Consider the following 225,751-nt stretch of genomic DNA (forward strand, 5'->3'; position numbering starts at 1 on the left):
GCGGCCAGCGCAAGAGGCTGTCCCGCGCCGAACGGCAGAACAACGGCCCGCACCGCAACCTCGACCGCAAGGGTGCCGCCGACCAGAAGGCGGAGCTGGTGCGCAAGATGCGGGAGAAGACCGGCGGAGCCGAGAGCGCGGCCGAGGACGCCGGGCAGACGGGCGACGACACCGCAGCACAGAGCTGACGCACCGCCCACGCGGAGGGCGCATCGCACGGAGCAGGGCCCGGGGCCGGGACGTACGGGTCCGGGCCCTGTTGCCGTACCGGCCGTAGGACCCGGCCGGGCACTGCACGCGTCACCGTCGCCACGTCCCTCGGCGCCGTTCACCTGGAACGTCACCGAGAACACGGAGGTGCTGGCGCCGAAGGCGTTTGCTACTGGCTGATAGCCGCCTCCCCCTGCCGCTGCCGTCCCGTGGCCCACTGCTCGGGGTGGTGGCGGTCGCCTACTGCCGCCGTCGGCACGGGGGCGCTGAGTCGGGCCGCCGGTCGGACCCGCATTGGACCGGCTCCGTCACACAGCGTCCGTCACGCGGCACCCTCAGCGCACCCCGCTGCCAGAAAATCCGCTGCGCCCGGACGCCCGAACAGCGTTGCAAGGTTCTCGCAAGGGTCCGTCCAGCCTTCCGTCCCGCTTCTCGGGCATCTCATCGACAGAAGCAGTTCTCGGCATCGAAGAGACGTCAACAGGGGGAAGTTGTGGCGGAGTCGCATTTAGACGGACAGGGTACGACCGGAACGAGCCGGTTCGGGACAAGCAGGTCAGAGGCGGGCACGGCAGAAGGGAGCGTGGCCGAGACACGGCAGTGGCTGACTCTGGTGGGGCGCAAGAAGGTACTCGCGGTGATCCACACCGTCACCTACGGGAAACGGCTGCTGGATATCCTTTCTCTGCTGGAGGCCGATTTCCGGCTGCAGGTCGTCTTCACTGCGCCGCCGCACGCCTTCGGTGACGACGTGCCCGCCTTCCTCGCGAGGCTGGGAAGCGTGGTGCTGCCGTGGGCCCAGGCAACCCGCATGACGTTCGATCTCGCCCTCGCCGCGGGGCCGCGCGGCGTGCAGTACATAGACGCGCCGCTGATCACACTGCCGCACGGAGCCAACTACCTGAAGCGGGTGACCGAGGGAGCGAACGCGGGGGTGGCGGGGCTGCGCAGGCAGGATCTCCTGCCAGGTGGCCGGCTGCCGGCCGCCGTGGTCGTGCCGCACCACGCCGAGCTGCGCGAGCTCGCTCGCGACTGCCCGGAGGCGCTCCCGCTCGCCCACGTCACCGGTGATCCCGTACACGACCGGATCACCGCCAGCCTGCCGCTGCGTGCCGCGTACCGCCGCGCGCTCGGGCTCGACGACGGGCAGAAGCTCGTCGTCGCGGTGTCGACCTGGGGAGCCGACTCGTCCTTCGGCCGGTTCGACGCGCTGCTGCCGCGGCTGATCGGTGAGCTACCGGCGTCGCGCTACCGCACCGCTCTGCTCGTCCACCCCAATGTGTGGGCCGGGCACGGCGCCTATCAGGTCAGGTCGTGGCTCGCGCGGTGCGGTCAACTGGGCATCGGGATCATGCCGCCCGAGGCGGACTGGCGCAGTGTCCTGATCGCAGCGGACTGGATCATCGGGGATTACGGCTCGGTCACTCTCTACGGGACGCTCACCGGGGCGCCGATGCTGTTGGCCACCTCGTCGGAGCGGGAGATCAATCCGTCGTCGCCGGCCGCGGCCCTCGCCGCGCACGCCCCGACGCTGTCTCCCACCCACCCGTTGGTGGACCAACTCGACTACGCGGCGCAGGAGTACCGGCCTGAGGAGTATGCCGCGATCGGATCCCGCATCACGTCGGAGCCCGGCCGGTTCAACCGGAACATGCGCAAGCTGATGTACGGGCTCCTCGGAATGGGGCAGCCCGCGCACGAGCCGGTGACCGTCCCGCTGCCGGAGCCGCTGCCGCTGAACGCCTGGGCCCCGGGACACGGGGAGGTGTCGGCGTGAGGCACTTCGTCGTGGTCGAGTCGGGGCCCCTTCCAGATGTGCTGCGCGCCCGTTGCACCGACGCGTCGGCCGGCGCCCCGCCGCGGTCCGCGGACCGCGTCCCCACGCCCGGTCCCGTCCCATCGGGCTTCGGCGAATTCCCTTCGTTCATTGACGAGCACCTCGTCGTGGACGTGGACGCCTGCCGGGACGGCTCCCTGCTGGACTGCGCGGATGTACTTCAGGGAAGCCGGACACGCTCGGTCCTCGACGCACTGTGCCGACTGGCTGAGCTCACCTCGGCCCACCCGGCTTGCGGCATAGCCGCCCTCCCCCTGGCCGACGCCCGCAGTGGTGTCGGCGGCGCGAGTGGCTGGGCCGTGGCAGGCGGCTCCGACCGGTCCGTGGTCCTCGTCCGGTGCGGCCCCTGCCCGCCGTACCGCGCCTCCCTAGAGCAGTCGCTGCTGCCGTCGTGCCTGCACGCCTGGCTGGTGGCAGGGCACTCGCTGCGGGAATGGCCTCACGCCTACGAGGCCCCTTCCCGCTGACCGGGACAGCCCCGACCACCCACCGGGGCCGGGCCATAGACCATGGTCCGGTCCCGGCCCCGCCTTGCCTGATCACCCGGTCCCACCGAGCCGACGCGCGTCGGCGGGGCTCGTGGTCTCGAACAGAGTCAGGGCCCGCCCGAGAAAGTCCTCCGCTGCCGTCGCGTCACCGTGCTCCGCGGCGCTCTCCCCCAGCATCTCCAGGGTGCGCGCCTGCCAGAAGGCGGCGCCGGAAGCGGTGAAGACCGCCAACGCCTCGTTCAGCCTCGCCATGCCCTCGGCGTACCCCCCGGCCCGGACACCGGCGCGCCCCAGGAAAGCGAGGGCCCGCGCGGCGTCGTGCGGGTCGTTCACCGCCACCATCGCGGCATGGGCCCGGCTGAAGCAGTCGACCGCCTCGTCCGTGGCACCGGCCGCGAGTGCCACCTCCCCGAGAGTGGTACGGGCGAGAGCCGCACCTCGCGGATAGCCGCAGCCCTCCCACACGGAGATCGCCCCGTTCAGGTATGTCACGGCGTCCGCGGGCCGCCCGGCCTCACGATGGCACGCGCCGAGGCCGAGCAGTGCCTGGCCCTCGTCCCGTACGTCACCTGCTTCGCGCGCGGCCGCGAGAGATTCGAGGTACCAGTCGGCCGCCTCCTCGGTACGGCCGGCGGCACCCAGTCCGATGGCCCCCGAGTTGAGCATCTGGCGCTCGGCCGACCTGTTCCCGGCCCGTCGGGCTGCCTCCAGTCCGATCTCGTGCGCCTCGGTCCACTCGGAGTAATGGCGTAATCGCAGGAAGAGGGGCCACATGGCATCGACGAGCATCCAACTCGTATCGTTCCAGCCGCTGTCAGCGGCGAGCTTCACGCCCGCCAACAGGTGCGTCCGATGGGAGTCGAGCCAGCCGAGCGCAGCGACATCGCCGACGAACGGCAACGGCAGATCCGGCTGGTGGACGTAGGTCCGGGGGAGCGTCAGCTGCAACGGAGTCAGCAGCTCCTGAGCGGCCGTCGCGGCGCTCAGGCACCAGTCGCAGAATCGCCGCAACACCTCTTCCTGGGCAGCGCTCGTGTCGTCCACCCGCGCCCGGTCGTGCGCATGAATCCGTACGAGATCGTGGAAGCGGCAGCTTTCCGGGCCGACGTCCTCCACGAGATTCGCCTCGACCAGCTCGTCCAGACGACGCTCCGACCACTCCGGCGACTCACCGCAGGACGCCGCGGCGATCATCACGTCGAAGGTACGCACGGGGAGCAGGCCGAGCGTCCGGTACAGGCGTGCGGCCCCCTCGCTCAGCACCGCGTACGACTCGTCCAGGGCCTTGTGCACCGAGGTCTCCCCCTCCACTTCGAGCGCGGCAAGACTGCCACCGTGTCCATTCCGGTCCAGGGCTTCGGCAAGAGCGCCGACCGACTGTCTCGGCCGCGTCGCGAGCCGGGCAGATGCCAGGCAGACCGCGAGCGGCAGACCGCCGCAGAGGGTCACCAGACGCCGGACCGCCGCGAACTCGCCCGCCACGCGGTCAGCCCCGATGCCACGGGTGAGCAGCTCGACGCCGGCGTCCGTACCGAGCGCGTCGAGCTGGTGAAAACCCGCTCCCTCCATACGCAGACCGGTCAGCCTGCGCCGGCTGGTGACGGCCACGAGGCCGCCCGGCCCGCCGAGCAGCAGTGGCCGGACCTGGGCAGCTGTGAACGAGTTGTCCAGCATGACCGCGATCTTCCGGTCCGCGGTGAACGACCTCCACAAGGCGGCCAGTTCGACCGCGTCTCCCGCAGGCGGCCCGGCGCCCAAGGCCCGAAGGAACTGGCCGAGGATCTCCGCAGGGCCCACCGGCCCGCCCGCCGAATGTCCACGCAGGTCCGCGTACAGCTGGCCGTCGGGGAATTCGGTGCTCAGCGAACGCAGCCATTTGGACAGCAAGGCAGTTTTGCCGACTCCGGCCGGTCCGCTGACGACGATCAGCGGCAGTCCCGCGTCACGAAGAGCGTTCAGTGATGCGATGTCCTCCAAGCGATTGGTGAAGTGGGTAGGAACGGGAAGAAGTTGACGGGGTGGCGCAGGTCGCGCGGGCGCGGGGTGCGAGGTGTGGACATGAATACCGCCGCGTACCTCACGGGCCTGGACGGTGGGACCGTACAGTCTCGCCTCGCCACTGATCTCATTCCCGTGAGGCCCTTGCGAGCCCGTACTCGAATCACTCATCCATCCGCCCCGCAGATCGATTTTCCAATGACACGGACCCTTTCGGGTTCTACCCCGGAGCGGCTCGGAATGACCATCGGGAATGGGAGCGGATCGCGCCAACTACGGCACCGGTGATGGCGGGATTCGCTGCGTGGTGCCATGCTCGTGGGCCATCCGACGGACCAGCGGAGGCGCTGGTGGAGTTTCAGATTCTCGGACCGGTCGGGCTTCGGCTGAACGGGCATTGGCTGGCGCTCGGATCGGACAAGGAGCGGGTGCTGCTGGCCGCGCTCGCTCTTGATGTGGGCCGCCCTGTCGCGATCAGTGAGCTGATGGAACGACTCTGGGACGGCGATCCGCCCGCACATGCCCGTGAGAACGCGCACACCTATGTCTCCCGCATCCGCCGTCGACTGCGGGCGGCCGGTACGGGGCCCGACGCTCCCACCATCGTCAGCAGAGCACACACGTACACCCTGAGGACCGCGCGCGACTCCGTTGACCGGCAGCGCTTCCAGCACTTCGTCGACACTGCCTTCACCAGCGAAAGTGACACCCGCGCGGTGGAACTGCTGTCCCACGCTGAACAGTTGTGGCAGGGCGAGGCGCTGGCAGGCCTGCCAGGATTCTGGGCCACGACCGTACGGAGGACGCTCGCGGAGACGCGGCTCAGCGCCAGCACGTCACGCATCGCGGCCGGGCTGCGGCTGGGGCGCTTCGCCGAACAGGTCGGCGAGCTGTCCGCGATGGTCGAGCAGCATCCAGGCGACGAGACCCTGCTCGGACAGTTGATGCTCGCGTACTACGGCAGCGGACGGTACGCGGACGCGCTACGGGTCCACCAGAGGGCCCGGCAGTCGCTGATGGCGGAGTACGGGGCTCTCCCCGGCGTCGAGCTGAACACGATCCACCGGGGTGTGCTGGCTCGCGTACCGGCGCGTGAGCTGGCGCACGGGGGTGGTGGAGAGCGAACGCCCGCTCCACTCGCGGCCATCCCTGGTGAGCTTCGTGTTCCTCCGACGCCCGCGCCCGGGGCGCCCTCGCCCGCTGGTCCACCGCCCAAGGCACCGCCGCCCCGGAATCTTCCCCAGCAGCCATCGCTCGTGGGGCGCCGGTCGGAGTTGCAGGCCCTGACCTCGGTGCTCGCCGACAAGGGCAAGGACGGCAAATCGGTCGTCACCGTGAAAGCGGTCAGCGGCATGGCAGGGGCCGGCAAGACCGCCCTGGTCGTCACTGCCTGTCATCTGCTCGCCGAGAAGTACCCGGATGGCCAGCTGTACATCGATCTGTGCGGCCACTCACCCACCCAGGAACCCCTGACCGCGAGGGCGGCGCTGGCGACTCTGCTGAGACTGCTCGGAGCGCCCGCCTTCTCCATTCCGGCGGAATTGGAGGGGCGTACGGCCCTGTGGAGATCGATGCTGGCCGAGCGTCGAGTGGTCGTCATCCTGGACGACGCGACCGGGCCCGAACAACTCGGCCCGCTGCTGCCGAGCGGGTCACAGTCCCTGACGATCATCGCCAGCCGCCGGCATCTCACCGGTATCCCGCAGGCGCTGTCGGTCCCGATCGACGTCCTGCCGAAGGAGGACGCCATCGCTCTCTTCCGCAGTTTCGCGGGAGAGGAGCGTACCCGTGACGTCGTGGACACCGCGCGGATAGTGAAGTTGTGCGGGTATCTCCCCCTCGCGATCGAACTGGTGGCACACCGGTTCCGGACACGTTCGTCCTGGACGCTGGGCGTCCTCGCCGAGCGGCTCGCCCGAAGTCCTGGGCGACTCGCCGAGATTCGCACAGCGGATCAGGAACAGGAGATGACGCGGGCGTTCGCTCTCTCCTACCGGACTCTCACCGCGCAGCAACGGTCCGCGTTCCGCCGCCTCGGGCTCCATCCCGGCCCCGACTTCACCGCCGAGACGGCAGCGGCCCTCCTGGGTCTGCCTCGCGACGTGACGGAGCGGCTGCTCGAAGGCCTGCTGGCGTGTCACCTGCTCAGCGAGCCCGTACCGGACCGCTACCGCTACCACGATCTGCTGCGTGAATATGCGTACGGCCTGTCCCACGCACAGGACAGGGAACGGGAGCGCAGACAAGCCGTCGTCCGACTGACGGACTTCTACATCGCGGCGGCCGACCTCGCGGACCGGAGGGCGTATCCCCGGCGCGTACGTCTGGACGCACCGGCGCCGGGCCTTCCGGCCACTCCGCCTTCTCTGCCGGACCCCGCCGCCGCACGGTCCTGGCTTGCCGCGGAATGCGACAACCTCCTAGCGGTCGAAGATCTCGTCCGTCGCGACGGAGCGCCGGAGCAGGCGGCCCAACTCGCGTCTTTTCTGGCCGGTTTCCTCCAGTCGGCGTGCTATTGGCAGGATGCCAGGAAGCTGCTGCGGCATGCCGTCGCCCACTGGGACCGGACGAACGACAACGAGCCGGCGCTCTGCCACGCACTGATCGACCTCTGCGCGGCGGACGCGAGCATCGGGGGCTACGCCGAGGCCGCGGAGTCGGGGGAACGGGCGCTGGAGCTCGCGCGGGCGCTGGGTGACGGACCTGCCGAGGCCGAGGCGTTACGCGTACTCGGCACGCTGAACTGGCATCTCGGCGAGAACCGCAAGGCTCTCGTTCTGCTCCAGAAATCCCTCGCCATCAAATCGCTCTCGGGCGATATCTGGGACATCGCACGGAGCCGCAACAACGTGGCGGTTTCCATGCTGTTCCTCGGACAGCGGAATGGGGCACTCGAACACTTCCGCGGCGCTCTGGCCGGATTTCGAGACGCGGGCGACAGAACCGCGTCCGCCCAGACACTCAACAATATAGGCGAATTACAGATGCAGGCCGGTGAGTCACTGTCGGCCCGTCACTCTTTCGAGGAATCCCTCTCATTCTTGGAGACCGAAGGAAACCGATATGACCGTGCGACCGTGCGCAGGAATCTCGCCGAATCTCTGACGGAGTCGGGTGAGTCCGCAGCAGCCCTCTCACTGTTCAGTGAAGCGCTTCTGGAATTCCGGTCTCTCGCCGACCGCAAAAGCCAGGCCGAGACCCTGGTCGGGATCGGCGAAGCCCAATGGCGGCTGGGGAACGTCGAGGGATCCGTCCGCCATTTCCACAAAGCACTGAAGATCGCACAGGACATCGGAACGGCACACCACGAGGTCCAGGCCCTACGCGGCCTCGGGCGCGCGGACCTGGCAGGGGGCCGCCCGGATGCCGCGACGGCCCGTCTGCGAACAGCGGTGGCCATCGCATCCCGCACCCAGGACGTCGACGAGGAAGCTGCCGCACGGACTCTGCTGGCGGAGGTCCGACTCGCCGCGGGAGATACGGATGATGCGCGCATGACATTGCGTCGCGCATTCGAATTGGTCCGCCACCAAGACAGCGTTGATGCGCGTAGAATTTCCCGCCGCCTGAATTACATCGAACATATAAACGACTCGGGACCACGCGCCCGACCCGTGACGCACGACGAGTAGGGCAAGCCTCGAAAATGCATATGCCAAAATAGGCAAACCAGTTCGACACTGCTAGCCTTCCTGATCACTCAACCAGGAAGGATCTACGTACGTGCGCAATGTTCTGGCGGTCACTACCCTCGTTTGTCTGGCCGCCTTGGCAACAGGGGCGATAGCCCTGCAGAACGGCTGCATAATGATCTGAGGCAGTCGGCCCCATCCGGGCAGGACCTGGGCTCCGGGCGTCACACCCGGAGCCCATGGATTGATCAGCGGCAGTGGCAGCATACTGCCTCCGCCCCAGCCGGCCGGACACGCGTGCGAGCTCGTCGAGGAGGACTCCGGGCGCAGCGTTCACATCACCGGCCCGGACGGCGTCGTCCTTCAGATCCAGGAGATCGACGCCGGCACCATGCGGTGTTCGCGGTCGCTGCCGTGACACGTCGTCGCTATGTTCCCCGCCAACCCGGCGTGGTAGCTCCCTAGAAGAGGTCGTACGGGTCCTGCCTCACGCGGTCGTAGACCGACCGCAGCCACGGCTGACGGACCGCGGGCAGACGTGCCAGCGTGTGGAGGAATACCTCCCGGTCGGGCTGGAACAGCACGTGGGGGTACGGCGGCAGGGGGTCGTCGCGGAGGATGCCGTCGGGCATTCCGCCTGTCGCGGGGACCGGTAGCGGGTCGTGGGGGAAGGCCATCCATCGCCACACATCGGCGTCCAGCGGTACCGCCTCCGCGGCGCCCGGCGGCTGCCACGGTTCGCCGGTACGGGGATGGCGTGGGACCAGGGCGATGTCGGGAGCGGGGTCCGAGGCCGGCAGACCCGCCGGTCCGGCAAGGGCCACTCTCTTCGCCGACGGACGCGATCGGCCCAACGGTGCCAACGGTGCCAATGACCCCGACGGCCGCGGCGGGAGCAGTACTTCGAGTGCGCGGCCGAACGTCTGGGCGACGATGCCGTCAGGGACCGTTGGCGGAGCGCCCGCCGAGGCAGCCAGCAGGTGTGCCAGTGTCGCGCCGGCCGCCGCCGTCCACCGGGGGCTCCACTGGCCGGACGGCTCGACCGGCGGCGTGGATTCCCACTCCTGCGCCGGCGCCTCCCGATCGGGCCTCCCGCCCGTGGGGTCTGCGGCGGGAACGCGGTGTACGGCGTCCGGTGCGAGCCATACCGCCTGCCACAGGGAACAGTCGTCGATGCGGGTCGCCACCGGCTGACCGCATCGGCCACACGCCAGGTTCGGGCCGTCGCGCCCGTCCAGACCCAGGCAGTAGCCGTCGCAGCGCTCCGGAATCAGGACCGTGCCCCGTGTGTCGCCGGGGGCGACGACCACCGCTCCCGGTGCGCCGAGGGACAGCGCGTGGACCGGTGCGTAGATGCCTCGGGCTTCCGCCTCCTCCGGCCCGACCTGGCTCCACGGCCGCCACGGCGGACCGGAGGGCTCGGGATCGACGGCGTACGTCCCCGGTTCCATCAGTGCGGGGAGCATCTCGTGTCCGTACCGGTGGTGGGCGCGGGACGGGAGCGCGACCCGCGTCACCGGGGCCGTCAGCACGTCACCGCACCGCGCACACGCGAACACGTCCGCCATCCCGCCCGCACCTCCGCCTCGTCCCGGCCCCGGCCCCGGCCCCGCACTCTCGGATCATTCCGGCTCGGCACCCGTTGGCCAACCGGCTTTCCGCCGTCGACCCCAGATCGATTGTTGACCGATCGTTCTGCATTCGTCTACGGTCTCCGACGTGGCCAGGACCAAGGAATTCGATCCGGACGCCGCGTTGCAGTCGGCCCTTGAGCTGTTCTGGCGGCGCGGCTACGAAGCGACGTCGATCGCCGACCTCGTCGAGCATCTCGGCATCGGTCGCGCCAGCATCTACGCCACCTTCGGCAACAAGCACGAGCTGTACCTGAAAGCCCTGGACCGGTACGCGGAGGAGCGCGACCCGCTCCTCCTCGCCGAGTTGTCCGCGCCGGGGCCCGCGCTGCCCGCCGTGCGCGCGGTGGTACGCCGCTTCGCCGCGGAGGCCACCTCCGCCCCGGACCGGTCGAACGGCTGCCTCATCACCAACACGGCCGCCGAACTGGCCCCGCACGACCCCGCGGCCGCCCGCCGGGTCGAGGTCAGCTGGGAACACTTCGAGACCTTGCTGCAGTCGTCGCTCGCACGGGCGCGGGCCCAGGGCGAGCTGCCGGAGGACCGTGATCCGCGTGCGCTGGCCCGCATGCTGCTCGTCCTCATGCAGGGCGTACGGGTCGTCGGCAAGACGTCCGGCGATCCCGCCCGGGTGCGGGACGCGGCGGAGCAGGCCCTGACCCTGCTGGACCGAGGCACCAACGCCTGAGCCGCGCGACCGGATCGGCTCGCGCACCGCGGCCCGAGAGAGCCCTCTCGCGCGTCTGAATAGTGGAACGAACGGTCAAGAATCCACCGTCCATAGGAGTTGCCGAACAATGAATCGCTTCACTGGCAGGACCGCGCTCGTCACCGGTGCGGGATCGGGTCTCGGGCGCGCGATCGCGCTCGCCTTCGCCGCCGAGGGCGCGTCCGTCGTCGCCGCGGGGCGCACCGCCGCCTCCCTGGACGAGACGGTCGGCCTCATCGGGGCGGCCGGCGGCACGGCTGCTGCCGTCACGGTCGACGTCACCGACCCGGACCGGCTCCGGGACCTCGTACGCGAGAGCGTCACCCGCTTCGGCGGGCTCGACATCGCGGTCAACAACGCCGGAATACTCCGGGGCGCCGTTCCTGTCGGAGACGTGAGCGAGGAGGACTGGGACGCGGTACTGCGGACCAACGTCACCGGCGTCTGGCTGGCCATGAAGCACGAGATCGCCCACATGAAGGAGAACGGTGGCGGGGTCATCGTCAACATCGCCTCCAACCTCGGCGCGCACCTGCGCATCCCGAACCTCGCCGCGTACATCACGTCGAAGGCAGCGGTCTCCGCGCTGACCCGCGCCGCCGCTCTCGACCACATCCACCAGGGCATCCGCATCAACGCGGTCAGCCCGGGTGCTTCCGCCGCCCCCATGTCGCTGCTGCCGGGCGAGACCGACTCGGACCGGGCCGAGCGGGTCAAGTCGCAGAACCCGCTCGGCCGGGTCGCGGAGGCCGGGGAAGTGGCGGCCGCCGTGCTCTACCTCGCCTCGCCGATGGCCGGTGCGGTGGTCGGCACCGACCTGGTCGTCGACAGCGGGGCGTCGGCCTGACGGGGCTCCTCCCGGCGGACGTCCCCGGCCACACGGCTCGTCCCGGCGCACGCCTTGACCTCAAGCGCACTTGATGACTGAGAGTCGACGTCCATGACGCGCTTCCTGGATCTCGTCCACCCTGCCGCCGGAACAGCCCTGATGAGCGAGTGGCTCACCGGGACCGCCGAACGCTCCCGCCTGGCCGCCGACACGTTGAAGGACGAGTGGGCGGCAGCCGAGACGCCTGCCGGGCGCCTGGCGCAGCATGTCTTCCTCTCCACCGACGGCACCGGTCTCCTCTTCTACGCACAGTGGGCCAGCGATGAGGACCACCTCGCCTGGGCCCGCGCCCACCGTGCCGGGGCCGTCAGCCGCATCGACACGCTCGTGCCCGGCATCGAACGCCCCGGACTGACCCGCACCCGGCTCACCCGCAGCGTCGTTCACGACGCGGATCGGCCGGTCGGCGTCTACGTCGTCAGCACGGTGGCGGTGGGCGACGGCGGCCTGGAAGCCGCCGTCGCCCCGGTGCCGGGGCTGCTCGCCGCGCACGTCCACCTGACACCGGACGGCGAACGGGCCGTGGTCGTCGCGGAATGGACCGACGCCGCCGCCTCCGGTGGCGTCGGCCACCGGAGGTACACGCTCCACCACGCGTTCGAGGACGACCGCCCCTGAGTCCACAGACCCGAAGGGAGTTGCCCGGCTCCACGGGCGGCGCCCGCTGTCAGTGCCCCCTGCTGTGATGGCGGAAGGAATCGACGGCGTACAACGACGACGTACAACACGGAGGCGGAACAGTGGGTACGTGGGGCGCGGGCAACTTCGACAGCGACACGGCGGCGGACCATCTCGCGGAGCTGGCCGAACGGCTGGTCGCCGAGGTGACGGAGGCGATGGGCGGCGATCCGGTGGAGCTGGAACCGGACGAGTACTGGGGAGTGGCCGTCCCCTGCAACCTTGAACTGCTGCTCGTCCTGCACCGCCAGGGCTGGGTCGGCGTGACCCTCCCGCCGCCCGAGGTGATCCGGACCTGGCGGGAGACGTTCCTCGCGGTGTGGGAGCGGACGATCGACGGGCTGGAGCCGAAGCCCGCGTACAAGGACGCGCGCAGGGCGGTACTCAACGAGACGTTCGAGCGGCTGGCCGAGGCGTCGGCGGCAACAGCGGCTGCGGGGTAACGGCGGCGGCGTAACGGCCGGGTAGCGGCGGCTGTTACGGCGGACGGGCCGTCAGTCCGAGGTCTTCCGTTCGGATCCAAACGGAAGACCCTAGGTGAAGCACGCCAGGATCATCGGCAGGTCCTGGAGCCACTGCCTGAGGCGGCTCCGTCTGCGGGCCGCCAGCAGACACGGGTGGGCCGTGCCGTCGTGGAGGTGGACGACGACACGGAGGTGCTTGGGGCCCTCGGGCGCGTACTGGACCGTTCTGATCTCGTCCCAGCCGAACTGCAGCGACCTGAACCGGAAGTCGATCGTCACGCCCACTTCGTCGATCATGAGCGCGCTGTCCGGCGCGACCGCCAGGAAGCTGAGGTCGCCGGGCGGCGGCGCTCCGCCCCCACCCCCGTACCCGTAGCCGTTTCCGTAGCCCGCCGGGGGCTGCTGCTGCATCGGGGCGGGGATGTGCGGCGCATGGGGCGGCTGAGGGGGAATGGCCACCGTGGGGGAATACCGCGCGGTGGCCGGTGCGATCAGGTCCAGCAGGTGCCCCAGCGTCGGCCGTTGGTCCGGGCTCTTCGCCAGGCACGACGCCACGACCGGGCGCAGGCCGTCCGGTACGGCGGTCAGGTCGGGGGCCTCGTGCACCGAGCGGTACATCATGCCCATCGGCGTACCCGCCCCGAACGCGCTGCCGCCCGCCGCCGCCACGAGCACGGCGCCCAGGGCGAACACATCGGCGGCGGGGCCCACTTCCTGGCCCTGCGCCTGTTCCGGCGCCAGGAACCCCGGGGTGCCGAAGGCCATTCCGGTGGCCGTCAGGCGGGGTGACTCCAGGGCCCTCGCGATGCCGAAGTCCAGGACCCTCGGGCCGTCCGACGCCATGATGATGTTTCCGGGCTTCAGGTCGCGGTGCACCAGACCGCAGCGGTGGATCGCCTCCAGCGCCTCGGCGAGCGCCGCGCCCAGCTGCCGCAGCCGCGCCTCGCCCATCGGCCCCTCGGCGTCGAGCAGTCCGGCGAGCGTCGGACCCGGTACGTAGGCGGTGGCCAGCCAGGGCGCTTCCGCCGCCGGGTCCGCGTCCACCACGGGGGCCGTGTGGAAGCCGCCCACGCTGCGCGCCGCCGCGACCTCGGCGCGGAACCGCTCCCGGAAGTGCGGGTCGGACGCCAGCTCCGGGCGCGCCACCTTCACCGCGACCGCGCGGCCGCCCCGCGAGCGGGCCAGATAGACGGTGCCCATCCCGCCGGCGCCCAGCTCCCGCTCCACGGCGTACCCGCCGATGTGTTCCGGCAGGCCCGCGCCGTCTTCCCCGTACCTCATACGCTGTACGCCCCTCCCGAACCCGGCGCCCAGTATGACGCAGGGCAACCCGTCCCTCACGGCTGTCCCGCCGCAGTGGCGCGAACTGCCGGGGAGGCGGACCGGGGAGACGGGCCGGGGAACGCGGACCGGGGAACGCGGATGTAACGTTTTCCGGCGCGGCTCCCAAGAAGAGGTGTAAGCGATCGCATCTTCCGATCCGTCCTGAGGAGCATTCCGTGCCAGCGGACCGTACGGCAGCACCACCCGCACGTGACCCAGCGGGGTTCGCGGCGTTCTACGAGCAGCAGTTCGACGCCGTGCTCGGCTTCGTCACCCGCCGCGTCGACAACCCCCACCTCGCCGCCGACCTGACGGCGGACATCTTCGTGGCCGCCCTGGAGAGCGCACACACCTACGACGCGCGGCGCGGCGTACCGGTCGCCTGGCTCTACGGCATCTCCCGCAACGTCCTGCACGCCCACTTCCGGGGCAGCGTCCGTGAGCAGCGGGCGGTGGCCCGGATCCGCGGGCACCGGCTGCTGGACGAGCAGGACCTCGGCGCCATCGAGGCACGGATCGACGCCGATCGCGCCGCCCGGCACATGGCGTCCGCCCACGCCGCGCTGTCCGAACCGCTGCGCAGGGTGCTGGACCTGGTCGCCCTGGACGGGCTGACCGTCCGCGAAGCGGCCCAGGCGCTCGGCATCACCGTGACCGCCGCCCGGGTACGGCTGCACCGCGCCCGCAAGGCGCTGCGCGGCACCGCTCCGAGCCGTCCCGCCCACCGCGAAGCCCACAGCGAAGCCCTCTTGGAGGCCGCACAGTGAACGCCCCCCTGCACTTCAAGGAAGAGCTCGCCCGCGAGCTGGCCGACCACGCCGCCACGCTGCCCGCCGCCACCGGACGGCGCGTTCCGGTCCGGCACCACGCGCCGCTCCGCCGGGTGGCGTTCACCGCGGGCCTCGCCGCCGTCGGCGCGGCGGTGGTGGTCGCGCTGCCGCTGCTGTCCGGTCCGCATGACGCGACACAGGCCACTCCGGCACCGCCCGCCTCCGCCACGAAGGGATCGCCGACGCCGCGCACCGGCGAGGGTGCCCGCCTGGACATCACCAACGCCGACTACGCCGTGAAGTCGGGACCGGGCGGCACCGTCTCCGTCCAGTTGTTCCGCCGCAAGGGCGCCCCCGGGCTCCAGGCCACGCTGCGCAAGGCCGGTGTGCCCGCCGCCGTCATGACGCCCTCGGCCTCGTGCCACGCCACGTTCCACAGTGACCACGCCAATCTCAAGGCGCTCGACAAGGTCCTTCCGAACGACAAGGTGAAGCGGAACTCGCGCGGGATCTACCACGTGATCAACCCCGCCGCGATCCCCGAGGGGGACCATCTCGTCTTCATCGTCACGTCCAGCGGCCCCGATCTGCAGATGGTGGAGGCCACCCTGTCCCGGCAACTGCCCACGTGCCTGCCGGCCGCATAAAGGCCCCACATACAGGCACCACATACAGGCCCCGCACGAAGAGGCCCCGCACGAGGTTGACTCGTGCGGGGCCTTCGGGAAGCGGCCGGGGGCCGGGCGCTTCAGCAGGGAGGGGCTTGAGCGCGGGAGGGCTTGAGCGCGGGAGGGCTTGGGCGGCCTGTTACCGGACGGGGAAGCCGAAGGTGTACCCCTGCTCCTTGAGCCAGGGCAGCACCTCGCGCAGTGCGGCGAGGGTCTCGGCGCGGTCGCCGCCCGCGTCGTGGAAGAGGATGGTCGGCCCGTTGGAGATCTCGCTCTTCACGGTGGCGACGATCGCGGCCACGCCGGGGTGCTCGAAGTCCTTGGTGTCGACGTTCCAGCCCAACGGCCGCATCCCCCGCGACGCGGCGAGGTGCCGGCTGTACGGGGTGAAGGCGCCGCCCGGGGCCCGGTAGTACTGCGGCCGGACGCCGCCGGACGCCTTGGTGATCATGCGCTCGGCGTCCAGGATCTGCTGGGACTGGTAGGCCTCGGACTTGTGGTCCATGGCGGTGTCGTGCGAGACGGTGTGGTCGCACAGCCGGTGCCCGCCCGCCACGACCGCCTTGACGAGGTCCGGGTGGGCCTGGGCCTGGGTGCCGACCATGCAGAACGTGGCCTTGACGCCGCTCTCCTTCAGGAGCTGGAGCACCTGCGGGGTCCAGGTCGGGTCGGGCCCGTCGTCGATGGTGATGTTGACGCCACGGGCGCCTCGGTCGGAGGCGTGCGCGATGTCCTCCGCGACCTTGCCGACGGGCCCGTTGGCCGGGGCACTGGCCCGCGCCTGCGGCTGCCGCCCTCCGGTGGTGTCGGCCTGCGCGGTCCACACCGAGGTGGCCGCGGCCACCGCCGTCACGCCGAGCGCCGCCGCGAGGAGCCTGCTGTGCCATGCCCTTCCCTTGTGCTTCGCCATGTCCGCCCACCCCTTTGTTGTCCGCGCCGATGCCCTGCCCCTATGAAGACACACGAACGCACCGGCAAGATCCCCCCGTTACGGACCGCGGACAAAGCTGCAGGGGGGCGGCGACAAACGCAGGCGATCCGCGACAGGTTCCCGGGCCCGTCCTGGCGGTCCGGTAGCGTCGTTGGGCATGACAGCCGATCAGTTCGACATAACCAACGAGCGGGACACCCTCTGCGGCTTCCTCGACAAGCAGCGCGCCGGTCTGCTCCGGAAGGCCGAGGGGGTGTCCGACGCCGACGCCCGCCTGACGCCGACGGTCAGTTCACTGTCCCTGATGGGTCTGCTCAAGCACTCGGCGCTCTGGGAGCGCCGGTGGTTCCAGGTCGTCGTCGCGGGGCGGGTGTTCCCCGGCGAGTGGCCGGAGACGGCGGAAGAGGGCTGGTTCGAAGAGGACTTCCGCGTCGATGAGCGGGACACGGTCAAGCACTGGGCGGCGTACTACGAGGAGCAGGCGGCCATCTCGCGGGAGATCGCCGCGGGCCTCCCGCTGGACACTCCGTGCGCGTACGCCGAACAATCGCATTGGAATCTGCGCTGGGTCCTGCACCACATGATCGAGGAGACGGCCCGGCACGCGGGCCATGCCGACATCATCCGCGAGACGATCGACGGACGTACCGGCATCTACTGACGGGCCTCCGGGCCGGCAGCCCCTCCGTCGGCCCGGCCGACAGCGTCTCCGCCGGCCGGGGCCGGTACGGGGAAGAAGCGGCGGGCGGCCAGGGCCACATGGACCAGGCCGATCAGGACGGGCACTTCGATGAGCGGGCCCACGACCCCGGCGAGGGCCTGGCCGGAGGTGACGCCGAAGGTGGCGATGGCGACCGCGATGGCCAGCTCGAAGTTGTTGCCGGCCGCGGTGAACGCCAGGGTCGCCGTCTTCGGGTAATCCAGTCCGACGGCCCGCCCGACCACCATGGACCCGGCCCACATGACCGCGAAGTACACGAGCAGCGGCACGGCGATCCGGACGACGTCGAGCGGCTCGGACGTGATGGCGTCGCCCTGGAGGGCGAAGAGCACGACGATCGTGAACAGCAGGCCGTAGAGGGCGAACGGTCCGATACGGGGCAGCAGTCGCGCCTCGTACCAGGTGCGCCCCCTGGCCTTCTCGCCGATCCGGCGGGTGAGGTATCCGGCCAGCAGGGGGATGCCCAGGAAGATCAGCACGGAGCGGGCGATCTCCCACACGGAGACGTCGAGGGTGGTCTGCTCCAGGCCGAGCCAGCCGGGCAGCACGCTCAGGTAGAACCACCCGAGCAGGCTGAACGCGGCCACCTGGAACACGGAGTTCAGGGCGACAAGGACCGCCGCGGCCTCCCGGTCGCCGCAGGCCAGGTCGTTCCAGATGACGACCATCGCGATGCAGCGGGCGAGGCCGACGATGATCAGGCCGGTGCGGTACTCCGGCAGGTCCGGCAGCAGGAGCCAGGCGAGCGCGAACATCAGGGCCGGGCCGGCGATCCAGTTCAGGACCAGCGACGGGATCAGCAGGCGGCGGTCCCGGGTGACCGTATCGAGACGGTCGTAGCGCACCTTGGCCAGGACCGGGTACATCATCACGAGCAGGCCGAGCGCGATCGGCAGCGAGACCCCGGTGACCGTCACCCTCGCTAGCGCGTCCCCCAGCCCCGGGACGAGCCGGCCCAGGCCGAGCCCGGCGGCCATCGCGAGGAGGATCCACCCGGCGAGGAAGCGGTCCAGGAACGACAGCCGCCCGGCGACCGGCCCGGACTCAGGGGTGCCTGTCCGGCCGCCCCGGCCGCCGATACCGGGGCCCGTCCCCGTACCCGTACCTGCGCCCGTCCCCGTCCCCGTCCCCGTACTCATGAGGCCGTTCCGGCGGGGCGGGTGAGGACGGCGGCCAGCTGGTCGGTCGTCTCCGGCAGAAGCCGGTAGTACACCCAGGTGCCGCGCCGCTCGGAGCCGATCAGCCCGGCCTGCTTCAGCAGCTTGAGGTGGTGGGAGATCGTCGGCTGGGACAGCTCGAAGGCGGGAGTGAGGTCGCAGACGCAGATCTCCCCTCCCGCGCGGGAGGCGATCATCGACAACAGCCGCAGCCGCACCGGGTCGCCCAGGGCCTTGAACACCTTCGCCAGCGCCTCCGCCCGGTCCTCGGCCAGCGGGGCGGTCAACAGGGTGGGGCAGCACTCACCGGCGTCGTCCTGGCCGAGGACCACAAGCTCTTGTTTCGACATGCTTCTATGTTGACGTTTTTCGATCCAAGGTGCAAGCTTGAATCGACTGAGACCGATACAGCCTGATCAGGGAGATCGTCATGTCCCGTGCCCAGCTCGCGCTCAATGTCGCCGACCTCGAAGCTTCGGTGGCCTTCTACTCCAAGCTGTTCGGCGTCGAGCCCGCCAAGCGGCGCCCCGGCTACGCGAACTTCGCGATCGCCGCCCCGCCCCTCAAGCTCGTCCTCATCGAGGGCGAACCCGGCCAGGAGACCCGCCTGGACCACCTCGGCGTCGAGGTCGACTCCACCGAGGAGGTCACCGCAGCCACCACCCGGCTCAAGGACGCCGGGCTCGCCACCTTCGAGGAGAACGACACCTCCTGCTGCTACGCCCTCCAGGACAAGGTGTGGGTCCACGGCCCCGGCCAGGAGCCGTGGGAGGTCTACGTCGTCAAGGCCGACGCGGAGCAGATGGGCAAGAGCCCGGCCCTGGACGGCTGCACCTGCTCGTAAAGCCGTATCCGTAGCCGTAGCCATATCCGTAGCTGGATCCGTAGCCGTATCCGTAGCCCCGGCTCAGCGGAAGGTTCCGCCGAACCAGGCCAGCAGGCGCGCCTTCTCCTCGCAGTCGGGGAGCGTGTCGGCCGCCAGGTGGTCGCTGTACCGCACGACCCTCGGCGGCCCCTCGCACCGCGACGGCAGGACGGGTTGGCCCAGGTACCAGCCGGACGCGAATACGGCGGCGAACGCGGCGGCGAGGACGACTACGGCTCTCGCGCCGCGCGGGGTGGTCCGGACGGGTATCGGCAGGGGCATGGCGGGCGAGCCTACCGGCCGGGGCGTTCATCCCTCGAACGCCCCGGCCGGCCTCAACGCCCTTGCGGGGAAGCCTCCGTACGCTTCCCCTGCCGTGGGCCCGTTACGGGACGAGCTTGAGCAGCTTGTTCGGGGAGCCGGATCCGACGCCCGTCAGGACGCCCGATGTCGCGCCGTTCACGAGTGCCGAGGCCACGGCGGCCGGGGAGGCGCCGGGGTGGTTCGTCAGGTAGACCGCTGCCGCACCGGAGACGTGCGGAGCGGCGAAGGACGTGCCGTCGCCGGTGTAGGTGGCGGTGTCCGAGCTGTTCCAGCCGGCGGTGATGCCGGAGCCCGGGGCGAAGATGTCCACCGTGGAGCCGTAGTTCGAGTAGCTCGCGCGGGCGTCGGTCCGGGTCGTCGCGCCGACGGTGATGGCGGTGGCGACGCGGGCGGGGGAGTAATTGGCGGCCGGCGCACCCGAATTGCCCGCCGCGATGGAGTACGTGACCCCGGACGCGATGGACTTGCGCACCGCGTCGTCCAGCGTGGTGCTGGCACCGCCGCCGAGCGACACGTTCGCGACGGACGAGGCGACGTGGTTGGCGGTGATCCAGTCGACCCCGGCGATGACCCCGGCGGTGGTACCGGAGCCGTCGTTGCCGAGGACCCGCACGGCGACGATCTTCGCCTTCTTCGCCACCCCGTAGGTGCTTCCCGCGACGGTCGTGGCCACGTGGGTGCCGTGGCCGTAACCATCCTGGGCGGTGGTGTCGTTGTCGACGAAGTCGTAGCCGTACGAGGCCCGGCCGCTGATCTCCTGGTGGGTGATGCGCACCCCGGTGTCCAGGACGTAGACGGTGGTGCCGCCGCCCGCCGAGTCCGGGTAGGTGTACGTGCCGCTCAGCGGCAGGTTCGGCTGGTCGATGCGGTCGAGTCCCCAGGGGGCGTTGCTCTGGGTGGCGGTCGCGTGGACCTTCTGGTCCTGCTCGACCGAGGCGACGGCCGGGTCGGCGGCCAGCCGCCTGGCCTCGGTGCTGCTGAGAGCCGCGGCGTAGCCGTTCAGCGCCGATGAGTAGGTGCGCTCGATCCGGCCGCCGTAGCCGGCTATGAGCTGCTTTCCGGCGGTCGCGGACGCCTTCAGCCCGGCCGACTGCTTCAGCGTGACGATGTAGCTTCCGGGTACCGCCTCCGCGGAACCGGCGTGCAGGACTCTGCCCTCGGGCGCGGCCGCCTGGGCGGGTAAGGCCGCACCGACCGCGGCTGCCAGGGCCACGGTCGTCGTCGTGGCGATCAGCGCGGCGATCCGCCGCCGGGTGTTGCGCAGTGCTGCCATCGTGAGGTCCTCCTCTGACGGTGGCGCGAGGGGGTACACGCGCCATGGGTTGCGGTGTACGGGGTCCGTACGCCGCAACCCGACGATGGCGCGGTGGATTCGGGCCGGGCAAGGAATCCCGACGCGCTGGCATGACCTCGTCACACTGTTGACGGTGCGTCAACTCGCCGTAACACAAGGCAATGCGGCCGTCGCGCCAAGTGCACGCCGATCCCGCCCCCGTTCCCGAGCGCCGTCAGCCCCCGAGCGCCGTCAGCCCCCGCGCGGCGGCTTCCGCAGGGTCCGGGCGAGGCCTACGAGCACGCCATCGACCTGCCGCCCGCACCGCCGTCCCCCTCCCGCCGGGCCTCGCACGAGACCTTGGCCACATCGGGCCGGGAGGGGATGCCGGGGGCGCACGCGGCTGTTGGGGAAGGGGAGACACCCTCCGCTTACGAACAGGACTCCCCGTGACAGACGTGACCGCCGACCGCGCAGCAGACACCCTCTCCCGCCCGTTCGCCGTACGCGGGCTCACCTCCCGCAATCGGATCGCCATGGCACCGATGACCAGGCAGTTCTCCCCCGGCGGCGTCCCCGGCGAGGACGTGGCGGACTACTACGCGCGGCGGGCCGCCGGCGGCGTCGGGCTGATCGTCACCGAGGGCACCTACATCGACCACAGCTCGGCGGGCACCAGCGACCGGGTCCCCCGGTTCCACGGCGAGGACGCCCTCGCGGGCTGGGCGCGGGTCGCGGACGCCGTGCACCGGGCGGGCGGCGCGGTCATCCCGCAGCTGTGGCACGTGGGCGTCACCCGCACCGAGGGCGCCCCGCCGGTCGCGGACGCCGAGCCGGTCGGCCCCTCGGGGATCTCGCTGACCGGTGAGCCCAAGGGCCGCGCCATGACGCAGCAGGACCTCGACGACGTCATCGCCGCGTTCGCCGGTGCGGCCGCCGACGCCGAGCGGCTCGGCTTCGACGGCATCGAACTGCACGGCGCGCACGGCTACTTGATCGACCAGTTCCTGTGGTCCGGCAGCAACCGCCGTACCGACGCCTACGGCGGCGACCTCGTCGCACGGACCCGGTTCGCGGCGGAGATCGTGGCGGCCTGCCGCGCCGCCGTGTCGGACGCCTTCCCGATCGTCTTCCGCATGTCCCAGTGGAAGGCGGACGCCTACGAGGCGAAGCTCGCACAGACGCCCGCGGAACTCGACTCCCTGCTCACCCCGTTGACCGAGGCCGGGGTCGACGTCTTCCACGCCTCCACCCGCCGCTACTGGCTGCCGGAGTTCGACGACTCCGACCTGAACCTCGCCGGATGGGTGAAGAAGATCAGCGGCAGGCCGACGATCACGGTCGGCTCTGTCGGCCTGGACGGCGACTTCTTCGGCGCCTTCCAGGGCAACAGCCCCACGGTCACCGGCATCGGGCAGCTGCTGGAGCGGATGGAGCGCGACGAGTTCGACATGGTCGCCGTCGGCCGGGGGCTGATCGGGGACCCCGAGTGGGCCGCGAAGACCCTCGCGGGCCGCACGGGCGACATCACGCCGTTCGACGCGGAGATGCTGCGGACCCTGCACTGACCGACTGACCGACTGACCGACCGACCGACAGCCGCCACCCCGCCCGGACCACCCCCTAGGGTGGTCCGGGTGGGTGTCAGCGGGGTAGTGCGAGCGGGTACGGGTGACGTCGGTGAGCGGCTGCGGGCGGACCGGGGCGGTGAACCGGCCGCCCCGCCCTGGTGGCGGCGCCATCTCGTGCCGCTCGTCGCGGTCGCCGTCGTGGTGCCGCTGTACGTGTGGTGGGCGGCCGTCCTCGCCACCGGGGGCGGCGACCTGGCCGCGCAGCTCGCCTGGTCGGGGTTCACCGCCCGGCACCCGGGCTCCGCGTACAACCTCTCCTGGTACGGCGGCATCCACACCGCCGGGTACAGCGTCTTCTCCTCTTACCTGATGGCCTTCCTCGGGGTCCGCACGGTCTCGGTGGCCGCGGGGATCGCCGGATCATGGCTCGTCGCCCTGCTGTTCGTCCGCACCGGGATGCGCCGGCCGCTCGCCCCGGCGGTGCTCGCTTCGCTGGCCGTGTGGTGCAACGTCGCCTCCGGGCGTACGACGTTCGCGCTGGGCGTCGCGATCGGGCTCGTCGCCTGCCTGTACGCGCACCGCACCGTGATCCCGCTCGTGGCCGGGGCGCTGGCGGCGATGGCCAGTCCGGTGGCGGGGCTGTTCCTCGTGGTGGCGGGGGCGGCGTACCTCCTGGACCGGCAGTGGCGCAGGGGCGTCGTCCTGATCGTGCCGTTCTTCGTCGTCGTGGGCGCGGTCGCGCTGCTCTTCCCCGGCGAGGGCGAACAGCCCATGGCCCGGGGCCGGCTGTGGATGCCGCTCATCATCTGCGCCGCGCTGGCCCTCGCGGCGCCGATCGGCCGCCGGTGGCGCGTCACCCGCTACGGCGCCGTGGTGTACGCCGTCGGCGTCGTCCTGGTCTTCCTCGTCGCCTCCCCGATCGGGACGAACGTGGAACGACTCCTCGGTCTCGTCGCCGTCCCCGTACTCCTCGCGGCGCTCCTGGAGCTCGTCCGGGAGCGGAACTGGACGCGTGCGGTCGTGATCGCCGTGGCCCTCGGGCTGTCCGCCAACTGGCTGGTCGACAAGACCCTGGACGACCTCCGGGTCTCCAACGACGTGCCCGCCTGGGCCGCCCGCACGGACGGCGTCGTCAACGAGCTGCGCCGGCTCGGCGCCGACCGGACACGGGTGGAGGTCGTCCCCGCCCGCAACCACCGCGAGGCGACCGTGCTGGCCCGCCACGTGAACATGGCACGCGGCTGGAACCGACAGCTCGACGTGGAGCGCGGGCGCCTCTTCTACGACGGGACGCTGTCCCCGGCCACCTACCGTGCCTGGCTGGACCGCTGGGCCGTGGGGTACGTCGTGCTGCACCACGGGAAGCCCGACGGCCCCGCGGAGGCGGAGGCGGCCCTGGTGCGCGGCGGGCAGCCGTGGCTGCGGCGGGTGTGGCGGGACGACGGCTGGACCGTCTACCGGGTTCGCGACGCGGTCCCCCTGGTACCGGCACCGGCCTCCGTGGTGCGCGGCGGCGAGGCCGATCTGGTGGTCCGGGTACCGGAGTCGGGCTCGCTGACCGTACGGCTCGCGTACTCGCCGTGGCTGCGGGCCCGCGAGGTCGGCGGGCACGGCGCCCGCGGCTGCCTACGGCAGAACGGCGACTGGACGGAGCTCACCGTGCCCAGGGGCGGCACCTACCGGCTGGACTCCGTCTACAGCCTGTCCCGGTCCCCCGGCGGCTGCTGAGCCCAGCCCCCTCCCGTAGCCGGGGTGGTGAGATTTCGGCAACCACCCCGCAATGAAATATCGCGGAAACACCAGGGTCCTCGTTACGAAACGCGCGCCGGTCACGCTCTCCGACAGCTCTGCGACAGCCCTCTGTCGCCCGACTGCCGACCGAACCGCACGCCGTACCGAGGAGGGAACCCCGAGTGACCCCCGTGACTCTGGCCGCGGCAGGCCTCGACACAGGCGACACCGCCTGGCTGCTGGCCGCCACCGCGCTCGTTCTGCTGATGACTCCGGGTCTGGCGCTGTTCTACGGCGGCATGGTCCGCACGAAGAGCGTCCTGAACATGCTGATGATGAGCTTCGTGTCGATCGCGCTGGTCACGGTCGTCTGGCTGCTCGCGGGCTACTCGCTGGCCTTCGACGGCGACGCGTTCGGCGGGCTCGTCGGCGGCCTCGGCCACCTGGGCATGGCGGGCATCGGCCCCGGCACGCTCACCGGCAGCGTCCCGACCCTGCTGTTCACTACCTTCCAGCTGACGTTCGCGATCGTCACTGCCGCCCTGATCAGCGGCGCGATCGCGGACCGTACGCGGTTCGCCGGCTGGCTCGTCTTCGTACCGGTGTGGACGCTGCTCGTATACGCTCCCGTCGCCCACTGGGTGTGGGGGCCCGGCGGCTGGATCAAGGACTCGCTCGGCGCGCTGGACTTCGCCGGCGGGCTGGTGGTCGAGATCGCGTCCGGGGCGTCCGGGCTGGCGCTGGCGCTGGTGGTCGGCCCGCGCATCGGGTTCAAGAAGGACGCGATGCGCCCGCACAACCTGCCCATGGTGATGCTCGGCGCCGGACTGCTCTGGTTCGGCTGGCTCGGCTTCAACGGCGGCTCCGCCCTCGGTGCCAACGGGCTGGCGGCGGCCTCGATGCTCAACACGCTCGTGGCCGGCTGCACCGGACTGCTCGGCTGGCTCTTCGTCGAGCAGAGGCGCGACGGCCACCCCACCACCTTCGGCGCGGCGTCGGGAGCCGTCGCCGGGCTGGTGGCGATCACCCCCGCCTGCGGCACGGTCGGCATCGTGGGCGGCGCGGCGGTCGGGCTCACGGCGGGCGTCGTCTGCTCGTACGCCGTCGGCTGGAAGTTCCGGTTCGACTACGACGACTCGCTGGACGTGGTCGGCGTCCACTTCGTCGGCGGCATCGTCGGCACCCTGCTCATCGGCCTGTTCGCGACCACCACGATGACCGGCGGACCGGAGGGACTGTTCTACGGGGGCGGCGCGGCCCAGCTCGGCCGGCAGTCCGTCGCCGTCCTCGCCGTGGCGGCGTACACCTTCCTCATGACGTACGGGATCGGCAAGGCGATCGACCGGCTGATGGGCCTGCGGGCCTCGGCCGAGGAGGAGCTCACCGGCCTCGACCAGACGCTGCACGCCGAGAGCGCCTACGACCACGGCGCCCTCGGCCACGGCGCGGCGCTCGCCACCGAGGCCCGTCCGCCGCGCAGGCCCTAAGGGCTGTCCCGTTGCGGAACAGCCCTTAGGCCTGCTCGGCCGGCTCGTGAGTGATCAGGTCCCCCGGCTGGCAGCCGAGGACCTCGCAGATCCTCGACAGGGTGGAGAAGCGGATGGCCTTGGCCCGCCCGTTCTTGAGCACGGACAGGTTGACGACGGTGATCCCCACCTGCGCGGACAGTTCGGTGAGCGTCATACCGCGCTCGACCAGCAGCCGGTCGAGATGGATGCGGATCGAGTGGATTTCGTCCTCGGGCATCAGACGGTCCCTTCGAGGTCCTCCCGCATGCGGACACCTTCGCGCATGATCTTCCCAAGGATCACACCCGCGAGACCGGCGAGCACGAGAACCATCGGTCCGGAGAGCTCGGGACCGGAACCCACCACCGGCGCCATGGACCCCACGAGCCAGGACTGCGACCACCCGACGACGAGCCCGGCGGCCGGAGTTCCCACGGCGACGACCCAGCCGAGAGCGGTGAGCTGCCGGGCCACCGGCTCGGTGAACGGCCCCTGCTTCAGCACGGTACTCAGCAGCCGGGAGAAGAGCAGCAGCGTGACCGCGCCGAACAGCAGCCAGGGCAGTCCGCCCCCGAGGTCCGCCGCGCGCTGGCCCGCCGAGGGGCTGTTCTGGCAGAGGCGGGTGAGACTGCCCGCCGCCTCCACGCCCTTCGCGACCGGCAGACCCGGCGCCAGCCGGGCGTTGGCCCAGAAGCCCGTCTCCACACAGACCGCCCCGTCGTCGAGCAGGTGCGAGACCCCCTTGCCGAGGAAGGCAAGGCCACTGAGCACCGCCAGCCAGTAGGTCACCGAGGCCAGCACGCGCGTGAGCCGACTGTTCATCGCATCCCCCATCCATCGAATATCGATATGCCCACCCTAGGGGAGCATATCGATAAACGACAAGTGCACGGCGGGCGCGAACCCGGCCGTGCACGGTGGCGAGGGGCTGCGGACATGCCCTAACGGCGTTGCAGCAGACCGCCGTTCATCGCGACGACGACCGCCCGCGTACGGTCGTTGACGTCGAGCTTGGCGAAGATCCGCAGCAGGTGGGTCTTGACCGTGGCCTCCCCGATGAACAGCCGCCGGCCGATCTCCCCGTTGGACAGCCCGTCCGCGACCGCGTCCAGCACCTCGGCCTCGCGGGCGGTCAGCGTGACGGGCACCGGCCGGCGCATCTTCGCCACCAGCCGCTGGGCGACCCGGGGGGCCAGCACCGTCTCGCCCCGGGAGGCCGCGTGGATGGCGTCGACGAGCTGTTCCCGGGTGGCGTCCTTGAGCAGGTAGCCGGTGGCGCCCGCCTCCACGCCGCGTTCGATGTCCGCGTCGGTCTCGTACGTGGTCAGGATCAGGACGCGGGTGGACGTGGGGCCCGCGAGGATCTCCGTGGTGGCGCCCACCCCGTCCAGGACCGGCATGCGCAGGTCGAGCAGGGCCACGTCCGGCCTGAGCCGCTCGACGAGCCGGACGGCCTCCCGGCCGTCGCCCGCCTCGCCGACGATCTCGACGCTGGGCTCGGAACCCAGCAGGGCGACCAGGCCCGCGCGCATCACGGTGTGGTCGTCGGCCAGGATGATGCGCAGCGGGGCGGCGGCTGCCGCGGGGTCTGTTGTCATGTCACCTGGGGCCTGTCGCTCAGAGGGATCGTGGCTCAGCGGGATCGTGGCTCAGCGGGATCGCGGCTCAGCGGGATCGCGGCTCAACGGGATCGTGGCGAGGATGCGGGTGCCGTCACCGAGCGAGCTGGTGACGGTGAGGCCGCCGCCGAACTCCGCGAGGCGCCGTCGCATGCCGTCCAGTCCGAAGCCGCGGGAGTCCTCGACGACGAACCCGCGTCCGTCGTCGGTCACCTCCAGCTCCACGGCCTCCGGCTGCCGGGCCAGGACGACGCCCACGGTGGAGGCTGCGGCGTGCTTGCGTATGTTGGCCAGCGACTCCTGGGTGCACCGCAGCAGCGCGATCCGGGTCGGCTGGTCGCACTCGACGTCCGCCAGCTCCGCCGTGACCGTGAGGCCGGTGTCCTCGGTGAAGCGGTCCAGGGTGCGGCGGAGCGTCGCGGCCACGGAGCCGGCCGCCACCCCGCTGCTGGACGTAGCGCCCACCAGGACCCGTGCCTCCGCCAGGTTCTCCCGGGCCGTCTGCTCGATGGACCGGAGCTGCTGGGCGCTGCGGTCCACGTCCACCGCCAGCTGGGACCTGGCCGCCTCCGCCAGCACGATGATGGAGGCGAAGCCCTGGGCGAGGGTGTCGTGGATCTCCCGGGCGAGCCGTTCCCGTTCCTCCGCGGCGCCCTGGCGCTGGTACACCTCGGCCAGTTCGACCTGGGTGCTCTTCAACTCCGCCCGCAGTGCCGCCCGTTCATCGCGCTGGGCCAGCGCCCGAGGAGTCAGGACCGCCATCGCGACGGCGACCGCCCAGACAGCGAGGGAGGAGATCGTGTTGGTGAGGAACACCCCGCCCTCCCCTCCCTCCCGCAGGCTGCCGCCGACCGTGATCGCCAGCGCGCCGAGCCCGGTGAGGAGGATCGCGCCCCTCGGGCTGTCCGCGAAGACGATGAACTGCGTGAGCATCACGGTGTAGAACACCCCGAAGCCGTCCCCGAGGTACGAGACGCCGCCCAGCACCACGACGAGCACGCCCAGATATCTGTACGGGCTCAGCACCGGGTTGCCGGGGCGCAGCCGCACCAGGGTGTAGCAGAGGGCGAGCGCGGCCATCAGCGCGAGCAGCCCGAGCTTCCGTCCCGGGGGCGTGGCCCCCAGCAGGGTGATCAGGATGACCAGGGCGGCCAGCGCCCAGGCCAGCGCGTCCCACCCGTGGAGCACCCAGATCCAGAACGGATCGCCGCGCTGCGGCCGTTGAAGCATGGCGGTCAGATTACGTGCGGGACGGAAGAGGCGGCAGGCTTGGCCTCCCGCTCGCGCCGCCGTGCAGGGCGCAGCGGACGCCAGGCGCGGTCGCCCAGGAGCAGCAGCGCGGAGGGCAGGATCATCATCCGGATGATGACGGCGTCCAGCAGAACCGCCACCGCGAGGCAGAAGCCCATCTGCTTCATCTCGGTGAGGTGCAGGAAGACGAAGGCGGCGAACACCGTGACCATGACCAGCGCCGCGCTCGTGACCACCTTCGCGGACCGCTCGATGCCGTCGAGTACCGCCTCGCGGGCCGTCATCCCGTGGTCCATGGCCTCCTTGATCCGGCTGACGACGAAGACCTGGTAGTCCATCGACAGGCCGAAGAGGATCACGAAGAGGAAGAGCGGCACCCGGGAGGCGATCGCGCCGAGGGAGTCGAAGTCCAGCAGGCTCTCGGCCCAGGTGCCCTGGAAGACCAGCACGAGCGCGCCGAGCGCGGCCGCCGCGGAGAGCAGGTTCAGTACGACGCCGATCAGGCCGATGACCGAGGAGCGGAAGGCCACCGCCGTCATCACGAAGGTCAGCAGCAACAGGAAGCCGAGGACGAGCGGCAGCTTGTTCCGCTCGTGGTGCACGTAGTCCTGGCCACGGGCCACGTCACCGCTCACGGCCGTTTCCACGCCCGGCAGTTGACCGACGGTGGACGGGATGTACTGGTCCCGCAGGTGGTTCAGTGACGCGATCGCCTCCTCGGCGGGCGCCGGGTGCGGCACCTGGAGTTCCAGCACGCCGGTCCGGCCGTCGTCGGAGGTGAGCAGCACCGGCTCCGCGTCGTTCGCGAAGAGCGGGTCCGCCTGGGCCCGCCGCCCGAGCTCCAGCAGCGCCTTCCTGACCTCGGGGGCCCTGTCCGGGGCGGAGCGGGTCACCACCTCGTGCCTGACCAGGAGTTCGGGGAATTCGGCGGTGATCCGGTCGTAGACCCGCATGGCCGGGATGTCGCGGGAGAAGGTGTCCTTGCCCGGGTCGATGAGCTTGAGCCCGAGCGCGGGCGCCGCGACGGCGAGCATGACCAGCACGGACACGCACAGGGTGATCGCCGGGTGGTTCCGGGCTGGGCGCATGAGGGCGCCGAACACCCGGCCGTTCTCGGGCTTCGCGCTCTTCGCCACGGCGGGTGCGCCGCGCTGGGCGCGCCGGGCGGCCTTCCTCGCGGCACGCCGTTCGGCGCGGTGGCCGAGCTTCACGAGCAGGGCGGGCAGCACGGTGAGGGAGCTGATCACGGCGACGGCGACGACCAGGATGGTGCCGGTCGCCAGCGAGGAGAAGATGACGTCGGTGGCGAGGTACAGGGTGGCGGTGGAGACGATCACCGCGAGACCGGAGACCACGATGGCGCGGCCCGCCGTCGCCGCCGCGAGCTCCACCAGCGCCTCGGGGCTCAGCCGGCCCTTGGCGCGGGCCCGTTCCTCGCGTTCGCGCTTGAGGTAGAAGAGCGTGTAGTCGACGCCGACCGCGAGTCCGATGAGCAGGATCATGTTGGTGCCGACGCCGGGGTCGGGCATCAGGTGCGAGGCCAGCATGGCGAGGCCCATCGTGGCGGCGATCGAGGAGAGCGCCAGCAGCAGCGGCACGCCCGCCATGACGACCGAGCCGAACACGATCAGCAGGATGACGAGCGTGACCGGCAGGGTGAGGCGCTCGGAGAGCGAGAGGTCCTTGCCGCGCTGGTCGTTGACGCCCCGGGAGATGGCGGGGGAACCCGACTCCTCCACGACCAGCCCCGGATGGGCGGCGGCCGCCTTCTCGGTGGCGTCGAGGAGCGGGGCGACGTTCTTCCTGGCGTCGAGCTCGGCGCCCTTCATCACCACGGTCACCCGGAGCGCCGTGCCGTCCTTCGAGCGGACCGGTGGCGCGACCTCCGCCACCTCGGGGAGCGCGGTCATCCGGGCGGTGACGTCGCGGGCGGCTGCGGTGGCCTCCGCGCTGTCCAGGGGGCCGGAGCCGGACCGGATCAGGATGTGCTCGGTGGGCCGGCGCTGGAGTCCGGCGTCGGTGGCCATCGACTCGGCGTGGCCGGCCTCACCGACCCAGAAGTCCTTGGTGGTGGCCGGGTTGTTGCCTGCGGCGAGGCCCGCGCCGAGGCAGAGCACCACGAAGACGAACCAGCCGACGATCGCTTTCCACGGGTGCCGCGCACTCCAGCGGGCCATGCGTACGGGTCGTATTCTCATGCGGTAAATGCTGGTCCGCGAGGCCCCTCGCCCGGCAGCCCCGGCCGGTGGAACCCGGTGTCCACCGGTCGGTGGACACCGCCCCGGGGGCCTGTCCCCGCAAGCCGTCAGGGTCTGCCTCCCGTACGCCGTCAGAGCCGGTCTTCGGACCGCTCTTCGAGCCGGTCGCGGAGCCGGGACTTGGCCTCCGGCCACTCGTCGGCGAGCAGCGAGAAGTAGACCGTGTCGCGCCAGCTGCCGTCGGGGCGGCGGCGGTGCCGCCGCAGCACCCCTTCGCGCCGGGCGCCGAGGCGCGCGATCGCCGCCTGGGAGCGCTCGTTGAGGTGGTCGGTCTTCAACTGCACGCGACCCATGCCCAGTTCCTCGAAGGCGTGGCTGAGCAGGAGCAGCTTGGTCTCCGTGTTGACCGCCGAGCGCCAGTACGCGCGCCCGTACCAGGTCGAGCCGATCTCCAGGCGCTCGTTCTTCACGTCGATGTCCATGAAGGCGGTCCAGCCGATGGCCCGCCCGGTCGCCAGGTGGATGACGGCGAACGGGACGTAGGCCGGGTTCGCGAGCAGCGCGGCGAGCTCGGTCTCCAGCTCCTGCGGGGTGCGGGGCGTCGGGGTGCCAAGCCAGCGCCAGACGTCGTCGTCGTTGCCGCCGGCGGCGAAGAGGTCGTCGAGGTGGGCGGGGGCGAGGGGCTCGACGCGGACATGGCGGCCGGTCAGGGTCACGGGGAGCGGGCTCGTAGCGGGCATGGACACACCCTACCCTTACGTACTAGCATCATGAGATTTATGCACTAGTGCGTATTCCCGGCATCCTCTGTGTCCCTTCGGTCGCCGCGTTCGGCCGTCGCGCGCCTGGCAGCCGTCATCGTCCGTATCTCGGGCAGCTCGTCGTACAGCGCCTGACCGGGACAGGTCGTCTGGTACGTGTCGCGGTGGCCGGAGATGACGTTCAGCACCGCCACGTCGCCCTTGGGGTACCGGCTCGCGTCGTTCGTCGACCGCATCCGCACCTTGCCGCGCGGGTCCTCGCCCGGCAGCAGCTTCCACGCCGCGATCGACGCCAGCGCCCGGATGACGGCGGCGGGGACCTTCTCGCCGTCGCGGTAGTCGCCGAGCACGGCTATGCCCACGCTGTCGGCGTTGAAGCCCGTGGTGTGCGCCCCGCGCACCGAACGCGTGACGCCGCCGGCCCGGCCCTCGTAGATCGTGCCGCAGCGGTCGACGAGGAAGTTGTAGCCGATGTCGTCCCAGCCCCGGCCCTTGATGTGGGCCTCCTCGACGTGCCGGATCAACTCCGGCGCCTCCGCGCAGTCGTAGTTGTTGGACTCCCCGGTGTGGTGGATGAAGACCGCCCGCACGGGGCCCGTGTAGACCGCGGGCTCCCGGACGATGTGCTCGTCCGCGTGCCAGGCCGTCCGGCTGACGATCGCCGGCTGCGGCACCCGGTAGGGCACCGGGCGCGGCCGTTCGTGGGCGGCGGCCGACGTGGGCAGCGCGATCCGCACCGGGGTGTCCCGCAGCACCAGCAGGGTGAGCGGGAGGACCGCGGCGCCCAGCGCGAGTCGATGGGGCCACATGGGACCACCCTGCGGTCTCCCGCCGCCGTCCGCAGATGCGCTGGCCGATCGGGTGAACGCCCCGGCACGCCCCCGGCACGCCCGCACGATATTCTGGGGGGAAGCGGCGCCGGGAACGGCCGCCGCGCGGCGGTGGGGCCCGCCGTACCCGAACCGCGTCGTGCTCATGAGCGCGCCGCCAACGGTCCCTACTTGGCGAAGAGCGCGCCCGCGTCCGGCGGGCGCCCCGGCAGGTAGGAGACGTGTGCCCACCAGAACCCTGAATCCGCAGGCCCCGGTCGTCGCCGTGGTCGCGCTCGGCGGCGCCGTCGGCGCGTGCGCCCGTTACGGGGCGTCTCTCCTCTGGCCCACCGCGGCCGACGGATTCCCGTGGACGACCCTCGTGGTCAACGTCATCGGCTGCGCGGTGATCGGCGTGTTCATGGTGGTGATCAGCGAGGTCTGGGCGGCCCACCGGCTGGTGCGGCCGTTCTTCGGTACGGGGGTGCTGGGCGGGTTCACCACCTTCTCCACCTACGCCGTGGACATCCAGCGCCTCGTCGACAACGGCCGGGCCCGCAGCGGACTGGCCTATCTGGGACTGACACTGCTCGCGGCCCTCGCGGCGGTGTGGAGCGCGGTGTGGCTGACCCGCCGCGTACTGGCGTGGAGGCAGACATGACGACATCGATGACCGAGCGCGCCCTGCGGCTGACCGTCCTGGTCGGGGAGTCCGACGGCTGGCACCACCGGCCGGTCTACACCGAGATCGTGCACCGGGCGCACGCCGCCGGGCTCGCGGGCGCCAGCGTGTTCCGGGGGATCGAGGGGTTCGGCGCCTCCTCGATGATCCACACCCAGCGGCTGCTCTCGATGAGCGAGGACCTGCCGGTGGCGGTGGTGATCGTGGACGCGGAGGAGAAGGTGCGGGCGTTCCTGCCCCTGATCGAGGAGCTGACCGGCGACAGCCCGGTCATCCTGGACGCCTGTGAGCTGGTGCGGCGCGGCGAACCGGAGGATCCCCGGTGAACTGGCTGCTGGTGATCGCCGGCGCGGCGGTCGGCGCCCCGCTGCGGTATCTGACCGACCGGGCGGTGCAGTCCCGGCACGACACCGTCTTCCCCTGGGGGACGTTCACGGTGAACGTCACGGGCTGCCTGGTGCTGGGGCTGCTGACCGGCGCGGTGACGGCGGGCGCCGCGTCCTCGCACGTCCAGCTGCTGATCGGCACCGGGCTGTGCGGGGCACTGACCACGTACTCGACGTTCAGCTACGAGACGCTGCGACTGGCCGAGGACGGCGCACGCTTCTACGCGGCGGCCAACGTGGTCGCGAGCGTGGTGGCGGGGCTCGGCGCGGTGTACGTCGGCCTCACGCTCGCGGAGGCGCTCTGGCGCTGACCGCCACGGCACGCGATACGCGCCCGGGCCCGGCTCCCTCTCGGGGGCCGGGCCCAGGCAGTGGTACGGGTGGTGGGTGGCTCAGGCGTCCTGTCCGGGCGTCCCCAGCGCGGCCGAGGCGGCCTCCATGGGGCTGAGCTCCACCGGGGCGGCAGGCGCGGGCACCGGCCGGCAGGTGAAGCCGAGACGCCCCAGCGCCCTGGTCACCTCACCGGCCGTGAAGTCGCGGCGGTCCTGGCGGGTGATGATCTCTCCCACCTGCTTGACCGGATAGACCCGACGGCTGATGATCACCGATTCCCCGGTGACGGGTTCGGGCTTGACGCCCTTCATCAATGCCTCGACCTCAGGCTTGAAGAGGTCGAAGGGGAAGCGGGCGATGACGCAGCGCATGGTGCCTCAACGGGGTCGGGGAGCGGAAGGGGACGGAACGCGGGAACGCGGGAATCGGTCAGGCGGCACGGTTGCCGGAGGGCCGGCGCTGCGCACCGCCACCCGACGCGGAGGACGCCGACGAGCTGCGCCGGGCCTGGGCCGGGCGGCTGCGCCGGCCCCGGGAGGAGGATCCGCCCTTGGGGCGCTCGGAGACCGGCGAGGTGATGACGACGGGCACTCCGGAAGGCGCCTGTGCTCCGGTGATCCGGCTGAGCTCGGCCTCACCGGAGCGGACCTGGGCGATCTGCGGGGTGATCCCGGCGTCGGCCATCAGGCGCGTCATCTCGCGGCGCTGGTTGGGCAGCACCAGCGTGACGACACTGCCGGACTCCCCGGCGCGGGCGGTGCGGCCGCCCCGGTGCAGGTAGTCCTTGTGGTCGCTCGGCGGGTCGACGTTGACGACCAGGTCGAGGTTGTCGACGTGGATGCCACGGGCCGCGACGTTGGTGGCGACCAGCACCGTGACGTGCCCGGTCTTGAACCGGGTCAGGGTGCGGGTGCGCTGCGGCTGCGACTTGCCGCCGTGCAGCGCCGCCGCCCGGACCCCGCTGTTGAGCAGGTGGTCGGTGAGCTTGTCCACCGCGTGCTTGGTGTCCAGGAACATGATCACGCGGCCGTCGCGGGCGGCGATCTCCGTCGTGGTGGCGTACTTGTCGGCGCCGTGCACGTAGAGCACGTGGTGCTCCATCGTGGTGACCGCGCCGGCGGCCGGGTCGACCGAGTGGACGACCGGGTCGTGCAGGTAGCGGCGGACCAGCAGGTCGACGTTGCGGTCCAGGGTGGCCGAGAACAGCATCCGCTGGCCCCCCGCCTGCACCTGGTCGAGCAGCTCGGTGACCTGCGGCATGAAGCCCATGTCGGCCATCTGGTCGGCCTCGTCCAGGACGGTGATGGAGACCCGGTCCAGCGAGCAGTCGCCGCGCTCGATCAGGTCCTTCAGCCGGCCCGGCGTGGCGACGACGACCTCGGAACCGCCGCGCAGCGCAGCGGACTGCCGGCCGATCGACATACCGCCGACGACGGTGGCCATCCGCAGCTTGAGCGAGCGGGCGTACGGGGTGAGCGCGTCGGTGACCTGCTGGGCCAGTTCCCGGGTGGGGACGAGCACCAGGGCCAGCGGGCGCTTGGCCTCGGCGCGGCGCCCTTCGATACGGGCCAGCAGGGCCAGGCCGAAGGCGAGCGTCTTGCCGGAACCGGTACGGCCCCGGCCCAGCACGTCACGGCCGGCCAGCGAGTTCGGCAGGGTGGCCGCCTGGATCGGGAACGGCACCGTGACGCCCTCGGTGGCGAGCGCCGTCAGCAGCTGCGCGGGCATCTCCAGATCGGCGAAGGCCTCCACGGCGGGCAGCGCCGGGGTGATGGTCTTCGGCAGGGCGAACTCGCCCTGCTTGGCGGCGGGCCTGCGGCCGTAGCCACCGCCGCCACCGGAGCGCTGGGCCGGGGCGCCGAAGCGGCCCTGGCCGCCCTGGCGGCCCGGGGCCTGCGAGCGGAAGCCGCCGCCCGAACGTGAGCCGCCGGAAGTGCGGGAAAAACGGTCATTGGAGCGAGATGTGCGGTCGCGGTTCATAGAAACCCTCCCTCGATATGGCGCGTATCGAGGAATTCATTGCGGCGACGAGCGGCACAAGAATCGCAAGAACGGGCCGTTGGCATACGTGAACGAAGCCCGGCAGCCGGTCTTGAGCCGATACGGGCCCGGCCGAACCGGGTCCGGTGCTTCGCAATGACAGGGAACGAGCGGGCCGCTGTGCGGTCCCGCAGGTCGTGTCACGGGGCCCCGGCGGGCCGGTGTTCCGGTCCGGGAGCCATGGCGGATCGTCCGCCGCACGGTGAAAATCGTGGTCCGGGCGCCTGCCCGGCAGCTCGTGGCGGTCGTACACCGGCACGGCATCGCTCGGGGGTGGACCCGGGAAAGCAACGAGCTGGGGCCCGCACCCCAAGGTGCGGGCCCCAGCTGCGCGAAAGCATCTCAGCGCGTGAGCGCCGGTGCGATCAGGTTCACGCGGGGGTGATGTTCTCCGCCTGCGGGCCCTTCTGGCCCTGCGTGACGTCGAAGTTCACCTTCTGGCCCTCCTGCAGCTCACGGAAGCCGGAGGCGGCGATGTTCGAGTAGTGGGCGAAGACGTCAGCGCCGCCACCATCCTGCTCGATGAAGCCGAAGCCCTTTTCCGCGTTGAACCACTTGACGGTGCCAGTAGCCATGTTTATCTCCTTCTGGGGCAGAGCCCGGGGACTCGCACTGTGCCAGTCCCGCGTCGCCGCGATGATTACCCCATCCGGATAATGAACCGGAAATACAAAAGTGCACCCACTCAGCCCATTTAGCTGAGGAGAGCACTTGGAGTCTTTGGGAACCACAACTGCAACTGAGATCTACAGTAGCACAATGAATGCGAGTGGGCGCGGCAAGTAATTACACTCCGTCCGGCGTGTCATAAACCCTCATCGCACATTGCGTAAAATTCTGTGCTTGCCGGTGTAGATATTCGCCGCCGAACAGGTCAGTACGGGTCAGTGCTTCACAAGTCAGCGCTTCACCGCCCGGTGCGGCGGCGGATCTGTCCGCCGCCGCACCGGGCCGGGACTCAGCCGCGCGCGAACCTCAGCGTGATCAGCTCGAACGGGCGCAGCGACAGTTCGACAGCGCCGTCACGGAGCTCCGGCACCACCGCGTCGGGCAGCCGCCGCTCCAGCAGATCGGTCACCGCGAGGCCCTCGGCCCCGAACCCGGTGGTGAGGCGGACCCTGGCCCGCCCGCCCGTCGACTCGTAGAGCCGTACGACCAGATCGCCGCTCTCGTCGTCGGCCAGCTTGACCGCGCTGACCACCACCGCGTCGTTGTCGACGGCCACCAGCGGGGCCACCTCGCGGTCACCGGCGATCCGGCGCTCCGGCAGGTTGATCCGGAAGCCCTCCCGGACCGCGTCACCGATCGCCGCGCCCGGTGCGAGCGCGTGCCGGAAGCGGTGCACGCCCTGGTCGGTCTCCGGGTCGGGGAAGCGCGGGGCGCGCAGCAGCGAGACCCGCACGGTGGTGGTCGTGCCCGCGTCGGCGTCGCGGACGGTGCGGGTCACGTCGTGCCCGTACGTCGAGTCGTTGACCAGGGCCACGCCCCAGCCCGGCTCCTCCAGGTGCACGAAGCGGTGGTTGCACGCCTCGAACTTGGCGGCCTCCCAGCTGGTGTTGGTGTGGGTCGCCCGGTAGAAGTGGCCGAACTGCGTCTCGGAGGCGTACCGCTCGGCGTGGATGTCCAGCGGGAACGCCGCCTTGAGGAACTTCTCCGTCTCGTGCCAGTCGACCTCGGTGTCGATGTCGAGCCGCTTGACGCCCGGCGCGAGGGTCAGCAGCTGGGTGACCTTCGAGTCACCGAAGCCCCGGACGATCCGTACGCCGGCGGCGCCCCCGTCCTGGACGGGGGTGAGCTCGTCGAGGTCCGTCAGGTCGGTGACGGTGTTGCGGTAGAACGCGTCGACGTCCCACGCGTCCCACATGTTCGGGAAGTCGGGGTGGATCTGGAGCAGGTTCGCGGCCTGTCCCGGAGCCACCGTCTCGCGCCCGGCGGCGATGTCGTACGCCGAGACGACCAGCCCGCGCGCGTCGATCTCCACCCGGAGCAGGCCGTTGTCCAGGACGAACCCGCCGCCCTCGCGCGGGGCGAGCGTGGCGCTGTCGGCGAGTGTGACGGGGGCCGCCGCACCGGCCGGGACGCCGCCGCGGGCGTGCGGGGCGGAGTTGAAGAGGAGGGTCTCCCCGGTGGCGGAGTCACCGGCCAGGGCGCGCTGCGCGGCGTCGACGACGCCGTTCAGCTCCTCGGCGACGGCGGCGTACGTCTTCTCCGCCTCGCGGTGCACCCAGGCGATGGACGAGCCGGGCAGGATGTCGTGGAACTGGTGCAGCAGCACCGTCTTCCAGATCCGGTCCAGCTGCTCGTACGGGTAGGCGGCCCCGGTCCGCACGGCGGCGGTGGCGGCCCACAGCTCGGCCTCGCGCAGCAGGTGCTCGCTGCGGCGGTTGCCCTGCTTGGTCTTCGCCTGGCTGGTCAGGGTCGCGCGGTGCAGCTCCAGGTAGAGCTCACCGACCCAGACGGGTGCGTTGGGGTACTCCGCCTCCGCCTTGGTGAAGAAGTCGGCGGGGGTCTCCCAGGTGACCGTCGCGGAGCCTTCGAGGCTGCTCAGCCGGGCCGCCTTGGCGATCATCTCGCGGGTGGTGCCGCCGCCCCCGTCGCCCCAGCCGGTCGGCGCCAGGGAGTGCTGGGCCACGCCCTTGTCCTTGAAGTTCTTCGCCGCGTGGGCGATCTCGCTGCCCTTCATCGAGCAGTTGTAGGTGTCGACGGGCGGGAAGTGGGTGAAGATCCGGGTGCCGTCGATGCCCTCCCACTGGAAGGTGTGGTGCGGGAACTTGTTGGTCTGGCTCCAGGAGATCTTCTGGGTGAGCAGCCACTTGGAGCCGGCCGCCTTGATGATCTGCGGCAGCCCGGCCGCGAAGCCGAAGGTGTCGGGCAGCCACGCCTCGTCGTTCTCGATCCCGAACTCGTCCAGGAAGAACCGCTTCCCGTGGACGAACTGACGGGCCATCGCCTCGGAGCCCGGCATGTTCGTGTCGGACTCGACCCACATGCCGCCGGACGGCACGAACCGCCCGTCCGCCACGGCCTGCTTGACCTTGGCGTAGACCTCGGGGCGGTGTTCCTTGATCCAGGCGAACTGCTGGGCCTGCGACATCGCGAAGACGAAGTCCGGCTCGTCCTCCAGGAGGGCCGTCATGTTCGACGTCGTACGGGCGACCTTGCGCACCGTCTCCCGCAGCGGCCACAGCCAGGCGGAGTCGATGTGCGCGTGGCCGACGGCGCTGATGCGGTGGGCGGAGGGCTGCGCGGGCGTCGCGAGGACGGCGGCGAGCTCCTCGCGGGCGGCGGCCGCGGTGCCGTTGACGTCCTGGAGGTCGACCGTGTCGAGGCAGCGGCCGACGGCGCGCAGGATGTCCCAGCGGCGGGCGCCGTCCACCGGCAGCTCCTGCATCAGCTCGCCCAGCACCTCCAGGTCCTGGACGAGGTTCCACACGTGCTCGTCGAAGACCGCGAGGTCCATCCGGGCCAGCACGTACTGCGGCTCGCTGCCGGCGGTCTCCTTGTCGCCCAGCCGGGTCGGCAGGAAGGGGTGGTAGTCGAGGATGACCGGGTTGGACGCCGCCTCGATGTGCAGCAGCACCTCCTCGCCGCCCTCGGCGGGGGCCCCGACACGCACCCACTGGTTGCGCGGGTTGAGGCCCTTCACCGGGGTGCCGTCGGGGCGGTAGACGAGGCCCTCGCACTGGAAGCCCGGCATGTTCTCGTCGAAGCCCAGGTCGAGCAGCGCCTCCACGGTCCGGCCCGCCCACGCCTCGGGGACCGTGCCGGAGACCCGGAACCAGCTGGTGCCCCACGGGGCGCCCCACCGGTCGCCGACCGCGATCGGCTCCGTGGCACCGGCCAGGCCCTCCGCGACCGGGACCGGCTCGCCCGGAGCGGTCCAGACGGCGACGTCCAGCGGTACGGATTCCGGGTATACGGCCGGCCGGATGCGCTCGTCGAGGACGCGCTTCAGACGGGCTTCGACCAGGGTGCGGTCGTCGTGCATGAGGGTGGCTCCGTTGTGAGTGGGTGCGGGGGTTACCGGCAGGCTTACCAGGGGTGCGTGGTCAGCGGATCTCGTCGGGTGTGAGTACCTCGGTGATACCGCGCGCGGCGAGGTGGTCCGCGTCCCCGGCCCTGCTCGCGAGGACGGTGGTCGGGCGGACGCCGTCCGCGGTGAGCCGGGCGAAGGCCTCGAAGACCTCGCCGCCGGGGGCGCAGGTGGAGCGGCGGGGCGCGGTGGTGTCGTCGCCGGCGTCGACGACGAGCGCCGTGGTGCGGGGCGCGGGCCTGCGGGGACGGGCGCGCTGCTCCCGGACGATCTCCGCGATGGCCCGGCCGGCCGGTTTGACCTGCCGGTCGTTGGTCAGCAGGCCGAGCCCGTATTCGAGTTCGGGGAAATCGGCCAGCGAGCGGGACACGTCGTGGGAGCACCACCAGGTGACGCCCCAGACGTCCTCGCAGTCCAGCGCGTTCTGGACGGTCGCGGCGGTGAACGCGGCGGCGTGCTCGGCCGGGATCAGCGGGGCGGGGGCACCGACCTCCTGGAGCCAGACCGGGCGGTGCGGGTCCAGGGCCCAGGCCTTGGAGAGCTCGATCAGGTAGGCGGCGTGGTGCTCGGTGGCGGTGCCGGTACGGCCGTGGCGCTGGGCGGTGCCGTTGAAGACCCAGGAGTGGACGGCGGTGACGGCCCCGGTCCGGGCGGCGTGCGCGGGGGTGAAGGCGTGGTCGTCCTGGTACCAGGCGGCGTCGTACTCGGCGTGCAGGTGGAGCTTGCCGGGCGCCCCCTCCTCGCAGGCCGCCAGCATCCGGGTCAGCCAGCTGCCCGCCTGCTCCGGGGTGATGCGGTCCGGGTCGGGGTGCGGGTCCCCGGAGAACTGGTTGATCTCGTTGCCGAGGGTCATCCCGATGAAGTGCGGCCGGTCCGCGAGGGCGGCGGCCAGCGTCCGCAGGTACTCGGCCTGACCGGAGACGACGTCGGGGTCCGTGAAGAGGTTGCGCCGGTGCCAGGTCCGGGTCCAGGCGGGCAGGAAGTCGAAGCTCGACAGATGGCCCTGGAGCCCGTCCACGCTGACGTCGAGCCCGCGTTCCGCGGCGGCGTCGGCCAGCTGCACGAGCTGCTCGACGGCGCGCGGGCGGATCAGCGTGCGGTTGGGCTGGAAGAGCGGCCAGAGCGGGAAGACCCGGATGTGGTCGAGGCCGAGACCGGCGATCGAGTCCAGGTCGGCCCGTACGGCGTCGAGGTCGAAGTCCAGCCAGTGGTGGAACCAGCCCTGGCTGGGCGTGTAGTTGGCGCCGAAGCGAAGCGGGGAGGAGCTCATACGGAACAGGAATCCTGGTTCTGTGGTGCGGGTGGCGGCGTTCGGTCGGTCGGCGGGCAGCGCTCAGCCCTTGACGGCGCCCTCGCCGACACCCCGGAAGAAGAAGCGCTGCAGACCGGCGAAGAGCACGATGAGCGGGAGCACGGCGATGATCGTGCCTGCGGCGACGAGCCGTTCGTCGTTGGCGAAGGTGCCGTGCAGGTAGTTCAGCCCGATGGTCAGGGTGAAGTTCTCCGGGTCGCTGAGGACGATCAGCGGCCACAGGAAGTCGTCCCACGAGCCCATGAAGGCGAAGATCGCGACGACGGCGAGGGTTCCCCTGACCGAGGGGAGCGCGATCCGCAGGAAGCGCTGCCAGACGTTGGCGCCGTCCACGAACGCCGCCTCCTCGATCTCCTGCGGGAGGTTCAGGAAGGCGTTGCGCATCAGCAGGACGTTCATCGCCCCGATGGAACCCGGCAGCAGCACCCCGAGCAGGGTGTTGTTCAGCCCGAGATCACGCATGGTGGTGAACTGGGCGATGATGATGCCCTCCACGGGCACCAGCATGGCGAGGATGAACGCCAGCGTCGCGGCCCGCCGCCCCCGGTAGCGCAGCCGGGCCAGCGCGTAGCCCGCCAGGGCCGCGCCCACGCAGTTGGTGACCACGTTGGCGGCGGCGACCTTCAGCGAGTTGAAGGCGTAGTCCCACACCGGGATGGTGTCGGCGACCCTGCTGTAGTTGTCCAGGGTCGGATGGCTGGGGAAGAACTTCGGCGGCGAGCTGAAGATGTCCTCGCCCGGCCCCTTCAGGGACGTCGAGAGCTGCCACAGGAACGGCCCGACGGTCAGCACCAGTACGGCGAGCAGCAGCACGTAGCGCAGGACGAGCTGCCAGGGCGCGATGCGGCGCCCCTCGGCGTCGGTGGTCTTCAGGATGCTCACGCGTCCTCCTTGCGGTCGGCGCGCAGCACCAGGAGCATCAGGCCGACGGTGACGACGAAGATGACGACGGAGATCGCGGAGGCGTAGCCGACCCGCCCGGTCAGCCCGGTGCCGACCCGCTGGACGAGCATCACCAGGGTGGTGTCCTCGCCGGCCGGTCCGCCGGAGGGGCCGGCCATGAGGTAGACCTCGGAGAACACCTTGAAGGCGGAGACCGAGGACAGTGCCGCGACCAGCACCATGGTGGAGCGGATGGCGGGGACGGTGACGGTGAAGAAGCGGCGCACGATCCCGGCGCCGTCCACGGAGGCCGCCTCGTGCAGCTCGCGCGGGACGTTCGCCAGCGCGGCCAGGTAAATGATCATGTAGTAGCCCAGGCCCTTCCAGACCGTGACCGCCATCGCGCTGCCCAGCAGCAGCCACTGGTCGCTGAGGAAGCCGACCTTGCCGATGCCCACGGCCTCCAGGAGCGAGTTGATCAGCCCCCGGTCGTCCAGCATCCACACCCAGATCAGGCCGACGACGACGATGGACGCGACGACCGGGGTGTAGAAGGCGGAGCGGAAGAAGGTGATGCCGGGGATGTGCCGCTGGACGAGCATCGCCAGCAGCAGCGGCAGGATGACGAGCGCCGGGACGACGACCAGTACGTACAGCGCGCTGTTGCGCAGACCGGTCCAGAACATCTCGTCGTGCAGCAGTTCGCGGAAGTTCGCCAGGCCGACGAACTTCCCCGGAACCAGGGTCCGCCGGTCGGTGAAGGCGTTGACCAGCGTGCTGAAGAACGGATAGAGGCTGAACGCGCCGACCACGATCAGTCCGGGAGCCGCGAACAGCCAGGGGCTGAGCGGCAGATGACGGCTGATCCGGCGGGCCGGCCGGGGGGCGGGCGTCGGTGCGGGTGCGGGGACGGGGGCGAGGGCGGGAGCGGAGGCGGGGGTAGTCACGAGGGGGCTCAGCTCTGCTGCAACAGCCGGTCACAGGCCTTGACAGCGTTATCAAGGGCTTCCTTGGGGCTCTGCTTTCCCTGGAGCGCCTTGGCGATCTGGTTGCGCAGCTCGGTCTTCATCTGCTCGCTGAACAGCACCGGGGTGTAATTGACGGCCGTCTTGAGGGACTTGGCGGCGGCGACCCGGACGCGGGTCTCGTCGGTGCCGTCCTCCTTGGTGAAGTACGGGTCGTCGAGCGATCCGGCGGTGCTGGGGAAGATGGCGACCTGCTTGGCGAACTCCATCTGCCGGGTCGCGTCGGTCACGTAGTGGGCGAAGGCCACGGCGGCGGGCTTCTGCTTGGTCTGCGCGTTCACCATGACGCCCATGACGTACATGTTGGCCTTGCCGGTGTTGCTGACCTGGTCGGTGATGCCGATGTTCTTGTAGAGGCTGGGCGCCTGCTTCTTGAAGTTGGCCAGGTCCAGCGCGCTGCCGGGGTTCATCGCCACGGACTCGGTGAGGAACTTGTGGCCGGACGACTCGGGCGTCGCGGTCAGCGCCTGCGGGTCGAGCCCCTTGACGTCGTACAACTCCTTGTACCGGGTGAGGAGTTCGACGCCCTTGGCGTCGTTGAAGGCGAAGCCGGTGCCTTCCTTGTTCATCAGCTGTCCGCCGTAGCGGCCGAAGTCCTCGATGGTGGGCACGTTCGCCAGTGCGGCGACCTTGCCCTTGCTCTTCTCGGCCAGCTTCCGCCCGTCGGAGAACACCTCGTCGTAGGTGGCCGGCGGCTTCCCCGCGTCGAGTCCGGCGTCCTTGAGGAGGCGCTTGTTGTAGAACATCGGCCCGGTATTGAGGTACCAGGGGAAGGCGAACGTCCCTTCCGTGCCCGGTATCTGGTGGCTCTGCCAGGCGCCCGGCAGGTACTCCTTGCGGTACTTGGCCGCGGCCTTGTCGAGGTCGAGCGCGATGCCCGCCTTGGCCAGCGGGGCCACCAGGTCGGGCGAGACGTTGACGACGTCCGGCAGGGTGCCGCCGGCCGCGTCCGCGCTGATCTTGTCCGCGTAGCCCTCGCCGGGCCGGTCCACCCACTTCACGTCCGTGCCCGGGTACTTCTTCTCGAAGTCCGCGATCACGCCGTTGAAGTAGTCCTTGAAGTTCGCCTGGAGGTTCCAGGTCTGGAAGGTGATCTTCCCCTCGACCTTGCCGGAGGCGTCGGACGAGCCCGAACCCGATCCGCCGCCGCAGGCGCTCAGCGGCAGGACAGTGGCGAGGACGGCGGCAGTGGCGACTGCTCTGCGAGAGATGCGCACGGTGAACGGCTCCTTTGCTCGGACCAGGCGTGCGGACGGCGAACCGGAGGTCACCGACCGGCCGGATGCGTTCGCCCAGCAGACCCTGCAATGCGCGTGACGGAAAGTCAATACATTCCCTTCATTTAGGTCGCACCTTTCGGCATACCAGCAGGTCAACGCGGTGTAGCAGCGCATTGAAGATCAATGACTAATGCGCTTTAGGTGGTCACAGCTCAAGCGCATTAGTTCCCCGGCCCCTTCACTCTCGCCCCATGGCCGGGAAGGCTCTACGATGCCTCCGGGGGAGAGCGAACCCGACGACCCATGGCAGCCACAGGGAACGCAGGAGAGAGGCACTCGGTGACACCGAAGCGGCCGCCGGCCGGGGACACCTCGCCGGCCAGACGGACGCCCGCGCGACGGCCGACCATGAAGGACATCGCCCAGCGGGCCGGGGTGTCGGAGAGCGCCGTGTCCTTCGCGCTCAACGACCGCCCGGGGGTCTCGGCCGTCACCCGGGACCGGATCCGGCGCGTGGCCGAGCAGTTGGGCTGGCACCCGAGTACCGCCGCCCGCGCGCTGTCCGGCGAGGGCTCGGCCACCGTGGGCCTCGTGGTGGCCCGTCCGGCGGCCAACCTGGGCGTGGACTCCTTCTTCCTCCAGCTGATCTCCGGCATCCAGGAGGTCCTGGCGGAACGCCGGCTCGGGCTGCTCTTCCAGGTGGTGGAGGACGTGGCGGCCGAATGCGCGGTCTACCGGCGCTGGTGGGCGGAGCGGCGGGTGGACGGGGTGCTCGTCGTGGACCCGCGCACCGACGACCCCCGCGTCGGCCTGCTGGACGAACTGGGCCTGCCCGGCGTCGTCATCGGCGCCCTCCCCGGCAGCGACACCGGCCCCCACCCGGGCCTCTCGCAGATCCGCGCCGACGACGCGGGCGCGATGGCGGCCGTGGTCGGGCGGCTGCACGAGCTGGGCCACCGGCGCATCGTGCACATCGCCGGACTGCCCTCACTCGCGCACACCGACCGGCGCATCCGGTCCCTGCGCATCGAGGCCGACCGGCGCGGACTGACCGAGGCCCACTCGGTGACCACGGACTACTCGGACACCGAGGGCGCGGCGGTGACCCGCCGGGTGCTGGAGCACGGCACCCCGCCGACCGCGATCGTCTACGACAACGACGTGATGGCCGCGGCCGGGGTGGCGGTCACGACGGGCCTGGGCTTCCGGGTCCCGGCCGATGTGTCGGTGGTGTCGTGGGAGGACTCCGCGCTGTGCCGGCTGACGGCACCGTGGCTGACCGCGCTGTCCAGGGACACGGTCGCGTTCGGCCGGCTCGCGGCGCGGGAGCTGACCGCACTGCTCGACGGCGGCACGGCGCACACCATCCAGGTGCCGCTGCCCCGGCTCATCGAACGGGGCAGCACGGCAACGGTGAACGGCGCCTGAGAAGGGGCGGGGAGGGGAGGACCGAAAGAGAAGGGGCCGGGAGGAGGGCCCTCGAACCGACAGGTCCTACGGCGTCGGCCTGCGCAGTTCCTCGTTGAGCCGGAGCGCCTCTTCGAGCTGGTCCTCCAGGATCACGATGCGGCAGGCGGCCTCGATCGGCGTGCCCCCGTCGACGAGCTCGCGGGCGCGGGCGGCGATGCGGAGCTGGTAGCGGGAGTAGCGGCGGTGGCCGCCCTCTGACCGCAGGGGGGTGATCAGCCTGGCCTCACCGATCGCACGGAGGAATCCGGGGGTGGCGCCGATCATCTCCGCGGCGCGGCCCATGGTGTAGGCGGGGTAGTCGTCGTCATCGAGACGGTCGGCGGGATGCGCAGGGGTTTCGGGGGGCATGGGCACCTGCCGCGTGTCGCCGACTTCGTTGACCGGAGGGGAAACTCTCGTTGTACGAGCCATCGCTTCTATCATAGCCACGACAGATTTCCCTGGCCGGACGGGGGAAGTTATCTGAGCGGGTCGCTCCGGGGCCGCCTCCTCCGGGCGCGGCCGCCGGGTACGTCAAGAACACTGACCGGCGAGTCAGTTGATGCCTGCCTGCCGTCGGGCCATAATGCACGTGTAGCCCTTCACGCATCCCCCGTCGTGAAGGGCTACACCCCTGTGCGCGACCGGGTGCGCACAGGCCGCGGGACCGGGTGCGCGAGACCCTGCGTGTCCCGCCCGTCACAGAAGGCACCCGGCCGTCACGGAAGGCGCCGACCCGTCACAGAAGGCACCGGCCCACCGCACGCGCCATCACCGAATTTCACGGGCAAGGGGCTCCCCTCGTGGTCCCCTGCCCGTGTTTTTTTGAGTTAACAGTGACGTAGAGTATTTGCGCAACCCTGCTCCTGTACCCCGGCACGGGATGTGCCACTACGTCCCCGTTCGGAATGCGCTCACGGCTCCCCGCACTGGGGGCGGCGGACCGGGGTTGGTTACAGTACGAGCCCGTTGACCGAATCGGACACCGCACGGCACCGGACAGAACCCGGGCGGGGCCCGGACACGTGGGGGGCCGGATGGACAGCGGAGCAGAACGCGCGCCGGAGCTGCGGACGTTGCGGCAGAAGGTCGAGTACATGGTCGAGAAGACCTTCCCCGGCCGGAAGATCTCGGGACGGGTCTTCGCGGACCTGGTCAGGGAGCGCGGCGGATCGCTCTCGCACAGCTATTTCTCCAACATCCTGGCCGGCAAGGTCACCCAGCCCTCTGAGGACATCCTCAAGGCCCTCGGCCTCGGCTTCGGCGTGGACTGGCGGTTCTTCAAGGAGGAGTCCGAGGTCGTCGACGACGTCGTGGACGGACTCCAGTTCCTGGCCAAGCGACGCACCGGGGACATCAGCGGGGTGGCCGGCCGGGGCCTGGACGAGGACGGACTGCCCCCGGAGCTGCTGCAGTTCGCGTTGTCCCTGCTGGAGGACGCGAAGAACCGGCAGCGCCCGGCCGACGGCGGACCCCGGAGCTAGGGCCATGTCCCTGCGCGAACTGCGGAAGGAGTGCGAGGCCGGACTCGCCGGGCTTCCGCTGCCCGCCCCCTTCACGGTCGAGGGGCTGGTCGCGAACATGGAGGCGGCCGGCGGCCGCAGCATCGTGCTGCACGAGATGCCCGACCGGCTGGCGCGGGTCAACGGCGTGTGCGGGCTGCGGCTCAAGGCCGGTGGGACCAGCTTCGTGCTCTACCGGCGGCGCCCGACCGCGTACCAGACGCAGCACGTCATCCTGCACGAGCTGTGCCACGAGTGGTTCGACCACGGCACCTCGCTGGACGCCGAACAGCTCCAGCGGCTGCTGCCCGTCTTCGACACCTCGCTGATCTCCCGGGTCGTCGGCGCCGACGCGCTGCGGTCCCCGGACGCCGTACAGGCCCGCGCGGCGTACGACACCCACGACGAACGCATGGCCGAATTCGGTGCCTCGCTCATCCCCCGACTAGCCAGGGACGTGACGAGCGATGACATGGTGGGGCGGCTCGCCAACTCGCTCTCCCTCCCGGTGGCCCACCGCCGGCGCGGCCTGTTCCGCCGCACGTAGCACCGGAGCGCCGTCCGTTCCGCAGCCGAACCGTTTCCCCCCACCCCGAGGACTACTGCCGTGACCCCGCTCGACCTCGCCGGCTACCTGATAGCCGGCCTGATGACAGCCGTCGCCCTGTGGCGCATGCCGGCCGCTCTGCGGGGCGACGAGGCGGACAGACGGCGCCGGGCCCTGTGGGGCTGCTACGCGGGATTCGCCGCCGCCCTGTGGACCAAGACCCGGGCCGTGCGCATCGGGCTCAACGACAGCTCCGTCACCGACCTCTCGGTGCTGATCAAGCACTACACCGCCACCATCGCGATCCTGGCCATCCTCAGCTACATCGTCGCCATCTACGGCCAGTACGCCGACGACGGTGACATCCCCCGGCACGTACGGTTCGCCCGGCTGATCCAGCAGGTCGCCACCAAGGCGTCCGTCGCCACGCTGGTGCTGCTGACGGTGCTCTTCTTCACCGTCGTCGACCGTTCCGTCCCCTCCGACCGGTTCGTCGCCGACCACGCCGGACAGTGGGGCGCGACGCTCTACATGAGCGTGTTCTACCTCTACCTCGGCACCGCCTCCGCCGTCTGCGCCTACCAGTGGGCGCTCGCCACCGCGAGCGCCCGGCTGCGGCTGCTGCGGATCGGCCTCGGCATGATGACGTTCGCGATGTTCATCGGGGTCGGCTACACCGTCAGCCGGACGCTGTTCCTCTGGGTGAGCGTGATCGACGATCCGAGCGAGGCCTTCGCGCTGCGCTTCGACGAGATCACCGAGGCCTCGCAGGTGGTGCTGTTCGCGTTCTTCGCGGTGGGCGCCTCCATCCCCGCCCTGGGCAACGTCCGCCGCCGCGCGAAGCTCTGGCGCGCCCAGGTGCGGCTGCACGCGCTCTGGTACGAGCTGATGACGGCCTTCCCAGAGCAGCCCTTCGACCCCCCGGCGTCCCTGGTCCGCGAGCTGACCCGGTTCGGCACCCCGGCGGACCTGCGGATCGACCGCTGGGCGGCGGACATCGCCGACGCGGTGGAGAAGCTGCGCCACTACGCCCCCGCCGGCCTCCTCGCCGCGGCGGGAGCCGCCGCCGGTACCGGTGACGGGACCGGTGACGGGGATCGGACGGGCCCGCTCGCCGAGGCGTACTGGATCAAGGCGGCCCTCGCGGCCCACGCCGCCGGTGTGGCCCCCGGGGACGCGGCGGCCGTCGGCAGCAGGCACGCGACCGACCAGGACGGCGAGGTCGCCTGGCTGGTCCGGGTCGCCGCCGCGTACCGCACGGTCACGGCGGAACAGGCCCGGCGGATCCTGGAGTCCTCCGGAGCGGCGGAGTCGCCCGGGGCGCCGCAGCCGCCCGGAACAGCAGCAGCCAAGGAGCAGACAGCATGAGCACCACCGGCACCACCGACAGCTCGCCGGAGGACGTCCGTACGACTTCCACCGCGCGTACGGTCACCGATGTCTTCCAGCCACGTAATCTCCTGCTCGCCGGGATGCTCGCGACCGGGTTCGCGGCGGCGGGCGAGTGGACGGGACTGCTGTGGGGACTGCTCGGCGCGCTGTGCGCCGGGATCATCCCGGCCGGCTACATCGAGTGGGAGCGCGGGCGCGGCACCTGGGGCGACCGCCATGTCGTCGACCGCACCAAGCGGGCCCCGATCTTCTTCGTCATCCTCGGTTCCATAGGCGTCGGTTCGGCGGTCATGGTGCTCGGCGGCGCCCCCTCCGGAATCCTGACGGCGATGCTCGGGCTCTGGGCGATGACGGTCGTCCTGCTGGCCGTCAACACGGTCTGGAAGATCTCGGTGGACGCCTCGGTCGCCTCCGCCGTCGTCGCCCTGCTCGCCGTGGTGCACTCGCCGTGGTGGCTGTTCGGGTATCTGATGACGGCCGCCGTGTGCTGGTCGCGGGTGGCGCTCGGGTACCACACGGTCGGCCAGGTGACGGCCGGTACCGCGCTGGGCGCGGCCACCTCGTGCGCGTTCCTCTTCGGCTGAGCCGGGCGCCCGCCGGGTGACCGGATGCCGTCCCGCCGAACGGGTCCGGTTCTTACGGCCCTGTGACGTGCCGACCGGGAAACCGCGCCCGCGGGCCGCGGCGCCCTAGCGTGGCCGCCATGCGCGTACTGGTCACCGGCGGAGCCGGGTTCATCGGGTCGGAGATCGTCCGGACCCTCACTTCGGCCGGGCACGAGGCGGTGGTGCTCGACGCCCTGCTCCCCTCCGCTCACGGCGCGGCGGCGGATCTGCCGGACGGCGGCGGGATCATCGTGGCGGACGTGCGCGACCGCGAGGCCGTGGACCGCGCGCTGCGCGGCATCGACGCCGTGTGCCACCAGGCGGCGATGGTCGGCCTGGGCAAGGACTTCGCGGACGCCCCGCTGTACGTCGGCTGCAACGACCTCGGCACCGCCGTACTGCTCGCCGCGGCGGCCGCCGCCGGGGTACGGAACCTGGTGCTCGCCGGATCGATGGTGGTCTACGGCGAGGGCCGTTACGAGTGCCCGCGCCACGGGCAGGTGAGGCCGGGGCCGAGGGCGGAAGCGGATCTGTCCGGGGGCCGGTTCGAGCCGCTCTGCCCCTCCTGCGGTACGGAACTGACCCCGGGTCTCGTCGGCGAGGACGCGCCCGTGGACCCGCGCAACGTGTACGCGACGACCAAGCTCGCCCAGGAACACCTCGCCGCCTCCTGGGCGCGCGCCACGGGCGGCCGGGCGGTGTCGCTGCGCTACCACAACGTGTACGGGCCGGGGATGCCGCGCGACACCCCGTACGCCGGAGTCGCCTCGTTCTTCCGCTCGTCGCTGGCCCGGGGCGAGGCGCCGCAGGTTTTCGAGGACGGCGCCCAGCGGCGGGACTTCGTCCACGTACGGGACGTGGCGGCCGCCAACGCGGTGGCCCTGGAGTCCGTCGCCGGGCTGGGTGCGGGCAGCTTCACCGCGTACAACACCGGGAGCGGGGAGCCGCACACCATCGGCGAGATGGCCTCGGCCCTGGCCACCGCCCACGGCGGTCCGGCGCCGCGGATCACCGGTGAGTACCGGCTCGGGGACGTACGCCATGTCACCGCCGACTCCCGGCGGCTCCGCGACGAGCTGGGCTGGAAGCCCACGGTGGGCTTCGCGGAGGGGATGGCGGAGTTCGCGGCGGCCCCGCAGCGGGACATGGCCGCGAGCCCGGCCCGCTGACCGGGCCCACCGCCACGCGTGGGCTCACGCCACCGGCAGGGTGACCTCGAAGCAGCAGCCGCCGGTGACGTTGCGGACCTCGGCCCGGCCCGCGTGCGCCTCGACGATTCCGCGCACGATGGCGAGCCCGAGGCCCGCACCCGCCGGGGGCGTACGGGCGTGGCTGCCACGCCATCCGGTGTCGAAGACCCTGGCCAGGTCCTCCTCCGGGATGCCGCCGCAGCCGTCGGTCACCGACAGGACCACGCCGCCGCCGGTGCGTTGGGCGGCCACCGCGACGGTGCCGTCGGCGGGGGTGCGGCGGATCGCGTTGATCAGGAGGTTGCCCAGGACCCGGCTCATCTCCTTGCCGTCGACCTCCACCGGCACCGCCTCGATCCGGTCGCCGACCAGCCGTACGCCGTGCTCGCGGGCCAGCGGGTGCGCACCGGCGAGCGCGTCGCCCACCAGGTCGTACACCGAGATCCGGGTGGGGCTGAGGGTGAGCGAACCGGCGTGGATGCGGGAGAGCTCGAAGAGGTCGCCGACCATGTCGTTCATCCGCTCCACCTCGGTGCGTATCTGCCGCAGATAGCGCCGCGAGTCGACGGCCATGCCGTCCTCCAGCGCCTCCGACATGGCCCGCAGCCCGGCCAGCGGGGTGCGCAGGTCGTGCGAGATCCAGGCGACGAGCTCGCGCCGCGAGGTCTCCAGGGCGCGCTCGCGCTCCCGTGAACTGTCGAGCTTGGCGCTGGTGGCGGCCAGTTCCCTGGTGAGGGAGGCGAGTTCGGCGGTGGCCGGGGTCGCGGGGGCCGCGAAGGTGCCGCCGTCCCCGAAGGACCGGGCGGCGAGGGTCAGATCCCGGCTCCGCGCGGCCACCCAGCGGCCGAGCAGGATCGCGGTGGCGAGCGAGACGACGGCGGCCATCGCGACGACGGTGGTGACCACGGAGAGGTCGTGCGGCGACAGGAACATCGCCCAGGCGACGGCCAGCGTCCCGGCGAGCATCGCGGTCACGGCGACGGCGGCGACCACGGTCAGCGAGACGACGAGCGAGCGGTGCCGGAAGAACCGCAGGACGAGCGCGCCGAGCAGCCCGGCCGCGGCGGCGCCCAGGAACGCGAACAGCGCGATGAGGAGGATGTCGGTCACGACGTCTCCCCCGGAACGGCGGGTTCGTCCTCCGGAGCGGTGAGCACGTGCCCCGGACCGGCGGAGCCGTTCTCCGGACCGGCGGGTTCGTCCCCCTGTGGCAGGTCCAGCCGGTAGCCCACGCCCCAGACGGTGCGGATCAGTTCCGGACGGGCCGGGTCCGTCTCGACCTTGCCGCGCAGTCGGCGTACGTGGACCGTCACCGTCGACAGGTCACCGAAGTCCCAGCCCCACACCTCGCTCATCAGCTCCTCCCGGGTGAAGACCCGGCCGGGGTGGCGCAGCAGGAAGGCGAGCAGGTCGAACTCGCGCAGGGTGAGCGCCAGCGCCCCGCCCTGCCGGGTGGCGCTCCTGGCCGCCGGGTCGAGGACCAGGCCCGCGCCCCGGAGCGGCGCGGAGCGCCCGGCGGGTACCGGGGCCGCATGGGCGCGGCGCAGTACGGAGTCGACGCGCAGGACGAGTTCGCGGGGGCTGAACGGCTTGGTGACGTAGTCGTCCGCCCCGGTCTCCAGGCCGAGGATCCGGTCGTCCTCGTCGCCGCGCGCGGTCAGCATGATGACGGGCACCCGCCCGTGCGCCCGCATCCGCCGGCAGACCTCGAAGCCGTCCATGCCGGGCAGCATCAGGTCCAGCACCACCAGATCGGGGCGGCGGCGGGCGAAGCACTCCAGCGCCGCCGGTCCGTCCGCCGCACGGGCCACCTCGTAACCGGCACCGGCCAGGTACCCGGCGACGACCTCGGAGACGGTCGGATCGTCGTCCACGACGAGGACATGGCCGGGGGCGGGGGCGGAGTTGGAGGTGGACACGGGTACGGGGCCGGGGCCGGGGGGCTCGCTCGCGGCTCCCCGGCCCTCGGGCGCCGGACGGGCCGACGGGGCAGGCTGCATGACTCCAGCCTGGCACCCGCTCGACGCGCGCCGGACGCGTGGACACCGCCACACGGTCGATGTCCACGTTTCGTAAGAATCCGTGGCCCGAATTGTCGGATTCCTCTCCGTAGGGTGAGCCGGGTGACCGACTCCTCCGATAACTCCGCCCCCCGCGCCGACATCGTGCTGCCCTGTCTGGACGAGGCCGCCGCCCTGCCCGGGGTGCTCGGTGCGATCCCGCGCGGCTGGCGCGCGATCGTCGTCGACAACGGCTCCACCGACGGCTCGGCCGAACTGGCCCGGTCGCTCGGCGCGACGGTGGTGCACGAACCGCGCCGCGGCTTCGGCTCCGCCTGCCACGCCGGGCTGCTCGCCGCCGAGGCGGAGTACGTCTGCTTCTGCGACTGCGACGGGTCCCTGGACCCGGGGCTGCTCCCCGGATTCGTCCGCCGGATCGCGGACGGCGAGAGCGATCTGCTGCTCGGCCGCCGCCGCCCGGACCGGCTCGGCGCCTGGCCCCTGCACGCCCGTGCGGGAAACCTGGCGCTCTCCCGGCTGCTGCGCAGACGTACCGGGCTCCGGCTGCACGACCTGGGCCCGATGCGGGCGGCGCGCCGGACGGACCTGCTGGCGCTCGGCCTCACCGACCGGCGCAGCGGGTACCCGTTGCAGATGGTGGTGCGGGCGGCGGACGCGGGCCTCCGGGTCGCGGAGACGGACGTCCCGTACCTCTCGCGCACCGGGAAGTCGAAGGTCACCGGCACCTGGCGGGGTACCTGGCACGCGGTGCGCGACATGCGCGCCGTACTGGGCGAGGCCCCGGTCCCGGTGGGGGTGTCCCGATGACCCCGGCCGCGTGTACCGGCGCGGGGACGGGAGCAGAGGGCGGCGCCGGGCCCGCCGGTGCGGTGACCCTGCTGGTCATCGCCAAGGAGCCGCTGCCGGGCCGGGTCAAGACCCGGCTCACGCCGCCCTTCACCCCGCGGGAGGCCGCCCGGCTGGCCGAGGCCTCGCTCGCGGACACCCTCCACACCGTCCTCGCGCTGCCCGCGGCGCGCCGGGTGCTCGTCCTGGACGGGGCGCCAGGACCCTGGCTGCCGCCGGGCATCGAGGTGGTGGGCCAGGGCGCGGGCGGTCTCGACGCCAGGCTCGCCGCCGCGTTCGCGGGCAGCACCGGGCCCACCCTCCTCATCGGCATGGACACCCCGCAGATCACCGCCGCCGATCTGGCGCCCGCGCTCGCCCCCGGTTCCTGGGACGGCTGCGACGCCTGGTTCGGCCCGGCGGAGGACGGCGGCTTCTGGGCGCTGGGGCTGGCGGATCCGGACCCGGAGCTGCTGCGCGGGGTGCCGATGTCCGTACCGGAGACCGGCGCGGTGCAGCGCCGCCGGCTGGTCGACGCCGGACTGACGGTTCGCGATCTGCCCGGGCTGCGGGACGTGGACACGGCGTCCGACGCCGTGGACGTCGCCGGACGGGCACCGCACGGCCGGTTCGCCGCCGTGCTGGCCGAACTGCGCGGGGCGGTGGCCCGATGAGCCGGACGGCCCCCCGTCGCGAGACGGCCCCCCGCCACGAAGCGGCACCCCTCCACGAGACGGTCCCCCGCCACGAAACGGTCCCCCAGCACGAGGCGGTCCGCCCGCCGCGCACCGACGCCACCTCCTGGAGCACCGACCCGTACGCCAACGCCCTGCGCAACGGCCACGGTCCGCTCTTCCTGCGCCGCACGGACGGCTGGCTGCTGCCGCTGGACGTGGAGCGCTGGTGCGCGGGCGCGGACGCCGCGGACCTCTCCGCGCTGCACCGCTGCGAGGGCCCCGTCCTGGACATCGGGTGCGGGCCCGGCCGGCTGGTCGCGGCGCTCGCGGCCCGCGGCCACCGGGCCCTCGGCATCGACGTGAGCGAGGCGGCGGTGGCCCGCACCCTGCGGCTCGGCGGCTCCGCGCTCCACCGCTCGGTCTTCGAACCGCTGCCGGGCGAGGGCCGCTGGGGCACCGTCCTGCTCGTCGACGGCAACATCGGCATCGGCGGCGACCCGCGCAGGCTCCTGCACCGGACGGCGGCCGTTTTGGCACCCGGCGGGCTGCTCATCGCGGAGACCGCGCCGCAGGACATCGACGAGCGGGTCAGGGTCCAGCTGGACGACGGGCGCGCCGGCCGGGACCTGTCGGCGCCCGCCGCGCCCTTCCCGTGGGCCCGGCTCGGCACCCCGGCACTGCTGCGGTACGCCGGACTCCTCGGCTGGCACACGGCCGATCAGTGGGAGGCCGAAGAGCGCACCTTCGTCGCGCTGCGCCGCGGCCGGAACGTCCTGACGACCAGCCACAGCGCCGACAGCACGCAGAGCCCGGCCGTGATCAGCAGCCAGTTCCCCAGGAACACATCGGGGGAGAGCCCGGTCGCCGGTTCGTAGCGCCTCGTGTGCCGGGTGATCAGCGGCCACCACATCAGCAGGAGCAGGCCGGACAGGAGGACGGGCACCCGGACGAAGTTGACCGGGCCGCGGCGCGGACCGAGCGAGCGCGGCAGCAGCCGGTCCGCCGCCGCGTACAGCGGCACCAGCACCAGATCGTGCACGAGGGCCGCGCCGGCGAACCAGACGACGACGCCGAGCGCGTCCCCGGCCAGCAGGCGCACCCCCGCGTATCCCGCCAGCGCGAAGGAGGCGGCCGTCAGAAGGAGGTGCAGCGGCCCCTCCCCGTACCAACGCCGCACGAAGTCAGCGGGGTTCAGCCTGTTCACGACCATCCTCACAGCTCTCCTCACAGCTCTCCGAAGGTCAGCCGGGACACCCATTTGGTGTTGAGTACGCCGGGCGCGGCCGGGACGATGATCCGTGCCGGATATCCGTGGTCGGGCGACAGGTCCTCGCCGTTGACCTGGAGGGCCAGCAGCGAGCGGGGATCGCGCACCTGGTTGTCGCGGAGCGCCGCCCGGCGGAACGGCCCGCTGCGCTGCACGGACTCCACGAGCACCCCCGGCGGGTCGCGCGGGTACCCGGCGAGCTCCGCGAGGTCCCTCAGCCGTACGCCCCGCCACCGCTGGTCCGAAGTGGACCAGCCCTCCACGCAGGCGATCGGAAGCGCCGCGCTGTACTGGTCCATGGCCAGCAGCTGTTCCCGGCTGAACCGGAGGTCGCCGGCCGGACCGCTGACGGTCAGCCACCAGCCCTCCCCCGTCTCGGCCGAGGTGATCCCGACAGCGGCGGCGGTCTTGTTGATCTGGAAGCCGCCGGGGCCCCGGCCGGATTCGGCGGCGCCGTGCGGCGTGAGCGCGGCGAGGCGGCGCAGCGGCCCGTCGAAGCTCCGCCCGGCCGAGGTGATCAGCAGGACCAGCGAACCGGCCCCCACCACCGCCAGCGCCCCGCGCCGGGAGAGCGTCGGCGCGTCCGGAGCCGAGGAGGCCAGCGCGTCCCCCGGCACGTTCCCGCTGAGCGCGCCCGACCTCAGCACCCGTACGGCCTGCGGCGCCCGCAGCCCGGCATGGGCGAGGAACGCGGCGAAGAACACCCACGCCCCGTAGAAGTGCAGCGGGTAGAACGAGCCGGGGAACAGGTACTCCAGCTGGACGTTGAGCAGTCCGGTGACGAACTCGAAGAGCGCCCCGCCGACCAGGAGCAGCAGTGAGAGGCGCTCCAGCGCGTGCCCCGGCGAGCGGGCGGGCGGCAGCGCGAAGAGCTTCGGGACGACCGACCAGAGCTTCGCCAGCAGCACCGGGAAGAGCACGATGCCGACCGTGACGTGGAGCCCCTGCGTCAGCCGGTACAGCCAGTGCGGATCAGTCGGCCAGTCGAACAGGTAGAAGCCGAGCAGCCCCTTGTCCGGGGTCTTGTCGTTGACCGGGTTCAGGTCCGGGTTGTACGCGGCGTACGACAGCAGACCGGTCACGAACAGCAGCGTGATCCCCACGAGCAGCACCAGCCCGAGCACCGCGGTGAACCGGACCCCGCGCACCGGACTGCGCCAGAACCCGGGAGCGGAGGGAGTCCGTTCGAGGAGCCGGGAGGCGCGTCCGGGCAGCGGCGCCGAACGGGAATCGGGAGCGAAATCCGGAGCGGTCTCTGGAGCGGGATCGGGAGCGGTCTCTGGAGCGGTCTCTGGAGCGGGATCGGGAGCGGTCTCTGGAGCGGGATCGGGAAGTCTGAAGCGTCGGAGCCGACGTCGGTCGCCCATGGCCCCGACGCTATGCCCGGGGTGCCGGGGCGTGGCCCGTACGACTCCTGACGAAACGCTGACGTCGTCCGGCCGAGTGCGGGAATCTGACGGTTCGGTGACGCGCCCCGTCAGCGGCCGCCCGCGCCGCCCCGGCGTGCATACCGTGCCTGGGTGAAGACCGAGGAACGTACGGAACAGCGCACCGAACCGGAGAGTGGCCGCCGCGGCGGCGGCCGCGCCGACCTGGCCGCCGCGGGCGGGGCCGTGCTGCTGGTCGCCGCCGCCGTGCTCGTCGGCCGGAACATCGCGGACTACGCCCGCGTCCTGTACGTCCACTGGCCGCCGCTGCTCGCGTCCTGGTACCCGCACATCGGCCCCGGCACGGCGGCCGCGCCCGCCGTCGCCGTGGCCGTCGTGGCGTACGGTCCCGGCCTCGCCGCACGGCTGCGCTGGCGGACCCTGCTGGCGGTCTGCTGGGGCGCCTCGCTCGCCTGGGTGTTCTCGCTGGCGCTGATCGACGGCTGGGGACGCGGCATCGCGGAACGCCTCACCACCAAGCACGAGTACCTCAGGGTCATCGGCCGGTTCGACGACATCGGCGCCGCCCTGCGCGGCTTCAACGACCACATCCTGATCGGCCCGCCGGGCAACTGGCCCGCGCATGTCGCCGGACACCCGCCGGGCGCCACCCTCACCTTCGTCCTGCTGGACCGGGTGGGGCTGGGCGGCGGAGCCTGGGCCGGGGTCTGGTGCATCGTCACCGGCACCACCGCCGCCGTCGCCGCGCTGGTCGCCGTCCGGGTCCTGACCGACGAGCGCACCGCCCGCCGCGCCGCGCCCTTCCTCGTCCTGGCACCGGTCGCGGTCTGGGCGGGCACCTCCGCGGACGGCTACTTCGCCGCCGTCGCCGCCTGGTCCGTCGCCCTGCTGGCCCTGGCCGCGACCGGAAAGGTCCGCAGCCCAGCGGCCGCCGCGCTCGGATCGGGGCTGCTGTACGGACTGACCTGCTACCTCAGTTACGGGCTGGCGCTCATCGCGCTGCCGCTGCTCACCGTGCTCCTGCTCGCCCGGACCGCCCGGCCCGTTCCGCTCCTCGTCCTGGGGGCGCTGGTCGTACCGGCCGCCTTCACGCTGGCGGGCTTCAACTGGTGGGAGGGGTACCACCTGCTGGTCGAGCGCTACTACCAGGCGGCGGGCGGGTTCCGCCCGTACTGGTACTGGGTCTGGGCCAACCTCGCCTGCACCGCGATCGCCATCGGGCCGGCGACGGTCGCGGGCCTGCGCCGGACCGCGACGGCCGTGCCCGGGGCCCTGAACGCGCTGCGGACGGGGGCCCCGGCCGAGCCCCAGCGGCGGCTGGTCCTCCTCGTGCTCGCGGCGTTCCTCATGCTGCTGGCCGCCGACCTGTCCGGGATGAGCAAGGCGGAGACCGAGCGGATCTGGCAGCCCTTCATGCTCTGGCTGCTGCCCGCCGCCGCGCTGCTGCCCGACCGGGGCCGCCGCGGCTGGCTCGCGGCCCAGGCGGCCGTCGCCCTGCTCGTCAACCACCTGCTCTGGACGGGGTGGTGAACGGGCGAACGGGAAACAGGGGAGCTGCGGTGGTGAACAGGGGGAACGGCCGGTGGTGAAGGGGGCGCTCGGTCGTTGAACCGCCGACCGCCGGGTATGGCTTGTCCCGTGCCGACATTCGAGATCACCACAGCAAGCGCGGACGACATCAGGATGATGGCGGACTGGGCCCATGCCGAGGGGTGGAACCCGGGCCTGACCGACGGTCAGGCCTTCTTCGCCGCCGACCCCTGCGGCTTCCTGATCGGCAGGCTCGACGGTGCGCCCGTCTCCTGCGTCTCCGTGATCCGCTACGGCAGCGACCACGGCTTCCTGGGCTTCTACCTCACCCGCCCCGAGCTGCGCGGCCAGGGCTACGGCAGCCGCCTCTGGGCCACCGGGACGGCCAGGCTGGACGGACGGAACACCGGCCTCGACGGCGTGGTGGAGCAGCAGGCGAACTACCGCAAGTCCGGCTTCCGCTCCGTCTGGACGAACATGCGGTACGAGGGGCTGGCCCCGGTCGACATCGCGCCGCCACCCGGCGTCACCCTGGCCGACGCCCGCACCCTGCCCTTCGGCCAGGTGACCGCGTACGACCGCCGGTTCTTCCCGGCGGAGCGCGACGGCTTCCTGGCCGCCTGGACCACCGCCCCGGGCCGCACCGCGCTGGTCGCGCTGTGCGAGGGAGAGGTGCGGGGGCTCGCGGTGATGCGCGCCTGCCGTACGTCCTCCCGCATCGGCCCGGTGTACGCGGCCACGCCGGATACGGCCGCCGCCCTGGTGAGCGCGCTGGCGGCGACCGATCCGTCCGCCCCGGTCGCCGTGGACGTGCCCGACGCCAACCCTGCGGCGGTACGGCTCGCGGAACAGCTCGGGCTGACCCCGTCGTTCGAGACGGCCCGCATGTACACCGGCCCGGCGCCCGAGGTCGACCACTCCGGTCTCTTCGGCATCACCAGCCTCGAACTGGGCTGACCCGCTGCACGGACAGGCGTGGATCCGCGCTCTCCCCAGCCCGGGCACGGCTCCGCTCCCCCGCCCGGGGGCGGCTCCAGGACCCGCCCCCGGAGCAGCTCGTACTCCTCGCGCGGCCGGCCGGTCTCCGGTGGCCGGGGACCACGGTGCCGCCGCCCCGGTCAGCCCCCGTCCGCCCAGCCCCCGTCCCCGTCGCCGGGGGCGTAACGGGCCCGCGACGCCATGACCGCGATGTCGTCCTCCGCGCCCGGACCGAAGCGGTCGAGCACCTCGTCCAGCAGCTCCTCCAGATCGCCGCTCGCGGGCAGCCGCAGATCCCGGAGCCGTCCGACGGACACGTCGATGTCCTCACCGCGCCGCTCCACCAGGCCGTCGGTGTACATGAACAGCACCGTCCCGGGACCACAGTCCACCACCGCGGTGCGGTAGCCGCCGTACCCGGTGCCGAGCGGCGGTCCCGCAGCGACCTCGGCCAGCCGGGTGCCCGCCGGTCCCGGGTCGATGAGGACCGGTGGCAGATGGCCCGCGCTCGACACCTCGCACACGCCGCCCGTCCGGTCGACGACCGCGAGCAGACAGGTCGCCGCCCGGTCGAGACCGGACCGCTCCACCATCCGGTCGAGCTGCTCCAGGATGCGGTGCGGCGGCAGCTCGTCGTCCGCGAGCAGCCGCAGCAGCGAGCGGTAGTGGCTCATCGCGACGGCCGCCTCCACGCCGTGGCCCATCACGTCGCCCATCGCCTTGAGGTGACGGCCGTCGCGCAGCGGGATGATGTCGAACCAGTCGCCGCCGACCAGCACGGTCCGGTCGGCTGGCAGATAGCGGGTGGCGACCTCGATGTGCGGATGCGGCTGGCGCGGTTCGGAGAGCAGGGAGCGCTGGAGCTCCAGAGCGATGGTGTGCTCGTTGGTGAACCGGCGCGCGTGGTCCAGGTCGACCGCCGCCCGTCCGGCGAGTTCCCGGGCCACCACCACGTCCTGCTCCGTGAAGGGCGGCGAGTCCCCCGCCCTGACCAGGCCGAGGACGCCGATGGGCCCACTGCGCACGGAGACCGGCACGATGACCGCCGAGTGCATCCCGAGGGCGCGGTAGACGGCGACCCGTTCCGGGGTGGGGGCGGAGCGGCCCAGCCGCTCGTCGTCGGTGAGGTTCTCGACGACCGGCTGGTTGGTGGCCAGGCAGCGCGTCACGGCCGCGTCCTCCTGGTAGTCGACGTAGTCCCCGGCCACCCCGAACCGCGCGACCCGGTCGCGCAGCTCGGGCACCGCCGTCATCGCCGCCCGCCGCAGCCGGGTCACGCCGGGCGGCGCGGGGCGCACCGGCGGGGCGACGTCCCTCGGGAACACCTCGACCGTGGCGAGGTCCGCGAGCCCCGGTACGAGCAGGTCGACCAGCTCGGCGCAGGTCGTGTCCATGTCGAGCGTGGTGCCGATGCGGGTGTTCGCGGTGTCCAGGAGACGCAGATGGCGCCGGGCCTGGGCCAGCTGCCGCCGCTCCTCGTCGGAGGCCATGACCTCCATCAGGATGCCCGCGACGCCCACCACCCGGCCGTCCACCTCCAGCCGGTGGTACGCGCCGTGCCAGTAGCGCCGGGCGCCGCCCGGTCCGGCGGGGGTCCGGCCGCTGGAGGTGATCTCGCGGGACCGCCCGTCGGAGAGCACCGCCAGCATCAGGTCCTCCCTGGCGTCGACCTCGGGGAGCACCTCGGCGACCGTACGGCCCAGGTGCTCGGCGGCCGGGATGCCGTTGAGCCGTTCGAGGGCCGGGTTCACGTAGAGGTAGCGCAGCTCGGTGTCGAGGACCCCCACCCCGGCCGTGGTTCCACCGATCAGGGCCGCGAGCGCCATGGTGTCGAGCGGCGGCGGACTGCCGGCGTAATCATCGGCCTGCAAGGCAACCTCCTGGGACAGGGCGCGGGCCGCCCGACTGCCCGGCCCTTCATCGTCGGCCGCCCGCTCCTGCCCCGCATCCGCAGACGGCCGATCAGCGCGAGGTACCGGAGCGCGCGGGCCGGCCCGCCGCGCCGGGGAGCACCCGGTCCAGCTCCACCGTCCCGTCCTCCGCCGATGAGCCCGGCGGCAGCAGCAGGGCGCGCGCGACCGGCTCCGGAAGCGGGGCCCGGTCCAGCAGCCCGGTGACCAGGGCGGTGGTCAGCCGGTGCCAGACGGGGGCCCGGCGAAGCATCGGGTGGTCGCTGCCGGGCACGGTGACCAGACAGCTGCGGGCCCCGGCCCGGCGGGCCCGCGCGGTGAGCGTGCGGGAGGCCGCCGCACTGGTGACCCGGTCCCGGGGACTGTGCACGAGGACGACGTCGCGCCCGGCGAGCTGCTCGACCGGGTCGCCGTCCGGGCACCACGGGGCGAGCCCGACCACCCCCCGTACCAGCGGATGCCCGGCGGCGTGCAGCGCGGCGCGGCCGCCCATCGAGTGCCCCACCAGCACCACCGGAATGTCCCCCGCCGCACGCCGCAGCTCGTCCAGGGCGCGCACGGCATCGTGCAGCGGATCGGCCCGCGAGCCGTTCCAGCCCCGGTGCCCGTACCGGACGGCGCTCACCAGGACGTCCCCCGGCAGCGCCCGCCGCAGCGCGTGCGCGAAGGGGCGCATCCGCAGCGCGGGCAGGTTGAACGGTCCGGGCGGCGGCGCCCCGAGACCGTCCTCCCGTCCGCCGTGCAGCAGGAGTACGGCCGCCGCCGGCAGTTGTCGTCGTGTCATGCGTACCTCCGGTGCGGATGGGTGGAGCAGTAACGAGCATGCTGTACGAGCGGGGGCGGCACCGTCGCAACGAAGAACAAGCGGCGCGAAACAACGCACGGAACACCAACGCACGGAACACCAACGCACGGAACAACGGCCCGGAACAACAACCCGGAACCGCAACCGGGAACCGCAACCCGGAACAACAACAAGCGACAGAGGACACACACCATGGGCTCGACACCACAACTCGGCAGTACCGTGCCGGACTTCACCCTCCCGGGAGGCGCACTGGACGGCGATACGTTCGAACGCCGCGACTACACGCTCTCCGCCGCCCGGGGCCGGGCCGTGGTCCTCGCCTTCTACCCCGGCGACAACACGGCGGTGTGCACCAAGCAGCTGTGCTCGTACTCCTCCGGCATGGAGACCTTCGAGGGGCTCGACGCGCAGGTCTGGGGGATCAGTCCACAGGATGTGGACAGCCACGAGTCCTTCGCCCGCGCCCACAGTCTGCGGATGCCGTTGCTGGCGGACACCGGCCGTGAGCTCGCCCGGACCTTCGGGGTGGCGGCACCCGGCATCGGCGTACGCCGGGCGGTTTTCCTGATCGACGCGGAGGGTGTGCTGCGCTGGAAGCACGTAGCGCTGCTCGGTGCCACGTTCCAGTCACTGGACACCCTGGCGGGCCACCTGTCCGGCATTCAGACCCCGTAGAAGACTGCCGGAACCCGGCAGTGTCGCCCGTCCGGTATGTATGGGACCATCCAGCCAGTTCGACGGAAATGTTCGGGGGATTCCGCGGATTCCGCAGACCTGGGAGGGGTGATCACGTGACCTTGTTTCTCGGTCTCGGCATTGCGGGAGTCGTGCTGCTCGCACTGTCCCTGATCTTCGACGGAATCCTCGAAGGCCTCTTCGGGGGTGTGCTGGACGGCCTCTTCGACGGGCTGCTCTCCCTTCCGGTGATCGCCGGCTTCGTCTCGATGCTCGGTTTCGGCGGCGCCATCGTGCTCGGCACGACCGGCGTCGGCACGTTCGCCGCCGTGGGGGCCGGTGTGGTGGCCGGTCTGGTCGCCGCCTGGCTCACCTGGAAGTTCAGCCAGGCACTGATGCGGGACCAGACCAACGCCACACCGCGCGACGAGGATCTCGTCGGTTCGGCCGGGTCCGTGGTCACGGCCATTCCGGCCAACGGCTACGGCGAGGTGCTGCTGCGGCTGGGAGGGCACGTCGTGAAGCTGTCGGCGAAGAGCCCGGTGCCGGTCGAACGCGGCACCGAGATCTGGGTCGAGGCCACGCTCTCGACCACCTCTGTCTCGGTCCGCCCCGTCGAACGCTGAGCCGGCAAGCCGGCCGGCCCATCACCACTCGCAACAGAACTGCCGTCCCCGTCGGGAGGCAGAGGGGGACACCCTTATGAGTCCAGTACTGATCGCCATCGTCGGAGTCGTCGTACTCCTCGTCCTGCTGGCCCTCGTGGTCATCACCCGTTACAAGGTCGCCGGGCCCAGTGAGGCGTTCATCATCACCGGCCGGCGCGGCAAGAAGTCCGTCGACCCGGTGACCGGGCGGGCCAGCATCGACAACAGCGGCCAGAAGGTCGTCGTCGGCGGCGGCGTCTTCGTCGTCCCGTTCGTCCAGCAGAAGTTCACCCTGGACCTCTCCAGCCGGCACATCCCCGTGGCCGTGCGCGGGGCGGTCACGCTGCGCGGTGTGAAGTCCAACCTGGAGGGCGTCGCCATCGTCAAGGTCGGCGGCAGCGAGGACGCGATCCGGGCCGCCGCCCAGCGCTTCCTGCAGCAGCAGAACGGCATCGTCGGCTTCACCCAGGAAGTGCTCTCCGGCGCGCTGCGCGCCATCGTCGGCCGGATGTCGGTCGAGGACATCATCCGCGACCGGGCCGCGTTCGCCGGCCAGGTGGCGGAGGAGGCCGAGGCCAGCCTGTCCGGCCAGGGCCTGATCCTGGACGCCTTCCAGATCCAGGACATCACCACGGAGGGCTCCTACCTGGAGGACCTCGGCCGCCCGGAGGCCGCCCGCGCCAAGCAGGAGGCCGACATCGCGGAGGCGATCGCCCGCCGCGCCTCGGAGCAGGCCCGGCTGAAGGCCGCCGAGGAAATCGCCATCGCCGAGCGGACGTACTACCTCAAGCAGGCCGAGATCAAGGTCGAGACGGAGGCCGCCGCCGCGAAGGCCAACGCCGCCGGTCCCCTCGCAGAGGCCGCCCGCCGCCAGGAGATCCTCCAGGAGCAGGAGAAGGTCGCCGAGCGCCAGGCCGCCCTGACCGACCGCGAGCTCGACACCAAGGTCCGCAAGCCCGCCGACGCCGCCCGCTACCAGGCCGAGCAGGAGGCGGAGGCCCGCCGCATCGCCCAGGTCAAGGAGGCCGAAGCGGACGCGGAGCGCTCCCGCCTGACCGGTGAGGGCGAGAAGCTCCACCGCTCGGCCCTCGCCGACGCCGTACGCATCGAGGGCGAGGCCCAGGGTGCCGCCATCGCCGCACGGGGTTCGGCCGAGGCGGAGGCCATGCAGAAGAAGGCGGACGCCTTCGCCCAGTACGGCGACGCGGCCGTCCTCCAGATGCTCGTCGAGGTCCTCCCGCAGGTCGTCGCCAAGGCGGCCGAGCCGATGAGCGCCATCGACAAGATGACCGTGATCTCGACGGACGGCGCGAGCCAGCTCTCCCGCACCGTCACGGACAACGTCGCCCAGGGCATGGAGCTCCTCAGCTCCACCACGGGCGTCGACCTCGCCGCCCTCCTGCAGAACCTCAGGGGCGCCACCCCGAAGCCCGACGTCCCGGCCCAGCCGGAACCGTCCACCCCGAAGAACGGCAAGATCGAGGTCACGGACTGACCCCGACCGCCGATACCCGATACCCGATACCCGATAGCAACACCCGCGTGTGCCCGGCCGGTTCCCCCCAACCGTCCGGGCACGCGTGCGTCTGGGGGGCGGTCGGGGGCTCTGCCCGTACGGGGCACGGCGCGGAACGGCACTGCGTGCGTGCGCGGGGAGCGCCAACCTACTCACGTGAGTAGGTTGGCGCTTCGGGTTCATCCCCACGTTCGCGGGGAGCAGGTCCAGCCCATGTCCGGGGGCTCGATGGGGTCGGGTTCATCCCCGCACACGCGGGGAGCAGCGGGGCCGAGGCGGAGCGCCTGGAGCAGCTCCGGGTTCATCCCCGCACGCGCGGGGAGCAGGCATCCACGTCATGCGGCTGCCGTCATCTCCGGGGTTCATCCCCGCACGCGCGGGGAGCAGACTCCGTGACCTGCGGGTTTATCCGACGGACTGACCAGATTGGAGCAGCTTCAGCAACTCGGACATTTCGCTCCTCTCGCCATCCTCCGCGACGCCACCGGTTCGGCCGTTGAAGCCTGACTCGCCCACCTCCACCGCAGCGAGAGAGCCCCACCCACCTCCAAGCCCATCCCCCTCCGTCAGCCCGGCCAGCAAGGGAACGCCCCCCTCCCACGCGAAGGCCCCCACCTGAGGCAAACGAGCCGCAACTCAGGCCTTCATCGCGGCTACCAGGCGAATCCGATCACTCATTCCCCGAACCACGCGGGAATCCCGATGCCTGGCGAGGCTCTTTCGCATCCTCTCGAAGTGCTCATCACCACGGGCCGTAGAAAGCGCCATGTAGTCATCGAGGAAAATCTCCCACGAGGCACACGACTCCTCGATATGCCCGTACTCGAACTGCCGCTGGGCCAAAACAGCATTCGCGTGCAGACGCCCCTGCCTCTCCTGAAGCGGCATGGCCTTGATCGACTGCTTCATGGCCTTGATGGAATCACCTAATTCCCGGTTCTCATAGTGAACGTGAGACACATGAAAGAGGTAGGCAGCCTGATCATATCCGCCGATCGATTCGCGACGAGAGTCCGCCCTCGACAGCGCCGACTCGGTTTCTCGGAGACGTATGCTGGCAGCGCGCCTGTCCCCCACCATTGCCGACGCATGAGCCTGCTGCCCCCGAAGGAACGCGACCAACCTGGGGCCGGCCTGCGGAGCCGCCTCAGCCGCAGAATCGGCCAGCTGCAGGGCTTTACGCCCATGGCGCAGATTTGTCGCTTGCAGGCTCATCCCCCGAAGCGTCCGGCAGTACGTGACCTGGTCACGGGACTCCGCCGCAAGCTTGAGCGCCTCAAGGTAGTACTTCTGACCGAGCCCATGAGCGCGCTCATACATGGCCATCCAGCCGGTCAAATAAGTGAGATCGGAAGCTGCGGACAGCATTTCATCATGCACCTTCGCGGTACCACCGGCCTTGAGGTACGGAGCCACCGTATTGACGAGGAATGCCGCTGCCATGGGCCGCGCATGGCCACCACCCAGTTCATCAAGGATGTCTGCGATTCTCTCCGTCATCCTGCGAACTGTCTCGACCTCGCCATAACCGATCCGCCCGGTGGGCTTCGTGATCCGCTCCGCGTCGTCAGCATGGGCTACATCGGCGAACAACGGCACGGAGAGCGCCGCCGAGTAGACACCGGCAGCAAGAACTCGGCGCCGTGATGGATCCATGTCCGCTTTCCCGAGCTGCAGTAGGGAATCCACCCGATCATCCGGCGCATCGCCAACTTCCGGCTTCAGCCGATTCAGCCCGGCTTCTTCGTACAGAACAGGCCGCCCGAGCTTCCGCTCGAATGCCTCGATGATCAGTGGCCTGACTCGCTCGGTCGGCTGCGTGCCCCTGATCCAGTGCGCCACCGTGGACTGGCTGTACGTGAGCCGCATCCCGGCCTCGGTGCCAAGTCGGTTCACGGCCTGCGCAAGTTGCGTCTCGGACCATTGCGCCTGTCCAAGGAGATCTTTCAGCCCGGCGTTGCGCTGCTTCTCGGACGCTGTCGCCACATCAACTCCCGCTGAATTCATGGGATTCATGCTTTGCCCTCCCCTCCAAGGTACCCGCACCGCCACTCTGCGCGGTTAGCTCTTCACGCACCGCCGCCAAGCGGCCCGGAGGGAGGTACGTGGTGACCACCGTGAAGGCCGAACACGGCGCTCCAGCACCTTAGATCGACCGTGCGTCACCGTGGCATCCATTCACGGCGCCTTGCCCCACACGCTGCCGCTGCCGCTGGCCGCCACACCTCAGGAGGAAACCAACGCGACCGCCAACAGGCCAGGACACACCTCACCCTCCCGACGGGAGAGCGGTCGGAATACGGCTCCCCGCAGAGATGCGCGGCCTGTTCGGGCAACCCGATGCGCCCTGCTCGACCTCAGTCGGCGCGCCACCGAAGAGACACCCGTCTCCTCGGTCTCCACGCAACACGGCCCTGGTGACCACGAGCCTACGGAACGCCTTCGAGGTGTTTCCGAGCGTTCCGGTACACAGGCCCACCTCGTAGCCCCACTCACACTCGCGGGCCGGACCGTATCCGTCCCCCGTCCACGCAATTACGGAGACATCATGGCAACCATCACCATCCCGTTCGCTGCCCGTGCGGCCGAGCCGCCCTGCCTGGTCACCACGTCCATCGTCGGAGTCACCTGGGACGAGGTCCGCCAGCTCAACGTCCAGGCGGAAGGCTCCGCCTGGCACACCGCCGACCATGCCGCATCGACCACCGACACCAACCAGGACGGCAAAGGCGATGACGTGACCGACCCCTACTTCGCACCCGCCTCCTGATGGGCTCCGCCCGGCCGGTGCTCGTCGTAGCGGAGAAGTTGGACGCCTCGGCCGACATGGTGGTGGACCAGCTGAATCAGCGCGACGTAGCCGTCATGCGATTCGACGCAGCTGACTTTCCCCAACATGTCAGCCTGACCGCCCGCCACCGGCCGACGAATGCGGGATGGGAGGGCGTACTGGCTGACGAGCACCGGTCGGTGCGGCTTGAGGAAGTCGGCGCCGTCTACTACCGGCGGCCCGGACGTCCCGTCATCTCCGACACCGTCACCGAGCCGTACACGAGCTGGGCCCGGAACCAGGCGGATGCGGCCATGCTCAATCTGCTGTCCGCGCTGCCCGTCCGCTGGATCAACAATCCCCACCTCGACCGCGTCGCGGCACACAAACCACAACAACTCGTCGCCGCCACCCGCGCCGGCCTTCGTGTCCCACGCAGCGTCATCACGAACGATCCGGACGAAGCCCGCTCATTCGCGAAGGCCGTGAACGGCCCTCTCATCTGCAAGCCGGTCCTCGGCGGGCGTTTGAACACAGGCTCGGCCCGGCAGCTCATGGTGGCCACCCACCGAATCGACCCGGCCACCTTCGACGACAGCATCCGGCTGACCGCGCACTACTTCCAGGAGGACATCCCCAAGAAGTACGAAGTACGCCTGGTCGCCGTGGACGGCAACCTGTTCGCCGGAACCATCGTCGCGACTTCGGAGAAGGCCCGCACCGACTGGCGCACCGATTACGAGAACCTTGAGTACGGAACGACCACGGTGCCCGACAAGGTCGCGAATGCCGTTCGACGCTTCATGGACTCGTACGGGATCGTGTTCGGCTCCTTCGACTTCGCCGTCACGCCCGACGACGAGTGGGTGTTCTTCGAGAACAATCCGGCCGGCACCTGGTCATGGGTCGAGAACCGCACCGGCCTCCCCATCGCCGCCGCGCACGCCGACTACCTCCAGGGACCAGCGACATGACCGAACCGACCACCACCGCATCGGCCAGGCTCCGCGCCGACTTCACCGCGATGCTCGGGGCGGAACGACAGAGCGAGTGGCTGACAGCATTCGCGGAGGTCCGGCGGGAGAACTACGTGCCGAGCTTCTACCGACAGGACGCGCAGAACCAGTGGGAGAAGGTCTCCGCCTGCGATCCGGGCTACGTGGAGACCGTTTACTCGGACGCCGCACTGACGACTCAGCTCGATGAACACGGAATCCCCACCTCGTCATCCAGCGAACCCCGGCTCATGCTGGCCATGCTCGACGCCCTCGACGCGAAACCGGGTCACCGACTCTACGAGCTGGGCCTCGGCACCGGATACAACACGGCACTGGCCTCGTCCCGCCTCGGAAGCGAGAACGTCGTCAGCGTGGACGTCGACCCCGACCTCGTCCACCTCGCCCGCCGCCGCCTGGCAAGGGACCAGTACCACCCCCTCGTATTCGCCGGAGACGGCGAACAGGGATACCCCGGCCGGGCGCCGTACGACCGCATCATCTCCACGGCCGGCCTGCACCACATCCCTCCCGCTCTGCTCAGCCAGGCCCGGAAGGGGGCAGTCATCGTGGCCCCGATCGGCTTCGGTATCGCGAGAGTCGTCGTATCGGGCGAAGGCGAGGCAACGGGACGGTTCCTGCCCGTCCCCGCGTTCTTCATGCCACGCCGCGCCCTCACGAAGGCCCCCGACTTCGCCACACTGGAAACCCGGACCGGCCGGCCCACCACAGTCCCCGCAACGGACGTACTCGACCGGCTCAAGTTCCCGCTCTCCTTGGCACTCCCCGGATACAACTCGTGTACTTGGCGGAGCGAGACGGGCGAAGTCACCGGCATCGGCCTGTGGACCGAGGACGGCTCCACGGCCACGGTCCACACATCGGGCAAGGCCCGCCAGCTCGGCCCCCAACGGCTGTGGGACACGGTGGAAGAACTGGCCGAGACCTTCCCCGAGCAAACCCCGGCCCGAGAGGACTTCGGCCTCACGATCACACCGAAAGGCCAGCACGCCTGGTACCGGACCCCGGAAGGTCCTTCCTGGCCCATGCTCCCGAGTAAATGAACCGGTGCCCGCGTCTGGGTGACGGAGGCTTCCACCCAGCGGGAAGACTGTTTCAAGCTGAGGCGGCTCCTCTGACTCGGGTTCGCCCCGCGTGCGCGGGGAGCAGATCATGTGGATGCTCACCGGCACCCCTCCGTCGGGTTCATCCCCGTCCGTGCGAGGTGTAGGCAGGGGCGGGTCCCGGAGTGGCTGGTGCACAGGGTTCATCCCTGCACGCGCAGGGAGCAGTTCTCGGCCTTGTCGTTGCCGGGGATAGAGGCGGGTTCATCCCCTGTTACGCGCGGGGAGCAGCGCAGCCCTGCGTCGAAGGAAGAACTGGGCCGGGGTTCATCCCCGCACGCGCGGGGAGCAGTGCTGCTTGGCGGCGTCGATCGCCGCGTCGTGGGGTTCATCCCCGCACGCGCGGGGAGCAGGAGAGCGGTGTCACTGACCCCGGTCACGGTGAGGGTTCATCCCCGCACGCGCGGGGAGCAGGAGAAGGCGCTGCCGCCCGCGATGGATGACCTGGGTTCATCCCCGCACGCGCGGGGAGCAGACTGCTTGACCTCGGGTTCTCTGGACGCATCCTGCCATTCTGAAGCAGCTTCGCGAAGTCCGGCATATAAGAGCAAATCGACCATCACCCCCTCCAGTCCCGCACCGTTCACCGCAAAGGCGCAACGGAAGGACTCGCCCGCCGGAGAGCAAGAGGCACACCCCGGGGAACCCGCCCCCGCCACAACGCAAACCCCACCGAGCGAGCCGCCCACCCACGGGCGTAACACAAGCCCGAAGGCCCCGCCGATGGTCCGGTTAGGGTAATGCGGGACTAAAGAGATCACCAAGTGCGTTTCGTAAGCGTCGCGCTCCTCGGGAGGAAGTCATGGGAACCCACCGCACCACGCTGCCCGGAGTCGGAGTGCAGTACGACTACACGACCGAGACGGGCCAGCACATCTCCGTCGTCGTGCATCACGACGGGCGGCGGTTCATCGGGTTCTACGACCAGGACGATCCTGATTCGTGTCGGCTCTCCGTACCGCTGACGCCACAGGAGGCCACCGGGCTCGCGCACCTCATCGATGCCGCGCCGATCGACGCCGTGCGGACCGAGGGGATTGATCTGGTCACCGAGCACATACCGCTCGGGGCGCGGTCGCCCTACGGCGGGCGGTTGCTCGGGGACACCCGGGCGCGGACGCGGACCGGGGCGTCGATCGTGGCGGTGTTGCGTACGCACAGTGCGCATCCGTCGCCGGGGCCGGACTTCCGGCTGGCCATCGGGGACACGCTTGTCGTCGTGGGTACGCGCGAGGGCGTGGACACGCTCTCCGAGATTATTGCGGAGGGCTGACCGTGCACGACACGACCGCACTGCTGGTGGAGTTCGGCTCCGTCATTCTGGGGCTCGGCATCATCGGCCGGTTCGCCGGCCGAATAGGGCTCTCCTCGATTCCTCTGTATCTGCTGGCCGGACTCGCCTTCGGTGACGGTGGGCTGTTGCCGCTCGGCGCGAGTGAGGAGTTCACCGCTGTCGGCGCCGAGATCGGCGTCATTCTGCTGCTGCTCCTGCTGGGGCTGGAGTACAGCGCCAGTGAACTCGTCACCAGTCTGAAGACGCAGTATCCGTCCGGGGCCGTCGACTTCGTGCTCAACGCCACCCCCGGTGCCGTCGCCGCGCTGCTGCTCGGCTGGGGGCCCGTGGGGGCGGTGGCTCTGGCCGGGGTGACCTGGATCTCGTCGTCCGGGGTGATCGCCAAGGTCCTCGCGGATCTGGGGCGGCTCGGTAACCGGGAGACGCCCGTCATCCTCGGGGTGCTCGTCATCGAGGACCTGTCGATGGCCGTCTACCTGCCGCTGCTCACCGCGATGCTCGCGGGTGTGGGCTTCGCCGGGGGCAGCATCGCGCTGCTCGTCGCGCTCGGCACCGTCGGCTTCGTGCTCTACCTCGCCCTGCGGCACGGGCGGCTGATCAGCCGGGCCGTGTCCTCCGACAATCCCGAGCTGCTGCTGCTCGTCGTGCTCGGGCTGACCGTGCTGGTCGCCGGGGTCGCCCAGCAGTTGCAGGTGTCCGCGGCCGTCGGGGCGTTCCTCGTCGGCATCGCGCTCTCCGGTGAGGTCGCGGAGGGGGCACGCAAGCTGCTGACCCCGTTGCGGGATCTCTTCGCCGCCGTCTTCTTCGTCTTCTTCGGGCTCTCCACCAACCCCGCGGAGATCCCGCCGGTGCTTCTCCCGGCCGCGCTGCTGGCCGTCGTCACCGTCTTCACCAAGATCGCCACCGGCTGGTACGCGGCGCGGCGGGCCGGCATCGGTTCGCGCGGGCGCTGGCGGGCGGGCGGCACGCTCGTCGCCCGGGGCGAGTTCTCCATCGTCATCGCCGGTCTGGCCGTGGCCACCGAGCCGCGCATCGGACCCATCGCCACCGCGTACGTCCTGATCCTCGTCATCGTCGGCCCGCTCACCGCCCGCTGGACCCAGCCGGTCGTCGAGAAGATCCAGGAGTGGCGGGGGAACAGCGAGGGGAGCAGTGGGGACAAGCCCGCCTCTTCTTCCGCTAGCGGAACCGTTCCCGCCCCGCGGGTGCCCACTCCGCAGGAGGAGCTGGCCCAGACCGACTGAGCAGCGCGGTGTCAGCCGTCCTGGGCGGCGGGCAGGTCGGGCAGCCAGCCCAGCGGGTAGGCGTCCGCGCCGCCCCCCGGAACGGCCGGCTCGCCGCCCGCCGCGGTGAACGCCGTCAGCGCCTCGATCAACGCGGACCGCTGCTCCGGCGCGAGGCGTTCGACGATCGCGGCGATCTCCCGGCGGCGGCCTGCCGTGACGTCCTCGACCAGTTGGAGCCCCTCCGGGGTCACCCGCAGTGCCGTCTCCCGGCGGTTGGCCGGGTTGACCTGGCGTTCGGCCAGACCGGCGACGATCAGCCGGTCCAGCATGCGCATCGCGGTCGACGGATTGACGCCCAGGCGCTCGGCCAGCGAGACCAGCTTGGCGTCCCCGTGGGTGGCCAGGACCACGAGCAGCCGGAACTGCGGCAGCGTCACCCGGTCCTCGACCGCCGCCAGCGACCGGGCGGAAACGGCCACCAGCAGTCTCGACGCCGTCAGCACCGCCCGCGTCACCGCGTCGACGTCGTCCCTGCCGGTAGCGGACGGGGCTGACGGTCGTTTCTCTGATGCCTGTTCGTGCGCGGCCATGCCCCTTTTTACCGCGCCGGGCCGCGTACTCCCACCGCGGGAGCCCCGCCCGCGGTGGTGGCGTAGATCTTGTCACTGTGCAACGTTTGCACAGTGACACATCAATCCGCAGACTCGCCCGTGCCCCGGCGTCCCGCACCGCCGGGCGGCTGGCGGCGTACCGTCGCCCGGCTCCCGGTCCACATGTTCCGGGCCGGGCTCGGGCCACTGTTCAGGGGGCGGCTGCTGCTCCTCGTCCACACCGGGCGCACCTCGGGGCAGCCGCGCCGGACCGTCGTCGAGGTGGTCGAGGCCGCGACGGTGGACGGCCGGCGGAGCTGGACCGTCGCGTCCGGATTCGGGCCCGGCGCCGACTGGTACCGCAATCTGCTCCGTACGCCCCAGGCCACCGTGCAGATCGGCCGCCGGTTCCACGCGGTGACGGCGGCCGATCTGCCGGCCGGGGAAGGCGGCGAGCTGATGGTGCGGTACGCGCCCCGGCATCCCCGGGTCGCCCGGCGGCTCTGCGCGTACCTGGGGTTCACGGTCGACGGCAGCGCGGAGGACTACCGGTCCGTGGGCGAGTCCATCCCGTTCGTACGCCTCACCGAAGGCGCCCCGGCCGGGCGCGGCGACCGCTGAGGGCCCGGGGTCAGGCCCGTACGGGTTCGGGCTCGTCCACCGGGTGGGGCTGCGGTGCGCCCCGGCGGTAGAGGATCACGGTGACCAGGAAGCCGACGGCGAAGAAGCCCGCGGACCACCAGTACGCGGTGGAGTAGCTCTCCAGCTGGGACTGGGCGATAGCGGCCGGGGTCGGGCGGCGGCCGACCAGGTAGTTGGTGGCCGCACTCGTGGCGAGGGTGTTGAGCAGCGCCGTACCGATGGAGCCGCCCACCTGCTGGCTGGTGTTGACCATCGCGGAGGCCACTCCGGCGTCGCGGGCGGAGACCCCGGCGGTGGCCAGGTTCATCGCCGTCGCGAAGATCGAGCCCAGTCCGAGCCCCAGGCAGATCAGCGGGGGCAGCACATGGGCGGCATAGGTGCTGTTCAGGTCCAGGGTGGTGAGCCACACCATGCCGCCCGCAGCGATGCACATGCCGAGGGGCACGATCGGTTTGGCGCCGAACCTCGGCACCAGGACGTTCGTCGTCGTCACGGACGTCACGATCATGACGGCGATCATCGGCAGGAACGCCAGGCCCGTGCTGACCGGCGAGTAGAACAGGCTCTTCTGAAGGAAGTACGTGAGGAACAGGAACACCCCGAACAGGCCGCCACCCGAGATGAACATCGCGAGGAACGACGCGGCCCGGTCCCGGTCCAGCACCACCCGCATCGGCAGCAGCGGATGCGCGGCCCTGGTCTGCCACCACGCGAACGCGGCGACGAGCGCCGCACCGGCCGCCAGGAACCCCCAGACGTCCGGCGAACTCCACGGATGGGTCTCCGCCCTGGAGAATCCGAACACGATGCAGAAGAGCCCCGCCGAGACCAGCACGGTCCCCGGGATGTCGAGCTTCGGGCGGTCGACCGGCGCGCCTGCCGCGAGCAGCCGCCAGCCGCCGGTGAACGCCACGAACGCGAACAGCAGGTTCACGTACAGGCACCAGCGCCAGTCCAGGTACTCCGTGAGCAGCCCGCCGAGCAGCAGCCCCACCGCACCGCCCGCCCCCGCGATGGCCCCGTAGATACCGAAGGCCTTGGCCCGCTCCTTCGGGACGGTGAACGTGGTGGTGAGCAGCGAGAGCGCGGCCGGGGCCAGCAGCGCGCCGAACATGCCCTGGAGGGCGCGGGCCAGCACCAGGACCTCGAAGCTCGGGGCGGCGCCGCCGATCGCGGACGCCACCGCGAAGCCGACCAGGCCGATCAGGAACACCACCCGGCGGCCGACCAGGTCCGCGATCCGGCCGCCGAGCAGCAGCAGCGAGCCGAAAGCGAGGGCGTACGCCGTCACGATCCACTGCCGGTTGCCGTCGCTGAAGCCGAGGTCCTGCTGGGCGGAGGGCAGCGCGATGTTCACGATCGTCGCGTCGAGCACCACCATCAGCTGGGCGAGCCCGATGACGCCCAGGACCCACCAGCGGTGGGAGGAGCCGTGCCCCGCCCCCGTCCCGTTCGCGGCAGGTTCCCGTGGCTCACGCGCGTGTCGGGCCATGGTGCGGATCTCCCTCGTTGCGCACACCGCCGGAATCCCCCGAATGATCACGCTATGTGGAGGTCGGCTCTTCCGCATGCGGGGAGCGTCGCCGGGGAGGCGGTGGGAGGGCGTCGGGGGAAGTCGCGCGGGAGGGCGGCCTCACACCTCCTTCGCGGGCCAGTCCAGCAGCCGGGCCCCGATCACCGCTGTCTGCAGGGTGTAGCGGTGCATCGGGTCGGAGGGGTCGGAGCCGGTCAGCTGGTGGATGCGCTCCAGCCGGTAGGTGAGGGCGCGCACGCTCAGCGCGAGCCGGCGGGCCGTCTCGGCGGCGACGCAGCCCGACTCGAAGTACACGGACAACGTCTTGAGCAGCGGTTCCGCCCCGCCCCGCGCCTCCTGGAGCGGCCCCAGCTCGCTGCGCACCAGATCGGACATCGCCTGTCTGTCCCGGGTCAGCACCGGGTAGACCAGCAGATCGGCGGAGTACAGCACCGGATCGTCCAGATCCATCCGGTCGGCGAGATCGAGGGCGTCGAGCGCCTCGTCGTAGGACTGCACCACTCCGCCGGGGCCCCGGTGGGCACGGCCGACGGCGACCCGGCCGCCGTCCGTCGCCGCGTGCGCCTGCTTGGCGAAGTACCTCAGGACGTCGGGCTGGCTGCCCGGCGCGATGCATATCAGCCGTCCGTCCTTCGTCGTGATGAGGATCTTCCGGCCGCTGAACCGGGCCAGCAGCGCCGACTCCACCTGCCGGGGCACGGTGTCCGTCTCGGTGTACGCCTCCGGGCCCGCCGCCACCGCCACCGCGTGGGCGCGCGAGAGCCGCAGCCCGAAGCGGGTGGCCCGCTCCGCGAGCCGGCCCAGGTCGCTGCGCCCGTACAGCAGGTCGTCGATGAACTCCCGGCGGGCCGCCTCCTCCCGCCGCACGGTGAGCCGCTGGGCCCGCTCGAAGCCTTCCGCGAACGCGTCGACCGCCTGTTCCGCCGCGGCCAGCACGCACTCCGTGACCGCCGCCACGGTGGCCGCCGTGGCGCCGGGAGCGGCCCCCGGCCAGGCGGTGCGGGTCTCGGCCAGGTGCATCCGGACCAGGGCGCGCAGCTGGTGCCCCGCCTCCGCGGCCTGCCTGCCCAGGGACCGGCGGATCTCCAGCTCCTCCCGGGTGAGCCGCCGCCCGGTGACGGCCACATCGACCAGGATCTGGGCGTAGCCCTCCAGAAAGCTGTCGGGAATCTCCGGCTCAGGCACAGCCCGCCTCCAGTTCTGACTCGTTGCTGACATTTACCCAACGCTTACGGCCCGGTGCCGGTGCCCGGCATCGAGGACGGAGAAAGATTGCCGTATTCCGGCAATGCGACGGCCCGTGACCGGATGGCACGATCGAGTCAGCACCGACCGGGGGACCACGGGGGAAACACGGGGGTGCTACGGGGGACGGGGGACGACCCGGCTGCTGCGGTACCGCTCCGGCGGTACCGCGGCACCGCGGTCATCGCCGGACCGCGCGCAGACGCCGGCAAGTCCTGCCGGCGGGACGGCAGGGGGTGGAACCGATGAGTGAGTTCCTGACAGCGACGTTGTCCTTCCCGGCCGTTCTCTTCGCCGCGGCGCTCGTCGTCGTCATCGCCTTCTGGCTGCTCGTGCTCGCCGGGGCCGCCGACCACCACTCGTTCGACGCGGACCTCGACGCCGATCTGGCCGGGGTCGGCGGCGTGCCGGTCACCGTCTCGGTGTCCGTCATGGTGACCGTCGCCTGGTTCACCTCGCTGACCGGTTCGGTGCTGATGCACCGCAGTACGGTCACCGGTACTCCCCGGGCCGCGCTCGCGCTCGGCATTCTCGTCGGCGCGCTGCTGATCGCCTGGGCCGTGGTGCGGGTGCTCGTGCACCACTTCCGCCGCTTCTTCCCGGACCAGCCTCCACCATCGCGCCAGGACTTCCTGGGCCGGGTGTGCACGGTCCGTACCGGTTCCGTCGGCCCGGACTTCGGCCAGGCCGAGGTCGCCTCGGCCGACGGGTCCACCGCGATCGTCCAGGTCAGGCAGTTGCGGCCGGCCGACGCGGAGCTGACCTCGGGGAGTTCCGGACTGCTGTACGCGTACGACGAGGAGGGCGAGTTCTTCTGGGTCTCGCCGTACGACAAGGCGCTCGACCCGGGACCGCCGCAGCCGCTGCCCACGCACCGGCGCGCCGCCCCCGGCCACACCGGCTGAGCCGTACCCCTCCACCGCGCCCGCACACCCCGGCTCCGCTGCCCGTGCCCGCCGCCTGAACGTGGTGTGCGTACGCGCCGCCTGTCATGTCCGCGCTGCCCGCCCGCCCCGTTCGCCGGGGTGCCGGGCCGCGCCCCGCCACCTCTCATTTTCCGTACCACCAGCCGCCAAGGACTGTCATGGAAGCCATCTCCTTGGGCCTCGGCCTGCTCATCGCCGTGGTCCTGCTCATCGCGATCGCCCTGCTGCTGATCGTCACCCGGCTCTTCCGCAAGGTCGAGCAGGGCAAGGCCCTGATCATCTCCAAGACCAAGAAGGTCGACGTGACCTTCACCGGTGCCGTCGTCCTGCCGGTGCTGCACAAGGCCGAATCGATGGACATCTCGGTGAAGACCATCGAGATCCGGCGCACCGGGCGCGAGGGCCTGATCTGCCAGGACAACATCCGCGCCGACATCCACATCACGTTCTTCGTACGGGTCAACAAGACCGTCGAGGACGTCATCAAGGTCGCCCAGGCCATCGGGACGGAACGGGCCAGCGACAAGATCGCGATCCAGGAGTTCTTCGCCGCGAAGTTCTCCGAGGCGCTCAAGACCGTCGGCAAGCAGCTGGACTTCGTCGATCTGTACACCAAGCGCGAGGAGTTCCGGGACCGGATCATCCGGGTCATCGGCACCGATCTGAACGGCTACCACCTGGACGACGCCGCGATCGACTTCCTTGAGCAGACGCCGATGACGCAGCTGGACGGCGCCAACATCCTTGACGCGCAAGGCATTCGGAAGATCACCGAGCTGACCGCGATCGAGCACGTACGCACCAACGAGTACCAGCGCACCGAGCAGAAGGAGATCACCCGGCAGGACGTGGACGCCCGGGAGACCATTCTGGAGCTGGAGCGCCGCCAGGCCGAGGCCGAGATCAAGCAGCGCCGCGAGGTCGAGACGCTGCGGGCCCGCGAGGAGGCGGTGACCGCCCGGGTCCAGGAGGAGGAACGCCTTGGCGCGCAGGCCGCGTTCATCAAGACCGAGGAGCAGCTCGGCATCCAGCGGGAGAACCAGGCGCGGGAGATCGCGGTCGCGCAGAAGAACCGCGAGCGGGTCATCGCGGTGGAGAACGAGCGCATCGAGAAGGACCGGATGATCGAGGTCATCGGGCGCGAGCGGCAGACCGAGCTGAACCGGATCGCCGCGACGAAGGAGGTCGAGGCCGAGCGCCGCGAGGTCGCGGACGTGATCCGGGAGCGGATCGCGGTGGACCGTACGGTCGCCGAGCAGGAGGAGTCCATCAAGACGCTGCGGTCCGTCGAGGAGTCCGAGCGCACCCGCAAGTCGGTGATCATCGCAGCCGAGGCGGAGGCGCAGGAGCTGCTGGTCAAGGACATCAAGGCGGCGGAGGCCGCGGAGGCGGCGGCCACCCACCGGGCGGCCGAGCAGCTCACGCTCGCGGAGGCCCGGCTGAAGACGGCGGACCTGGACGCCCGCGCCAAGCTGCGGCTGGCCGAGGGTGTCCAGGCGGAGTCGGCGGCACCCGGTCTCGCGGACGTGCAGGTGCGGGACGCGGCGGCCGAGGTCATCGAGAAGACCGGCCTGGCGGAGGCCGAGGCCACGTCCGCCCGGCTCCGGGCTGAGGCGGAGGGCGCGCGGCTCAAGGCGCTGGCCGAGGCGGAGGGTACGCAGGCCCAGGCGTCGGCGGACGCGGCGATGATCGGCGAGAAGCTGAAGGCGGAGGCGGCGGGGCTCACCGACAAGGCGGCCGCGATGGCGGCGCTGGACGACGCGTCGCGCGGTCACGAGGAGTACCGGCTGCGGCTTGAGGCGGAGAAGGAGATCCGGCTCGCCGGCCTCGATGTGCAGCGGCAGGTCGCCGAGGCGCAGGCGACGATCGTGTCGGCCGGGCTGGAGAACGCGGACATCGACATCGTCGGCGGGGAGTCGGTCTTCTTCGACCGGCTGGTCTCGTCCATCTCCATGGGCAAGAGCCTCGACGGCTTCGTCGGGAACTCGGACACGGCGAAGGCCCTCGCGGGGCCGTGGCTGAACGGCACGTCGTCGTTCACGGACGATCTGACGAAGGTGCTGGGGTCCGTGTCGTCGGGCGATGTGCAGAACCTGACGGTGTCGGCGCTGCTGATGCGGATGATGTCCGCGCCGGGGGCGGGCGGTGTGGGCGCGGACCAGGTCCGCGAGCTGCTGGAGCACGCCCGCGCGCTGGGCCTCGCGGACCTGCGCCTGGGCGACGTCCAGCTCGCGGGCCCGGCCGCCCCGGCCGCCCGCAACGGCACGCCGGTGGCGTAGCCGGACGTGATGTCCTCAATCGCCGGGCGGGCTGGATATGGCACCTGTCGGTCGCACAGTTCAAGCCCGTCCGGCGATTGAGGACAGAGCCCGGCGCGCCGGGTGCCGTACATTCGCCCACCCCGTAAGGAGCCGCACCGCATGGACACCGGAACCCCGCCGCCCCCGGGCGGCCCCGTGGAGGCCGGGGCCTACGACGTGCTGCGGAGGCGGCTCGCCGCACAGGCCGCCGAGCTGACCCGCAGGGCCGAGGCGCTCAACTCCCGCCGCACAGAAGAGTTCGGCTCCACCGCGCTGCGGCTGCTCGGCGGCAACGAGCAGATCCGTACCGAGCAGCCCTCCACCCCCCGCGACCTCGTCGCGCTCGGCGGCCGGCTGCTGTTCGGGTTCCAGCGCGGACCGGGGCGGCGCGACGAGCCCGCCGTCGACGACGTACTCGCCCTGTACGACGCCGGGCTGGCCCCCGGCACGGACCCGCTCCTCACCGACGAGGCGTTCGTCCGCGAGTTCGACGGGCTGCACCGCTACTACCGGGACGCCCGGCTGCTGCGGCTGCGCCGTACCGAAGGACGGCTCCTCGCGGTGTTCCGGACCGGCGAGAGCGCGAAGGACATCCGCGTCCTGCGCTGGGCGCTCGACGCGGACGGCTCGCCCGGCGCGTTCCTGGACGCCAGGGGCGAGCGCGACCACGTGTTCCCGCCGTCGCACGACTTCACCTGGACCGAGGCCGGGCGCGAGGCCCACATCCCGGGCCGGCACCCGCACATCGCGATCGGGGGGACGGGCGACGGCGGCGACGCGTGCCTGTTCGTCTCCACCCTCGGCGGCCACCTCACCGTCAAGACGCAGAACGACACGGACACCCCGGACGGGATCTACCAGGAGCCGGTCACCGAGCCGCTCCAGTCGCTCGCGGACGCCGAGGTCGAGTACGCGGAGCTGGGCCCGCTGGTCCTGCTCCGGGTCCGTCCGTACAAGGAGGAGGCCGCCCGCCACCTCGTGTTCAACGCGCTCCTCGGCACGGTGCTGCGGCTGGACGGCATCGGTCCGGCCTGCCACCGGCTCCCCGAGGACCAGGGGATCATCTTTCCCGGCGGCTTCTACCTGACCACCGGCACCGCCAAGACGTTCGACATCGCGCGGCCGCTCACCGAGCCGGTCTTCGAGGGGGCCGTCCGCTCCCCCAACGGCGAGGACGTGCTCTACGCGTTCCGCGCCGGGGACGGGGGCGGAAACGGGAACGGGGACGACGGCCGCAGCCTGCTGCTCCCGTACAACGTGATCCGCCAGGAGGTCGCCACCCCGCTCCAGGGCCGGGGCCACGCCCTGCTCGACGACGGAACGCTCGTCCTCCTGCGGGACCCGGTGGAGGGGCCGGACGCCGGACCGGCGCGGGTCCACCCCCTCCAGCGCTGGCAGACGCCGTACGTCTCCGACACCTACGCCGCCTCCCGGCCCGCAGGCACCGGACCGCTGGCCCGGATCGGCAACGCCGACCTGGTGCGCGGCATCTCCGACTGCCTCGCGCTCGCGCACAGCGCCGGTGAGACCACCCCGACCGGCGCCGTCTACGCACAGCTGGTGGCGGACTGCGGCCGTGCCACGGACCGCTACCACTGGCTCGGGGACAGCGAACTCGAAGACCTCGCCGAGCCGTTGACCGCACTCCGCGACACCGCGCAGCAGGTCCTCGCGGAGTTCGAGGGCGTCCAGGAACTGACCCGGCAGGCCGCGGAGGCGCTCGACGCGAGCACGGAGCGGATCAGCGCGCTGGTGCGCCGGGTACGCGGCGAGGCCCCGAAGTCCGCCGCCGACTGGGTGACCCGGCTCACCGAACTCCGGGGCGCGCACGGCCATCTGGCCACCCTGAGCGAGATGCGGTACGCGGACACCGAGCGGATCGCGGAGCTCACCGCCACCACCGCGGACGACCTCGCCTCCGCGGGGCGGCGCGCGGTCGCGTTCCTGGCCAGGGACGACGCGTTCGCCGGGTACCACGCGGACATCGCCCGCCTCACCGAGGAGGCGTCGGCCCTCGCCACCGTGACGGACGCCGCCGCGCTCGGTGACCGGCTGACGGAGATGACGGACGGGCTGAGCACGGTCACCGACGTCGTCGCCGGGCTGGACATCGGTGACGGCGTGGTCCGCACCTCGATCCTGGAGCGGATCGCGGAGGTGCTCGGCGGGGTCAACCGGGTCCGCGCCGTCCTGGACGGCCGCCGCCGCGAGCTCCTGGACCATGAGGGCCGGGCCGAGTTCGCCGCCGAGTTCGCCCTGCTGGGGCAGGCGGTGACGGGCGCGCTGGCCGCCGCCACCACGCCGGAGGCCTGCGACGAGCAGCTCGCGCGGCTGCTGCTCCAGCTGGAGAACCTGGAGGCGCGGTTCACCGAGTTCGACGACTTCCTGACCACGCTGGGCGAGCGGCGGACAGAGGTGTACGAGGCGTTCTCGGCCCGCAGGCAGACCCTTCAGGACGCCCTCGCCCGCCGTACCGAACGCCTCGCCCAGTCCGCCGCCCGGGTGCTGGACACGGTGTCCCGGCGCAGCGCCGCACTGCCCGACGTGGACGCCGTCCACACCTACTTCGCCTCCGACCCGATGGTCGCCAAGGTCCGCCGCACCGCCGCCGAGCTGCGCGAACTCGGTGACACGGTACGGGCGGAGGAGCTGGACGGGCAGCTGCTCGCGGCCCGCCAGGAGGCGGGACGGGCGCTGCTCGACCGCAGCGAGCTGTACGCGGACGGCGGGGCCACCGTCCGCCTCGGCCGGCACCGGTTCGCGGTGAACACCCAGCCGTTCGATCTGACGCTGGTCCCGCAGGGCGACGGGCTCGCGTTCGCCGTCACCGGTACGGACTACCGGATGCCGGTCACGGACCCGGACTTCGCCGCGACCCGCCCGTACTGGGACCAGCGGCTGCCCTCCGAGTCCGCGTCCGTCTACCGGGGCGAGCACCTGGCCGCCCGGCTGCTGGCCGAGCACGGCGCGGACCGGCTGGCCTCGCTGGAGGCCGCCGAACTATCCGCCCTTGTACAGACATCGGCGGCTGACGCGTACGACGAGGGGTATCAGCGCGGTGTCCACGACGAGGACGCCACCGCGATCCTGACCGTGCTGCTGCGGCTGCGCGCCGGGGCCGGGCTGCTGCGCTGCCCGCCCGCCGTCCGGGCCGCCGCGCAGCTGTTCTGGGCACACGGCACGGACGAGGCCCGGCGGACCTCCTGGACGCTGCGGGCCCGTTCGCTGGCCCGCGCTCGCGACACCTTCGGGCTCGCCCCGGCCGTCGCCGCGCTCCAGGAGGAGTGGGCGGGGGCCATCGGGGGTGAGGGCGCGCGGGCCGTCGCTGGGTACCTCTTCGAGGAGCTGACGAGCGGCCCGGAGGGGTTCGTGACCAGCGCCTCGGTCCGCACCTTTCTGGACAAGTTCCGCCGTACGACCGGCACTTCGGCGTACGACGAGGACCTCGCGGCCCTCGCGGACGATCTGCCCTCCCGCCGCCAGCTCGTCGAGGGCTGGCTCGCCTCCTACTCCCGCGCGAGCGGCGCGGAGCTGGACGCGGGCGATCTCGCGGAGGCCGTCGCCGTGGAACTGTGCCCGGAACCGGCCGTCCGCAGGTACGAGGGCGAGGCCCCGCTCACCGCGACCGTGGAGGGGCTCCTCGGCGTCCACCCGCGCATCGACCGGGGCAGGCTGCCGGTCCGGATCGACGAACTCCTCTCCCGTACAGACGAGTTCCGCGAGGTCACCGTCCCCGGATTCCGCGCCTACCAGCGCCGGCGCACCGCGCTGGCCTCGGCCGAGCGCACCCGGCTGCGGCTGGACGACCACCGGCCGCGCGTGATGTCGGCGTTCGTCCGCAACCGGCTGCTCGACGAGGTGTACCTGCCGCTGATCGGGGACAGCCTCGCCAAGCAGCTCGGCACCGCCGACGCGGACCGGCGCACCGACTCGCAGGGCCTGCTGCTGCTCGTCTCTCCGCCCGGCTACGGCAAGACGACGCTGATGGAGTACGTGGCGGACCGGCTCGGCATGGTCCTCGTGAAGATCAGCGGCCCGAACCTGGGCCACGACGTGACGTCTCTGGACCCCGCGCAGGCGCGGAGCGCGACCGCGCGGCAGGAGATCGAGAAGATCAACTTCGCCCTTGAGGCGGGCAACAACACCCTGCTCTACCTCGACGACATCCAGCACACCTCACCGGAGCTGCTCCAGAAGTTCATCCCGCTCTGCGACGCCACCCGCCGGATCGAGGGGGTGCGGGACGGCGAGCCGCGCAGCTACGACCTGCGGGGCAAGCGGTTCGCGGTGTGCATGGCGGGCAACCCGTACACCGAGTCCGGGGAGCGGTTCCGGATCCCCGACATGCTCGCCAACCGGGCCGACGTGTGGAACCTCGGTGAGGTGCTGAGCGGCCGGGAGGACGTCTTCGCGCTGAGCTTCGTGGAGAACGCGCTGACCGCGAACCCGGTACTGGCCCCGCTCGCCGGACGCTCCCGCGAGGACCTGGCGCTGCTGCTGCGGCTCGCCGCCGGTACGGAACCCGCCGCCGCCGCGAACCGGTTGCAGCACCCGTACGCGCCCGTGGAGTTGGAGCGCGTCGTGGCCGTGCTGCGCCATCTGCTCACCGCACGGGACACCGTCCTCGCGGTCAACGCCGCCTACATCGCCTCCGCGGCGCAGACGGACGCCACGCGCACCGAGCCGCCGTTCCGGCTCCAGGGCTCGTACCGCAACATGAACCGGATCGCGGAGCGGATCGTGCCCGTGATGAACGACGCCGAACTGTCCGACGTCGTCGACGACCACTACGCGGGCGAGGCCCAGACGCTCACCACCGGCGCGGAGGCCGCCCTGCTGAAGCTCGCGGCGCTGCGCGGCACCCTCGATCCGGAGCGGGCCGCCCGCTGGTCGGCGATCACCGCCGGTTACGTCCGCGGCCAGGCGCTCGGCGGCCCGGACGGCGACCCCATGACCCGTGCGGTGGCCGCGCTCGGGCTGCTCGCGGACCGGATCGCGGCGGTGGAGACGGCGATCGGCCGGGCGGCCGATCCCCGCCGGCTCCTCGCCCTGCCGCCGTCCGGGACGGTCGAGGACCGGTGAGGGCGGCCGTCATGCGGCCACGCCGGGGAAGGGAACAGGCATGCTGGGTCATGTGACCTCACTACCGCAGCAGCCCCAACGCTCCCCGTTCTCCGGCCACATGGTCGTCTGCGGCGACGACGCGCTCGCCCAGCGGCTCGCCGTGGAACTGCGCTACGTCTACGGGGAGCGGGTCACCCTCGTCCTGCCGCCGGGGCCCGATCCGAGGCGGCCCGAGGTGGCGCTGTCCGGGCGCGGGCGGGCGGCGGCCCTGTTCGGCCGGATGTCGTCGGCGATGAACCGCAACGGCGGGAACGGCAGCGGCTCCGGGAACGGCGACACCGACACCAACGCCGGGGTGGAGGCGGTGCGCATCCTCCAGGCGCACGAGCCGTCCGACGAGGCGCTGGAGGAGGCCGGTGTCGACACGGCCGCCGCGCTCGCCCTGGTCTACGACGACGACGAGCGCAACATCCGCGCCGCGCTGACCGCCCGCCGGCTCAACCCCCGTGTCCGGCTGGTGATCCGGCTCTACAACCGCAAGCTCGGCCAGCACCTGGAGGCCCTGCTCGACCAGGCGGCCGCCGTCGCCTCTCCGGGGATCGACCACACCGCGCTGGACGCCTCCACCACCGTCCTGTCCGACGCGGACACCGCCGCCCCCGCCCTCGCGGCGACCGCGCTCCCCGGGTCCAGCAAGGTGATCCAGGCGGAGGGCCTGCTGCTGCGCGCCGCCGAACGCACCCCGCCCAGGAACGGCCAGGTCGCGGACCCCGGCCTGTGCACCCTGGCCCTGCTCTCCTCCACCACCCACGACCCGGCGGGCACAGAGGGCTCCGACAGCAGCGGCGACGAGGGCCCCCGGCTGCTGCCCGACCAGACCGAGGTGGCCGCGGCGACCGGGCGCGGCACCATCGTCCTGGAGACCGTCAGCCGCAACGCCGCGGACGCGCGGACACCCCGGATGGGTGGCAGGAGCGCACCGCTGAGCCAGTTCTTCTCGCGCCGGCTGCGCTGGTCGGCGCTGGGGGTCGGCACGGCCGTGCTCGGGCTCGCGGTGGCCTCCACGTTCACCACCGGGGACAAGCCGCTGCACGCCGCGTATCTGACCCTCCTCGACCTGTTCGCGATGGGCGACCCGGCCATCGGCGACCCCACGGCCCGTCAGATCATCCAGATCCTGTCCGGTGTCGCCGGGCTGATGCTGCTGCCGCTGCTGGTGGCCGGGGTGCTGGAGGCCTTCGGATCGCTCCGCACCGCCTCCTCGCTGCGCCGCCCGCCGCGCGGCCTGTCCGGACACGTGGTGCTGCTGGGGCTCGGCAAGATCGGCACCCGCGTCCTGGTCCAGCTGCGCGAACTCGGCATCCCGGTGGTCTGTGTGGAGGACGACCCGGACGCGCGCGGCATTCCGGTGGCCCGGCGGCTGCACGTGCCGGTGGTCATCGGGGACGTCACGCAGGAGGGCGTGCTGGAGGCGGCGAAGATCCAGCGCTCCCGTGCCCTGCTCGCCCTGACCAGCATCGACACCACCAACCTGGAGGCCGCGCTGTACGCCCGCTCGGTCAAGCCGAACCTGCGGGTGACGCTGCGCCTGTTCGACGACGAGTTCGCCACCGCCGTCTACCGCACCCTGCGCACCGCCCACCCGCAGGCGCTGACCCGCTCCCGCTCGGTCTCCCATCTGGCCGCGCCGTCGTTCGCGGTCGCCATGATGGGCCGGCAGATCCTGGGCGCGGTGCCGGTCGAGCGGAAGGTGATGCTGTTCGCCGCGGTCGAGGTGGCCGGGCACCCGCAGCTGGAGGGCCGGACGGTGGAGCAGGCGTTCCGGTCCGGCGCCTGGCGGGTCCTCGCCCTGGACGTCGCCCCGCCCGCCGACCGCCGGCCGGACCTGGCGGCGCCCGTCCCGCCCCCGCAGGCACCGGGCACCGGCACCGGCGCGGAGCAGCAGCCCGGCGGCCTGGTGTGGAACCTGCACCCCGGTTACGTACTCCAGCCCACCGACCGGGTGGTCATCGCCGCCACCCGGCGCGGGCTCGCCGAACTGCTGCGCAGGCGGACCTCGATGACGAACCGCTGACCGTCCGAATACACGCCCTAGGCGCCCATCGCCTCCCGCACCTGCGTCAGCGTCGCGTCGGCGATGGTGTTGGCGCGCTCGTTACCGGCCCGCAGCACGGACCGTACGTATCCCATGTCCCGTGCGTACTCGGCCCGTCGGGCGCGCATCGGTGCCAGCCGGGTGTTGACCGCGTCGGTCACGGTCCGCTTCAGCGCGGCGGCGCCCCCGCCGCCGATCTCCTCGGCCACGGTGTGCGGATCGCGGTCGAGGCAGAGGGCGGCCAGCAGCACCAGGCCGGACACCCCGGGCCGCCCCTCGGGGTCGTAGGTGATGTGGCGTTCGGCGTCCGTCTTCGCCCCCTTGATCAGGCGTGCCGTCGTGTCCGCGTCGGCGCCGAGCGCGATGGAGTTGCCCCGGCTCTTGCTCATCTTGGCGCCGTCGGTGCCGAGCAGCAGCGGCGCGGCGGACAGCAGCGCCTCGGGTTCCGGGAAGACCGGCCCGTACCGCTCGTTGAACCGTCTGGCGACGGTCCGGGTCATTTCGAGGTGGGGCAGCTGGTCCTGGCCGACGGGCACCAGATTGCCCTTGCAGAACAGGATGTCGGCCGCCTGATGGACCGGATAGGTGAACATCAGACCGCTGACGGCGGCCTGCCGGGAGTGCGCGATCTCGTCCTTGACCGTGGGGTTGCGGCCCAGCTCCGCGGCGGAGACCAGGCTCAGGAACGGCAGCATCAGCTGGTTGAGCGCGGGCACGGCGCTGTGGTTGAAGATCACCGATCGTTCCGGGTCGATGCCGACGGCCAGGTAGTCCAGCAGCAACCCCTCCACCGTCGCCCCGAGCCGCTCGGCCACGTCCCGGTCGGTCAGCGCCTGGTAGTCCGCGACGAGCACGAACACCTCGACCCCGAGGTCCTGGAGCCGCACCCGGTTGTGGAGCGTGCCGAAGTAGTGCCCGAGGTGGAGCGCCCCGGTGGGCCGGTCACCGGTCAGGACCCGGAATCTCTCCGGGTACCGCCGGATCCGGGCCTCCAGGGTGGCGTCCCGGACGGCGTCGGTCGTGATCGTCGCGGTCATGAGTGGTCTCTCCTCGCGTCGGTGTGTGCGTGGAGGACGGCCCACCGGGCGGGAAACCCGTACCGGAAGAGGGCAGAGAAAAAGGGCCGTCCATGTCGAACGGCCCTGGTCCCGCGCAGAAGGGGTGGCCGCTCCTAGAAGGAGCGCCACCAGTTCCGGCACGGTACGGAGGTCATGACGCGATGGTAACGCGCCACAACCTCCGCGTCACGGCACTTCGCGCCACCCCGGCCCGGGGCCCGGCTCGGGGTCCGACGGGGGGTCCGGCGCCTTCCTGTCGGGCTCACTACCGGCCCGTGGCCCGTGGGTGCCCCGGGCTCGCGAAGGTGATCCAGCAGGTGTCGGCGGCGGTGTCCAGGAGATACCAGACGCGTCCGCCCCCGGTCACCTCGCCCAGACTCTCCCAGCCTTTGGCCGCCGCATCGGCGAAGCGGACTTCCCACTGCCCTTCCGGCGCGGGAGGCGCTGCCCGGTCACCGCGACCCGCACTCACGCGAGCTCCCGCGGGTCGGGCACCTGCCCGTAGTCCGCCTCGTGGTCCCTGGTCAGCGCGGCCAGCAGTTCGGGGTCGGAGTGGACCTCGGCACTGTGCTGCCACGCGGTGAGCAGCTGCGCGACAGAAGCGCTGTTGCCGATCGAGTCGGCGGCGCGCATGGTGTCGACCAGTTCGACGGCGAAGGCGTGGACGTCGGGTTCGGGGAGGAACCGGACCCAGGGGAACGCGTCCGGCAGTATGTCCAGGAGCAGTTCCATATCCTTCCCGCCCCTTCACGCGCTCCGGAGCATTCCGACCGTCCCCGCCAGGCCCTCGCCGCCGTGGCCCCGGTCCACCCGCCGCCGCATCAGGTCCATGTACGGGGTGAGCAGCCGGGGGTCGACCGACTGGCCCGCCGCCGTGCCCAGGAGGGTGTCGTTGGCCGCCGCCATCATGGCGAGGTTGGAGACGACCCCTTCCGTGTAGTCGCCGCTCTCCAGCTGGGCGGCCATCGCGGGCGCGGAGCCGGCCATGGCGCGCAGCCAGTCGGCGAGCAGGGCGGCGAACGCGGTGCGGTCGAGGTCCTGCTCGCCGTCCACCAGGGCGAAGGCGTGCGCGATGCCCGCGAACATGCCGGTCATCGCGCTGAGGAGGGCGACGTCGTGCAGTGCCGCGTGGCCGGGGTCGGCGCCGGTGAACCTGGCCCCGGCGGGGGCCTCCAGCGTTGCGCGGTGGCGCTCGAACAGCGCACGGTCGCCGCTGTAGAAGACGTATCCGCCGGTCTCCGGGTGCCCGATCATCGGGGGTACGGCCATGATCCCGCCGTCCAGGAAGCGGGCCCCGCGCGCCTCGGTCCTGCGGGCCAGCTCGCGGGCCTGTGCCGGGGTGCTGGTGGTCAGGTTGACGAGGTCCTTGCCGTCGAGGTCGACGCCGTCCAGGACCTCGGTCACGGAGGAGTCGTCCAGCAGGCAGAGCACCACGGGGCCGGTGGCCGAGGCGATCGCACCGGCCGGGGTGGGCGCCGTGCGGGCGCCCGCGCGGGTCAGCGCGTCGGCCTTGGCCGGGGTGCGGTTCCAGACGGTCAGCGGGTGCCCGGCGGCGAGCCAGGCGCCGGCCAGGGCGGTGCCCATGTCACCGAGGCCGAGGAGGGTGACAGGGGCTCGGGAAGAAGTGTCGTGGTCCATGCCCCACAGGCTCGTATCCACCCGTAACACGATCAAGTACGCACTATTTTGTGGGTGGTTACCTTAAACTCAGCGGGTGACCCGGCGAGACAGCTACGTGTGCGGCATCGACGCGGCGATCGACGTGGTCGGCGGCAAGTGGAAGGTGCTCATCCTGTGGGCGCTGGACGTCGAACCCTGTCGGTTCGGTGAGCTGCGGCGCGCGCTTCCCGGCGTGACGGAGAAGGTCCTCGCCTCGCACCTGCGGGAGCTGGAGGCGGCGGGCATCGTCTTCCGCGAGGAGGCCTTCGAGGGAGCGGTACGCCGTGTCACGTACGGCCTCACCCCGCTCGGCTCGTCCCTGAACGCCGCACTGGCTCCGCTCGGGGCCTGGGGCCGGGAGCATCTGCTCGGCGACCGGAGCCCGCACGCCGAGAGCACGGGAAGCGGCGCGAGCGCGGGAAGCGCCGGAAGCGCCGTAAGCCGGTCCTGATCGCCTCGGACGCCCGCTTCCTGGCGCGCCCGCCCACCTCGCCCGCGCGGAAGATCCGGACCCGTTCGGCGTACCCGGACCCCGCGAGGGGCGGTCCCCGCGGTCCCGTGGAATAGAGAGGTGGGGCACTCCGTTGTAGGGTGTTCACATAGTTCAACGTTCAACAATATTGGAGGCGGGCGCCATGCAGTTCGGGATCTTCACCGTCGGGGACGTCACCACCGACCCGACGACCGGCCGGACGCCGAGCGAGCACGAGCGGATCAAGGCCACCATCGCCATCGCGCGGAAGGCGGAGGAGGTCGGCCTCGACGTCTTCGCGACCGGCGAGCACCACAACCCGCCGTTCGTCCCGTCCTCCCCCACGACCACCCTCGGCTACATCGCCGCCCGCACCGAGAACCTGATCCTGTCCACGTCCACGACGCTGATCACCACCAACGACCCGGTGAAGATCGCCGAGGACTACGCCACGCTCCAGCACCTCGCCGACGGCCGCGTCGACCTGATGATGGGCCGGGGGAACACCGGACCTGTCTACCCCTGGTTCGGCAAGGACATCCGCCAGGGCATGCCGCTCGCCATCGAGAACTACGCCCTGCTGCACAAGCTGTGGCGCGAGGACGTCGTCGACTGGGAGGGGAAGTTCCGTACCCCGCTTCAGTCCTTCACCGCGACCCCGCGCCCGCTGGACGGCGTACCGCCGTTCGTCTGGCACGGCTCGATCCGCTCCCCGGAGATCGCGGAGCAGGCCGCGTACTACGGCGACGGCTTCTTCCACAACAACATCTTCTGGCCCATCGAGCACACCGCGAAGATGGTGAACCTCTACCGGCAGCGCTACGCCCACTACGGGCACGGCACCGCGGAGCAGGCCATCGTCGGACTCGGCGGCCAGGTGTTCATGCGGAAGAACTCGCAGGACGCGGTACGGGAGTTCCGCCCGTACTTCGACAACGCGCCGGTCTACGGGCACGGCCCCTCGATGGAGGACTTCACCCAGCAGACGCCGCTGACCGTCGGCTCCCCGCAGGAGGTCATCGAGCGGACGCTGTCCTTCCGGGACACCGTCGGCGACTACCAGCGCCAGCTGTTCCTGATGGACCACGCGGGGCTGCCGCTGAAGACCGTCCTTGAGCAGCTCGACATCCTCGGCGAGGAGGTCGTACCGGTGCTGCGCAAGGAGTTCGCCGCCCTGCGGCCGGCCGGGGTCCCGGAGTCCGCGCCCCTGCACCCGGCCGTCGTCGCCGCCACCGCCACGAAGGAGAGCTGACACCGTGTTCGCCACCGAACCACTGAGGATCGTCGCCGTCTCGGCCGGGCTGAGCAGCCCGTCCTCGACCCGGCTGCTGGCCGAGCGGCTGGCCGGGGCCGCGCGGGAGCGGCTGGACGCCGAGCAGGACCGCCCGGTCGAGATCCGGGTGATCGAGCTGCGCGACCTGGCCGTCGAGATCGCCAACCACCTGGTGACCGGGTTCCCCTCGGCCGCGCTGGAGGATGCGATCGGCGCGGTGACGGAGTCGGACGGGCTGATCGCCGTCAGCCCGGTCTTCACCGCCTCCTACAGCGGACTGTTCAAGTCGTTCTTCGACCTGGTCGAGAACACCGCGCTGACCGGGAAGCCCGTCGTCGTCGCCGCGACCGGCGGTACCGCCCGGCACTCGCTGGTGCTGGAGCACGCCATGCGCCCGCTCTTCGCCTACCTGCGGGCCGTCACGCTGCCGACCTCGGTGTACGCGGCGTCGGAGGACTGGGGCTCCTCGGGCGACGAGTACGCCGACGGCCTGCCGGCCCGGATCCGGCGCGCGGGCGGCGAGCTGGCGAGCGCGATCACCGGCGGGCGGGCCGTCTCCGGCGCGTCCAGGACCCCCGGCGTGGACGACGAGGTCGTCCCGTTCGAGCAGCAGCTCGCCGGTCTCGGGCAGGCCTGAGCGACCCGGGCGCTGTGGTTTCGTCCGGTTTGACTACAGTTGGGCGGGAGGGTGCGCCACGCGGAATCCGTACGGCGCACCCCCGTACAACCGAGCAACAGAGCCGAACCGAGCTGGAGGCAGAGATGGGCAGGATCGTGGTGGGCGTTGACGGCTCCGAGTCGTCGATCAAGGCACTGCACTGGGCCGTACGCCAGGCGGAGCTGACCGGTGACACGGTCGAGGCCGTCAACAGCTGGGAGTACCCCGCCACCAGCTGGGCGTCCATGATGCCGGGCCTGCCGGAGGACTTCGATCCGCAGGCCATGGCCACCGTCTCGCTCACCGAGGCGCTGGAGGAGGCCCTCGGCGCCGCCGGGGCCGCCGCGATCAGCAAGGTCGTGGTGATCGGCAACCCGGCGCAGTCCCTGCTGGACCGGGCCGAGGGCGCGAACCTGCTGGTGGTCGGCGCACGCGGATACAGCGGCTTCAAGGCCACCCTGCTCGGCTCGGTCAGCCTGCACGTCACCCAGCACGCGGCGTGCCCGGTGACGGTGGTGCGCAGCTGACGCCGGACGCGGCGCGAGTACGGAGTACGGGGCGGGCCCGCACGGTCATCACGACCGTGCGGGCCCGCCCCTTTCCGTCAAAGCGCCACCACGTCCGCCACCGCGCACGCCACGTTGTCGGGGGCGCCCGCCGCGGCGGCCAGCCCGAGCAGTTCGCGCACCGCCGTGCCGGGGCCGTCCGCCCCGGCCAGCACCCGGGCCAGTTCCGTACCGGCCACGACCGCGGAGAGCCCGTCGGAGCAGAGCAGATAGCGGTCACCGGGGCGGGCGTCCCGCACGTCCAGATCGGGCCCGGAGCCGGACGGCCCGCCGCCCAGCGCCTTGAGCAGCAGCGCCCGCTGCGGGTGCGAGACGGCCTCCTCCTCGGTGAGCGAGCCGTCGTCGATCATCGACTGGACCAGGCTGTGGTCGTGGGTGATCCGGAACAGCTCTCCCCCGCGCAGCAGATACGCCCGCGAGTCCCCGATGTGGACGAGCCCCAGCTGCGCGCCCGTCCACATCAGCGCGGTCAGCGTGGTCCCCGACTCGTCGGGCGCTCCGCTTCCGGCGCTGCCCGCCACCGCGTCCCGGACCGCCCGTGCGGCCTGCTCCGCCGCGTCGTGCAGGAGGTTCAGCAGCTCCGCGGCCGGTACCGCGCCCCGCGCCACCGGTTTCAGCGCGTCGATCGCCGCCGCGCTCGCCCCCGCGCCGCCCGCGCCGAACCCGTCGGCGACCGCGAGCAGCCGGGCACCGGCGTACGCCGCGTCCTGGTTGGTCTCCCGCACCGCACCGGTCTCCGTGCGTGCCGCGTACCGGATTCCGAGCGTTCCCACCTGCGTCATGGCTTCCTCCGTCGACAGCTGGTCGATGAGGAAGGCCGCGAGATCGCGCCGGGCCGCCGTTTCTGCCTCGACCTGCGCCCAGTACGCCCGGATCGCGGCGGCGGCCGCGCCGTCGTCCAGCGCGATCACCTCCGTGATCCGGGCGAGCGGCATGCCGATCCGGCGGAGCCAGGCGACCAGCCGGGCCGTCCGCGCCTGCGCCGGGTCGTAGTACCGGTAGCCGTTCACCGGGTCGACCAGGGCGGGCTCAAGCAGGCCCAGCTCGTCGTAGCGGCGCAGCGCCTTGGCGGACAGCCGGGACAGCCGGGCGAACGCCCCGATCGTGATCAGCGCCGCTTCCGGCGGCCGCCCGTGCCCCTGGTCCGTCACCTCGTGCACCTCGTGCCTCCTCATACCGGGCGGTGCTCGCCCGGCACGCCGATCCTTGGCCTTCCCCCGCGGAGAAGGTCAAGGATGGCTGATGGAGGCGGACCGGCCCTAGGGCCTGTATTGGGTTGTCCCGCGGAAGAAGGAGCGGGGCTGGGTGCGTGCGATCGCAAGGCGCCGGAGCGTCCTTGTAGCGGAGCTACCAGGGCGTTTCGGCAACGCCGCGAGCGTGCGTGCCCAGCCCCGTGACGCCGCGGGACAACCCAATACAGGCCCTAGGCCCGGCGGGTGTAGAAGGCGTAGAACGAGGCCGCCAGCATGGCCGCGCCGGTCAGCAGACCCAGCACGGAGGCCGCGAGGACGCTCTTGCCGGACAGGCTGTAGAGGAAGCCGACCGAGCCGCCGAAGAGGACTCCGTAGGCCGCCGCCGCCAGCTCGACCGGCAGCCGCTTCTGTACGCGGCCCAGTCCGAAGCAGAGGACGGCGAGAACTGCGCCGGAGATCAGTCCGAGGGCGAGCTGCCCGCCGGTGAGCACACCGCCGCCCCGGACGATGGACGTCGCGTACCAGCCGAGGACCACCCCGAGCGTGACGGGCAGAGCCCAGCTGGTGATGGACGGGTGCTGGGCACGCGCTCGCGCTCCGCGTGCCTGCACCGAAGCATGTGCGGCCATGACGGGAAGCTCCTTCCGTCGCCCCCTCTGTCTTCCTCCAGAGCACACCTGGTCGCGCCTCCCGGCAACTCGAATGGCTCATGGCCCGAGCGTTCCCGGCGCATCCGGGATTCCCTGGTGAGGTGCGGACCTACTTCTCGACGGCACTCTCGGCGGTACTCCTGGTACTGCTCGCCGTCCTGGTACCGCTGAGCGCGCTCTCCGCCTGGGTCGATCTGGAGATCGACGACACCGACCGCTACGTCGCCGCCGTGGCGCCGCTCGCCTCCGACCCCGATGTGCAGAACACCGTGGCCGACCTGATCACCGACGAGGCGATGAAGCAGATCGACGTCGGTCCGCTCGGGGACACCGTGCGCGGGTTCCTGCACCAGGCCGTGCGGTCCTTCACCACCACCGACGCCTTCCAGGCCGCCTGGAACGCCGCCAACCGCACCGCCCACGAGGCCGTCACCGCCGCGCTGGACGGCGGCAGCGGCGAGAGCGTCACCATCGACCTGGCGCCCGTGACGGAACAGGTGAAGCAGAACCTGCTGGACAACGGGGTGCCGTTCGCCGACCGCATCCCCATCGAGCACACGGACATCCAGATCGTCTCCGCCGACCGGGCCGACCAGCTGCGGCAGAGCTTCCGGTGGCTGCGCGCCGCGAGCATCTGGCCCGCCGTCGGCACGCTGGTGTTCGCGCTGCTGGCCGTGGTCCTGGCCTGGGTGCGCGGCGGGCCCGGCCGCCGGGGCTCCGCGCTCGCCGCGCTGGCCGCCACCGCCGTCGCCGGAACCGGCTTCGCGGCCGGCGCGCTGCTGCTGCGCGGGGCGCTCGCCTATGCCCGCAACCGGGTGCTGGCCGAGGTGCCGGGCAACGAGACGGACGGGGCGGCCGCGGTCTACGACGCGCTGACGGCGTCCCTGCGCACCACGGTGTGGATCGTCTTCGGTACCGGGCTGGCGCTCGCGGTCTGCGCGGTCGCGGCACGGATCTGGGCCCAGCGGGTGCTGCCGCCCGCGCCGCCGGTCGCGCCTGTGCCGCCGCCCGACGCGTGACGGACGCGCTCCGCCCCGCCGACGCCGACGTGCGGGTGCGGGCGGGCCGGGGAAGAGTGGATCGCGTGCACTGCCGGGGGCGACTGGGAGGTGTTCCGTATGCGAGCCATCGCCGTCGGCGCGTTCCGGTCCCGCCCCGCTCTGGTGGAGCTCCCGAAGCCGGAACCCGCGCCAGGTGAGGTGCGGGTGCGGGTCGAGTACGCCTCCCTCAACCCCTCCGACTGGCAGACGGCCGACGGCTCCCCGGACGGGCCGGTCCCGCACGACTCGCGACTGACCGACGGCTCCCCGGGCGGGCCGGTCCCGCCCGTGTTCCCGTTCGTCGTCGGCGTGGACTTCGCGGGCCGGGTCGACATGATCGGCGGCGGCGACAACCGCTTCCGGGTCGGTGACCGGGTCTTCGGCCGGGCCGGGCCACCGGTCGGCGCCGGTACGTACTGCGACTACGTCTGCGTCCAGCAGGACGCCGCGATCACGCTCGTCCCGCCCGGTCTTGACGCCCGGACCGCCGCCGCGCTGCCGTCGGCCGGGATGGCGGCCGCGCAGATCCTGGAGACGGTGGTGCTGCGCGGCCACGAGAGCCTGCTGGTCATCGGCGCGGCGGGCGGCGTCGGGAGCTGCCTGACCCAGCTCGCCAAGGCACGCGACATACGCGTCGTCGCGGCGGTGCGCGGCGACGAGCGTTCCCGGATGGGCTCGTTGGGCGCCGCCGCGACGATCGACACCACCCGGGGCCCGGCGGCCGAGTCGGTGCGGTCCGTCTGCCCGGACGGCATCGACGCGCTGGCCGACCTGGTCTCCGACACCCCGGAGGCGTTCGCCGCCCACGCCGCGGCGGTCCGGCCGGGCGGTATCGCGCTCAGCACCCGGGGCGTCGCGGGCGCGGCCGCGCTCCCCGGGGGCGTGTGCGGCATCGACTTCCGGCTCGACCCGACCCCGGTACTGCTGGACGTCCTGGCAGCGGGCGCGGCGGAAGGAGTGCTCCGCGTACCCATCGACATCGAACTCCCGCTGGAGAAGGCCCCGCAGGCCCTGTACCGCAACCGGACGGGCGGGGCCCGCGGCAAGACCGTCATCGTGCTGCGCCACCACGGCCACCGCTGAATCCCCGGACCCCTGAAGACCCCGTAGAGAGGACGACACCATGGACGACCAGGAGCACGACATCATCGGCGGCATCGACGGACTCGTCGCGGAGGAACGGAGCCTGCGCGACCGGGGCGCCCGCGATCCGGGCCTCACCGCGGAGGAGCAGCGGCGACTGCGTACGGTGGAGGTCAGGCTCGACCAGTGCTGGGACCTGCTGCGGCAGCGTCGCGCGCTGAGCGAGTTCGGGGAGGACCCGTCACAGGCCCGGGTCCGCCCGGCCGACGAGGTCGAGGGATACCGCGGCTGAGCACTGAGCGCTGAGCACTGACGAGGGGGGCGCGTTGACCGGCAGTGGCAGTGGCACCGGCAAGGACACCGGCACCGGGTCCGTCGCGGCGCCACGGCGCGGGATGCCGCCCGTCTGGCTCCGGTACGGGCTGCGCCCGCAGCCCACCCCCGTCCCGTGGGCCGCCGTCGCCCGCGCGTCCGTCGCCCTGGCCGCACCGCTCGCCGTCGGATTCGCCGTCGACCGGCCGGTGTACGGGGCGCTCGTCTCGATGGGCGCGCTCTCCGGCGTGATCGGTGACACCGCGGACGCGTACCGGATGCGCGTCCTCAACATCGCCGTACCGCAGGTGTTCGGCGCGCTCGGCATCATGATCGGCACCCTGGTGTACGGGACCGGCTGGGCCGCCGTCGCCGTGCTGACGGTCATCGGGCTCGTCTCCGGGATGATGTCGACGATCGGCGCCGTGGCCTCCGTGTCCGGTCTGCTGCTCCTGCTCAACTCGGTGGTGGGCGCCGGACTTCCGATGCCAGACCCCTGGTGGGTCGCGCCGCTGCTGCTGACGCTCGGCGGACTCTTCGTCCTCGCGCTGACCCTGCTGGCCTGGCCGCTGCGGCGGAAACTGCCGGAACGGGTCTCGGTCGCCGGAACGTACTGTGCGGTCGCGGACCTGCTCGCCGCCGCCGGAACGGACGCGTACGAGGAGAAGCGGCAGGCCGTCACCCACTCCCTCAACACCTCCTACGACCTGGTCCTCGCCCGGCGCGCCCGCTACCACGGCCGCAGCGGCACGATGGTGCGGCTGCTGTCCCAGCTCAACGTCGTCATCCCGCTCGTCGAGGCCGCCCCGGCGGTGCATCTGCGGCGGCGGCCGCTGCCGCCCGAGATCCCGGCGGCGGTGCGGTCGCTGGCCGACGACATCGAGGAGAGCCGTACCGGCGGCGGCGAACCCGCCCTGCCCGCGCCCGAGTCGCCCGCCACGCTCGCCGTGGACAGCGCGCTGCGGCACGCCGCCGTCGTCGTGCACAAGGCCGAGCCCGACCCGTACAACGTCGACGACCGGCTCGGCCGTCCGGCCGCGCTGGGCGTACGGGTCCGGCGCGCGACCCGCAACGTCCTGCTCTCCGGGCCCTCCTGGCGGTACGGGCTGCGCCTCGCGCTCTGCATCGGACTGGCCCAGTCGCTGACCTCGCTGTTCGACGTGCCGCGTTCCTACTGGGTCGCGCTCACCGTCACCTTCGTCCTCAAGCCCGACTTCGGCTCGGTGTTCTCCCGCGCGGTGCTGCGCTCCGTGGGCACGGCGGCGGGTCTCGTCATCGCCGCGCCGGTGCTGGCGGAGGTGCCGATCGGCTGGTGGGACGTGCCGGTGATGGTGCTGCTCGCCGCGCTGATCCCGGCGTTCACGGCGAAGGGGTACGCCTTCCAGACGGCGGCCATCACGCCGGTCATCCTGCTCCTGTCGGACCTGCTGAACCACCAGGGCGTGCACCTCGTCTGGCCGCGCTTCCTGGACAGCCTGATCGGCTGCGCGATCGTGCTGGTGGCCGGATACCTGCTGTGGCCGGAGAGCTGGCACGCCCGGATCGGCCACCGGCTGGCCGACGCGGTGACGGACATCGCGGACTACGTGGCGTACGCCTTCGAGCCGGAAGCCCCCGGCGACCGGGCGGAGCGGGTCCGGGCGCGGCGCCGCATCTACCGCGATCTGTCCTCCGTACGCTCCGAGTTCCAGCGCGCCCTGACCGAGCCGCCCCCGACCGGCCGCCGGGCCGCCGCGTGGTGGCCCCTGGTCGTCGCGGTCGAACGCATCGTGGACGCCACGACCGCCGCCCGGGTACGCGTCAACCACGGTGCCCCGGAACCGGAACCCGCGGAGGTGGCCGAGGTGCGGCAGCAGCTCCGCGAACTGGCGGCGGGCATCAGGGCGAGCGAGGTCCTGGTGGAGGTGCGCGCCGAACTCCCGGGCGACGAGGAGGGCGTACTGGCCCCGCTGCGTCAGGAGGTCGCGGCGGCAAGGGCGATCGCCTCCCCCGAGCCGTAGGGTCTTCCGTTTGGATCAGGCCGGTCACTCCGCGGGCGGCCCGTCCCCGCGCAGCCTGTCCATCTCGCGCCGGTCCCGCTTCGTCGGCCGCCCGGCCCCCCGGTCCCGTACCGGAACCTGGATCGCGGCCTCGCGCGGCGGCGGGGGCGGGCTGTTGTCGACGAAGCACTCCGCGGCCACCGGGGGCCCGACCCGCTTCTTCACGATCTTCGACACGACCACCACCCGGTCCCGGCCCGCGTGCCGCAGCCGTACCTCGTCGCCGACGTGCAGCGCCTGGGCCGGCTTGGCCCGCTCGCCCGCCACCTTCACATGACCCGCGCGACAGGCCGCGGCAGCCTGCGCCCGCGTCTTCGTCAGCCGGACCGACCAGATCCAGACGTCGACCCGAACACTGCCCGCCGCCTGCGGCGCCTCACCGGAAACCATGCTCGCGACTCTAGTGCGCCCTGCGCACGGGGGCTCCGTACGTTCGCGTCAACCAGGCAACTCGGCACTACAGAAATACATGTGAATGACGTACATCAGACCACCATCGCGCAGTTGCAGGACTCGGTCCGGGATCGGTTTCGGCTCGGTTGTCCCTCAGGCGGGCCGCGCCACCGAACGGCCGGATCCGGCCGCTAACCTTACGTATCCGCCCTGGCCAGGGATCAATTCCCGCAGTACGGACATTCATCGCACCCAACTCACGTGAAAGGCCTCGCCCATGGGCATTCGGAGCTTGCTGCGCAAGGTGTTCGGCCGTGACGTCACGGAGCAGGACGGCCCGACGACGGCCACGGTCCCGCCCCAGGGCGAGCGGACCCGGCCCACGGAGTCGTCCTCGGTGGCGGTGGACGAACCGGTCGTGCAGGCCGGGTCGGAGCCCGAACCCGCCCCGGCCGCCAAGGCATCGGTCCCGGCCCCGGCCTCCCCCGCCTCCTCCCGGTCCGCCGAAAGCGACGACGACCTGGCGACGGATCTGGTGGCAGCCGCCTTCGACAAGGCCGCCGCCCCCGCGCCCAAGGTCACCCCCACGGTTCCGGCGCAGAGCTCCGGGCCGAGGACGACGGCCACGGAGACAAAGCCGGAACCGGAACCGGAACTCAATTCGGACCCGGACCCGGAGCCGGAACTCAAGTCGGAGCCGAAGCCGGAGCCCGTGGAGGAGCCCGTGGAGGAGCCCGCAGCTGTCGTGGCCCCGGAGCCCGTCGAGCCCCCGGCAGCGGCCCCCGTCGCCGAACCGGTCGTCGCGGAGCCGGTCGTCGCGGAGGCGCTTCCCGAGCCGATCACCATCGACATGGACCCGGAGCCCGAACCGGAACCGGAACCCATCACGGAGCCGGAACCCGCACCGGAGCCCATCGCCGCAACCGCTGAGCCCACCACCGAGCCCACCACCGAGGCCTCCGCCGCAACGCCCGCCGCCGCACCCGCTCCCGCGCCCGCCCCCGCCGACGGCAAGCCCGCGCTCTCCCTCGCCCGGGTCAAGTCCCGCGCGCCCGAGCTCGTCGCCCCGTACAAGGCGGCCCAGGCCGGGCTGAAGGCGCACGGGCTGACCGGTCTGCGGGCCACCGTCTATCTGGTCCTGGACCGTTCCGGCTCGATGCGGCCGTTCTACAAGGACGGCAGCGCCCAGCACCTGGGCGACCGCACCCTCGCCCTCGCCGCGCACCTGGACGAGAGCGCCACCGTCCAGGTCGTCTTCTTCTCGACGGACATCGACGGCACCGGCACGGTCGGCCTTGACGGCCACGAGGGCCGGATCGACGAGCTGAACGCGGGCCTCGGCCGGCTCGGCCGGACGAACTACCACCGGGCCGTCGAAGAGGTCGTCGCGCACTACGAGAAGTCCGGGGCGAGCGGCCCGGCACTGGTGGTCTTCCAGACGGACGGCCCGCCGGACGCCAAGCAGGCCGCCCGCCAGGCGCTCACCGACGCGGCGCGCCTGCCGCTGTTCTTCCAGTTCGTCGCGTTCGGCGAGCAGGACGGGAAGGGCTTCGACTTCCTGCGGAAGCTGGACGCCCCGAACGCCGGCTTCTTCCACGCGGGCCCCGCCCCGCGCGAGGTCGCGGACGCCGCGTTCTACCGCGAGGTGCTCGCCGCACTGCCCGCGTGGGTCGCCGCGGGCGCCTGACCGGCCGGCAGACGTACGGTCACGGCGAGGCCGCCCTCCGGGCCCGGCACCGCCGTGACCGTACCGCCGTGCGCCTCCGCTATGGACCGCACGATCGAGAGCCCCAGCCCCGAGCCGGGCCCCATCCGGTCCTTGCCCTCGCCCCGCCGGAACGGCTCGAACAGCCCGGGGATGTCCGCGCCGTCCACCACCGGACCGGTGTTGCACACCCGCAGCACCCCGTCCCCGCCCGCGACGGTCAGCGACACCTCCACCGTCCCGCCGGGCACGTTGTACGTCACCGCGTTGGCCAGCAGGTTGGCCACCAGCTGGGCCAGCAGCATCCGGTTCCCGCGCACCGCGCACCCGGCCGCCGTCACGGTCACCCCCGGGTGCCGGCCCGCCTCCTCCGCCACCACCCGGGCGAGGTCCACGTCCTCCCGCTCGCCGTTCGCGAGCCCGCGCTCACTGCGCGCCAGCACCAGCAGGCCCTCGATGAGCCGCTCGCTGCGCCGGTTGTTGTCCAGGAGCGTCTGCCGGGTCCGTACGAGGTCGTCCGCCGTCGGGTCGTCCAGGCCGACCTGGATCGCCGCCCGCTGGGTGGCCAGCGGGGTCCGCAGCTCGTGCGAGGCGTTGGCGATGAACCGCCGCTGGCTGTCGAAGGCCTTCTCCAGCCGGGCGAGCAGCGCGTCGAGCGTGTCGCCCAGTTCCTTCAGCTCGTCGTCGGGGCCGCTGGAGGCGATCCGCTCGTGCAGCGTGTGCTCGGAGAGCCGGCGCGCCTTGGCGGTCATGGCGTGGACGGGCCGCAGGACCCGCCCCGCGGTCCACCATCCGACGCCCACCGCGCAGGCCGTCATCACGAGCAGCGCGGCGGCGGACCAGATGAGCAGCTGGTGCCCGGCCGCGTCGCTGACGTGGTCGGTGAGGTCGTACACGGTCGGCGGACCGAGGCTCCGGCGCGTGACGAGGGGGCCGTTCACCGCGTAGCCGGGCTGGACGACCGCGGCCGTGCGGGCGATGGAGCGGGCCTGCGAGTCCGTACCGGCCCGGGAGGCCAGGTTGACGGTGACCATCAGGGCCGTGCCGAGCACCAGGAACACCCCGCCGTAGACGAGCGCGATCCGGGTCCTGATCGTGGAGTGCGGCACCCGGCCCTGCGGCTTCACAGGGCGTACCCGACACCCTGCACGGTGCGGATCACCGCCGGTTCGCCGAGTTTGCCGCGCAGCTTGCTCATGCAGACACGGACGGCCCCGGTGAACGGGTCGGCGTTGGCGTCCCAGGCGCGCTCCAGGAGCTCCTCCGCGCTGACCGTCGCGCCGTCGGCCTCCAGCAGCAGCTGAAGCACGGTGAACTCCTTCGGTGAGAGGTCCAGCTCCTGCCCGTCCCGGGACGCGGTACGCCGTACGGTGTCGAGCCGGATCCCGTACCGCACCAGCTGCGGCGGCACGGGGCGGGCGCTGCGCCGCCGCAGCGCGCGGACCCGCGAGACCAGTTCCGGGAACTCGAACGGCTTGCCCAGGTAGTCGTCGGCGCCCAGGTCGAGCCCGGAGACCCGGTCCTCCATGGACCCGGCGGCGGTGAGCATCAGAATCCTGGTGCGGGAACCGGAGGCCACGAGTTCGCGGGCCACGTCGTCGCCGTGCACCCGGGGCAGGTCCCGGTCCAGGACGACGACGTCGTAGTCGTGCAGTCCCAGGTAGGCCTGGGCGGCGTCACCGCTGTACACGGTGTCGACGGCGAACCCGGCCCGCCGCAGCCCGGTGGCGACCAGCTCCGCCAGGATCTCCTCGTCCTCGGCGACCAGTACCCGCATCGTGATGTCCTCTGCCTCGTCCATGCGTGTCCACTCCATCCCAGGATGCGTCTTTGTTACGGGAAGCGATGTTTCGCAAAGCTCTCCGCGTCGGCTGCCGCGTCCGCTCCCGCGTTTATCGGTGTGAGTGGATCTCCGTCGGACCGTTAGGATTTCGACCATGGCGGCCACTGGATCAGAGAAGCAGGGGGGCGAGGACGTGAAGAGCTTCTACGTCTCGACCCCCATCTACTACGTCAACGACGCTCCTCACCTGGGCCACGCCTACACGACCGTCGCAGGCGACGTGCTCACCCGCTGGCACCGTCAGCGCGGCGAGAAGGTGTGGTACCTCACCGGCACGGACGAGCACGGTCAGAAGATCATGCGCACGGCCGAGGCGAACAACGTCACGCCCCAGGCGTGGTGCGACAAGCTCGTGGAGGAGGCCTGGAAGCCCCTCTGGGAGCACCTCGGCATCGGGAACGACGACTTCATCCGTACGACGGAGAAGCGCCACACCGACCGTGTGCAGGAGTTCGTTCAGGACCTGTACGACAAGGACGAGATCTACAAGGGCGGGTACGAGGGCCCGTACTGCGTGGGCTGCGAGGAGTACAAGCTTCCCGGCGACCTCATCGAGGCGGAGGACGGCACGAAGCTGTGCCCGATCCACAAGAAGCCGGTGGAGATCCTCAAGGAGGAGAACTACTTCTTCAAGCTGAGCCAGTACGGCCCGAAGCTGCTTGAGTTCTACGCGGCCAACCCCGGCTTCATCCAGCCCGAGTCGGCCCGCAACGAGGTCGTGAACTTCGTGAAGCAGGGCCTCCAGGACCTGTCGATCTCGCGCTCGACCTTCGACTGGGGCGTCCCGGTCCCCTGGGACGACAAGCACGTCATCTACGTATGGGTCGACGCGCTGCTCAACTACGCGACGGCGGTCGGCTACGGCGCCAACCAGGAGAAGTTCGACGCCACGTTCCCGGCGAACGTGCACCTGGTCGGCAAGGACATCCTGCGCTTCCACGCGGTGATCTGGCCCGCGATGCTGATGGCGCAGGGGCTGCCGCTGCCCGGCAAGGTCGTCGCCAACGGCTGGCTGATGGTCGGCGGCGAGAAGATGTCGAAGTCGAACCTGACGGGCATCAAGCCGCAGGACCTGACCTCGCACTTCGGCGTGGACGCGTACCGCTGGTACTTCCTGCGGGCCATCGCCTTCGGCAGCGATGGCTCGTTCTCGTGGGAGGACTTCACCGCCCGCTACACCTCCGAGCTCGCCAACGACTACGGCAACCTGGCCTCGCGCCTCGCGGCCATGGTCGGCAAGTACTACGGCGGCGTGCTCCCCGAGGCCACGGCCGCGGGCGAGGCCGAGCAGGCGGTACGGGACGGGCTGACGAAGGCCGTCGCGGAGGCCGACCTGAAGATCGGCGAGGAGCTGGACTTCCAGGGCGGCATCCTGTCGATCTTCGACTTCGTGAAGCAGGTCAACGGCTACATCACGGAGCAGGAGCCGTGGAAGGTGGCCAAGGACGAGTCCCCGGAGGGCAGGGCCCGCCTCGCGACGATCCTGTACACCGCCGCGGAGGCGCTGCGCGGCGTCGCGGTCCTGCTGAACCCCGTCATGCCGGACACCTCGCAGAAGCTGTGGGAGTCCCTGGGCGCGGAGGAGTCCCTGGGCGCGCTCGCCGACCAGCGCCTGCTGGAGACCGCCGACTGGGGCCGGCTGTCGCCGGGCGCGACGGTGACGAAGGGCGCGGTGCTGTTCCCGCGCCTGGAGGAGAAGCCGTAGGCCCCTCTGGGACCGGGTCTTCGAGTGGGCGTCGGGCCCCGTGTGGGTTGCCCATTTCCGGGGCGCGGGGTTCCGTCCTCAATCGCCGGACGGGCTTGGGTGCGGGTCCCCCGCGGGGCGCCCGTGTCCGGTGGGTGGGGGTCCGGGGGCCCTCCGGGGAGACTCCTCGAACGACGAACGTGCGGCGGGTCCGCGATGGGCACCCGGGTCTGTGTTCGTCGTCCTGCGGGGACTCCCCTGCACGCCCCCGAACCCGGCCGTCGCGCGTCTGCGGCAGTCGTTTCTCCGGTGTGTAGACGCGACTGATGCCGGGGTGGGGACGTGCAGGGGAGTCCCCGCAGGGAATGGCGTACGACCCGGGTCCCTCTCGGTCCCGGGTGAACACGCCATTTCCGAGGAGTCTCCCCGGAGGGGCACCACCCCCCACCCACCGGGGAAGGCGCACCCCACGAACAAGCCGCACCCGCACACCAAGCCCGTCCGGCGATTGAGGACGGAACCCCGCACCCAGTACAGGGCGCACCCAACACCGGAAACCAGGGCCCCGGGCTCCGTCAGCGCAGGAGCGATTGCGCGTCGCCCATCACGATGACGGGCTCCTCCGCCGGGTCGAGCAGGCCGAGGAGCTCCTTCATCCGGTCCTCCGTGAGCGAGACGCAGCCCTGGGTGGGGCCGCCGTGGTCGACGTGGATCCAGATGCCGCCGCCCCGCTCGTCGCCGAGCGGCCGGGTGTGGTCCAGCGGGGAGGTGCCGGGGAGACGGTTGTAGTCGATGGCGATGACGTAGTCGAACGAACCCTCCAGCGGCTCCCCGTGGAAGCCCTCGCCCTCCACCTTGAAGTCCGGGCTCAGGTCGTACGGGAACGCCGTGGCCGGGGGGTCCAGCCGGCCGCCCGCCGCGGTCAGGGTGAAGACGCCGACGGGTGAGCGCAGGTCGCCCTCCCAGTGCTCGTCCGTCCAGCCGTTCAGGGCGTTGTGGGCAGGCCAGGGCGCCATGGCCGCCCGCCAGTCCGCGGTGGGGGAGTCGCGGGTGTAGAGCACGGCGGTGGAGCGGTTGGAGTCCATGGCCTCGCCGGTGACGACTAACGCCTGGCGGGTACCGGCCGGGATCGCCGCCCTGGTCCGCGGCCCGAGCCCGGGGATCTGCCGGGGCGGGACCGGCGACGGCACGGGCGACGCCTCGGGCGACGACGCGGCGGTCCGGGGCGGGCCGGGGACACCGGAGGCGCCCGAGGCCCCCTTGAGGGCGGCGCTCTCCTCCGTACCGAAGAGGCCGCCCGATCCGCACCCCGTCAGCAGCAGGACGAGGACGGCGCAGAGGACGTACGGGAGCCGCAGAGGAACGCTCGAACGGGGCACGGACACGGAGGGGCTCCTCAGCAGTCGGTGGCGAGCCGCGGGGCTTTGCGGCACGGCGACGGCACGGCGGGGGGTCCGCCGTGCCGATGTCGGCCCAGGCAGTCTTTGCCGCAGCCGCGACCGGCCAATCCGGCGCCGGGGCCATCCGGCTGTACCCGTTCAGGTGATTCGTGTACTTGTATGCCCGGAACCCGGGTGTGGGCGGGTCCCGCCACGACGTGAACAGAGCGTGAAACAGCCCCCGGCCGGTCGGCCGGGGGCTGTTTCACGTGGAACCGAAGCGGAACCGAAACGGAACCGCTGACGCTACTTCGCGCCGGTGTCCCTGACGACCGAGTCCTTGGCCTCGGCCTTCTCCTTCGCGGGCGCGACCGGCTTGCGGAGCTGGATGTTCAGCTCGCGCAGCCGCGTCTCGTCCAGCACCGTGGGCGCGCCCATCATCAGGTCCTGGGCGTTGCCGTTCAGCGGGAAGGCGATCGTCTCGCGGATGTTGGGCTCGTCGGCCAGCAGCATCACGATGCGGTCGACGCCGGGGGCGATGCCACCGTGCGGCGGGGCGCCGAGGCGGAAGGCGCGGAGCATGCCCGCGAACTCGTGCTCGACGGTCTCTCGGTCGTAACCGGCGATCTCGAAGGCCTTGAGCATCAGCTCGGGCTCGTGGTTACGGATGGCGCCGGAGGACAGCTCGATGCCGTTGCAGACGATGTCGTACTGCCAGGCGAGGATGTCGAGCGGGTCCTTCTCCTCCAGGTCCTTCAATCCGCCCTGGGGCATCGAGAAGGGGTTGTGCGAGAAGTCGATCTTCCCGGTCTCCTCGTCCTTCTCGTACATCGGGAAGTCGACGATCCAGCAGAACCGGAAGACACCGTCCTCGAAGTGGCCGGCGCGCTTGGCGGCCTCGACGCGGACGACCGACATGATCTTGGAGACCTCGTCGAACTCGCCGGCGCCGAAGAACACGGCGTGGCCGGGAACGAGGGAGAGCCGCTCGGTGAGCGTCTTGACGTCCGTCTCGGTGAGGAACTTGGCGATCGGGCCCGCCAGCTTGCCGTCCTCGCCGACCCGGACCCAGGCCAGGCCCTTGGCGCCGTGCTCGACGGCGTAGTCACCGAGGCCGTCGAAGAACTTCCGGGACTGGCCCGCGGTGTCCGGCACCGGGAGCGCGCGGACGTGCTTTCCGGCGAAGGCCTTGAACTCCGAGTCCGCGAAGACGTCGGAGATGTCGACGAGCTCCAGCTTGGCGCGCAGGTCCGGCTTGTCGTTGCCGTACTTCAGCATCGACTCGCGGAACGGGATGCGCGGGAACGGCGAGGTGACGTGGCGGCCGTTGCCGAACTCCTCGAAGAGCTCGGTCATGAGCTTCTCGATCGGCTGGAAGACGTCCTCCTGCTCGACGAACGACATCTCGACGTCGAGCTGGTAGAACTCGCCGGGCGAACGGTCGGCGCGGGCGTCCTCGTCGCGGAAGCAGGGCGCGATCTGGAAGTAGCGGTCGAAGCCGGAGATCATCAGCAGCTGCTTGAACTGCTGCGGGGCCTGCGGCAGCGCGTAGAACTTGCCGGGGTTCAGCCGGGACGGGACCACGAAGTCACGGGCGCCCTCGGGGGAGGTCGCGGTGAGGATCGGCGTCGCCATCTCGTTGAAGCCGAGGGCCACCATCTTGGAGCGGATCGAGGCGATCACGGAGGAGCGCAGCATGATGTTGCGGTGCATGCGCTCGCGGCGCAGGTCGAGGAAGCGGTACTCCAGGCGCCGCTCCTCGTTGACCCCGTCCTCCGCGTTGATCGTGAAGGGCAGCGGGGCGGCCTCGCCCAGCACCTCGACCTCGGTGACCTCGATCTCGATCTCGCCGGTCGGGAGCTCCGGGTTGACGTTGTCGGCGCCACGGGCGGAGACCTTGCCGTCGATCCGTACGACGGTCTCCTTGGTCAGCTTCGCCAGGGCGTCGTTGCCGGGGGTGCCGGGGCGGGCGACGAGCTGCACCAGACCGTAGTGGTCGCGCAGATCGATGAAGAGGATGCCACCCAGGTCTCGGCGATTGTGCAGCCAGCCGCTCAGCCGGACGTCGGTGCCGACGTCAGAGGCGCGGAGCTCGCCGCAGGTGTGGGACCTGTACCGATGCATCGTCGTTCATCCAGTCTTCGCGGTTGGGGGCACATACAGCCACCCCAGGCTACCGCCCGCGACCCGACCGTTTCATTGCCATTGTCCCCGGCGGGGGCACCGGGGGGCGTGGCCGCCGGGACCGCCGGTGGCGTTCGGGCGCCACATCTTCTTAAAGTGGGGCAATGCGCACCGAGGATGTCCTGGCCGCGACCGCGACCGGTCTCTGGCGCTGGGACAACGCCGCCGGGACCGTCACGCTCGACGCGGAGGCGGCCCGGCTGCTGGAGCTGCCCTTCGAATCGGGCGTCTTCCGTGAGTCGGAGGTGCGCTCCCGTTTCCATCCCGTCGACTGGAACGAGATCTACGGGGTGGTCAACCTGGCCGTCGCCGAGGGCACGCTGGCCGAGGCCCGGCTGCGGATCGTGGACGGCGACGGGCGGGTTATGCGTACCGTACGGAGCCGTTCCCGGCCGCTGCCGCCCGCGCAGAGCAGTGACGCGGACTACCTGCTGGTCGGCACCCTCCAGGAGGTGGCGGAGCCGGAGCCGGGCACGGAGGGGGCGCAGAACCGGATCACCGGCGACTGGCGGCGGTCCCGGGAGGCGTTCCTGCTGGACGCGGGACGCGCGCTGGCCGAGGCGCGGTCGACGGCGGAGGTGCTGCGGGTCGCCTACTCGCTCTCCATGCCCGGGTTCTCGCCGGACGGGCTGGCGGTCTTCGGGGTCGACGGCGAGCGGCTGACGATCGTCGGGCACCACGGGCACAACTCCGGTGACGAGGGACCGTTCAACGACATGCCGCTGGAGACCGACTACCCGGCCGCAGAGGTCGTACGGACGGGGCGGGCGATCTATCTGCCCAGCCCCGACGAGTACGTCCACCGCTATCCGGCCACCTGGCCGCTGGCCAGCCGGTTCGGGCGCCGTTCCTGGGCCTTTCTGCCGCTGATCGTGGCGGGCCGCACGATGGGCGCCTGGATGGCCGGCTTCCGGCACCCGGTGTCGTTCTCGCCGGACGAGCGGTCGGTGCTGACGACGGTGGCCAGGATGCTCGCGCAGGCGCTGGCCCGCGCCGGGATCGCCGAGACCGAGCGGGAACTGTCCGAGGGGCTCCAGCGCACGATGATGCCGTCCCTGGGAACCGGCATCCCGGGGATGACGGTGGCCGCGCGGTACGTGCCGACCGGGGGCGGGCTCCAGGTCGGCGGCGACTGGTACGACATGATCCCGCTGCCCAACGGCCGGGTCGCCCTCGTCATCGGCGACGTCCAGGGCCATGACGTGCGGGCGGCGGGGCTGATGGGCCAGTTGCGGATCGCGCTGCGCGCGTACGCCTCGGAGGGGCACCGCCCGGACGCGGTGCTCTCGCGGGCCTCGCGCTTCCTCTCCGGGCTGACCGACGCGACCGAGGACGCGGAGCAGACCGGGCCGCGCTTCGCGACCTGCCTGTACGCCGAGGCGGACCCGGCCAACGGCACCCTCGACATCGCGCGGGCCGGGCACCCCGACCCCGTGGTGATGACGCCCGACGGGACCGCGTTCATCCGGCAGACGGCGGGCGGGCTCCCGCTGGGCATCGAGGCGGACACGGACTACCCGACGACCCGGTTCACGCTGGAACCAGGAGAAACGATCATGCTCTGCACGGACGGGCTGATCGAGACCGGCGGGCACGACCTGGCCACCGGCTGGGTCCGGCTGCGGCCGATCCTGGAACGGCACACCGGCGATCTGGAGAAGCTCGCGGACGCCCTGGTGCAGGCGGTGCACGGGCCCGCCTCGCACTACACGACGGGCCCGCTCGCGGACCGCCGGGAGGACGACGTCGCGGTGCTGCTGCTGCGCCGGGAGAGCCCGGCGTCCCGGATGACCCCGCCGAGGCGGACCGCACTGACCATCGCCCAGGCGGAGCCGGAGCGGATCGCGGCGGCCCGTCAGCAGGTCCGCGAGATGCTGCACGACTGGGCGGACCCGGAGCAGGTCGACTCCGCCGTGCTGATGATCTCCGAGATGGCCACGAACGTGCTGGTCCACACGGACGGCGACGCGCTGATGGTGGCGCAGGCCAGCGGGGAGCACGGGGAGCGGCGGCTGCGGGTGGAGGTGGCCGACGGCAGCGACGAGCTGCCGCACAAGCGGCGGCCCGGCGAGATGGCGTCCAGCGGGCGGGGGCTGGTGCTGATGGAGATGCTCGCCGACGCGTGGGGGGTGGACCCGCGCGGTGAGGGCAAGTCGATCTGGTTCGAGCTGTACGAGTCGGCGGAGCCTGCGGAGCTGACGGAGCCGGTGCCGGACCCCACGTGAGGGTTGGCGTCCTCAGGCGCCGGACGGGCCGGGTGGCTCGCCCCGCGGACCCGGGGACGGGGTGTCCGGGGCGTCCGGGGTGTCCGTCGGCGGCAGTCGGCCCTCGCGCAGTTCACCGAGGACGCCGAACGCCGCCGCGCACAACGGGACCGCGAGCAGCATCCCCAGCAGGCCCGCCACGCTCGCGCCCGCCGTCAGCGCGATCATGATCATGGCGGGGTGCATCTGGACCGTACGGCTCTGGATCATCGGCTGGAGGATGTGGCCCTCCAGCACCTGTACGGCCAACACCACCCCGAGCGCCCAGAGCGCGATCACGAAGCCCCGGTCCGCGAGCGCCACCAGGACCGCGACGGCGCCCGAGATGAACGCCCCCAGATAGGGGATGTACGCGCCGACCAGCACGAGCGCGCCCAGCCCCACCGCGCCGGGCACCCGCAGGATCAGCAGGCCGACCGTGATGCAGACGGCGTCGATGAGCGCGATGAGCGTCGTACCGCGCATGAAGCCCTCGACGGCCTCGAACGCGCGCCGCCCCACCGCCTCGACCAGGTCACCGGCGCCGCGCGGGGCGATGGAGTGCGCGAGGTTCACGGCCCGGTCGGAGTCGCGCAGGAAGAAGAAGGTCAGCAGCAGTGCGAGCACGCTCGTGGCGATGAGCGAACCGACCAGGCTGAGTCCGCTCAGCAGCCCGCCCGCGGCGCTCGCGCCGAACTTCTCGACGAGCTTCTTGCCGCTGTCGGCCAGGTTGCCCACGTTCGTGTTGCCGGTGACGCCGAAGTGGTCGACGACCCACTGACCGGCGTCCTTCAGCGACTGCACGATCTGCTCGCCGGTGTCGACGAGGGCGGCGACGACGATGTATCCGGCGCCGCCGACCACCGCGACGAGCAGCACGCAGGTGAGGCCGGCCGCCGCCGAACGGTTCACCCCGTGCTTGGTCAGCCGGCGGTGCACCGGCCCGAGCAGCGCCGTACCGAGCAGCGCGAGCAGGACGGGGGTGACGGCGGTCTTGAGCGCGACGCAGAGCCAGATGGCCACCGCGGCGACGCCGGCGACCAGCAGGACGACACCGCACCAGGCGGCCAGTCGCCGGGCACCCACGGGCAGGAGGGGCTTGAGGGTCTGCACCCTCCCCACCCGATCACGGCGCGGGGACGGTGTCCCGCCCGTGCCGCCGTACGAGTGACGAACCGTCATACGGCGGCGGCGCGGCTCACATCCCGTGGACGGCGGGCACGGTGCCGAGGCGGCCGGCCTGGAAGTCCTCGAAGGCCTGCTTCAGTTCGGCCTGGCTGTTCATCACGAACGGCCCGTAGTGCGCCATCGGCTCCCGGATGGGACGCCCGCCGAGCAGGACGACCTCCAGGTCCGGGGTGTTGCCGTCCTGCTGCTCGTCCGCCCGGACCGTCAGCGAGGAGCCCTCGCCGAAGACGGCGGTCTGGCCCATGTGGACGGGCCTGCGGTCCTCGCCCACGGTGCCGCGGCCGGCCAGCACGTACGCGAGGCCGTTGAAGTCCTCGCGCCACGGCAGGGTCACCTCGGCGCCGGGGCGCACGGTCGCGTGGATCATCGTGATGGGGGTGTGGGTGACACCGGGGCCCTGGTGTCCGTCCAGCTCGCCCGCGATCACCCGGAGCAGCGCGCCGCCGTCCGGGGAGGCGAGCAGCTGTACCTGGCCACCTCGGATGTCCTGGTAGCGCGGGGCCATCATCTTGTCCGCCTTGGGCAGGTTCACCCAGAGCTGGAGGCCGTGGAAGAGGCCGCCGGAGGTGACGAGCGACTCCGGCGGGGCCTCGATGTGGAGCAGCCCGGACCCGGCGGTCATCCACTGGGTGTCACCGTTGCGGATGGTGCCGCCGCCACCGTTGGAGTCCTGGTGCACGAAGGTGCCGTCGATCAGGTAGGTGACGGTCTCGAAGCCGCGGTGCGGGTGCCAGGGGGTGCCCTTCGGCTCACCGGCCGCGTACTCCACCTCGCCCATCTGGTCCATCATGATGAACGGGTCGAGGTACTTGTAGTTGATCCCGGCGAAGGCGCGGCGCACGGGGAATCCCTCGCCCTCGAACCCGCTGGGTGCCGTGGTCACGGCGAGCACGGGACGGGCGACGGCGTCGCCAGAGGCGGCGACCTTGGGCAGGGTCAGCGGGTTTTCGACGGTTACTGCGGGCATGGAAGCCACCTCCGGGGACTGTTCTGCGACCAATTTAGTTGAATGGTGAACATCCTGCAAGGCCGCATCCATTCCCGGGGCTCCTCCGGGCACGTGGACCGGCCCCGGCGGACGGCCCGGCGGAGGATCGGCCCCACGGAGGATCGACCCCCCTGAGGGGTGAGTGGTACCTATGGGTCAGCTCTGCCCCCTTCTCTGCGGCCCACGGGGAGGCCGCGACGTCTCGCCGCGACGGAGAGGGAGCGGAGCAGAGACCGAGGGGGACGAGTGAACGAGCTGACCGAACGGGTACGCCAGCGCTTCTACGGGCTGATCCACCGGAATCCCGGCTGGTCGCTCGAACAGATGGCGGCCGAGGTCCACTGCTCCCTCGCCGAGGCGGATCAGGCCTGCGACGCGCTCTGCGCCGTCGGCCTGCTCGTCCCCTCGTGGTCGGCCCCCTGCGGCTACGTGACCGTCACCCCGGAGGCCGCGCTGACCCGGCTGTTCTCCGCGGAGGAACGCCAGACGGAGGCGCACCTCCAGCACCTGGCCAGGATCAGGGGCGCGGTCGCCTCGCTGATCGGCGGCTATCCGCGCCTGCACGACGAGCGGCGGGAGTCCGTCGAGATCGAGACCCTGCCGACGCCGGACCTGGTGAACGCCTTCCTGGAGGACGCGGGCAGCACCTGCAACGTGCGCATGCGGTCGATGCACCCCGGCGGGCCGCCGCCGGAGGAACTCGTGGACGCCATGCTGCTGCGGGACAAGGAGATGGAGAGCCGGGGCATCCGGGTGGAGACGCTCTACTCCCGGCGGACGGCCGAGGTCCCCTACATGGCGGCTTATCTGAACGACGCGGAACGGATCGGGCGCGAGGCACGCACGGCGGACTACCTGCCGCTGCGGATGATCCTCTTCGACGACGACCTCGCGGTGCTCCCGATCAACCCGCAGGACAACAGCGAGGGCGCCTCCGCCATCCACGGCCGGGCGCTGGCCAGGTCCCTGCACGCGCTGTACGACTACTGCTGGCACAACTCCACGCCGCTGCGTCCCGCTGCACCCGGCGGCGCCCTCGGGGAGGAGCTCGACTCCCAGGACCTCATCGTGCTGCGCATGCTCGCCGACGGCGTCAAGGACGAGGCGATCGCCCGTCATCTGGGTATCTCCTCCCGGACGCTGAGCCGGTACATGACCGGCCTCACGGACCGGCTGGGAGTGCACACGCGCTTCCAGGTGGCCCTGCGCGTCGCGGAGCTCGGGCTGCTGGACTGAGACCGGCCGCGGCGCCGCACCCCCCTACGGAAGGGGAGACACCCCTTACCGGAGATTCTCACATTCTGAGACGAGGACGGGGTGTGGCGCTCTGTCGCCATGGCTGATGGCCGCCGCACGGAACGTCTTGCCCCGTGAACCGGCGCGGCAGCAGCATGGATTCAGCCGGCGACGAGCGGTCGCTACCGCCCTTCTCTCCGCCGGATTCCACACTCACCAGACACACCGCCGGGGGACAGCTATGCCTGCACGATTCCGCGCCTTCCTCTGTACCGCCTTCCTCTGCGACGACAACGGCTGGTGGTGAGAGCGCCCCGCGCTCCCCGCCCACCCCGCCCCGTCCGCGCACAGGAGAGTCCGATGGATGTCATCGCCGCCGCACCACCCGGTCCACCCGAGCCGGTCCTCACGAACGGCCTCGCCCTGGCCGCGCCCCACGACCGCACCGTCGACGTCGCCGTCGTGGGCATCGGCTACGCGGGCCTGCCGCTCGCCGTGGCCGCCGCCGCGGGCGGGCACCGCACCCGCGGACTGGATCTGAGCGACTTCCTGGTGGCTCAGGTCAACATCGGGCGCCCGCCCGTCGACACGGTGACCCGTGCCGAACTGGATGCCGTGGGCCCGTTGCTCGACGCCACCACGGACCCCGCGTTCCTGAGCGAATGCTCCGTCGTCGCCCTGTGCGTGCCCACACCGGTGGACACCCACGGCGTGCCGGACCTGGAGCCCCTGCTCGCCGCCGTGCGCACGGTCCGCCAGCACCTGAGGCCCGGACAGCTGGTGATCATCGAGTCGACCACCTACCCCGGTACCACCGACGGCGTCATCCGCGACATCCTGGAGGAGTCCGGGCTGACCGCGGGCAGCGACTTCCACCTGGCGTTCTCGCCGGAGCGGGTGGATCCGGGCAACACCCGGTACGGGTTCCACAACACGCCCAAGGTGGTCGGCGGACTGACCCCGGCGTGCGGTGCCCGCGCCGCCGGCTTCTACGCGGGGCTGACCGAGCGGGTGCACGTCACCCGCTCCAGCCGTGAGGCAGAGGCCGCCAAGATCCTCGAAAACACCTACCGCCAGGTGAACCTGGCCCTGGTCAACGAGTTCGCGCAGATCTGCCACCGGCTGGGCGTCGACGTCTGGGAGACCATCGACGCCGCCGCGACCAAGCCCTTCGGCTTCACCCCGTTCCGGCCGGGCGCGGGTGTCGGGGGCCACTGCATCCCCGTCGACCCGCTCTACCTCGTGCACCGCGCGACACAGGCCGGGGTGCCGTTCCGGATGGCCGAGCAGGCGCAGCGGATCAACGACTCGATTCCCGTCTGGGTCGCCTCCCGGGCGCAGGAACTGCTGACGGCGAACAGGATCACCGTCCGGGGGGCCAAGGTGCTCCTGCTGGGCGTCACCTACAAGCCGGACGTCGCCGACATCCGCCACTCGCCGGCCGAGCCGCTCGCCCTCGAACTGCTCGGCGCGGGGGCCGACGTGATGTTCCACGACCCCTACGTCACCAGCTTCTCCGCACGCGGCCGGGCCGTGCCCGCCGGGCAGGATCTGGTGGCCGACCTCGCCGCAGCCGACCTGACGATCGTCGTGCAGCGGCACCGGATGTACGACGACGGGCTGCTGGCCCACGCCCGGCTCGTCCTGGACCCCGGCGGCCCCGGCACGACGGAGGAGGGCGGGAACGCATGACCCGGAACCCCTCCGTCGTGGACCTGATCCGCGCTCACGCGGCAGGCCGCCCCTCGGACATCGCCCTGCGGACCCCGGCGGACACCGTGACCTACGGCCGGCTGTGGCATCGCGCCGAGCAGGCCGCGCTCGCCCTCGCGGGCCGCGGCGTACGGCGCGGCGACACCGTCCTCGTGCGCCTGCCCTCCGGTCCGGAGGCGGTCGTCGCCATGCTCGGCACCTGGCTCGCCGGCGCCGCGTTCGTCCCCGTCGACACGGCGACCCCGGCGGAACGCCTCGGGTACGTGCTCCGCGACAGCGGCGCCACCGCGGTCCTCGACGACAGCACGGCGCTCCTGCCGCCCGTACCGCCCGCCGGGGACCCGGTGGAGCACGACGGGCCGGGCGCCTCGGACGACGAGCGGGGCGCGTACGTCATCTACACCTCCGGGTCGACCGGCGCTCCGAAGGGGGTCCTGGTCGGGCACGGGGCGCTGGCCCGCCACGCCCGCGCGGCCGTGGACCTGTTCGCGCTCGGGCCGGACAGCACCGTGCTGCAGTTCGCGAGCCTCGGGTTCGATGTCGCCCAGGAGGAGATCTGGCCGACCCTCGTCGCGGGCGGAACCCTCGCCTTCCACGGCACGGACGGCGTCCCCGACACCGTGCGGCTCGCCTCGGTCGCGGCGGAGCTGGGGGTGACGGTCCTGCAACTCCCCACCGCCTACTGGCGCATGCTCTGCGCGGAGCTCGACGGCGAACGGGAGCCGTCCTTCGCCGGGGTCCGCACGGTGGTCATCGGCGGCGAGAACGCCACGACCTCCGACGCCCGCGCCCACCGCCGTACCCCCCTCGCGCACACCGTGCTGGTCAACGGGTACGGCCCCACAGAGACCGTGGTCACCGCGACCGCCCTGGTACTCGCCCCCGGCGACGAGGTGCCCGGCACGGACGGGCTGCCCGTCGGGGAACCGGTCGGCGACCGGATCGCACGGGTGCTGGACGAGGACCGGCGGCCCGTCGCGGACGGCGCACCGGGCGAACTCTGGATCGGCGGCGAGCCGCTGGCCCTGGGCTACCTCGACGACCCGGCGCGGACGCGGGAGCGCTTCCTGCCGGACCCGTACGCGGCGGCGCCCGGCGCGCGGATGTACCGCACCGGCGACATGGTGGTGCGGCGGGAGAACGGCGGCCTCGAATTCCTGGGGCGCGTCGACAACCAGGTGAAGGTACGCGGCCACCGCATCGAGCTCGACGAGGTCGACCGCCACCTGCTCGGAGCCCCCGGGATCACCTCCGCCATCGCGTTCACCCTGGACGACGGGGCCGGCGGGAACGTGCTGGCGGCAGCCGTCGCCCGCGACGGGGACGGACCCGACCCCGGGGCGGTCCGGGAGCACCTGCGGGAGCGGGTCCCCGCCTACCTGGTGCCGGGCCGCATCGCCGTACTCGACCGGATGCCGCTCACCACCTCCGGCAAGACCGACCGGCGCGCGGCGGCGGAGGCCGCGGCGGCCGTCCTCGCCGCCGGGGTGACCGACGAGCGCGACGACGAGGCGCGGTCACCGCTGGACGCGGTGGTCGCCCTGCTCCGCGAACTGCTGCTCGCGCCGGGGCTCGGACCCGACGACGACTTCCTCGCGCGGGGCGGCGACTCCCTGATGGCCCTGCGCGTCTGCGGCCGGATGCGGGCACGGGGCATCTCCATGACCCCCGGCGACCTGCTCGCCGGGCGCACCGCCCGCGCCGCCCTCTCGCGGGCGGAGGGCCGGCGCGCGCCGGACGCCGTCGCGGAGGAGCCCGCGGGGCCGCTCGACCTGCTGCCCGCCCAGCACCGCTGGCTGGGCGACGGCGACCTGCCGGACCGCGACCACTTCTGCCTGAACGCGCTGTTCACCACCGACTCCGGAATGTCCACGCACCACCTCGCCCGAGTGGCCGGGGCGCTGCGACGGCGCCACCCCGCGCTGCGCACGGCGCTCCGCGCGGACGGCACGGCCGGGCTGGTGGAGGCCGACGCCACGGACGCCGTCCGGGTCATCGACCTGTCCGCCGTCCCGCCGCGCGAGCGGGCCGCCCGGCTGGAGGAGGCGCTGGCCGGGGCACAGACCTCGATGTCGCTCGCCGAGGGCCGGGTCCTCCAGCTGCTGTACGTCGACGGCGTGGAGAACGGGGCCCGGCTGCTGCTGACGGTCCACCACTTCGTCCTGGACGGAGTGTCGATGGGCCTGCTCGTCGACGACCTCGAACTGCTCCTGGGCGACGGCCTGGCGGGGGCCGCCGCGACGACGGGGCCCCGGGCCGTCGGCACCGCGCTGCGGGACTGGGTGCGCTCCGGGCAGGCCCGCCAGGACGCCGCCGAATGGGCGCGCGGAACGGGGGAGTTCGCCGCGCTCCGGCCGGACACGGAAGGCGCCGCACCGCTGCCCACGCTGCGCACCCACCGCTTCCGGCTGTCCCGCGACCTCACGGACCGGCTGCTCCACCGCCTGCCCGCCACGGGCATCGCCCCGCACGACTTCGCCCTCGGCTGTCTCGTCGGCGGCCTGGCGGCCTGGACCGGGGAGCCCGTGCACGGGGTGGACGTCTACGCGCACAGCCGCGACGTGTCCCCCGGGGACCTCGACCTGTCCCGCACGGTCGGCTACGTACAGAGCACCTACCCGGCCGTCCTGCGCTGGGAGGGCGAGGGCGTCGGCGCCCTGGCCGCCGCGCTCGGCGGACCGGCCGCGCTGCCCGAACGCCGTTACGGGTTCGACGCGTTGCGCTTCCTCTCGCCCGACCCGGCGGAGCGTGCCGCCCTGGCCGCCTGCCCCCGCCCCCGGATCCGGCTCAACTTCCGGGGCCACCTGCTGCGGCTGGAGGAGCGCGCGCCGGGTGCGGTGCTGCGGCCCGCGGACGAGAGCTTCGGCGCCCACCGCTCGCCGCTCCAGCGGGAGCGCTATCTGCTGATGGCCGAGGGCGACATCGTCGACGGGGAGCTGGAGACGAGCCTGAAGTACTCGACGGTCCACTGGAGCGCGGAACGGATCGCGGAGCTGGCCGGCCACATCGACCGCGTGATGCGGCAGGCCCTGGACTCCCCCGACGACGGCCGTCCGGTGAACGGCGGTGCGCGATGACCTCGCTCCCGCCCGTGGTCCCCGGCGTCCCGGCCGAGCACCAGCCCGCTCGGGGCAGCGCCCCGCACTGGCCCCTGGTGCTGTACTTCCACCACGTGCACCCGGACGTGCGGCACTACACCGCGCTCTCCCCCGACGCGTTCGAGCGGGGTCTTGAGCAGGTGCTCGAACGGTTCGACCCGTACGACCCCGCAGACCTGCTGGCCGAGGGGGGCCCTCGCCGGCCAGAGCGTCCCACGGTGCTCGTCACCTTCGACGACGGCTACCGCGACAACACCACCCACGCACGGGACATCCTGGACCGGCTCGGCGTCCGTGCGGTGTTCTTCGTCTGCACCGGACTGCTCGGGCAGCGCAGTCCCCGTCCGCGCGAGGACCACCTGACGTACGAGGAGTGCGACGGGCTGGCGCGGGAGGGGCACCTCATCGGCGCCCACACCCGCACCCACCCGCACCTCGACCGGATCCCGCCCGCCGAGGCCCGCGCCCAGACCCTGGGCTCGATCGACGACATCCGCGAGCGGTACGGAGCGGGCCCCGCCCGGCTGTTCGCCTACCCCTACGGCGGGGTGCCCGCCGGACCCCTGCTGCCGGACGACGTGCTGGCCTTCGGGACGGTCCGCTCGCCCGCCGCACCGTGGACCGCGGACCAGCGGCGGATCCGCAGAACCTATCTGCCCTCGGGGGCGGCCGACACCTGGGCCGGACTGGTCCACCACTGGCGCACCGAGTGGGACGGACCCACCGCTTCCGGGAGGGAAGAGAGATGACCGAACAGAAGACCTGGCGCACCCGGCTGACCGGGGCCCTGCCCGCCACCAGGGAGTCCCGGATCATCGCGGTCAACGCGTTGATCGGGTCCATGGGAACCGGCATGTTCCTGGCGAGCTCCGCCCTCTACTTCACGCGGTTCGCCGGGATCAACGAGACCCAGCTCGGCGTGGGCCTCGGGATCGCGGGCGTGGTCGGGCTCGCCACCACCGTGCCGATGGGCATGCTCGCCGACCGCTTCGGCCCCAGGAACATCATCCTGGTGGTCTGTCTGTGGCGGGCCATCGGCTACCTCGCCTACCTGAGGGTCGACGGATTCAGCCAGTTCGTGGTGACGGCCAGCCTGCTGTACATCATGGACCGGGCCGGACAGCCCCTGAACCAGGCCCTGGTGGGCCGGCTGATCACCGGAACCGAACGCAACCGCACGATGGGGTTCATCCGGTCCCTGCGCAACCTCGGCTTCACCGTCGGGTTCTCGCTCGCCGGGATCGCCCTGACCACCAACTCGAAGACGGCGTTCCACTGGCTGTTCATCGGCAACGCGGTGAGCTTCCTGGTGGTGTTCGCGCTCGTCTGGATGCTGCCCCGGGTCGGCCCGGTGGCCAAGGACAAGAAGGGGGACGGGAAGGGCGCGAAGGCGGTGGTCCCGCCGATCCGCGACTGGCGGTTCGTGGCGGCCACGGCGGCCAACGGTGTGATGTTCCTGCACGACGCGATCCTGATCACCGTGCTGCCGCTCTGGGTGGCCGAGCACACCGCTTCGCCGATCTGGATGATCACCGTCCTCGTCACCACCAACACGGTCCTCACGGTGCTGGCCCAGGTCAGGGTGACGCGCCATATCGCCGACCTGGCCACCGCGACCCGGGCCACCACGGTCTCGTCGGTGCTGTTGCTGTTCGCCTGCGTCGCCTTCGCGGCGAGCGGCTGGACGGACACGTCCGGCTGGGCGGTGGTGACCCTCGTGACCGCCCTGCTCCTGCTGACCTTCGGGGAACTGCTGCACTCGGCGTCGTCCTGGGAGATCTCCTTCGCGATGTCGCCGGAGGCGGCCCAGGGCCGGTACTTCGCCTTCTTCAACGTGGGTTTCTCCGCCGCCGAGATCGCCGGGCCGGCCATCGTGCTGTGGCTCCTGGCCCGGACAGGACCCGGCGGCTGGCTGATCATCGCGGCCTGCTTCCCGCTGTCCGCGGCCCTGAGCTGGCTCGGCACCCGGCAGAAGCCGGAACCGGTCACCGCCGGGCCCACGCCGCACGCGGAGCCCGTACCCGCGACAAACGGCTCCTGACCGAACGCACCGAACGCACGGAACGCACCGACCCATTCCCACCCCTCGGTGGAATGCGCACTGACGGAGGAACCCATGTCCGAGACACCCCCGCCCCAGCATCTCCTGATCGTCAGCGGCGGGCGCGATCTGCCCGACCGCGCCCGCGACGCCTGGCCGGGACTGCGCACGACCGTCATCTGCCGGCCCGAGGTGGTGCCGAGGCTGCGCAGCCGGGAGAAGATCCAGCGCCTGATCGTGCTCCGCGAGGACGCCCCCGTCGCGGAGTGGGTGGCCGCCGCGCGGTTCGTGCACGCAATCGACCCGGTCGACCGGCTGACCAACTTCACCGAGAAGGACACCGAGAAGACCGCCGCCATCGGGCTCGACCTCGGTCTCGGCTGGCACAGCGCGGACACGGTCCGGGCGGTGGCCGACAAGTACACGATGCGCCGGGTGCTGGCCGAGGCCGGGATCGGCAAGGTCGTCGCCGAGACCGTCCACGACGCCGAGGGTGTCCTCAAGGTCGCGGAGCGGACCGGCTACCCGCTGATCTGCAAGCCCGTGCGCGGGGTCGCCAGCAAGGGCGTCACCCGTATCGACGGCCCGGCCGACATCCCCCGCGCCCTTGCCTGGGGCGCGGAGGGAGCCGGTGACCTGGACGCGCCCGACCTGCTCGTCGAGGAGTTCCTGAGCGGCGACGAGTACAGCGTGGAGTGCGTCAGCGAGGACGGCGAGCACCTGGCCGTCGGCGTCACCCTCAAGATCTCCGAGCACGACCACTTCGTCGAGGTCGGGCACGTCGTCCCGGCCCCCCTCCCGGACGCGGACGAGCAGCGGATCCGTACCGCCGTGACCGACATGCTGACGGCCCTCGGCGTCCGGCGGGGCGTCACGCACACCGAGGTCATCGTCGCCGCCGACGCGGTCCACATCGTGGAGACGCACCTGCGTCCGGCGGGCGACGAGATCCCCGAGCTGTGGGCGCGGGTCAGCGGGGTCGACCTGATCGACGTCGTCGCCCGCCAGGCCGTGGGCATCAAGGTCCTCGACGATCTCCGCGCGACCCTCGCCGCCCCGCACGACGGTCCCGGCGCGGCGGCCATCTGGTACGCCTGCCCGGACGCGGTCGGCGAGATCGTCGAAGTGGTGGGCGAGGAGGAGGCCCGCGCGCTGGAGGGCGTCGTCGACGTCGAGGTGCTGCGCGAACCGGGCAAGCGGCTCAAGGGAGTCACCGGATCCTTCGCCCGGGGTGCACATGTCTGCGCCGTGGGCACGTCACAGGACGAGGCGTTGCGGCGTGCCCAGGACGGCGTACGGAAACTGTCCTTCACCGTACGCAGTGACGGCATGGCCGCGCGCCACGAGGCACTCGCCTCGACCGGCTGACACCCCGTCGGCCGATCCGTACAGCACCGGTCCGGCGTCCCCGGCGCGGGACCGGTGCCCGCACAACAGAGAGAAGAGAGACCGGACATGACTGAACAGAACAACGAACAGACCGGCGCCGACTACGCGTTCGGGGGACTGCACCACGTCCAGCTGGCGATCCCGCCGGGCGGCGAGGACCAGTGCCGGGCGTTCTGGGGCGAGGTCCTCGGGATGACGGAGCTGGAGAAGCCCCCGGTCCTCGCCGCCCGCGGCGGGTGCTGGTTCCGGGGCGGCGGCCTGGAGGTCCACCTCGGCGTCGAGCAGGACTTCGCGCCCGCGCGCAAGGCGCACCCCGGAATCCTCGTCGAGTCGCTGCGCGGCCTGGCCAAGCGGCTGGAGGAGGGCGGCCACGAGGTGACGTGGGACGACAACTTCCCCGGCCACGACCGCTTCTACGCGTTCGACAAGTTCGGCAACCGGCTGGAGTTCCTGGAGCCGACGGCCGCGTCCTAGGTCCCTCCCGAGGGCCGGTGGCTGTTTCACGTGAAACAGCCACCGCCGCCCAAGGCCTGCACGGGACCGTCCCGTGACGCAGCGGGACGGCCCCGTGCAGGCCCCGCCCCGGGCGACCTGGTGATGTTCCGACCCGTGTTCCGACCCGTACCACGGCATTTCGAGGAGCCAGCAATGACCGAATCAGCGGGCAGGCCGCCCGCATTCCGCATCGCGGACCTGATCGTGGCCGAGGGCCCCGAGGGCGCGGAGCGCATCCTGATCGCGGGACTGACCGTCACCGTGGCCGCCGGCGAGATCGTCGCGGTGCTCGCGGACGACGCCGGGTCCGCCGCCGCCCTGATCCAGGTGCTCGCCGGACGGCGGCGGGCCCAGTACGGGGCCCTCGACACCGGCGGAACCGGCCGGTCCCGGCGGATCAGGCCGTCCCTCCCGGCGGGCGTCAGCGTGGTGGCCGCGCACCGGCCCTGCCCGGACGGGCCGGCCCCCGTCGTGGTCGTCGACGCCACCGGGCGGCGGCCCGAAGGGTCCGGCGCGGAGCCGGCGCGCACCGCGGCCCGGCGGGGCGGCGCGGTGCTCCTGGTCACCACCGACGCGGAGGTCGCGGCGTCCGCCGACCGGACCGTCCACCTCAACCGCGCACCCCGCCCCGAGCCCCGCCCGAAGGCGGCGGTCCGCTTCACCGCCGAGGCGCTGCGGGAGGCGGCGGCCGGATCGCTGACCGCCGCCGGTGTCGGCTCCGAGCGCGCCGCCCTGGTCGCCCGGGTCCTCGTCGACGCCGATGTGCGGGGTCACTTCTCGCACGGTGTCGGCCTGCTGCCGATGTACCTCGACCGGCTGCGGCAGGGCGGCATCGACCCCACCGCCGAGCCCGAGTGGAGCCAGGAGGAGGGGTCCGTCGTACGCCTCGACGCACGCGGCGGGTTCGGACAGGTGGCCGCGGACCTCGCGGCCGGACGATGCGCCGAGCGGGCCGCCCGCACCGGGCTGGCCGCCGTCGCCGTCCGGGGCAACAACCACGTCGGGATGCTCGCCGCCTACCGCGACCACTTCGTCCGGCACGGCGTGGTCGGCCTCGTCCTCAACGTCTCCGGTCCGAGCGTCGCCGCCCCCGGCGCGGGACGCCCGACGCTCGGGAACGACGCCGTCTGCATGGTCGTCCCCCGCGAGGACGGGTCCCCGCTGGTCGTGGACTTCGCCACCGGGACGGTCGCCAGCGGGAAGATACGGCACGCCGCGCACCGCGGCGAACAGGTGCCCGCGGACTGGCTGGTGGACCGCGAGGGCCACCCCACCACCGACCCGGAGGAGCTCGACAGGGGCGGCGCCGTACCGGTCTTCGGCGGACACAAGGGCCTCGGCGTCGCCGTGATCACCGAGGTGCTGGCCGGCATCCTGGCAGGCGGCACGGTGAGCCCCCTCGTCCACAAGCAACGGGCCGAGCCCGAGCGGACGATGGACTGCTCCCAGCTGTTCCTCGCCCTGTCGCCGGACGCGTTCGGCGACCCCCCGGTGGATGAACTGCTCGACGTCCTGTCGGGCGCGGTGGCCGCCGGATACCCGCAGGGACCGCCCGAGGTCCATCTGCCGGAACAGCAGGAACGGCTGGCCGAGACGATCGCCGCCGAACACGGCGTGCCCGTACCGGCGTCGGTCGTCGAACAGCTCGGCTGGGGCGCCCCCCAAGCCGCCCCGGCCACCGCAGGAGGTGCCGCATGAGCCCCCGACTCGGTGTGGGTGTCGTCGGATTCGGCGTCGCCGCCCGGCAGCACGCCGCCGCACTGGAGCAGCTGCCGGACGCGGGGATCGTGTCCGTCCTGGAGCAGGACCCCTCGGTCGACACCGGCCACCACCACCGGGCCGGTTCCTGGGAGTCGCTCCTCGACGACCCGCGCGTCGACCTGGTGGCCCTGTGCGTCCCGCCCGGCGGGCGGGCGCGGCTGGCGGTCGAGGCGCTGGAGGCGGGCAAGGCCGTCCTGCTGGAGAAGCCGCCCGCCGTGTCGGTGGACGAGATCGACCGGATCGCGGCCGCCGCCCGGCGGACCGGGCTGCCGGTCGGCGTCATGCTCCAGCACCGGATGCGGCTGCCCGAGGCAGCCCTCGCCGCCACCTGGTCGGCGTCCTCCGTCACGGGGGTCCTTGAGGTGTCGCGGTTCCGGCCGCCGGCCCACTACCGGCGGGCCGGCTGGCGCAGCGATCCCACCATGGCGCTGGGCGGGATCTCCGCCCACCTGGGGGTCCACTACCTCGACCTGGCGTGTCAGCTGCTCGGGGAGCCGGAAGAAGTGCGCCTGACCCCGACCAGGGAGGTCGCCGCGGGCATCGACACCCGCGTCACGGGAATGGTCGCCTTCCGGTCCGGGGCCACCCTCGCGTTCACGGTGACCGCCGAGTCGACGGTCCGTACCGAGCGGCTCCAGATCCTCGGGCCCGACGGTGGGTTCAACATCACCGACGGCATGGTGATGACGCAGCTCGACGGCACCGAACAGACCTGGCCCACGGTGGCGACCTCACAGCTGCGCACCGAGGTCTACCGGGAGATGGCCCAGGCCGTGGCGACGGGGCGCCCCCCGACGCGCTGCCACCTCGACGGCGCCCGTGCGGTGACCGGCATCCTCTCGTCGATCGCCACCACCGCGGCGGCGGTGGCCGCGTGAAGCCGCTGATCGGTATCTCCTCCGGTTCCGCGCCGCACCTCGACGCCGGGGCCCTGGCCGGCCTCGCCCTCTCGTCCGGCGGCACGGCCGTCGACGTCAGGGAGGGCAAGGGCCACGCGTGGGAGGCCGGCGGGCTCGACGCGCTGCGCGCCGCGGGGGCCGAGGTCTGCTTCGTCGGCGTCTCCACCGTGCTGGGCTCCGCGGAGCACCCGCCCGGCTCCGTCGACGCCCTGCGCATGCCCGAGCGGGGCCTGCCGGTGAAGGTCTTCGCGGCCGCCGGGTGCACCGCCCCCGACCGGTTCGCCCTGACGCTCGCGCAGATCGCGGCACTGACCGCCAGGGTCGGTGACAGCTCCCTCGTCCTGGTGGAGACCCACCACGGATACGCGCCCGTGGCCGAGCTCGACGAGCTGTGCCGCCGCGCGGGCACCTCGGTCCTGCTCGACACGATGGGCCTCGCCAGGATCGACGACGACCCCGTCGCGGCGGCGGCCCGGCTCGCCCGCTGGATCCCCTACGCCCAGGTCAAGGGGTTCGACTGGGACGGGCCCGCCACCTCACGGCACCGGCCGCTCGCCTCCGCCCGGCCCGAGCTGACGCGGAAGGTCCTCGACGCGGCGGGTGAACTGCGCGCGGTGACCGTCGAGTCGAAGGCCCCGTCGCTCGCCGAGGACATCGCCCTGCTGCGCGAGTGGTACCCACCGGAGCCGACCCTCCCCCAGACCCTCAGCGAGGAGATCCTTTCGTGAGACTCGCCATCATCAACGACGAGCTGTCCCAGGACATCGAGGAGGCGGCGGCCACGACGTCCCGCCTCGGCTTCGACGGACTGGAGATCCGCTCCAGCGGCGGCGTGGCGCCGCACCGCATGGACGACGCGGCCCTGGCCGGGATACGGGCGACCGTGGCCCGGCACGGACTGCGGGTGGCCGGCTTCGACCCACCGGCGCTGAAGTGCGAACTGCCCCGCACCGCCGCCGAAACGGACTCCGTCCGCGCGCTGGTGACGGACTCCGTGCGCCGGGCCGAGCTGCTCGGAGCCCCGTTCGTCCGCATCTTCACCTTCTACCGGCAGGGCGACCCGGACCCGCGCGGGGCCGCCGCCGCCGCCCGTGAGGTCCTGGACGGCGTCCCCTTCGACCGCGTCCCGCTGCTCGTCGAGACGGGCATGCGGACCAACAGCCCGACCATGCGCCACACCCTGGAGTTCCTGGACGCGCTGGGCGACGACCGGCTCGGCATCCTGTGGGATCCGGGCAACAGCGTCTTCAGCGGCTGGGACCCGGCCCCGTTCCCGCAGGACTACGCGCTCGGCCGCGAACGCATCCGGCACGTCCATGTGAAGGACCCGGACGGCCGGCGGGCCTATGTCCGCCTCGGCGACGGGGACCTGCCCTGGCCCGCGATCCTCGACCGGCTGGCCGAGGACGGATACCGGGACTGGATCTCCCTGGAGACGCACTGGCGCGTCGGCCGGGTACTGAACCAGGCGCAGCGGGACGAGCCGTGGGGCGAGGAGTTCACCGCCGGCGGTTTCGAGGCCAGCACCACCTGCATGCGGCTGCTCCGCGAGATGACGCGGACCGCGGGCGAGGACGCCGTCCCCGCCGACCCCTACGCGCACACGGTGGAGGCCGGCGCATGAACGACTCACCCGTAATCCTGCTCGGAAGCCAGCGCTGCGGCACGACCGCCCTCGCCTACGCGATGAATCTGGCCTTCCACGACGCGGGCGGCCACTTCACCGTCAACGGCAAACTCCCCTATCTGCTGCACCGCTGGCTGAACCGGCAGGACCTGGCCGACCGCCATCTGCGCACGGACGAGATCCTGCACGCCCTGGACCGCCGGCCGCCGGACGGCTCCGGCGTCGAACGCTGGCGCGACCGGGTGGAACAGAGCCTGCGGGCCGCCGCCAGGGACGTGGCGGAGGGTGCGTGCGGAGACGATCCGGTGGACCTGGCCCGGCGGATCCTGGCCGAGACCCGGGGCGGACTGCCGCACTGCGGGGACAAGTACAACGAGTACCTGCTGCATCTGCCCTGGTTCGGCGAGGTACTGCCGGACGCCCGCTACGTGATGCTGGTGCGCCACCCCGAGGAGGCGGCCGGCTCGATGCTCCGCTGGAAGGGCGACCGGCCCTATGTGCCCGTCACGCGGGAGGCCGCCCTCGCCAAGTGGACGGCCTGGAACCGGCACTGGCTCGACTTCGCACCGTCGGTACCGGCCGGGAACGCCCTGGTCGTCGAGTACCACGCGCTGTGCCGGGGCGAGGAGACCGAACGCCTGTCCCGGTTCACCGGGCTCGACCTCGCGCCGTACCTCGCCGGGCTGAAGTCCCGTTCCCCGGCGGCGGACGACGACGCGCTTCCGGAGGACACCGCCTCCGTGTGGGAGGCGTTGCGGCTGTCCGCGCTTCCCACACTCGCCCGCGCCTGACCCGCCGAACCCCCAACGAAGGTGATTCCCTTGTCCGCAACCCGTGTTCTCGTCGTCGGCGGAAAGGCCGGCATCGTCCGCAAGGCCGCAGCGCTCGGTCTCGACGTGGTGCACATCCAGAAGCCGTCCGCGTTCGACCCGGATGTGGTGGAGCACTGCTCCCAGCTGCTGCTCGTCGACTACCAGGACGTTCCCACCGTCACCGCCCTGGTGCGCGCCCTGCACGAGCAGCGCCCGTTCGCCCGCGTCTTCACCCAGACCGAGGCGGCCCAGGTGGTGGCGGGCCATCTCACCGACGCGCTCGGCCTGCCCGGCAACAGCGAGCGGACCACCCGGCTGCTGCACGACAAGCCCGCCCTGCGCGCCCTGTTGAACGAACGGGGCATCGGCCCGGTGCGGACGGTGACCCGGCCGACCGCGGAGGAGCTGCGCGACTTCGTGAAGGCGGCGGGGGCCGCCGTACTCAAGCCGGTCATGGGCTCCGGCAGCCTGGGCGTCCGCCGGATCGCCTCCGTCGACGAGGTCGGCGAGGCATGGGCGTGGCGCGAGGCCTTCGGTCTGGACGACTTCATGGCGGAGGAGTGGCTGGTCGGCGAGGAACTCAGCGTCGAGACGTTCTCCCGGGCCGGGGCGCACACCGTCGTCGCGGTCACCGGCAAGGAGACCGGGCAGGGCGTGGTCGAGCTCGGCCATGTGGTGCCCGCGCCGCTGGACGGAGCCGAACGGCAGGCCGTCGTCGCGACCGTCGAGGCCCTGCTGGACGCCGTCGGCCTCGTGGACGGCCCGGCGCACACCGAACTGATCCTCACCGCCGCCGGTCCCCGCGTCATCGAGTCGCACAGCCGTCGCGGCGGGGACCGCATCAACGAACTGGTCCGCCTGGTCCACGGCGTCGACCTGGAGGAGGCCGCCTACCGGCTCGCCCTGGACGGAGACCCGCTGCCGCAGCGGGCCGAGCCGACGGGTGCGGCCGCCATCCGCTTCCTCGTCGCCGCCCCGGGCACCGTCACCTCGGTGACGGGCGCGGCGGAGGCCGAGGCGATGGACGGCGTCGTCCAGGTCGACGTTCAGGTCGAGCCCGGGGACACGGTGCACGAACTGCGCTGGTCGGAGGACCGCTGCGGCCATGTCGTGGTCCGCGCGGCCGACGCGGAGGCCGCCGTGCGGCTCGCCGCGCAGGCCGCCGCCCGCATCGTGATCACCACGGAGCCGGCCGATGGCGACGACGGGCGGTCCGCCACGCTCTCCACGCTCCTCGACGAGGTGGACGAGGTCCTCGACCCGTTCGCCGCCACGCCCCGGTGACCGGCCGCGTCCCGCCCCACCCTCCGAACCCAGCCCGGCCCGCTCAGGTGGCCGCCGCGAACGTCCGCAAGGAGTAGAACCGCGATGAGCACGACATCCCCAGACGACGGCAAGCAGGTCTCCGTGGTGGTCGCCACCCGGAACCGCCCCACCGACATCGACGCGCTGCTGACGGCGATCGCCGCGTGCGACACCGGCATCATCCACGAGGTGATCCTGGTCGACGACGCCTCGGACACCCCGCTGCGCGTCGACGAGTCGGCCCACCGCTTCCCCGTCCGCCTGCTGCGCCACGGACGGCGCCGCGGCGCGGCGGCCGGCCGCAACCTCGCGGGCCAGGAGGCGACCGGCGACGTCCTGGCGTTCCTCGACGACGACGCCCGGCCGCTGCCCGACTGGTTCGACGTCCTCGATACGGCGCTCACCCCGGAGCGGGCGGCGATCACCGGCCGGGTGCTGCCGTTCGACAGCAGTGTGGTGGCGCGCGCCCGCCAGTACCGCTACGAGGTCCGCTACGCACAGCACGTCCCCGGCAGCGAGGTCACGTTCTTCGCGGGCGGCAACTCGGCGGTGTGGACAGAGGCGTTCCGCGCTGCCGAGGGCTTCCCCGACCAGGTCACCGCGAGCGACAACGGTCTCGTGGAACGGCTCGCCGAGTCCGGTGGCCGGGTGCACTTCGTGCCGGGGCTCCGGGTGGCCCACCGCAACAGCAAGGGCGCCGGAATCGCGCTGCGCGAGGCCTGGCGCGCGGGCCGGCTGGCCCCGCGCAGCGCGCCCACGTCCGCGCTGCGCCGGTTCGCGGCCAGCGCCCGGTCCCAGCCCTGGTCGGACGACCCGGCTGCCGCCGGCCTCAACCTGGGTCTCCAGGCGGCGAATTCGCTGGCCACCGCTCTTCCGGCGGCCTGAGCGATGACGAGTACGGGGGCAGTGCTCCGGACGGACGCGGGAACCACGCTCTCCCATCTGGACGTTCTGGAGTCGGAGGCGGTGCACATCTTCCGGGAGGTGGCCGGGGAGTTCGAGCGGCCGGTGATCCTGTTCTCCGGTGGCAAGGACTCGATCCTGATGCTGCACCTGGCGCTCAAGGCGTTCGCGCCCGCGCCGGTGCCGTTCACCCTGCTGCACGTGGACACCGGACACAACTTCCCCGAAGTCCTGGAGTACCGCGACCGGGTGGTCGCCGAACACGGACTGCGGCTGCACGTCGCCTCCGTCCAGGAGTACATCGACACCGGGAAGCTCCGCGAGCGCCCCGACGGCACCCGCAACCCGCTCCAGACCGTGCCCCTGACCGAGGCCATCCAGCAGCACCGCTTCGACGCCGTCTTCGGCGGCGGCCGCCGCGACGAGGAAAAGGCACGCGCCAAGGAACGGGTGTTCTCGCTGCGCGACGAGTTCTCCCAGTGGGACCCCCGCCGCCAGCGCCCCGAACTGTGGCAGCTCTACAACGGCCGACACGCACCGGGCGAGCACGTACGCGTCTTCCCCATCTCCAACTGGACCGAACTCGACGTCTGGCAGTACATCGAGCGCGAGAGCATCGAACTCCCGCAGATCTACTTCGCCCACCAACGCGAGGTCTTCAGCCGCTCCGGAATGTGGCTCACCGCGGGCGACTGGGGCGGCCCCAAGGACCACGAACGGACCGAGACCCGCCAGGTCCGCTACCGCACCGTCGGCGACATGTCCTGCACCGGCGCCGTCGACTCCGACGCCACCACACTGGCCGCCGTCATCACCGAGATCGCCGCCTCCCGCCTCACCGAACGGGGCGCCACCCGCGCCGACGACAAAATGTCAGAGGCCGCGATGGAAGACCGCAAGCGCGAGGGGTACTTCTAACATGACCACACCCACCCAGCTCGCCGACCAGCTCTCGACCACCACCCTCCTGCGGTTCGCCACCGCCGGATCCGTCGACGACGGCAAGTCCACCCTCGTGGGACGACTCCTCCACGACTCCAAGTCCGTCCTCACCGACCAGCTCGAAGCCGTCGAGGACGCCTCCCGCAAACGCGGCCAGGAAGCACCCGACCTGGCACTCCTGACCGACGGACTGCGCGCGGAGCGCGAACAGGGCATCACCATCGATGTCGCCTACCGCTACTTCGCCACACCCCGACGCCGCTTCATCCTCGCCGACACCCCCGGCCACGTGCAGTACACCCGCAACATGGTCACCGGCGCCTCCACCGCCGAGTTGACGGTGATCCTGGTGGACGCCCGCCACGGTGTGGTCGAGCAGACCCGCAGGCACGCGGCGCTGACCGCGTTGCTGCGGGTCCCGCACGTGGTCCTCGCGGTCAACAAGATGGACCTGACCGGCTACGCGGAGCCGGTGTTCGCCGCCATCGCGCAGGAGTTCACCGCGTACGCGGCCGAACTGGGCATCCCGGCGGTCACCGCGATCCCGATCTCCGCGCTGGCCGGCGACAACGTCGTGGAACCGTCCGCGAACATGGACTGGTACGGCGGCCCGACCGTCCTGGAGCACCTGGAGACCGTCCCGGTCAGCCACGACCTGACTGGCTGCCACGCCCGCTTCCCCGTCCAGTACGTGATCCGCCCGCAGACGGCCGAGCACCCCGACTACCGGGGCTACGCGGGCCGGATCGAGGCAGGGGCCTTCCGGGTGGGCGACGCGGTCACCGTGCTGCCGTCCGGCCGCACCTCGGCGGTCGCCGGGATCGACCTGCTGGGCCGGTCCGTGCACACGGCGCGGGCGCCGCAGTCGGTCACCCTCCTACTTGAGGACGACATCGACATCTCGCGCGGCGACCTCATCGTGCCGAGCGGCGACACACCCCCCACCACCCAGGACGTCGAGGCGACCGTCTGCCACGTCGCGGACCAGCCGCTCACCGTGGGCCAGCGGGTGCTGATCAAGCACACCACCCGCACCGTCAAGGCGATCGTCAAGGACATCCCGTCCCGCCTCACCCTGGACGACCTCTCCCAGCACCCGGCGCCGGGACAGCTCGTCGCCAACGACATCGGCCGGGTCGTCGTACGCACCGCAGAGCCGCTGGCGCTCGACCCGTACGCGCACTCCCGGACGACCGGCTCGTTCCTGCTGGTCGACCCCGCCGACGGAACCACGCTCACCGCCGGGATGGCGGGCGGCTCCTTCGTCCCCGGGACCGCCGACACCCCCGAACCCGACGACGCGGGCTGGGACTTCTGAGATGACGGGGCACCACACCACGGCCGTCGAGGTCTGCGGCGTCACGAAGGGGTACGGCACGGGTGCGGCCCGTCGCGTCGTGCTGGAGGACGTCGATCTGCGGCTCGCGAAGGGCGAGTTCGTGTGCGTCGTCGGTGCCTCCGGTTCGGGCAAGTCGACCCTGCTCCACCTGGTCGCCGGGCTGGAGACGGCGAGCGCGGGAAGGATCTCCGTCACGGGCGGACGCCCCGCCGTGATGTTCCAGGACCACGCCCTCTTCCCGTGGCTCACGGCGGGCCGGAACATCGAACTGGCGCTCCGTCTCGCGGGCGTCTCCCCGGCGGCCCTCCGCCGCGACCGGGCCCGGCGGCTCCTCGCCCTGGTGGGGCTCCCCGGGAGCTACGGGCAGCGGGTGCACGAGCTGTCCGGCGGCATGCGCCAGCGGGTAGCTCTGGCCCGTGCCCTGGCGCAGGGCGCGGACGTCCTGCTCATGGACGAGCCGTTCGCGGCGCTCGACACCGTGACCCGCGGGACGCTGCACGGCGAGCTCGTCCGGGTCTGCGCGGAACAGGGGGCGACGGTGCTCTTCGTGACCCACGACGTGAGGGAGGCCGTGGCGCTGGGGGACCGCGTGGTCCTGATGGCGCCGGACCCCGGCCGGGTGGTGGCCGAGTGGTCCGTCGGGCCCCGCTCCGCGCGGGGCGACGACGCCCCGGACGCGGCCCGTCTCGTCGACGAGATCACGGCCCGACTCGGCGAGGAGGCCGACCGACGTGCACGCTGTTGAGAGCCCGGCCCGCCCGGCAGGCGCGCTGTCCGGCGGGGGCTTCCGCAGAGGCGTCCCCACAGACGTCCCCACAGGTGCCCGCCGAGCCCGCGCCGGAGCGCGGCTGAGGCGCCTCGCGGCCCGCACCGGACCGGGCTGCTCCGCCGTCCTGCTGGTGGTGGGTGTGTGGCAGCTGGTTCACCTGCTCGGCCTGTCGCCGGTGCTGCCCGCACCGGCGACGGTCCTGCGCGATCTGTCCGCCGCCTGGTCCGCGGGGACGCTCGGCCCCGGACTGCTGCACAGCCTGGGCCGCTGCCTGGCGGGGTTCGCGGCGTCCGCGGCGGTGGGGGTGCCCCTCGGTCTGCTGCTGCACCGGTCCGGGTTCGTGCGGGTGCCCCTCGCGCCGACGCTGAGTGCCTTCCAGTCACTGCCGGCGGCGGTCCTGGTGCCCATCGCCGTGATCTGCCTCGGCACCTCGCAGGCCGCCGTGTACCTGGTGGTGCTCCTCGGCGCCGTTCCCTCGGTGGCGACCGGGGTCCTCACCGCGCTGGACCAGGTGCCGCCGCTCCTGGTGCGGGCGGGCCGGACGATGGGGGCGACGGGAGCGGCCGGGGTGCGCCACGTCCTGCTCCCGGCCGCCCTGCCCGGTGTGGTGGCCGCGCTCCGGCAGGGCTGGGCGTTCGGCTGGCGGGCCCTGATGACGGCGGAGCTCATGGCGTCCACCCCCCTGCCGGGGCTCGGCCAGGTGCTCGACGCCGGGCGGCGCAGCGGACGCCTGGGCCCGGTGCTGGCCGCCGCCCTGGTGATCCTGGCCGTCGGGGTGGTCGTCGAGACGGGCGTCTTCGGACCGGTCCAGCGCCGGGTGCTGCGCGCCCGCGGCCTGCCCGCCGCACAGGAGCGGTGAGCCCTGCGGGAAACGTACGGCTCTCTCAGCCGTACATGCGGCGCATCGCGAAGTCGACCATCTGCTCCACCGCCTTGGCGTCGAAGACCATGCGGTGCTCGCCCTCCATGTCCAGGACGAAGCCGTAGCCGGTGGGCAGCAGGTCGATGACCTCGGCACCCGTGATCACGAAGTACTTGGACTCCTTGCCCGCGTAGAGCCGCAGCTCCTTGAGCGTGGTGAACATCGGGATGACGGGCTGCTGGGTGTTGTGCAGCGCGAGGAAGCCCGGGTTGTCACCGCGCGGGCAGTAGACCTTCGACGTCGCGAAGATCTGCTGGAAGTCCTCCGCGGCCAGCGAGCCGGTCGTGAAGGCCCGTACCGCGTCGCCCAGCGAGGGCGGCGAGGGTTCGGGATACAGCGGCTGCTCGCCGTAGCCGCCACCCATCGGCTGCTGTGCGCCCTGATTCTGGTCGTAGCCGTACATGGGGCAAAGAGTAATCGGACACATCTCCACCTTGAGGGGTTGCGTCTTATTACTGACGGGTAGCATCATCGTAGGGGGTCAGCTGAGAACGACCTCACCCGCGAGTCCGGGCCACCCCTCCTCGGGGCGCTGCGCGCCACTGCTATTGATTACGGAGCCTTCCCATGGGGCACTACAAGTCGAATCTCCGCGACATCGAGTTCAACCTCTTCGAGGTCCTCGGGCGCGACAAGGTGTACGGCGCCGGACCGTTCGCGGAGATGGACGTCGAGACCGCGAAGAGCATCCTCGACGAGGTCACCCGCCTCGCGGAGAACGAGCTCGCCGACTCCTACGCCGACGCCGACCGCAACCCGCCGGTCTTCGACCCGGAGACCAACACCGCACCGGTCCCGGACACCTTCAAGAAGTCGTACCAGGCGTTCATGGACTCCGAGTACTGGCGCCTGGGCCTTCCCGAGGAGATCGGCGGCACCACCTCCCCGCGCTCCCTGATCTGGGGTTACGCGGAGCTGCTGCTCGGCGCCAACCCGGCCGTGTGGATGTACTCCTCCGGTCCGGCCTTCGCGGGCATCCTCTTCGACGAGGGCAACGACGCGCAGAAGAAGATCGCCGAGATCGCCGTCGAGAAGCAGTGGGGCTCGACGATGGTGCTGACCGAGCCGGACGCCGGCTCCGACGTCGGCGCCGGCCGCACGAAGGCCGTCGAGCAGGAGGACGGCTCCTGGCACATCGAGGGTGTGAAGCGCTTCATCACCTCGGGCGAGCACGACATGTCCGAGAACATCATTCACTACGTGCTGGCCCGCCCCGAGGGCGCCGGACCGGGCACCAAGGGCCTCTCACTCTTCATGGTCCCGAAGTTCCACTTCGACTGGACCACCGGCGAGCTGGCCGAGCGCAACGGCGTGTACGCGACGAACGTCGAGCACAAGATGGGCCTCAAGGCGTCCAACACCTGCGAGATGACGTTCGGCGACCAGCACCCCGCCAAGGGCTGGCTGATCGGTGACAAGCACGACGGCATCCGCCAGATGTTCCGCATCATCGAGTTCGCCCGCATGATGGTCGGCACGAAGGCCATCGCGGCGCTCTCGACCGGTTACCTCAACGCGCTGGAGTACGCCAAGGAGCGCGTCCAGGGCACCGACCTGTCGCAGTTCATGGACAAGACGGCCCCCAAGGTCACCATCACGCACCACCCCGACGTGCGCCGCTCGCTCATGACGCAGAAGGCGTACGCGGAGGGCATGCGCTCCCTCGTCCTGTACACCGCCTCCGTCCAGGACGCGATCCAGGAGAAGGAGTCCGCCGGCGAGGACGCGAAGGCGCTGCACGGCCTCAACGACCTGCTCCTCCCGATCGTGAAGGGCTACGGCTCGGAGAAGTCGTACGAGCAGCTGGCACAGTCGCTCCAGACCTTCGGCGGCTCCGGATACCTCCAGGAGTACCCGATCGAGCAGTACATCCGTGACGCCAAGATCGACACGCTGTACGAGGGCACGACGGCCATCCAGGGCCAGGACTTCTTCTTCCGGAAGATCGTCCGCGACCAGGGCGCCTCGCTCAACGCGCTCTCCGAGGAGATCAAGAAGTTCCTCGCGGACGCCCAGGGCAACGAGGAGCTGGCCGGTTCGCTGGACCACCTCGCCAAGGCCGCCGTGGACCTGGAGGCGATCGTCGGCACGATGATCACCGACCTCACCGCGACCGGCGAGGACGTGAAGAACATCTACAAGGTGGGCCTGAACACCACCCGCCTGCTGCTGGCCTCCGGCGATGTCGTCGTCGGCTACCTGCTGCTCAAGGGCGCGGCCGTGGCCGCCGAGAAGCTGCCGAGCGCCGCCGCGAAGGACGTCGCCTTCTACCAGGGCAAGATCGCCGCCGCGAAGTTCTTCGCCGCGAACGTCCTGCCCGGCGTCGGCGCCGAGCGCGCGCTCGCCGAGGCCGTCGACAACTCTCTGATGGAGCTGGACGAGGCCGCGTTCTAGGCTTCACCACTCAAGATCGTCAACACGCACCGTCACCCGGACACGCTTTCGGGTGGCGGTGCTGTCGTATGGGCTGGGTACGCTGAGTAAAGGTCCGAGAATCCCGTTCATGGGAGGAACCATGACTGCCGAGGCACTGCCCGAAGCGTCGCAGCTGCGACGCGACGATTCCACGTGGCCGGTCCCGCCGGAGAACGGCTACACCGTGGACGAATTCTTCACGCTTGACCTCCCGCCGCACACAGAGCTGATCGACGGGAGCCTGGTTTTCGTGAGTCCGCAGCGAGATTTTCACACGCTGGTGATGGACCTGCTGGTCAACGGTCTGCGAGTGCACATTCCAGAAGACTTGCGTGTACGCCGAGAGATGGCGGTCGTCCTCAGCAAAAGGACCGTTCCGGAGCCGGACGTTGTTCTGGTCAAGGCCGAGGCCATCACAGGCCGTCGCCAGACCCGATACGAGGCCGCTGACGTCCTGCTCGCCGTCGAAGTCGTCTCGCCCGACTCCGAGGACCGCGACCGTGACGCCAAACCGCACAAGTACGCGGCAGCGGGCATCCCGCACTTCTGGCGGGTCGAGATGAGCGGCGAGCACGACCGGCCCGCGGTGTGGACGTACGAGTACGACGCGATGCACAAGACCTACATCTCGACCGGCGTCCACCGCGACCGGCTCAAGCTCTCCGTTCCGTACGACATCGATATCGATCTGACAGCGATCGACACGCTCTAGCAGCGGCCGTCCGCGCCTTCCCTATGATCGGAGCCGGTTCCGAGGGGGAGGTCGGCGCATGAGTCGTCCGGGCAAACGGTGGTACGTACGGGGCGCGGCGGTCGGGGCGGTGGCGCTGCTCCTCGCGGGCTGCGGTGGCGGGGACGGCGAGGGCGACGCCTCGAAGGCGCTGGGCAAGGCGGAGCTGCGGTCGGTGCTGCCGGACGCGAAGGCGCTGCCGGGCTGGCGGACGGTGGCGGAGCCGGAGGCGCAGGAGCCGGTGGCCGAGTACCCGCCGCCGGTCTGCCAGGTGCCCGACAAGAAGAAGCGGCAGGCCACCTGCGGGGAGATCACGTTCTGGGGCATCTCCTCTTTCGTGCGCAAGCCCGACGTGACCTCGCTGAACTTCTGGACCCTCGGCTACAAGGACGAGAAGTCGGCCGAAGCCGCCTATGACGCGCTGAGCGCGTACTACGGCGGGGACAGGGTCGGGGTGGGCGCGAAACCGGTCGAGATCGGTGAGCCTGGGGCGGAGCGCGAGGCCAACCGGGCCGGGACGGGCACCATGGGCGGCCCCGCCACCATCACCCAACTCCGGGTCGGCACCCTCGTGCTGGGCATCAGCACCGGGACCCAGGGCAAGTCGGCCGTGCCCGACGCGGAGGTCAAGGCCCTCGCAGCCATGGTCGCGGACCGGGCCCGGCAGGCGCAGGACGGCGAGAAGCCGTCCGCCGCGGTGACCGGACGGTAGCGGTGCGTCACCGGGGGGCAACGGTGAAAGCTCCCGCTCGTGCCTGGTTAAAGTGAAGAACATGAGTTCTTCCCTCCGCTTCGACCGCGGGCACACCGACGATCTGATGGCCTTCCTGATGGACAGCCCCTCCCCGTACCACGCCGTGGCGACCGCCGCGTCGCGGCTGGAGAAGGCCGGTTTCCGGCAGGTCGAGGAGACGGCGGCCTGGGACGGGTCCAGCGGCGGGAAGTACGTCCTGCGCGGCGGCGCGATCGTGGCCTGGTACGTGCCGGAGGGCGCGGAGGCCCACACCCCGTTCCGGATCGCGGGCGCGCACACCGACTCACCGAACCTGCGCGTGAAGCCGCTGCCCGACACGGGCGCCCACGGCTGGCGGCAGGTCGCCGTGGAGGTCTACGGCGGCACCCTCCTCAACACCTGGCTGGACCGGGACCTCGGCCTCGCCGGGCGCATCTCGCTCCGGGACGGCACGCACCGGCTGGTCGACATCGACCGGCCGCTGCTGCGCGTCCCGCAGCTGGCCGTGCACCTGGACCGGTCGGCCAACCCCGACGGGCTCAAGCTCGACCGCCAGAAGCACATGCAGCCGATCTGGGGCCTGGGCGACGTGGCGGAGGGCGACCTCATCAGGTTCGTCGCCGAGGAGGCGGGGGTCGACGCCGAGGACGTCACCGGCTGGGACCTGATGCCGCACCCCGTCGAGGCGCCGTCCTACCTGGGCCGTGACCGCGAGCTGGTCGCCGGGCCCCGGATGGACAACCTGCTCTCGGTGCACGCGGCGGTCGCGGCGCTCGCCGCCGTCGCCGGACAGCCCGACGCGGAGATCCCGTACATCCCGGTGCTGGCCGCCTTCGACCACGAGGAGAACGGCTCGCAGTCCGACACCGGAGCGGACGGACCGCTGCTCGGCACGGTCCTGGAGCGCTCGGTGTTCGCCCGCGGCGGTACGTACGAGGACCGGGCCCGCGCCTTCGCCGGCACCGTCTGCCTCTCCTCCGACACCGGCCACGCGATCCACCCCAACTACGCCGAGCGGCACGACCCGACGCACCACCCGGTCGTCAACGGCGGACCGATCCTCAAGACCAACGTCAACATGCGGTACGCGACCGACGGCAGCGGCCGGGCGGTGTTCGCGGCCTCGTGCGAGAAGGCGGGCGTGCCGTGGCAGGCGTTCGTCTCCAACAACTCGATGCCGTGCGGCACCACGATCGGGCCGATCACCGCCGCCCGGCACGGCATCCAGACCGTCGACATCGGCGTCGCCATCCTGTCGATGCACAGCGCCCGTGAGCTGTGCGGCGCCGACGACCCGCACCTGCTGGCGACCGCCCTGGCGTCGTTCCTGGCGGGCTGAGCGAAACACCAACCGTCTTCCCGGACATGGTCGTTGCCGGGCCGGGTACCCGCTCCGTACACGGCTCGGAGCTTCCGGGCGTCGAGGAGGCGGAAGTCATGGGACTCGGAGGATGCATCCTTCTCATCGGTGCGGGGGCGATACTCGCCTTCGCGACCGACTGGAAGATGGACAGCGTCAACGTCGACATGGTCGGCTGGATCATGATGATCGTCGGCATCGTCGGCGTGTTCGTCTACGCGAGTGTCATGCGGCGCCGCCGCATGGTCGTACCCCCCACCACCACAGTGGTTTCCGAGGACGAACGCCACCTGTGACCCGGACGGGTGCGCCCCGCGGACCGGGCGCACCCCTTCCCCGTCCTCGGGCGGTGCCGGATATTCTGGGGGCCTGTCCGTGACCCGGCACCGGGCGCGTCACACCCGGAAGGGAAGCCGCTCGTGGAGTTCCGGCTGCTCGGCACCGTCTGCGTCGACACGCTGACGGGTCCGCTGCCACTCGGCCCCGCCAAACGCCGCAGCCTGCTCGCCGCGCTTCTGCTGCGCGCCAACACTCCCGTTTCCGTGGCCCGGTTGACGGGCTCCCTCTGGGACGACGCCCCGCCGCTGCACGCCCGTACGGTCATCCAGGGGCATGTGTCCCGGCTGCGCGCCCTGCTGACGGGCGCGGACGCGGAGGCGTACGGGGTCGAGCTGAGCACGCTCGGGGACGCGTACGTGCTGCGGGTGCCGGAGACCCTGCTGGACTCCCAGCGGTTCGAGGAACTCCTGATGCTGGCCCGGGAGCAGCGCAGTCCGGCCGACAGCGTGCTGATGCTGAAGGAGGCCCTGTCGCTGTGGGAGGGGCCCGCGCTGACCGGTACGTATCCCAGCGCACCGCTCCAGGCCGCCGCGCAGGCGCTGGAGGAGTCCCGGCTCACGACGGTCGAGCAACTGGCCCACGCCTACGCCGAGCTGGGCGAGCACCACCGGGCGGCGGCGGTGCTCCGGGACGAGGCCGTGGCCCATCCGATGCGGGAGTCCCTCGCCGCGGCCCTGATGTCGGCGCTGCACGGTTCCGGGCGCCAGTCGGAGGCGCTGGACTGGTTCCACCGCACCCGGCGGCTGCTCGCGGACGAGCTGGGCATCGACCCCGGCCGCGAGCTGGCGGACGCCTACGCCCGCATCCTGCGCGGCGACCCGCAGCCGGAACCGGACGGGCCCGATGGTGGTGCGAAGGGCGGTCCCGCCGGGATCTCTGCCGTGGGGTCTGCCGTGGGGTCTGCCGTGGGGGTGCCTCCTGTTGGTGCAACGGCCCCAGGCGCGTCGATGCCAGGCGCACAGGGCGGCGTCCGGGGTGGCGAGCCGCTCCCCGCCGATCTGCTGCCGCGCGCCCCGCGGGGCTTCCAGGGCCGGGGAGCCGAGCTCGCCGCGCTCTCCCGCGCGGCGGCCGGTGAGGCGCCCATCTGCCTGGTCACCGGACCTGCCGGGGTGGGCAAGACCGCGCTGGCCCTGCACTGGGCGCGCCGCGCGCCCGCCGCGTTCCCGGACGGGCGGCTCTTCGCCGATCTGCGCGGGTTCGGCGACACGGGGCAGCCGACGCCGCTGGAGGTGCTGCGGGAGTTCCTGCTGGCGCTCGGTGTCGCGCCCCGCCGGGTCCCGGAGTCCGTCCAGGGCGCCGCCGCGCTCTTCCGCTCGCTGACCGACCGGCGCAGCCTGCTCGTCGTCCTGGACAACGCCCGCGACTCGGCGCAGGTCAGGCCGTTGCTGCCGGGCGGCACCGACTGCGTCACGCTGGTCACCAGCAGGCACCGGCTGGACGGTCTCGTCGCCTCCGACGCCGCCCGCCCGGTACCGCTGGACGTGCTCGGACCGCCGGACGGCACCGCGCTGCTGGCCGGGGTGCTGGGCGAGGAGCGGGTGCTCGCGGAACCGGTGGCGGCCCGCCGGCTGGCCGAGCTGTGCGGCGGGCTGCCGCTCGCGCTGCGGGTCACGGCGGCCCGGCTGGCGGGCCGCCCGCACCGGACGCTCGCCGGGACGGCCGACGAGCTGGCCGACGAGCGCAGCAGGCTCAGCTATCTCGACGTGGAGGACACCGGGGTCTCCGCGGCGCTGCGGCTGACCGTGCAGCAGCTGCCGCCGGACGCCGTCCACCACTTCGCCCGGCTCGGCCACCACCCCGGCAACCACTTCGACCGGTACACCGCCGCCGCGCTGGCCGGCAGCGATCCGGTCGTCGCGGCGGCGGCGCTGGAGCGGCTCGCCGCCGCCCACCTGATCGGCGAGACGAGCCCCGGACGCTGGGAGCTGCACGACCTGGTGCGCCTGTACGCCCGGGGGATCGATCCCGGGTCCGGCCCCGACGCCCTGCTCGGCGTGCTCGACCACTGCATCGCGACCGCGCTCGCCGCCGCCGACACGGCGGAACCGGGCGGCGAGCCCTGCTTCGTCCTGCCGGAGGACTACCGCGGGCCGACTGCCGTACGGGACTTCACCGACCGGGCCGAGGCGATGAGCTGGCTGGCCGCCGAGCGCGAGGACCTGGCCCTGGCGGCCGCCGCCGCACGCGGTGCCGGTCTCGACGACCGCGCCTGGCGGATCATCCTGCTCCAGTGGCCGCACGTGGTGTGGCGGGTCCGGGACGGCTGGGCCCCGGCCCTGGGACTGGCGCTGGACGCGGCGGTCGCGCGGGACGACCCGTACGCCGAGTCGCGGGTGCGCAACCTGCTGGGCTGGGTGCTGTCGGAGGAGGGCAGGACGACGGAGGCCGCCGCGCTCCTTGAGCCCTCGCCGGGTCTGGCGCGGCGGGCCGGGGACCGGCTGGGCGAGGCGACGGCGCTGATCAACCTGGCGGTCGTCCAGGCGGAGCAGGGCGGTCTGGACGAGGCGCTGGAGGGCTGCGAGCAGGCCGTCGCGCTGGCCAGGCAGGAGCGCGACGCGCACACCGAGATGCTCGCCCTCCAGCACCTGGCCCGGCTGCGGCTGGTGGCGGGGCGGCCGCGGGAAGCGCTGGACTGCGCCCGGACCGCGTTCGACCTGGGCCCCGAGCACGAGGAGGCGGCCCGGCGCGTCCTCCTGCTGACCGTCAGCGGCGAGGCGCACCTGGCCCTGGGCACGGAGGGCGAGGGCGTCCGGCTGCTCGACCTGGCGGCGGCGGAGGCGGAGCGCGCCGGGTACGACGAGGGCGCGGTGCGGGCGCTGGAGGCGCTGCTGCGGGTGGCCTCGGGGACGGAGTACGTGCGGCGGTACGAACGGGCGGTACGGCGGCTCGCCGACGACGGCTGAGCCCGGCGGCAGCGGGGGCAGGACCACGACAGCGGGACGTTAGCCGCACGTCAGCGGGACGTGAGCGGCGCCCGGAAGACTCATGTCTGTCAGCAGGCCGGGGCGCCTCACCACCGCGCCGGGCTCTCGTCCCACCACCACACGTCACCGCACTCGGGGGAAAACCATGTCTGCCTTCCGGACCCGCTACCGCGCCACCGCCCTGGCCGCCACGACCACCGCCGTACTCGCCCTGGCGCTCACCGCCTGCGGCGGCGGTGACAGCGGCACCGGCACCAGGTCGGAGGGCCCGGCGAACAGCTCCGCACCGGCCTCCGCCACGAAGTCCGCCACCACCGGCTCCGACTCCGACTCCGTGGCCTCGTCCGGCTCGGGGGACGGTACCGCCGCCAAGGCCTCCGTGACCTCGAAGGGCACCGGCACCGGAGGCAGCGGCAGCAGCACCGGCGCCGCCGCCAAGGGCACCTCCGGGTCCGCGAGCACCCCGCTCTGCACCACCAAGGACGTCAGGATCAGCGCCGCCACCCAGGACGGCCCGCCCTACACGCACATCGTCCTGACGGCCAAGAACACCTCGGGCCACAAGTGCGAGATGAAGGGCTTCCCGGAGATCCAGTTCCTGGAGAGCCACAAGCAGAACATCCCGTCGGTCGCCAAGAGCAAGCCGCTGGTCCCCGTGGTGCTCGAATCGGGCGCACCGGCGTACGCGCTGGTGAAGCTGTCCGACGGCGGCGTGGACGAGGACGTGGAGCCCGTGACGGCGTTCGCCGTGTGGCTCCAGGGCGGCAGCGGTCAGGCCGCCGTGCGGGCGCCCGGTGCCGACGGCATCGCCGTCGACCCGGCGAAGTACAAGACCGGTTACTGGACGTACGAGCTCCGCAACGGCGCCGACGACTTCTGAGCCGCCGGCCCCTGAAACCTCTTTCCGTCCCCGGTACGGCTGTCAGCCCTGCTCGTCCATCCCCGCGAGCACGAGCGGCAGCCGGGGCGTCCCCTCCGCGACCACGCGGACGGGGACGCCCCAGTCCTGTTGGTGGACATGGCAGGCGGGGTACTCGTTCGCGGGGTCGTCGTCGCAGGACGCGGCCATCGCGGAGACGTGCAGGACGCCCTCGGTGATCCCGTCCGCGAGGACCAGATCGCGGAAGAGATCGGTGCCCGCTCCCTCGCCCCCGGCCAGCAGTTCCGGCGGGGTCGAGGAGACCAGCAGCCGGGTCGAGGGCCCGTACCGGGTGTCCAGCTTCTGCCCGGCGGGCGCCTGGAAGACGACGTCGAGGCGGAGCGTGCCCGGGGCGATCTCGGTGGCGGCGCGCTGGGTGCGGTGCGCCGAGTCGGCGACGCGTACCGCCTCCTCGGGCAGCCGCAGCCGGGTCAGCCGGTGCCGGGCGGACTCGACGACCACGAGGTCGCCGTCCACCAGCACGGCGTCGCTGGGCTCGCGCAGATCCGTGGCGAGCGTGCTGACCTCACCGCTCGCCGGGTCGTAGCGGCGCAGGGCGTGGTTGTACGTGTCGCAGACGGCGACCGATCCGTCGGGCAGCGCGGTGACGCCCAGCGGGTGCTGGAACAGCGCCTGGTCAGCTGCCCCGTCACGGTGGCCGAAGTCGAAGAGCCCGGTGCCGACGGCGGTGTGCACGGCGCCCTCCAGGTCGACGTAGCGCAGTGAGGACGTCTCCGAGTCCGCGACCCAGAGCCGCTCCGCGGTGGCGGCGAGCCCGGACGGCTGGGCGAACCAGGCCTCCGCTCCCGGACCGTCGACCAGCCCCTCGTTCGTCGTCCCGGCGGCGACCCGCACGGTGCCGTCCTCCGCGTCGTACGTCCACAGCTGGTGGACGCCCGCCATGGCGATCCAGAGCCTGCCGTCGAACCAGGCGACGTCCCACGGCGAGGAGAGGTCCACCTCACGCCCCGCACCACTGGTGGGCGCCCCCTGCCACCACTGGCGGCCGGTGCCCGCGAGGGTGGTCGTCGCACCGGTCGTGAGGTCGAGCGCGCGGATCGCGTGGTTCACCGTGTCCGCGACGGCGATCCGCCCGTCGGGCAGCACGGTCAGCCCCTGCGGCTCGCTGAACCGGACCTCCTCGGGCCCGCCGTCGGTGAAGCCCCGCTCTCCGGTGCCGAAGTGGCGCCGGATGGTCTCCCCGTCCGCGTCCAGCTCGACCAGCCGGTGGCGGGTGGTGTCGGAGACCAGGAAGCCGCCGTCGTCCAGCAGCAGCGCCTTCCCGGGGAACCGCAGATGCGTGGCCACCGGCTCGGGCGCCACGTACGGCCCGTCGCCGCGCCGCAGGGTGCCCTTCGCGGCGTGCTCGGCCTCCAGCTCCTCGACCAGCTTCTCGATGGCGTGGGCGTGGCCCTCGCCCGCGTGCTGGGCGACGACATAGCCCTCGGGGTCGACGACGACGAGCGTCGGCCAGGCGCGTACGGCGTACTGCTTCCAGGTCGCCAGCTCGGGATCGTCGAGCACCGGGTGGTGCACCTCGTACCGCTCGACGGCGTCGACCACGGCCTGGTGCTCCGCCTCGTGGACGAACTTCGGCGAGTGGACGCCGATGATCACCACGGTGTCGCGGTGCTTCTCCTCCAGCTCGCGCAGCTCATCGAGGACATGCAGGCAGTTCACACAGCAGAACGTCCAGAAATCCAAGATCACAATGCGCCCTCGCAGGTCAGCGAGGGTGTACTGCTGGTCGCCTGTATTGAGCCAGCCGCCCTTGCCGACCAGTTCGGGGGCCCTGACGCGCGCACGTGTTGCCATGTCAACAGTCAACATCACCGTGGCGTCCACGCATTCCACAGGTACCTCGGGGAACCTGTGTGCCATGAGACTTCTCGTGCGTGAGCGACTGTTCAGCATCGGTGACGACTACTGGATCGAGGACACGGACGGCCACAAGGTCTTCCTCGTCGACGGCAAGGCCATGCGGGTGCGCGACACCTTCGAGCTGAAGGACGCGCAGGGCCGGATCGTTGTCGAGATCAAGCAGAAGCTGCTGAGCCTGCGGGACACGATGCTCATCGAGCGGGACGGCGAGCAGCTCGCCAAGGTCAAGCGGAAGCACCTCTCGCTGCTGCGCAATCACTACCGGGTGACGCTGGTGGACGGCACCGAGCTGGACGTCAGCGGCAAGATCCTGGACCGCGAGTTCGCGGTCGACTACGACGGGGAGCTGCTGGCCCAGATCTCGCGCCGCTGGCTGTCCATCCGGGACACGTACGGGATCGACATCGTGCGGGACGACGCCGACGCGAGCCTGCTGATCGCGGTGGCGGTGTGCGTGATCGTGCTCGCGGAGAAGGACCACGAGGACTGAGCGGCGGGCGGTGGCTGTTTCACGTGAAACAGCCACCGGTCCTCACGGCCGCCCGAGGACGGCCGGTGGCGCGAGTCCCAGTCGACGGTCCTTGAGGGCCGGGAACTGCTCCCGGGTGGCGGCCACCCGGGAGGGGTCGAACTCCACGCTCAGCACCTCTTCGTCCGCACCCGCCTCCGCGAGCACCTCGCCCCAGGGGTCGACGACGATGCTGTGCCCGGCCTGCGGGACCCCGGCATGGGTACCGGCGCAGCCGACGGCCAGCACGTACGCCTGGTTCTCGACGGCCCGCGCCTGGGCGAGCAGCGTCCAGTGGGCGCGGCGGCGCTCCGGCCAGCCCGCCGCGACGACCAGGGTCTCGGCGCCCGCGTCGACCAGCCCGCGGAACATCTCCGGGAAGCGCAGGTCGTAGCAGGTGGCGAGGCCGATCGTGGTCTGCGGCAGGGTGAGCGTGACCAGATCTTCCCCGGCGCCCATCATCACCGCCTCGCCCTTGTCGAAGCCGAAGCGGTGGATCTTGCGGTAGGCGGCGGCCCGCTCGCCCTCGGGGGTGAAGACGAGCGTGGTGTTGTAGAGGGTGCCGTCCTCGGCCCGCTCGACGAAGGAGCCGGCGTGCAGCCAGAGCCCGGCGTCGGCGGCGGCCTTGGACATCGCCTCGTGCGTGGGGCCGAGCAGCGGTTCGGCCTCGGTCTCGAACGCCGGGTAGGCGAAGGCTCCGACCGGCCAGAGTTCGGGCAGGACCACCAGATCCGCGCCCCGCTGGGCCGCGACCAGCGACGCCGCCCGCTCCCTGCGCGCGTCGATGGATTCGTCCGGGTCTACTGCGATCTGGATGAGAGAGGCGCGCACACTACCACCGTCCTGGCATATGAGCCGTCAACACGGGCCTACGATCGTCACACGAAAGCACTGCCGGGGTGCCTGCTCGCAGCGTAACTTGGACCGACCGAACCTCACCGCAGCCCGCAGCCCGCAGCCCGCCGTCCGCGCCCAAGTTCTCCAGCCCATGCACCGCAGAACCGCCCGAGGGGTCCCGTGACCGTCCATCCCAGCCTCCAGACCTACGCCGATGCCTGGACCCACTCCATCGAGTCGATAGCCGAGCTGGTGAGCCCGCTCACCGAGGGGGAGTGGAACGGCCGTACTCCATGCCCCAACTGGTCGGTGCGCGACATCGTGTCGCACATCATCGGCATGGAGTGTGAGCAGCTCGGTGACCCGCGCCCCATCCACACCCTGCCGCGCGATCTCTACCATGTGCAGAGCGACTTCGCCCGCTACATGGAGATGCAGGTCGATGTGCGGCGCCACCACACCGCGCCGGAGATGACCTCCGAGCTGGAGTACACGATCATCCGGCGGTCCCGTCAGCTGCGCAACGAGACGCGTGACCCGGAGACCATGACACGCGCGCCGCTCGGCGCCGAGCAGACCCTCGAACTGGCGCTGCGGATGCGCGCCTTCGACGTCTGGGTGCACGAGCAGGATCTGCGGACGACGCTGGGGAAGCCCGGCAACCTGGACTCCCCCGGGGCCGTGATCGTCCGGGACACGCTGCTGGCGGCGCTGCCGAAGGTGGTCGCCAAGGACGCGGGCGCACCGCCCAACTCGGCCGTGGTGCTGGATGTGCACGGTCCGGTGGAGTTCCTGCGGACGGTCCGGGTCGACGCGGAGGGCCGCGGCTCCGTGGACGGTGCGCCGTCGCTGGGTCCCGCGGTGACGCTGGCGATGGACTGGGAGACGTACGTACGGCTGGCCTGCGGCCGGGTGCGGGCGAGCGCGGTCGCGGACGGCATCAAGACCGAGGGCGATCAGGAGCTGGCCGCCGCCATCCTGCGGAACTTCGCGGTCACCCCGTAGTCACGGCAATCGGCGCGCCCATCCCCACGGGGGGACGGGCGCGCCGCCGTCGTTCTCGCGGTCACGCGGGTACGTGCACGGCCTCCACGCGGCTGATCACGTGGTGCTCGCGCTCCCGGTGCGCGGCCCTGAGCCGTAGCCGCAGGATCTGCGTGATGCCGAGGGCCTCCAGGACGAAGACCGAGGCGAACGCGACGCGGTAGTTGTCACCGGTCGCGTCCAGCAGCACGCCGACCGCGAACAGCGTGGTCATCGACGCGATGAAGCCGCCCATGTTGACGATCCCCGACGCGGTGCCCTGGCGCTCCGGCGGGTTGGCCGGGCGGGCGAAGTCGAAGCCGATCATCGACGCGGGCCCACAGGCGCCGAGCACCACGCACAGCGTGATCAGCAGCCACATCGGCGCGTGGTCGCCGGGGTACAGGATGGCCGAGGCCCACAGGAGCGCCGTCGCCGCGACCGTGCCCAGCGCGAGCGGGAGCCGGGCCGCGTGGTGCCGGGCGATGATCTGGCCGTAGACCAGGCCGACGGCCATGTTGGAGAGCACCACCAGGGTGAGCAGCTCCCCCGCCGTCCCCCGGCTCAGCCCCTGCGCCTCGACCAGGAACGGCATGCCCCACAGCAGCAGGAACACCATGGCGGGGAACTGCGTGGTGAAGTGCACCCACATCCCGAGCCGGGTGCCGGGCTCCCGCCAGGCGGCGGCGATCTGCTTGCGCACGTACGCCGCTCCGGCGTGCTCCGCGGGCGGCGGTTCGTGGCCCTCGGGGTGGTCCTTCAGGAAGAGCAGCAGCAGGACCAGCACCACGACCCCGGCCAGTGAGCTGCCGACGAAGGTGGTGGTCCAGCCGAAGCCGTGCAGCGAGCGGGCGATCACCAGCGTCGAGACGAGGTTGCCGGCCATCCCGAAGAGGGCGGCGACCTGGGCGATCATCGGGCCGCGCCGGGCCGGGAACCAGCGCGTCCCCAGCCGCAGCACGCTGATGAACGTCATCGCGTCGCCGCAGCCGAGCAGGGCGCGGGAGGCCAGCGCGGCACCGTACGACGGGGAGAGCGCGAAGCCGAGCTGTCCGAGGGTGAACAGGACGGCGCCGATGGCGAGGACCTTCTTGGTGCCCAGCCGGTCCACCATCAGGCCGACGGGTATCTGCATGCCCGCGTAGACGAGCAGCTGGAGGATGGAGAAGGTGGAGAGCGCGGAGGCGTTGACGTGGAACCGGTCGGCGGCGTCGAGTCCGGCGACGCCCAGGCTGGTGCGGAAGATGATGGCGACGAAGTAGACGGCGACGCCGATGCCCCAGACCCGGGCGGCACGCCGGCCGCCGGGCGGATCACCGGGCAGGGAGAGGGTGGGGTAGGCGGCGGAGCTCACCGGTCCTCCCCCCTGACCAGCACCTTGACCCGGCTCACATGACGGCGCACGACGTGCGCGGCACCGTCCGCGTCGCCGGACCTGATCGCCTCCAGCAGCTCACCGTGCTCGGTGATGTTGGCGGCGATCCTGCCGGGGTGGGCCTCCATGACGGCGACGCCCATCCGCAGCTGACGGTCGCGGAGCTGGTCGTAGAGGCGGGACAGGATCTCGTTGCCGGCGTGCCGGACGATCTCGGCGTGGAAGCAGCGGTCCTTCACGGAGACGGCCGCCAGATCACCCGCCTCCGACATCTGCCGCTGCTCGTCGAGGAGTTCCTCCAGCCGGGCGATCAGCTTCGCGGAGGCGGGCACGGCCCGGCGCACGGCGAACTCCTCGACCAGCAGCCGGGTCTCCACGACGTCCGCGATCTCCTGCGCGGAGACGGCGAGCACCAGGGCGCCCTTCTTCGGGTAGAGCTTGATCAGCCCCTCCACCTCAAGGCGCAGCAGCGCCTCGCGCACGGGCGTCCGGGAGACCCCGACGGCGTCCGCGAGATCGCCCTCGGTGAGGAGCGTCCCGCCCTCGTAACGGCGGTCCAGGACCGCTTCCTTGATGTGGGTGTAGACGCGCTCGGCGGCAGGGGGACGCTTCACGGGCGGGCGGACGGGCGAGGAGGCTGGGGCAGGCATGCGCACAGCATAGATACAACATGGATGCGGACAACGGCGCGTCCGGATACTGGACCGCGCCGGGGCACACCCCGGTGCACGCCCGGCGAACGTGGGTACACGGAGGGCTCGGGGGTGCGGAGAGAGCGCCCCACAGGCCCCAGGGGTGGCGACCATGGCCGAGACCGGAACGGACACAGACACGGGTACGGGTACGGGTACGGGCACAGGCACAGGCACCGTTTCCCGTGACCGGCACTTACGGGACCGCCCGGTGCTCGCCGGAGCGGTGTACGCCGTCGCGATCGGCGTGACGGGGGGCCTGGCCGGAGCGGTCGCCGGACTGGGCTGGGAGAACCGGCCCGGCCTGGTCGTGGGAATCCTGATCGTCCTGGTCGTCGGTGTCAGCGCGACGGCGGGGGCGCTTTCCGGCCGGTCGACAGCGCGACAGGCCGGGATACCGCGCAAGAGCCTGCGCCCGCTCCTGCGGCACATCCGGCACGTGGACATCCCCGACGACCCACGGGAACGCGCGGAGATGGGGCGGCTGGTGGCCGTGCAGCGCGAGACCCTGGAGCGGCCGAACCGGCACCGCTGGGTGTTCCGGGCCGTCGCGGCGGTGTTCGTACTGAGTGCGGTGTTCCAGTTCCTGGACGGTTCCCCCCTCTGGGGCGTCACGATGCTGGCGCTCGCCGCGCTGCAGCTCTGCCAGCCACTGCTCAGCCGCAAGGCGCTGGGGCGGCTCGACCGGGTGACGGCGGGACTCCGCCGCCGGGAGCAGGAGACGGCGTGACCCCGGACCGCCGGGCGCGGCACCGGCCCGCACCACCCGCCGAGCGACAGCCGGCCCCGCGCCGCGAACGGGTCCGGGCCGGAAAATTCACCCCCTACTCCCTACAACCATTGATCCGTCCCATACGTCTCATCCAGCGCGCGGCAGTCTCATGTGCGCGCATACCAGGGGCATTTGGAGTGTTCGACTTGAATATCGAGATCAAGGGCATAAGGCGCGTATCGGCCACCGCCACGGTCGCCCTCACCGCAGGTGCCGTCATCGCGGGAGGCGCGTTCGCCTCCCAGGCCCAGGCCGCCGCCGCACCGAAGCCGCCGACGATCGTCGCCAAGGGCGGCTACGTGATGAACAACGGCACCGGGAAGTCCCTGTTCAGCAAGGCCGCGGACACCCGCCGCTCCACCGGCTCCACGACGAAGATCATGACCGCCCGGGTGGTGCTGGCCACGAAGGGCCTCAACCTGGACTCCAAGGTCACGATCCAGAAGGCGTACAGCGACTACATCGTCTCCAAGGGCGCGTCCTCTGCCCGCCTCATCGTGGGCGACAAGGTCACGGTCCGTCAGCTGCTGTACGGGCTGATGCTGCCGTCCGGCTGCGACGCCGCGTACGCCCTGGCCGACAAGTTCGGCTCGGGCTCCACGCGCGCCGCCCGGGTGAAGTCGTTCATCGGCAAGATGAACAGCACGGCCAAGACCCTCGGCCTGAAGAACACGCACTTCGACTCCTTCGACGGCATAGGGAACGGGTCCAACTACTCGACCCCGAAGGACCTCACGAAGATCGCGAGCAGCGCGATGAAGTACTCCACCTTCCGCAGCGTCGTCAAGACCAAGTCGACGAAGCAGAAGGTCACGACGAAGAGCGGTGGCTACCGCTACATGTCGTGGACCAACACCAACAAGCTGCTGGGTACGTACAGCGGCGCGATCGGTGTGAAGACGGGCTCCGGTCCGTCGGCCAAGTACTGCCTGGTCTTCGCCGCGACCCGCAAGGGCAAGACCGTCATCGGTACGGTCCTGACGGCCACGTCCGAGTCCACCCGGACCGCGGACGCGAAGAAGCTCATGGACTACGGCTTCAAGAAGTAGCCCTGCCGGGTTCTGCCCGACGTCACGGATGAGGGGCCCTGCGGCAGTCCGCAGGGCCCCTTCTCCGTTTCCTCACCGTATTAGCCGTCCCGCCCGTCCTCCGCCTCGGCCGCACGCGGGCGGCGGCTGCGGAAGCGTTCCAGGACGGCCGCGCCGAGCAGCACCAGCCCGATGGCGACGACCTTGACCGCCTGGTAGCCGGCCGTCGTGTCGTCCATCGCGTCGGACCACACGAACACCCACAGCGTCCCGACGATCCCGACGACGATGAGGAGGACGGCCCCGACCGGGCCGATGCCCCACCACCACGGGGCCTCGGGGTGCGCGTCGGGCCGGTCGTGTTCGTCGTTCGTCAAGATCGTTCTCCAGCTGGTGAAGCGTTGTCGGCACCCGGTGCCTTCCCGGAACTCCGAGGCGCAGTCCCCCGTTTCGGGAGGGGCGGCGGCCGGCTCGGAGCGGGTCGGCTGTCAGAGCCTCGCAGTACGGTCGCCCCATGGCAACCACCATCGATCTGACCCTGGACGCCGCGGACGCGCAGCTGCTCGCGGCCTTCTGGAGGACGGCTCTCGGTTACGTCGACGAGCCACCGCCCGCCCCCTTCCGCACCCGCGAGGAGTGGCACGCGTCCTTCGACCTGCCGGAGGACGACTCCGTGGACGACGGCGCGTGGCTCTGCGATCCCGACGGCAACGGCCCCCGCCTGGCCGTACTCAAGGTCCCCGAGCCCAAGACCGCGAAGAACCGGCTCCACATGGACGTCCGGGTGCCGGGACACGGCACGCCCGACGAGCGCTGGGCCCGGATCAGGGCGGAGTCCGAACGCCTGGTGCGGGCGGGCGGCACCGCCCTGGAGGTGTTCGACGGTCATCACGTCGTGATGGCGGATCCGGAGGGCAACGAGTTCTGCGTGGGGGCCGGGCCTTCCTGAGAGCCCGCCGACCGGGGGAGACCGGGGTCTTCCGTTCGGATCAGCCCGTGCAGGGCGAACCGCGCCCGTAGGCGTGTCCGGTGGAGCGGTGGCGGATCCACGGGGTGGACGCCCGGCCGTGCTCGGCCTCCGGCCCCGCCGCTACCGTGCTGCCGATCCCCGTCGTCCAGGCAAGGGCGTTCCGTTGTACACCGTTTGAGACCTCCCACGAGCTGATCTGTCGCACGTCACACCTGTGCGCCGTGCTCGGCCCCCGGCGGTGCCGGTCGCCGGGCTGCTCGTACGGACGGGCCCCGCACGGGGTCCGTCCTGACGGACGCACCCCGCAGGGCTCCCGCACCCCAGATGAACCCCCGTTCCCGGGGCATACGCGTCCCATGACCTCATCGTGGAACGAAGCGAAGGGCCGCACCGTCCGGGCCGGGTGCGCGCTGGTTCCGCTGCTGGTGCTGACGGCCTGCGGGCACGACGGACCGGACCAGGCGCTGCCCGGGGCGGCGCACACCTCCTCCACCGGAGGATTCCGGACCACCTCCCTCACGCAGGGGAGCCGACTCGTCATCACCACCCAGGGCGGCGTCCGGGTCGTCGGGACGGACGACGACCACCTGACGGTGGACACGGCGGTCCTCGCCCATGGGGACGGGGACAGGGGTACGTACACCCTCGACCTGCCCTGCGACGACGGCGACGACCGGGCGAAGGCGAACTGCGGCGGCATGCCGCTCGTACGCGTACCGAGCGGCGTCACACTCACGGTGCGGGCGCGCAACGCCGGCATCGATGTGAGCGATGTGCGGGGCGGGCTGAGCCTGAGCACCGTCAACGGAGACGTCACCGTGCAGGACGCGGGCACGAAGAGCGCCCGCCAGCACCTCGTGACGCGTAACGGGTCCGTCCGCGCGAACAGTCTCAAGGGGGCCGGTATCGAGGCGGAGACGGTCAACGGCGACGTCGATCTGGGGTGCGCCACCTCGCCCGACACGCTCGACGGCGTGACCCGCAACGGCTCCGTGCGCGTGACACTGCCGGCCGACGCACCCGCGTACGCGACCGACGCGCAGACCGTGAACGGCCGCTCGACCACGAATGTCCCGTCCGACGCCTCGGACCACAAACACCGGCTGACCCTGCGCACCGTCAACGGCGACACCGAGGCCCGACGCGGTTAGTGCCTGTCCGGCGGATCATGGCCGGGGGCGCGGCGTCCTATCCGGCCCTGATGCGTCGAACAGGCCCTAACCGCACATCCACCCGACCAGGACATTACTGGATTTTCCTCCTATATTCAGACAATGCGCTCTGTTGGTCTCACGTCCTTACTCCCCACGCCGACGGAGGCCCCGAGGTGAAGGACCCCGGAAGGCTTGAGGCGCTGCGGCTGGCGGGGCTGACCGCGGCGGCCGATCCCGGCATGGACCGCTTCGCGCGGCTGGTCACCCGCCTCCTGCGCGTCCCGGTCTCCCTGGTCTCGCTGCTGGAGTCCGACCGGCAGGTGTTCCCCGGCATGGTCGGGATGTCGGGCTTCTGGGCGGACCGGCGCGAGACCCCCCTGACGCACTCCTTCTGCCAGCACGTCGTCGCGGACGGGAAGCCGCTGGTCCTCAGCGACGCCCGTCTGCACCCCCGCACCTGCGCCAGCCTCGCCATCCCCGACCTCCAGGTGATCGCCTACGCCGGGATGCCGCTCACCGATGCCGACGGACACGTCCTCGGGTCGCTCTGCGCCATCGACCACCAGCCCCGGACGTGGACGGCGGACGAGCTGCGCGATCTGGAGGACCTGACCGCCGCCTGCTCGATGGAGCTGCGGCTGAGGATCGCCTCTGAGCTGATCCAGCGGGACCGCGACCACGCCGGCCTCCTGCTGCGCGCCGCCATCGAGCTCGCCCACGCCCACGACCTGACGGATCTCACCCGGCGCCTGCGCCACCTGTTCCAGGGCCCCGCGGAGCCCACGTACGTCGGCCTGCTGCTGGCGGACGGCGGGCAGCTGTGGCGCGTGATCGACCCGGACGACGTCCGGCCCGTGGAGAGCGCCATCGACCGGCTGGAGCGGGAGGCGGACTTCCCCAGCGCCCTGGCCATGCGCGAGCAGCGCACCGTCTTCGTACCGGACCGCCCGGCGCTCCTGAGCGGCTTCGGGCCCGAGGCCGTCGCCGGGTACGACTCGCTGGGCCTGGAGTCCGTCCTGTGCGTCCCGCTGCCCAACCGGCTCGGCGTCCTGACGTGGTGCTGGCCCCGCCCTCACATCCTGGCACCGACCGAGGAGGCCGTCCTCAGCACGGTGGCGGGGTACGTGAGCCAGGCGGTGGAGCGCACCCGCTTCGTGGCCAACCGGCTCAGCACCGCGGAGCAGCTCCAGGCCGCGATGCTGACCGAGCTGCCGGACGTGCCGGGGCTGGACATGGCGGCCCTGTACCTGCCCGCCGCCGACCAGGACATGGTGGGCGGCGACTGGTACGACGCCTACCCGCTGCCCCCGGCCCCGCCCGCCACCCGGCCCGCCCTCATGCTCTCCATCGGCGACGTCATCGGACACGACGTCCAGGCGGCCACCGTGATGGGCCAGATCCGCAGCATGCTCCGCCAGGCGAGCCTCGACGACCCGGCCCACTCGCCCGCCGCGGCCCTGCACGCGATCGACAAGGCCATCGACACCCTGCCGCTGGGCCTGGGGGCCACAGCGGTCCACGCCCGTCTCGACCTCGACGACGGCCGGTGGCGGCTGACCTGGTCCAACGCCGGGCACCCCCCGCCGCTGCTGCACACCCCGGAGGGCGGCGTCTCGTCCCTGGACGCCCACGACCTGCTCCTCCTCGGCACATCGGACGACCCGCCCCGCCACGACCACGGCCGCGACCTCCCGCCGGGCAGCGTGCTCCTCCTGTACACCGACGGACTGGTCGAACGCCGCGACGAGGACATCGACACCGGAACCGCGTACACCGCGTCCGTACTCGCCCGGCACTGCGACAAGCCCTTGCCGCTGCTCCTGGAAGCCCTCTCCGAAGGGCTCGCGGAGGTCCCCCAGCGCGACGACGTGGCGGTGCTGGTGGTGCGGGTCAGCCGGAGCGGCCGGTGACCCGCGGAGCGGCGTCACCGGGCCGGGCCCGCCCGGCCCGCCCCGCCGCGGAAGAGCCTCAACGCCGCAGAGCCGCCACCGCCGCGTCGAAGGCCGAGTCGCGGCCCTTCGCGAACTCCTCCTCGGTGAAGACCGGCGTCCGGATGTGCGGCGGGATGCCCGTCCCGTCGAAGGTCCGGCCCGAGCGGGTCAGGAACTCCTCGTTCGGCAGCCACAGCGCCATGCCGTTCGGCAGCACCCGGTCCATCGTGTCCGAGAAGACGCCCTGGGTGGGCTCCCCGATCCTGACCGTCCTGCCGGGCCGGTCGATGAGCGCCTGCGTGAACGTCTCACCCGCGCTGTACGTCGTCCCGGAGGTCAGTACGGCGACGGGGCCGGTGTAGCGGGGCCTGCCCTTCGCGGGCTGTACGGGGACGGGCCGGGGCCGGGTGTACTGGGTGCGCTTGCGGTAGGCGACGTACGGGGTGTCCGTCAGCCGCTCCGCGATGTGCACGCCGAGCGCGTCCGAGCCGCCGCCGTTGATCCGTACGTCGATGACCAGCCCCTGGAGCGACGCCGTGCGCCCGGTGGTGAGGACGCTGTCCAGCGCCTCGTCGAGCCGGTCCAGCTGCGCGGCGTAGCCGGGGTCCTCCGTGTCGTACCCGGCGAATCCGGAGATCCGCAGATAGCCCAGCCCGTCCGGCAGATCCGCGTAGCTGATCCGCCCGTTCGCGAACTCCCCGGGCTTCTTGCCCCTGAGGTCGCGGGCCACGATGTGGTTCTTGATCCTGGTGTCCAGCTCCGGACCGGGCACCGCCGTTCCCGGCCGGTTCCCGGCGAAGTAGCGGTCCCCGTCGAAGACGGCCACATGGGCGTCGTACAGCGGCTTCACCATGTCGCTGAAGAGCGCGAACAGTTCGTCGCGGGTGGTGGTCGCGTGCACCTTCGGGCGGTACGCGTCCCGCACGGCGTGCCAGTCGACGCCCTTGGCGCCGAAGAAGGGGTAGTTCTCCTCGAAGGACTGCCAGAACACGTCGAACGTCGTCACCGGGTCCGTGGCGGTGGGGCGCTCGCACTCCTGCGGCAGCCGCTCGATCCGCCGCAGCTCCCTGCGCCCCACAGAGCCGGACAGCTCCAGCGAGCCGGTGTCGGGGCGCACGGTGAGGATCGTCCCGTCGTCGGCCCTGAACACGCCGGGCCCCGTCTGCGCCGCGGACTCACCCTCCAGGCAGCTCACCGAGGTCGTCTGGTACTCCCGCAACCGCCCGTCCGCGATGCGCAGGACCGTCCCGTAACCCTTCACCCGCCACGTGCCGTCGGCCGACACCGGCCGCGCCGCCGCAGCCGGTGCGATCGCACCGCCGGTGAGGGCCAGCGCCACGAGTGCCGTCGCGGCCTTGGAACTCCGAAGTCGCACAGTCTCCCCTTTCCTCGTACGCGTACTGCGTCACGGAACCGACGATCGCGCACGGCCCGCCGGGGCGACATCGGGCAGGCAGGCGGATCGGCAGGGGGGATATCCCCTCACTCCCGCCGGTCGCCGTCGGCGCTCGGCTCCGCCGCCTCGAAAGCCCTGGCCACCGCGAGGCTGTCCTCGTAGACGTGGTGCCGGGTGACCAGACCGTCCGCGAACGTGAGGTGCAGGGCGAACCGTGCCCGGTAGGCCCGTCCGGTGGACCGGGCCGTCTGCCGGATCTCCCCGAACACGACCGCGTCGTCGCCGTCCACGAGGATGCGCTCGATCTCGGTGGCCGCAGAGCCGGGCACGTGGTGCTCGCCCAGCTCGCGGTAGTGCGCGGCGGCGTCGGCGCGGGTGGAGCGGTGCCGGATCCACGGGGTGGCGGCCCGTCCGTGCTCGGCCTCCGGCCAGTCCAGCTTCCAGTCACCGCGCTCGGCGTACAGCTCCGCGATGCGCTCCGGGTCCCCCGCGCCGATCCGGCGCAGCAGCTCCTCCACGGCGGCGCGGGTGGTGGTGGGCGCGGACGCGGTAACTGCCATGGCTGAACCTCCGGTTCGGGACGCGCCCCGGTCGGAGCGGCGACCGCCATCCTGACCCGCACCGGCCGCCACCGCGATTACCTCCCGGGTAAGGGCGGCCCCACGGCGAGGCACGGAAAACCGGTGGATTGACGCCCCCGCCCGCCGCTACCGTGCTGCCGGTCCCCGTCGTCCAGGCAAGGGCGTTCCGTTGTACACCGTTTGAGACTTCCCACGAGCTGATCTGTCGCGCGTCGCACCTGTGCGCCGTGCTGATTCCTGCTGCGGACTTCTCACACTGAAACCGGTGTACCCCTGTGCTCAACAACTGGGTCGTCATGCCCACTTGCCTTCCACTCGTCCTCCGCCGCTGCCACACGTGCGCGTCCGGGACCTTCCGCGCGAACGGCAAGTTCCGCGTCAACGCCAACCACAAGCTCCTCGACGCGTGGCTCCTCGCGCTCTGCACGGTGTGCGGGGAGACCACCAAGCTCACGGTCCTGGAACGGGCGCACGTGCGCTCCATCCGGCCCGAACTGCTGGACCGGATGCACGACAACGATCCGGCTCTCGCCGCCGAGTTGCTCCAGGACCCGGCCCTACGGCGCCGTAACCGCGTCGCCCTCGACTGGACGGGGGCCTGGCGCCTCGACACGGGCGACCTGGTCGATCCGGACCGCGAGGTGATCGACGTATCGGTCCGCTTCGCGGCACGGATTCCGGTCCGGCCGGTACGGCTGATCGCCGAGGGGTGCGGCCTGTCGCGGGCTGCGGTCGGCAGGCTGATCGCGGAGGAGAAACTCATCTCCGCGATCCGGCTGAACAGCAAGACCTCCGCCGATTTCACCTTCATGCTCAAGCGCTGAGCGCGTAGTGAAGTCCGGGGCCTGTCCGGTGATCGCCGCTGGGCAGGCCCCGCCCTGCCGACTGTTCGACCAGGCAAACCGGTCGACGAGACCTCCAAGGGCCGGCTCGTCCTGCGCTCACCGACCGCCTACGACGGCTGCGCTCGGAACCGATCATCCAGACCCGCAGAGGTATGACGGCCGGTCCGCCTTCCGGGGGAGACGGACCGTTCTGCGGGTAGACGCCGGCGCCCTGCGCCGTCCGTAGCTTCGGAACATGCGCTCCCACCCCGAATCCGAACCGCCCCCGCGCCCTGGCTGGGCCCACGCCGCCGCACTCTGGCTCGCCGTCAGCTTCGTATGGCATCTGCAGATGGGCGTGATGTACGAGGATGCCATCGGGCCCGGCTCCCACGGCGACGCCGAGATCGCGGTCTTCCTCGCCTACGACGGTCTGATCACTCTCATGTCGGCGGCCGGCGTCGGCTGCGTCCTCGCCACGGTGAGGCCCTGGGGCGCCCGCGTCCCGCGTTGGATGGTGCGGGGCCCCCTCCTCTTCGGCTGCGCCCTGCTGACGCTGCGCGGGCTGCCCGGACTCATCGAGAACATCACCGTGGCGACCGGGCTCACCCCGCACGGCCTGCTCGGCATGGAGGACGAGGCGATCGACGCCGGCAGCCGGACCTTCTGGAAGAGCATCGTGATCAACTCCTACTTCTTCCTGGGCGCGTTCACGCTGATCCCGGCGACACGGCGCTACACCCGCCGCCTCCGTGCACCTCATCAACTAGACGTCTAATTCTGACTTTTGACATCAGAGAACATAAAAATCCAGAACCCAACTCGATCAAGTCGGGTTCGTGGGGCAGGCGAAGCAGAGGCGTCGGGAGGTGCCGGAGGGGATCCCGGGTCTGCGAGCCCCCCGGGCCGCATGGGCACACCCGGCGCGCCTGTCAGTCGGCAGTCTCACGGAGGGGAAGTTACACATGATGCGAATCATGAAGAAGGGCGCGGTATGCGCTGTGACCGTCACGCTGGCGACGGCGCTCGCCGGCTGCGGCGGCGGTGACGACGAGGACCAGGGCAAGCAGCCCGCCGCGTCGAGCAGCATGAAGGCGGCAGCTACACCGTCGGCAGAGACTTCTTCGAGTGCGCAGGAGAGCGCGCCCGCCCCGGATGCCGCCGCGTCGGACAGTCAGGCACCGGAGCAGGACGGAGCGAGCGACGCGAAGGAGTTCGGGCCGCAGGGCTACGGCGAGCTGAAGCTGGGCATGCGACCGAGCGAGCTGGCCGGGCTCTCGCAGCTGGTCAAGGTCACCGCCCAGCCGGGCAAGGGCCCTTCCGAGTGCGGAACCTTCGCGTGGCTCGATGACACCAGCAAGATCGGCGGCTACATCTCCGGGCAGCAGGGCGTGTCGAGCGTGTTCGCCAAGCCGGGCTGGAAGACGCGGGAAGGCATCGCCGTCGGCTCGTCCACGACGGCCGTGAAGGCCGCCTACCCGAAGCTCAAGGAAGGGCCGAACTACTCCAGCGCGGAAGTACCGCAGAACGACAGCGCCGAGTACGGGTTCCTGTTCGCCGGGGGCAAGGTGAAGGAACTCCTCATATCGACTCCCGATCAGGACTGCCACAACTGAGGAGTCGCCGTCCTTCCGCCCGGTGCGGGGAGCCGTCAGCGTGCCCTGCGGGGCGTGGCCCCTTCCAAGGAGCCCGAGCTGACGGCCCCGCCCGGGGGCCGGGCACCGCCAGTGTGCGCCTGGAGCGGTTCCGGTGCGGCCGGCACGCTACGGCTGCCGCCCCAGCGCGGCCTGGAAGGCGTCCCACGCGGCGGGGGCGAGCACGAGGACGGGGCCGCCTGTCTGCTTGGAGTCGCGGACGGCGACGGTGCGGGGGATGTTGCGGGCCACCTCGACGCACTCGCGCTCAGCCGTGCTGTAACTGGACTTGAAGAACTGGAACTTGGTCACGCCTTGAATTCCTTAGCAATGCTGTCGATGAACTGAGCCGAATCGTGCGGCGACAGACTCACCTTCATCACGTGGTTGAACAGCGCGACGAACTCGGCACTTTCCTCTGCGTGCTCCACCCAGATCGTGGACCGAGGAGTGTCCATGTGTACAACATCGACCGCTTTGTTTTCCCCGAACGAAAGGATGTTGAAGGGGCCACTGCTCCCGGGGTTCGCCCCCACACGGAAGGGCAGCACTTGGATGTGGACGTTGGGTCGTTCCGCGAGCTGGCTCAGATGAGCCAACTGCCGGGCCATGACTCCGGGCCCACCCACCAGATGCCGAAGGGTGGCTTCCCAGAGCACCGCGTGGATACGGAGAGGCACCTCGTCGTAGAGCCTTTGCTGACGCTTGGCGCGCGCAGTGACGACGTCTTCGATCCGGTCGATATCCTCCTCGGGCAACTGAGCCACGCACAGTGCGCGCGTGTACTCAGCTGTCTGGAACAGCCCCGGTACGAGTGCCACCTGCCACTGCCTGACCTTGATGGCCGCATCCTCCATGGCAATGTATTCCACCTGCGTGGCAAGGGTTGGCGTGTCGTTCCACCAGCCCTTTACCCTGCGTCGGTCGCGGTCCGTCTTCGCGAGTTCGAGGAGACCGGCCAGCACCTCGTCGTCCGTCATGTCGTACAACTGGCACAGCGCCCGGATATCCGGATCACGCACCGGAACCCAACCGCTCTCCATCTTGACGACTTTGGTCGCAGTCGCACTCAGATACTGAGCCGCTTGCTGCTGCGTCATGTGCGCGGCCACGCGCAGCCGTTGTAGTTCTCCGCCAAGGCGCCGACCGAGCACAGTCGAGGCCCGGCCACTTCTCTTGCCGGTCCCAGATTCCTGCATGGCGACCTCCAACCCATCGCGCTCAGTCTGCCAGGGATCACGCTCCGGGTTGACCCATTCGCTCATTCGGGGAATATATTCCCTACACCGCTTGAGCGCAGGTTGTATGTGCCGCTACGTTCGGCACCACGCCGCTCACCCAGCGGCACCGCCCCGCGGAAGTGCACCGCCCTGCCCTGCTCAGGCTCGGGCCCAGGACCGGCATCGCCACCGCCCCCCACCGAGAGGCACGCGTCCATGACCGCAGCCCAGGAGAAGGCCCCTGCCCCCGAGCCCGTCCTCCAGGAGGACCGGCTCGACTACACGCCCACCGCGCGCAGCGTCCACCTCTGCCGGCTCCGGGCCGTGCGGCTGGTGACCGAGTGGGGGTATCCCAACCACGTGGCGGAAGTCGCTCTGCTGGTCAGCGAGTTGGCGACCAACGCCTTACTGCACGGCTCCGTGCGCGGGCGGCTCTTCCGCGTTCACCTCATCCTCACGGCCACCACCCTCCGCATCGAGGTCAGCGACCCGCGCGGCGAGCGGCTGCCGGCTGTGCGCCAGGCGGAGGACGACGACTGCTACGGGCGCGGGCTGCTCATCGTCGACCGGCTCGCCGACCGCTGGGGCGTCGAGCCGCGCACCGTCGGCAAGACCGTCTTCGCCGAAGTCGCCCTGCGCAGGCGGCCGGACGTGGCGACGCGCCTCTGACCGAAGGCAGTCCTCGCCAAAGACAAAGCGGGCCCGCGCACACCTCGCGCGGGCCCGCCTCACACACGTACTTGATCAGCCGCCCTGCCCGGCGCTGCCGATCGGGCCGACCGTCACCTTGCCACCGTCGCTGCCGTCCCCCGCGGGCAGCGAGCTCTCGCCCGGCCAGGCGAGGGTGACCGACTTCGTCTCGTTCGGCGGGGTCACCACGAGACCCGTGATGCGGACACCGGAGCCACCCGTCTTGTTGAGCGGGTAGCTGACGTTGGAGTCGATCTCCTTGCCGTTCTTGAGGGTGTACGGGTCGCCGGGGTCGCCCTTGCGCGTGGCGGAGATCGTCCCCGCGTTCGTCTTGAGGTCGACGCCCACGAACCCGGAGATCACGCAGTCCGCGCCGCTGATGTTCGTCAGCCCCACCGCGATGCTGCCGTCGCGGTCGCCGTCGATGAACGTGTTCGTCGTCGTGACCTTCAGGCCGTCGGTGGTGCACTTGCCGCCCTTGGCACTGGAGCCGCCCCCGCTCCCACCGGAGGACGAGCCGCCGGAGGACGAGCCGCCGGAATCCGAGCCGGCCGAGTCCGGGGCGGGTGACTCCTTGCCGTCGGCCTGGTCCGAACCACCCGAGTCCGAGCCACCGCCGGAGGCAGACGCGGCGGACGCGGACGACCCGGACGACGGGTCGGACTGTCCTGCGGCGTCGTCGTCGTTCTGGCAGGCCGTGAGCGAGAGACCCGCGGCGAGCGCCAGGGCTGCGAAGGTGAGCTTACGAGCGCGCATGGTTCCGTCCTCAGAATCGGTTGGTCAGTACCGGCCCGCACGGTACGGGTCGGTACCGGCGAGCGCTTCTGATCAATAGGACCCACTGGACGGACTCGGCCGTTCCGCCCGTTCACGGGCTAATACATGGCTGTTACAAGCGCGCCGAGCCGGAACGGACCGGCGGGCGGGCAGCTGCGCACCCTCTGAGCTGGGGTTCTTCCCGGCGTAGCCCGGCCTGGAATGAGTTCCAGGCGGCGGGGCGAGGAGGAGCAAGGGGGCCGACGGGGGCCTTGGAGTCACAGACGGCGACGGCAATGCGGGCGCCTGCGACTGTTTACGGGCGCGGGCCGCTCATCGTCGACCGGCCCCCCGACCGCCGGGGCGTCGAACGCGGCTTCGCCTCACCCCACGGCTTCAGCCCCTTGCGCATCCGCTGGGAACAACGCGCAGACATCCACGAAGCCTTCCGCGAACTCGCCTGCTGCCTCATCACCCACCGACAGATCAACTCATTGCGCTGGCGGCAATTAAGCGGCGATTCGCCCCCGGGCCTCAGGACCTGCCCGGCGGAACCACCGGACAGGTCCTGATACACCAGCCTCGTATTCGACCGGCTGGAGTCAGCCACTACTGTTCGACTGTGAGAGCCCAGCGGACAGCCGAAGGCGCCGATACTCGGACACTACCCTCAGCACGAGCCCTCTTGAGCCTCAACTCGTTATAGGTACTGCTCACTTCTCCTTCTACGCACTCCAGAGGAAAAGATATAGCTACCGGATCAATGAAGACCTTGAGCGTACCCTTGCCTTGACAGTTCACCTGAATCGCCATGGAATCAGGCCCGATTCCACCCTTGAGCGACATCTCGGCATTTCCGTGTTTCGAAGCCACCGAGAGCACAGATTTTCCGCCGTTTACTGGCTTAGGCGCTACCGTGACCTTCTCTCCGTCAACGTGCTCGGCCCTGTCGCTGCTCCGGGAAGGAGCAGTGGGAGCCGATTTCGAAGCTGCCGGGCGCGCTGCTGCGGAGTCGTCTCCGCCGCTGCATCCGCCTGCCCCCAGGGCAACGACGACGGCCATCAGGGCGACATTGCGCCCGGGACCAGAACCCCACGGGACGCTCAGTCCTCCCACAGGTACCAACCCACCTTCATCGGCGAGTAGCTGGTGATGGTCTTCTTCGGCGTCATCTTGCAGTTGCTGTAGATGGTGTAGCTGGTACCGGTGTTCTTCAGCCGCCAGACACCGTACTTGGCATTCGTCGTCTTCTTCGACGGGGTGTTGACGGCGATCGAATTTCCGAGCTTTGCAGTCAACTTGAGACTGAGGTTGACCTCGTACTTTGCCTCGATCTTGGCAAGCATCGCATCGACACTCCCCGAGAGCCCTGCCGTGACACTCACCCCGACCTCTCCAGTGACTTCGGAAGTGAAGGTCGATCGCGCGGTCCTGGAGGTGTTGTTGTAGTTGGAGAGGGTCGCGCCAACACCCTTGTGGTACTTGGCCCCCTTTGCGGAAGGGGTATAGATGTACTGCGTCCGACCGCAGTACTCGCCGTTGGTGGTATCGCCCGGCTTGGGCGGCCGGACCGTTTCCTCCGGCTCCGGCTCCGGATCATCCACGAGGTCGCCCTCCTCCGGCTCGGCCGGAGGAGCGGTGTTTATCACCTCGGGCTCTTCGTCAGCCGAAACAAACACCGAAGGCTGCGCGTAGGCCGGCGCGGTTGCCATTCCGGCGACTATGGCGAACGCGATGGCAGAACCGATTGATCCGCTCTTGATGATTCCCATAAGGAACTCTCCCCCCTGTCCGCCCCTCACTGGGACGGCCATGCCTGTATTCAGACACAAACAGATCGCCGTGCACAGGTTCCTCACCTTTACCTGAGGAAAACTTGAGGCTGCCTCTGAATCATGATCACATCTGTGAATCGGCGACAGGGGCAGAGCCCCCGGTGCTGCACGCCTGCTTCGGCGTCGGCGAGCACCTCGACTTGGCCGGTCGATCACCGGTGGGGCGCCGCGTGCCCGCGCAGCCGGGCGGACACGGCAGTGGGCCCGCGCGACACCTCGCACGGGCCCACCTCACACACGTGACGCCGGGGCGGCTACGCCCAGGTGATCAGGCGTTTCGGCTGTTCCAGGATCGCGGCGACGTCCGCCAGCACCTTCGAGCCGAGCTCGCCGTCGACCAGGCGGTGGTCGAAGGAGAGGGCCAGCGTGGTCACCTGACGGGGCTTCACCTTGCCCTTGTGGACCCACGGCTGGAGCTTGATCGCGCCGACCGCGAGGATCGCGGACTCGCCGGGGTTGAGGATCGGCGTGCCCGTGTCGACGCCGAAGACGCCGACGTTGGTGATGGTCACCGTGCCGCCCGCCATCGCCGCCGGGGACGTCTTGCCCTCGCGGGCCGTGGAGACCAGCTCGCCCAGGGACGCGGCCAGCTGAGGGAGCGTCTGCTCCTGCGCGTCCTTGATGTTCGGCACGATCAGTCCGCGCGGAGTGGCCGCCGCGATGCCCAGGTTCACGTAGTGCTTCCGCACGATCTCCTGGTTCGCCTCGTCCCAGGCCGCGTTGACCTCGGGGTGGCGCTTGATCGCGACCAGGAGGGCCTTGGCGATGATCAGGAGCGGGTTGACCCGCACCCCGGCCATCTCCTTGTCCTCCTTGAGCTCCGCGACGAGCTTCATCGTGCGCGTCACGTCGACCGTCACGAACTCGGTGACGTGCGGCGCGGTGAACGCGCTGCCCACCATCGCCTGCGCGATGGCCTTCCGTACGCCCTTGACGGGGATACGCGTCTCGCGCGCGCCCATCGAGGCGACCACGGCGGGGGGCGGCGAGTCCTCCGCCGCTGCCGGGGCCGGGATCTGCGGCTGCGCCCGCACCGGCTCGGGAGCCGGGGCGGGGGCCGCCGCCGCGTGCACGTCCTCGCGGGTGATGACGCCGCCCTCGCCGGTCGGGCTGACCGTCGCCAGGTCGATGCCCAGGTCCTTCGCCAGCTTGCGCACCGGAGGCTTCGCGAGCGGGCGGGCCTCGGGCACGACGGCGCCCGTGCCGTGCCCGTTCATCTCGCCCTGGATCGCGGCAGCCGCGGCGGCGGGCGCCGCCTCCGTGCCCTTGCGAGCGCGCCGCTTCGTGGACGACTCGGCCACGCCGTAGCCGACCAGGACCGGGGTGCGGCCCTTCGGCGCCTCGGCCTCGGGCTCCGGCTCGGCGGCGGGCGCGGGGGCCTCCGCGGCGGGGGCCGGGTCCGGGGCCGCGTCGCCGCTGCCCGGTGCCACGTCCACGACGATGATCACCTGGCCGACGTCCACGGTCGTTCCCTCGCCGAAGCGCAGCTCGTGCACCACCCCGTCGAACGGGATCGGCAGCTCGACGGCCGCCTTCGCCGTCTCGACCTCGCAGACGACATGGCCGTCGGTGACGGTGTCGCCGGGCTGGACGAACCACTTGAGGATCTCGGCCTCGGTCAGTCCCTCGCCCACGTCGGGCATCTTGAACTCACGGAAGCGAGCGGCGTTCGTAGTTTCGGTCATCGTTGTCACGCCCCAGTCCTCAGTACGCCAGCGAGCGGTCGACGGCGTCGAGCACACGGTCCAGACCCGGCAGGTACTCGTCCTCAAGCCGGGCCGGCGGGTACGGCACGTGGTAGCCGCCGACCCTCAGCACGGGTGCCTCCAGGTGGTAGAAGCACCGCTCCGTGATGCGGGCGGCGATCTCCGCGCCGGAACCGTAGAACACCGGCGCCTCGTGCACCACGACCAGGCGGCGGGTCTTCTCGACCGAGGTCTGGATGGCGTCGAAGTCGATCGGGGACATCGAGCGCAGGTCCACGACCTCGATCGACTTGCCCTCCTCCTGGGCCGCCGCGGCGGCCTCCAGGCAGACCTTCACCATCGGGCCGTACGCCACGAGCGTGAGGTCCGTGCCGGTGCGGGCGACGGCGGCGCGGTGCAGCCCGCCCGGGATGGCCTCGGTGTCCAGCTCGCCCTTGTCCCAGTACCGGCGCTTCGGCTCGAAGAAGATGACCGGGTCGTCGCTCTGGACGGCCTGCTGCATCATCCAGTACGCGTCGGACGCGTTGGAGGGGGAGACCACCTTCAGGCCCGCGACGTGCGCGAACAGTGCCTCGGGCGACTCGGAGTGGTGCTCCACCGCGCCGATGCCGCCGCCGTACGGGATGCGCACGACGACCGGGAGCTTGATCTTGCCGAGCGAGCGGGCGTGCATCTTCGCGAGCTGCGTGACGATCTGGTCGTACGCGGGGAAAACGAAGCCGTCGAACTGGATCTCCACGACCGGCCGGTAACCGCGCAGCGCGAGGCCGATCGCGGTGCCGACGATGCCGGACTCCGCGAGCGGGGTGTCGATGACGCGCCCCTCGCCGAAGTCCTTCTGGAGGCCGTCGGTGATCCGGAAGACGCCGCCGAGCTTTCCGACGTCCTCACCCATGATGAGGACCTTGGGGTCGGTGTCGAGGGCCTTGCGCAGCGACTCGTTGAGCGCCTTCGCGATGGACATCTTTTCCATGGCCATGGCTACTTGCCCTCCTCGGCGAACGATGCCTGGTAGGCGGCGAACTGGGCGCGCTCCTCGTCGACGAGGGCGCTCCCGTCGGCGTAGGCATGCTCGAAGATCGCCATCCGGTCCGGTTGCGGCATGGACCGCACCGCCTCGCGTACCCGCTTGCCGAGGGTCTCGCTCTCCTCTTCGAGGGCGGTGAAGAACGCCTCGTCGGCGGCGCCCTCGTTCTCCAGGTAGGTGCGCAGGCGCAGGATCGGGTCCTTGGCCTCCCAGGAGGCGCGCTCCTCGTCGGCCCGGTACTTCGTCGGGTCGTCGGAGGTGGTGTGCGCGCCCATCCGGTAGGTGAACGCCTCGACCAGCGTGGGGCCCTCGCCCCGGCGGGCCCGCTCCAGGGCGGACCGGGTGACGGCCAGGCAGGCCAGTACGTCGTTGCCGTCGACCCGGACGCCGGGGAAGCCGAAGCCCTGGGCGCGCTGGTAGAGCGGCACCCGGGTCTGCTTCTCGGTCGGCTCCGAGATCGCCCACTGGTTGTTCTGGCAGAAGAACACGACCGGCGCGTTGTAGACCGCCGAGAAGGTGAACGCCTCGGCCACATCGCCCTGGCTGGAGGCGCCGTCACCGAAGTACGCGATCACGGCCGAGTCCGCGCCGTCCTTGGCGACGCCCATGGCGTAGCCGGTGGCGTGCAGGGTCTGCGAGCCGATGACGATCGTGTAGAGGTGGAAGTTGTTGGTGTTCGGGTCCCAGCCGCCGTGGTTCACGCCGCGGAACATCCCGAGCAGATTGGTCGGGTCGACGCCCCGGCACCAGGCCACGCCGTGCTCGCGGTAGGTCGGGAAGACGTAGTCGTCGTCGTGCAGGGCCCGGCCGGAGCCGATCTGGGCGGCCTCCTGGCCCAGCAGCGAGGCCCACAGGCCCAGCTCGCCCTGGCGCTGGAGGGCGGTGGCCTCCGCGTCGAAGCGGCGGGTCAGGACCATGTCCCGGTACAGGCCGCGCAGCTCGTCCGCGCTCAGGTCGATCGAGTAGTCCGGGTGCTCGACGCGCTGGCCCTCGGGCGTCAGCAGCTGTACGAGTTCGGGTCCGGAAGTCCCCGGTGTCTTCGCGGGCGTCTTCGCGGCGCTGGTCCGCTTGCTGCTGCGTCGCGGTTTACGCGCGGCAGCAGTGCTCTCCACGGTCACGTGCGTGCTCCTCCGTCGGTCCGGCCCCCGGGGTCTGCCGGGAGACCAGTGCGGCTCGCCTGTGTCCGTACCCGTGCACGGGGTGGGGTGCCGCTCGGTCCGGGAACAGGCGTGACAGGTGCCCCGGCGAGCGCCCTGTTATTAGGCACGTTACCCAGTGCCTCGCGTAACTGCGAAACCCTATCTGACCTGCGATTTTGCTTGGATATCCAAGTAAATCGAAGAATTCGGGAACTCTCGCTGGTCACAGCACTGGTAACAGCCTTGCAGGCTGCCGGAACAACGGCACGTTATCCCGCCGGACAGCGGCAGGGAAGGGGGGAGTGTGTGAGACTGCGTTTGTGCGCAAAGAAGGAAAAATCACGGTTTTTCTGCTGGATGACCATGAAGTCGTCCGCCGCGGAGTTCATGAGCTTCTCTCGGTGGAGGACGATATCGAGGTGGTCGGTGAGGCGGGTACGGCCGAGGACGCGCTGGTCCGCATCCCCGCGACCCGGCCCGATGTCGCCGTCCTGGACGTACGGCTGCCGGACGGCAGCGGGGTGGAGGTGTGCCGGGAGATCCGGTCCCAGGACGAGTCCATCAACTGCCTGATGCTGACCTCGTACGCCGATGACGAGGCACTTTTCGACGCGATCATGGCGGGCGCGGCCGGGTACGTACTGAAGGCGATCCGGGGCAACGAGCTGCTGAACGCGGTACGGGACGTGGCGGCCGGGAAGTCGCTGCTCGACCCGGTGGCCACCGCGCGGGTGCTGGAGCGGCTGCGCGACGGCAAGAAAGGGCGCGGCGACGACAAACTCGCGAACCTGACCGACCAGGAACGCAAGATCCTGGATCTGATCGGTGAGGGGCTGACCAACCGGGTGATCGGGGAGCGGCTGCATCTCGCGGAGAAGACGATCAAGAATTACGTCTCCAGCCTGCTCTCCAAACTCGGTATGGAGCGCCGCTCGCAGGCCGCCGCCTATGTCGCCCGGCTCCAGGCGGAGAAGCGCTGAGCCGCACGTGTAGCGGAGGGTGCCGATTCGGGACTTTGGTCCCCCGGCACCCGGGGCTGCGGCCTCTTATCCACGCGCACTGCGGTCACGCACAGTGGAGGTCATGTCCACCGAGGAAGAACTCCACGCAATCGACCTGCTCGGCCGGGTCCCCTACGGCCGGCTGGCGACGAGCATGCGTGCTCTCCCCTTCCTGACGGTGGCCCGCCACGTCGTGATCGACGGCCGGGTGGTCCTGCGGATGCACGGCGGCCTCGGTTACCACGACGCCTGCAACGGAACCGTCGTCGCGTACGGCGCGGACAACTTCAACGTGGCCGCCGCGGCAGGCAACCGGGATCTGTGGTCCGTGGAGTTCACCGGGCCCGCGCAGACCGTCGAGCCGACCTGCGCCCAGCGCGAGCTGTTCGGCCCCGCCCCCGTCGAGGTGAACGGGGAGTCCTTCACCCCGGCGTTCCTCCGGCTCGACCCGCATTTCGTCCAGGTGCACACTCTGGACTTCCACGCAACTCGTCACAGCCTGCAACACAGCGTGATCTAACATCTGGCGAGTGCCGCGCTCATCTGTAACCCTTACGCCTGTTCCCCCGGTCCGCGAAGTGCTCCGCCGCTATCCGCACGCAGGTGAGCCGCTCACCTGCGAACCGCTGGACCAGGGACTGCTCAACCATGGATACCGCGTCTCCACGACCCGGGGTTCCTACTTCCTCAAGCACCACCTGGACGATTCCACCGGCGACCGCGCCACGATCGTCCGCCAGCACCGGGCCACCCAGCGGCTCCAGTCACTCGGAGTGCCCGTCGCCCCGCCCATCGAGGACACCGAGGGCGGCACGGTCACCGAGATCGGCGGTCGCTGCTACGCCCTGCACCCCTGGGTCGACGGGCTGCACCGGGCCGGCGCCCAGCTCACCGTGGCCCAGTCGGTACGGCTCGGGGCGCTCCTCGGAGCCGTACACACAGGTCTTGAGCAGGTGATGGAAGCGGGTGAGGGCGGCCCTGGGGGCGCGGGGGCCGTGGGGGGTTCGGAGGGCGCGGGCAGGCCGGCCGGTCATGCCAGCCCTGATCCCGCCGACACCTTCGCGGTGATCGACGAGCTGCTGGCCGCCGCCCGTGGCCGGCGGCCCCGGGACTCCTTCGACGAGCTGGCCGAGCACCGGCTCCTGGAACGGCGCACCCTGCTGGACCAGCACGCGGACCGCCGCCCGCCCGCGCCGGGGGTGCCGGCGACCGGCTGGGTGCACGGCGACTTCCACCCGCTGAACGTGCTCTACCGGGGCGCGGACCCGGTGGCGATCCTCGACTGGGACCGCCTCGGCGTGCAGCCGCGCGCGGAGGAGGCGGTACGGGCCGCGGCGATCTTCTTCGTCCAGCCGGCCGGTGAGCTGGAGCTGGCGAAGGTACGGGCCTACGCGCGCGCCTACCGGCGGGCGGCCGGGGCCGGGGCCGCGGAACTGGCCGCCGCCGTGCACCGGGTGTGGTGGGAGCGGCTCAACGACTTCTGGATACTGCGCTGGCGCTACTGCCTGAACGACCGAAGGGCCGACCCGCAGTTTCCCGCGGTGTCGGCCCTGGCGGTGTGGTGGACCCGTGAGTACGACGCGGTGTGCGAGGCCTTCACGGGGTGAGGGGTACAGGACGGCGTGTTCGCGAGGCCGCGCCGTCCGCCCGGAGGGCGGGCCCGGCGGCGTCCGGTGCGGGCGCCGTTCAGGGGGTGGTGCCCACCGGCCCCTCCGCGGTGCCGGTGCTGGCGCCCTCCGCGGTGCCGCCCGGCTCGCCGGCCGCGCCGCCGGCCGGTGTCGTGCCGCCGTCCTGCTCGCCGTTGGCGTTGCCGTCGGTCGTCGTGTTGCCCGTGTCGCCACCCGTGCTGTTGGTGCCGCCATCCGTCGTCGTACCGCCCGTGTCGGTGCTCGCGCCGCCGTCCGTCGTGGTGCCGGAGTCCGTGTCGGACGGGGTGGGCGAGGGAGGCGTGTCCGTTTCGCTCGGAGTGTCCGACGGGGTGTAGGAGGGCCTGCGCGGCGTCTCCTGCTGATCGCCGGAGGAGCTGCCGGGCTGCTGGGTGTCCTGGGTGTGCTCCTCGGTCGGCGAGGCCGAACTCTTCGTCGGGGACGGGGAGCTGGACGTCGGCGTCGGGTCCTTCTTGGGCTTCTCGCCGTCGCTCTTCGTCGCGTTCAGCGCGATGGCGACGCCCGCGCCGATCGCGATCAGTGCCAGCACGACGAACAGCCACAGCTTGCCCCGGCCCCGGCCGCCGCCGGCCTGGTGGCTGCCGTTGCCCTCGTAGCCGCCGTATCCGCCGTCGTCCGGGTTCATCGGCGGCAGGATCGGGCCCTGCGAGGTGTCCCCGTGCTGCGGGTGCCCCATCGCGCGGGTGGCGCCGGTCATGCCGTGGGGCGGGGTGGCGCCGCCCTCGTTCAGCACGACCGGTCCGGTGTTCCAGGTGCCGGTGTGGCCGCCCTGGACCTGGAGCATCTGCAGGCTGTACTGGACGAGCCCGCGCATCTCCTCCGCGCTCTGGAACCGGTCGTCCGGGTCCTTCGCGAGCGAGCGCATGACAAGCCCGTCCAGCTCCGGGGGCACCCCGCCGGACACCTCGGAGGGCGGGACCGGGATGTCCTGAACGTGCTGGTATACGACGGAGAGCGGCGTCTCACCCGTGAACGGGGGCCGCAGCGCCAGCAGTTCGTACAGCAGGCAGCCGGTGGCGTAGAGGTCGGAGCGGTGGTCGACGGCCTTGCCCAGCGCCTGCTCGGGGGAGAGGTACTGCGGCGTCCCCATGACCATGCCGGTCTGGGTCATCGTCGACTGCGCGCCGTGCAGGGCGCGGGCGATGCCGAAGTCCATCACCTTGACCGCACCGGAGTGCGTGATGATCACGTTGGCGGGCTTGATGTCCCGGTGCACGATGCCGTGCTGGTGCGAGTAGGCGAGCGCCTCCAGCACCCCGGAGACGATGATCAGTGCCTGCTCCGGAGGCGGCGGCTCGGCGTTGAGGAGCAGGTCACGGATGGTGTGACCCTCGACGATCTCCATCACGATGTACGGGACGGTCTGCCCGCCCACGGTGTCCTCACCGGAGTCGTACACCGCCACGACCGCATGGTGGTTGAGCCCTGCCACCGACTGGGCCTCGCGCGTGAACCGGGCTTTGGAGACCGGGTCCTCCGCGAGATCGGAGCGCAGCAGTTTCACCGCGACCGTGCGCCCGAGCCGGACGTCCTCGGCCGCGAAGACCTCGGCCATACCGCCCCGGCCGAGCCGGTGGGTCAGCCGGTAACGCCCGTCACCGACAACACCGCCGATGCCCCAGGAATCGGTGCCATCCGGAACTCCGCCGCCGTTTGCTTCGGGTTCGGGTGCCATCAGTCCTCGCCGTCGTATCTGTCCGCGCGTCCGCGGTTCTCACGGTGTCCGGGGCCTTTCGTCCGAAAGGCCCCTGCTGCCCTGCTGCATTGCCACGTCCGTATCGCACGTCCGCATTGCCACGTCACGCTACAGCCTTCGTCGGACACACCGATTTCGAGAGGGACCGGCCATCCAACCGGCTGGGAAGCCGCCCGCGCAAATTGCATCCGGTTACATCCGGTTCCTGTAACGCTTCCGAGACGCTTCTTGTGCGTAGGGTCACGGAACGGGCACCTGGCTTGACGTGTCGTACCCCTCGGGCAGACTTGGCCAGTAATACGGATCTTCGCGTGAGTCGCGCGCCCGAGGGGGAAGTACAAGTCATGAGCCAGGACGGCGCACAAGGGGCCCAGGGTCGCTACGCGGGCGGTTCGGTCGCCGGCGGCCGCTACCAGCTGCGTGACCTGCTCGGCGAAGGCGGGATGGCGTCCGTATATCTGGCGTACGACTCCGCGCTGGACCGACAGGTAGCGATCAAGACGCTTCATACGGAGCTGGGCCGCGAGCAGTCCTTCCGCGAGCGGTTCCGGCGCGAGGCGCAGGCGGTCGCGAAGCTCCAGCACACCAACATCGTCTCCGTCTTCGACACCGGCGAGGACGAGCTCGGCGGCGCGCTGATGCCGTACATCGTCATGGAGTACGTCGAGGGGCAGCCGCTCGGCTCCGTCCTGCAGGCGGACATCCGCAGTCAGGGTGCGATGCCGGCCGACAAGGCGCTCAAGGTGACGGCCGATGTGCTGGCCGCCCTGGACACCAGCCACGAAATGGGCCTGGTCCACCGCGACATCAAGCCCGGCAACGTCATGGTGACCAAGCGCGGCATCGTGAAGGTCATGGACTTCGGCATCGCCCGCGCCATGCAGTCCGGCGTCACGTCGATGACGCAGACCGGCATGGTCGTCGGCACCCCGCAGTACCTCTCCCCCGAACAGGCCCTGGGCCGCGGGGTGGACGCGCGCTCCGACCTGTACTCGGTCGGCATCATGCTGTTCCAGCTGCTGACCGGCCGCATCCCGTTCGACGCGGACTCCCCGCTGGCCATCGCGTACGCGCATGTGCAGGAGGAGCCGGTCGCGCCGTCCACCATCAACCGGTCGATCACCCCGGCGATGGACGCGCTGGTCGCCCGCGCGCTGAAGAAGAACCCGAACGAGCGCTTCCCGAGCGCCGCCGCGATGCAGGACGAGATCCACCGGGTGCTGAGCGCCGGCGGCCGGACGGGCGCCCCGGTGATCGTCGGGGACGCCGGCGCACCGGCGAACAGCGGATCCGGCGTCGGTTCCGCCGTCTTCCCGCCGGTCGACCAGTCCACCCCGGCTCCGCAGAACGTCCAGACGCCGTACCAGCCGGGCCCGTACCAGTCGCACCAGCAGCCCGGCCCCTACGGCACGCCGACGCCCGCGCCGTCGTACGGCTACCCCCAGTCGGCCCCGGCGTACCAGAGCCAGGCGCCGATGCAGTCCATGCAGCCGATGCAGCAGCAGACCCCGCCGCCGTACTCGGTGTCGCCGCAGACGGCGTCCACCCCCGCCAATGGTGGCGGCTCCAACGGCGGTTCCAAGCGAAACACTCCGGTGATCGTGGGCTCGATCGTGGTGGCGCTGATCGCGATCGGCGGTCTGATCACGGTGCTCTCGATGAAGGGCGGCGACGACGACAAGCCCACGACGAGCCAGTCCGAGCCGGCCGCCGACCACAAGGGTCCGGAGCGGAACCGGACGATGGACACCGACAAGTGCACGGACGCGATGGAGGACAACGACGACCCGAACAAGGTCGACGCCCCGAGCTTCCTGTACAAGGACATCATCTCCGCGCGGCAGTGCGCGGACGCGGCCGGCTGGACGATCAAGAAGATCGAGGTGCCGGGCAACGCCTACGCGGAGGACCAGGTCGTCGACCAGTTCCCCACCGCCGGAACCGCGGTCCCCAAGACCGGCGCCCACTTCGAGCTCCGCATCGCCACCGGGGATCCGGCGTAGTACGTAGCGGGCGCAGTACGTAGCGGGGTGCGGGCGCAGGGCCTCGGGCCATCCGTCCGCATCACCTGAGATGCCGGACATATCGTCACATGTGACGCTGGCCACATGGCTTCAGGACGCTCCCCCTCGCGGCCCTCACGGCGCGCGGCCTGCCTCGCACTGACGGCGGCCGCGGCCCTGGGGGCCATGGCGACGGGCGGAGAGGCGCGGGCGGCGGGTGCTTCCGTAGCAGCGCGGGCGGCGGGGGCTTCCGTGGCCGCGGGTTCCGCTTCCGCCGTGCCGGGGCCGGCCGGACCGTCGTCGGGACCGGCCGGACCGCCGTCCGCGCCGCCGCCCGGGTCCGCCGCAGGGCCCTCGCCGGGTCCCTCGTCGGGCGGGACGCCGTCATCGACGCCCACCGTGCCGCCCTCGGAGTCCGCGCCCGCCCCCCAGGGGCCCGGCGCACCCACCGGCCCCTCCGCCGCACCCGCACCCCCCGCACCACCGCCCTCCTCCGCGTCCCCGCCGTCCGACGCCTCCGGATCGCCCTCACCGAGCGCCGGATCGCCGCGGCCGGACGACGAGCAGTCACCGCTGGCCGGGCTGCCCGCCGGGGAGGGGCGACTGCGCCCCGGACGGCAGCTGACGCCCCGGGAGATCGCACGGGCCGACGACGCGATCGAGGCCGAGGAGGACCGGTCCAGCGCGACGGACCCCGCCGCCGTACCGGCCGTCACTCCTGACGCGAGCGCGTCGCCGAAGACCGGGCGGCTCGCCCGGCAGGCCCTCGACGGACGGGCCGTACAACAGGTCAAGGAGATGTCGCTCGGCGTGGGAATCTGCCTGGTCGGGCTGGGTCTGGGCTTCCTCGCGCTGCGCATGCGCCGCGCCGACTGACCGCCGCACCCGGACCGCCCCGCCCCCTTCGCACCAGGTCACAGACTTGCGTTCGGCAACATACTCGGTATACATACTCAGTATGTCGATCCGTCACGGGCTGCTTGCCCTCCTGGAACGGGGGCCGCGCTACGGCTCCCAGCTCCGCACCGAATTCGAGTCGCGCACCGGCTCCACCTGGCCGCTCAACGTCGGGCAGGTGTACACGACGCTGAGCAGACTGGAGCGCGACGGCCTGGTCGTCCAGGACGGCGAGGACGACCAGGGCCACTCCCTGTACTCGATCAGCGACGAGGGGCGCACCGAGCTGCGCAGCTGGTTCGAGACCCCCGTGGACCGGAGCAGCCCGCCCCGCGACGAGCTGGCCATCAAGCTCGCCATGGCCGTCGGCGCACCCGGCGTGGACATCAGGGCCGTCATCCAGTCCCAGCGCCACCACACCGTGAAGGCGATGCAGGACTACACGCGTCTCAAGGCGCAGGCCCTCACCGATGTGCCCACCAACCGCGATGAGGTCGCCTGGCTGCTCGTACTGGAACAGCTGATCTTCCAGGCCGAGGCGGAGGCCCGCTGGCTGGACCACTGCGAGGCCCGGCTGGTCCGGCTGGCGGAGGCCGCCGCCACCGAACCGGAGATCAGCACGCCCGCACCCGGCCCCGCCCGCCCCGCAAAGGCCCGCACCCGCCGCTGAGCCCCGGCCCCGGCCCCGGCCCCCGCCGCTCAGAGATCCACAGGCGCACCGACCACAGAATCCGCATTTGTTCCGAGGGGGAACCACCCGTCATGTCACTGCACGCCCCGTCCCCGGCCACTCCGCCCCTGTCGGTGGACGCGCCGGTGCTCGAACTCCGCTCGCTCACCCGCACCCACGGCACCGGCATCGCCGAGGTGCACGCCCTGCGCGGCATCAACCTGTCGGTGCACGCCGGTGAGCTCGTCGCCGTGATGGGCCCGTCCGGCTCCGGCAAGTCCACCCTGCTGACCATCGCCGGCGGCCTGGACTCCGCGACGTCGGGCCAGGTCGTCATCGAGGGCCAGGACATCTCCGCGCTCGGCCGCAAGGGCGTGGCCGCGCTGCGCCGCCGCAGCGTCGGCTACGTCTTCCAGGACTACAACCTGATCCCCGCCCTGACCGCCGCGGAGAACATCGCCCTGCCGCGTGAGCTGGACGGAGTCCCCGTCCGCAAGGCGCGCAAGGAGGCCCGTGCCGCGCTGGAGGAGATGAACCTCCTGGAGATCGGTGACCGCTTCCCCGACGAGATGTCCGGCGGCCAGCAGCAGCGCGTCGCGATAGCCCGCGCGCTGGTGGGGGACCGGCGCCTGGTGCTCGCCGACGAGCCGACCGGGGCGCTCGACTCCGAGACCGGTGAGGCCGTCCTCGCGCTGCTGCGCAACCGCTGCGACCAGGGCGCGGCCGGGGTGATGGTGACGCACGAACCGCGCTACGCCGCCTGGGCGGACCGGGTCGTCTTCCTGCGGGACGGCTCGATCGTCGACCAGACGCTGAGCGTCGGCGCGGACTCGCTGCTCGCCACCGGGGGCAACGCGTGAGCGTCTTCACTGGGTGGCGCGCCGCCCTCCGGATCGCCCGGCGCGACGCCATGCGCGCCAAGGGCCGCAGCGCGCTGGTGGTCGCGATGATCGCGATACCGGTGCTCGGCGTCACCGCCCTCGACGTGACGTACCGCAGTGTGGAGATCTCCACCTCCGAGCAGCTGGCGGCCCAGCTGGGGTCGGCCGACGCGCTGTTCACCGACCCCCAGGCCGGTCCGCTGGACCAGTCGGTCAGCGGCGACGACTACAACCCTCTCAGCGACGACCCGGAATCGTCCGAGGACATCCCCGCGATCGACCTGCGGACCGCGTTCCCGAAGGGTTCGCGCGCCATCAGCATCCAGGCGGCGCCCGCGAACGTCACCACCGGGTACGGCGTCGCCGACACCGAGATCTACGAGTTCCGGACCTCCGACCCGATGGCGCGCGGCAAGATCGACCTCGTCGACGGCGCGTTCCCGAAGGGCACCGGCGAGATGGTCGCCACCGAGGCGTTCCTGAAGTCGGCCGGTCTGCACATCGGTTCACACATCACCGTGCGCGGTCCGAACCGGAAGTACACCGTCACCGGCACGGTCGAGCAGCCACAGAACCTGTCGGCCAAGGCCCTGTACGCGGACCCGGGCGCGGTCATCGCCCCGTGGAAGGCCAACGCCGCCCGCGACAAGAAGGTGCTGCCGCCGAACACCGACGACCTGAGCTGGCTGGTGAAGGCGGGCAACGGAACGGGGGTCAGCTGGTCCGACGTGATGGCGGCCAACAAGAAGGGCGCGCTCGTCGTCTCGCGCCAGGTCGTCCTCGACCCGCCGCCGGACTCCGAGGTCCCGCTGATCAAGAAGCGCGGCAGCAACCCGGCACCCGAATCCTCCACCGAGCTGAGCGCGGCCCTCATCACGGTCGTCGCCATGGCGGTCCTGGAGATCGTGCTGCTCGCCGGACCGGCCTTCGCCGTCGGCGCGCGCCGCTCACGCCGTCAGCTCGGCCTTCTCGGCACCTGCGGCGGGGACCGGCGCCATGTACGGGCCGTGGTCCTCTCCGGCGGGCTGGTGCTCGGCGGCGCCGGAGCCGTGGTGGGGGTGGTGGCCGGACTGGCGCTCACCGCGCTGTTCCAGCCGCTGATCGAGGAGCAGGCCCAGCACCGCTTCGGCTCGCTCGTCATGGACCCGAAGGAACTGCTGGCCATCGCCGTGATCGGGATGATCACCGGAGTGCTGGCGGCGCTGGCCCCGGCGATCGTGGCGGGCCGCCAGTCCGTACTGGAGTCGCTCACCGGACACCGCGGTGTCCGGCGCAGCTCCCGGGTCCTGCCGATCGTGGGCGCCTGCGCCCTGGCCGTCGGCGTCGCGATCGCCGTCCTGGGCGGCACCACCGGCAACTCCACCGAGGTCGCCGCCGGTTCCGTGGTCGCCGAGCTGGGACTCCTGTGCTGCATCCCGGTGATCGTCGGGTTCCTCGGGCGGCTCGGCCGCGCGCTGCCGCTCTCGCCCCGGATGGCACTGCGCGACGCGGCCCGCAACCGGGGCAGGACCGCTCCGGCGGTCGCGGCGGTCATGGCCGCGGTCGCGGGCTCGGTCGCCATCGCCACGTTCGTGTCCAGCAAGGACGCCCAGGGGGAGTACGACTACACGCCGATGTTCAGCCCGAAGTCGGTCGTGCTGTACGCAGCGGACGGAGACAACACCAAGGCGGTGGAGCAGCTGGCACGGGCGGCGGTGGAGCGGAACATGAACCCCATCGGCAAACCCGCCGAGGTCTCCCGGCTCTGGGCCGGCAGCGACTGCAACACGTACTACGAGGACGAGAACGACTGCGGCTCGCTCGAACTGGTCAAGCCCACCGGCAAGGGGCACACCTGCCCGCTCCACACCAAGGGTGCCAAGCAGCTCGCGCTCCGGTTGAGCGACGAGGAGCACCGCCGCACGATGCACTCCCCCGAGTGCGTGGACGAGCGCTACACCATCGACGCGTTCAACTCGGGCGGGAGCAACATCGTCATCGGTGACGCGTCGCTGCTCACGACGTACGTCAAGCTCGACGACCCGGCCGCCGCCAGGGCACTGGACGCGGGCACCCCCGTGCTGCTCAACCGGGCGTACGCGAAGGACGGGCAGGTCACGCTCAAGGCCGTCCACCGGTACAGCGACAAGGACAAGAAGAACCGCGCCCTGCATCCGGGCCCGGCGAAGACGAAGACGGACCGGCTGAAGGTGTACGTCGCGGACGCCAAGTACGCCGAGACGCCCGGAATCCGCATGATCATGCCGGAGAAGAGCGCACAGCGGCTCGGACTGCACACCGCCGCGTACGGCAGCGTGTACAACGTCGCCCACCCGCCGACGGACGCGGAGTCGCAGCGGACCGATGCCGCGATCCAGCAGGCCGGTGCGAACGTCTACGTGCGCACCGGATCGGAACCCGGTGACCGCGAGGACACCATGCTGCTGGTGCTGACGCTGTTCGCCGGAGTGGTGACGGTGGGTGCGGCCGCGATCACGACCGGGCTGTCCAAGGCCGACGCGGAGGCCGACCTCACCACGCTCAGCGCGGTGGGCGCTCCCCCGGGGGTACGGCGGACCCTGTCCGGGCTCCAGTGCCTGGTGGTGGCGCTCACCGGGGTGCTGCTCGGGACGGCCGCGGGGCTGGTGCCCGCGGTGGCACTGCGCCTGATCGACCTGCGCAACGCGCTGGAGGCGATGCGGGAGGACCCGATGGAGTCCGCTTACACCCCGATCGTGGTGCCCTGGGTGACCATCGGCCTGCTGGCCGTGGTCGTACCGCTGCTGGCCGGGCTGCTGGCGGCGCTGTTCACCCGCTCCCGGCTGACGCTGGCGCGGCGGGCCGGCTGACCAGCGGCTGCGGTGTTGTCCCGGTGCCCCCGGAAACGGTGGATCTCACGTTTCCGGGGGCACCACAGTGTTGAACCGCAGGTGTGCGAGACAATGGACGACATGGAGATGCCGAGGAATGAACGGTCGCAGGAGCACCCCCAAGTCCTCGTGGTGGGACAGGACGGAATGGCGATCGGTGGCGGTGGAACCGACGACGAGTCGCGCGAGATCCCGGTGACGGAGATGGTCGAGCAGCCCGCGAAGGTGATGCGCATCGGCAGCATGATCAAGCAGCTCCTGGAGGAGGTCAGGGCGGCTCCCCTCGACGAGGCCAGCCGCGTCCGCCTCAAGGAGATCCACGCCAGCTCGGTCAAGGAGCTGGAGGACGGCCTCGCGCCGGAGCTGGTGGAGGAGCTGGAGCGGCTCTCGCTGCCGTTCACCGAGGAGTCGGTCCCCTCTGAGGCGGAGCTGCGGATCGCGCAGGCCCAGCTGGTGGGCTGGCTGGAGGGCCTCTTCCACGGCATCCAGACGGCCCTGTTCGCCCAGCAGATGGCGGCCCGCGCACAGCTGGAGCAGATGCGCCGCGCCCTGCCCCCGGGCACGGTCGGCGAGGAGGAGGAAGGCGGCGGGGACCCGCACGGACCGATCCGCTCGGGCCCGTACCTGTAACCCCGTACCCGTACTCGCACCCGTATCTGTATCTGTACTGATCACCCCGAACCGAATGGGCCCGGCACACGGAGACCGTGTGCCGGGCCCTTCGGTTGGGTTGCGGCTGCCGGCTCAGGCCGCCGCGGGTGAGCGGAGGAGCACCTTGCCGATGTGGGTGCTGGACTCCATCACCCGGTGCGCCTCTGCCGCGTCCCGCATCGGCAGCGTACGGTCCACCACCGGCCGTACGACGCCGTCGGTGAGGAGCGGCCAGACGTGCTCGCGTACGGCCGCGACGATCGCGGCCTTCTCCGCGAGCGGGCGCCCGCGCAGCGAGGTCGCGGTGACGGCGGCGCGCTTACTCAGCAGGGCGCCGAGGTTCAGTTCGCCCTTGGCGCCGCCCTGGAGGCCGATGATCGCGAGCCGGCCGTTGACGGCGAGCGCCTGCACGTTCCGGTCCAGGTACTTCGCGCCGATGATGTCGAGGATGACGTCGGCGCCCGCCCCGTCCGTCGCGCGGTTGATCTCCTCGACGAAGTCCTGCTCGCGGTAGTCGATCAGGACATCGGCGCCCAGCTCCGCGCAGCGTTCCAGCTTCTCGGGCCCGCCCGCCGTCACCGCGACCCGGGCTCCGACCGCCTTGGCCAGCTGGATCGCCATCGTGCCGATGCCGCTGGACCCGCCGTGCACCAGCAACGTCTCGGCGGGGCGCAGGTGCGCCACCATGAACACGTTCGACCAGACGGTCGCGGTCACCTCGGGCAGCGCCGCCGCGAGAACGAGGTCCAGTCCGGCAGGTACGGGGAGCAACTGCCCGACCGGGACGGCGACCTTCTCCGCGTAACCGCCGCCCGCCAGCAGCGCGCACACCTCGTCGCCGACCGACCAGCCGGTGACACCCGCACCGATGGCGGAGATCCGGCCCGCGCACTCCAGCCCCGGGTAGGGCGAGGCGCCGGGCGGCGGGTTGTAGAAGCCCTGCCGCTGGAGCACATCCGCACGGTTGACCGCGCTGGAGACGACATCGACGAGGACCTCGCCCTCGCCGGGTACGGGATCGGGCACCTCGGCCCAGACGAGTGCCTCGGGGCCACCGGGTTCGGGGATCGTGATCGCATGCATGGCCGCGAGGCTACTCCGTGCCGTGCGGACGAGCGGTGCGAGGCGCGGCCAGGTCGGGGCGGCGCCGCGCATTGGGCCGGGTCAGGGGCGCGGGGCTGTCGGCGGGGTGTGGCTCGGGGGCGCTTCGTTCGTGGCCCGCACGATCGTGATCAGGCGGTCCGTCAGCTGGAGCGGACTGGCCGCCGGATCGTCGTAACCGAGCAGCCGGTGGCCGCGCAGAACGCTCACGACGAGATCGTCGGTCTCCCGGACGTTCTTGCCCACCTCGGCCTTTATGACCGGCCGTTCGACCAGATCGAGGCCGCTGCCCTGCTGGATCAGGTCCTCCATCACCGTGCCCGCGCTGGGGCTGAGCACGGAGAGGCCGAGCAGCCGTCCGGCCGCGCTGGCACTGGTGATCACGGCGTCGGCACCGGACTGCCGCAGCAGCGGGGCGTTCTCCTCCTCGCGCACCGCGGCGACGATCTTCGCCCCGCGGTTGAGCTGGCGGGCGGTCAGCGCGACCAGCACCGCCGTGTCATCGCGCTGGGTGGCGATGATGATCTGACGCGCCTTCTGCACCTCGGCCCGCAGCAGCACATCGCTGCGCGTCGCGTCCCCGAGCACTCCGGTGAACCCCTCGGCGTTGGCGATCTCTATCACCTTGGACGCCGGGTCGACGATGACGATCTGGTCCTTCCGCAGCCCGGTGGCGCACAGGGTCTGGATGGCCGAGCGGCCCTTCGTGCCGAAGCCGACGACGACGGTGTGGTCACGCAAGTTGGTTCTCCAACGCTTCAGCCGGAAGTCCTCCCGGGTCCGCTCCGTGAGGACCTCAAGGGTGGTGCCGACCAGGATGATGAGGAAGAGCACGCGCAGTGGTGTCACGAACACCACATTGATGAGCCGGGCTCCGTCGCTGTACGGGGTGATGTCGCCGTACCCGGTGGTCGAGAGCGTGACCGTCGCGTAGTAGACGGCGTCCAGCAGGTCGACGCTGCCGTCGGCCGCGTCGTGGTAGCCGCCGCGGTCGATCCAGACGATCAGCACCGTGGCGGCGAGCACCATCAGAGCCATCAGCAGCCGCTTGGCGACCTGGCGCGCGGGGCCGGCGACGACCCGGCGGGGGAGCATCACCCGGGTGGGTACGACCTGCTCGTCAGCGCGCCTGGCCATCGCGTCCTGGCCGGGAAGTTTCACGTGAAACACCCTTCAGCCCCCGGCATCGCCGGGGCCCACGGTAGATCGAGGATCTCCACCTCGGTGCCGGACCGTACCCCGCCCGGCTCCACGACGGCCAGCCCGTCCGCGGCGGCGATCCCGCGCAGCATGGCGGGACCGTTGTAATGGAGGGGTACGACGTGGTCTTTGGTTCCGGTTCCGATGCCGGTTCCGGTGCCTTTGTGGGGGAGCTCGCGGTCCTCGGTGGTGCGATGGACCACCGGGACCAGCCGGGTGTCGTGCGGGTGGCCGTGCACGTCGTCACGGACCGCGACGCGGTAGAGGCCCTGCGACGCCCGTCCCGCCAGCCCGCTGAGCAGCGGCTCGGCAAGCGTGAGGAGCCCGGACACGGCGGCCAGCGGATTGCCGGGCAGTCCCACGAGATACGGCCCTCCGGCCCGCAACCGGGCCAGCAGCATGGGGTGACCGGGGCGGACGGCGACACCGTCGACGAGCAGTTCCGCCCCCAGATCGGCGAGCACGGGGTGCACATGGTCGACCGGCCCGGCGGCGGTGCCTCCGGTGGTGACGACCAGATCGGCCTCGGAGAGGACGAGCGCCCGGCGGAGTGCCTCCGCGTCGTCACCGAGGCGGCGGGGCGCGGAGACCTCGGCACCCAGGGAGCGCAGCCAGGGGCCGATCATCGGGCCGAGCGCATCGCGGATCAGTCCGTCGCGGGGCAGCCCGTCCGTCAGCAGTTCGTCGCCCAGGACGAGGACGTCGACGCGCGGCCTGGGGCGGATGAGCAGTTCGTCGTACCCGGCGGCGGCGGCCAGCCCGAGGACGGCGGGCGTCACCAGCGTTCCGGCGGGGAGGAGCTGCTCCCCGGACCGGCACTCCTGGCCGCGCGGCCTGATGTCCTGCCCGGGACTCACCTGCCGCCGCGCGTACAACAGCCCCTTCGACTCGTCGGCCTCCGCGTGTTCGCTGCGGATGACGGCGGTCGCGTCCGCCGGGATACGGGCGCCGGTGGCGATCCGGACGGCGTCGCCGTCCGGGAGCGGGGCGGGGGAGGCGTGGCCGGCGAGAATGCCTTCGTGCTGCCGGACGTGCCACGGACCCGGTCCCGCGACGGCCCAGCCGTCCATGGCGGAGGTGTCGAAGGACGGGAGATCGGTGAGCGCGGCAAGCGGTTCGGCCAGCACGTGTCCGAGCGCCTGATCGAGGGGGACGCGCCCGGAGCGGGGAGGAACCCCCAGCCCGGCACGGGCGGCGACGGCTCGCGCCTCGCCCCACTGGGTCGCGCGGATGCGCCGGGGGGCGGGAGTCGGGTCGCGGTGCGGGCCGCCGTGCGGGCCGGGGTCCGGATCGGGGTACGAGTCGGGGTACGAGTCGGGGTACGAGTCGCGGCCCGGCTGCCGGCCGACCAGGGCCAGAGCCTGCGCGACCGCCCGCTCCTCGTCGGCCTCGGCCGCTGCCCTGGCCACCCGCCGCGCTTCGGCATCAGCGGAGTCGCGCGGCGGCTCGGGGGACTGGAGGGATTCAGCGGAATCGACGGACTCCACGGAGTCGACGGACTCGACGGAATCAGCGCCTCTGGCCGGGCTCTTCGCGGCAGCCGGGGAGCGCCCGGTACTGCCGCGGCGGCCCGTCATGGCGTCCCGGTCTCGTCCGCCCAGCGGAGAGCGAGCGCGGCGGCCTTGCGGGCGGCCTCGGCCACTGCCTCGGCTCCGCCCCCGTCGCTGCTCGCCTTCGCCGCCGCGTACCCGACCAGGAAGGTTGTCAGGGGCGCGGCGGGCCTGGCGACACCGTGGGCGGCGTCACGAGCGAGGTCGAGCAGGACGGCGGTGTCGACGTCGAGCTCGATGGCCAGTTCGTTCTTGACTGCGGTGATCCATTCGTCCAGCACGCTCCCATGTTCTCTGATGCGGGCCCTGGCCGAAGCGATGTCCTCCCAGGTGTCGCAGTCGAACGAGGCGAGCGGGTCCGCAGCCACCCGGGAGAGCCGCAGCTCGTGCGTCAGCAACCGCAGCGGCAGTCCGGCGAGTCCACCGTGCTCCGCGGCGAGCAGGGCCAGCTCCCTACGCAGCGGCTCCGCCCGGTAGACGGCCACCAGCGGCTGGTCGCGGCCGTCCCCGTCCGTGCAGACGGCGCCCTCCGCGTCACCCGTGCCGGCGGCTGCCAGCAGGGCCCCGACCGTGTCCGCGCCCAGGAAGGGCAGATCCGCGGAGAGCACCAGAACGCGTTCCGCCTCCGTGTGCCGCACCCCGGCGTCGAGCGCGGCCAGCGGACCGCCGCCCCGAGGCTCTTCGCGCGCCCAGGTCACCGCACGCACGGTGGGCCGCCTGCCCCCGACCACCACCGTGGTACCGGCGTCGGGGCAGGCCGCGAGCACCCGGTCGAGCAGCGCACGGCCGCCGACCCGGAGCCCCGGCTTGTCAGCACCGCCGAGCCGCTTCGCGGCACCCCCGGCGAGGACGATGGCGTCATACGCGGTCATGCCCCGAGTATGCGTGCCGCCCGGATACGCGTACCGCCCGGGCCCGGGAGCCACCCGGACCGGGACCACCGGGCCGGGACCACCGGGCCAAAGGCCACCGGGCCGGGAAACCTACAGCGTTCGCAGGAGCACCGCCGGCTGTTCCACGCAGTCGGCCACAAAGCGCAGGAAGCCTCCCGCCGTACCGCCGTCGCAGACCCGGTGGTCGAAGGTCAGCGAGAGCTGGACGACCCGCCGCACGGCCAGCTCGCCCTCGTGCACCCACGGCTTGGGGACGATGCGGCCGACGCCGAGCATCGCCGCCTCCGGGTGGTTGATGATCGGCGTGGATCCGTCCACCCCGAACACCCCGTAGTTGTTGAGCGTGAACGTGCCTCCGGTCAGCTCCGCCGGCTTCAGCGTTCCCGTCCTGGCGGCCTCGGTGAGCCTGGTGATCTCGGCCCCGATCGATTCGGTGCTGCGCGCGTGCGCGTCCCGGACGACCGGGACGACGAGCCCCCGCTCGGTCTGGGCCGCGAACCCGAGGTGCACACCGGGCAGCCGCACGATCTCCCGCGCTTCCTGGTCCACCGTGGAGTTGAGTTCCGGGTACCGGGCCAGGGCCGCGGTGCAGATGCGGGCGAGCAGCGCGAGCACCGACACCTTCGTCCCGGCGCCGGGACCACCGGCGCCGTTCACCGCCGCGCCGTTCATCGCCGCTCTGGCCGCCATCAGCTCGGTGGCATCGGCGTCCACCCAGCAGGTGGCGTCGGGGATCTCGCGCCGGCTGCGCGCCAGCTTGTCGGCGACCGCGCCCCGTACGCCTCGCAGCGGAACCCGCTCAGCGGCCGGGCGCGCCAAAGCCTGCTCCGTCGCTGCGGCCTCCTGCGGGGCTTCCTGCGGGGTCTCCGCCCCGGACCGGATGGCGGACTCCACATCGGCCCGCAGGATCAGCCCGTCGGGCCCGGAGCCGGCGAGCTGCCGCAGGTCGAGGTCGTGCTGCCGCGCCAGCTTGCGCACCAGCGGGGAGACGACGGCGACCGGCCCCCGCACCCCGTCCGACGCACCAGAGGCACCAGAAGCACCAGAAGCACCGGGAACGACGGCTGGAACAACAGCAGAAGCAACAGGCGCGGCGGCAGGTGCCGAGAGCCCCTCCGGGCGGACCCGCCTGCGGCGGACCGGCGGTGCGCCGGTCCCGTACCCCACCAGCACATTGCCGGACCCGGACGGCTCCGCCTCCGCGGCCTCCGCACTCCCGGACGGCTCCGGTTCCACGGACCCGACCGCGACCGTCAGCAACGGTGCCCCGACCGGGAGTTCCTTGCCCTCCTCACCGAACCGGGCGGTGACCACGCCCCCGTACGGGCAGGGCACCTCCACCATCGCCTTGGCCGTCTCGACCTCGACGACCGGCTGATCGATGGCGACGACGTCGCCGACCTCCACCAGCCAGCGCACGATCTCGGCCTCGGTCAGACCCTCGCCGAGATCCGGAAGCTTGAATTCGAGTACCTGCGGCATCAGTGCTCCGCCTCCCACTGAAGTCGCGCGACGGCGTCGAGCACCCGGTCGACGCCCGGCAGGTGGTGCCGTTCCTGCATGGGCGGCGGATAGGGGATGTCGAAACCGGCGACGCGCAGCACCGGCGCCTCCAGGTGGTGGAAGCAGCGCTCGGTGATCCGGGCCGCGATCTCGCCGCCCGGACCGCCGAAACCGGTGGACTCGTGGACGACGACCGCACGGCCGGTGCGCCGCACGGACGCGGCCACCGTCTCGTCGTCGAACGGCACCAGCGAGCGCAGATCGACGACTTCGAGGTCCCAGCCCTCCGCGACGGCGGCCTCAGCGGCTTCCATGCAGACGGGCAGCGACGGCCCGTACGTGATCAGGGTCGCGCTGCGTCCGCTCCGGCGCACGACGGCCCGCCCGACGGGTTCCACGGCGGCGGGCGCCTGCGGCGACCAGTCCGCTTTCGACCAGTAGAGCCGCTTGGGCTCCAGGAAGACCACCGGGTCGTCGGAGGCGATCGAGGCCCTCAGCAGCCCGTAGGCGTCATCGACCGTGGCGGGTGTGACGACATGGAGACCGGGGGTCGCCATGTAGTACGCCTCGGAGGAATCGCTGTGGTGCTCGACGCCACCGATGCCGCCGCCGTAGGGCACCCGGACGGTGATCGGCAGCGGCATGGCGCCGCCGGTCCGGTTCCGCATCTTGGCGACATGGCTGATGAGCTGCTCGAACGCCGGATAGGCGAAGGCGTCGAACTGCATCTCGACGACGGGCCGCAGCCCGTACATCGCCATGCCGACGGCCGCCCCGAGGATTCCGGCCTCGGCGAGGGGGGTGTCCGTGCAACGGTCCTCGCCGAACTCCTTCGCCAGGCCGTCGGTGATCCGGAAAACGCCGCCGAGCGTGCCGACGTCCTCCCCGAGGACATGCACGGAGGGGTCCTCGGCCATCGAGTCGCGCAGCGCGCGCCCGAGGGCCTGCGCCATGGTGGCGGGTTTGGCCTTCGCTGTCCGCTCGGTGGCCGTGGCCGCTGCGGTGGTCATCGCCCTGCTCCCCCGTCGTCCGTGCCGTGCTGCTCGTTCTCCGCGTCCAGCTCGACGCGCAGCCGGGCCGCCTGCTCGCGCAGCTGCGTGGTCTGCTCCGCGTACACCTGGGCGAAGAGATCCATCGGGTCGAGCACCGGATCCGCGTTCATCCGCTCGCGCAGGGCGGCCGCCATCCGCTCCGCGGCCGACCGCGCCTCCTCGATGCCGTCGTCCCCGAGCAGACCGCGGGCGGTCAGCTCACGCTCCATGAGCCGGACCGGATCGTGCGCCCGCCACGCCTCGACCTCGCTGTCGCCGCGGTAGCGGGTCGCGTCATCGGCGTTCGTATGCGCGTCCATGCGGTAGGTGATGGCCTCGACGAGCGTCGGCCCGCCGCCGCTCCTGGCCCGCTCGACCGCTTCGGAGAGCACCTGGTGCACGGCCGCCGCGTCGTTCCCGTCGACCAGCCGGCCCGGCATCCCGTATCCCACGGCCTTGTGCGCCAGGGAGGGTGCCGCCGTCTGCTTGGCCAACGGCACGGAGATGGCGAAGCCGTTGTTCTGCACGAGGAAGACGACCGGGGCCTTCCACACAGCGGCGAAATTCAGCGCCTCGTGGAAATCGCCCTCGCTGGTGCCGCCGTCGCCCACCATGGCGAGCGCGACCACGTCGTCGCCCTTGAGCCGCGCCGCGTGCGCCAGACCCACCGCGTGCGGGAGCTGGGTGGCGAGCGGGGTGCAGAGGGGGGCGATGCGGTGCTCGCGCGGGTCGTAGCCGGTGTGCCGGTCACCGCGCAGCAGCGTCAGCGCCTCGACGGGGTCCAGCCCGCGCGCCACGGCCGCGAGCGTGTCGCGGTAGCTGGGGAAGAGCCAGTCACGCTCCTCAAGCACCAGGGCGGCCGCGATCTCGCAGGCCTCCTGGCCGGTGCTCGACGGGTAGACCGCGAGCCGCCCCTGCTTGGTGAGGGCGGTCGCCTGGGCGTTGTACCGACGGCCGCGCACCAGCTCGGCGTAGAGCCGCAGCAGCAGCTCGGGGTCTGCGTCGGCCGCGGCGTCCGTACCGAGCACGCGGTACGGCTCGGGGTCCGGGAGCAGCGGCGCCGGGTCGGTGAGCGGCTTCCACGCCGGGGGCGGCGTGGGCCGGTAGGCGGCCGCGCCGGGCAGCTCTTGGACCGTCATGACAAGCACCTCCTGGCATCGAGGGGTGTCGAAATATGTCGAAATATCAACGACTGCGTGAGGCGCGACTGTGGTGCGTCTCACCTACCGATTGTTCGGTCGCGAGCGCATTTTGGCTACAGGCACCATCAGCCTGTGGACAAACGGTTCTCCACAGCCTGGGATGGACACAGCTCGTCCAGGACAGGGAGGCGCGGGAACATGGCAGCTGAACAAATGGCCGACGGGGGCGAGGACCCCGGCCGGACCCCTCCGGCACGGCCGCTCGACTCCACCGACCGCGCCATCGTCCGGTTGCTCCAGACGGACGGCCGGGCCTCGATACGGTCGGTGGCCGATCGCGTTCACGTGTCGCGCGCCAACGCCTACGCTCGGATCAACCGGCTCATGGACGACGGGGTGATCCGCGGCTTCAGCGCGCGGGTCAATCACGAGCGGGCGGGGCAGGGGGCCTCCGCCTACATCACGCTCAAGATCGTCCAGAACTCCTGGCGCACCGTCCGCGAGCAGCTCCAGGCGCTGCCGGGGGCCACCCACATCGCACTGGTCAGCGGCGATTTCGATGTGCTGCTGCTGGTGCACACGCAGGACAACCAGTCACTGCGCGATCTGGTGCTGACCAGGATCCAGTCCATCCCGGAGGTGCTCTCCACCCGCACCCTGCTGGTGTTCGAGGAGACGGACCTGGCCCCGGGACCGGACCGCCCCACAGAGCTCACCTGAGACCCGACGACTCCCGCCCGGAAGGCCCGGGGTCGCCACGACGCCGGAGGGCTTCGGCGCCGCCACGACGCCGGAGGGCTTCGGCGTCGCTACGACTTCATCCCGTCGAAGGCGAGACGCACGACGGTGTCCGCCAGCTGGTCCTGCTCCGCACCACCGCCCGGCAACGGCCGGTACCACTCCACAAGCGAGTTGACCATGCCGAAGAGCAGCCGGGTCGCCAGGCGTATGTCCACGTCGGAGCGGAGATCGCCGTCCGCGACCGCGGCCTTCAGCAGATCGCCCACCCGCTGGTCGAACTCGCGCCGCCGCTCCAGCGCCCAGCGCTCCGTCTTCGTGTTGCCCCGCACTCGCAGCAGCAGGGTGACGTAGGGGATCTCGGCTATCAGCACCTCGACCGTACGGCGGGTGACGTACTCGACGCGCGCGATCGCGCGGCCACGCGTCGCACCCGGTTCGTCGAGGATCCCGAAGAGCCCGTCCAGCGCCCGGCTGACCGCTCGCCGCAGCAGCTCTTCCTTGCCGGACACATGGTGGTAGATGGACGACTTGGAGATCCCCGCCGCCTTCGAGAGGTGCTCCATGGACGTGCCGTCGTAGCCGCGCTCGTTGAAGACACGGACGGCGACGGTGAGCAGAGTCTCCGGGGTGTACGTGTCCCGCTTGGCCGTGGTCATGCCAGCGATCCTCCCCTACGAGTTATCCACAGGTTTCGTGGGGCCCCTTGTCCCGACCGATCGTTCGGTTACTCTAACTCTGTCCGCCCGTCCCTGCCCAGCTCGATGAGGAGTTGGTCCGTCATGGCCGCCGAGCTCTCCCCGCACCTGCTGTCCGAGAAGCACCGCCCCACGCTCGACCGGGCCCTCGACGCGATCCGCTCGCGTGCGTACTGGTCCCCGCACCCCGAGCACCCGAAGGCGTACGGCGAGGGCGGCGCCCCCGGCAGCCTGGGTGCCGCCGAGGGCAAGTCCGCCTTCGACGCCGTGCTCAACACCCGGATCGACCTCGGCCAGCCGGGCACCGACGGGTGGACGGGCGGGGAGACCTCCCCGTACGGGCCGGAGCTCGGCGTCGAGTATCCGCACGCCGATCCGGATGTCCTGATCCCGGCGATGCGCGCGGGAATGCCGGCCTGGCGCGAGGCGGGCCCCGAGACCAGGGCCCTGGTCTGTCTGGAGATCCTGGCCCGGATCAGCGCCCGCACCCACGAGTTCGGTCACGCGGTGATGCACACCAGCGGCCAGGCCTTCATGATGGCGTTCCAGGCCGGCGGCCCGCATGCCCAGGACCGAGGCCTGGAGGCGGTGGCGTACGCGTACGAGGAGCAGACCCGCGCCCCGCGTACGGCGGACTGGTCCAAACCGCAGGGCAAGCGCGATCCGATCGAGCTGCACAAGACGTTCACCGCGGCGGGCCGTGGTGTCTCGCTGCTGATCGGCTGCAACACCTTCCCCACGTGGAACGGCTATCCGGGCCTCTTCGCCTCCCTCGCCACGGGAAATCCCGTCCTGGTCAAGCCGCATCCCCGTGCGGTGCTTCCGCTGGCCCTCACGGTCCAGCTGGCGCGCGAGGTGCTCACCGAGGCCGGCTTCGATCCCAACCTGGTCGCCCTGGCCGCCGAGCGGCCCGGCGAGGGCATCGCCAAGTCCTTGGCGCTCCGCCCGGAGATCCGGATCATCGACTACACCGGATCCACCGCGTTCGGTGACTGGCTGGAGGCCAACGCCCTTCAGGCGCAGGTCTACACGGAGAAGGCCGGGGTCAACACGATCGTCCTCGACTCCACGGACGACTACCGGGGCATGCTCTCCAACCTGGCGTTCTCCCTCTCCCTCTACAGCGGCCAGATGTGCACCACCCCGCAGAACCTGCTGATTCCCCGCAACGGCATCACGACGGACATCGGTGACAAGTCGTACGACGACGTGGTCGTCGACATCGCCGCGGCGGTCACCGGTCTCCTCGGTGACGACGCGCGGGCCAACGCCCTGCTCGGCGCCCTGGTCAACCCGGAGGTGCGGGCCCGTCTGGAGGCCGCCGCACAGCTCGGCGAAGTCGCCCTGCCCTCAAGGGAGGTGGCCAACCCCGACTTCCCGGAGGCGGTGGTCCGTACGCCCCTGATCGTCAAGCTGGACGGCGCCAAGCCGGACGAGGACTCCCCCTACCTGTCGGAGTGCTTCGGCCCGGTCTCGTTCGCCGTCGCGGTCGACTCGACGGCCGACGCCGTGGAGCTCCTGCGCCGGACGGTCCGCGACAAGGGTGCGATGACGGTGGGCGCGTACACCACCTCACCGGAGGTCGAGAGCGCACTGGTGGACGTCTGCCTGGACGAGTCGGCCCAGCTCTCGCTGAACCTGACGAGCGGGGTGTACGTGAACCAGACCGCGGCGTTCTCCGACTTCCACGGCTCGGGCGGCAACCCCGCGGCCAACGCGGCCCTGTGCGACGGCGCTTTCGTCTCCAACCGCTTCCGCACCCTAGAAGTCCGCCGCCAACGCTGACCGTCCACCCGCACATTCCACCCGTCCGGCGCCTTCCAGCCCGTCCGGCGCTTGAGGACCGGGGGCCCGGCCCACAACGCTGACCCCGCACTTCCAGCCCGTCCGGCGCTTGAGGACCGGGGGCCCGGGGGCTGAGCCCCCGGTTACGGGAAGGGGCGGGTAGGGGAAGGCCGCCGCAGGCCCCACCCGCACCCGCCCCGACGCCAAGCCCACCCCCAGCCCCACTCCCACCCCGCCTACAAACCACCCGCCACAGGAATATCCGCATGCCGCTGCACCCACGCATGCATCGCAATCGCCGCAGCCGCCCCCGCATTGATCGACCGCGTAGACCCGAACTGCGCGATCGAGCACACCATCGAGGCGTGCTCCCGTGCCTCCTCGGTCAGCCCCGGCCCCTCCTGCCCGAACAGCAACACGCACCGCCGCGGCAGCTCGGTCCGCTCCAGCGGCACGGCACCCGGGAGGTTGTCGATACCGATGATCGGCAACCCCTCGGCCGCGGCCCAGGCGGTCAGATCCGCGGTGTCGGGGTGGTGGCGGACATGCTGGTAGCGATCGGTGACCATCGCCCCGCGCCGGTTCCAGCGCCGCCGCCCCACGATGTGGATCTCCTTGGCGAGGAAGGCGTTCGCGGTGCGCACCACGGAGCCGATATTGAAGTCGTGGCCCCAGTTCTCCACCGCCACGTGGTAATCGTGCCGCCGCAGATCCAGATCGGCGACGATCGCCTCCCGCGTCCAGTACCGGTAGGCGTCGCCCACATTGCGCCGGTCGCCGTGGGCGAGCAGCTCGGGGTCGTAACGCTCGCCCACGGGCCAGGGCAGCGGGTGCGGCCCAACACCGATCTCCGTCCCGAACCCGTCGTCGTACTGAGCCGGCTCGTCCACCACGGACGGTTCGGCCACCACGGACTCATCGGTCAACGGATTCCTACTGGTACCGCTGGCACCACTTGTACTGCCGGTGTTACCGGTCTCGCTGCTCACCCGACGAGCGTATGGCCCCCGCTGCCGCTGTGCTCCGGTGCCTCCCGGTCCTCGGCTCCGTCCCGGGGTGGCGGGACCTTGCCGCGCCCTCGCGACAGCAGCTCCCGCCCGAGGGCCGCCCGGCCTCCCAGCCACACCAGGAAGACGGTCGGCAGGAAGACGGCGTCCGCGGCGATCATGGCCATCGAGAAGAAGGGCAGCCCCAGCAGCAGAGCGATACCCGCGTGCTCCCCGATCATCACGACGAGCAGGACGTTCTTGACCCGCCGGTTGAACAGGGTGAAGGGGAACGCGACCTGCACGATGACCGTGGCGTACGTCAGCACCATCACCATCACCCCGCTTGAGGCGAGGAGGTCCGAGAGGGCGGGCCACGGAGTGAAGTAGTTGAGCTGAAGCGGGAAGTACAGCGCTGTGCCGTCCTGCCACCTCGACCCCTGGATCTTGTACCAGCCGGCGGTGGAGTAGATCAGACAGACCTCGGCCATGATCACGACGAGGGTGGCGTTGTGCGCGAGGTTGGCGATGACGTCGAGCAGGGTGCGCGGCTCGCTGTGCGGCGCGTACCGGTTCACGGCCCACCAGACGCCGTGCCCGGCCCACAGAACCCAGAACAGCACCGGCAGCCACACGGTTCCGCCCAGGTTGTCCGTCCCCGTGGCCCAGACGAGCACGGCCCCGTACGCCACCCACAGCAGCGGACCGGCCACATCCCCGCGCGGCGAGCGCCCGCCCTTGTCCGCGCCCACGCCCCCGTCAGCGCCTTCGTCCGCGCCCCCGTCCGCCGTCAGCGCCGCCTGCTCTCGGCGCGCCGCACGGCGGGCGTCCAGCGACCAGACCTGCCCGCACCGGGTCAGCACCAGGTAGATCGCCATCAGGTGCAGGACGTTGTCGCCGCCGTCGCCCATGAAGATGCTGCGGTTCTGCAGCGACAGCACCCCCACCATGAACAGGACGGACATGGCGCGGGTGTGCCAGCCCACCAGCAGCAGCGCGGCGGCGATCAGCGCCAGCGCGTACACGATCTCGAACCAGACGGTGCTGTCCGTCCACATGAGGGTGGTGAAGGCCTGGTTGTTCGAGATCAGCTTTTCCGCCATGTCCCAGCGCCACGGGGCATCGGGGCCGTACATCTCGTGCCGGTGCGGCAGCTCCCGCAGCAGGAACAGCAGGTACGTGGCGGAGAAGCCGATCCGGATGACCGCGCTCTGGTACGGGCCGAGGGACGAGGCGGTGATGCGCTGGATACCTCGGGCGAGCCCACTCGCGCGGCGGGGCGTGCTCACTGGTCCGTCTCCTTCGGGTCCGCCGAGCCCTTGGGGAGGTCGGCCGCGGTGACGTTCCACCACGGCAGCACCCGGTAGGACGGTTTCGTACTGATCTTCTCGTCGCTCCACGGAGGCGCCGCGACGGACCGCACCTCGGAGCGGACCTGGATCCGTTCGACGGTGCCGCCGTAGTCGTGTTCACCGAGGCGCAGCATGACGATCCGGCGGATGTACTGCTCGGAGAGGGCGCCGCGCAGTCCGTTGGCCCGGTTCTGGCTGTCGTGGGACCCGAGGTAGAAGTCCCAGCCCCGGCGGAGTTCGTTCTGCTGGACGTGGCTGGGCAGCGGATTGCCGCGTATCGCCTTGCCGTCCTCGCCCGAGAGGCTCATCCAGGGGGTGGTACGACGGCCATCGGGACCGGCTATCTCAGCACGCACGTGCACGGCGACGTTCTGCTGCAGCGGATTGGGGGCGAAGAGCTTCCAGTTCTGCTCGAACTCCGGATAGATCCATTGATCCACCCCCTTGCCGTGCTGCTTGGTCAGGGTGTTGGAGGGGGCGACGTGCAGGAACACCATCGCCAGCTGAGTGCAGGTGACCAGCCCGATCACCGCGAGCGCCACAGCGGCGGCGACCTGGTACGGAAACGACAGCCCGGCTATTCCGGAACGGGACTCGCCCCCGGCCCCGGCGTCCCCGTCTGCGTCCCCGTCTGCGTCGGCGCGAGGGCCCGTACCCCCGGTGCCTCCCGTAACCGGAACCGGACTCGGTATCCGACTCGGCTCGGGATCGGCACGGGGCTCGGGCTCCGCACGGGGGTCGGGAACTGTTGGAACCGCCCCCGGATCGGGACCGGCAACGCTTCCGTCCCTGCCGCCGACGCCCCTGTCGTCGTACGAATCCATCCCGCCCCGATCCCCGTCGATCCCGGTCAGTTATCCACAGGGTTGACACCCTACGGGCCGCAGACTCACCATTGAAGACATTGAACCGAACGATCGGTCGGTAGGGAGTCCGGGATGGCGGCATTGACTGCGGGCCAGGCAGCGCAGGCGACAGCGGGCAGCACCAATGGGGCGGACGGGGCCTTGGTGGCGGCCTTCGACGCCGCGGTGGCGGCCGACGAGCGCATCGAGCCGCGCGACTGGATGCCCGATGCCTACCGCGCCTCGCTGGTCAGGCAAATGGCCCAGCACGCCCACTCCGAGATCATCGGCATGCAGCCCGAGGCCAACTGGATCACCCGTGCGCCCTCGCTGCGCCGCAAGGCGATCCTGATCGCCAAGGTGCAGGACGAGGCGGGGCACGGCCTCTACCTCTACAGCGCGGCAGAGACTCTCGGCACCGGTCGCGAGGAGCTGCTCGACAAGCTCCACGCGGGCCGCCAGCGCTACTCGTCGATCTTCAACTACCCCACCCTGACCTGGGCGGACGTGGGCGCGATCGGCTGGCTCGTGGACGGGGCGGCGATCACCAACCAGGTGCCCCTGTGCCGCTGCTCCTACGGCCCCTACGCCCGCGCGATGGTCCGTATCTGCAAGGAGGAGTCCTTCCACCAGCGCCAGGGCTACGAACTGCTGCTGGCCCTCAGCGGCGGTACGGCGGCCCAGCACGAGATGGCCCAGGACGCGGTGAACCGCTGGTGGTGGCCGTCCCTGATGATGTTCGGTCCGCCGGACGACGCCTCGTCGCACTCCGCACAGTCGATGGCCTGGAAGATCAAGCGGCATTCCAACGACGAGCTGCGACAGCGCTTCGTCGACATCTGCGTCCCGCAGGCGGAGGTGCTGGGCCTCACCCTCCCCGACCCGGACCTCCGGTGGAACGAGGAGCGCGGTCAGCACGATTTCGGGGCGATCGACTGGACGGAGTTCCAGGAGGTCCTGAAGGGCAACGGCCCGTGCAACGAGGAGCGCCTCACCCAGCGCCGCCGGGCACACGAGGAAGGCGCCTGGGTCCGCGAAGCAGCCGCCGCCTACGCAGACAAACAACACGCGCAACACACGCAGCACACCAAACAGGCCCAGACGACGCAGACGAGGGTCGTACCGAACGGGGAGGCGACAGCATGAGCAGCTCGACCGAATGGCCGCTGTGGGAGGTGTTCGTGCGCTCGCGGCGTGGCCTCTCCCACACCCACGCCGGCAGCCTGCACGCCCCGGACGCCGAGATGGCGCTGCGCAACGCGCGCGATCTGTACACACGCCGGTCAGAAGGGGTCTCCGTCTGGGTGGTGCCGTCCACCCAGATCACGGCGTCCTCGCCGGACGAGAAGGACACGTTCTTCGAACCGGCCGGTGACAAGCCCTACCGGCACCCCACGTTCTACAAGATCCCGGAAGGGGTGAAGCACCTGTGACCGCGGCCCTCGCCCTGGGCGACGACGCGCTGGTGCTGTCGCACCGGCTGGGGGAGTGGGCGGGCCACGCCCCCGTGCTGGAGGAGGAGGTGGCCCTCGCCAACATCGCGCTGGACCTGCTGGGCCAGGCCCGTCTGCTGCTCTCCCTCGTCGGGGACGAGGACGAGCTGGCGTATCTGCGTGAGGAGCGCGCCTTCCGCAACGTCCAGCTGGTCGAGCAGCCGAACGGCGACTTCGCCCACACCATCGCCCGCCAGCTCTACTTCTCGGTCCACCAGCACGGGCTGTACGAGCGGCTGGCGGCCGGTGACGGCGAGTTCGCGGGCATCGCGGCGAAGGCGGTCAAGGAGGTCGCCTACCACCGGGACCACGCCGAGCAGTGGACCATGCGCCTCGGGGACGGCACACCGGAGAGCCACGACCGGATGCAGCGCGCGGTGGACGCGCTGTGGCGTTTCACCGGTGAGCTGTCCCAGCCCGTCGAAGGCGTCGAGGTCGACTGGAACGCCCTGCGGAGCGACTGGCTGGCGTCCGTCACCACCGTTCTGGAGCGGGCCACGCTGACCGTGCCGACCGGCCCGCCGTCCGGCGCCTGGACGGCCGGGGCGGGCCGCCAGGGCATCCACACGGAGCCCTTCGGCCGGATGATCGCCGAGATGCAGCATCTGCACCGCAGCCACCCGGGGGCGTCATGGTGACCCGTACGGCGCTGGAGGACGAGCTGCGCGGCCTCGCCGGCTCCGTCCCCGACCCGGAGCTGCCGGTGCTGACCCTGGAGGAGCTGGGCGTGCTCCGGGGTGTGGAGGTGCTGGCACCGGGCCGCGTCACGGTCCGGCTCACCCCCACCTACACCGGCTGCCCCGCGATAGAGACGATGTCCACGGATATCGAGCGCGTGCTGCTCGACCACGGCATGACCGAGGTCTCTGTGGTCACCGTCCTCACCCCCGCCTGGTCCACGGACGACATCAGCGCGGAAGGGCGCCGCAAGCTCACCGAGTTCGGCATAGCGCCTCCTCGGTCGCACGACGCGTCCTCGCCCGCGGCCGGACCCGTGCCGCTCGCCCTCTCGGTGCGCTGCCCGCACTGCGGCTCCACGGAGACGGAGCTGCTGAGCCGGTTCTCGTCCACCGCCTGCAAGGCGCTGCGCAGGTGCGTGACATGCCGCGAACCGTTCGACCACTTCAAGGAGTTGTAGATGTTCCATCCGCTCCGGGTCAGCGCGATCGAACGGCTCACGGACGATTCGGTCGCTGTCGACTTCGCCGTGCCGCCGGATCTGCGCGAGACCTTCCGCCACAGACCCGGCCAGCACCTCAATGTCCGCTACACCGTCGACGGTGAGGAGGTCCGCCGCTCGTACTCGATCTGCGCACCGGCCACCGAGCAGCCGGCCGACCCGCGCCTGCGGGTGGGCATTCGGCTCGTCGACGGCGGCGCGTTCTCCACCTACGCGCTGAAGGAGCTCGCGGTCGGCGACCAGGTCGAGGCGATGCCCCCGATGGGCCGCTTCGTGCTCACCCCGCGCCCCGGGCAGTTCGCGGCGGTCGTGGGCGGCAGCGGGATCACCCCGGTGCTGTCCATCGCGGCGACGCTGCTGGCGCGGGAACCCGACGCCTCGTTCTGCCTGATCCGCAGCGACCGGACCGCCGCGTCGACGATGTTCCTGGACGAGGTCGCTGACCTCAAGGACCGCTATCCGGACCGGTTCCAGCTGGTCACCGCGCTCTCCCGGGAAGAGCAGCAGGCCGGTCTCCCCTCGGGCCGGCTGGACCGCGACCGGCTCGGCGGCCTGCTGCCCGCGCTGCTCCCGGTGGCCGATGTGGACGGCTGGTATCTGTGCGGCCCGCTCGGCCTGGTCCGGGCGGCCGAGGACGCGCTGCACGGCCTGGGAGTCGAGCGGGCCCGGATCCACCAGGAGATCTTCCACGTCGACGACGGGCCCGGCGCCGCGGTCCGCCCTCGGATCGAGGCGCCGGCGGACAGCGTGCTCACGGCGACCCTGGACGGCCGCTCGGGCAAGTGGCCCGTGCAGGAGGGCGAATCGCTGCTGGAGACGGTGCTGCGCAGCCGCTCGGACGCTCCGTACGCCTGCAAGGGGGGCGTGTGCGGTACGTGCAGGGCCTTCCTGGTCTCGGGCGAGGTACGGATGGACCGCAACTTCGCGCTCGAACCGGAAGAGACGGGCGCCGGCTATGTGCTCGCCTGCCAGTCCCACCCGGTGACCGGGGAGGTGGAACTCGACTTCGACCGGTGACCGCACCACACCTGTTCCCTTCTTATAGAACCTGTTCTATCTTGACGCTCCGTCAGGTCAGTTACGGGCACAGCGGTTCGCGGGAGGCCGGGACAGTGGACTTCACCTACACCGAGGAACAGCAGGCAGCCGCGGAGGCGGCACGGGCCGTCTTCTCGGGCGTCTCGCCCGACGCGGTTCCCAGCCCCGCACTCGTACCGGGTGCGGTGGCCGAGGACATCGACAGGCCGCTGTGGGCCGGGCTCGCCGCCGGAGATCTGCTGAGCCTGACGCTGTCGCCCGAGCACGGCGGGGCCGGTCTCGACCTGATCGCGCTCTGCCTGGTGCTGCGCGAGTCCGCGAAGGTCCTCGCCCGGGTCCCGCTGCTGGAGACGTGCGCGGTCGCGATGGCCCTCCAGCGGTACGGGGACCAGGGGCTGGCCGCCGAGCTGCTGCCCGGCGTCGGCCGGGGTGAGCTCGTCCTCACCGTCGGAGCCAATGGGCGCACCGGCCACGATCCGGCCCAACTCGCCGTCACCGCCCGCCCGGACGACACCGAGCACGGGGGCGACAGCCCGGAAGCCGGCTGGGTGCTGGACGGTGTGCAGTCGGCCGTTCCGTGGGCGCAGACCGCGGACTGGATCGCGGTGCCCGCCCACACCGGGGACGGCCGCGCCGTTGTGGCCATGGTCCGGCGCGGCCACGACGGCCTCACGATCGCGGAGCAGGTCTCCACCAGCGGCGAACTGTTCGGTGAGGTACGGCTGGACGCGGTACGGATCGCGCCCCGCGAGCTGATCGACGCCGCCGGGGCCTGGGAGTGGCTGCAGGCGCTGCTCACCACCGGAACCTGCGCGCTCGCGCTGGGGCTGGGTGAAGCCGTGCTGGCCATGACGAGCGAGTACACGGGGAAGCGCGAGCAGTTCGGCTTCCCGGTGGCGACCTTCCAGGCCGTCGCCGTACAGGCCGCCGACCGTTACATCGACCTGCGGGCCATGGAGGTCACCCTCTGGCAGGCCGCCTGGCGGATCGCGACCGGCGGGAGTGGCGCGCTGCCCCCGGCGGGCGATGTCGCCGTCGCGAAGATCTGGGCGTCGGACGGGGTCCGCCGGGTCGTGCAGACGGCACAGCACCTGCACGGCGGCTTCGGCGCGGACACCGACTACCCCTTGCACCGCTTCCACGCCTGGGCGAAGCAGATCGAGCTCTCCCTCGGCCCGGCCGCAGCCCACGAGGAGGCTCTGGGCGACCTGCTGGCCGCGCACTCCCTCGACTGACCCGCACCCGCCGCCGGGCTGCCGGGGCCGCCCGGAAACCGGAAGAGTCCGCCCGGTCCAGCAGACACCCGGACCCGGGCGGCGGACGATCAGGCGACGAAGGCCGGGTTTCCGCTGTCGGTGACCATCGGGCGACCGGCGGCGTCCCAGGCGAGCATTCCGCCGTCGATGTTCACGGCGTCGATGCCCTGCTGCACCAGGTACTGGGTGACCTGGGCGGACCGGCCGCCGACCCGGCACATCACATGCACGCGCCGGCCGTCCTCCGCCGCCTCCGTCAGCTCACCGAAGCGGCCCACGAAGCCGCTCATCGGGATGTGCAGGGCGCCGTCGACGTGCCCGGCCGCCCATTCCTCGTCCTCCCGTACGTCCAGCACGAGGCCGTCCGCCGGCACCGCCGTCACATCGACCGTGGGGAGCGGGCCGAAATTCATGGGTCACGCCTTCTCTCGTTGATTACGCTCCGAAATCTCCGGAAACGCTACTGCACCAGGGCCGCCAGCTCCGCCTCACGCTGCGACACCTCGCCCAGCAGCTGATCCGCGATCTCTTCGAGCAGATGATCCGGATCGTCCGGGGCCATCCGCAGCATGGCGCCGATCGCGCTCTGCTCCAGCTCCTGCGCGAGCACCGTCAGCAGTTCCTTGCGCTGGGTGAGCCAGTTCAGCCGGGCGTAGAGCTCATCGGCCTCGCCGAGCTCCGCCTCCGGAGCGGCCGGACCGGCCGCCCACTCCTGGGCCAGCTCCTTGAGCAGCTCCTCGTCCCCACGCCCGTACGCGGCGTTGACGCGGGTGATGAACTCGTCCCGGCGGGCCCGCTCCTCCTCGTCCTGGGCCAGATCCGGATGGGCCTTGCGCGCCAGCTCGCGGTACAGCTTGCGGGCCTCCTCGGTCGGCCTGACCCGCTTGGGCGGCCGGACGGGCTGCTCGGTCAGCATCGCGCTCGCCTCGGGGGACAGCCCGTCGGAGTCCATCCAGTCGTGGAACAGCTCGTCGACACCCGGCATGGGCATCACGACCGCCCGCGCCTCCTGCGCCTTGCGCAGATCCTCGGGGTCACCGGTCCTCGCGGCCCGTGCCTCCGCGATCTGGGCATCGAGCTCGTCGAGACGCGCGTACATCGGGCCCAGCCGCTGGTGATGCAGCCGGGAGAAGTTCTCCACCTCCACCCGGAAGGTCTCCACCGCGATCTCGAACTCGATCAGCGCCTGCTCGGCGACCCGCACGGCATGCGCGAGACGCGCCTCGGGCCGCGGCTGCTCAGCCTCCCGGTTCGGGTCCTGCCGGCCGTCGTCCTGCCGGTCCTGGTCCTGCACGTCCTGGTCCTGCCGGTCGTCGTCCTGCCGGTCATCGTCGTTCCGGGTGGTCGGCACCCCGGCGGCTTCGTGGGTCACCCGTCCAGCGTATGGCCACGGGCGACGCCTCGGAGACGCGCGGTCCGCACAACGGATCTCACACCCCCGGCTCCGCCTCTGCCCGGCCTGCGGCGATCGCGCGCACGAGCTCGGCGTGATCCGCCTCCGTACGGTCCGCGTAGGTCACCGCGAACGCGGCCACCGCCTCGTCCAGCTCGTCGTTCTTGCCGCAGTAGCCCGCGATGAGCCTCGGGTCCGCGCTGTGCGCGTGCGCACGGGCCAGCAGCGCGCCGGTCATCCGGCCGTAGTCGTCGACCTGGTCGGCGGCGAGGGCCGCCGGATCGACGCTGCCCTTGCGGTTCCTGAACTGCCTCACCTGGAAAGGCCGCCCGTCCACGGTCGTCCAGCCGAGCAGGATGTCGCTGACGACCTGCATCCTCTTCTGCCCGAGCACCACCCGGCGCCCCTCGTGCGCCACCTCCGGCACCTCGAACCCGGCAGCGGGCAGATGGGGCGCGAGCACCGAGGGCCTCGCCTCCTTCACCTGGAGCACCAGCGGCTCGCCCCGGTGGTCCAGCAGCAGCACCACGTAAGACCGGGTGCCCACGCTCCCCGTGCCGACCACCCGGAACGCCACATCGTGGATCGCGTACCGGGCGAGCAGCGGCACCCGGTCCGGTGAGACGGTGCCCAGGTAGTCACCGAGCCCCGCCGCCACGGCCGCGGCCTCCGCGTCCGGCACCCGGCGCAGCACCGGCGGCGCGTCGACGAATCGGCGTCCGCCGTCCCCCGACTCCTCCGTGGACTTCGCGGCGAAGCGGGCGCTGGTGTTGTTGCGGGCCTTCTCGGAGACCCGCTCCAGCGTGCCGAGCAGATCGCGCGCGTCCGTGTGCGAGACGAGCTCCTCGTCCGCGATGGCGTTCCAGGCGTCGAGCGCGGGCAGCTTGGCCAGCAGCCGCATCGTCCGCCGGTAGGCGCCCACCGTGTCGTACGCGCCCCTGCGGCACGTCTCCTCGTCCGCGCCCGCCTCACGGCCCGCGAGCACCAGTGAGGTGGCCAGGCGTTTGAGATCCCACTCCCACGGCCCGGTCACGGTCTCGTCGAAGTCGTTCAGGTCGATGACCAGGTTGCCGCGCGCATCGCCGTACAGACCGAAGTTGGCCGCGTGGGCGTCGCCGCAGAGCTGGGCCGCCACACCCGTGACCGGGGTGCCCACCAGATCGTGGGCCATCAGCCCGGCCGAGCCCCGGAGAAAGGCGAACGGGGTGGCGGCCATCCGCCCCACCCGGATCGGCGTGAGCTCGGGCACCCGGCCCAGGTTCGACTCCTCGACCGCCCGGACCGCGTCGGGTCTGCCCCCGGGCAGGACCAGCGACGCGTGCGAGGACCGGGGCACACGCTCACGCAGCGCCTTGCCCGCGTCCCGCGGCGACCGAGGGCCACCGGACCCCTCCGGGTACCCGCGCCGGGCGAACCCGGGCACGACCGGAATGCGCGAATCCCCCTCCACGGGCCGCTGTTCCGGCACCGTCGCTTCGATCCCACCCATGGCGCGCAGCTCCCCCGGCCTCGCCCGGAGCCGCCGTCCGGCGACCCGGTCCAACATCAACTGCCGACGAAGGTACCGCCGTTCACCGGCAGCCGTCTCCCCCTGTGGACAACCGCCCCGCGTTCCTGTGGACAACCCCGGCGCAGCCGCCCCTAGCAGCCGCCCCCGCCGTCCGTCAGATGCGTCTCCGCCCAGCGCCCCAGTTCCTTGAGCGCGGGCTCCATCGCGGCACCGGCCTGGGTCAGGCGGTACGAAACCCGCAGCGGCGGTCCCTCGTCCACCTCCCGGACCACCAGTCCCGCCGTCCCCAGTTCGGACAGCCGGTCGGAGAGCATGCGCTCACTGATGCCGGGAATCGCTCGCCGCAGATCGGCGAAGTGCACGGGCTGCTGCATCAGTACGGAGACGATCGGCCCCGTCCAGCGCTTGCCGAACAGCTCGAATACGCGGCTGATGCTCACGTCGACCCGTCGGCACGCCTGCTCGCTGTGATCCGCCATACGCCCAGGGTACTGCGCCATCGCCAGGGACTTACGATTAGTAAGCCACTATGTTATTACTAGGTACATACGAAAACTAGGCCCGCCTCGTCGGCCCGCCTCGTCGGCCCGCCTCGCTACTGACACCCCTGGAGACACCCATGGCCACCCTCCTTCATCTCGACTCCGCCGTTTTCCCCCAGGGATCGGCGTCACGTGAGGTCACCGCCGCGTTCGTGGAGGCCTGGCGCGAGCAGCACCCCGACGGGCAGGTCATCTACCGCGACCTCGCCGCCGACCAGCTGCCGCACCTGGACGCCGCGGCCGCCGCCGCCGGCGCCGAGCACCCGCTGCGCAGCGAGCTGGCCGCCGAGCTGATCGCCGCGGACGCGGTGCTGATCGGCGCACCGATGTACAACTTCTCGATTCCGTCGACGCTGAAGGCGTGGCTCGACCACGTGATCATCGCGGGCCACAACACCGGCCCCGAAAGCCCGGTGGCCGGCACCCCGATCACGGTCGTCGCCAGCCGCGGTGGCTCCTACGCCGCAGGCACCCCGCGCGAGGGCGCCGAGTTCGTCCAGAACTATCTGGCGACGCTGCTGACGTCCATGTTCGCCGCCGAGGTCGACTTCATCGTCCCGGAGCTCACCCTGGCCCACAGCAATCCGGGGATGGCCGAGCTGATCCCGCTCGCCGAGGCCTCCCGCGCGAAGGCGCTCACCGACGCCACGGAGAAGGCCAAGAGCCTCGCGGCCCGACTCGCCGCCTGAAACACCTGAGGCCCCGAGACACCCGGGCGCCCGCACACATACGGACATACGGAAGGCCGGGGCCCCATGGACCCCGGCCTTCCGTATAACGATCCAGCACTCCCGCCCGGCCGACTCCCCCGGCGCCCGCACCGACGGCATCAATCGGGCGTTTCACGTGAAACCAAGACCGGCCGACCGAACCGGACGAGACCTGCCAACCGAACCCGGACCGAACCCGGACCGGACCTGCCGACCGAATCGAACCGAACCGAACCGAACCGGGCCGGGCCCGCCGACCGGATCACTTCCCGGCCAACCGAATCGATCTCAGGCCAAACTGAAGAAGCCCCGCAGACCGTGGTCTGCGGGGCTTCTCACTGTGTGCGCGAGGGGGGATTTGAACCCCCACGTCCCTAAGGACACTGGCACCTGAAGCCAGCGCGTCTGCCGTTCCGCCACTCGCGCAAGAGTGGTGCTTCCAGAAGCTCTCACTTTTCGGTGCGAGCCCCTGGCGACATCAGGAAGATTAGCACGCTGGACAGGGCGGATTCACATCCCTTTGTTTCGTCGAACGCCTGACGGGAACCGGGAACCCGGACCCGGCGCCCCCCACTCCTCCTGAGTGCACCCAAGGTGCGGGACACTGTGAGGAGGCCGCCTCTACGATCCGTGTGAGGGGGGACACTCATCCGCAGTGCAGACAAGGGGAACCAGCCGATTTCCCGACGCGTGGATACGATCAGTAAGCAGTACAGGGACGACGACACCGGAGGAGGTGCCCCATGGGAGTCATGAAGCGTTTCGAGCAACGTCTCGAAGGTCTCGTCAATGGCACTTTCGCCAAGGTCTTCAAGTCCGAGGTGCAGCCGGTCGAGATCGCTGGAGCCCTCCAGCGGGAGTGCGACAACAACGCCACCATCTGGAACCGCGAGCGGACCGTCGTCCCCAACGACTTCATCGTCGAACTCAGCGCCCCCGACTACGAGCGGCTCAGCCCGTACTCGGGCCAGCTGGGCGACGAGCTCTCCGGCCTGGTCCGGGACTACGCCAAGCAGCAGCGGTACACCTTCATGGGGCCCATCAAGGTCCACCTGGAGAAGGCCGACGACCTCGACACCGGTCTCTACCGGGTACGCAGTCGCACGCTGGCATCGAGTTCGTCACAGCAGGGCCAGCCCGAGCAGCACGGTTTCCAGAACCAGCCCGGACAGCCCGCCGCCCCGCCCCGCCCCGGCCACGGGCGCCCCGCCGCCCCGCAGGCCCCCGGCGGCTACGGCTACCCGCCCACCTCCGCCCCGCCCATGCCCGCGACCCCGCCGCCGGGCGCGGGGCGTCCCGCGGCATCCGCATCCGACCGGCGCCCGCCGGCCAATCCCAGCCCCCTGCAGAACACGCAGGTGCGACGCTGGATCGAGATCAACGGCACCCGCCATCAGATCTCCCGCCCGACGTTGGTGATGGGCCGCAGCACCGACGCCGATGTGCGGATCGACGACCCCGGCGTTTCCCGCCGGCACTGTGAGATCCGGACCGGAACGCCCTCGACGATCCAGGATCTCGGGTCTACCAACGGCATCGTGGTAGACGGGCAGCACACAACCCGCGCTACGCTCCGCGACGGCTCGCGGATCGTCGTGGGCAACACCACCATCGTTTACCGGCAAGCCGAAGGGTGAAGCGGGGGCAATGTCAGAGCTGACCCTTACGGTCATGCGGCTAGGTTTCCTGGCTGTTCTGTGGCTGTTCGTGATCGTGGCCGTCCAGGTCATCCGCAGCGACCTGTTCGGAACGCGCGTCACGCAGCGCGGCTCACGCCGCACCGCGAACGACGCGCGCCCGCCACAGGCACGCCAAACCGCCGCGGCACCGCCGCAGCAACGCCAGCAGCCCAGCCGCCAGCGCCGGGGGGCGCCGACCAAGCTGGTCGTCTCCGAGGGCACCCTCACCGGCACCACGGTGGCGCTCCAGGGGCAGACCATCTCGCTTGGCCGGGCCCATGATTCAACGATCGTGCTGGACGACGACTACGCGTCCAGCAGGCATGCCAGGATCTACCCCGACCGTGACGGCCAGTGGATCGTCGAGGATCTCGGGTCCACCAACGGCACGTATCTGGACCGGACCCGTCTCACCACCCCGACGCCTGTTCCGCTGGGCGCGCCGATCCGGATCGGCAAGACCGTCATCGAGCTGCGGAAGTAGTACGACAATGAGCGAGCGGAGCGAGCGAGCCGCGGTGACCCGGGCATCGGACCCGGCAGGGCTCCCGACCGGAGGGTGGGCAGTGTGGCGCGAGACCGGCTGTACCCCGAACCGACGGGCGAGGTGCGCATGAGTCTTTCCCTGCGCTTCGCCGCCGGATCGCACAAGGGCATGATCCGGGAAGGCAACGAGGACTCCGGCTACGCCGGTCCCCGCCTTCTCGCCATCGCCGACGGAATGGGCGGACAGGCGGCGGGTGAGGTCGCCAGTTCCGAGGTGATCTCCACACTCGTGCAGCTGGACGACGACGTACCCGGTTCCGACATCCTCACCTCGCTCGGTACGGCGGTCCAGCGGGCCAACGACCAGCTGCGCATGATGGTCGAGGAGGACCCGCAGCTGGAGGGCATGGGCACCACGCTCACCGCCCTCCTGTGGACCGGTCAGCGGCTCGGCCTCGTACACGTCGGTGACTCACGCGCGTACCTGCTGCGTGACGGCGTACTGACCCAGATCACGCAGGACCACACCTGGGTCCAGCGGCTGGTCGACGAGGGCCGGATCACCGAGGAGGAGGCCACCACCCACCCGCAGCGCTCCCTGCTGATGCGCGCGCTGGGCAGTGGCGACCACGTCGAACCCGACCTCTCCATCCGTGAGGTCCGGGCCGGCGACCGTTATCTGATCTGCTCCGACGGCCTCTCCGGCGTCGTCTCCCACCAGACGATGGAGGAGACGCTCGCCAGCTACCAGGGGCCGCAGGAGACCATCCAGGACCTGATCCAGCTCGCCCTGCGCGGCGGTGGCCCGGACAACATCACCTGCATCGTCGCGGACGTCTTCGACGTCGACGGCAACGACACCCTGGCCGGGCAGCTCAACGACACCCCGGTCATCGTCGGCGCGGTGGCGGAGAACCAGGCCGCCCAGCTCAACGACGGCGGCGCGATGCAGACCCCCGCCGGACGGGCGGCAGGCCTCGGCCGCCCCGTCCCGCCGCCCGCGGGGGGCTTCGGCCCGCCCGGCAGCGGTGACGACTCCGGGTACGAGGGAATGCCGGAGGGGTCCTTCGGGTCCTACTCCGACGAGGACTTCGTCAAGCCCGGCGGTCGCAAGTGGCTCAAGCGGTCGCTCTACGTCGTGCTCGCGCTGGCGGTCGTCGGCGGCGGTCTGTACGGCGGCTACCGCTGGACGCAGACCCAGTTCTACGTCGGCGCGAAGAGCGACAACGTCGCGCTGTACCGGGGCATCAGCCAGGACCTCGCCTGGGTCTCGCTCTCGAAGGTGGAGAACGACCACCCCGAGATCGAACTCAAGTACTTGCCGCCCTACCAGCGCAAGCAGGTCGAGGCGACCATCACAGAGGGCAGCCTCGCGGACGCCCGCGAGAAGATCAGCGAACTCTCCGCCCAGGCGACGGCCTGCAAGAAGGACGCACAGCGCCGCGCAGCCGAGAAGAACGCCCCCAGTGACGAGGGCCAGGCCGGCGGTACGGACACGGACACCACCAAGTCGTCCGGAAAGTCCGGCACCACCAAGACCAACCAGACTTCAGCGACTCCCACTCCTGGTCCCAGCCTCTCGGAGGAAGAGAAGAAGCTGGTCCCGCAGTGCGGTAAGCAGTAAAGCCGTAGGGGGCCTTCAGCACTATGAGCGTTGTCACCAACACGACCACGATCGGCGCGATCGACGCACCGAGCCGACGCAACACCGAACTGATGATGATGGTCTTCGCCATCGCCATCTCGGTGTTCGCCTACGCCAACGTGGGTCTCGCCATCGACGGCAAGCTGCCGTCCGGCATGTTCGGATACGGCCTCGGCCTGGTCCTGCTCGGCGGCGTCGCCCACCTCGTGGTGCGCAAGTTCGCCCCGTACGCGGACCCGCTGCTGCTGCCGCTGGCCACGCTGCTCAACGGTCTCGGCCTGGTGCTGATCTGGCGGCTGGACCAGTCGCAGCGGCTGATCGACCGTGCCGAGAGCCGATGGGGCAAGTTCACCCCCGACGCCCCCAAGCAGCTGATGTACTCCGCGGTGGGCGTCGCCCTGCTGGTGGCGGTGCTGATCATCCTGAAGGACCACCGCATCCTTCAGCGGTACACCTACATCTCCATGGTGGCGGCGCTGGTCCTGCTGGTCCTGCCGATGTTCTTCAAGTCGGTGAACGGGGCCAAGATCTGGGTCAGTATCGGCCCCTTCTCCATCCAGCCCGGCGAGTTCGCGAAGATCATCATCGCGATCTTCTTCTCCGGGTACCTCATGGTGAAACGTGATGCGCTGGCCCTGGCCAGCCGCCGTTTCATGGGCCTGTACCTCCCTCGCGGCCGGGACCTCGGCCCGATCCTGGTCATCTGGGCGCTGTCGATCCTGATCCTGGTCTTCGAGACCGACCTCGGAACGTCGCTCCTGTTCTTCGGCCTCTTCGTGATCATGCTGTACGTCGCGACGGAGCGGACCAGCTGGATCGTCTTCGGTCTGCTGATGTCGGCGGCCGGCGCCGTGGGTGTCGCCACCTTCGAGCCGCACGTGCAGTCGCGAGTGACCGCGTGGCAGGATCCGTTCTCCTGCTACACGACCGACGTGAGCGGCGCCTGCGAGCAGATCTCCAACGCCATCATGTCCTTCGGTTCCGGAGGAACCCTGGGCACCGGCTGGGGGCAGGGCCACTCCGACCTGATCGGCTTCGCCGCCAACGCCGACTTCATCCTCTCGACGGTCGGTGAGGAGCTCGGACTCGCCGGAATGATGGCCGTCCTGCTGATCTACGGCCTGATCGTCGAGCGCGGCGTCCGTACGGCACTCGCCGCACGTGACCCCTTCGGCAAGCTCCTCGCCATCGGCCTCTCCGGCGCCTTCGCCATCCAGGTCTTCGTCGTCGCCGGCGGTGTGATGGGCCTCATCCCGCTGACCGGTATGACGATGCCGTTCCTCGCCGCCGGTGGATCCTCCGTGATCGCCAACTGGGCCCTGATCGGGATCCTCATCCGGATCAGCGACACCGCCCGCCGCCCCGCCCCGGCCCCCGCGCCTACCTCCGACGCCGAGATGACCCAGGTGGTCCGACCGTGAACAAGCCCCTGCGCCGGATCGCGATCTTCTGCGGCGTCCTCATCTTCGCCCTGCTCGCGCGGACCAACTACCTCCAGTACGTGAAGGCCGACGAGCTCAACACCCGCGACGAGAACCGCCGCGTCCGTATCGAGCGGTACGCCCACGAGCGCGGCGACATCATCGTCGACGGGGGCAAGGCCGTCACCGGGTCCAAGGAGACCAAGGACAGCGACTTCAAGTACAAGCGGGTCTGGCAGGACGGCCCCATGTGGGCCCCGGTCACCGGCTACTCCTCGCAGGCGTTCGACGCGACGCAGCTGGAGAAGCTGGAGGACGGCATCCTCACCGGTAACGACGACCAGCTGTTCTTCGACCGCACCATGTCGATGTTCACCGGCGACAAGAAGCAGGGCGGCAACGTCGTCACCACGCTCAACTCCGCCGCGCAGAAGGCCGCCTTCACCGGTCTCGGCAACAAGAAGGGCGCCGTCGCCGCCCTCGACCCGCAGACCGGCGCCATCCTGGCACTCGCCAGCACGCCCTCGTACGACCCCTCGACCTTCGCGGGCAACTCCGACAAGGACTCCAAGGCCTGGCAGGCGCTCCAGAAGGACAAGGACAAGCCGATGCTCAACCGGGCGTTGCGCGAGACCTACCCGCCCGGTTCGACCTTCAAGATCGTCACCGCGGCCGCCGCCCTGGAGAACGGGCTCTACACCGACATCGACTCCAAGACGAAGTCGCCGGTGCCCTTCCGCCTGCCCCAGACCAGCCAGGACCTGCCGAACGAGGGCAGCATCCAGTGTGAGAACGTCTCGCTCCGGGAAGCGCTGCGGATCTCCTGCAACACCGTCTTCGGCAAGATCAGCGATGACCTCGGCAACCAGAAGATGATCGACCAAGCCGACAAGTTCGGCTTCAACAAGGACATCTTCACCCCGGTCCGCGCCACCGCGAGCATCTACCCCAAGGACGTCCCGCCGCAGAACGCGATGGCCGGCATCGGCCAGGCGTCCAACCGCGCCACCCCGCTCCAGATGGCCATGGTGGCCTCCGCGGTCGCCAACGACGGCAAGCTGATGCAGCCGTACATGGTCGCCAAGCGCCAGTCGCCCAGCCTGGACGACATCTACACCCACGAGCCGGAGCAGCTCAGCCAGCCGCTGTCGGGTGAGAACGCCCAGAAGCTCCAGGAAATGATGAAGACCGTCGTCGAGTCGGGAACGGGCGGCAACGCCAAGATCCCCGGCGTCACCGTCGGCGGCAAGACGGGTACGGCCCAGCACGGTCTCGGCAACAGCGAGAACCCGTACGCCTGGTTCATCTCCTACGCGAAGACCGACAGCGGCTCCCCCGTCGCCGTCGCCGTGGTCGTCGAGGACAGCAAGGCCACCCGCGACGACATCTCCGGTGGCGGCCTGGCGGCCCCCATCGCGAAGAAGGTCATGCAGGCGGTCATCGACAGCAAGAAGTGACGCCCGTCACGCCGGACGCCATATCCGCACGTTGGGATACCGGTCGGATATCAGGTAGGGGCTGCGGGCTGATCACGTAGTGCGCGGCCGGTAGCGTATGCGCGAACAGCACACCGCCGGACCGCACACCGGTGCGGTCAGGACTGACGGAGAGGGCTGGAACAGTTATGGAAGAGCCGCGTCGCCTCGGCGGCCGGTACGAGCTGGGCTCGGTGCTCGGCCGTGGTGGCATGGCCGAGGTATACCTCGCCCACGACACCCGGCTCGGCCGCACCGTAGCTGTGAAGACGCTTCGGGCGGACCTCGCCCGCGACCCGTCCTTCCAGGCCCGGTTCCGCCGTGAGGCCCAGTCCGCCGCCTCCCTGAACCATCCGGCGATCGTCGCGGTGTACGACACCGGTGAGGACTACGTCGACGGGGTCTCGATCCCGTACATCGTCATGGAGTACGTCGACGGCTCGACGCTCAGGGAACTGCTGCACTCGGGCCGCAGACTGCTGCCGGAGCGCACCCTCGAAATGACGGTCGGCATCCTCCAGGCGCTGGAGTACTCGCACCGCGCGGGCATCGTCCACCGTGACATCAAACCGGCCAACGTCATGCTGACGCGCACCGGCCAGGTCAAGGTCATGGACTTCGGCATCGCCCGCGCCATGGGCGACTCCGGTATGACGATGACCCAGACCTCGGCCGTCATCGGCACCGCTCAGTACCTCTCCCCGGAGCAGGCCAAGGGCGAGCAGGTCGACGCCAGGTCGGACCTTTATTCGACGGGTTGTCTGCTCTACGAGCTGCTGACGGTCCGGCCGCCGTTCATCGGCGACTCACCCGTCGCGGTCGCCTACCAGCACGTACGGGAAGAGCCGCAGACCCCCAGCAACTTCGACCCCGAGATCACGCCCGAGATGGACGCGATCGTGTTGAAGGCCCTGGTCAAGGACCCGGACTACCGCTACCAGTCGGCCGACGAGATGCGCGCCGACATCGAGGCGTGCCTCGACGGCCAGCCGGTCGCCGCCACCGCGGCGATGGGCGCGGCCGGCTACGGCGGCTACGACGGGTACGGCAGTGACCAGCCCACCACCGCCATGCGCCCGGCGGACCAGAACGGCGCCCAGACGTCGATGCTGCCCCCGGTCAACCCGGACGACGGCGGCTACGGCTACGACGACCGGCCCGACCGCCGCCGTCAGAAGAAGAGCAACACCTCGACGATCCTGCTGGTCGTCGCGGGCATCCTGGTGCTGATCGGGGCGGTCCTGATCGGCAAGTCGGTCTTCGGTGACACGAGCGGCGGCGACAACACGTTCGCCGCGCCCAACATGGTCGGCAGCACCGTCAAGGAAGCGCAGCGGCTCGCGGACAACGCCACCATCGTGCTCAAGCAGGGCCCGAAGGAAGCGTGCAAGGACCAGCCCAAGAACAAGATCTGCCGGCAGACCCCGACGCCCGACGAGCAGATGTCGGAGAACGAGACCGTGACGGTCTTCGTCTCCACCGGTGCGCCGAAGGTCAGCGTCCCGGACGTCACGGAGAAGTCCGAGGACAGCGCGCGCAAGCTTCTTGAGGACCAGGGCTTCACGGTCAACGTCAAGTCGGTGGAGTCCGCCGACGCCCAGCCGGGCACCGTTCTGGACCAGTCGCCCAAGGGCAACGCCAAGGCCGAGAAGAACTCCGAGGTCGAGATCTCGGTCGCGACGGAGCAACTGCTCACGGTGCCGCCGCTGGACGGCCGCCCGTACGACGACGCGCTGGCCCAGCTCACATCGCTCGGGTTCACCAACGTCGCCAGGAGCGATGTCGACAACGACAAGCCCGCGAACGAGGTGGTCGGGCAGACCCCGGCGGCCAACACGAAGGCGGGCAAGGACGCCGCGATCATCCTGAAGGTCTCCAAGGGCCCGCCGGAGCCGACGACGAAGCCCGTGCCCGAGGTCAGGATGAAGAAGGTCTCCGAGGCCAAGCAGATGCTGAACGACGCCGGCTTCACGAACATCCAGTTCGCGGAGGGCAGCTCCGACGACGACAACGCCATCGTCGCCAACCTCGACCCGCAGCCGAACACCCAGGCAGACCCGGCCTCCACCACCATCACGCTCACCACCATGGGCGGGAACGGGAACGGGGACGGGAACGGTTTCCTGGGCGGGAACAACGGAAACAACGGCAACAACGGCCACTAGCCGACGCGCCACAGCACAGCGTCACAGCACGGGGCCCCGATCACCTCAACGGTGATCGGGGCCCCTCGTGCTTGTCGGTGCCCGGCTCAGCGCAGCTCCGCCGGCAGCGTACGGTCGCGGTCGACCTTCTCCGTACGGACCAGCTCGCCCCACACGATGTAGCGGTACTTCGACGTGAAGACGGGCGTGCACGTCGTCAGCGTGATGTAGCGGCCGGGCTTCTTCTTGCCCGAGCCCTTCGGGACCTCCTGGAGCACGTCGACGTTGTACTTCGACGTCTCCGGAAGCTCCTTGAAGACCTTGTAGATGTACCAGGTGTCCTTGGTCTCGAAGACGACCGCGTCCCCGGTCCGCACCTTGTCGATGTTGTGGAACTTCGCCCCGTGGCCGTCCCGGTGGGCGGCCAGGGTGAAGTTCCCCTTCTCGGCCGAGGGGAGCGCCGACTTCACCGGGTCGGTGTAGTAGCCGGCGATGCCGTCGTTGAGGTTCTCGGTGTCGGTGCCCTTCTTGACGAGCACCTCGCCGTTCTTCATCGACGGGACGTGCAGGAAGCCGATGCCGTCCTTGGTGTCCAGCGCCCCGGGGCCGTCCGCCCAGCGGTCGCGGACGGTGTGGCCCTGCTTGGTGGCCTCGCGGTCGGCGAGCACGTTGGTCCACCAGAGGGAGTAGACGACGAAGAGACCCAGCACCAGGCCCGCGGTGATCAGGAGTTCACCGAAGACACTGACCGCGGTCGCGAAGGGATGGCGGCGCGTGCGCCGCACCACGGGTGCGGACTCGCCGATCTGCTCTTGGTCCTCGGTCCTCGCTGCCACCGCACCGTCCCTGTTCTGATGATGTTCGGCCCGTTCAGTCCACGAGCACGTCGGGCTTCCCCTTGCTGCGCGGCCGTTCGTCGACCATCTTGCCCCAGACGATCATTCGGTACGTACTCGTGAATTCGGGCGTACAGGTCGTCAGTGTGATGTACCGGCCGGGCTTGGTGAATCCCGACTGCGGCGGCACCGGGCCGATCACCGACACATTGGACGGCGAGGTCTGGGGCAGCACACTCGTCATCTCGTACGTGTAGTAGGCGTCCTGCGTCTCGACCACGATCGGGTCACCGGGCTTCAGCCGGTTGATGTAGCGGAACGGCTCACCGTGGGTGTTGCGGTGGCCGGCCAGCGCGAAGTTGCCCTGCTTGTCCGACGGCATCGCCGTGCGCAGCGGCTTCTCGCCGTAGTGGCCGACCATGCCCCGGTCCAGGACCTTCTCCTTGCTGGTGCCCTCGGCGATCGGCGTGACCACGTCCAGCTTCGGGATGTGGATGATGGCGAAGCCCTGACCGGCCTCGAACACGCCGGGGGCACGCTTTCCGCTGGCCCAGTCGTCCTGGATCTTGTGCGTCTCGTTGCCGGCGATCTGGTCGGCGCGCACGTTGGTCCACCACAGCTGGTACGTGACGAACAGCAGCATCAGCACGCCCAGCGAGATGAACAGCTCACCGACCACCCGGCTGACCACGACGGCCGGGCTGTCCTTGGCCGCGCGCGCGGCCCGTCGTGCCTCGACGCGCGACATCGGCTTCGCGGGGGCGGCGGGCTCGGACGCCGTCCCCGTGCCCGTCCCCGGCCGCTGGTCGCCGCGCCTGCGGCCCCGGCCCTTGGCCGCACGCCGACGCTCGGCCCGGCCGCCGGTGCTGTTCGGCTCCGCGTCCGGGGCGTCCGAGGCGTCAGGGGCGTCCGGTACGTCCAGTACGTCCACGGTTTGCGCGCGCCCGTCGGCCGGTACCACCGCCATGACTTCCGTGGCGTCCTCGGCCCCCGGCCCGCGTTCCGGCTCCGGGCGGCGCGGCGGCTGCCGCTGTTGCGGCGGCTGGGACTGCTGCTGCGCGCGGGACGCTATTCGCCGGGTGTCCGCCGTCCGCAGTGCGACCGTCTCGTCGTGGACGGGTGGCACCACGGCCGGGGCGGGCGGGGCAGCCGGAGCAGCGGGGGCGGGCTCCTGGTGGCCGTACCAGTCCCGTTCGTATCCCTCGGGGTCGTACCACTCACGCGGGGGTTCCTGAGCCGCCTGCGGCCCGTGTGGCGCCTGCGGCGACGGCGTACCGGCGGCCCCCCGGCCGCCGTCCGGACCGGCCGCCCTCGCGGGGGTGTTCTCCGCGCGGAACCAGGGGGAGGCGTGCTCCCCGGGCAACGGGTCGTTCAGCGGGTCCGCCAGCTGGCCGACCGCTGCCTCGAACGCGCCCGCGGCCCCGTCCGTCCCCTCTTCGTGCGGGCCGTCCTGACCGGCGTCGCGACCGTGGCGCGGTGGGGTCACGCGACGGCCTTGCCCACCACCGGCGCGAGCCCCGCCGACCTCTCGACGGCTCCGGCGTCACCGCACTGCGCCAGCCAGTTCGCCAGCATCAGGTGACCGTGCTCCGTGAGCACCGACTCCGGATGGAACTGCACTCCCTCGACCGCCAGTTCCCGGTGCCGCAGCCCCATGATGATGCCGTCGGCCGTGCGCGCGGTGACCTCCAGCTCCTCGGGAACCGTGTCCGGCTCCGCGGCGAGCGAGTGGTAGCGGGTCGCGATGAAGGGGGACGGCAGACCGGCGAACACGCCCTTGCCCTCATGGGTCACCGCGGACGTCTTGCCGTGCAGCAGCTCGGGGGCACGGTCCACGACACCGCCGTACGCCACCGCCATCGACTGCATCCCGAGGCAGACCCCGAAGACCGGGACGCCGGTCTGCGCGCAGTGCCGCACCATGTCGACGCAGACGCCCGCGTGCTCGGGGGTGCCGGGGCCAGGCGAGAGCAGGACGCCGTCGAAGCCGTCCTGGGCGTGGGCCGTGGTCACCTCGTCGTTGCGCAGCACCTCGCACTCGGCGCCGAGTTGGTAGAGGTACTGGACGAGGTTGAAGACGAAGCTGTCGTAGTTGTCGACGACCAGGATGCGGGCGCTCATCGGCCGGCCCCCGTCGCGGCCGCGCCGTCGACCGTCACATCGCCGAACGGAAGCAGCGGCTCCGCCCACGGGAAGACGTACTGGAACAGCACGTAGACAACTGCCACGGCGAGCACGAGTGAGATGAACCCGCGCACCCACGCGTTGCCCGGCAGATGACGCCAGATCCAGCCGTACATGCTGACCCCTCCGTATTCGATACGGGACCAGACTAAAGGGCAGAAGCGGGGCCGTGGGTCAGCTGTGGAAAGCCGCGGGCCTTCCGTCGGTGACGGGCTGGGTCGCGTCCAGGTGGGCCCAGGCGATCAGCCGGTGGCTGCTGCCCCATTCCGGGTCGCAGGTGGTCAGCGTCAGATAGCGGCCGGGACCGTCGAAACCGGACTTGCGCGGGACGGGGTCGATGACGCCGATATCGCTCGGCACGGTGCGGTAGGGCTTCTTGTCGATGCGGTACGTGAACCACGTCGTGCCGTCCGTCACCAGCACCGGGTCCCCCGGGCGAAGCTTCGGGAAGTCCTTGAAGGGGTCGCCGTACGTGCGGCGGTGACCGGCCACCGCGAAGTTGCCGGTGGCTCCGGGGCGGGCGGTGCCCCGGTAGTGCCCCAGTCCCTTCTGCAAGGTCTTCACCTCGGTGTTCTCCAGGATGGGCCAGTCCCAGCCCTTTCCGAAGCGCGGTATGTAGAGCATCGCGAACGGCTTCCCGTCGCGGTACGCCTTCGGGGCCGGGGGCTTCGGCGTCTTCGGGGTCTTCGGAGCCGCCGACGAGGCCGGTCCCGACGGGGCGGGTGCGGGTTCGGAGATCGCGCCTCGCGCCCACTGGCGTTGCAGGTCGTCGATCTGGCCCTCGGTCGCACCGGCGGCCTTCACCCCGGTCCAGAACAGTACGTACACCACAAAGAGGACGATCAGGGCACCGATCGTGATGCACAGTTCGCTGAACGTCCTGACGATCAGTCGCACCGACACCGGTCGGCCTCCCCGCAGCTGTCGCTACTTCACCGGCTCCGCATAGTGGAGATCCACTGTGCCCGAGTAGCCGGGAAGAGTCACCGCCCGGCGCTCATCGACTTTCCAGCCGAGCCCGTACGCCTTCACGTACAGCAGGTAGTTCTGGATCGCCGGGGAGGCGTTCAGCGCCTGCTTGAGCTTTCCGGGGTCACCCACGGCCGTGATCTTGTACGGCGGTGAGTAGACCCGGCCCTGGAGGATCAGGGTGTTGCCGACGCAGCGCACCGCGCTGGTGGAGATCAGCCGCTGGTCCATGACCTCGATGCCGCCGGCCCCGCCCTGCCAGAGGGCGTTGACGACCGCTTGCAGGTCCTGCTGGTGGATGACCAGGTCGTTGGGTTGCGGATCGGGGTAGCCGGGGTTGGCGGTGGCGTTCGGCGGGGCGTCGTCGAGGGTGACGGACACGGCCCGGCCGGAGAGCTTCGTGGTGCCGGCCGACCGCTCCAGCGCCTTGAGCCGGGCGTCCTCCGCCTTGGTGCTGCCGTCGTCGCGCTGGGCGAGGGCGTCGATGTCCCCGCGCACGGACGCGGCGGATTCCTCCAGGCCGGCGTTCTTGTCGCTGCGCTGCTGGATGAGGTCGGAGAGCTTCAGCAGCGAGGAGTCCGTGCGGATGTCGGTGCCCTTGGCCGTGTTCGCGCTGGCGACGAAGATCAGACCGGCCAGGGCGAAAACGGCAGCGGTGAGCACTCTGACCGGGTTCCGGAGGGAGCGCCGGACCGGCCCTGGGGGAGAGTCGGCAGAATTGCTCAACGTACCCTTATCTCCTTCGGCGCCACGGAAGCACTACGCTAACGGACGCCCGGGGGAGGCAGGATTTCCCCCTCGCGCCACGCCCGGCGTCAGCCAACAGTTCCCTGCGCGGTAACGCAGCGCATCGACAGGAGAGTTCCTCGTGCCGAAGTCACGTATCCGCAAGAAGGCCGACTTCACGCCCCCTCCGGCGAAGCAGGCAACGGCTATAAAGCTGACCAACCGCAGTTGGGTGGCGCCGGTCATGCTGGCGCTCTTCCTGGTCGGCCTGGCCTGGATCGTCGTTTTCTACGTGACCGACGGCGACCTGCCGATCAAGGCACTGGGGAACTGGAACATCGTCGTCGGCTTCGGCTTCATCGCAGGCGGCTTCGGCGTCTCCACCCAGTGGAAGTAGCCGGACCCGGCCGGAAGTAGCTCCGCCGAGCACGTAGCACCACAGCGGACCCCGGTTCCGCAACCCTTGCCCTGAGTTACCCACAGCGTTATCCACAGGCGGGGGAAAAGGTCAGACGATCTGTGGATAACTCCTTGGCCGTTGACGCCGGTGTGACCGCAGCCGCCCCTCACTCGGGCGGTACGCCCCTTGTCCCTGCTGGAAAAACCCAGCTCAGCGACAAGGGGCGCAGTTGTACCCACTGAATGCACAAGATCAGGTACACGCTGTGGACAACTTCGATCACAAACGGTCCGTACTGAGCTGACAGCGCACTCTCTACGTCAGTTACGCCAGTGACGCTGTTCTGAGGACCACGATCAGGATCACCACGACCAGGGCCAGGGCGCAGGCGCCGTACTGCACCGGATTCCGCCGCTCGCGCGGGGCGTGCACCATGGCGATCGCGATCAGCGTGCCCGCGACCAGCCCGCCGACGTGCGCCTGCCAGGCGATCCCGCCCCAGGGGTTGAAGGTGATGATCAGGTTGATCGCGAGGAGCGCGAAGACCGGGCGCATGTCGTAGTTGAGCCGGCGCATGAGCACGGCGGTGGCGCCCAGCAGTCCGAAGATGGCGCCGGAGGCACCCAGCGAGGGCTGGTTCGGCGCGGCGAGCCAGTAGGTCAGGGCACTGCCCGCCAGCCCCGAGAGCATGTAGAGCGCGAGGAAACGGGCGCGGCCGAGCGCCGCCTCCAGCGGACCGCCGAGCCACCAGAGCCCCAGCATGTTGAAGGCGATGTGCCACACCTCCTGGTGCAGGAACATCGACGTGACCAGCCGGTACCACTGGCCCTCGGCGATCCCCTCAAGCGGACCGCCGTAGTAGAAGTTGGCGCGGCCCAGCAGCACCAGATCGTCGACCAGCGCGCTGTTGGCCAGCACCGCGACGAACACCGCGATGTTGATCCCGAGCAGGATCTTGGTGATCAGCCGGGGGTCCGCCGCGACCGATCCGCCGGCGATGGTGCGCGGCCGGCTGGCGGCGGGGCTGTGTCCCGTACCGGATCCCTGCCGGACGCAGTCCGGGCACTGGAAGCCGACCGAGGCGCTGACCATGCAGTCCGGGCAGATCGGGCGGTCGCAGCGGGTGCAGCGGACCCCCGCCTCCCGGCCCGGGTGGCGGTAGCAGGTGACCGGACCGCCCACGGGAGCGGACGCGTTCTGCTCGCCCGGCGGCTGCTGGTCCATCGGTCCCATCACTTCCCGGTCCCCTCGGTCCTCATCATCGCGGCGGGGCACACCGAGCGGCCCCGCACGTCCGTTCTGTCATCAAGTACGGACGGGCGGGGCAGTTGGTTCCCGAACGGACCGGAGAGTGAGCGGCCGACTACGTTCGGCGCTCCGCGCTCAGCGCTTCTCGACGACGACCGACTCGATGACCACGTCCTCCAGGGGGCGGTCGGTGCGCGCGTTGGTCGGGGCGGCCGCGATGGCGTCGACGACCTTCTGGCTCCCCGGGCCCACGACCTCACCGAAGATGGTGTGCTTGCCGGTCAGCCAGGCGGTCGGCGACACCGTCAGGAAGAACTGCGAGCCGTTGGTCCCCGGGCCGGCGTTCGCCATGGCCAGCAGGTACGGCTTGGTGAACGCCAGATCAGGGTGGAACTCGTCACCGAACTCGTACCCCGGGCCGCCCGTGCCGTTGCCCAGCGGGTCGCCGCCCTGGATCATGAAGCCGCTGATGACGCGGTGGAAGACGGTGCCGTCGTACAGCCGGTCCTGGGACTTGTTCCCGGTCGCGGGGTGGGTCCACTCGCGCTCACCGGTGGCGAGCTCGACGAAGTTCCTGACCGTCTTGGGCGCGTGGTTCGGCAGAAGCCGGATCTCGATGTCGCCCTGATTGGTCTTCAAGGTGGCGTAAAGCTGCTCGGCCACGATCTGCCTTCCGTAAGTCTGCTCTGACGTCCACCGATCCTCGCACGGACCACACCCCGCGTCGCCCGTCCCGGCCCCGCCGCACAAGGGTCCCGCCACGGCCCCGGGCGAAACGAATGCGGCCAAGTGCGTGACGAACCGGCGCGTGGCGGGCCGAACCATGGCATTGTCGTCGACAGGCTCCCCTTGCACCTCATTGCCCGAGGGTGTCCCTCATGACCTGAATAACCCGGATGCCCGCCCCGCGTGCCGCGCAGGCCCCGAGTAGGCATGATCTCGAATTGGGTGGACAGGCGGAGTACCAACCCGCCATCAAGGAGGAGGATCCCGTGACCCGCATCGACAGCGTGCGCGCCGCAACCGACTCGGCGAGGGACAGCGTGCAGCACGCCGCGGAAGTGGCGGCCCCTTACGCCGACACGGCCAGGGAACAGGCCGTTCACTACGCGCACGAGGCCCGTACGCTGCTCGCGCCGAAGGTTTCGAAGGCAGCTCAGCAGGCCCGCGTCCAGTACGGCGCGCACCTCGCACCACGTCTCGAACTCGCCCGTACGCATGTGCCCCCGAAGGTCGACGAGGCCGCGCAGCGCGCCGCCGTCCGCACCCGTCAGGCGGCCCGGAGCGCGGCCGACTACACCGTGCCCCGCGTCGAGCAGGCGATGGCCGCGGCCCAGCCGGTCGCCCAGGAGGCCAGCGCCCGCAGCGCCGCCGCGCTGGCCGCCCTGCGCGGGCAGGTCACGGCGAAGGAGATCAGAAAGCTGACCCGCAAGCACGAGCGCCGGGCCAGGGCGGGCCGGGCGTTCAAGGGGCTGGCCGTGGTCTCCGTACTCGCGGGCGGCGCGTACGCCGTCTGGCGCTGGTGGGACAAGCAGGCCAACCCCGACTGGCTGGTCGAGCCGCCCGCCCCCACCGAGGTCGACGACCGCGCCCCGCTGACCTCGGTCGACGGCAGCGGCTCGACGGTCCTCGACCCCGACGTCCGGGCCAAGCAGGCCGACGCGGAGGCGAACGGGCCGGACGGACCGGACGGCGTGGACGGCACGGACCTGGACGACCGCCCCTGAGCGGCGGAATCAGTACGGAGAACGGGCGCCGGAAGACCTTGAGGTCTTCCGGCGCCCGTCAGTCGTCCTGGCCCGCGACGGGCACGTGCCGCGCGGCGGCCCAGGAAGCGAGGATGCGCAGCCGCTCGTGCGTGGGGGAGCCGGCCTCCGCCGTCCACACGACCAGCCGCTGGTCGGGATCGGTGCTGGCGGTCAGGGTGTCCCAGTCCAGGCTGAGCTCGCCGACGACGGGGTGGTCCAGGACCTTGGTGCCCACGCTCAGTGTGGCGACGTGGTGGGCGGCCCACCACTGGCGGAAGTCCGCGTCCCGCACGGAGAGTTCCCCAACCAGGGCGGTCAGCCGGGGATCGTCCGGATACTTCGCCGCCTCCATGCGCAACTGCGCCACGGCCGTGCGGGCAACGCTTTTCCAGTCGGCGTAGAGGGTGCGCATCACCGGATCGGTGAAAAGTATATGCACGTAATTTCTGCGCTTTTCCGGAACGGCGCCGAAGTCGGTGACCAGTGCCCCTGCCAGAGAATTCCAGGCGATGACGTCCATTCGCCGTCCCATGACGATCGCCGGAGTGGACGTGAGGTCGTCCAGGACCCTGCGCAATTGCGGCTGGACCCTCTGCAGTGCGCGGCGGCGCGGCCGGACGGCTTCCTTCCCCGCCAGACCGAACAGGTAGCGGCGCTGGTCCTCGTCCAGCCGCAGCGCCTCGGCAACCGCCTTCAGGACGGGCGCCGAAGCCGGCATGCGGCCCTGTTCCAACCGGGTGTAGTAGTCGGTGGAGATCGCCGCGAGCTGCGCGACCTCTTCCCTTCGCAGCCCGCTCACCCTGCGCGGCCGTCCGCTCTCGGGCAGCCCCGCGGCGCGGGGGGTCAGCGCGGCACGGCGGGACTTGAGGAACTCGCCCAGCTCGTTGAGATGCGGCTGTGAACTCATGCACCCAGTCTGGCAGGAAGGGCCCCGCGCGTAAGGGGGAGGAATCTGTCCCAGGATGTTTTTACACAGGAGGAAAGTCTCCTCTTTTCTGGCTCACACACGGATGCCAAGGTGAATGACATCACCGGATGGCACACATACGAGTCCTTCACCGCACGACCCTTTCGTGCTCTGTGCCGTACGGGACTCCTCCTTCCCGAGCCTTTCAAGGAAGCACTTCCCATGAGCAAGGTCATTTTCCTCACCGGTGCCGGACGCGGACTGGGCACCGATATCGCCCGCAGGGCCCTGAAAGCCGGCCACCGGGTCGTGGCCACCGGCCGCAACCCGCAGAGGGTTCTCGAAGCCCTCGGCGGCGAGCACGACAGCCTCCTCGCCGTCGCCCTGGACATCACAGAGCCGGCCGCCGCCCGCGCCGCGGTCGAGGCCGCCACCGCGAGGTTCGGCCGGATCGACGTACTCGTCAACAACGCCGCCATGTTCCAGGCCGGCTACTTCGAGGAGATCTCCGACGCCCAGATGCGGGCACAGATCGAGACGAACCTGTTCGGTCCGATGAACGTCACCCGCGCCGTCCTGCCCGTCATGCGCGCCCAGCGCTCCGGTCACGTCATGGCCGTCTCCTCGATCGCCGGTCTGGTCGGCCAGGAGTTCTGCGTTGCCTACGCCGCCTCCAAGTTCGGCCTTGAGGGCTGGATGGAGTCGCTGCGCCACGACGTCGAACCGTTCGGCATCAACACCACGATCGTCGAGCCCGGCTTCTTCCGGACCGAGCTACTGGTGGACGCCTCCACCAGCTGGGCCGAGCTGTCCCTCGACGACTACGCCGAGCGCACCGCCGAGACCAAGAAGATGTGGCAGTCGATGAACGGCCGGCAGGACGGTGACCCCGTCAAGCTCGCCGACGCCCTGATCGAGGTCATCGGCCTGGACCAGCCGCCGCGGCGATTCGTCGCCGGGGACGACGCCATCCTCACCGCAGAGGCCAAGGGCAAGGAGATCACCGCCGAGGCCACCGCCTCCCGCGCCCTGGGCTCCGGCCTCTCCCACGACGAGACCGCCTGACCTGCCGCGCCCGCCCCGCCCGAGAAGCACCGCATGGAACCAGAGGAGCACCGCATGGAATTCGTGACACCGCAACCCACCGGCAAGGGCCCGGAGGCCTGGTTCAACGGCGACGTCTGGTTCGACGTCATCCACGCCGGCCAGGAGCCCTCCCGGCTGCGCGCCAACATGGTCCGCTTCGCCCCCGGAGCCCGCACCGCCTGGCACCATCACGCCGTCGGCCAGACCCTCCACGTCGTCGCGGGCACCGCCCTGATCGGCACCCGCGACGGCACTGTCCTGGAAACCCACCCCGGTGAGACCGTGACCTGTCCACCCGGTGAGGAGCACTGGCACGGTGCCACCGAGGACCGCTTCATGGAGCACCTCGCCCTGTGGGAGGGCACCCCGGCCGGCGACGACCGGCCGGAGACCACGTGGCTGGAGCACGTCACCGCCGAGCAGTACGACCGACCGCGCACCCGTCACGACGCCCCGCCCTCGCCCCCCGCCCTGACCAGCCCGGTCTCATAGGCGAGGACCACCGCCTGGACCCGGTCGCGCAGCTGGAGCTTGGCGAGGATGCGGGAGACGTGGGTCTTGACGGTGGTCTCGGAGAGGTGGAGGCGGGCGGCGAGTTCGGTGTTGCTCAGGCCTTGGGCGAGCAGGTGCAGTACGTCCAGTTCGCGCGGGGTCAGGGCGGCCAGGCCGGGATGCGGTGCGGCGGGCTCCGCTTCGGCTGTCCGGCGGGCGTGGCGTTCGACGAGGCGGCGGGTGATGGCCGGAGCGAGGAGCGCGTCGCCGGTGCGTACGAGCCGGACGGCGGCGACGAGGTGTTCCGGGGTGACGTCCTTGAGGAGGAAGCCGCTGGCGCCGGCCGACAACGCCTCGTAGACGAGCTCGTCGAGGTCGAAGGTGGTCAGCATGATCACGCGGGGTACGGCGGCCGCGTCCGGGAAGTCGCGCAGGATGCGGCGCGCGGCCTCCAGTCCGTCGAGCTCGGGCATCCGGATGTCCATGAGCACGACATCGGGGCGGGTACGGAACACCGCGTCCACGGCCTCGGCGCCGTTGGCCGCCTCCGCGACCACGTCGATGCCCTCGGCCATCAGGATCATGCGGAATCCGGTGCGCACGAGCGCCTGGTCGTCGACGACCACCACGCGCGGCGGGTGACTGGTCACGACGGCTCCAGAGGGATCACGGCGGCGAGGCGGAACCCGCCGTCGGGGGTCGGTCCGGCGTCGAGGGTGCCGCCGTAGACCGCGATTCTCTCCCGCAGTCCCAGCAGCCCATGGCCTCCCCCTCGCACCACTCCGGGTCCCGGTGTGCCGCCGGTGTCCACGACCTCGGCGCGCAGGGCCTCCGGCCCGTAGTCGAGCACCACCCGCGCGCTCGCGCCGTGCGCGTGCTTGGTGGTGTTGGTCAGCGCCTCCTGGACCACGCGGTAGACGGCGAGACCGATACCGGACGGGACCGGACGGCGGTCTCCGGTCACCGTCAGCTCGACGCCCGTCCCCGTCTCCCGCACCCGGCCGACGAGCTCGTCGAGCCGGTCGGGTCCGGGCTGCGGGGCGAGTTCCCCGACGGGGGCGGCGGGGTCGTCCCGGGCGTTCATGGTGAGCAGCCCCATCGTGTGCCGCAGCTCCGCCATCGCGGAGCGCCCGGCCGACTCCACGGCCAGCAGCGCCTCGCGGGCCATCCCGGGTTCGGCGTCCATGACCTTGCGGGCGGCGCCCGCCTGGATGATCATCATGCTGACGTTGTGGGTGACCACGTCGTGCAGGTCGCGGGCGATACGGGCCCGCTCGCGCTCTGCGGCGCGGCGCAGCTCCGCGGCCTGTTCCCGCTCCAGGGCGGCCATGCGTTCCTGGCGTGCGCCGGCGCGCGTCCGCCACTGCCGCATGCCGTCCGCGACGACGGCGAGCGGCAGCACGATGAGCAGGGCGACGTACTCGTTCTGGACGGTGGGTACGTCCGGGGTCCTGGCCCCGTTCAGGACGAACAGCGCGACGGCGACACTCGCCAGGGTGGGGACGCGGTACGGGCTGTGCATGACGGCGGAGTACGTCGCGACCAGGGCCGTGTAGAGGATCATCCGCGCCTCGCTGCCCGGCGCCATCAGCCCCGCGGCGATCACCGCCCAGAGCACGGCCAGCGGGTAGCGGCGGCGCAGCGCCAGGGGCAGGGAGCACAGGAGCATCGGTGCCAGCGCGCCGACGTAGTTGCCGGAACCCTCGACCACCCGCACCGTGCCGTCGACGATCCGGTACGTGCGGTCCATGCCGACGCTCAGCCCGGAGTTGACCGCGGCCACCGCGGCGAACAGGGCGAGGGCACCGTCCAGGACCAGGTCACGCCGGGTGGGCCGGGGTATCGGGCCCGTCGGCCGCAGCAGCGCCGCGAGGCCGTCCCGCAGCCGGTCCGCGGCCGGTACGTTCATCACCCGCCGATTGTCACAGTCCGCCTTCGCCCGCCGCGTCCTCCTTCGGGCCCGTGCCCGCGCAGTCGCGTACTCCGCCCGTCTACATCGCGCGGAGGACCCCGTCCGGCGTCCCTCGCGCGGAGGAACGGAAAGGGTCCGGACGCCGGACGCGGCCGCCCGCCCCGCGCTCGTAGCGTCCAGCGGTGCGGGTCAACGGGGCCCGCGCCGCCGG

Annotated in this window: 205 protein-coding genes, 1 tRNA gene and 1 pseudogene (1 of these 207 cut by a window edge); 118 read left to right on the top strand and 89 right to left on the bottom strand. The window is 71.3% G+C overall.

Annotated features, from left to right (window positions below; translation table 11 throughout):
* From ACFVQ0_RS15040 to ACFVQ0_RS15050, 3 genes are all read left to right on the top strand, one after another.
* Positions 1 to 188: the 3' portion of a DUF6243 family protein gene (locus ACFVQ0_RS15040; RefSeq protein WP_390088066.1), read on the top strand. It extends 43 nt beyond the left edge of the window; only the last 188 of its 231 coding nucleotides appear in the window; its start codon lies off the left edge, out of view; the stop codon is at positions 186 to 188.
* Positions 189 to 823: 635 nt separating this feature from the next.
* A complete protein-coding gene (locus ACFVQ0_RS15045) occupies positions 824 to 1,987 on the top strand; it encodes a hypothetical protein (protein WP_390088843.1) in 1,164 nt (387 codons plus the stop codon).
* Positions 1,984 to 2,514 (top strand): hypothetical protein, encoded by a 531-nt coding sequence (locus tag ACFVQ0_RS15050; protein ID WP_390088068.1) that lies wholly within the window; start codon positions 1,984 to 1,986, stop codon positions 2,512 to 2,514. The genes ACFVQ0_RS15045 and ACFVQ0_RS15050 overlap by 4 nt, the downstream gene beginning before the upstream one ends.
* Positions 2,515 to 2,586: 72 nt before the next feature.
* Here ACFVQ0_RS15050 and ACFVQ0_RS15055 read toward each other — a convergent pair whose 3' ends face one another.
* On the bottom strand, positions 2,587 to 4,704 hold the full coding sequence (locus ACFVQ0_RS15055; RefSeq protein WP_390088070.1) for a tetratricopeptide repeat protein: 2,118 nt from the start codon (positions 4,702 to 4,704) through the stop codon (positions 2,587 to 2,589).
* A gap of 179 nt (positions 4,705 to 4,883) precedes the next feature.
* On the opposite strand from ACFVQ0_RS15055, the gene ACFVQ0_RS15060 reads away from it, so the two are divergent.
* A complete protein-coding gene (locus ACFVQ0_RS15060) occupies positions 4,884 to 8,165 on the top strand; it encodes a tetratricopeptide repeat protein (RefSeq protein WP_390088071.1) in 3,282 nt (1,093 codons plus the stop codon).
* A gap of 461 nt (positions 8,166 to 8,626) precedes the next feature.
* Here ACFVQ0_RS15060 and ACFVQ0_RS15065 read toward each other — a convergent pair whose 3' ends face one another.
* On the bottom strand, positions 8,627 to 9,733 hold the full coding sequence (locus ACFVQ0_RS15065) for a hypothetical protein (protein WP_390088073.1): 1,107 nt from the start codon (positions 9,731 to 9,733) through the stop codon (positions 8,627 to 8,629).
* A gap of 151 nt (positions 9,734 to 9,884) precedes the next feature.
* Here ACFVQ0_RS15065 and ACFVQ0_RS15070 point away from each other — a divergent pair, with 151 nt between their 5' ends.
* From ACFVQ0_RS15070 to ACFVQ0_RS15085, 4 genes are all read left to right on the top strand, one after another.
* Positions 9,885 to 10,484, top strand: a complete 600-nt coding sequence (locus tag ACFVQ0_RS15070; RefSeq protein WP_390088075.1) for a TetR/AcrR family transcriptional regulator — start codon at positions 9,885 to 9,887, stop codon at positions 10,482 to 10,484.
* Between the two features lie 109 nt (positions 10,485 to 10,593).
* On the top strand, positions 10,594 to 11,352 hold the full coding sequence (locus ACFVQ0_RS15075; RefSeq protein ID WP_390088077.1) for an SDR family NAD(P)-dependent oxidoreductase: 759 nt from the start codon (positions 10,594 to 10,596) through the stop codon (positions 11,350 to 11,352).
* Between the two features lie 93 nt (positions 11,353 to 11,445).
* Positions 11,446 to 12,012: an antibiotic biosynthesis monooxygenase gene (locus ACFVQ0_RS15080; RefSeq protein ID WP_390088080.1), complete on the top strand. Its 567-nt coding sequence runs from the start codon at positions 11,446 to 11,448 to the stop codon at positions 12,010 to 12,012.
* 122 nt (positions 12,013 to 12,134) lie between these two features.
* A complete protein-coding gene (locus tag ACFVQ0_RS15085; protein ID WP_390088081.1) occupies positions 12,135 to 12,515 on the top strand; it encodes a DUF4259 domain-containing protein in 381 nt (126 codons plus the stop codon).
* A gap of 90 nt (positions 12,516 to 12,605) precedes the next feature.
* On the opposite strand, the gene ACFVQ0_RS15090 is transcribed toward ACFVQ0_RS15085, so the two are convergent.
* Positions 12,606 to 13,817 (bottom strand): serine/threonine-protein kinase, encoded by a 1,212-nt coding sequence (locus ACFVQ0_RS15090; protein ID WP_390088083.1) that lies wholly within the window; start codon positions 13,815 to 13,817, stop codon positions 12,606 to 12,608.
* A gap of 218 nt (positions 13,818 to 14,035) precedes the next feature.
* Here ACFVQ0_RS15090 and ACFVQ0_RS15095 point away from each other — a divergent pair, with 218 nt between their 5' ends.
* Together ACFVQ0_RS15095 and ACFVQ0_RS15100 are read left to right on the top strand one after the other, a co-directional pair.
* Entirely contained in the window at positions 14,036 to 14,626 is a 591-nt protein-coding gene (locus ACFVQ0_RS15095; protein ID WP_390088084.1) for an RNA polymerase sigma factor, read from the top strand.
* Entirely contained in the window at positions 14,623 to 15,276 is a 654-nt protein-coding gene (locus ACFVQ0_RS15100) for a hypothetical protein (protein ID WP_390088086.1), read from the top strand. Before ACFVQ0_RS15095 ends, ACFVQ0_RS15100 begins: the two co-directional genes overlap by 4 nt.
* Positions 15,277 to 15,436: 160 nt before the next feature.
* On the opposite strand, the gene ACFVQ0_RS15105 is transcribed toward ACFVQ0_RS15100, so the two are convergent.
* Positions 15,437 to 16,207, bottom strand: coding sequence for a polysaccharide deacetylase family protein (locus ACFVQ0_RS15105; protein ID WP_390088088.1), 771 nt, complete (start codon positions 16,205 to 16,207; stop codon positions 15,437 to 15,439).
* A 178-nt stretch (positions 16,208 to 16,385) separates the two neighbouring features.
* Between ACFVQ0_RS15105 and ACFVQ0_RS15110 the strand changes: the two genes are divergently transcribed.
* Entirely contained in the window at positions 16,386 to 16,889 is a 504-nt protein-coding gene (locus ACFVQ0_RS15110; protein WP_390088090.1) for a DinB family protein, read from the top strand.
* Here ACFVQ0_RS15110 and arsB read toward each other — a convergent pair.
* Both arsB and ACFVQ0_RS15120 read right to left on the bottom strand, forming a co-directional pair.
* Positions 16,883 to 18,088, bottom strand: a complete 1,206-nt coding sequence (arsB, locus tag ACFVQ0_RS15115) for an ACR3 family arsenite efflux transporter (RefSeq protein WP_390088092.1) — start codon at positions 18,086 to 18,088, stop codon at positions 16,883 to 16,885. The genes ACFVQ0_RS15110 and arsB overlap by 7 nt on opposite strands.
* Complete coding sequence (locus tag ACFVQ0_RS15120) at positions 18,085 to 18,456, bottom strand: ArsR/SmtB family transcription factor (protein WP_390088094.1); 372 nt, start codon at positions 18,454 to 18,456, stop codon at positions 18,085 to 18,087. Before ACFVQ0_RS15120 ends, arsB begins: the two co-directional genes overlap by 4 nt.
* An 80-nt stretch (positions 18,457 to 18,536) precedes the next feature.
* Between ACFVQ0_RS15120 and ACFVQ0_RS15125 the strand changes: the two genes are divergently transcribed.
* Positions 18,537 to 18,950, top strand: coding sequence for an ArsI/CadI family heavy metal resistance metalloenzyme (locus ACFVQ0_RS15125; RefSeq protein ID WP_390088096.1), 414 nt, complete (start codon positions 18,537 to 18,539; stop codon positions 18,948 to 18,950).
* Between the two features lie 63 nt (positions 18,951 to 19,013).
* Here ACFVQ0_RS15125 and ACFVQ0_RS15130 read toward each other — a convergent pair whose 3' ends face one another.
* Positions 19,014 to 19,253, bottom strand: coding sequence for a hypothetical protein (locus ACFVQ0_RS15130; RefSeq protein ID WP_390088098.1), 240 nt, complete (start codon positions 19,251 to 19,253; stop codon positions 19,014 to 19,016).
* A gap of 103 nt (positions 19,254 to 19,356) precedes the next feature.
* Complete coding sequence (locus tag ACFVQ0_RS15135; protein ID WP_327337782.1) at positions 19,357 to 20,568, bottom strand: S8 family peptidase; 1,212 nt, start codon at positions 20,566 to 20,568, stop codon at positions 19,357 to 19,359.
* Between the two features lie 449 nt (positions 20,569 to 21,017).
* Here ACFVQ0_RS15135 and ACFVQ0_RS15140 point away from each other — a divergent pair, with 449 nt between their 5' ends.
* From ACFVQ0_RS15140 to ACFVQ0_RS15150, 3 genes are all read left to right on the top strand, one after another.
* Positions 21,018 to 22,136 (top strand): NADH:flavin oxidoreductase, encoded by a 1,119-nt coding sequence (locus ACFVQ0_RS15140; RefSeq protein ID WP_390088100.1) that lies wholly within the window; start codon positions 21,018 to 21,020, stop codon positions 22,134 to 22,136.
* A 177-nt stretch (positions 22,137 to 22,313) separates the two neighbouring features.
* Entirely contained in the window at positions 22,314 to 23,867 is a 1,554-nt protein-coding gene (locus tag ACFVQ0_RS15145; protein WP_390088846.1) for a hypothetical protein, read from the top strand.
* A gap of 185 nt (positions 23,868 to 24,052) precedes the next feature.
* Entirely contained in the window at positions 24,053 to 25,357 is a 1,305-nt protein-coding gene (locus tag ACFVQ0_RS15150) for an ammonium transporter (RefSeq protein WP_390088102.1), read from the top strand.
* A 25-nt stretch (positions 25,358 to 25,382) separates the two neighbouring features.
* On the opposite strand, the gene ACFVQ0_RS15155 is transcribed toward ACFVQ0_RS15150, so the two are convergent.
* The 7 genes from ACFVQ0_RS15155 to ACFVQ0_RS15185 all read right to left on the bottom strand — a co-directional run bounded on the left by ACFVQ0_RS15155 (position 25,383) and on the right by ACFVQ0_RS15185 (position 32,016).
* Positions 25,383 to 25,616 carry a helix-turn-helix domain-containing protein gene (locus ACFVQ0_RS15155; RefSeq protein WP_390088104.1) on the bottom strand — a complete coding sequence of 78 codons (234 nt, stop codon included), beginning with the start codon at positions 25,614 to 25,616 and terminating at the stop codon, positions 25,383 to 25,385.
* A complete protein-coding gene (locus tag ACFVQ0_RS15160; protein WP_390088105.1) occupies positions 25,616 to 26,200 on the bottom strand; it encodes a DUF2975 domain-containing protein in 585 nt (194 codons plus the stop codon). Before ACFVQ0_RS15160 ends, ACFVQ0_RS15155 begins: the two co-directional genes overlap by 1 nt.
* A gap of 119 nt (positions 26,201 to 26,319) precedes the next feature.
* On the bottom strand, positions 26,320 to 26,976 hold the full coding sequence (locus ACFVQ0_RS15165; RefSeq protein ID WP_390088107.1) for a response regulator: 657 nt from the start codon (positions 26,974 to 26,976) through the stop codon (positions 26,320 to 26,322).
* Positions 26,977 to 27,027: 51 nt separating this feature from the next.
* A complete protein-coding gene (locus ACFVQ0_RS15170) occupies positions 27,028 to 28,227 on the bottom strand; it encodes a sensor histidine kinase (protein ID WP_390088108.1) in 1,200 nt (399 codons plus the stop codon).
* Between the two features lie 5 nt (positions 28,228 to 28,232).
* Positions 28,233 to 30,446, bottom strand: coding sequence for an MMPL family transporter (locus ACFVQ0_RS15175; protein WP_390088110.1), 2,214 nt, complete (start codon positions 30,444 to 30,446; stop codon positions 28,233 to 28,235).
* A gap of 131 nt (positions 30,447 to 30,577) precedes the next feature.
* Positions 30,578 to 31,186, bottom strand: coding sequence for a GNAT family N-acetyltransferase (locus tag ACFVQ0_RS15180; protein WP_390088112.1), 609 nt, complete (start codon positions 31,184 to 31,186; stop codon positions 30,578 to 30,580).
* 44 nt (positions 31,187 to 31,230) lie between these two features.
* Positions 31,231 to 32,016, bottom strand: coding sequence for a peptidoglycan recognition protein (locus ACFVQ0_RS15185; protein ID WP_390088114.1), 786 nt, complete (start codon positions 32,014 to 32,016; stop codon positions 31,231 to 31,233).
* Positions 32,017 to 32,182: 166 nt separating this feature from the next.
* Here ACFVQ0_RS15185 and crcB (ACFVQ0_RS15190) point away from each other — a divergent pair, with 166 nt between their 5' ends.
* The 3 genes from crcB (ACFVQ0_RS15190) to crcB (ACFVQ0_RS15200) are packed head-to-tail and all read left to right on the top strand — an operon-like array spanning position 32,183 to position 33,395.
* Positions 32,183 to 32,677: a fluoride efflux transporter CrcB gene (gene crcB / locus ACFVQ0_RS15190; protein ID WP_390088116.1), complete on the top strand. Its 495-nt coding sequence runs from the start codon at positions 32,183 to 32,185 to the stop codon at positions 32,675 to 32,677.
* Positions 32,674 to 33,024 carry a DUF190 domain-containing protein gene (locus ACFVQ0_RS15195; RefSeq protein ID WP_390088117.1) on the top strand — a complete coding sequence of 117 codons (351 nt, stop codon included), beginning with the start codon at positions 32,674 to 32,676 and terminating at the stop codon, positions 33,022 to 33,024. The genes crcB (ACFVQ0_RS15190) and ACFVQ0_RS15195 overlap by 4 nt, the downstream gene beginning before the upstream one ends.
* Entirely contained in the window at positions 33,021 to 33,395 is a 375-nt protein-coding gene (crcB, locus tag ACFVQ0_RS15200) for a fluoride efflux transporter CrcB (RefSeq protein ID WP_390088118.1), read from the top strand. The genes ACFVQ0_RS15195 and crcB (ACFVQ0_RS15200) overlap by 4 nt, the downstream gene beginning before the upstream one ends.
* An 81-nt stretch (positions 33,396 to 33,476) precedes the next feature.
* Here crcB (ACFVQ0_RS15200) and ACFVQ0_RS15205 read toward each other — a convergent pair whose 3' ends face one another.
* The 8 genes from ACFVQ0_RS15205 to ACFVQ0_RS15240 form a co-directional block, all read right to left on the bottom strand.
* A complete protein-coding gene (locus tag ACFVQ0_RS15205; protein ID WP_390088120.1) occupies positions 33,477 to 33,788 on the bottom strand; it encodes an SCO5918 family protein in 312 nt (103 codons plus the stop codon).
* A gap of 58 nt (positions 33,789 to 33,846) precedes the next feature.
* Positions 33,847 to 35,397, bottom strand: a complete 1,551-nt coding sequence (locus ACFVQ0_RS15210; RefSeq protein WP_390088122.1) for a DEAD/DEAH box helicase — start codon at positions 35,395 to 35,397, stop codon at positions 33,847 to 33,849.
* A gap of 431 nt (positions 35,398 to 35,828) precedes the next feature.
* Entirely contained in the window at positions 35,829 to 36,032 is a 204-nt protein-coding gene (locus tag ACFVQ0_RS15215) for a cold-shock protein (protein ID WP_015609674.1), read from the bottom strand.
* 383 nt (positions 36,033 to 36,415) lie between these two features.
* Entirely contained in the window at positions 36,416 to 39,445 is a 3,030-nt protein-coding gene (locus ACFVQ0_RS15220; protein ID WP_390088124.1) for an alpha-mannosidase, read from the bottom strand.
* 61 nt (positions 39,446 to 39,506) lie between these two features.
* The gene (locus tag ACFVQ0_RS15225; RefSeq protein WP_390088126.1) at positions 39,507 to 40,760 is read right to left on the bottom strand and encodes a glycosyl hydrolase; all 1,254 of its coding nucleotides are present in this window, start codon (positions 40,758 to 40,760) and stop codon (positions 39,507 to 39,509) included.
* 63 nt (positions 40,761 to 40,823) lie between these two features.
* Positions 40,824 to 41,684, bottom strand: a complete 861-nt coding sequence (locus ACFVQ0_RS15230) for a carbohydrate ABC transporter permease (RefSeq protein ID WP_390088128.1) — start codon at positions 41,682 to 41,684, stop codon at positions 40,824 to 40,826.
* Positions 41,681 to 42,631, bottom strand: a complete 951-nt coding sequence (locus tag ACFVQ0_RS15235) for a carbohydrate ABC transporter permease (RefSeq protein ID WP_390088129.1) — start codon at positions 42,629 to 42,631, stop codon at positions 41,681 to 41,683. Before ACFVQ0_RS15235 ends, ACFVQ0_RS15230 begins: the two co-directional genes overlap by 4 nt.
* An 8-nt stretch (positions 42,632 to 42,639) precedes the next feature.
* On the bottom strand, positions 42,640 to 43,926 hold the full coding sequence (locus ACFVQ0_RS15240) for an ABC transporter substrate-binding protein (RefSeq protein WP_390088131.1): 1,287 nt from the start codon (positions 43,924 to 43,926) through the stop codon (positions 42,640 to 42,642).
* Between the two features lie 411 nt (positions 43,927 to 44,337).
* Between ACFVQ0_RS15240 and ACFVQ0_RS15245 the strand changes: the two genes are divergently transcribed.
* Complete coding sequence (locus tag ACFVQ0_RS15245) at positions 44,338 to 45,357, top strand: LacI family DNA-binding transcriptional regulator (protein ID WP_390088849.1); 1,020 nt, start codon at positions 44,338 to 44,340, stop codon at positions 45,355 to 45,357.
* 66 nt (positions 45,358 to 45,423) lie between these two features.
* Here ACFVQ0_RS15245 and ACFVQ0_RS15250 read toward each other — a convergent pair whose 3' ends face one another.
* Positions 45,424 to 45,747, bottom strand: a complete 324-nt coding sequence (locus ACFVQ0_RS15250; protein WP_390088133.1) for a MerR family transcriptional regulator — start codon at positions 45,745 to 45,747, stop codon at positions 45,424 to 45,426.
* Positions 45,748 to 46,415: 668 nt separating this feature from the next.
* Between ACFVQ0_RS15250 and ACFVQ0_RS15255 the strand changes: the two genes are divergently transcribed.
* The 5 genes from ACFVQ0_RS15255 (at position 46,416) to ACFVQ0_RS15275 (ending at position 50,593) form a co-directional block, all read left to right on the top strand.
* Positions 46,416 to 46,862 carry a hypothetical protein gene (locus ACFVQ0_RS15255; protein WP_390088135.1) on the top strand — a complete coding sequence of 149 codons (447 nt, stop codon included), beginning with the start codon at positions 46,416 to 46,418 and terminating at the stop codon, positions 46,860 to 46,862.
* A gap of 4 nt (positions 46,863 to 46,866) precedes the next feature.
* Positions 46,867 to 47,427: a toxin gene (locus ACFVQ0_RS15260; protein WP_390088136.1), complete on the top strand. Its 561-nt coding sequence runs from the start codon at positions 46,867 to 46,869 to the stop codon at positions 47,425 to 47,427.
* Between the two features lie 60 nt (positions 47,428 to 47,487).
* Complete coding sequence (locus tag ACFVQ0_RS15265) at positions 47,488 to 48,795, top strand: MAB_1171c family putative transporter (RefSeq protein WP_390088138.1); 1,308 nt, start codon at positions 47,488 to 47,490, stop codon at positions 48,793 to 48,795.
* The gene (locus tag ACFVQ0_RS15270) at positions 48,792 to 49,403 is read left to right on the top strand and encodes a hypothetical protein (RefSeq protein ID WP_390088140.1); all 612 of its coding nucleotides are present in this window, start codon (positions 48,792 to 48,794) and stop codon (positions 49,401 to 49,403) included. The genes ACFVQ0_RS15265 and ACFVQ0_RS15270 overlap by 4 nt, the downstream gene beginning before the upstream one ends.
* Before the next feature lie 119 nt (positions 49,404 to 49,522).
* Positions 49,523 to 50,593 carry an NAD-dependent epimerase/dehydratase family protein gene (locus ACFVQ0_RS15275; RefSeq protein WP_390088142.1) on the top strand — a complete coding sequence of 357 codons (1,071 nt, stop codon included), beginning with the start codon at positions 49,523 to 49,525 and terminating at the stop codon, positions 50,591 to 50,593.
* Positions 50,594 to 50,617: 24 nt separating this feature from the next.
* Here ACFVQ0_RS15275 and ACFVQ0_RS15280 read toward each other — a convergent pair whose 3' ends face one another.
* Together ACFVQ0_RS15280 and ACFVQ0_RS15285 are read right to left on the bottom strand one after the other, a co-directional pair.
* Positions 50,618 to 51,724 carry a sensor histidine kinase gene (locus ACFVQ0_RS15280; RefSeq protein ID WP_371777452.1) on the bottom strand — a complete coding sequence of 369 codons (1,107 nt, stop codon included), beginning with the start codon at positions 51,722 to 51,724 and terminating at the stop codon, positions 50,618 to 50,620.
* Complete coding sequence (locus ACFVQ0_RS15285) at positions 51,721 to 52,614, bottom strand: response regulator transcription factor (RefSeq protein ID WP_390088144.1); 894 nt, start codon at positions 52,612 to 52,614, stop codon at positions 51,721 to 51,723. The genes ACFVQ0_RS15280 and ACFVQ0_RS15285 overlap by 4 nt, the downstream gene beginning before the upstream one ends.
* Before the next feature lie 114 nt (positions 52,615 to 52,728).
* Here ACFVQ0_RS15285 and ACFVQ0_RS15290 point away from each other — a divergent pair, with 114 nt between their 5' ends.
* The 3 genes from ACFVQ0_RS15290 to ACFVQ0_RS15300 are packed head-to-tail and all read left to right on the top strand — an operon-like array spanning position 52,729 to position 55,012.
* Positions 52,729 to 53,442 (top strand): glycosyltransferase family 2 protein, encoded by a 714-nt coding sequence (locus tag ACFVQ0_RS15290; protein ID WP_390088146.1) that lies wholly within the window; start codon positions 52,729 to 52,731, stop codon positions 53,440 to 53,442.
* Positions 53,439 to 54,134, top strand: coding sequence for a DUF2064 domain-containing protein (locus ACFVQ0_RS15295; RefSeq protein WP_390088148.1), 696 nt, complete (start codon positions 53,439 to 53,441; stop codon positions 54,132 to 54,134). The genes ACFVQ0_RS15290 and ACFVQ0_RS15295 overlap by 4 nt, the downstream gene beginning before the upstream one ends.
* Complete coding sequence (locus ACFVQ0_RS15300; protein ID WP_390088150.1) at positions 54,131 to 55,012, top strand: class I SAM-dependent methyltransferase; 882 nt, start codon at positions 54,131 to 54,133, stop codon at positions 55,010 to 55,012. Before ACFVQ0_RS15295 ends, ACFVQ0_RS15300 begins: the two co-directional genes overlap by 4 nt.
* A gap of 349 nt (positions 55,013 to 55,361) precedes the next feature.
* Here ACFVQ0_RS15300 and ACFVQ0_RS15305 read toward each other — a convergent pair whose 3' ends face one another.
* Positions 55,362 to 56,618, bottom strand: coding sequence for a molybdopterin-dependent oxidoreductase (locus tag ACFVQ0_RS15305; RefSeq protein WP_390088852.1), 1,257 nt, complete (start codon positions 56,616 to 56,618; stop codon positions 55,362 to 55,364).
* Between the two features lie 306 nt (positions 56,619 to 56,924).
* On the opposite strand from ACFVQ0_RS15305, the gene ACFVQ0_RS15310 reads away from it, so the two are divergent.
* Positions 56,925 to 58,322: a hypothetical protein gene (locus ACFVQ0_RS15310; RefSeq protein ID WP_390088151.1), complete on the top strand. Its 1,398-nt coding sequence runs from the start codon at positions 56,925 to 56,927 to the stop codon at positions 58,320 to 58,322.
* 108 nt (positions 58,323 to 58,430) lie between these two features.
* A complete protein-coding gene (locus tag ACFVQ0_RS15315) occupies positions 58,431 to 59,279 on the top strand; it encodes a GNAT family N-acetyltransferase (protein WP_390088153.1) in 849 nt (282 codons plus the stop codon).
* 161 nt (positions 59,280 to 59,440) lie between these two features.
* On the opposite strand, the gene ACFVQ0_RS15320 is transcribed toward ACFVQ0_RS15315, so the two are convergent.
* On the bottom strand, positions 59,441 to 61,126 hold the full coding sequence (locus ACFVQ0_RS15320; RefSeq protein WP_390088853.1) for a SpoIIE family protein phosphatase: 1,686 nt from the start codon (positions 61,124 to 61,126) through the stop codon (positions 59,441 to 59,443).
* A gap of 136 nt (positions 61,127 to 61,262) precedes the next feature.
* A complete protein-coding gene (locus tag ACFVQ0_RS15325; protein WP_390088155.1) occupies positions 61,263 to 61,994 on the bottom strand; it encodes an alpha/beta hydrolase in 732 nt (243 codons plus the stop codon).
* Positions 61,995 to 62,207: 213 nt separating this feature from the next.
* Between ACFVQ0_RS15325 and ACFVQ0_RS15330 the strand changes: the two genes are divergently transcribed.
* The 3 genes from ACFVQ0_RS15330 to ACFVQ0_RS15340 all read left to right on the top strand — a co-directional run bounded on the left by ACFVQ0_RS15330 (position 62,208) and on the right by ACFVQ0_RS15340 (position 64,835).
* Positions 62,208 to 62,693 carry a peroxiredoxin gene (locus ACFVQ0_RS15330; RefSeq protein ID WP_390088156.1) on the top strand — a complete coding sequence of 162 codons (486 nt, stop codon included), beginning with the start codon at positions 62,208 to 62,210 and terminating at the stop codon, positions 62,691 to 62,693.
* 116 nt (positions 62,694 to 62,809) lie between these two features.
* Positions 62,810 to 63,319, top strand: coding sequence for a hypothetical protein (locus ACFVQ0_RS15335; RefSeq protein WP_327337806.1), 510 nt, complete (start codon positions 62,810 to 62,812; stop codon positions 63,317 to 63,319).
* A gap of 76 nt (positions 63,320 to 63,395) precedes the next feature.
* Positions 63,396 to 64,835, top strand: a complete 1,440-nt coding sequence (locus tag ACFVQ0_RS15340) for a flotillin family protein (RefSeq protein ID WP_390088158.1) — start codon at positions 63,396 to 63,398, stop codon at positions 64,833 to 64,835.
* Positions 64,836 to 65,492: 657 nt separating this feature from the next.
* Here ACFVQ0_RS15340 and ACFVQ0_RS15345 read toward each other — a convergent pair.
* A complete protein-coding gene (locus tag ACFVQ0_RS15345; protein WP_390088855.1) occupies positions 65,493 to 66,863 on the bottom strand; it encodes a hypothetical protein in 1,371 nt (456 codons plus the stop codon).
* A 541-nt stretch (positions 66,864 to 67,404) separates the two neighbouring features.
* Here ACFVQ0_RS15345 and ACFVQ0_RS15350 point away from each other — a divergent pair.
* The 5 genes from ACFVQ0_RS15350 (at position 67,405) to ACFVQ0_RS15370 (ending at position 72,283) form a co-directional block, all read left to right on the top strand.
* Complete coding sequence (locus ACFVQ0_RS15350; protein ID WP_390088160.1) at positions 67,405 to 67,626, top strand: hypothetical protein; 222 nt, start codon at positions 67,405 to 67,407, stop codon at positions 67,624 to 67,626.
* Positions 67,626 to 68,600: an ATP-grasp ribosomal peptide maturase gene (tgmB, locus tag ACFVQ0_RS15355; RefSeq protein WP_390088162.1), complete on the top strand. Its 975-nt coding sequence runs from the start codon at positions 67,626 to 67,628 to the stop codon at positions 68,598 to 68,600. The genes ACFVQ0_RS15350 and tgmB overlap by 1 nt, the downstream gene beginning before the upstream one ends.
* On the top strand, positions 68,597 to 69,685 hold the full coding sequence (locus tag ACFVQ0_RS15360) for a methyltransferase domain-containing protein (protein ID WP_390088164.1): 1,089 nt from the start codon (positions 68,597 to 68,599) through the stop codon (positions 69,683 to 69,685). The genes tgmB and ACFVQ0_RS15360 overlap by 4 nt, the downstream gene beginning before the upstream one ends.
* Before the next feature lie 862 nt (positions 69,686 to 70,547).
* On the top strand, positions 70,548 to 71,018 hold the full coding sequence (locus ACFVQ0_RS15365) for a cation:proton antiporter regulatory subunit (protein ID WP_390088165.1): 471 nt from the start codon (positions 70,548 to 70,550) through the stop codon (positions 71,016 to 71,018).
* A gap of 2 nt (positions 71,019 to 71,020) precedes the next feature.
* The gene (locus tag ACFVQ0_RS15370; protein WP_390088167.1) at positions 71,021 to 72,283 is read left to right on the top strand and encodes a cation:proton antiporter; all 1,263 of its coding nucleotides are present in this window, start codon (positions 71,021 to 71,023) and stop codon (positions 72,281 to 72,283) included.
* 11 nt (positions 72,284 to 72,294) lie between these two features.
* Here the strand turns inward: ACFVQ0_RS15370 and ACFVQ0_RS15375 are convergent, their stop codons facing one another.
* Positions 72,295 to 72,855, bottom strand: a complete 561-nt coding sequence (locus ACFVQ0_RS15375; RefSeq protein WP_390088169.1) for a MarR family winged helix-turn-helix transcriptional regulator — start codon at positions 72,853 to 72,855, stop codon at positions 72,295 to 72,297.
* A 93-nt stretch (positions 72,856 to 72,948) separates the two neighbouring features.
* On the opposite strand from ACFVQ0_RS15375, the gene ACFVQ0_RS15380 reads away from it, so the two are divergent.
* The gene (locus tag ACFVQ0_RS15380) at positions 72,949 to 73,476 is read left to right on the top strand and encodes a nitroreductase family deazaflavin-dependent oxidoreductase (RefSeq protein WP_390088171.1); all 528 of its coding nucleotides are present in this window, start codon (positions 72,949 to 72,951) and stop codon (positions 73,474 to 73,476) included.
* Between the two features lie 10 nt (positions 73,477 to 73,486).
* Here the strand turns inward: ACFVQ0_RS15380 and ACFVQ0_RS15385 are convergent, their stop codons facing one another.
* Both ACFVQ0_RS15385 and ACFVQ0_RS15390 read right to left on the bottom strand, forming a co-directional pair.
* On the bottom strand, positions 73,487 to 74,989 hold the full coding sequence (locus ACFVQ0_RS15385; protein ID WP_390088173.1) for an MFS transporter: 1,503 nt from the start codon (positions 74,987 to 74,989) through the stop codon (positions 73,487 to 73,489).
* 141 nt (positions 74,990 to 75,130) lie between these two features.
* A complete protein-coding gene (locus ACFVQ0_RS15390) occupies positions 75,131 to 76,216 on the bottom strand; it encodes a PucR family transcriptional regulator (protein ID WP_390088175.1) in 1,086 nt (361 codons plus the stop codon).
* A gap of 305 nt (positions 76,217 to 76,521) precedes the next feature.
* Here ACFVQ0_RS15390 and ACFVQ0_RS15395 point away from each other — a divergent pair, with 305 nt between their 5' ends.
* The 4 genes from ACFVQ0_RS15395 (at position 76,522) to ACFVQ0_RS15410 (ending at position 86,640) form a co-directional block, all read left to right on the top strand.
* On the top strand, positions 76,522 to 77,181 hold the full coding sequence (locus tag ACFVQ0_RS15395) for a hypothetical protein (RefSeq protein ID WP_390088176.1): 660 nt from the start codon (positions 76,522 to 76,524) through the stop codon (positions 77,179 to 77,181).
* Positions 77,182 to 77,360: 179 nt separating this feature from the next.
* Positions 77,361 to 79,481, top strand: coding sequence for a flotillin family protein (locus tag ACFVQ0_RS15400; RefSeq protein WP_390088178.1), 2,121 nt, complete (start codon positions 77,361 to 77,363; stop codon positions 79,479 to 79,481).
* A gap of 141 nt (positions 79,482 to 79,622) precedes the next feature.
* Positions 79,623 to 84,584, top strand: coding sequence for a DNA repair ATPase (locus ACFVQ0_RS15405; RefSeq protein ID WP_390088180.1), 4,962 nt, complete (start codon positions 79,623 to 79,625; stop codon positions 84,582 to 84,584).
* 40 nt (positions 84,585 to 84,624) lie between these two features.
* Entirely contained in the window at positions 84,625 to 86,640 is a 2,016-nt protein-coding gene (locus ACFVQ0_RS15410) for an NAD-binding protein (RefSeq protein ID WP_390088182.1), read from the top strand.
* A 17-nt stretch (positions 86,641 to 86,657) separates the two neighbouring features.
* On the opposite strand, the gene trpS is transcribed toward ACFVQ0_RS15410, so the two are convergent.
* The 4 genes from trpS to ACFVQ0_RS15430 all read right to left on the bottom strand — a co-directional run bounded on the left by trpS (position 86,658) and on the right by ACFVQ0_RS15430 (position 89,357).
* Entirely contained in the window at positions 86,658 to 87,698 is a 1,041-nt protein-coding gene (gene trpS / locus ACFVQ0_RS15415) for a tryptophan--tRNA ligase (RefSeq protein ID WP_390088184.1), read from the bottom strand.
* Positions 87,699 to 87,984: 286 nt separating this feature from the next.
* Entirely contained in the window at positions 87,985 to 88,191 is a 207-nt protein-coding gene (locus ACFVQ0_RS15420; protein ID WP_390088186.1) for a hypothetical protein, read from the bottom strand.
* Positions 88,188 to 88,451, bottom strand: coding sequence for a hypothetical protein (locus ACFVQ0_RS15425; RefSeq protein WP_390088188.1), 264 nt, complete (start codon positions 88,449 to 88,451; stop codon positions 88,188 to 88,190). The genes ACFVQ0_RS15420 and ACFVQ0_RS15425 overlap by 4 nt, the downstream gene beginning before the upstream one ends.
* A 15-nt stretch (positions 88,452 to 88,466) precedes the next feature.
* Positions 88,467 to 89,357, bottom strand: coding sequence for an NAD(P)-dependent oxidoreductase (locus ACFVQ0_RS15430; RefSeq protein WP_390088857.1), 891 nt, complete (start codon positions 89,355 to 89,357; stop codon positions 88,467 to 88,469).
* A gap of 76 nt (positions 89,358 to 89,433) precedes the next feature.
* Between ACFVQ0_RS15430 and ACFVQ0_RS15435 the strand changes: the two genes are divergently transcribed.
* The 4 genes from ACFVQ0_RS15435 (at position 89,434) to ACFVQ0_RS15450 (ending at position 92,308) form a co-directional block, all read left to right on the top strand.
* Positions 89,434 to 89,829: a winged helix-turn-helix transcriptional regulator gene (locus ACFVQ0_RS15435; protein ID WP_390088190.1), complete on the top strand. Its 396-nt coding sequence runs from the start codon at positions 89,434 to 89,436 to the stop codon at positions 89,827 to 89,829.
* 184 nt (positions 89,830 to 90,013) lie between these two features.
* On the top strand, positions 90,014 to 91,102 hold the full coding sequence (locus ACFVQ0_RS15440; protein WP_390088192.1) for an LLM class flavin-dependent oxidoreductase: 1,089 nt from the start codon (positions 90,014 to 90,016) through the stop codon (positions 91,100 to 91,102).
* A 4-nt stretch (positions 91,103 to 91,106) separates the two neighbouring features.
* Positions 91,107 to 91,760 (top strand): FMN reductase, encoded by a 654-nt coding sequence (locus tag ACFVQ0_RS15445; RefSeq protein ID WP_390088193.1) that lies wholly within the window; start codon positions 91,107 to 91,109, stop codon positions 91,758 to 91,760.
* 125 nt (positions 91,761 to 91,885) lie between these two features.
* Positions 91,886 to 92,308 carry a universal stress protein gene (locus ACFVQ0_RS15450; RefSeq protein WP_390088194.1) on the top strand — a complete coding sequence of 141 codons (423 nt, stop codon included), beginning with the start codon at positions 91,886 to 91,888 and terminating at the stop codon, positions 92,306 to 92,308.
* A gap of 77 nt (positions 92,309 to 92,385) precedes the next feature.
* Here the strand turns inward: ACFVQ0_RS15450 and ACFVQ0_RS15455 are convergent, their stop codons facing one another.
* Positions 92,386 to 93,522, bottom strand: a complete 1,137-nt coding sequence (locus tag ACFVQ0_RS15455) for a MerR family transcriptional regulator (RefSeq protein WP_390088196.1) — start codon at positions 93,520 to 93,522, stop codon at positions 92,386 to 92,388.
* Positions 93,523 to 93,770: 248 nt separating this feature from the next.
* Positions 93,771 to 94,169: a hypothetical protein gene (locus ACFVQ0_RS15460; protein WP_390088198.1), complete on the bottom strand. Its 399-nt coding sequence runs from the start codon at positions 94,167 to 94,169 to the stop codon at positions 93,771 to 93,773.
* A 122-nt stretch (positions 94,170 to 94,291) separates the two neighbouring features.
* On the opposite strand from ACFVQ0_RS15460, the gene ACFVQ0_RS15465 reads away from it, so the two are divergent.
* The 4 genes from ACFVQ0_RS15465 (at position 94,292) to ACFVQ0_RS15480 (ending at position 98,625) form a co-directional block, all read left to right on the top strand.
* The gene (locus ACFVQ0_RS15465; protein ID WP_390088200.1) at positions 94,292 to 95,209 is read left to right on the top strand and encodes a hypothetical protein; all 918 of its coding nucleotides are present in this window, start codon (positions 94,292 to 94,294) and stop codon (positions 95,207 to 95,209) included.
* A gap of 99 nt (positions 95,210 to 95,308) precedes the next feature.
* Positions 95,309 to 96,313, top strand: coding sequence for an NADP-dependent oxidoreductase (locus ACFVQ0_RS15470; RefSeq protein WP_390088201.1), 1,005 nt, complete (start codon positions 95,309 to 95,311; stop codon positions 96,311 to 96,313).
* Positions 96,314 to 96,353: 40 nt separating this feature from the next.
* Positions 96,354 to 96,605, top strand: a complete 252-nt coding sequence (locus ACFVQ0_RS15475) for a DUF2630 family protein (RefSeq protein WP_390088204.1) — start codon at positions 96,354 to 96,356, stop codon at positions 96,603 to 96,605.
* 103 nt (positions 96,606 to 96,708) lie between these two features.
* Positions 96,709 to 98,625: an FUSC family protein gene (locus tag ACFVQ0_RS15480; RefSeq protein WP_390088859.1), complete on the top strand. Its 1,917-nt coding sequence runs from the start codon at positions 96,709 to 96,711 to the stop codon at positions 98,623 to 98,625.
* A gap of 24 nt (positions 98,626 to 98,649) precedes the next feature.
* On the opposite strand, the gene ACFVQ0_RS15485 is transcribed toward ACFVQ0_RS15480, so the two are convergent.
* The gene (locus tag ACFVQ0_RS15485; protein ID WP_311304551.1) at positions 98,650 to 99,054 is read right to left on the bottom strand and encodes a S4 domain-containing protein; all 405 of its coding nucleotides are present in this window, start codon (positions 99,052 to 99,054) and stop codon (positions 98,650 to 98,652) included.
* 280 nt (positions 99,055 to 99,334) lie between these two features.
* Here ACFVQ0_RS15485 and ACFVQ0_RS15490 point away from each other — a divergent pair, with 280 nt between their 5' ends.
* Entirely contained in the window at positions 99,335 to 100,744 is a 1,410-nt protein-coding gene (locus ACFVQ0_RS15490; RefSeq protein WP_390088206.1) for a VWA domain-containing protein, read from the top strand.
* Here the strand turns inward: ACFVQ0_RS15490 and ACFVQ0_RS15495 are convergent.
* Positions 100,693 to 101,889 carry a sensor histidine kinase gene (locus tag ACFVQ0_RS15495; protein WP_390088208.1) on the bottom strand — a complete coding sequence of 399 codons (1,197 nt, stop codon included), beginning with the start codon at positions 101,887 to 101,889 and terminating at the stop codon, positions 100,693 to 100,695. The genes ACFVQ0_RS15490 and ACFVQ0_RS15495 overlap by 52 nt on opposite strands.
* A complete protein-coding gene (locus tag ACFVQ0_RS15500; RefSeq protein ID WP_390088860.1) occupies positions 101,886 to 102,539 on the bottom strand; it encodes a response regulator transcription factor in 654 nt (217 codons plus the stop codon). The genes ACFVQ0_RS15495 and ACFVQ0_RS15500 overlap by 4 nt, the downstream gene beginning before the upstream one ends.
* 160 nt (positions 102,540 to 102,699) lie before the next feature.
* Between ACFVQ0_RS15500 and metG the strand changes: the two genes are divergently transcribed.
* Positions 102,700 to 104,310, top strand: a complete 1,611-nt coding sequence (gene metG, locus ACFVQ0_RS15505) for a methionine--tRNA ligase (RefSeq protein ID WP_390088210.1) — start codon at positions 102,700 to 102,702, stop codon at positions 104,308 to 104,310.
* Positions 104,311 to 104,864: 554 nt separating this feature from the next.
* Here the strand turns inward: metG and ACFVQ0_RS15510 are convergent.
* Both ACFVQ0_RS15510 and aspS read right to left on the bottom strand, forming a co-directional pair.
* Positions 104,865 to 105,674: a L,D-transpeptidase family protein gene (locus ACFVQ0_RS15510; protein WP_390088212.1), complete on the bottom strand. Its 810-nt coding sequence runs from the start codon at positions 105,672 to 105,674 to the stop codon at positions 104,865 to 104,867.
* Positions 105,675 to 105,974: 300 nt separating this feature from the next.
* Positions 105,975 to 107,792 (bottom strand): aspartate--tRNA ligase, encoded by a 1,818-nt coding sequence (gene aspS, locus ACFVQ0_RS15515; protein ID WP_390088214.1) that lies wholly within the window; start codon positions 107,790 to 107,792, stop codon positions 105,975 to 105,977.
* 164 nt (positions 107,793 to 107,956) lie between these two features.
* On the opposite strand from aspS, the gene ACFVQ0_RS15520 reads away from it, so the two are divergent.
* The gene (locus ACFVQ0_RS15520; protein ID WP_390088216.1) at positions 107,957 to 110,077 is read left to right on the top strand and encodes a SpoIIE family protein phosphatase; all 2,121 of its coding nucleotides are present in this window, start codon (positions 107,957 to 107,959) and stop codon (positions 110,075 to 110,077) included.
* Positions 110,078 to 110,089: 12 nt separating this feature from the next.
* Here ACFVQ0_RS15520 and ACFVQ0_RS15525 read toward each other — a convergent pair whose 3' ends face one another.
* On the bottom strand, positions 110,090 to 111,208 hold the full coding sequence (locus ACFVQ0_RS15525; RefSeq protein WP_390088218.1) for an AI-2E family transporter: 1,119 nt from the start codon (positions 111,206 to 111,208) through the stop codon (positions 110,090 to 110,092).
* An 85-nt stretch (positions 111,209 to 111,293) separates the two neighbouring features.
* Entirely contained in the window at positions 111,294 to 112,250 is a 957-nt protein-coding gene (locus ACFVQ0_RS15530) for a pirin family protein (protein WP_390088220.1), read from the bottom strand.
* Positions 112,251 to 112,517: 267 nt separating this feature from the next.
* On the opposite strand from ACFVQ0_RS15530, the gene ACFVQ0_RS15535 reads away from it, so the two are divergent.
* The 18 genes from ACFVQ0_RS15535 (at position 112,518) to ACFVQ0_RS15620 (ending at position 133,459) form a co-directional block, all read left to right on the top strand.
* Positions 112,518 to 113,507 carry a LuxR C-terminal-related transcriptional regulator gene (locus tag ACFVQ0_RS15535; protein ID WP_390088222.1) on the top strand — a complete coding sequence of 330 codons (990 nt, stop codon included), beginning with the start codon at positions 112,518 to 112,520 and terminating at the stop codon, positions 113,505 to 113,507.
* Between the two features lie 360 nt (positions 113,508 to 113,867).
* Entirely contained in the window at positions 113,868 to 115,199 is a 1,332-nt protein-coding gene (locus ACFVQ0_RS15540) for a nucleotide sugar dehydrogenase (RefSeq protein ID WP_390088224.1), read from the top strand.
* A complete protein-coding gene (locus ACFVQ0_RS15545) occupies positions 115,196 to 118,297 on the top strand; it encodes an amino acid adenylation domain-containing protein (RefSeq protein WP_390088226.1) in 3,102 nt (1,033 codons plus the stop codon). The genes ACFVQ0_RS15540 and ACFVQ0_RS15545 overlap by 4 nt, the downstream gene beginning before the upstream one ends.
* Positions 118,294 to 119,067, top strand: a complete 774-nt coding sequence (locus tag ACFVQ0_RS15550; RefSeq protein ID WP_390088228.1) for a polysaccharide deacetylase family protein — start codon at positions 118,294 to 118,296, stop codon at positions 119,065 to 119,067. The genes ACFVQ0_RS15545 and ACFVQ0_RS15550 overlap by 4 nt, the downstream gene beginning before the upstream one ends.
* Positions 119,064 to 120,359 carry an MFS transporter gene (locus tag ACFVQ0_RS15555; RefSeq protein WP_390088230.1) on the top strand — a complete coding sequence of 432 codons (1,296 nt, stop codon included), beginning with the start codon at positions 119,064 to 119,066 and terminating at the stop codon, positions 120,357 to 120,359. Before ACFVQ0_RS15550 ends, ACFVQ0_RS15555 begins: the two co-directional genes overlap by 4 nt.
* Positions 120,360 to 120,434: 75 nt before the next feature.
* Positions 120,435 to 121,727 carry an ATP-grasp domain-containing protein gene (locus tag ACFVQ0_RS15560; protein WP_390088233.1) on the top strand — a complete coding sequence of 431 codons (1,293 nt, stop codon included), beginning with the start codon at positions 120,435 to 120,437 and terminating at the stop codon, positions 121,725 to 121,727.
* Between the two features lie 87 nt (positions 121,728 to 121,814).
* The gene (locus ACFVQ0_RS15565) at positions 121,815 to 122,222 is read left to right on the top strand and encodes a glyoxalase (protein WP_390088235.1); all 408 of its coding nucleotides are present in this window, start codon (positions 121,815 to 121,817) and stop codon (positions 122,220 to 122,222) included.
* 174 nt (positions 122,223 to 122,396) lie between these two features.
* The gene (locus ACFVQ0_RS15570) at positions 122,397 to 123,941 is read left to right on the top strand and encodes an Ldh family oxidoreductase (RefSeq protein WP_390088237.1); all 1,545 of its coding nucleotides are present in this window, start codon (positions 122,397 to 122,399) and stop codon (positions 123,939 to 123,941) included.
* A complete protein-coding gene (locus ACFVQ0_RS15575) occupies positions 123,938 to 124,882 on the top strand; it encodes a Gfo/Idh/MocA family protein (protein WP_390088240.1) in 945 nt (314 codons plus the stop codon). Before ACFVQ0_RS15570 ends, ACFVQ0_RS15575 begins: the two co-directional genes overlap by 4 nt.
* Positions 124,879 to 125,631: a hypothetical protein gene (locus tag ACFVQ0_RS15580; RefSeq protein ID WP_390088242.1), complete on the top strand. Its 753-nt coding sequence runs from the start codon at positions 124,879 to 124,881 to the stop codon at positions 125,629 to 125,631. The genes ACFVQ0_RS15575 and ACFVQ0_RS15580 overlap by 4 nt, the downstream gene beginning before the upstream one ends.
* Positions 125,628 to 126,527, top strand: a complete 900-nt coding sequence (locus ACFVQ0_RS15585) for a sugar phosphate isomerase/epimerase family protein (protein ID WP_390088244.1) — start codon at positions 125,628 to 125,630, stop codon at positions 126,525 to 126,527. The genes ACFVQ0_RS15580 and ACFVQ0_RS15585 overlap by 4 nt, the downstream gene beginning before the upstream one ends.
* Positions 126,524 to 127,321, top strand: a complete 798-nt coding sequence (locus tag ACFVQ0_RS15590) for a sulfotransferase (protein WP_390088247.1) — start codon at positions 126,524 to 126,526, stop codon at positions 127,319 to 127,321. The genes ACFVQ0_RS15585 and ACFVQ0_RS15590 overlap by 4 nt, the downstream gene beginning before the upstream one ends.
* Positions 127,322 to 127,351: 30 nt before the next feature.
* On the top strand, positions 127,352 to 128,626 hold the full coding sequence (locus tag ACFVQ0_RS15595; RefSeq protein ID WP_390088249.1) for an ATP-grasp domain-containing protein: 1,275 nt from the start codon (positions 127,352 to 127,354) through the stop codon (positions 128,624 to 128,626).
* Positions 128,627 to 128,710: 84 nt separating this feature from the next.
* A complete protein-coding gene (locus ACFVQ0_RS15600) occupies positions 128,711 to 129,532 on the top strand; it encodes a glycosyltransferase (RefSeq protein ID WP_390088251.1) in 822 nt (273 codons plus the stop codon).
* Between the two features lie 21 nt (positions 129,533 to 129,553).
* Positions 129,554 to 130,468, top strand: coding sequence for a sulfate adenylyltransferase subunit CysD (gene cysD, locus ACFVQ0_RS15605; RefSeq protein ID WP_390088253.1), 915 nt, complete (start codon positions 129,554 to 129,556; stop codon positions 130,466 to 130,468).
* 1 nt (position 130,469) lies between these two features.
* Entirely contained in the window at positions 130,470 to 131,810 is a 1,341-nt protein-coding gene (locus tag ACFVQ0_RS15610; RefSeq protein WP_390088255.1) for a sulfate adenylyltransferase subunit 1, read from the top strand.
* Position 131,811: 1 nt separating this feature from the next.
* Entirely contained in the window at positions 131,812 to 132,576 is a 765-nt protein-coding gene (locus tag ACFVQ0_RS15615; RefSeq protein WP_390088257.1) for an ABC transporter ATP-binding protein, read from the top strand.
* On the top strand, positions 132,563 to 133,459 hold the full coding sequence (locus tag ACFVQ0_RS15620; protein ID WP_390088259.1) for an ABC transporter permease: 897 nt from the start codon (positions 132,563 to 132,565) through the stop codon (positions 133,457 to 133,459). The genes ACFVQ0_RS15615 and ACFVQ0_RS15620 overlap by 14 nt, the downstream gene beginning before the upstream one ends.
* A 25-nt stretch (positions 133,460 to 133,484) precedes the next feature.
* Here ACFVQ0_RS15620 and ACFVQ0_RS15625 read toward each other — a convergent pair whose 3' ends face one another.
* The gene (locus tag ACFVQ0_RS15625; protein ID WP_018522179.1) at positions 133,485 to 133,925 is read right to left on the bottom strand and encodes an SseB family protein; all 441 of its coding nucleotides are present in this window, start codon (positions 133,923 to 133,925) and stop codon (positions 133,485 to 133,487) included.
* 164 nt (positions 133,926 to 134,089) lie between these two features.
* On the opposite strand from ACFVQ0_RS15625, the gene ACFVQ0_RS15630 reads away from it, so the two are divergent.
* The 7 genes from ACFVQ0_RS15630 to ACFVQ0_RS15660 all read left to right on the top strand — a co-directional run bounded on the left by ACFVQ0_RS15630 (position 134,090) and on the right by ACFVQ0_RS15660 (position 142,903).
* Complete coding sequence (locus ACFVQ0_RS15630) at positions 134,090 to 135,916, top strand: acyl-CoA dehydrogenase (protein WP_390088261.1); 1,827 nt, start codon at positions 134,090 to 134,092, stop codon at positions 135,914 to 135,916.
* A gap of 109 nt (positions 135,917 to 136,025) precedes the next feature.
* Positions 136,026 to 136,649 carry a Uma2 family endonuclease gene (locus ACFVQ0_RS15635; protein WP_390088263.1) on the top strand — a complete coding sequence of 208 codons (624 nt, stop codon included), beginning with the start codon at positions 136,026 to 136,028 and terminating at the stop codon, positions 136,647 to 136,649.
* A 58-nt stretch (positions 136,650 to 136,707) separates the two neighbouring features.
* Positions 136,708 to 137,379, top strand: coding sequence for a hypothetical protein (locus tag ACFVQ0_RS15640; protein WP_390088265.1), 672 nt, complete (start codon positions 136,708 to 136,710; stop codon positions 137,377 to 137,379).
* Between the two features lie 61 nt (positions 137,380 to 137,440).
* On the top strand, positions 137,441 to 138,739 hold the full coding sequence (locus tag ACFVQ0_RS15645; protein WP_390088267.1) for a M18 family aminopeptidase: 1,299 nt from the start codon (positions 137,441 to 137,443) through the stop codon (positions 138,737 to 138,739).
* Between the two features lie 98 nt (positions 138,740 to 138,837).
* Entirely contained in the window at positions 138,838 to 139,056 is a 219-nt protein-coding gene (locus ACFVQ0_RS15650) for a DUF6458 family protein (RefSeq protein ID WP_390088269.1), read from the top strand.
* Positions 139,057 to 139,179: 123 nt separating this feature from the next.
* Positions 139,180 to 142,002 carry a BTAD domain-containing putative transcriptional regulator gene (locus tag ACFVQ0_RS15655; RefSeq protein WP_390088271.1) on the top strand — a complete coding sequence of 941 codons (2,823 nt, stop codon included), beginning with the start codon at positions 139,180 to 139,182 and terminating at the stop codon, positions 142,000 to 142,002.
* A 166-nt stretch (positions 142,003 to 142,168) separates the two neighbouring features.
* Positions 142,169 to 142,903, top strand: a complete 735-nt coding sequence (locus ACFVQ0_RS15660; protein ID WP_390088273.1) for a DUF4232 domain-containing protein — start codon at positions 142,169 to 142,171, stop codon at positions 142,901 to 142,903.
* A gap of 42 nt (positions 142,904 to 142,945) precedes the next feature.
* Here the strand turns inward: ACFVQ0_RS15660 and ACFVQ0_RS15665 are convergent, their stop codons facing one another.
* Entirely contained in the window at positions 142,946 to 144,757 is a 1,812-nt protein-coding gene (locus ACFVQ0_RS15665) for an NHL domain-containing thioredoxin family protein (RefSeq protein WP_390088275.1), read from the bottom strand.
* 64 nt (positions 144,758 to 144,821) lie between these two features.
* On the opposite strand from ACFVQ0_RS15665, the gene ACFVQ0_RS15670 reads away from it, so the two are divergent.
* On the top strand, positions 144,822 to 145,313 hold the full coding sequence (locus ACFVQ0_RS15670; protein WP_311304525.1) for an LURP-one-related family protein: 492 nt from the start codon (positions 144,822 to 144,824) through the stop codon (positions 145,311 to 145,313).
* Positions 145,314 to 145,355: 42 nt separating this feature from the next.
* Here ACFVQ0_RS15670 and ACFVQ0_RS15675 read toward each other — a convergent pair whose 3' ends face one another.
* Complete coding sequence (locus ACFVQ0_RS15675; RefSeq protein ID WP_390088277.1) at positions 145,356 to 146,162, bottom strand: carbon-nitrogen family hydrolase; 807 nt, start codon at positions 146,160 to 146,162, stop codon at positions 145,356 to 145,358.
* 186 nt (positions 146,163 to 146,348) lie between these two features.
* Here ACFVQ0_RS15675 and ACFVQ0_RS15680 point away from each other — a divergent pair, with 186 nt between their 5' ends.
* Positions 146,349 to 147,173 (top strand): maleylpyruvate isomerase family mycothiol-dependent enzyme, encoded by an 825-nt coding sequence (locus ACFVQ0_RS15680; protein WP_390088279.1) that lies wholly within the window; start codon positions 146,349 to 146,351, stop codon positions 147,171 to 147,173.
* A gap of 61 nt (positions 147,174 to 147,234) precedes the next feature.
* On the opposite strand, the gene ACFVQ0_RS15685 is transcribed toward ACFVQ0_RS15680, so the two are convergent.
* Together ACFVQ0_RS15685 and ACFVQ0_RS15690 are read right to left on the bottom strand one after the other, a co-directional pair.
* Entirely contained in the window at positions 147,235 to 148,545 is a 1,311-nt protein-coding gene (locus tag ACFVQ0_RS15685; protein WP_390088281.1) for a nitrate/nitrite transporter, read from the bottom strand.
* Complete coding sequence (locus ACFVQ0_RS15690) at positions 148,542 to 149,216, bottom strand: GntR family transcriptional regulator (protein WP_371777368.1); 675 nt, start codon at positions 149,214 to 149,216, stop codon at positions 148,542 to 148,544. The genes ACFVQ0_RS15685 and ACFVQ0_RS15690 overlap by 4 nt, the downstream gene beginning before the upstream one ends.
* Before the next feature lie 154 nt (positions 149,217 to 149,370).
* Between ACFVQ0_RS15690 and ACFVQ0_RS15695 the strand changes: the two genes are divergently transcribed.
* Positions 149,371 to 149,988 (top strand): hypothetical protein, encoded by a 618-nt coding sequence (locus ACFVQ0_RS15695; protein WP_390088283.1) that lies wholly within the window; start codon positions 149,371 to 149,373, stop codon positions 149,986 to 149,988.
* A 188-nt stretch (positions 149,989 to 150,176) separates the two neighbouring features.
* Positions 150,177 to 151,079 carry a D-alanyl-D-alanine carboxypeptidase family protein gene (locus ACFVQ0_RS15700; RefSeq protein ID WP_390088862.1) on the top strand — a complete coding sequence of 301 codons (903 nt, stop codon included), beginning with the start codon at positions 150,177 to 150,179 and terminating at the stop codon, positions 151,077 to 151,079.
* Positions 151,080 to 151,159: 80 nt separating this feature from the next.
* Here ACFVQ0_RS15700 and ACFVQ0_RS15705 read toward each other — a convergent pair whose 3' ends face one another.
* Entirely contained in the window at positions 151,160 to 151,435 is a 276-nt protein-coding gene (locus tag ACFVQ0_RS15705; protein WP_390088285.1) for a hypothetical protein, read from the bottom strand.
* A gap of 137 nt (positions 151,436 to 151,572) precedes the next feature.
* Between ACFVQ0_RS15705 and ACFVQ0_RS15710 the strand changes: the two genes are divergently transcribed.
* The 3 genes from ACFVQ0_RS15710 to ACFVQ0_RS15720 all read left to right on the top strand — a co-directional run bounded on the left by ACFVQ0_RS15710 (position 151,573) and on the right by ACFVQ0_RS15720 (position 155,092).
* Positions 151,573 to 152,007 (top strand): VOC family protein, encoded by a 435-nt coding sequence (locus ACFVQ0_RS15710; RefSeq protein WP_390088287.1) that lies wholly within the window; start codon positions 151,573 to 151,575, stop codon positions 152,005 to 152,007.
* A 377-nt stretch (positions 152,008 to 152,384) separates the two neighbouring features.
* On the top strand, positions 152,385 to 153,179 hold the full coding sequence (locus ACFVQ0_RS15715; RefSeq protein ID WP_390088289.1) for a DUF4097 family beta strand repeat-containing protein: 795 nt from the start codon (positions 152,385 to 152,387) through the stop codon (positions 153,177 to 153,179).
* 176 nt (positions 153,180 to 153,355) lie between these two features.
* Positions 153,356 to 155,092 (top strand): GAF domain-containing SpoIIE family protein phosphatase, encoded by a 1,737-nt coding sequence (locus ACFVQ0_RS15720; RefSeq protein ID WP_390088291.1) that lies wholly within the window; start codon positions 153,356 to 153,358, stop codon positions 155,090 to 155,092.
* Positions 155,093 to 155,150: 58 nt separating this feature from the next.
* Here ACFVQ0_RS15720 and ACFVQ0_RS15725 read toward each other — a convergent pair whose 3' ends face one another.
* Together ACFVQ0_RS15725 and ACFVQ0_RS15730 are read right to left on the bottom strand one after the other, a co-directional pair.
* Positions 155,151 to 156,488, bottom strand: a complete 1,338-nt coding sequence (locus ACFVQ0_RS15725) for a S41 family peptidase (protein WP_390088293.1) — start codon at positions 156,486 to 156,488, stop codon at positions 155,151 to 155,153.
* A gap of 107 nt (positions 156,489 to 156,595) precedes the next feature.
* Complete coding sequence (locus tag ACFVQ0_RS15730) at positions 156,596 to 157,069, bottom strand: nuclear transport factor 2 family protein (protein ID WP_390088295.1); 474 nt, start codon at positions 157,067 to 157,069, stop codon at positions 156,596 to 156,598.
* Between the two features lie 296 nt (positions 157,070 to 157,365).
* On the opposite strand from ACFVQ0_RS15730, the gene ACFVQ0_RS15735 reads away from it, so the two are divergent.
* From ACFVQ0_RS15735 to ACFVQ0_RS15745, 3 genes are all read left to right on the top strand, one after another.
* Positions 157,366 to 157,914: a DUF1062 domain-containing protein gene (locus ACFVQ0_RS15735; RefSeq protein ID WP_390088297.1), complete on the top strand. Its 549-nt coding sequence runs from the start codon at positions 157,366 to 157,368 to the stop codon at positions 157,912 to 157,914.
* A gap of 256 nt (positions 157,915 to 158,170) precedes the next feature.
* Positions 158,171 to 158,692 carry a hypothetical protein gene (locus ACFVQ0_RS15740; protein WP_390088298.1) on the top strand — a complete coding sequence of 174 codons (522 nt, stop codon included), beginning with the start codon at positions 158,171 to 158,173 and terminating at the stop codon, positions 158,690 to 158,692.
* A 187-nt stretch (positions 158,693 to 158,879) separates the two neighbouring features.
* Positions 158,880 to 159,530 (top strand): hypothetical protein, encoded by a 651-nt coding sequence (locus ACFVQ0_RS15745; RefSeq protein WP_390088300.1) that lies wholly within the window; start codon positions 158,880 to 158,882, stop codon positions 159,528 to 159,530.
* Between the two features lie 147 nt (positions 159,531 to 159,677).
* Here ACFVQ0_RS15745 and ACFVQ0_RS15750 read toward each other — a convergent pair whose 3' ends face one another.
* Both ACFVQ0_RS15750 and ACFVQ0_RS15755 read right to left on the bottom strand, forming a co-directional pair.
* The gene (locus ACFVQ0_RS15750; RefSeq protein WP_390088302.1) at positions 159,678 to 159,860 is read right to left on the bottom strand and encodes a DUF397 domain-containing protein; all 183 of its coding nucleotides are present in this window, start codon (positions 159,858 to 159,860) and stop codon (positions 159,678 to 159,680) included.
* Entirely contained in the window at positions 159,857 to 160,813 is a 957-nt protein-coding gene (locus ACFVQ0_RS15755; RefSeq protein WP_390088304.1) for a helix-turn-helix domain-containing protein, read from the bottom strand. Before ACFVQ0_RS15755 ends, ACFVQ0_RS15750 begins: the two co-directional genes overlap by 4 nt.
* 171 nt (positions 160,814 to 160,984) lie before the next feature.
* Between ACFVQ0_RS15755 and ACFVQ0_RS15760 the strand changes: the two genes are divergently transcribed.
* Positions 160,985 to 161,437, top strand: a complete 453-nt coding sequence (locus ACFVQ0_RS15760) for an ATP-binding protein (RefSeq protein WP_390088306.1) — start codon at positions 160,985 to 160,987, stop codon at positions 161,435 to 161,437.
* A 75-nt stretch (positions 161,438 to 161,512) separates the two neighbouring features.
* On the opposite strand, the gene ACFVQ0_RS15765 is transcribed toward ACFVQ0_RS15760, so the two are convergent.
* Positions 161,513 to 162,214, bottom strand: a complete 702-nt coding sequence (locus ACFVQ0_RS15765; protein ID WP_390088308.1) for a DUF4232 domain-containing protein — start codon at positions 162,212 to 162,214, stop codon at positions 161,513 to 161,515.
* A 365-nt stretch (positions 162,215 to 162,579) separates the two neighbouring features.
* Here ACFVQ0_RS15765 and ACFVQ0_RS15770 point away from each other — a divergent pair.
* Positions 162,580 to 162,714, top strand: a pseudogene (locus tag ACFVQ0_RS15770) (IS5/IS1182 family transposase); the annotation flags it as partial.
* 603 nt (positions 162,715 to 163,317) lie between these two features.
* Here the strand turns inward: ACFVQ0_RS15770 and ACFVQ0_RS15775 are convergent.
* From ACFVQ0_RS15775 to pdhA (ACFVQ0_RS15790), 4 genes are all read right to left on the bottom strand, one after another.
* Positions 163,318 to 163,986 (bottom strand): hypothetical protein, encoded by a 669-nt coding sequence (locus ACFVQ0_RS15775; protein WP_390088310.1) that lies wholly within the window; start codon positions 163,984 to 163,986, stop codon positions 163,318 to 163,320.
* Between the two features lie 317 nt (positions 163,987 to 164,303).
* Positions 164,304 to 165,743 carry a dihydrolipoamide acetyltransferase family protein gene (locus ACFVQ0_RS15780; RefSeq protein ID WP_390088312.1) on the bottom strand — a complete coding sequence of 480 codons (1,440 nt, stop codon included), beginning with the start codon at positions 165,741 to 165,743 and terminating at the stop codon, positions 164,304 to 164,306.
* Between the two features lie 10 nt (positions 165,744 to 165,753).
* Positions 165,754 to 166,734 (bottom strand): alpha-ketoacid dehydrogenase subunit beta, encoded by a 981-nt coding sequence (locus tag ACFVQ0_RS15785; RefSeq protein ID WP_390088314.1) that lies wholly within the window; start codon positions 166,732 to 166,734, stop codon positions 165,754 to 165,756.
* Between the two features lie 2 nt (positions 166,735 to 166,736).
* Positions 166,737 to 167,900, bottom strand: coding sequence for a pyruvate dehydrogenase (acetyl-transferring) E1 component subunit alpha (gene pdhA, locus ACFVQ0_RS15790; RefSeq protein WP_390088316.1), 1,164 nt, complete (start codon positions 167,898 to 167,900; stop codon positions 166,737 to 166,739).
* A gap of 341 nt (positions 167,901 to 168,241) precedes the next feature.
* On the opposite strand from pdhA (ACFVQ0_RS15790), the gene ACFVQ0_RS15795 reads away from it, so the two are divergent.
* From ACFVQ0_RS15795 to ACFVQ0_RS15805, 3 genes are all read left to right on the top strand, one after another.
* Positions 168,242 to 168,901 carry a response regulator gene (locus ACFVQ0_RS15795; RefSeq protein ID WP_390088318.1) on the top strand — a complete coding sequence of 220 codons (660 nt, stop codon included), beginning with the start codon at positions 168,242 to 168,244 and terminating at the stop codon, positions 168,899 to 168,901.
* Positions 168,902 to 169,004: 103 nt separating this feature from the next.
* On the top strand, positions 169,005 to 169,442 hold the full coding sequence (locus ACFVQ0_RS15800) for a pyridoxamine 5'-phosphate oxidase family protein (RefSeq protein ID WP_390088320.1): 438 nt from the start codon (positions 169,005 to 169,007) through the stop codon (positions 169,440 to 169,442).
* A gap of 58 nt (positions 169,443 to 169,500) precedes the next feature.
* Positions 169,501 to 170,529, top strand: a complete 1,029-nt coding sequence (locus ACFVQ0_RS15805) for a phosphotransferase enzyme family protein (RefSeq protein WP_390088322.1) — start codon at positions 169,501 to 169,503, stop codon at positions 170,527 to 170,529.
* A gap of 79 nt (positions 170,530 to 170,608) precedes the next feature.
* Here ACFVQ0_RS15805 and ACFVQ0_RS15810 read toward each other — a convergent pair whose 3' ends face one another.
* Positions 170,609 to 172,264: a protein kinase gene (locus ACFVQ0_RS15810; RefSeq protein WP_390088323.1), complete on the bottom strand. Its 1,656-nt coding sequence runs from the start codon at positions 172,262 to 172,264 to the stop codon at positions 170,609 to 170,611.
* Positions 172,265 to 172,629: 365 nt separating this feature from the next.
* On the opposite strand from ACFVQ0_RS15810, the gene ACFVQ0_RS15815 reads away from it, so the two are divergent.
* The 6 genes from ACFVQ0_RS15815 (at position 172,630) to ACFVQ0_RS15840 (ending at position 180,215) form a co-directional block, all read left to right on the top strand.
* A complete protein-coding gene (locus ACFVQ0_RS15815) occupies positions 172,630 to 174,288 on the top strand; it encodes a protein kinase (protein ID WP_390088325.1) in 1,659 nt (552 codons plus the stop codon).
* 399 nt (positions 174,289 to 174,687) lie between these two features.
* Complete coding sequence (locus ACFVQ0_RS15820; protein WP_390088327.1) at positions 174,688 to 175,164, top strand: hypothetical protein; 477 nt, start codon at positions 174,688 to 174,690, stop codon at positions 175,162 to 175,164.
* 82 nt (positions 175,165 to 175,246) lie between these two features.
* Positions 175,247 to 175,855, top strand: a complete 609-nt coding sequence (locus tag ACFVQ0_RS15825) for a PadR family transcriptional regulator (RefSeq protein WP_390088329.1) — start codon at positions 175,247 to 175,249, stop codon at positions 175,853 to 175,855.
* A gap of 92 nt (positions 175,856 to 175,947) precedes the next feature.
* On the top strand, positions 175,948 to 176,715 hold the full coding sequence (locus tag ACFVQ0_RS15830; RefSeq protein WP_390088331.1) for an ABC transporter ATP-binding protein: 768 nt from the start codon (positions 175,948 to 175,950) through the stop codon (positions 176,713 to 176,715).
* Positions 176,712 to 179,564 (top strand): FtsX-like permease family protein, encoded by a 2,853-nt coding sequence (locus ACFVQ0_RS15835; RefSeq protein ID WP_390088333.1) that lies wholly within the window; start codon positions 176,712 to 176,714, stop codon positions 179,562 to 179,564. The genes ACFVQ0_RS15830 and ACFVQ0_RS15835 overlap by 4 nt, the downstream gene beginning before the upstream one ends.
* 102 nt (positions 179,565 to 179,666) lie before the next feature.
* Positions 179,667 to 180,215, top strand: coding sequence for a bacterial proteasome activator family protein (locus ACFVQ0_RS15840; protein WP_390088335.1), 549 nt, complete (start codon positions 179,667 to 179,669; stop codon positions 180,213 to 180,215).
* A 114-nt stretch (positions 180,216 to 180,329) separates the two neighbouring features.
* Here ACFVQ0_RS15840 and ACFVQ0_RS15845 read toward each other — a convergent pair whose 3' ends face one another.
* The 7 genes from ACFVQ0_RS15845 to pdhA (ACFVQ0_RS15875) form a co-directional block, all read right to left on the bottom strand.
* Positions 180,330 to 181,319, bottom strand: coding sequence for an NAD(P)H-quinone oxidoreductase (locus ACFVQ0_RS15845; RefSeq protein WP_390088337.1), 990 nt, complete (start codon positions 181,317 to 181,319; stop codon positions 180,330 to 180,332).
* An 81-nt stretch (positions 181,320 to 181,400) separates the two neighbouring features.
* Positions 181,401 to 182,474 (bottom strand): potassium channel family protein, encoded by a 1,074-nt coding sequence (locus tag ACFVQ0_RS15850; RefSeq protein WP_390088864.1) that lies wholly within the window; start codon positions 182,472 to 182,474, stop codon positions 181,401 to 181,403.
* Positions 182,475 to 182,494: 20 nt separating this feature from the next.
* Positions 182,495 to 184,114, bottom strand: coding sequence for a molybdopterin molybdotransferase MoeA (locus ACFVQ0_RS15855; protein WP_390088339.1), 1,620 nt, complete (start codon positions 184,112 to 184,114; stop codon positions 182,495 to 182,497).
* Positions 184,111 to 184,959, bottom strand: a complete 849-nt coding sequence (locus ACFVQ0_RS15860) for an NTP transferase domain-containing protein (RefSeq protein WP_390088340.1) — start codon at positions 184,957 to 184,959, stop codon at positions 184,111 to 184,113. The genes ACFVQ0_RS15855 and ACFVQ0_RS15860 overlap by 4 nt, the downstream gene beginning before the upstream one ends.
* A 111-nt stretch (positions 184,960 to 185,070) precedes the next feature.
* On the bottom strand, positions 185,071 to 186,462 hold the full coding sequence (locus ACFVQ0_RS15865) for a dihydrolipoamide acetyltransferase family protein (RefSeq protein WP_390088342.1): 1,392 nt from the start codon (positions 186,460 to 186,462) through the stop codon (positions 185,071 to 185,073).
* On the bottom strand, positions 186,462 to 187,493 hold the full coding sequence (locus tag ACFVQ0_RS15870) for an alpha-ketoacid dehydrogenase subunit beta (protein WP_390088343.1): 1,032 nt from the start codon (positions 187,491 to 187,493) through the stop codon (positions 186,462 to 186,464). The genes ACFVQ0_RS15865 and ACFVQ0_RS15870 overlap by 1 nt, the downstream gene beginning before the upstream one ends.
* A complete protein-coding gene (gene pdhA / locus ACFVQ0_RS15875) occupies positions 187,490 to 188,653 on the bottom strand; it encodes a pyruvate dehydrogenase (acetyl-transferring) E1 component subunit alpha (RefSeq protein ID WP_328696320.1) in 1,164 nt (387 codons plus the stop codon). Before pdhA (ACFVQ0_RS15875) ends, ACFVQ0_RS15870 begins: the two co-directional genes overlap by 4 nt.
* Positions 188,654 to 188,869: 216 nt before the next feature.
* Here pdhA (ACFVQ0_RS15875) and ACFVQ0_RS15880 point away from each other — a divergent pair, with 216 nt between their 5' ends.
* Positions 188,870 to 189,376 carry an Lrp/AsnC family transcriptional regulator gene (locus tag ACFVQ0_RS15880; RefSeq protein ID WP_390088865.1) on the top strand — a complete coding sequence of 169 codons (507 nt, stop codon included), beginning with the start codon at positions 188,870 to 188,872 and terminating at the stop codon, positions 189,374 to 189,376.
* A gap of 89 nt (positions 189,377 to 189,465) precedes the next feature.
* On the opposite strand, the gene ACFVQ0_RS15885 is transcribed toward ACFVQ0_RS15880, so the two are convergent.
* Positions 189,466 to 190,053 carry a TetR/AcrR family transcriptional regulator gene (locus tag ACFVQ0_RS15885; RefSeq protein ID WP_390088345.1) on the bottom strand — a complete coding sequence of 196 codons (588 nt, stop codon included), beginning with the start codon at positions 190,051 to 190,053 and terminating at the stop codon, positions 189,466 to 189,468.
* Positions 190,054 to 190,176: 123 nt separating this feature from the next.
* On the opposite strand from ACFVQ0_RS15885, the gene paaN reads away from it, so the two are divergent.
* Entirely contained in the window at positions 190,177 to 191,877 is a 1,701-nt protein-coding gene (gene paaN, locus ACFVQ0_RS15890) for a phenylacetic acid degradation protein PaaN (protein WP_390088347.1), read from the top strand.
* 236 nt (positions 191,878 to 192,113) lie between these two features.
* Here the strand turns inward: paaN and ACFVQ0_RS15895 are convergent, their stop codons facing one another.
* The 3 genes from ACFVQ0_RS15895 to ACFVQ0_RS15905 are packed head-to-tail and all read right to left on the bottom strand — an operon-like array spanning position 192,114 to position 195,039.
* A complete protein-coding gene (locus tag ACFVQ0_RS15895; protein WP_390088349.1) occupies positions 192,114 to 192,866 on the bottom strand; it encodes a TrmH family RNA methyltransferase in 753 nt (250 codons plus the stop codon).
* Entirely contained in the window at positions 192,863 to 194,152 is a 1,290-nt protein-coding gene (locus ACFVQ0_RS15900) for an HTTM domain-containing protein (RefSeq protein ID WP_390088351.1), read from the bottom strand. Before ACFVQ0_RS15900 ends, ACFVQ0_RS15895 begins: the two co-directional genes overlap by 4 nt.
* The gene (locus tag ACFVQ0_RS15905; protein ID WP_390088353.1) at positions 194,149 to 195,039 is read right to left on the bottom strand and encodes a DUF5819 family protein; all 891 of its coding nucleotides are present in this window, start codon (positions 195,037 to 195,039) and stop codon (positions 194,149 to 194,151) included. Before ACFVQ0_RS15905 ends, ACFVQ0_RS15900 begins: the two co-directional genes overlap by 4 nt.
* Before the next feature lie 114 nt (positions 195,040 to 195,153).
* Here ACFVQ0_RS15905 and paaA point away from each other — a divergent pair, with 114 nt between their 5' ends.
* The 6 genes from paaA (at position 195,154) to ACFVQ0_RS15935 (ending at position 200,006) form a co-directional block, all read left to right on the top strand.
* Positions 195,154 to 196,206: a 1,2-phenylacetyl-CoA epoxidase subunit PaaA gene (gene paaA / locus ACFVQ0_RS15910; protein WP_390088355.1), complete on the top strand. Its 1,053-nt coding sequence runs from the start codon at positions 195,154 to 195,156 to the stop codon at positions 196,204 to 196,206.
* Positions 196,203 to 196,493 carry a 1,2-phenylacetyl-CoA epoxidase subunit PaaB gene (gene paaB / locus ACFVQ0_RS15915; protein WP_311304484.1) on the top strand — a complete coding sequence of 97 codons (291 nt, stop codon included), beginning with the start codon at positions 196,203 to 196,205 and terminating at the stop codon, positions 196,491 to 196,493. Before paaA ends, paaB begins: the two co-directional genes overlap by 4 nt.
* The gene (paaC, locus tag ACFVQ0_RS15920) at positions 196,490 to 197,191 is read left to right on the top strand and encodes a 1,2-phenylacetyl-CoA epoxidase subunit PaaC (protein ID WP_390088357.1); all 702 of its coding nucleotides are present in this window, start codon (positions 196,490 to 196,492) and stop codon (positions 197,189 to 197,191) included. The genes paaB and paaC overlap by 4 nt, the downstream gene beginning before the upstream one ends.
* Entirely contained in the window at positions 197,185 to 197,691 is a 507-nt protein-coding gene (paaD, locus tag ACFVQ0_RS15925; RefSeq protein WP_390088359.1) for a 1,2-phenylacetyl-CoA epoxidase subunit PaaD, read from the top strand. The genes paaC and paaD overlap by 7 nt, the downstream gene beginning before the upstream one ends.
* Positions 197,692 to 198,750: a 2Fe-2S iron-sulfur cluster-binding protein gene (locus ACFVQ0_RS15930; RefSeq protein ID WP_390088361.1), complete on the top strand. Its 1,059-nt coding sequence runs from the start codon at positions 197,692 to 197,694 to the stop codon at positions 198,748 to 198,750.
* Between the two features lie 95 nt (positions 198,751 to 198,845).
* Complete coding sequence (locus ACFVQ0_RS15935) at positions 198,846 to 200,006, top strand: acyl-CoA dehydrogenase family protein (protein WP_390088867.1); 1,161 nt, start codon at positions 198,846 to 198,848, stop codon at positions 200,004 to 200,006.
* Positions 200,007 to 200,095: 89 nt separating this feature from the next.
* Here ACFVQ0_RS15935 and ACFVQ0_RS15940 read toward each other — a convergent pair whose 3' ends face one another.
* From ACFVQ0_RS15940 to ACFVQ0_RS15955, 4 genes are all read right to left on the bottom strand, one after another.
* Complete coding sequence (locus ACFVQ0_RS15940) at positions 200,096 to 200,440, bottom strand: rhodanese-like domain-containing protein (RefSeq protein WP_390088363.1); 345 nt, start codon at positions 200,438 to 200,440, stop codon at positions 200,096 to 200,098.
* Positions 200,441 to 200,487: 47 nt separating this feature from the next.
* Complete coding sequence (locus ACFVQ0_RS15945) at positions 200,488 to 201,399, bottom strand: J domain-containing protein (protein WP_390088365.1); 912 nt, start codon at positions 201,397 to 201,399, stop codon at positions 200,488 to 200,490.
* Between the two features lie 58 nt (positions 201,400 to 201,457).
* Positions 201,458 to 202,909 carry a DUF2252 domain-containing protein gene (locus ACFVQ0_RS15950; RefSeq protein WP_390088367.1) on the bottom strand — a complete coding sequence of 484 codons (1,452 nt, stop codon included), beginning with the start codon at positions 202,907 to 202,909 and terminating at the stop codon, positions 201,458 to 201,460.
* Between the two features lie 152 nt (positions 202,910 to 203,061).
* Entirely contained in the window at positions 203,062 to 203,409 is a 348-nt protein-coding gene (locus ACFVQ0_RS15955) for a winged helix-turn-helix transcriptional regulator (RefSeq protein ID WP_390088369.1), read from the bottom strand.
* A gap of 140 nt (positions 203,410 to 203,549) precedes the next feature.
* On the opposite strand from ACFVQ0_RS15955, the gene ACFVQ0_RS15960 reads away from it, so the two are divergent.
* The gene (locus ACFVQ0_RS15960; protein WP_390088371.1) at positions 203,550 to 204,161 is read left to right on the top strand and encodes an FMN-dependent NADH-azoreductase; all 612 of its coding nucleotides are present in this window, start codon (positions 203,550 to 203,552) and stop codon (positions 204,159 to 204,161) included.
* A gap of 364 nt (positions 204,162 to 204,525) precedes the next feature.
* Here ACFVQ0_RS15960 and ACFVQ0_RS15965 read toward each other — a convergent pair.
* Positions 204,526 to 204,608: transfer RNA gene (locus tag ACFVQ0_RS15965), tRNA-Leu, on the bottom strand.
* Positions 204,609 to 204,925: 317 nt separating this feature from the next.
* Between ACFVQ0_RS15965 and ACFVQ0_RS15970 the strand changes: the two genes are divergently transcribed.
* The 6 genes from ACFVQ0_RS15970 (at position 204,926) to pknB (ending at position 213,053) form a co-directional block, all read left to right on the top strand.
* Entirely contained in the window at positions 204,926 to 205,819 is an 894-nt protein-coding gene (locus ACFVQ0_RS15970) for an FhaA domain-containing protein (RefSeq protein WP_390088373.1), read from the top strand.
* Between the two features lie 10 nt (positions 205,820 to 205,829).
* The gene (locus ACFVQ0_RS15975; RefSeq protein ID WP_390088375.1) at positions 205,830 to 206,345 is read left to right on the top strand and encodes an FHA domain-containing protein; all 516 of its coding nucleotides are present in this window, start codon (positions 205,830 to 205,832) and stop codon (positions 206,343 to 206,345) included.
* A gap of 129 nt (positions 206,346 to 206,474) precedes the next feature.
* The gene (locus ACFVQ0_RS15980) at positions 206,475 to 207,971 is read left to right on the top strand and encodes a Stp1/IreP family PP2C-type Ser/Thr phosphatase (protein WP_390088377.1); all 1,497 of its coding nucleotides are present in this window, start codon (positions 206,475 to 206,477) and stop codon (positions 207,969 to 207,971) included.
* A gap of 23 nt (positions 207,972 to 207,994) precedes the next feature.
* Positions 207,995 to 209,413: an FtsW/RodA/SpoVE family cell cycle protein gene (locus ACFVQ0_RS15985; RefSeq protein ID WP_390088379.1), complete on the top strand. Its 1,419-nt coding sequence runs from the start codon at positions 207,995 to 207,997 to the stop codon at positions 209,411 to 209,413.
* A complete protein-coding gene (locus ACFVQ0_RS15990; protein ID WP_390088381.1) occupies positions 209,410 to 210,870 on the top strand; it encodes a peptidoglycan D,D-transpeptidase FtsI family protein in 1,461 nt (486 codons plus the stop codon). Before ACFVQ0_RS15985 ends, ACFVQ0_RS15990 begins: the two co-directional genes overlap by 4 nt.
* Before the next feature lie 167 nt (positions 210,871 to 211,037).
* On the top strand, positions 211,038 to 213,053 hold the full coding sequence (pknB, locus tag ACFVQ0_RS15995; protein WP_390088383.1) for a Stk1 family PASTA domain-containing Ser/Thr kinase: 2,016 nt from the start codon (positions 211,038 to 211,040) through the stop codon (positions 213,051 to 213,053).
* A gap of 86 nt (positions 213,054 to 213,139) precedes the next feature.
* On the opposite strand, the gene ACFVQ0_RS16000 is transcribed toward pknB, so the two are convergent.
* The 6 genes from ACFVQ0_RS16000 to ACFVQ0_RS16025 are packed head-to-tail and all read right to left on the bottom strand — an operon-like array spanning position 213,140 to position 217,747.
* The gene (locus ACFVQ0_RS16000) at positions 213,140 to 213,868 is read right to left on the bottom strand and encodes a class E sortase (protein WP_390088385.1); all 729 of its coding nucleotides are present in this window, start codon (positions 213,866 to 213,868) and stop codon (positions 213,140 to 213,142) included.
* 34 nt (positions 213,869 to 213,902) lie between these two features.
* Complete coding sequence (locus tag ACFVQ0_RS16005; RefSeq protein WP_390088387.1) at positions 213,903 to 215,354, bottom strand: class E sortase; 1,452 nt, start codon at positions 215,352 to 215,354, stop codon at positions 213,903 to 213,905.
* Positions 215,351 to 215,989, bottom strand: a complete 639-nt coding sequence (locus tag ACFVQ0_RS16010) for an aminodeoxychorismate/anthranilate synthase component II (RefSeq protein ID WP_390088389.1) — start codon at positions 215,987 to 215,989, stop codon at positions 215,351 to 215,353. Before ACFVQ0_RS16010 ends, ACFVQ0_RS16005 begins: the two co-directional genes overlap by 4 nt.
* The gene (locus tag ACFVQ0_RS16015; protein ID WP_390088391.1) at positions 215,986 to 216,168 is read right to left on the bottom strand and encodes a hypothetical protein; all 183 of its coding nucleotides are present in this window, start codon (positions 216,166 to 216,168) and stop codon (positions 215,986 to 215,988) included. The genes ACFVQ0_RS16010 and ACFVQ0_RS16015 overlap by 4 nt, the downstream gene beginning before the upstream one ends.
* Before the next feature lie 58 nt (positions 216,169 to 216,226).
* Entirely contained in the window at positions 216,227 to 216,955 is a 729-nt protein-coding gene (locus tag ACFVQ0_RS16020) for a class E sortase (protein ID WP_390088392.1), read from the bottom strand.
* A 24-nt stretch (positions 216,956 to 216,979) separates the two neighbouring features.
* Positions 216,980 to 217,747: a DUF881 domain-containing protein gene (locus tag ACFVQ0_RS16025; RefSeq protein ID WP_390088394.1), complete on the bottom strand. Its 768-nt coding sequence runs from the start codon at positions 217,745 to 217,747 to the stop codon at positions 216,980 to 216,982.
* Positions 217,748 to 217,889: 142 nt separating this feature from the next.
* Between ACFVQ0_RS16025 and crgA the strand changes: the two genes are divergently transcribed.
* A complete protein-coding gene (gene crgA, locus ACFVQ0_RS16030; RefSeq protein ID WP_024489488.1) occupies positions 217,890 to 218,144 on the top strand; it encodes a cell division protein CrgA in 255 nt (84 codons plus the stop codon).
* A 327-nt stretch (positions 218,145 to 218,471) separates the two neighbouring features.
* Here the strand turns inward: crgA and ACFVQ0_RS16035 are convergent, their stop codons facing one another.
* Positions 218,472 to 219,371 (bottom strand): rhomboid family intramembrane serine protease, encoded by a 900-nt coding sequence (locus tag ACFVQ0_RS16035; RefSeq protein WP_390088868.1) that lies wholly within the window; start codon positions 219,369 to 219,371, stop codon positions 218,472 to 218,474.
* A 159-nt stretch (positions 219,372 to 219,530) separates the two neighbouring features.
* A complete protein-coding gene (locus ACFVQ0_RS16040) occupies positions 219,531 to 220,058 on the bottom strand; it encodes a peptidylprolyl isomerase (protein ID WP_390088396.1) in 528 nt (175 codons plus the stop codon).
* A gap of 329 nt (positions 220,059 to 220,387) precedes the next feature.
* Between ACFVQ0_RS16040 and ACFVQ0_RS16045 the strand changes: the two genes are divergently transcribed.
* On the top strand, positions 220,388 to 221,122 hold the full coding sequence (locus ACFVQ0_RS16045; protein WP_390088398.1) for a DUF5324 family protein: 735 nt from the start codon (positions 220,388 to 220,390) through the stop codon (positions 221,120 to 221,122).
* A gap of 58 nt (positions 221,123 to 221,180) precedes the next feature.
* Here the strand turns inward: ACFVQ0_RS16045 and ACFVQ0_RS16050 are convergent, their stop codons facing one another.
* Entirely contained in the window at positions 221,181 to 222,050 is an 870-nt protein-coding gene (locus ACFVQ0_RS16050) for a helix-turn-helix domain-containing protein (RefSeq protein ID WP_390088400.1), read from the bottom strand.
* A gap of 222 nt (positions 222,051 to 222,272) precedes the next feature.
* On the opposite strand from ACFVQ0_RS16050, the gene ACFVQ0_RS16055 reads away from it, so the two are divergent.
* Both ACFVQ0_RS16055 and ACFVQ0_RS16060 read left to right on the top strand, forming a co-directional pair.
* Positions 222,273 to 223,115, top strand: coding sequence for an SDR family oxidoreductase (locus tag ACFVQ0_RS16055; RefSeq protein WP_390088402.1), 843 nt, complete (start codon positions 222,273 to 222,275; stop codon positions 223,113 to 223,115).
* Between the two features lie 54 nt (positions 223,116 to 223,169).
* Positions 223,170 to 223,628, top strand: a complete 459-nt coding sequence (locus ACFVQ0_RS16060; protein ID WP_390088404.1) for a cupin domain-containing protein — start codon at positions 223,170 to 223,172, stop codon at positions 223,626 to 223,628.
* On the opposite strand, the gene ACFVQ0_RS16065 is transcribed toward ACFVQ0_RS16060, so the two are convergent.
* Together ACFVQ0_RS16065 and ACFVQ0_RS16070 are read right to left on the bottom strand one after the other, a co-directional pair.
* Positions 223,580 to 224,278 (bottom strand): response regulator, encoded by a 699-nt coding sequence (locus ACFVQ0_RS16065; RefSeq protein WP_390088406.1) that lies wholly within the window; start codon positions 224,276 to 224,278, stop codon positions 223,580 to 223,582. The two genes, ACFVQ0_RS16060 and ACFVQ0_RS16065, sit on opposite strands and share 49 nt — an antisense overlap.
* The gene (locus tag ACFVQ0_RS16070; protein WP_390088870.1) at positions 224,275 to 225,537 is read right to left on the bottom strand and encodes a sensor histidine kinase; all 1,263 of its coding nucleotides are present in this window, start codon (positions 225,535 to 225,537) and stop codon (positions 224,275 to 224,277) included. Before ACFVQ0_RS16070 ends, ACFVQ0_RS16065 begins: the two co-directional genes overlap by 4 nt.
* Between the last annotated feature and the right edge of the window lie 214 nt (positions 225,538 to 225,751).

The sequence above is a fragment of the Streptomyces sp. NPDC057900 genome (assembly GCF_042887885.1).
Taxonomy (GTDB): Bacteria; Actinomycetota; Actinomycetes; order Streptomycetales; family Streptomycetaceae; genus Streptomyces.

Excerpts from the sequence above, each read along its gene's own strand:
- ACFVQ0_RS15055 (WP_390088070.1), bottom strand. The coding sequence starts at position 4,704 with ATGAGTGATTCGAGTACGGGCTCGCAAGGGCCTCACGGGAATGAGATC.
- ACFVQ0_RS15065 (WP_390088073.1), bottom strand. The coding sequence starts at position 9,733 with ATGGCGGACGTGTTCGCGTGTGCGCGGTGCGGTGACGTGCTGACGGCC.
- ACFVQ0_RS15075 (WP_390088077.1), top strand. The coding sequence starts at position 10,594 with ATGAATCGCTTCACTGGCAGGACCGCGCTCGTCACCGGTGCGGGATCG.
- ACFVQ0_RS15080 (WP_390088080.1), top strand. The coding sequence starts at position 11,446 with ATGACGCGCTTCCTGGATCTCGTCCACCCTGCCGCCGGAACAGCCCTG.
- ACFVQ0_RS15090 (WP_390088083.1), bottom strand. The coding sequence starts at position 13,817 with ATGAGGTACGGGGAAGACGGCGCGGGCCTGCCGGAACACATCGGCGGG.
- ACFVQ0_RS15105 (WP_390088088.1), bottom strand. The coding sequence starts at position 16,207 with ATGGCGAAGCACAAGGGAAGGGCATGGCACAGCAGGCTCCTCGCGGCG.
- ACFVQ0_RS15110 (WP_390088090.1), top strand. The coding sequence starts at position 16,386 with ATGACAGCCGATCAGTTCGACATAACCAACGAGCGGGACACCCTCTGC.
- arsB (WP_390088092.1), bottom strand. The coding sequence starts at position 18,088 with ATGAGTACGGGGACGGGGACGGGGACGGGCGCAGGTACGGGTACGGGG.
- ACFVQ0_RS15120 (WP_390088094.1), bottom strand. The coding sequence starts at position 18,456 with ATGTCGAAACAAGAGCTTGTGGTCCTCGGCCAGGACGACGCCGGTGAG.
- ACFVQ0_RS15125 (WP_390088096.1), top strand. The coding sequence starts at position 18,537 with ATGTCCCGTGCCCAGCTCGCGCTCAATGTCGCCGACCTCGAAGCTTCG.
- ACFVQ0_RS15130 (WP_390088098.1), bottom strand. The coding sequence starts at position 19,253 with ATGCCCCTGCCGATACCCGTCCGGACCACCCCGCGCGGCGCGAGAGCC.
- ACFVQ0_RS15135 (WP_327337782.1), bottom strand. The coding sequence starts at position 20,568 with ATGGCAGCACTGCGCAACACCCGGCGGCGGATCGCCGCGCTGATCGCC.
- ACFVQ0_RS15155 (WP_390088104.1), bottom strand. The coding sequence starts at position 25,616 with ATGCCCGAGGACGAAATCCACTCGATCCGCATCCATCTCGACCGGCTG.
- ACFVQ0_RS15160 (WP_390088105.1), bottom strand. The coding sequence starts at position 26,200 with ATGAACAGTCGGCTCACGCGCGTGCTGGCCTCGGTGACCTACTGGCTG.
- ACFVQ0_RS15165 (WP_390088107.1), bottom strand. The coding sequence starts at position 26,976 with ATGACAACAGACCCCGCGGCAGCCGCCGCCCCGCTGCGCATCATCCTG.
- ACFVQ0_RS15170 (WP_390088108.1), bottom strand. The coding sequence starts at position 28,227 with ATGCTTCAACGGCCGCAGCGCGGCGATCCGTTCTGGATCTGGGTGCTC.
- ACFVQ0_RS15175 (WP_390088110.1), bottom strand. The coding sequence starts at position 30,446 with ATGAGAATACGACCCGTACGCATGGCCCGCTGGAGTGCGCGGCACCCG.
- ACFVQ0_RS15180 (WP_390088112.1), bottom strand. The coding sequence starts at position 31,186 with ATGCCCGCTACGAGCCCGCTCCCCGTGACCCTGACCGGCCGCCATGTC.
- ACFVQ0_RS15185 (WP_390088114.1), bottom strand. The coding sequence starts at position 32,016 with ATGTGGCCCCATCGACTCGCGCTGGGCGCCGCGGTCCTCCCGCTCACC.
- crcB (WP_390088116.1), top strand. The coding sequence starts at position 32,183 with ATGAGCGCGCCGCCAACGGTCCCTACTTGGCGAAGAGCGCGCCCGCGT.
- ACFVQ0_RS15195 (WP_390088117.1), top strand. The coding sequence starts at position 32,674 with ATGACGACATCGATGACCGAGCGCGCCCTGCGGCTGACCGTCCTGGTC.
- ACFVQ0_RS15205 (WP_390088120.1), bottom strand. The coding sequence starts at position 33,788 with ATGCGCTGCGTCATCGCCCGCTTCCCCTTCGACCTCTTCAAGCCTGAG.
- ACFVQ0_RS15210 (WP_390088122.1), bottom strand. The coding sequence starts at position 35,397 with ATGAACCGCGACCGCACATCTCGCTCCAATGACCGTTTTTCCCGCACT.
- ACFVQ0_RS15215 (WP_015609674.1), bottom strand. The coding sequence starts at position 36,032 with ATGGCTACTGGCACCGTCAAGTGGTTCAACGCGGAAAAGGGCTTCGGC.
- ACFVQ0_RS15220 (WP_390088124.1), bottom strand. The coding sequence starts at position 39,445 with ATGCACGACGACCGCACCCTGGTCGAAGCCCGTCTGAAGCGCGTCCTC.
- ACFVQ0_RS15225 (WP_390088126.1), bottom strand. The coding sequence starts at position 40,760 with ATGAGCTCCTCCCCGCTTCGCTTCGGCGCCAACTACACGCCCAGCCAG.
- ACFVQ0_RS15245 (WP_390088849.1), top strand. The coding sequence starts at position 44,338 with ATGAAGGACATCGCCCAGCGGGCCGGGGTGTCGGAGAGCGCCGTGTCC.
- ACFVQ0_RS15250 (WP_390088133.1), bottom strand. The coding sequence starts at position 45,747 with ATGCCCCCCGAAACCCCTGCGCATCCCGCCGACCGTCTCGATGACGAC.
- ACFVQ0_RS15255 (WP_390088135.1), top strand. The coding sequence starts at position 46,416 with ATGGACAGCGGAGCAGAACGCGCGCCGGAGCTGCGGACGTTGCGGCAG.
- ACFVQ0_RS15260 (WP_390088136.1), top strand. The coding sequence starts at position 46,867 with ATGTCCCTGCGCGAACTGCGGAAGGAGTGCGAGGCCGGACTCGCCGGG.
- ACFVQ0_RS15270 (WP_390088140.1), top strand. The coding sequence starts at position 48,792 with ATGAGCACCACCGGCACCACCGACAGCTCGCCGGAGGACGTCCGTACG.
- ACFVQ0_RS15275 (WP_390088142.1), top strand. The coding sequence starts at position 49,523 with ATGCGCGTACTGGTCACCGGCGGAGCCGGGTTCATCGGGTCGGAGATC.
- ACFVQ0_RS15285 (WP_390088144.1), bottom strand. The coding sequence starts at position 52,614 with ATGCAGCCTGCCCCGTCGGCCCGTCCGGCGCCCGAGGGCCGGGGAGCC.
- ACFVQ0_RS15295 (WP_390088148.1), top strand. The coding sequence starts at position 53,439 with ATGACCCCGGCCGCGTGTACCGGCGCGGGGACGGGAGCAGAGGGCGGC.
- ACFVQ0_RS15300 (WP_390088150.1), top strand. The coding sequence starts at position 54,131 with ATGAGCCGGACGGCCCCCCGTCGCGAGACGGCCCCCCGCCACGAAGCG.
- ACFVQ0_RS15320 (WP_390088853.1), bottom strand. The coding sequence starts at position 61,126 with ATGGCGCTCGCGGCCCTGATCGGTGGAACCACGGCCGGGGTGGGGGTC.
- ACFVQ0_RS15325 (WP_390088155.1), bottom strand. The coding sequence starts at position 61,994 with ATGACACGACGACAACTGCCGGCGGCGGCCGTACTCCTGCTGCACGGC.
- ACFVQ0_RS15330 (WP_390088156.1), top strand. The coding sequence starts at position 62,208 with ATGGGCTCGACACCACAACTCGGCAGTACCGTGCCGGACTTCACCCTC.
- ACFVQ0_RS15340 (WP_390088158.1), top strand. The coding sequence starts at position 63,396 with ATGAGTCCAGTACTGATCGCCATCGTCGGAGTCGTCGTACTCCTCGTC.
- ACFVQ0_RS15345 (WP_390088855.1), bottom strand. The coding sequence starts at position 66,863 with ATGAATTCAGCGGGAGTTGATGTGGCGACAGCGTCCGAGAAGCAGCGC.
- ACFVQ0_RS15350 (WP_390088160.1), top strand. The coding sequence starts at position 67,405 with ATGGCAACCATCACCATCCCGTTCGCTGCCCGTGCGGCCGAGCCGCCC.
- tgmB (WP_390088162.1), top strand. The coding sequence starts at position 67,626 with ATGGGCTCCGCCCGGCCGGTGCTCGTCGTAGCGGAGAAGTTGGACGCC.
- ACFVQ0_RS15360 (WP_390088164.1), top strand. The coding sequence starts at position 68,597 with ATGACCGAACCGACCACCACCGCATCGGCCAGGCTCCGCGCCGACTTC.
- ACFVQ0_RS15365 (WP_390088165.1), top strand. The coding sequence starts at position 70,548 with ATGGGAACCCACCGCACCACGCTGCCCGGAGTCGGAGTGCAGTACGAC.
- ACFVQ0_RS15375 (WP_390088169.1), bottom strand. The coding sequence starts at position 72,855 with ATGGCCGCGCACGAACAGGCATCAGAGAAACGACCGTCAGCCCCGTCC.
- ACFVQ0_RS15385 (WP_390088173.1), bottom strand. The coding sequence starts at position 74,989 with ATGGCCCGACACGCGCGTGAGCCACGGGAACCTGCCGCGAACGGGACG.
- ACFVQ0_RS15395 (WP_390088176.1), top strand. The coding sequence starts at position 76,522 with ATGAGTGAGTTCCTGACAGCGACGTTGTCCTTCCCGGCCGTTCTCTTC.
- ACFVQ0_RS15400 (WP_390088178.1), top strand. The coding sequence starts at position 77,361 with ATGGAAGCCATCTCCTTGGGCCTCGGCCTGCTCATCGCCGTGGTCCTG.
- ACFVQ0_RS15405 (WP_390088180.1), top strand. The coding sequence starts at position 79,623 with ATGGACACCGGAACCCCGCCGCCCCCGGGCGGCCCCGTGGAGGCCGGG.
- ACFVQ0_RS15410 (WP_390088182.1), top strand. The coding sequence starts at position 84,625 with ATGCTGGGTCATGTGACCTCACTACCGCAGCAGCCCCAACGCTCCCCG.
- trpS (WP_390088184.1), bottom strand. The coding sequence starts at position 87,698 with ATGACCGCGACGATCACGACCGACGCCGTCCGGGACGCCACCCTGGAG.
- ACFVQ0_RS15425 (WP_390088188.1), bottom strand. The coding sequence starts at position 88,451 with ATGGAACTGCTCCTGGACATACTGCCGGACGCGTTCCCCTGGGTCCGG.
- ACFVQ0_RS15430 (WP_390088857.1), bottom strand. The coding sequence starts at position 89,357 with ATGGACCACGACACTTCTTCCCGAGCCCCTGTCACCCTCCTCGGCCTC.
- ACFVQ0_RS15440 (WP_390088192.1), top strand. The coding sequence starts at position 90,014 with ATGCAGTTCGGGATCTTCACCGTCGGGGACGTCACCACCGACCCGACG.
- ACFVQ0_RS15450 (WP_390088194.1), top strand. The coding sequence starts at position 91,886 with ATGGGCAGGATCGTGGTGGGCGTTGACGGCTCCGAGTCGTCGATCAAG.
- ACFVQ0_RS15455 (WP_390088196.1), bottom strand. The coding sequence starts at position 93,522 with ATGAGGAGGCACGAGGTGCACGAGGTGACGGACCAGGGGCACGGGCGG.
- ACFVQ0_RS15460 (WP_390088198.1), bottom strand. The coding sequence starts at position 94,169 with ATGGCCGCACATGCTTCGGTGCAGGCACGCGGAGCGCGAGCGCGTGCC.
- ACFVQ0_RS15470 (WP_390088201.1), top strand. The coding sequence starts at position 95,309 with ATGCGAGCCATCGCCGTCGGCGCGTTCCGGTCCCGCCCCGCTCTGGTG.
- ACFVQ0_RS15475 (WP_390088204.1), top strand. The coding sequence starts at position 96,354 with ATGGACGACCAGGAGCACGACATCATCGGCGGCATCGACGGACTCGTC.
- ACFVQ0_RS15480 (WP_390088859.1), top strand. The coding sequence starts at position 96,709 with ATGCCGCCCGTCTGGCTCCGGTACGGGCTGCGCCCGCAGCCCACCCCC.
- ACFVQ0_RS15485 (WP_311304551.1), bottom strand. The coding sequence starts at position 99,054 with ATGGTTTCCGGTGAGGCGCCGCAGGCGGCGGGCAGTGTTCGGGTCGAC.
- ACFVQ0_RS15490 (WP_390088206.1), top strand. The coding sequence starts at position 99,335 with ATGGGCATTCGGAGCTTGCTGCGCAAGGTGTTCGGCCGTGACGTCACG.
- ACFVQ0_RS15500 (WP_390088860.1), bottom strand. The coding sequence starts at position 102,539 with ATGCGGGTACTGGTCGCCGAGGACGAGGAGATCCTGGCGGAGCTGGTC.
- metG (WP_390088210.1), top strand. The coding sequence starts at position 102,700 with ATGGCGGCCACTGGATCAGAGAAGCAGGGGGGCGAGGACGTGAAGAGC.
- aspS (WP_390088214.1), bottom strand. The coding sequence starts at position 107,792 with ATGCATCGGTACAGGTCCCACACCTGCGGCGAGCTCCGCGCCTCTGAC.
- ACFVQ0_RS15520 (WP_390088216.1), top strand. The coding sequence starts at position 107,957 with ATGCGCACCGAGGATGTCCTGGCCGCGACCGCGACCGGTCTCTGGCGC.
- ACFVQ0_RS15530 (WP_390088220.1), bottom strand. The coding sequence starts at position 112,250 with ATGCCCGCAGTAACCGTCGAAAACCCGCTGACCCTGCCCAAGGTCGCC.
- ACFVQ0_RS15540 (WP_390088224.1), top strand. The coding sequence starts at position 113,868 with ATGGATGTCATCGCCGCCGCACCACCCGGTCCACCCGAGCCGGTCCTC.
- ACFVQ0_RS15545 (WP_390088226.1), top strand. The coding sequence starts at position 115,196 with ATGACCCGGAACCCCTCCGTCGTGGACCTGATCCGCGCTCACGCGGCA.
- ACFVQ0_RS15550 (WP_390088228.1), top strand. The coding sequence starts at position 118,294 with ATGACCTCGCTCCCGCCCGTGGTCCCCGGCGTCCCGGCCGAGCACCAG.
- ACFVQ0_RS15555 (WP_390088230.1), top strand. The coding sequence starts at position 119,064 with ATGACCGAACAGAAGACCTGGCGCACCCGGCTGACCGGGGCCCTGCCC.
- ACFVQ0_RS15560 (WP_390088233.1), top strand. The coding sequence starts at position 120,435 with ATGTCCGAGACACCCCCGCCCCAGCATCTCCTGATCGTCAGCGGCGGG.
- ACFVQ0_RS15565 (WP_390088235.1), top strand. The coding sequence starts at position 121,815 with ATGACTGAACAGAACAACGAACAGACCGGCGCCGACTACGCGTTCGGG.
- ACFVQ0_RS15570 (WP_390088237.1), top strand. The coding sequence starts at position 122,397 with ATGACCGAATCAGCGGGCAGGCCGCCCGCATTCCGCATCGCGGACCTG.
- ACFVQ0_RS15575 (WP_390088240.1), top strand. The coding sequence starts at position 123,938 with ATGAGCCCCCGACTCGGTGTGGGTGTCGTCGGATTCGGCGTCGCCGCC.
- ACFVQ0_RS15590 (WP_390088247.1), top strand. The coding sequence starts at position 126,524 with ATGAACGACTCACCCGTAATCCTGCTCGGAAGCCAGCGCTGCGGCACG.
- ACFVQ0_RS15600 (WP_390088251.1), top strand. The coding sequence starts at position 128,711 with ATGAGCACGACATCCCCAGACGACGGCAAGCAGGTCTCCGTGGTGGTC.
- ACFVQ0_RS15610 (WP_390088255.1), top strand. The coding sequence starts at position 130,470 with ATGACCACACCCACCCAGCTCGCCGACCAGCTCTCGACCACCACCCTC.
- ACFVQ0_RS15615 (WP_390088257.1), top strand. The coding sequence starts at position 131,812 with ATGACGGGGCACCACACCACGGCCGTCGAGGTCTGCGGCGTCACGAAG.
- ACFVQ0_RS15625 (WP_018522179.1), bottom strand. The coding sequence starts at position 133,925 with ATGTACGGCTACGACCAGAATCAGGGCGCACAGCAGCCGATGGGTGGC.
- ACFVQ0_RS15630 (WP_390088261.1), top strand. The coding sequence starts at position 134,090 with ATGGGGCACTACAAGTCGAATCTCCGCGACATCGAGTTCAACCTCTTC.
- ACFVQ0_RS15635 (WP_390088263.1), top strand. The coding sequence starts at position 136,026 with ATGGGAGGAACCATGACTGCCGAGGCACTGCCCGAAGCGTCGCAGCTG.
- ACFVQ0_RS15640 (WP_390088265.1), top strand. The coding sequence starts at position 136,708 with ATGAGTCGTCCGGGCAAACGGTGGTACGTACGGGGCGCGGCGGTCGGG.
- ACFVQ0_RS15645 (WP_390088267.1), top strand. The coding sequence starts at position 137,441 with ATGAGTTCTTCCCTCCGCTTCGACCGCGGGCACACCGACGATCTGATG.
- ACFVQ0_RS15650 (WP_390088269.1), top strand. The coding sequence starts at position 138,838 with ATGGGACTCGGAGGATGCATCCTTCTCATCGGTGCGGGGGCGATACTC.
- ACFVQ0_RS15660 (WP_390088273.1), top strand. The coding sequence starts at position 142,169 with ATGTCTGCCTTCCGGACCCGCTACCGCGCCACCGCCCTGGCCGCCACG.
- ACFVQ0_RS15665 (WP_390088275.1), bottom strand. The coding sequence starts at position 144,757 with ATGGCAACACGTGCGCGCGTCAGGGCCCCCGAACTGGTCGGCAAGGGC.
- ACFVQ0_RS15670 (WP_311304525.1), top strand. The coding sequence starts at position 144,822 with ATGAGACTTCTCGTGCGTGAGCGACTGTTCAGCATCGGTGACGACTAC.
- ACFVQ0_RS15690 (WP_371777368.1), bottom strand. The coding sequence starts at position 149,216 with ATGCCTGCCCCAGCCTCCTCGCCCGTCCGCCCGCCCGTGAAGCGTCCC.
- ACFVQ0_RS15695 (WP_390088283.1), top strand. The coding sequence starts at position 149,371 with ATGGCCGAGACCGGAACGGACACAGACACGGGTACGGGTACGGGTACG.
- ACFVQ0_RS15710 (WP_390088287.1), top strand. The coding sequence starts at position 151,573 with ATGGCAACCACCATCGATCTGACCCTGGACGCCGCGGACGCGCAGCTG.
- ACFVQ0_RS15715 (WP_390088289.1), top strand. The coding sequence starts at position 152,385 with ATGACCTCATCGTGGAACGAAGCGAAGGGCCGCACCGTCCGGGCCGGG.
- ACFVQ0_RS15730 (WP_390088295.1), bottom strand. The coding sequence starts at position 157,069 with ATGGCAGTTACCGCGTCCGCGCCCACCACCACCCGCGCCGCCGTGGAG.
- ACFVQ0_RS15740 (WP_390088298.1), top strand. The coding sequence starts at position 158,171 with ATGCGCTCCCACCCCGAATCCGAACCGCCCCCGCGCCCTGGCTGGGCC.
- ACFVQ0_RS15745 (WP_390088300.1), top strand. The coding sequence starts at position 158,880 with ATGATGCGAATCATGAAGAAGGGCGCGGTATGCGCTGTGACCGTCACG.
- ACFVQ0_RS15755 (WP_390088304.1), bottom strand. The coding sequence starts at position 160,813 with ATGAGCGAATGGGTCAACCCGGAGCGTGATCCCTGGCAGACTGAGCGC.
- ACFVQ0_RS15760 (WP_390088306.1), top strand. The coding sequence starts at position 160,985 with ATGACCGCAGCCCAGGAGAAGGCCCCTGCCCCCGAGCCCGTCCTCCAG.
- ACFVQ0_RS15765 (WP_390088308.1), bottom strand. The coding sequence starts at position 162,214 with ATGCGCGCTCGTAAGCTCACCTTCGCAGCCCTGGCGCTCGCCGCGGGT.
- ACFVQ0_RS15775 (WP_390088310.1), bottom strand. The coding sequence starts at position 163,986 with ATGGGAATCATCAAGAGCGGATCAATCGGTTCTGCCATCGCGTTCGCC.
- ACFVQ0_RS15785 (WP_390088314.1), bottom strand. The coding sequence starts at position 166,734 with ATGGCCATGGAAAAGATGTCCATCGCGAAGGCGCTCAACGAGTCGCTG.
- ACFVQ0_RS15800 (WP_390088320.1), top strand. The coding sequence starts at position 169,005 with ATGTCCACCGAGGAAGAACTCCACGCAATCGACCTGCTCGGCCGGGTC.
- ACFVQ0_RS15810 (WP_390088323.1), bottom strand. The coding sequence starts at position 172,264 with ATGGCACCCGAACCCGAAGCAAACGGCGGCGGAGTTCCGGATGGCACC.
- ACFVQ0_RS15815 (WP_390088325.1), top strand. The coding sequence starts at position 172,630 with ATGAGCCAGGACGGCGCACAAGGGGCCCAGGGTCGCTACGCGGGCGGT.
- ACFVQ0_RS15825 (WP_390088329.1), top strand. The coding sequence starts at position 175,247 with ATGTCGATCCGTCACGGGCTGCTTGCCCTCCTGGAACGGGGGCCGCGC.
- ACFVQ0_RS15830 (WP_390088331.1), top strand. The coding sequence starts at position 175,948 with ATGTCACTGCACGCCCCGTCCCCGGCCACTCCGCCCCTGTCGGTGGAC.
- ACFVQ0_RS15840 (WP_390088335.1), top strand. The coding sequence starts at position 179,667 with ATGGAGATGCCGAGGAATGAACGGTCGCAGGAGCACCCCCAAGTCCTC.
- ACFVQ0_RS15845 (WP_390088337.1), bottom strand. The coding sequence starts at position 181,319 with ATGCATGCGATCACGATCCCCGAACCCGGTGGCCCCGAGGCACTCGTC.
- ACFVQ0_RS15850 (WP_390088864.1), bottom strand. The coding sequence starts at position 182,474 with ATGGCCAGGCGCGCTGACGAGCAGGTCGTACCCACCCGGGTGATGCTC.
- ACFVQ0_RS15855 (WP_390088339.1), bottom strand. The coding sequence starts at position 184,114 with ATGACGGGCCGCCGCGGCAGTACCGGGCGCTCCCCGGCTGCCGCGAAG.
- ACFVQ0_RS15860 (WP_390088340.1), bottom strand. The coding sequence starts at position 184,959 with ATGACCGCGTATGACGCCATCGTCCTCGCCGGGGGTGCCGCGAAGCGG.
- ACFVQ0_RS15865 (WP_390088342.1), bottom strand. The coding sequence starts at position 186,462 with ATGCCGCAGGTACTCGAATTCAAGCTTCCGGATCTCGGCGAGGGTCTG.
- ACFVQ0_RS15870 (WP_390088343.1), bottom strand. The coding sequence starts at position 187,493 with ATGACCACCGCAGCGGCCACGGCCACCGAGCGGACAGCGAAGGCCAAA.
- pdhA (WP_328696320.1), bottom strand. The coding sequence starts at position 188,653 with ATGACGGTCCAAGAGCTGCCCGGCGCGGCCGCCTACCGGCCCACGCCG.
- ACFVQ0_RS15880 (WP_390088865.1), top strand. The coding sequence starts at position 188,870 with ATGGCCGACGGGGGCGAGGACCCCGGCCGGACCCCTCCGGCACGGCCG.
- ACFVQ0_RS15885 (WP_390088345.1), bottom strand. The coding sequence starts at position 190,053 with ATGACCACGGCCAAGCGGGACACGTACACCCCGGAGACTCTGCTCACC.
- paaN (WP_390088347.1), top strand. The coding sequence starts at position 190,177 with ATGGCCGCCGAGCTCTCCCCGCACCTGCTGTCCGAGAAGCACCGCCCC.
- ACFVQ0_RS15905 (WP_390088353.1), bottom strand. The coding sequence starts at position 195,039 with ATGGATTCGTACGACGACAGGGGCGTCGGCGGCAGGGACGGAAGCGTT.
- paaA (WP_390088355.1), top strand. The coding sequence starts at position 195,154 with ATGGCGGCATTGACTGCGGGCCAGGCAGCGCAGGCGACAGCGGGCAGC.
- paaB (WP_311304484.1), top strand. The coding sequence starts at position 196,203 with ATGAGCAGCTCGACCGAATGGCCGCTGTGGGAGGTGTTCGTGCGCTCG.
- paaD (WP_390088359.1), top strand. The coding sequence starts at position 197,185 with ATGGTGACCCGTACGGCGCTGGAGGACGAGCTGCGCGGCCTCGCCGGC.
- ACFVQ0_RS15930 (WP_390088361.1), top strand. The coding sequence starts at position 197,692 with ATGTTCCATCCGCTCCGGGTCAGCGCGATCGAACGGCTCACGGACGAT.
- ACFVQ0_RS15940 (WP_390088363.1), bottom strand. The coding sequence starts at position 200,440 with ATGAATTTCGGCCCGCTCCCCACGGTCGATGTGACGGCGGTGCCGGCG.
- ACFVQ0_RS15950 (WP_390088367.1), bottom strand. The coding sequence starts at position 202,909 with ATGGGTGGGATCGAAGCGACGGTGCCGGAACAGCGGCCCGTGGAGGGG.
- ACFVQ0_RS15955 (WP_390088369.1), bottom strand. The coding sequence starts at position 203,409 with ATGGCGGATCACAGCGAGCAGGCGTGCCGACGGGTCGACGTGAGCATC.
- ACFVQ0_RS15960 (WP_390088371.1), top strand. The coding sequence starts at position 203,550 with ATGGCCACCCTCCTTCATCTCGACTCCGCCGTTTTCCCCCAGGGATCG.
- ACFVQ0_RS15970 (WP_390088373.1), top strand. The coding sequence starts at position 204,926 with ATGGGAGTCATGAAGCGTTTCGAGCAACGTCTCGAAGGTCTCGTCAAT.
- ACFVQ0_RS15975 (WP_390088375.1), top strand. The coding sequence starts at position 205,830 with ATGTCAGAGCTGACCCTTACGGTCATGCGGCTAGGTTTCCTGGCTGTT.
- ACFVQ0_RS15980 (WP_390088377.1), top strand. The coding sequence starts at position 206,475 with ATGAGTCTTTCCCTGCGCTTCGCCGCCGGATCGCACAAGGGCATGATC.
- ACFVQ0_RS15985 (WP_390088379.1), top strand. The coding sequence starts at position 207,995 with ATGAGCGTTGTCACCAACACGACCACGATCGGCGCGATCGACGCACCG.
- pknB (WP_390088383.1), top strand. The coding sequence starts at position 211,038 with ATGGAAGAGCCGCGTCGCCTCGGCGGCCGGTACGAGCTGGGCTCGGTG.
- ACFVQ0_RS16010 (WP_390088389.1), bottom strand. The coding sequence starts at position 215,989 with ATGAGCGCCCGCATCCTGGTCGTCGACAACTACGACAGCTTCGTCTTC.
- ACFVQ0_RS16015 (WP_390088391.1), bottom strand. The coding sequence starts at position 216,168 with ATGTACGGCTGGATCTGGCGTCATCTGCCGGGCAACGCGTGGGTGCGC.
- ACFVQ0_RS16035 (WP_390088868.1), bottom strand. The coding sequence starts at position 219,371 with ATGGACCAGCAGCCGCCGGGCGAGCAGAACGCGTCCGCTCCCGTGGGC.
- ACFVQ0_RS16050 (WP_390088400.1), bottom strand. The coding sequence starts at position 222,050 with ATGAGTTCACAGCCGCATCTCAACGAGCTGGGCGAGTTCCTCAAGTCC.
- ACFVQ0_RS16055 (WP_390088402.1), top strand. The coding sequence starts at position 222,273 with ATGAGCAAGGTCATTTTCCTCACCGGTGCCGGACGCGGACTGGGCACC.
- ACFVQ0_RS16060 (WP_390088404.1), top strand. The coding sequence starts at position 223,170 with ATGGAATTCGTGACACCGCAACCCACCGGCAAGGGCCCGGAGGCCTGG.
- ACFVQ0_RS16070 (WP_390088870.1), bottom strand. The coding sequence starts at position 225,537 with ATGAACGTACCGGCCGCGGACCGGCTGCGGGACGGCCTCGCGGCGCTG.